Below are 230,686 nucleotides of genomic sequence, written 5' to 3'. Positions count from 1 at the left end.
TGAACTCATTCTCCATGACAACAAAGATTGCCACCTTGCGCTTTCGCCTGCCCGAGCAAGGTTTCACAGTGCTGCAACCAAAAACGAGCACTATCAAAATTGACCACAAACTCGACCACGGCAGCACTACAAGTGAGGGTAATGGCGTTACCTTCGATTTTAAATGGGTAAGTCGCGAGCTTATGCAAGAAGCGCCGGCCAAAGACTATGGCTTGGTCTTGCGGGGTATTAGGTAAAATCACCCCAAAGGTATTGCCATCATAGCGGCCAATACTGTCGGTTTCTCGAATACTCATGCTCAACTTTTTTGCCACAGAGGCCAAAATCACATCGCCACAATCATAACCAAAATCACTATTAATCTTGGCAAAGTTATCAATATTAAACAAAAGGATGCAGGCACTTGTTTGATAGCGCTGACAGCGCTTAAATTCACTGTCTAAATTCTGCAGCCATTGGCGGCGACTCGCTATTCCAGTTAATTCATCGACTGTTTGCAACTGCATAATAGTCTCTTGCGCTTTTAAGAGATTACGCCGAGTTAACGCCATATTAGTCACGTCATAAACTATGATGCTGATATGGCTCACCTTGCCAGTTAACGAGGTGAGTGGCAGCAAGGTCAGGTTCTGGTACATATAGCGGCTTTGGCCGGTAATCGGGTGATAGTTATTAAACTGAAACACATAAGGTCTTTGCTCGTGACTAATAAACGCTTGGTTTTTTAAAGTAAATACCGTTTCCATTTTTTGTTTTAACCAAGAGGCAGGTAAGTCTGGAAAACGCTTAAACAAGTTATCGCCTTTAATATCATTAGGCGCTATGCCGCTGTGGTTTTCCATAAAGCCATTCCACAACTGGATGTTATAGTCCCTATCTAGCACTACTAGCCCGACTTCTATGGTTTGCACCATATCAATTAACCAATGCAGCTCATTCATTGCATCCAAATCAGCCATAGTCGCCCCCTTAATCCAACAAATAACCGAGTTTATAGCTCAGGGTTGGAATTGAATCTTCAGTAAACAGTAGCAAGAGATCGCACTGCACTTGATGGTCTTCAATCTGATAATTAATTTCCATCGCAAGCGTGCGCTGCCACTGCGATGAGTTTTCACTAATAAGCTCATCAAAACTGCAGTGTCGCCCCAAAATAAGCGGGTGAGACTGACTAAAGTGCATGTCTAATTGCTCGGCGACGCCATTTAAAAAGGCACCAATTAACACATTACCAGTATCCATCAAGACTTCGGTTTCCATGTCAGCTGACGCGGGGAAATTGAGTCCCATTAACTTGGCCATTTCGTTAAAACAGGCATCATGGAATAGCAGTAACGCTTCACCGCGAATACCGGCACCGATAAATCCTTGGCACAGCGCCGAGATTTTTTCGTTTTCTTTGGCAGAAGTGAGCGCCATAGTGAGCTCACTCACTTCAAGCACATTAACGTTAGGGATTGGCATTAACACGAATACATCCAGTAGCTTAGCGAGCAAATCAGCCGCGCGCCCCATGGCGACGTTGGCAATTTCTTGGCAAGCATCGCGCAAGTCCACTTTAAGCAGGGTGGAGTCAAGTTCGCTGACATGGTGAGTTTCAGCGATAACCCCATATTCCATTAAGATATTGCGGATACTATCCACATTGACTGGCTTTTGAATAAAATCTAAAGCGCCCAGCGCCTTTACCCGCTCATGGGCTTTAATTTGAATATCACCAGAAACCACGATAATTAAGGCGGGCAAATCTTGCCGCTGCACTTGCTCAAGCACTTCATAACCGTCCATCACAGGCATATTAAGGTCAAGAAACACCACCTCACCCTTACCGGCTAAAATGGCTTTTAATCCTTCTTCCCCGTTGGTGGCATAGGTAATATCAACATCCCAATCGGCAGGTAATGTTCTAGCCATTTGTTTGCGCGCCATGGCTGAATCATCACAAATAAGCACTTGTGTAGTCATGATCTCGATATGTCCTTATCAATGTCTTTATGATTATCCGCTGCTTAATCTTGTGTAGGACCTGCTTGCCTGCATCGCCCTATGGATAACTCTCGCCTCAAGTGTAGTTGCTTAAATGCCATTGTGATATTTGATGTGATTAAACAACAAGGAGTTAGCTGGACTGACCATGGTTGAACGTGTTAATAATATTCACAATTGATTAGACCAAACCCCAGATGCTAGCAAGGATGCTCATAATGTCACTCGTTAGTCTTACCATTGAAAATCACGTTGCTTTAGTGTGCTTAAATCGCCCAGAGAAGCTCAATGCGCTCACCTTTGAGATGTTTTTAGACCTAGATAAAATAATCAAACAATTAGGAAAACGTCGCGATCTAGCCGCAGTCATTTTATATGGGGCTAATCATAACTTTAGCGCAGGCCTTGATATCGCAAGCGTGATGAAGCGCCCAAGCCAAGCCTTAAGATTACTGCTTAAATGGCGCCCAGGCGCGGCCAATTTAGCCCAGCGCGTCTCTATCGGTTGGCAGCGCTTACCTATACCTGTGATTGCTGTGTTAGAAGGCAATTGCCTTGGCGGCGGCATGCAGATTGCGTTAGGCGCGGATTTTAGAATTGCAGCGCCCGAGTGCCGCTTATCGATTATGGAAGCTAAATGGGGCTTGCTGCCTGATATGGCAGGCTTACATATGCTGCGCACCTTAATGCCCAAAGATAAGGCGTTAGAGCTCACCATGACGGCAAAAGTGCTCGATGCCACTAGTGCCCATAATCTTGGCTTAGTGACACAAGTAAGCGCTGATCCTATGGCCGCAGCGTTAGCATTGATTGCAGAGTTATCGGCGCGATCTCCTGATGCACTAGCAGCCATTAAGTTATCGATTCATCGCAACTGGCTAGCAGCCACCGCATCACTATTAGCGCGGGAAACCTTCTATCAAATTAAACTGCTACTCGGTAAAAATCAGCGTATTGCCACCCAAAGACAAACCAAGACGCCGCAGCAAAACTATCAAGCGCGGCAAAAATGGTAAGCATAAAAAAACCGAGCCTAGACTCGGTTTTTTATGCACGGCTAACGAGAGCAAACTCAACTAGCGCAAATGCAGCCGCTTAGTTCCAAGGGGCTTCAGCAGGCTCGTCATCCAGATCATCTTCGGCTATTTCGGCGTCATCACCTATGTAATAAGTGCCCCAACCGTCATATTCAACATTGTGCTTAGCGGCTAACTGCATCAGTTGCTCACAGGCTTGATCCAGTAAATCAACACTCAACAAATGCTTAGCTATGGCATCAAAACAGAAAATGGTGCCACCTTCTTCCAATTCCATTTCTTCGGCATCATTTACTTCAAAACCCAGTTTGAAAGCATCAACAGCCGCTTTTTCTAATTTATCAAAATTAGTCGAGCAGAAATGATGCTCAATGGTATATAAAGCGTCAACTTCAGAACCGTCAGCCAGCAGCGCTTCGACGATTTCACGATTTTCTTCGAATTGCTCTTGCAACTCTTGCTGTATAGACATGGGTTTACTCCTACCGAATTATCTGCCGCCAATTATATACTCAATCAAGCTGAGATCGGCTAACTCTTTAGCTGCTAAGCCAACAATTGACAGCCTTAGCTCATGCGCTTGGCTTCATCACTCAGCTCAATAAATTTATCCGCCATGGCTTGATGCACATCAGCCACTAACGCTTTGACATCTGACTTGTCTAAATCTTTGGTCTCAACCGGCGCCAGCGCTTCAATAATGACAACCCCGTTATTCCAGCGATTCATTTTAATGTCGCTCTGACACGAGGCTACAACAGGCACTATCGGCACCCCGGCGGCAATGGCAGTATGAAATGCGCCGCTTTTAAAGGGTAAAATACCGCGGCCACGCGAGCGCGTACCTTCTGGAAAAATCCACACAGATAAACCTTTTTGTTTTATCTGTTCAACGGTTTGCGCCATGGTATCAAACGCTTTTTGGCGATTGTTTCTATCAATAAGAATATTGCCAGATAACCAGTAAATCTGACCAAACAGCGGCATCCACACTATGCTCTTTTTCCCTAAACTCACAGTGCCCGTTGGCACGACGGTGGTATGGGTAAACATATCAAAGTTATTTTGATGGTTAGCAACATAGATACAAGGCTGGTCGGTAAGTGCTGGGGCTTGACGCACTATGACCTTAATACCGAGCACGGGCGCCGCAAAGGAAAACAGCTTAGCGAACATATGTACATTATCGCGATGACGCGGCTTAACTACGCAATAAAGCCCGCCAAAAATGAATGCCAGCAATAACATGACTGCCAGCATAATCGACCTGATGATTAACAGCACAACAAGCTCCACTAAAAATTGAGGCGCCAGTATAGCTATAGGGCTAATGACGCTCAATCTTTTTTAGATACATGTGTACGCTATGTTACTGTTTTAGCCATACTCCACGACTGCCACAAGCGAAATATCACAGTAAATTGCGCCAAACTTAGCACTATGGCCGAGCCTGCGGGCAAATCAAATAAAGTTGAAAGCCACAGCCCCACCACATAAGCACTCACCCCGAGGGCAAAGGCCGTTATCCACCAATAGCGGGTGATGCGATTAACAGCAAGCGCTGGCAATATCAAGCTCGAAAACACTAGATACACACCGACGAGCTCCACCGACAAGGTAATCACTATGGCAAACATAAAGTAAAAATAGCTGCCATAAAGTACGCTTGGCCGATAAGCCCATAAGAGTAGCAGCAAGGCTGACACTAGCGCAGGCACAGCTAACTGTGACCAATTGACCCAAAGTATTTGCCCAGACAAGACTTGCTTAAGTAATTCACCGCCATGGGGATCGTTAGCGAGCAGCAGCATAGCCGCCGCGGCCGATACCACATAAATACAACCTATAATGGCCTCGAGTTCATCACGGCAATGGCGCGCCAGCCAAGCAATCAGTCCTGCACCCGCCAAGGCAAATAGCGCCGGCATCCACCAAGTCACTAGCGGAATGTCACTTAAGTAATGGCTGTGATGCGCCATGACAGTGCCAAGGGCCGCAACTTGCGCAATCGCCAAATCAATAAAGATAATGCCACGCTTAAGCACTTGCCGCCCCAACACCACATGCGTCGCCAATACCAGCAAGCCGGCCGCTAAGGCCGGCAATAGAATCAATAGCAATGCGCCATCCATTAGCGTGCGCCCACTAATTGAGTGACTAAGCCTTGATACCAAGCAAATAAATCTTGGCTGTTAGCGTCGCCCCTCACCGACATAGGCAGCACTAATACTGGCAATTGGCTGCGCTCAGACAGCCATGCCCCTGGGCGTTTATCTTGGTAAGATGCTTGCACTATGGCGCTAACATCCCCTTGCCCCGCCCTTGCCGTTAAGCTTGCCAAGTGATTACTCGATGGCGGCACTCCAGGTTTAGGCTCAAGATCAGCCACTTGCTCAATGCCAAACCAATCAAAGAGGTATCTAAAGCTTGAATGAAAACCGATAATTTTCATGCCGGCAAGCGTAGCGCCTTGCTGTTGCCACTGCGCCATCGCCTGCTGCCAGCGCTCAGTAAATGACTGCAAAGCCGCCTGATAGTGCGCTTGCTCGGCGGGATCTAATGCTTGCATACGTGCCGTTAACGCCGCCGCGACTTGTAGCATGCGCGGCGGTGATAAATGCACATGGGGATTTCCTGCGCGGTGCACGTCCCCCATACTGCGATCCACCTGAGTTAACTTATCTAAGGTGTCGACATGCTCGCTTGCAAAGAACAAGCCTGGCGCGCCATTACGTACCTTGGGATTAGCCGACTTTTGTTGCAGCATCGGCAGCCAGCCGACTTCAAGCTCAGCGCCAGCACAGATCACCAGATCGGCGCGGCGCATTTTAGCAATTAAACTTGGACGAGCTTCCACTAGATGCGGGTCTTGCAACGCCGTAGTAGCACTGTAAATATCAGCGTTTGGCGCCAGTTCCTTCGCCAGCGCCGCATATTCTGGTTCACAAGCAAATATGGCTAACTGCGCCTGAGCCAAACCGATACTGCTACCCCATAAACATAGGGCCAATAATTTAGAATTGATGCGCATTATGAGCTCCTAAAGACATAACATATTGCAGCGTTACTATGTTGTCATCAAAGCCCAACTCATCGTTATTCTGGTGGGTAAACTGCAAGCGCACTGTTGTGAAGTGACTGTGGTGCCAATTGATATTGGCATCCCATTCTTGATAGCCAACCTGGTGAAAATGTTCGTCATGCTCTTCTTGCACATTCAAGCGACTATAACGCACGCCTGTCGACCATTGCGGGCTGAACTGATAATTACCGCTGGCATACCAACCAGAGTAATCAGAAACAGCGCCCACTTCTTGATGCTCACTAATGCCATCAAGATAAAAGTATTCTGCCGCTAACGTCAGTTGCTGATACTTGTTATTGCCAGCTGGCGCCCACTTATATACGCCATCAAGAATATAGGTATTTTCTGCGGTAAATTTTGCTTGATGATCATGACTGTCATCATGGCCATCTTCAGCCATAGCGTGTTCTTCATGATGCTCGCCAGCGCGGCCATTTTGGTTACGCAGATAACTCATGCCAAGCTGCCATGAGGACTCAAGCCCTAAATCGCCGCCAATTTTGGTAAACGCGGTATAAACCCCGACCGTAGAGAAATCTCTATCGCCATCAGGGTCTTCTGCGCGCAGCTTATCACCGCTAAATGCCTCACTACCGACCACCCAATACCAATCAGTCGGCATCACATAAGACACTCGTAAACCATCATCAACATAGTGATCGCCTAAAAAAGCGCGATAAGGCAAAGGTCGCACACTAAAATCATCGGTATGCAAATGTTGGCTATTTAAATAACCAATGTCAGATAAGAAGCGGCCGGCGCGCACCGAAATGCCAGCAGGTAAGGCTAAGGTCTGAATGAAGGCTTCTTCTAGCTCTAATTCAGTTTCACCGTCATGATAGGCGAGCACTGTCGTGACCTTGCCATAAAAGGCATCATCAATATTGCCGCCTAACGACACTTCCGTTTCACCCAGACCAAAGCCTTCGCCCGACTTAGATAAGGCTTGCTCGCCACTTTGATAATAACCATTCACCACAGCGCTTAATTGCAGCGCCGCATCATCGCTCGTGGCCGCTAAAGCTTGCGCGCTAACTAGCATTACACCCATAGACGCTAAATTAATAACCGCTGAATCAAAAGAGCGTTTATGCCCTGAAAATAAGAAATTCATATCATTACCCAAAAAATTTGTATGCAAAAGTGGGCACCACAAGACGTAAGCTTGTATACCAAGACTAAACAATGAAATTAGTTGAGTGACGGAGGCGCGCGGCTTTGGAAATGACTGGTGTGCTGACGCCACAGGCTAGGAGTCGCTGTGACTGTATGCGGGCAAACTTGTGGACTAACGGCAGGCGGCACAAAGCTCTGAGGTAAACAAGCCTGCATCTGATGGTGATGGGCGCACAAACTACAATGCGTGAAACCAACGTCATCATAATGACTCAGAGCATGGGCTGGCGCCGACACAAACAGCATCAACCAGGATGCTAACAGCAGCCCAATGAATGTTCTTTGTTTGAGTGTTAACTCATGTACTAGGTTAGCGGCGGCCACATTGTTACCAGAGGTTACAAATGTAATGTGCTCGGATTCTAAAAGAAATTAATGGTTAATAGCAAGTTTGATTGAAATTAAGACATCATTAATGCCATCAGGCTATGATTTGGCTAACGTGGCTATGAGTGGAGCAAAAAAATGATTAACTTTCTAAAAGATAACTGGGGGATTTTAACCTTTATCAGCCTGTTTATCTTAGGGATCTTAGGCGGAATTTATTGGGTTGAAGCCTCCCTTGCAGGTCAAGAACAAGTCATTCAATAATGATAACGACTTAGCGATATGATTATCGCTAAGTCGCAAGATTTTTGGCGCAATAGACTGATTTGGCAGCGCCAATGCCTCACTTGTTAGCACCACTATCAACCGCGCTGCTTGCAAACTTATGATTAACCTCAATGGCTTCTGGCTCAGGCGGTTTTTCACGAATTTGTAATTGATCCAGTAAATGCGACACCATCAAAGTAATAGCGCAAAAAATAGCTATCACAATTGCCATTCCTTGCATCTCAGGCTTGAGATAGGCCAACAGTGCCATTCCCGCCGAACCGTAAAAGCCAAGCAGTTTAGCGCGCTGCAACCAGGAACTTTTACCTAGCCAAGCCTCACATTTAGGACACTGAAACTCGACCGCAAAACCTTTGCCGCGAGTATTAGCTATCGCGGTCATTCTAAATCCCTGATGACAATGGGGGCACAGCATAGGAAAACCTTAAAAAAAATTCAATGCGCTAGTGTAACAGATGCGCAATAGTGACGAAACGAATGGCGCCGCCCTTAGCCATGGCAGTTATTGGCTATAACCGCAAAAAGCCGTGGTTTAGCGCACAAAAACCACTCAAAATATCGGCCAAGATCAGCCGTTTGTCATTCGCCATAGCGCAAGGATTGCACTCGCCCCCCTTTAGCGAATACCATTAGCGCCTATTTTAATTTTGGAAGAAATCCTATGCAAACAGCAGCATTCAGAGGAATGTCGCTTATTCTGTTGTTGATCCTTTCTTGTAGCCGCGTAATCGCTGCAGAACCTATCACTCCAGATGCCAATGCCTCAGCGTTTACGCAGATAGATACGTTACAGCAAAGGGTTGATCAAGATATCATCGCCCTTAAGTCAGCAAAAGGTGAACTGAGACAACTCACTGAGTTCTCAATCTTAAACAATATCAATGCTATTCGAGCCGATATTGGCAGCTTAATGAACCAACCTGATCTTGATAAGGTGAAAGCATTAGCGTTAATTAACGAGCAACTGGCATTTTTAGATAAGGCCAATACTTATCTAAACAAAGACATTAGTGATTTAAAGCAAAAGCTTGATACCACTAATGACCAGACAGTATTGCTGCAAATGGCCAATCGCCAAAATGAGCGCGACTTGTTTTTCCAAGCTCAACTGCAAACTCTGCGTTGGGCGCAAAAGTTAGGTGAGAACGTTGATTTCCAGCAAACTAAGTTAAGCGATGACTTAATGAGCCGCGGCCATGAACTGGCCTCCCTCATTCAATATATTCAGCTCCAACTTAAATCTGTCAATGCTGATGTGAGCAACGCAGGTAAAGATGCGAGCAGCACTTTATTAAGCCGCCAAGCCACCTTAAAAGAGTGGTTAAGCAAGAGTACTGCAAGCCTTAACGTCACCATCAGCTTGCTGGATGATTTAGGCCAAAATACCGCTGATTTGAAGAAAATCTTGTTCAGTGTGTCTGGCGATCTAACTCAAGGGCTTATTAATGCCGATGTGGCTAAAGGCCTGATGGAGCAATGGTTTGGCGTGGGCTACTCTCAGCTTGTCGACAATGGTCCAACCTTAGTATTTAAGCTAGTGCTGTTTAGCGTCATCTTAATGCTAGCTATGTTATTAGGCCGCGTGGCTGAAACCATAGTTAAGCGTGCAGTAGGTAACTCTCGCTTAAAGTTCAGTAAGTTACTGCAAGACTTTTTTATCAAGTTATCGGGTAAAATTGTCTTTACTATCGGCTTATTAGTCGCTTTATCTCAGTTAGGTATTGAGCTTGGCCCATTATTAGCCGGTTTTGGTATCGCCGGTGTGATCATTGGTTTTGCCCTGCAAGACACCTTATCTAACTTTGCATCAGGCATGATGATCTTAATCTATCGTCCATTTGATGTGGGCGATTTGATTAATGCTGCAGGCGTGACGGGTAAAGTGAGCCACATGACGCTGGTATCGACTACCGTTATGACCTTTGATAATCAGCGCTTAATTATTCCAAATAACAAAATTTGGGGTGATACCATTAACAACGTGACTGCCGAGCGCGAGCGCCGCGTTGATTTAGTGTTTGGCATTAGCTACAGCGATAATATTCCTCATGCTGAAAAAGTACTGATGGAAATCATCACTTCGCACCCTAAAGTGCTGACTATGCCTGAGCCATTAGTGAAGTTACACACCTTAAATAATTCCAGCTTAGATTTTGTGGTACGTCCTTGGACTCGCCCAGAAGATTATTGGGATGTGTATTGGGATGTGACTCGCAGCGTGAAAATGCGCTTTGATGAGGAAGGTATTTCGATTCCATTCCCGCAGCGCGATGTTCATATTTATCACGAGAATCCACCAGCATAACGGCTGACTATTGGATAACAGAAAGGCGCCCATGGGCTAATGCCGATCAGTTAAGACAGATTGCTTGACGATCTCACTGAAAGGATCAAAATCCGATGACACCATGTCATCGGATTTTTTTATGCAACTTTCAGACGCTTTGGCGCGTACCCATATCAATCGCCATACCGAATTCACCTGTCTGGCCTATGTGCTTGAGCCTGATTTAATTCAGTCGTGCCTTGATTCTCATGGTGTTGCCAGTTTACGGCGACGTAAGTTACCTATGGATGCCATGATTTGGGCGGTGATTGGTATGGCTCTGTTCAGAGGCGAGTCCGTCCGCTCTCTCATCAATAAGCTTGATATCGTCTTACCTCAAGAGGTGGATTACGTGGCTCGCAGTGCTGTCACGCAAGCGCGCAAGCGGCTGGGCTCTGACGTTGTTCAGGATGTGTTTAAGCGAAGTGCCAAGACCTGGCATGAGAGAGCAGAGCATCCTCATTGGTGTGGACTCAACCTCTACGGTGTCGATGGTGTCGTGTGGCGAACACCTGATAGTGAGCAAAACAATCAGGCCTTTGCCAAAACCGCCAATGCTGCTGGTGATGCTGCCTATCCTCAAATTCGTATGGTTTGCATGATGGAATTAAGCAGCCACTTGGTATTGAACAGCACCTTTGATTCTGTTTGACAGGGGCTTCTATTCGTTGGGGCTTTTGCACGCCTGACAACAGGCTCAACCTAACAGCCACTGGCTGCTGCCGTTGAAGAAAGGCACACAATATGAAGTGGTACGCTCTTTAGGAAAACACGACCAACTGGTGCAGTTAACCACCACAGCTCAAGCCAGAAAGAAGTGGCCTATTGCCTGACAATATTGAAGCTCGCTTACTGACGAAGACGGTAAAAGGTAAGTTGGTTTCCATTTTGACCTGATTAACTGACCCATTGCGTTATCCGTGGGCCGAAATAGCGGATTTATATGCCCATCGATGGGAGATAGCAGTGGGCTATCGGGAGATGAAGCAGCATCTGCTGGAGAGTCGCTTTACGTTACTCAGCCAATTTCCAAAGCTGGTTATCCAAGAATTGTGGGGGGTACTGTTGGCCTATAACCTCATCAGATACAAGATGGTGTTGATGGCTAAAAGCTTACCGTCGTTACATCCGAACCAATTAAGCTTTAGAGATGCGTCGAGTTATATCATTTTAAAATTAACTCAGCTGCCATCTCAAACGCCAGGGAATGTTCCGAGAGATGTCTTGGACATAGTGCGTAATGCGAGGCAGTTCAAGCTTGATGGGAAACGGGATAGAGCCTATCCACGTGCGTTAAAAATGCGTAAAAACAAGTATCCCATTAAGCCTAAGAAAATTGCCGTTCACACTAAGTGAACGGCATTAGCCCATGGGCGCCTTTTTTAATTTAATGGGTTATCACTAAGCGTTAAATAACCGATTAGGACAAGCCCTGAATATCACCATTGGCATCAATATCTATCTGCAAATAGGCAGGGCGTAAACCTAAGCCTGGCATAGTCATCACATTGCCAGTGATCACAGTAATAAAGCCCGCACCCGCATTTAAACGCAGTTCAGCCACCGGCACCACAAAGCCAGACGGCACACCTTTTTGCTGCGGATCATGACTAATCGACATCGGCGTTTTTGCCACACATAAAGGCAAATGCCCATAATCTGTGGCTAAACTTTGCAATTGACTCGCGGCCAAATCACTTAACTCTATGCCCGCGGCGCCATAGGCCAGCTGCATATGTTGGGTAAGCTTAACGTCCAGCGGCAAGTTAACATCGTATAAGTGAGTAAACTCACTTGGCTGCAGACAAGCGCTAATCACGCTGCGCGCCAAATCAAGGGCGCCACTGGTGCCATTAGCAAAGGCTTCACTAATCTCACAAGCAAACGCCTGCGTCTTAGTCACTTGTTGCTGCAACCAGTGCAATTCTTCATCGGTATCAGTGGGGAAGCGGTTAATCGCCACCACAACCGGCACGCCATACTTACTGACGTTATTGATATGCCAGCATAAATGCTCAAATCCTGCCTGCAGCGCATCCTGGTTAGGTGCATTAATATCGCTAACAGTAACACCACTATTGGCTTTTAAGGCGCGCAGAGTTGCCACTAATACCACAGCCGCAGGCGGAATATTTGACGTGCGCACCTTGATATTGGCGTATTTCTCAAAGCCCATATCCGAGCCAAAACCGCCTTCAGTCACCACAAAATCAGCCAAGCGCAGCGCCATATCATCAGCAATCACAGAGGAATTGCCATGGGCTATGTTGGCAAAAGGGCCTGCGTGAATTAAACAAGGCGCGCCCGATAAAGTTTGCATTAAGGTTGGCGCAATGGCGTCTCGCATAATCACTGTCATGGCGCCTGCGACACCTAAATCATCAGCGCTAATCCAGTTGCCATCGGTTGATTTAGCTAAGATTATTCGGCCAATCCGCGCGCGCATATCGGCTAAATCACGGCTTAAAGCTAAAATCGCCATTAACTCAGAGGCAGCACTAATATCAAAACCTGAAGCATGCACCGGGCCATTATTGCGACCAATACCTACCTCAATTTGGCGCAAACTGCGATCGTTTTGATCAACTACGCGGCGCCATAAAATTTGCTCAGGGTCGATATTAAGCGCACTTAATCCAGATTGCTGCTCAAAGGCAGCGGCGCCTAATTGAGTTTCATGAAAGAGACGCGCATCTAACGCCGCAGCCGCTAAATTATGAGCGCTAGTTAACGCATGAATATCACCGGTTAGGTGAAGATTAAGCTCTTCCATAGGGACTACTTGAGCATAACCACCGCCAGCGGCGCCGCCTTTAACGCCAAACACTGGCCCCATACTGGGCTGGCGAATACAAGCGCACACAGACTCCCCCAAAGCGTGTAACCCTTGAGTTAAGCCTATAGTAGTTACAGTTTTACCTTCACCATAAGGCGTTGGGGTCACTGCGGTAACTAATATGGTGCGGCCAAGCGGCGCTTGCGCTAAGCGTTTGAATACGCTTGGCAAAACTTTGGCCTTATGGGCGCCATAAGTCACTAATTCATCGGGCTGGATACCAAGCCTTGCTGCTAAGTCACTGATGACTATTAATGGGGAATTTCTTGAGATTTCGATATCAGATAGCATGTATTTTTTATTCTCTGGGATCTGCTAGGGCGTTGCGATCATAGAGGAATTTGGGGCTAGCTCAAAGAAACAGATGGATTTAGTCGCGACAAGCGTGCTGCGGCGCACACACGCTTATCAAGGTACAGGTGAACTATGAGGCTTACAGGTAAGTCAATTGCCCTGTTAAATGGGGCCTGCGACCTTTAATATCTCGCATTTCAAATTGATAACCAGCATCAATCGGCTCAAGCGCAAAAGTAACATCTGCCGGCATAAATAATGGCAATTTAAAGGTCACGTCTACTTCAAAGGCTGGCATAGTCGCATGCGGCATCATTTGCGCTATGCAGCGCGCCTTCGACCACATGCCATGAACTAACACCCTATCAAAGCCAAAGCGTTTCGATAAAATTGGGTGTAAGTGAATCAGGTTATAGTCGCCAGACGCCATAGCATAGCGGCGACCTAAGTCGTCATCTAAATGCCATTGCAGCGGTTGCTCCCAATTTATAGCAGCGCCTTTAGGCGGGCGCACACGGGACGAGCGGCTTTGCGGGCAGCGATATAAATAGGTAGATACCGACTGCCACACCACTTCATCCTTAACAGTCACTTGGCCGGTTAAATCAAACTCAAGCCCAAGCTCAGTGATGCGGCTATCGCTCATGTGGCAGCAAATATCGACGCGCTCATCAATGCTGACATTGCGCAGATGGCGGATATTATTCTTAAGGTGGATCATGCCAAGCAGCGGGAAAGTAATGCTTTTATGAGTGAACAACTCAGCTTGCAGGCGAAACACTAACACATGCAAAAATGTGGCAGGTAGAGTTGCACCATCAAACTGATATTCACATACCTTGACATAGCGCTCAACGGCGTCAGCTTTTATGGCAATATCGCAACAGTTAACCTCAATTGACTCCAATAACTCGCCATTCCAGCCAGGCTTACGCCCAAACATTATCTTGCGATAGAGAGAAAACAACGATGGCATTTCATTGAGGTGAACTATATGTTGCATATCCGCAGGTATCTTTCTAAAAATTAGCCCAGAATTATAAGCCAGTCGCACCAAAAAAACAGCTTGATTAACATTTACTCAGCTAGAGTGCGGTTTTAACCCAGTTACGCCGATATTTATCTGACGCCCTTAGCAGTCTGTGGCAGAATTTGCCGATAGTTCTTCAAGGCGACTCATACGTGCAAGACAAAAACTTCGATAAACTCGCAACTAAATTTGCGAAAAATATCTATGGAACTCCCAAGGGAGAAATTCGTGCTGCCGTTTTATGGCGCGATTTGCAAGCGGCGATAGACCAGTATTGCCAAGATAAAAAAGTGAGTAAATTAAGAGTCTTAGATGCAGGTGGCGGCTTTGGTTTTATCAGCCAAAAATTAGCAGCCCAAGGCCATGAAATTGTTCTGTGTGATATTTCTGAGCAGATGTTAGCCCAGGCGCAAGAGCAAATTGCCGCTAGTGAAGAGCCGCTCGATATCCGCCTAATTCACTGCGCCATTCAAGAGTTACCGCAGCATGTGGAAGGTAAATTTGATTTAATATTATGTCACGCGGTCGCTGAATGGCTGCATGATGCCAAAAATACCTTAGCGCAATTATTAGATTTTCTGAGCAAGGATGGCTTATTCTCATTGATGTTTTTCAATAAAGAAGCCATGCGTTTTCACGCCTTAGTCTCGGGCAATTTTGATTATGTCAGTGCTGATTTTAAGATTAAGAAAAAAGTACGCTTAACCCCCACTCACCCCTTGTATATACAAGACGTGAGAACTTGGTTTACTGAATGGCAACTTGCGCTTATTTGTCAGTCGGGCGTGCGCGTCATTAATGATTATCTTAAAAAATCCATGCCTGACAATTTTGATTTTCAGCAGTTATTAGCGATGGAATTGGCTTATTGCCAGCAAGAACCCTATTTATCCCTTGGCCGTTATGTGCATTTTATCGGCCAAGTGAAAAAATAGCGGCTAGAGATGACATATCCCATTAATCAAATAGCTCAATATCGCCATTTTTAGGCTTTTTAGAAATGCTATAGAGGTAACGCCCCTCTTGAGTATCAAGCATTTCAATGGGTTCGCTGGCTAGCCGTTTAACCATGGCTTTACCGCTAGTGGGATTAAACAAGACCTTGCGCGGCCAAATGCCGCCAACATCTTGCGCTAAGATGGGAATATTCTCTGTATCTAAGTAGCTATATACAAAAGATATATTTAATTGACCTATATTGGTGGTGATTTGATTACCAATACTGGCGCCACCAAATATCTTAGCTTTTAAATTAAAACGACTGCCACCGCGGCTTAAAATACCATTGATTAATTGCTCCATGGCCCAGTTACCATAACGGCAACAATAACTATCGGCCGCAATTTGACGTTCATACTTACCAGCTTCTGGTAACAGAAAATGATTTAAGCCACCTATGCCTAAATGATCGTCATAAATACACGCAGAAATACAAGAACCTAATCGGGTATAAATCAACTCATCATTGCCCGTTAAGTAATATTCACCAGGATTTACCCGCGCGACGAATTTATCGAATTTTTGATCCCAATTACGGCTGATACCGTCAAATTCAGCGTAAACGGTTGGGGAATTTGATTGCAAAATTAAGCCTCCATGCTTATTCCTTAACCATTATAGTCAAGTTAATATTAATCACATGCTGACCTGTCTTGGCGGCAATCCGTCACTGTTACCCCTAATTCCTTAAGTTTAGTAATCACAGATTTAGGCCCGACTAGATGCCCTGCACCTATAACGGCAAAAATAGGTTGCTGGCTCTGACCATCCGCCAGCAAGCGATAAAGATCAGCTGCCATGGTTTGATTGCGATCCCACAATAATTTTTGCACTAAATCTTGCTGAGTATTCGCAAGCATATCCGCCTCGGTCAGCTCAAGCAGCTGCTGATCATGACCTTGATGCCAAGCATCAATCAATGCGCGCAAACTGCTATCGGGTGTAGTAATAGCCTCTGCTAACAAGTAATTTTGGGTGCGAGCATCAAATGAGGCTAACAAGGCCAATTGAAACTCACTGGTTTCAAGCTCTAATACCGATTTAGCCTGCGCCTTATAAAGCCAATATTGATCAACCCCAAAAGCCGGGGTAAAGCCTAATTGCTCAAATTGCAGCAAGCTGATTTGTAAGGATTGCAACCATGGCTGCCAGGGCGTTAATGCCTCACAAAAGGCTTGGCGACTCTGGCAATACTGAGTTAATTCAGTTTGAGTCGCTGAGGTAATGGCAATAGCAGGTGATGCCTTAGCAAACCGCAGTAATAACTCAGGCGCCATTGGCTTTCTAATATCAACTTCAACCACCAGGCTTGTCGCCTTACTAAACGCAGCTTCAATATGGGGCTGCATTGGATAAAAGCTCGCCTGCCCCACATGAATTGATCCCAATAAAAAAGCGCTATTACCCGCTTTATCTAAACGGTAAAAGGCCGGATTAGCTTCACTGGCATAAGCTGCGCCCCATCCCCACCAGCTAAGTAATAACAGCATAAATGCGCGCGGAATTTTGCGGGGAGAAGAGCATTTCATATATAATCCCTAACTGACCTTTGTTGAGAGAAACCTAATGCCTTATTCACGAATTCTGGAACAGTTGCAACAGAATCTGCAACTTGCTTACCGCCAAGCCATAGATGCCGATGCTAAATTAGATGCATTACAGCAAGCTGGGCACGCTAAATTCAGCACCATTTTTAAGCCAGAACAAGGTTTTACTCAAAACAGTAAACGTTTTCTACCTTATGTCAAAGACTTAGCCGCTGAAGTAGCGCAATTTCCAGCCACAGATATCGACACTGAGCAGCTGCAAACTGTAGTGAAAAAGCTCGCGTTAGTGCTATCAACCTTGCAAGCCTTTAAGCAACAAGGCTAAGCAATCAAGTGTTACTAACAAAAACAGCCGCTAAAAAACGGCTGTTTTGTTTTTAGTGCGAAGCGTTATTCCGAAGGTGAGCCTTGCAGAACTGGCGCCACGGTTTTATTAAACCAAGTGGTTAAGAGCCCAGACTCATACATAAAGGGTCTATCTATAATAGGTTGAATGCCATCAAGAAAACCTAAGTCTTGCAGTTTCTCACTGCCAGCCAGCATAGCTTGGTTGCCTTTAATCACCTTATACGTAAAGGTAATGCGAGGCGGGTATAAATTACTCACAATGCGAATATCATTTAAGGTCGCACCAAAAGTTGGCCGAATATCCCCAGCTAAATCAACGTTAGTGACTACTAACTCAAGCTTTTCATTCGACTCAAGCATAGGCGTTACTTGCTGGGCTAAATTCGCCGTTAAGGTATCAAATACTCGCTGCTGAAAGCGCGATTGCAATTCAGAAGAAGCCTTAATGTCGGTGTACTTAGCAGGATCTAGCCATTCTATGGTTACCGCTCCAGCTTGGGTAACCATACTTGCATCCTGACTGTTTTCAACCGCTGAGTTAACCACTGTCTCAGCCTTATTCTCAGTAGACGTTTGCGCGCAGCCAGTCAGTGCAATAGCACCAACTATGACAAGTGAAAGATAAGATCGGGCACTCATTAAGCTCTCCTTTGGAATTTGCGCAGGCATATCCCTCGCGCTCAGATTCAACGTTGTAATTCACAGCAACGATTAGTACATCAAAAGTTAGCTTAAATATACATCAAATGTCACTAATTACATGTGAATCTGAGGTTAGCTTATCTACGCGCTTTAAAAAGGAAAACGCTGACACAAGCCAGGATAATGCTTAAGCAGAATTTTTTTTCTGTCATCAAATTTCTTGCCTACGGGGCGATTGCCAGTCGATGGCACAAACGGCAATTCTTCACCGGTGCGATCTTCATAAATCTTGCCAGCGACCAAATCATATTCATCCACAAACGGATAAGGAAAATTATCGCGCATCGGAAACTGAGGTAACTCAGCTAAATAATCTGGCTCCACTAAAATACGTTCAAACCAGGTTTTACCTAAAGAAATCAAGAAGCAGCGGAATTCAGCGAACGCATATTCATTATCACAGCCGGTCAACACAAACGCGGCGCCCCACATAGGCCAAGTGTATGCCCTGCGCATTTGTTTAGAAAAATACACATCAAACTCAGCTAACTGCTGATCGTCCAAAGCAGTTAAAGCTTGAGTCAGGGCTGTGACTAAGCTTTGCTCATCTTGCTCGGCGCTGGTGCGACTCACCAACTGCCAAAAATCATTCTCTGTCACGCTAACCTCTTCTTTGAATATTAAGGCAATTTACTGGACTCAAGCGATAGGAGTTTTTACACTTTGGCAAAAACTAACAGAGCTTGCTATGAAATCCTACCCTTGGCCCATTGCCAGTCTAACTATTTGCTATTTATTTGCTGCTACATTAGGAATGACTTACGCCATCACTAGCGCTAATCTCAATTTATTTAGCTTAGGTATGATACCAGTATTGGTGGGTATTTACTTACGTGCCGATTGGGGCTTGTTACTATTAAGACTCTACATTGCTATTCAAGCCCTTGCCATCATGGCGTTAGCCACCACGGCAGTGATTGCTTGGCAGATAAATCCAAAAGAAGTGATAGTACAGTGGAATGGCATTGTTATCCCGATTGGGCTAGTGATAGCCATTGCTATCATCAGCCAAGTGTTGCAATGGCAAGTGGCATTTAGCGCCTCAACTCGCAACTTTTTTAAGCCAATTTCAGTCAATTAATTGCAAACGTGTCAGTCTGGTAAATACTTAGTCAAAGGATGGAATATGACCTAAGGGATTTATGAGCCAGTTTGATATTAGTGATCTCACGTTATTATTAGTTGAGCCGTCACCTATGCAGCAGAAAATCATCATGGAAAGATTACATGATGAAGGCGTGTGTAATATTCAGACGGCAGATAGTATCACCGCAGCTAAGGCCGAAGCTAAGCAATGCCATCCCGATGTGATTGCTTGCGCTATGCACTTTGCCGACGGCACAGCGCTTGATCTCGTCAAATACATTAAACAAGATCCAGACCTTGAAAATATCTTGTTAATGCTAGTCTCGAGCGAATCCCGATTCGCCCAATTAGATGCTTATAAGCAATCTGGGGTAGTTGCCATTTTACCTAAACCCTTTTCACGGGATAATTTGCATACTGCGCTCGTTTCAGCCGCTGATTTACTTAGCCATCAAGAAATCGAACTTGAATATTTAGACCCTCATGAACTGCGTGTATTGTTAGTTGATGACTCAAAATTGTCGCGCAATATTATTCGCCGCACACTCTATAATTTAGGTTTCAGAAACATTACTGAAGCAAGCGATGGCAGTGAGGCTAAATTATTATTTCAACAGCAATATTTTGACTTAGTCGTGACAGATTTCAATATGCCAACTATGGATGGCTTGTGTTTAACGCGCTTTATTCGAGAAGACAGTGAAAATAGCCACACCCCGATTTTAATGGTCACATCAGAAGCCGATGAATATAAACTGAATCAAATCTCTCATTCAGGAGTAGACGCCGTGTGTGATAAGCCGTTTGAGCCCAAACTGGTGAAGCGCTTATTGCATCAAATATTAGAAGGTTAATCCTTAATGATATTGCGCGCTGCAGAGTCCATAACAATCAAAGCTATGCGCACAAATTGGCGAGCCATTAACACCCCTAGAGTAAAAACTCATCACATTGAGTCAATTTTAAGCAACAACAACTTCCAATCAAGAATGTGCTGTGGCATGTTACATTAAAACATCACTCTCTAAGGAAGGACACGATAATGAACAAAGCTGAACTGGTTGCCAAAATTGCCGAAAATGCCGAACTGTCAAAAGCGCAAGCAAACCGCGCACTGAAATCGTTTGAAATGGCGGTAACTGAAGCCATGAAAAATGGCGACAAGATCTCATTGGTTGGATTTGGCTCATTTGAGATAGCGACTCGCTCAGCCCGTACCGGTCGCAATCCACAAACCGGTAAAGAAATTCAAATTCCAGCGGCAAAAATCCCCAAATTTAAAGCAGGCAAAGGCTTACGTGATTCATTATGTTAAGCCCTTATTCAGCGCTTAACATAAGCATAAGAATTGAGAATTAGATAGCTGCGACAAATAGTGACAAGCAAAAACTCACTAGCGTTAGAACAACCTGCAGTTTTGCAAATTTGCTGTAACCATTTGCATTAGGTTTAAATTAAACATCTAATAATAAAGGGAAATAGCATGAGCACTCGATTAACAAGCATAGCCATTATCGTGGCAACAAGTATGGTGTCGGGTATCGCAAGCGCTGCGGTATCTGGCAATATTGGAGTTACTTCTAATTACATTTGGCGTGGCGTCACGCAAACTGCTGATGCCACCGCAGTGCAAGGCGGTTTAGATTATGAGCATGAATCTGGCTTTTATCTTTCCAGCTGGGCATCAAATGTCGATTTTGGTACCGACACTAGTTATGAACTTGATTTAGCCGGTGGATATGCCAACAGCTATGGCGATTTCGCGTATGACATTGGTTATATCTACTACGCCTATCCAGATGCTGACGATAAAATCGATTTGGGCGAAATCTATGGCTCCATTGGTTGGAAGTGGTTCACTCTGGGTTACTCTCATGTGGTCAATGCATCGGATGACATAGTCTCTGAAGGTGTTGATAAAGAAGATTATGGTTATCTCACTGCCGACATAGGTATCCCAGTTAACGAGACTTACTCAATCAATATTCATTATGGTTATTCAAGCGGTGATGTGATCCAAGATTGGTTCGATCAAAAAGACTATTCTGATTACAACATTGCGCTTAACGCCGAAACTACGATTGGCACAGTGAGCTTTATGATCACAGACACTGACCTTAAAACTGACGATCCTAAAGTGGTATTAGGCTATTCATACGGCTTTGATTTATAAAGTTAGTTTTTATAAATTTAGCTGACAATTAAGCCCGCAATAGCGGGCTTAATCCAATAAAACGTTTGAGCGGCTTACGCTTATTTTTGCGTTAAGCTATCACTTTGCGATTAACCTTACGCGCCATCACTTCTTTTTCGATTAGCTCAATAATGCTTTCAGCAATGGCTATGCCAGTACAATTTTCTATGCCTTCAAGCCCTGGTGATGAATTCACTTCAAGCACTAACGGGCCTCTATCGGAACGTAAAATATCAACCCCTGCCACTACTAATCCCATGGCTTTAACAGCGGCTATCGCCGTTTTACGCTCTTGCGGAGTGATTTTAACTTTCTCGCCGACTCCACCTAAATGTAAATTGGAGCGAAAATCTCCTTCAGGGCCTTGTCTGCGCATGGAGGCCACCACTTTATCGCCCACAACGAAACAGCGAATATCACTGCCCTTAGATTCTTTAATAAATTCTTGAATCAAGATGTTGGTCTTAAGGCCTAAAAACGCCTCAATCACGCTTTCAGCCGCTTTTTTAGTTTCTGCCAGCACGACACCTATGCCTTGGGTGCCTTCGAGTAATTTAATCACCAAGGGCGCGCCGCCCACCATATTGATGAGATCTGAAATATCATCCGGCTTACAGGCAAAGCCAGTAATAGGCATGCCAATACCTTTGCGCGATAGCAACTGTAACGCTCGCAATTTATCCCGTGAGCGCGCAATCGAGATGGAATCGTTAGCGGCAAACACCCCCATCATTTCAAATTGTCGCACTAAGGCGCAGCCATAAAAGGTCACACCGGCGCCAATGCGCGGGATCACGGCATCAAATCCCACTAAATCTTGCCCTTCAAAATGGATGCTCGGCTTTACCGAATTGATATTCATATAACAATTGACTGTATTAATCACCTGCGCCTCGTGGCCGCGGCTAATACATGCAGTAAGTAAGCGCTGCGTGGAATACAACTCAGGATGTTGGGACAAAATTCCTATTTTCACGATACGTACACCCAAAATAAAAGGCCAAGACGGCAAAGGGATTTTTGTCTATTCAGTGACCTGGCGCAAGTGATTTCAAACATTTAACCAACATTTATTTAGCCTAATAACACACAAAAACAACATGATTCGTATAAAAGCGAGTAGGAGTGGGAAAATCAAAGTGGCAACCCCTTATCAATGCAAGCGGCACTTGAGTAAAAACCATAGAACAAGCAACATTCTGGCATCATTTGACGAAAAGTTCTGATTTTTCACTAACTTGATATACACTCAAAAAAGGTTTGATAAAGGACATCAAGATGACATCAATTTCCTTAGCATATAAAGAAAATTTAAAATCACTGTCTGATGAATTGATTCGGATCCAAAAACCGATCCAGATTCTCGATGCCATAAAATGGCCAAGAGAATACGAGCATACCTTTTTACAAAACCCCAATCGCCTGCCCACAATTGATCAAGCCTTTTATCAGCAGCGACCTCTGCCTTTTTATCCGCGCGAATTAACGTTAGCTTTGCTGGATTTAAAAGTGGCTATTCGCCGCAAACTTGGCCATCGCGATCCATTAGGCAAAATTCTAAGTAAAACCGCCGATCAATATTTACTTGTGATTGAAATGCTTGAAAATCGCGGCAATAAACGTTTTGGTGAGCTCAGCAGTCAACTGTACGGTTCATCCACTCAAAAACTGCATGGCGATCGTCATAGCATCAAGCAGTTAGGTGACCGCCTAAGCTACTTATTTTCCCTCCCCGCCGCTAAACGCGCCAATAGTCAGCACCCAAAGATACTGGATGCCAGCTACGCTGTGGATGAATTAAGTCGACGGTTAAATAGTTATTTTCATAGTGATGATATTCGGGTGCGCCTCAGCGACGGCATCATGTCGGACGCGGCAGTCGGTGGCGATACCATAAAAATAAGTAGCCATGCTAAGTTCAGTGAAGCGGATTTAAATATCTATGAAGTTCACGAAGGCTGGGTGCATGTAGGCACCACCTTAAATGGCCGCGCGCAGCCCTATGCCAGCTGGCTTGGGGTCGGTTCGCCGCGAGTAGCCGCTACCCAAGAAGGCTTGGCGGTATTACTAGAAATGCTCACCTTAAGCTCAACCCCTGGGCGAGCGCGGCGCATTAGCGATCGCATTGAAGCTGTCAACATGGCGGAAAATGGCGCTGATTTTATTGAAGTATTTAGTCATTTTCGTGAACGCAACTTAAGTGCCACCGACAGCTATCGCATCACCCAGAGGGTATTTCGCGGCGGCGATGTGCGCGGTGGCAGCTATTTCACTAAAGACATTTCTTATGTGCGCGGCTATGTTGAAAACATTAACTTTATTCGCGCCGCCATTACCGCGGGCTTACCAGAACTTATCCCTATGTTGTTTGTTGGGAAACTTGCCATTGAAGATATTCCCGCGATTTATCAAGCCTATCAGCAAGGGGTTATTGATAAACCTCAGTACTTACCTTCCATGTTTGAAGACTACAGCGGCCTCTATGCTTGGTTTGGCTTTGCCTCTGGCTTGGCTGAAATTAACTTAAAAGGGGTGCAACGTCACTTCCAGCGCCTATTTACCGACTTACCAGTAGTTGACCCTATTGCTGAATTTACCGATGAAACAGAATTTGATAACAGTAGCGACTAGGCATAATTAGGTTGCTCGCAGCCTACACAATCAAACCACTCAATCGGTAATCGGCTAAATCTGCACTCAACTGAATGCTCAATAAACGTCCTTAATAAACTATGTCCTTAATATACTAAAACCATGGCCATTGTTGATAATGACCATGGTTAGCAAGTTATGCTTAAAAAAACATGGCTAGCAAATAATGAAGCTAAGCTAACTTAGTAGCGCCCCATTCTTACCCCTTGATACCTAGCAATCATAAAACCCAACGGTATTAATCAATTCTGCGACTGCTTAGCTAAAGCCTCTTTACGGCGTTTGAAATACTCGCGGCTTAAGCCAAAAATCACTGGGCTTAATAAAATCAAGGCGATTAAGTTCGGGATGGCCATCAGCGCATTTAAGGTATCAGCCAGCAACCAAATAAAATCGAGGGAACTGATAGCTCCAAGCGGCACGGCTAATGTCCACAACCATCGAAAGGGCGTTATCACCCGTGTGCCAAACAGATACTGAGCGCACTTTTCACTATAAAGACTCCAGCCCAAAATGGTGGTAAAAGCAAAGACAGTTAAAGAAATAGCCACAATATAATTGCCCATAGGCAAAGCTTGGGAGAAGGCATGGGATGTGAGCGCAGCGCCATTAGCCCCCGATGTCCACGCCCCCGTGACTATAATGGCTAAACCCGTGATAGAGCACACGATGATGGTATCGATAAAGGTTCCAAGCATGGCGACTAACCCTTGAGCCACAGGATCTTTGGTTTTGGCAGCTGCGTGCGCAATTGCAGCGCTGCCAAGCCCGGCTTCATTTGAAAACACGCCGCGTGCAACCCCAAAATGAATCGCGGCCCATACGGCAGCGCCGGCAAAACCGCCTTGAGCAGCTACTGGATTAAAAGCGCTTTCAATCACTAACACTAACGCTGCCGGAATTTGATCCGCATAAATAAATAACACGCCAAGGCCTGCGCCCACATAAAAAACCGTCATCAAGGGCACTAATTTACCTGAGATATCGGCTAAACGCTTAACCCCGCCCATGAGAACTAACCCCACCAACACCATCATGGTGATACCGGACGCCCAAGCAGGAACATTAAAACTTGTCGCCAGCGCTTCAGCCACTGAGTTAGCTTGCACCGTATTGCCAATGCCAAAACCGGCCAATGCGCCAAAAATAGCAAACAGGGTTCCTAGCCACGCCCACTTTTTACCTAGGCCATTTTTAATGTAATACATGGGGCCACCAACATGGTTGCCTTGATCATCGACTTCACGATATTTAACCGCCAGTACCGCTTCACTGTATTTAGTGGCCATACCCACCATAGCGGTGCACCACATCCAAAATAAAGCGCCCGGTCCCCCCATGAAAATAGCGGTCGCCACGCCAGCAATATTACCTGTGCCTATGGTGGCCGATAAGGAAGTCATCAAGGCGTTATAAGGACTGATCTCGCCTTTTACAGCATCACCGCTTTCAGCGGTACGGCCTGACCACATCAACTTAAATCCGTAACCTATCTTTAAAACGGGCATTAACTTAAGCCCCAAAGATAAAAAGAACCCCACCCCTAAAATTAATACCAACATGGGTGGCCCCCATACCCAGCTATTAATAGTGCTGATTATTTGAGTAATAGATTCCATAGTGACCTCATGCTTATTATTGTTATTGAGCAGCGCTTGATGATAACTGCTTACCAACACAAGCTACAACTTATTGTTAACAAATGAAACATCTATCACTTAACACCAATATAAATGCCTAAATCAATAAAATACGGCTGAGGTCATGCCATGATTCGCTGTATTTTCTAGCTATATTTTCAATTTGTGATCCGCGTTGCTAGATCTCAGCGAACACTTGTACGCATAATTGCAGCTCACTATGCTCACCTAACTGGAGTCGGTCAATTGCAAACTCAACTGTGTAATCAGTGTGGCGCCACCATCGCCTATAGCGATTTAACCTGTCATCAATGTCAGTGCGATTTCAACCTAGATGCACTCGCTGGCATCGATCCAAGCTTGCACCTTAAAAGTCAGAAACTTACCGCTTGGTTTAGTTTATTGCTTGGCGGGGTCGGGGCTCATCGCTTCTATCTAGGTCAACCACTCAAAGGCAGCTTGTACCTCGCCTTTTGCTGGACACTAATCCCAAGTGTGGTGGGCTGGTTTGATGCCTTTAAGACCTTCACCATGGATCCGGTACAATTCAAACTAAAATATTGCCGCCGCTCACATGTGTGCTGATTTCATATAATGAATCTTTGGATTAACACGACTTAAGTTCACTTCAGCATTAATGTGCTCTAACGAAAAAAGCCTGCGAATGCAGGCTTTTTTATGGCAAAAAATAAGGACTATTGTAAGTTCACAGTAAAGTTCATTTGCGTGACTTTACTGCTTGGCATTGTTGCCGTAATAGTGACTACCGCAGCACCTGAAACGCCATTATTAGTGAGGGTAAAGTTAGTGCTAGTGCCACCAGCACTATTGGTATTAGGCACCTGATACCCATTAAAACTAATCGCACCTAGACTTGAGGCCACAGAAACCACAGTACCTGCGGGTAAAACCTGCGCTGGCGTTGATGTGTCAGTTAAGTTCACTCTAAAGCTCTGACCTGCCAAGGCTGGCAGATTAGGGGTAACTAGCTGACCACTAGGGTTGGCAATAATGGTATTAGCACTGAACACAGTCATTAAGGCATCTGAACCTGACATAGTCATCACTAGCGCTTTGCGAATATAACTCTTACTAAACACCCCTTGCCCACAAAGAGTACCTTGGCATTGTGGGCCGTTAAAGCGGCCATCAGCTGCAGGATAGACACCATTGTCAGCTAAACTTAAGTACTTCTCACCAATATCATATTGATTATTTTCATTATCATCACGAAATGGCGCGGCTAAATCGCTAAAGCCTTGGCTATGATAAGTTTCAATATTCATGCCATTACCCGAGCAAGTCTGGGCATTACCGACAACATCAATACATGCCTTAGCGATAACTCCGCCATCGGCAGCATCAAAAACGTTATTACCATTGGTATCAAAGAAGGTTTCATGACCTAAGGCATAAGCCAAAATAGTAATGCGATTATCAGGCACTCGCGGCGCACTTGAGGTCCACTCAACGCTGCAGCGACCATTAACCGTTAAACAACTAGGTACTATCTGACCGCCTTCAGAAGTGAAATTAATGCTAGTGTCATCAGGCACTGGGTTGGAAAAACTATCAGCCGCATAGGCAGTAATAGTGACTTTAGTGCCATCCAGTGAACCGGCCTCTGGGTTTGAGGTTGTGGTGGATAAACTAAAGGCTAATTGCTGCGGCAAACCGGTATTAACAGTTAACTGCTCGGACTGACTACTGATTTTTATGCCCGTGTCAGCATCAGTGGCTGTTGCCGTGACTCGCACAGGTGTTGGCACTGTGCCTGATAATACCCGCACACTGACTTCGCCCAGTGCATTGCTGATGCCTGTAGCGCTACCAAGGCCATTGGCAAAGCTTAAACCGCCTACCAGAGTATCTAGACTAAATACAACCGTTTGCTGCGCGGCAGGCTGACCATTAGCGCTAAAGACTTTAAACGTCACTAAGGAGCTTTCACTGCTACCAGTACCGCCAGCACCTTTAATGCGAATTTGCTTAGGTTCAGCGGAGATAAAGCTTAAGTTAGCTAACGTTTGGCGCGCTAAGATAAATGGCAAGGTTGCTGTTAGGCTCTGATTACCAATTAAGGCAGTCGCTATTATCTCATCATTGCGCTCGGTGTTACCACTACAGCGAGTATCTTCAAAGGTGGCCTTAGCATCACCTGCGACGCTAGTGACCAGAGTATCTAATTTGGCATTGCCACCCTGCGAGCAATTTGAGCTAAAGCTCACTGAGGTTGGAGTTTGTAAGCGCGTGACTTTGCCTTGCTCATCGATAGTGACTAGTGAGGCTGTTAGCCCAAAACTACCAATGGCACTTAACAGGTAATTACCATTGCTATCTTTAGGTAAGCTAGTCCCTAAAGTACCATCGATAAATGTACCATCGGCAAAATGGCCGAGCTTAATTTGAGTACTGTCTTCAACCACATCATTACTCAGCACTTCAAACAAGCTGGTCTTAGTAATGACTTGGCCGCTATGATCTATGCTTGCGGTCAGCGCACTCGCCCCTAATTCATTCACGCTTGGGGTAAATGGAATTTGCGCTAAGCCAGTGTTATTGGTGAGCGCAGTGGCAGGCAGCAAACTGGCATTACCTGCACTGAACGTCACTTTAGCATTAGTCACAGCTTGATTTTGGTCATCTGTCACTAGCGCTTGTAATTGCACGGTTTCACCCACTTTGATGCGGGTAACTGGCGTGCCATTAAGGCTAATGCTGCTAATGAGTTGATATCTGGATTTATCCACAACCGCCGCCACAAATTCATAATTAGCGCTCGCGCTTAAATTAGTCGCTGCAATTGTGGTAAAACTGGCCGTCACGCTGCCAGCCCCTTGGGCTTTATCGTCATTAGTGATAATCACTTGGGCGATACCATCACTATTGGTCAATTTAGTGGCGGGAGTGACAGTAGCAAAACTACTGCTAAAATTCAGCACTTGGCCCACGTTGGAGCCATCTTTAACATTAAGCTTAGCGCTAACACAAATGCTTGAGCCTGTGGCAAAACTTACCGAATTGGAAGCGCCACCACATATTCCCTGCTCTACGGTATGAAAACTAATAGATAAATTATCTTCACCACTACCACTACCACTACCAGATTCATCACTCGGGCCATTACAACCACTCAGTAAGATAATTGCCAAGAAAGTTAGCCAGTAAAATTTGGTAGATGAGATACTTCTCATGCCGTCATCCTTGTCGAAAAAGTTAATTAAGCTTGTATTTCAGTCCGTAAATACTTGATCAATTCCTTGACCGATTTTGATTCTGGACCCTTAGTTAATTCTTTAGTGCTTTGGCGAATTAACTGACGCAGCTTTTGTCTATCTAACTGCGGATGTTGCTCTAACAACACTTGAATTTCACTGTCGCCACCGCTTAACAAACGATCTTTAAGCTTTTCAAAAATCTGTTGTTTAGCGGCTTCATTGTTATTCTTGTTGAGCACATTGTTCATGGCAAAACGGATAGGTTCAGGATCCACAGTGCGCATAACCTTGCCAATGTATTGCAATTGACGACGATAAGCCTCGGTATTAATCTTGATACTCTTAGCAGCTAAGACACAATCTAACACCCGCTCTTCCAAATCCATTTTTGCCAACTGAGATTTGCTCAAGCTTACCAATTGCTTCCCTAATTCCTGCGAAGCCTCTGATTCACGCTTGACCCCAGTGCGACTGATATAATCATCATCATTGTCATAGGGTTGTTTAAAATGTTCGGAATCACCAACGATATTCATCTATAAAGCCTCAAAAGTAGTTACTGGCTAATTCTAACACTCTGCGTGCATCTTCGCTTCAGTATTCTAGGTCTTGAATTTATGCTATTCATCTTTTAAGCACTTGTACAATCAGTTAATTAGTCAGTGTGCCAACCCAGTTATCTTTGTTATGCTAAAGCTATCTTCTATTTTTAAATGAGAATGGCTGTGTCAAACACCAGAATCGAAACCCAATTAGATGCCCTTAAAGAAGCTGTGGCCATGGCATTGGAGTATGCTAGTCAACTGGGCTGTCAAGCCGCTGAGGTCGCCATCAGCAAGCAGCAAGGGCTTTCAGTCTCAACCCGCCTTCAAGAGATTGAAACTGTTGAGTTTAATAAAGATGGTGCCTTAGGCATCAGCTTATATCGTGATGGTTGCAAAGGCAGTTCATCGACCTCAGATTTAAGCCCACAAGCCATTCGTGAAGCCGTTAAAGCTGCTGATAATATTGCTAAATTCACCTCTGCCGACCCTTTTTCTGGTCTGGCGGATGCAAGCCTGATGGCGCGCCACTTCCCAGATTTGGATTTATATCACCCGCAAGACATTACTCCAGCCACGTTAGCCGAAATGGCATGCAGCGCAGAAGCTGCGGCAATGGATGTTGATAGTCGCATTAAAAATTCTGACGGCGCCAGTGCCAATGCCCATACCGGCATTAAAGTCTATGGTAATAGCCACGGTTTCCTTAATGGTTACGCCTCATCACGCTACAGCTTAAGCTGCGTGATGATAGGTGAAGATGCCCAAGGCGATATGCAGCGCGATTATGACTACAGTGTGTCGCGTCAGTTTAATCAACTGCTGGATCCGGCTATCGTCGGTAGGCAAGCGGCGCAAAAGACTGTAGGGCGCCTTGGCGCTCGCAAAATTGCGACCGGTCAATTACCGGTATTATTAGCGCCAGAAATCGCCACTGGCTTAATGGGGCATTTGATTGGCGCTATTAGTGGCGGCAGCTTATATCGTAAATCAAGCTTCTTATTAGATTCTCTCGACACTAAAATCTTCCCAGATTGGTTCTCGATTGCTGAAGAGCCGCATATGTTATCTGGCCTTGCCAGCGCCCCGTATGACAGTGAAGGCGTAGCCACACGCGATCGCGCCATTGTTCAAGATGGGGTGTTAGCTACTTACCTATTAACCAGTTATTCAGCCCGCAAAATGAGCATGACTAACACAGGTCATGCCGGCGGCATTTATAACTGGACCTTAACTGATACCGGCCACACTTTTGATGAACTGATTGCCCAAATGGGAACCGGCATCATAGTGACCGAAGTCATGGGCCAAGGCGTTAATATGGTAAACGGTGATTATTCCCGCGGCGCGGCGGGTTTCTATGTCGAAAACGGCGTGATCCAATATCCCGTGGAAGAAATTACCATTGCCGGTAACCTTAAAGATATGTTCCAAGATATCCAGGCGATTAGCTCAGATCGTGACTTACGATCATCTATCCGTACTGGCGGTATCTTGCTTGGCAACATGAAAATTGCGGGTAACTAAGCCTTACACTTAAGTGCCAATAAATCGTGATAATAAAGGCCATTAAGTTATCTACTTGATGGCCTTTTTGCTATGCTAACCGTGGCATATCCTGTGACTTAGCCTATTGTGGCAAAGAGCTATGCCTAAAGGAGTTTATATGGGTAAACCAGTAAAGATTGCAATGAATAACCGGTTACTTAGCCATGACAGCGGGCGCGGTAAGATTCAAGATAATGCCCTCAAGGCACTAGTTACCAGCCCACTGTTTAAGGCTCGGGTTGAACAATCCAAAAAAGGAAAGGGCGCTTACCAACGCCAAGGGAGCAAAAAGGGGCATCAGCTGCGAGGCGATGCCTCTTTTGACATCTGCCCTATTATTGCCGGCAGCAAGCTTAACTAGCCGTCCCTGAGCTTCAGCAAACATCAGTAAGCATCACCATTTACCGTCACACCTAGCTACCCTAATGCTGATCACTACAAAACGGCCGCATAAAAAAAGCGAGCCAAAGCTCGCTTAGTATCAATCACAATGGATGAGATTTAGCTGTCGACCTATAGCTTAATTAGTCTTCTAACTGCACTAATTCAGCCCACAGATCATGTTCGTCTGAATGAGTAATCACAGCGCGCACTAACATGCCAGGCTCTAATTCAACTTCGCCATTAATAAATACCATGCCATCAATTTCTGGCGCGTCAGCATAACAACGACCAACGGCACCTTCGTCATCAACTTCATCAATTAATACATCCAGCTCGCGGCCCACAAGGCGCGCTAAACGCTCAGCACTGATGTCAGCTTGAACTTGCATGAATCTGTGGTATCTATCTTCTTTCACTTCTTCGCTGATAAGCTCAGCCAGAGTATTAGCCACGGCGCCTTTCACTTCTGAATACTTAAAGCAACCAACTCTATCAAGCTTGGCTTCGCGCAAGAAGTCGAGCAGCATGTCAAAGTCTTCTTCGGTTTCACCAGGGAAGCCGACAATGAAAGTCGAGCGGATCACTAAGTCTGGACACACTTCGCGCCAGCGCTGAATGGCTTCAAGCTGTCTATCCACACGGCCTGGACGCTTCATCATCTTAAGGATACGCGGGCTCGCGTGCTGCATTGGGATATCTAAATACGGCAGAATTAAGCCATCACGCATTAATGGAATTAAATCATCCACCCAAGGGTATGGGTAGATATAGTGCAGGCGCACCCAAGCGCCCATTTTGCCCAAATGCTTAGCTAAGGTAGCTATGTCTTGCTTCACTGGCATGCCGTTCCAAAAATCGGTGCGACCGCCCTTATCTTTACCATAGGCCGAAGTATCTTGGCTCACGACCAAAATCTCTTGCACGCCAGATTCAACTAAGCGCTTAGCTTCATCTAAAATGCTGCCCGCTGGACGGCTGTCTAAATCACCACGCAGCTCAGGAATAATACAGAAAGTGCAGCGGTTATCGCAGCCTTCTGAAATCTTTAAATAAGCGTAATGCTTAGGCGTCAGCTTCACCCCAGTTTCTGGTACTAATGACAGAAACGGGTTGTGCTCAGGCTTAGGCACGTATTTATGTACATGCTTAAGCACTTCTTGATAACTGTGAGGGCCAGTAATTTCTAATACGTCAGGAAACACTTCACGAATGGTGTTTTCTTTGGCGCCAAGACAGCCTGTCACTAATACTTTACCGTTTTCTTCTAATGCCTCTTTAATGGCATCTAACGACTCTTCAACGGCAGCATCAATAAAACCACAGGTATTAACAATTACTAAGTCAGCATTGTCATAGCTATTGGTGACTTCATAGCCGTCAATTCTTAACTGAGTCAAAATACGTTCTGAGTCCACCAAGTTTTTAGGACAACCTAAGCTAATAAAACCAATGCGATTACCGCTGGCGGTGGTGGCAGTAGTTTCACTGGCCGCTATGGTCTTGGCTGGGGTATCAAGCGTAGTCGTCTGCTTGGGGTCAAAGGTATTTACTGTCATGGCGTCTCACTGGCTATCAAAGTAGCATCAAAAAATTGCGCGGATTATACCTGATGCAGCTAAAAGGTACAGCCGCCTTGTTTAAAAAGTCACCAGCCATAGCGATTAATCCGCCTTTGGGTTCGAACTCAGGCTAAACATGGTATAAGTGACAGTGTTGTGTATTCGCTTTTGGCCACTGCGCACGGCCACTATTTATTGTTATTGTACGCCTAGATAGTTATTAGTCTTTTTTGGGAGTTACACTATGAAATTGTCGCACCTTGCTACCTCGCTATTATTACTCGCATCCCCACTGACCTTAGCCAATGGCTTAGATTTCCCACATTTAGTGACTCAAGGTAAGGCGCAAATTACCGCCGAGCCTGATATGGCAAGCCTACAAGTCACAGTGAGCATTATCAAAAAAGATGCAAAAGAAGCTAAAACCGCGTCAGATAAAGCCGTGGTGGATTTTAGTCAGCGCCTGATAGAAGCTGGCGTCAAACGCGAGCATATTAATAGCGCCAATCTTGATTTACAGCCAAGTTACGAGTATCACAATAACGCCCCGCGCCAATTAGTGGGTTATCAGGCAAATCGCACTGTGACTGTCACTATTGAGCAGTTAAGCCAACTGAATGACATTTTAAATTCGGCTATCGAGCAAGGCTTAAATCGCGTAGATAACATTCAATTATCGTCAAGCAAGATGACGGAGTTGCAACAGCAAGCGCGCCAAGCCGCCATAAAAGATGCCCAGTCTAACGCAGCCGATGTGGCTAAAGGCTTTGGCAGTAAGCTCGCAGGCGTATGGCAAATCAGTTATTTATCACAAGAGCCGATTCGGCCAGTCATGTATCGCATGGCGGCCATGGCAGATAGCAGCCCAGAGATGAGTTATCAGCAAGGGCAAATCACAGTCAGTGATTCGGTAGAAGTGATTTATAAAATCAAGCCATAATTAATCAAGCCGCAATCATTCAAGCCATTTAGCCAAAGCTAGTCAGGCTCTAACCCCTCTGGCTCTGGCTATCACTACTTAAATAACAAACAGTCAGCCTAGCGATTTAGCTAGGCCGACTGTTTGGCTCATCGCACCTGACACCATTTTCTAATCAATCAATTGATACTTATCGCGCAGTACCTCAATGATTTCTTGGCGCGGATTGTCGGCAAGTGTAAGCGGCTTACCCATAATCTTCTCGGCAATGCCCACATAAGTGCGCGATGTCGCCAGCATAGTTTCAAGGGGTAAATCAGTATCGCGGGCAAACTGCTCGCGCTCAGTCATTCTGTCTTTATTGAGCAATAAATCGGGGTCGTTATATTGAGTCAGCAGCATTTGTCTAAACCCTTCTTTAGAGTTTTCAACTATGTGACCATCGCGATAAGCCGCGCCATCCCAAATACGCGATGAATCAGGCGTGCCGACTTCATCCATATAAATCAATTTAGGCTGCCCCTGTTTATCGGTGACATAACCAAACTCAAATTTGGTATCCACAAAAATTTGATCAATTTTTTCAAGCTCAGCGCGAATGGCTTCAAACCCTTGCTTAAGTAAGGTTTCATACACGGCAATGTCTTCAATCTTATGAAAACCAAAGGCTTGATAATTTTGTTCTAAATCATGGCGGCTGATATTAACGTCATCTTGCTCCGGCACGCCTGGAATACCACGCAAAATGCCTTTGGTAGAGGGCGTGATGAGAAGTTCAGGCAGCTTTTGATCTTTCGTTAGGCCATCAGGAAGACGAATGCCACAAAACTCGCGTTCACCTTTGCTATAAGCGCGCCACATAGAGCCAGTAATATAACTGCGAATAATGGCTTCCACTTTAATCGGCTGGGCTTTTTGGACAATCCACACTAATGGATGAGGCACATCAAGAATATGGCAATCGGCTAAGCCATTGTTGGCAAATACTGAAAACCAATGATTAGCAATCGAGTTTAAGGCTGCGCCTTTACCGGGAATACCTGCTAAGCCTTGCTCACCGTGGAAAATACAATCAAAGGCAGAAATGCGATCGCTAATCACCATAATGGCCAGCGGCGTATCGGCAGGAACATCGTAATTTTGTTGTGAAATCAGACGAGCACTATCTGCGGCGGTGAGCCAATACACACTTCTAACCTTGCCACTATGAACAGCTTGGTCGGTACGTATAGGTAAATCGTTATTGACGGCAAGTACGGTATCGGCGAGTTTCATCTTTACATCCTATGATGGCGACAAGCAGGGAAAGCTATGCCTGTCATTTAATCAGTGCAAACAGATAAATAGAGCATTATTTTACCTGTTTAGCCTAGATTAAGCATAAGAGTTATGGCCGCTAGACGTTCGCTATAAGGAAATCAGAGTTCAATATGAAAACCAGAGTTCAGCAACAGTCTCCCTGTTTACCCATTAACGGCTATGGGATGGACGATTAACTAAGCGTTCACCTACTAATGACCAAACGCTCCAGCTATACCAGCCTAACGCCATAATGAAACTTGGAATAATAAGATAACTCAATAACTGATGCTCAATAAGGCTTAAGCCTTGAGCGTATTGATACACCATTAATGCAAACGGAGAAAAACCAGAATTTTGTGGCATGACGCCCCAAAAAACCAATAAACCAAAAATGGTTAAATAAAGCAATTTTGCTAAGTGATTCATGTTATTCATCTCCCGCCTGTGATTGAGCGCACTATAATCCCTTGGTCACGGGAAAAATTTGCACTAGATCAAAATTTTCACATCCTTAATGGGCGTAGGGATTATTTAATCATCAGCAATATTAACCACTATAAAAACGTTAGCGCCAATATAACGCGAGCAACAGTGAATGAATAAATAGGTAGGCACAAAATAGGTAAGAGTAATAGGCAAGAGCAATAGAAAATAATCGAACGCTAAGATTAACTAGGTCAGGGAAACTTAGCCATGGATGACAAGCATTCGCTATTCACGCCAAGCATAATATTAGCCAACCAATTATTGGCCAATGCGGTCATGAGCTAAATCATATCACCCACTTTATCATCAAGCATCAAGAGTAAATCCCAGCTAGTCCAGCCTAATGCCATGATAAATCCAGGTACAATTAAATGAATGAGCAAGTTAATTTCGGTTTCACGCAAGCCTTGAGTATGCTCATAAATAAAATCAGTAATGGGATTAATGCCGCCATCATGAGGAAGATAACCCCAGATAATAAAGATCCCAAAAATACTTAGATATAACACTTTAACCAGTAACGCCATCGCTTAACATCCTTGAAACAGATGGCGACAGTTTATAGCGCTAGCTCGCTGCACGCGAGCGATCTAGATCACATAAAATATAAGCAAAGATTAATTTTCAGCGCTGCAAATGGATTTATCATCATTTGATAAATCATGTAAAAACAAGCATTTAAAATGAATCAAAAATTAATTCTAAGCTAACTAATTAGAATTAAACAAGATTATGCAAGGCTATTAGCGCATTGTATTGATTTGGATGATAGCGAGAGTGATAGGTTTGCTGAAGCGGCATACTCTTATAAGGTTTTATACATTTTTGTAAACTCTTGCAAGCAGTTAAATAATAGCCAGCCCACATAGGTAGCAGCCCAAATATCTGACTGCTACCTCGCTAATGGCTACATTGAGCTACTCATCTGATTCATTCTTAGCAGCATGATTACCATTATAACGACACAGTTTGATAGCGAGTCCACATGATGAAATTACCCATGCGCGGCACTATCCATACGGCGGTATTATCGTTTTGATATAGACGGTAAAAATACAGCTCATCATCTAACACATCATGTTTGCGCATTTCCCGAAAGAAGTGCACCGCTGAACGACTAATTTCTTCTGGCCGACTTAAATTCTTTTGGGTCACTTTGACATGAAAGACGTCAGCCTTCATGCCTGAAATAGTGCGCTTATATTGCTCAAAAGTACCACGCAGATGCGATTTTATCGGCGTCGTTAAACAATCTTGGTCGGTGACACAAGAAGAATAATAAAACTGGCCAGTATCTTGTGTATCTTTATCGTATACCAGCGACATAGTGATATCGTTGCGAACCAAGAGCTCGCCTGCGACCGGAAAATACACATCACCATGATAATTATGTTCAAGCACAGAGCCGCCACTAAATGCCATTTCTGGAATAGTCACGCGGTTATAACGAATACGTTTTTCAAGGGTTTTAGTTAGCGGAATAAACTCCTGCATATTTAACCCAGCAGGGCGACTATCAATAGTGGCAATATTAATAATGCCATCACCATCACAATGCTCATAACTATCCCCTGGGCATAATGCCAAGGAATAGACTTTATTATCGGCTAACGCAAAGCTGCTAAATGCCGGGGTACCTGTGAGCTTATTGCCTTCTGGCGCAATATGTTTTTGCCACCACGATGGGTGCAGTTGCTCTATGCCATTGCGATAAATCAGCTTTGCCATCGTTTGCTGGCCGCCAATGTTTAATGGCACAGCCTCACCTGCGCGCCAATTCGCGCTGTGCTTAATCATCCCATGCCAATCACACTGATACCAAATAATGGCCATGATCAGCACTAGCACTAAAATGCCCGATGCCTTAATAGATAACGACACATTGAGCACAGCTTTTTTAATGGACTCGGGATCCGCCAGCGCCACCATCTTGACCTTACTTTGCTCGCTAATATGCAATTGATAACCGCGGCGCGCTAAGGTCTTGAGCTGGACTTCAGGATAAGGCTCTAATTTTTTACGTAAGGTACTAACGCATTGCGTCAACGAGGTAGGGGCGACCACACGTTCAGGCCAACCGACCGCTAATAGCTCTTCCTTAGTTAAAATAACATCAGGTTCGGCTAATAGTCTGGCTAATACTTCGGCTTCGGAGAATGTCAAAGCTATGTGGCTGCCATTGACATGGTCTACCAGGCATTTGCCCTGAACATCCAAGTTCAAATATGGAGTCAGTTGTAACACCTTAAATTCCCCCATCAAGGTTTACTTTGTTGAAATTTTGTAACTTCGTTAAGGGGGATTTTATACTGTTAAAAATAAAGTATCTGTGATAGTCAGCTCAATCTGAGTTAAGGCTAACATCTTGATTTTATATATTAGAAATTGGAAATCTTAATTTTAAAAATTAAAACCCCCATACCCAGCGCCGTCCCCACTCATCTCTTTTGATATAGACGGCAAAAACTATGATTAATGCTTAGTTACAAGCGCTTAACAGCAAAACGCCAATAACATAGAGCTAAGCTTGCTAGCAGCCAAGTCACTAACGCCCCGTACAAGCTTAAGCTTGTCACCCCAAGTTGCTGCAAACTCGCCAGACCCGATTGCCCTTGGCCTGCCAAGGCTGGCGTTGCCGCTAGATTAAGGCTACGAAACACATCCGCGGGATTAATTAAAATCGCGATATTAATCCACTGCCGATTAAGGGCATCGGCAAAGCTCACTACTGTTGCCAAAATCACTAAGTCATAGAGGAGGACGAACACAAACCAGACCAACAGCAACACCCCAAGCGCCTTAGCTTTTTCGCGCACACTTAAACTCACGCCATAGCCAATTAGCACAAAGATAATGGCCAGTAACCAGCCGCTCAGCATAAAATGGCCAAAGCCTTGCACTACTTCACTCATATCAGCCGCGCCATAAATAGCAGTAAATACAGCGCAGCCGCCAAAGGCCACTAGCATGGCCACCGCCAGCACTAAGCCGTGGCCGACTAATTTACCTAAGATCAGCTGCCACTTAGTCAGCGGGTAAGTGAGTAATAACAATAAGGTGCCGCTTTCTTGCTCGCCCACAAAGCTGTCATAACTAATCAGAATGGCGGCTAAGGGCAATAACAACAAAGACAAGCTCACTAAGGCCGCCAATTGATTGCCTAAACTTGGCAATAAGGCCGCGCCTTGCAGCACGCCACCACCAACACTGACTACAAAGGCTAATAACACCAGCACTGATGTCATCATCCACAGCCAACGGTTACGCAGATTATCGCCAAACTCTTTGGCGGCTATGGTCCAGACTATCGCTGACATGAAGCTATCTCCAATCCGGTGGAGCTATCAAAACAAGGCAACTGCGCCATTAATTGGTAAAACAGGGTGCTGAGACACATGTCAGTGTTTGCATGTAAATCCGTATGTGAATTTTCGCCTGAACTTAAGGCGGAACTTAAACCAGAACCTAAACCTGAGCTTACCCTTGAGCTTGACACTTGCTCGCGCAGGCTAGCTAAGCTACCACAAGCTAACAATTGTCCTTGGCCTATGATGAGAGCTTGATCCATTCGCGGCTCAATTAAGCTGAGCTCATGGGTGCAAATCACGACGCTGCAGCCTGTGTCAGTCAGCTCTCGCACCTTGTCATATAAAAAGGCTGAGGCTAATGGGTCAAGCCCAACGGTAGGTTCATCCAGCAATAATAAATTGGGCTGCGCCAGCAGCGCTTGCGCTAAGCCTAAGCGCTGACGCATGCCTTTAGAGTAAGTGCGCACTGGCCGCTTTTTAGCGTAATCCAGTTGGAACTCACTCAGCAGTTGATTGACGCGCGCCTTAGTCACGCCTTTTAATTTAGCAAAGTAATACAGCACATCTTCGCCAGCCATATTGTCATAAAAACTGACGTTTTCTGGCAAATAACCAATGCTTAACGCGCCGCGCTGACGGCCACTAAAAGGTGAGTGACCATAAACTTCAAGAGTGCCCTTGCTTGGCGGCATCAGGCCTAACATCAGCTTGATTAAGGTCGATTTACCCGCGCCATTATGCCCAAGCAGCGCCAGCAACTTACCCGCTTCAAGCTCAAAGCTAATATTGTTTAACGCGTTGAAATTCTTATAACTAAACTGCAAGTTATCAGCTTTAATCGCACATAACGTCATTGATATTCCTTAGCGATACGCCATTCTAAGGCAAAAGGTTGCATCAAGGGCGCGCTATCGCGCACGCCTTTACCTGATACCGGCACGAATTGCTGCTCTAGCCAGCGCAATAAGGCCACTACAGGGCTATCCAGTAACAGGCTGAGCTCAGGGTACAACCAAAATAATCTATCTAGGCTGTCATTGGGTTGATAGGGTAAATCACCTATGCCATCTTGGCTTAAGTCCCAGCCTTGATAATCGCTCCAATAATTGCCTTGGCCTTGATAACTCCATTCCAGCAAGCTGTCACCGACATACTTTACCGCGGCGCTATTATTAATAAATTGATTCAGCCACAAACGGTTACCTTCGCCGCCCATGGCCATATTGATGCCAGTATCATTGGCTTCAAACAGATTTTGATAAATCTGATTATCGCGCGCGCCATAAATAAATATGCCCTTGCCTTCACTCATCAGCGCGACATCGCCCTTAGGATTATGAGTAGCAAGCACTTGATTGTCGTGCAGTTTGGATTCATGGGTGAGGTTAAGCAAGATGCCAAAATCAACGGCATTAGATACCTGGTTGTGGTGGAGATGAATGCGCTTGGCGCTCATTAAGGCATAACCGCCATCGACATTGAAGGCTTGGTTATGCCATGCCTCATCATCTTGGGTATACATGTAGTGAATGCCGTATTGCTGCTCACTAAAGTGATTATCAAAACTGCGACTATGGCTCACATTCTCAAGATAAATGCCATCGCGCACGTTTTGTATGGTGTTTTGATAGAGCTGTGGGTGGGTTACATAACTCAGATAAATGCCATCGCCCCTATCAAGCTTATGGGCCTTGCCATTGCCAGTAATATGATTGCCAGCAATGCGAATGTTTTGCACTTCATCGGCGCGAATGCCAAAGCCTGGGCCTTGGATGATATTATCAAGCACCCTGACATTGTCACTGCCGGCTTCCACTAAAATGGCGGCGTCTCTGTCATAAAGCGAGGCGCCAAAACCGCGAATACTAAGGCCTTTAACTGTCACATTGGGCGCGCGCACAGTAAGGGCGCTGCCGGTGCCTAAGGCATCAAGCTGCGCCTTAGCGTTACTTGTCATCGTCAGCGTTTTAGTCACCACAAAATGGCCAGGATACTCGCCTGCAGCTAAGTGCACACTATCACCACTGGCGGCATTCATTAAGGCGGCGCTCAAGCTTGCGCTATCTGTTACCGTCCAAGTAGCAGCGAGCAGCGAGCCACTGAGCAGATAAGCTATCATCACCGCCAGATAACGCATCACTCCAACCCAATAACCCATACGTTAGGGCTTAACCGCTAATAAATCTAAGCTAATATCGTCAAACGACAGCACTTGGCCGCCATATTGATTAGCAAAGGCTTCAGCCGCTTCTAAGCTTGAAAATGGCGCAACCGCGGGGCCCATCACGGCTTTGCGACTGGTGCCATACACATAGTAAGCACGCTTAGCATCAATAAAGGCACTGTCTTGCGGTTGCTCCCACTCAGTCACACCAGCGTCATGCACAAACAAGGCGGTCACTTGGCGCTTATTTTCAGGCTGGAGCGCAAAATTAAACATATCGCGGCTAGAGCAGAATTTAGGATTGTATTCACTACTATCCATCACCACTTGCCCTTTAGGGCCTGGGTATTTAGTGATCATCATGCCGCATAAATGGCAGCGGTCATGCTCGGTTAGCGGGCTAACGGCGTTAGTATTCACGGAAACTGGCTTATCAGAGCACGCAAATAACAAGGGGATCATCAGTAAGCAAAGTCGTTTTTTCATTAAGTAAAATCTCATTGCTGAGGCTAGTTACGCAAGCGGCGTGATGTTAAGTGCCTAAACCTATCAAGGGATACACCAAGAAACGCAACCATAATGCAGCTTACGGGTAAGACGATAGACACAGTGACCAACCTATGACCCATCTAGTGATGAGATCTAGCTTAATCACTGTGTAAACTCACGCTTAAATGGCGTGTAATTGACCTGCGTATAGGATAAACAAACGCAGACACATCATACCTGTCACGGCGCACACTCCAGACAAATAAAATGCAGAGGCAGAGTGACTGAACTTCTTGCCAGTGGCAAAGTTGAGCAGTAACGGGCCCATAAAGCCAACACCCACTACACCAATCCAGAACACGCTTGACCAAGTCCCTTCATGGAATGCTGCAAAGGCTGTCTGAGCGCCAGCGTTACCGCTGAACAGTGCCATAGCAATCATGAAAATAAACAGGGCTTCGGCAAACATGATTGGCCATTCCGCGCTGTGCAGCACATGCATGTCTTTACTGTGTAACGGCTCTTTGAACATATACACGGCTAACATCTTGGCTGAAGCCGCGCCTGCTGATAATCCTGATGCCACAAACAAGGCTGGCAGCACAGAAGTATTAATCAGCGGGAAGCGGATCAGGGCAGAAATTAAGAAGCCGGTATAAGCACACACAGACAAAGCTAATACCAGTACCGCAATTTCCATTGGGCGGCGGAAACCTTTAACTGCAGCAATCACTGGCAGTAAGAAGTTTAATGCCTTGATCTCACGAACTTCTTCTTCCAGTGCCAACAAGGTAATGATGGCCACTAAAGGAATATAGAACGTCAGAGCAATAACCCCGATAGACATCACTGAATTCAGGTTATAGAACACCAGAATTCGCCAGAAAAATAGCGGGTTAGTTAAGTCTAATACCAGACAAACCATACCTAAGCTGATGGTCACGAATGACACCAGCGCCGCTGCTTTTAAAAATGGCGTATTTTCAGTTTGTCCGAGGAAAAAGCGCATGGCTAACGCTATGGTTAACGCACCGCCTGAGATACCTGCAAAAAACAGGTACACAGCAATCGGCCACGGCCAAGCAACCCCTTCCGACAGCCCCATGGTAAACTCAATAGTACCGTCCATGTTAGACTCCCACTTTCACAATTGGAATATAACGTAAGCTAGGTTCAGTCCCCATATGCGCCTTAATACGCACAGAGTCCTTCACGGCTAGCAAGCGACTGACATACGATGTCGGGTCATTGGCATCACCAAAAATCAGCGCATCATAACGACAGCTTTGTACGCACGCAGGCAATTCACCCTTAGCCAGCTTATTGTCTAAACAGAAGTCGCAGTTATCCGCAACATCAGTGTTTTTATTAATAAGACGAGCATTATAAGGACAAGCGCCAATGCAGTATTTACAACCTGCACACTTGCTATCGTCCATGGTTACTATGCCAGTTTTAGGATCGCGGTGCGCCGCGCCTGTTGGGCACACAGTAACGCAAGGCGCGTTCTTACACTGCTGACAAGAAACGCGCACGAACTTACGCTCGCAGCCACATTCCATCTTGCCGCAATGTGGACAGGCTTGACCGTCAACTCGACCGCTTTGCTGCTCAATCATCACCTTAGAAACGCCCTCAGGCAGTTCATTGGCTTGGTTACACGCAGTTTTACAGTCCCCACAACCGACACATTTGTTCTGATCGAACACCATGACGTAGCGAGGTGTGTAGGTACCAGCGCTTTCCTCTTTGACTGAAGAGCAACCTAATGGTGCCATCAGTACAGAGCAAGCTCCGACACCTTTCAGGAACCTCCGTCTATCTAGATTTTCACTCACAACATCCTCCATCTGTCGGCTTAGTGCCGACCTCATAATTCATTAAGTCGTTCAGCTCAGTGTCGGTGTCAGTTCTGCGAGTTCAGTTTGCTCTGCGCTTTTAAAATCGCATTATTAATCGAGGCCCGATTAAATCCTTGGCTCTGGTTGTCTAGCAAGATATGCCAATGATCGATGGCATCTTGATAGCGACCATTAAGATAAGCATCGGTTGCTAGCAATAACCGTGTTTGTAGCTCCTCACGGTGTAAAGCTAATGCCCGCGCTATCACCAAGTTGGTAGCCAGCGAAATGTCCCTTTGGTCACGGTAATACATAGCCGTGGCCTTCATGCCTAAGAGCTCAGCATCCTCCCCTCTCAGGGCTAACAGCTGATCTAAGGTAGTGACGGCATCTTGGTACATACCACCAGCGGCATAAGATTGGGCCAAGTTTAATAATGCAATTTCATTTTCAGGGCTCTTACCTACGGCTAAACGTCCCTTAGTAATATCGGCTGCCACTAAGTAGTCGATATTCTCGTCGAGTTTGCCGCTGTTCCAGTCGCTGTAGCGACCAGTGATGCTATAGACCCCGACACTGCTGATAAGCAGAGTTAGGGTCATCAGCGCAGGAATAGCGATAGACGGTACTTTATGAGTCATGGCAGCAAGTGGTGCGCGGGTCGTGTCGGCGATCTGCGTTTCACTCGGACATTGGCGTACATAGCAGGCATGTTGCCACCAAAACATGGCGACAAACCCACTCAGTACCATTGCTATCACCAATGTCAAACTATCCATGACTTACTCCGTCTATCTCTAACCTGTTGTTCAGTTATTTGGGCTTAATGGCCAGACATTCCGCCCATACCACCCATGCTGCCCATAGTTGGCACTTTATCTTTCTGTGCTTCAACCTTGGCTAATTCAATATCAAAAATCAGTACCGACTCAGGTGGAATAGCACCTGCGCCTTCAGCGCCATAGGCTAATGCCGCAGGTAAGGTAAAGCGGAAGGTTGAGCCTTCTGGCATTAATTGCAGACCTTCAGCCCAACCTGGGATTAACGTCATTACAGCCATACGCGCTGGCGCATTTTGGGTGTAGGTAGATTCAAACTCAGTGCCATCAAGCAATTTGCCAACAAAGTTCACAGTAACGACATCTTCAGCCTTTGGCTTAACACCATTGCCCATGGTCATCACTTGATACTGCAGGCCTGATTCAGTCACGACCACGCCATCTTTGAGCTTGTTATCAATCAGGTAAGCTTCACCCGCTTCCTTATTGGCCTGAATGGTTTTAGCAACGACAGCGTCACGTTTCTCGTTGAGAACTACTAATCTTTCATTTAATAAATCAACAACTTGCTCTTCACTCAGCACTGAAGTGTTCTTCAGCGCTGCCACAAATCCTTCCACCAGTAAGTCCATGTTAACGTCAACACCGAGCTCAGTCTGGTTATACACTTGGTTAGAAATGTAGTGACCCACAGACGCACCAAGGGCGTAAGACTGCTTCTCTGTTGCCGTGCTAAGTTCGGCTGCCAATGCACTGCCAGCCAACATCATTGCGGCGCTCGCGGCCAATATGGTTTTTTTAAAAATTGTCATGGTTCGCTCTCAACTCAGTTCTTATATTAATGAGCCAGCAGGAAAATTAAGCGCTGGCGGGATAAATTGTCGTTTAAGGGGTTTCGTGCGTTCGGCCTGACATGCGCCAGCCATATATGCCTTCAGGCATTTGCATTACTTGGGTGTAGCCCAGTTTCATCACTTCGCGGGCGGCCATGGCACTGGCAGTACACAAGCGATTGGCACAATAAAACACCATTTCAGCGTCTTTATTCTTTGGAAGTAACTCTCTCCAATTTCTAACATTGAAAAAAACCGCTCCTGGAATAAAGCCCTCAGCCCAGATCTCAAGCGTATTTACGTCGAAAAAATAAACATCACCTTTTTTATGCAGTAACTCAGCTTCCAGTAATCCCACGTACTTAGGGTTCAAATCGTGATGGATGACGGCGGTCATCTCTTCACCTCCGCCAGCAAAGCATTGGCCGCTCATCAATAACACCAAACCAATTAACCACTGTTGTACTAACTTATTCATAGTGCTTTCCCATAAGTCCCGGCAGAGCATTGACCCTGCCGGGGCGGCATTCACTCAAGACCTTGGGGCGACCCCAAGGACTGAGTCACAATTACATCTTGACTGCAAAAGTACCGTCGATGATAGCTTGCGCTTGAGTTACATAAGCCATAGCCGCATCCAGACGTTTCTGGGTGTAGCGTGGACCATGAACACCCCAAGAACCGTCGGCCTTAATCAGGTCAACTGCTGCTTGAGCCTTTTCACTCAGCATATAAACTTCAGACTTCTGACTATTGGTCAGCTTGGTCACTTCCATCATTTGGTCGATGCGCTCGATAGCAGCAACCACTTGAGCGTAAGTTTCCTTGATAGGCTTCTGCCACTTCTGAACTTCACCATAGATTTCAATCTGATCTTCAAAGTGCATACCTTTTTCCAATTCAGACTGGAATGGGCTATGACAACCTTTGTTCTCAACAACATCGAGATCTGATGGCGAGGTACGAGCACAAGACCACATCAAATCTAAGTAGTGATGACCGTTTTCATCTTTAGCAACAGTCCAACCTTTAACGGCTGCATCACGAGGCTGACCTTCAGGTGGGTTAAGCATCTTCAGGGTTGGATCAACCTTGATGTTCCAAACGTGGCTACGACGAACTGAATCGAAACCGGCCATATCAGGGAACTGCATACCCGTGAAGTTTTCACAAGAACCCGTGTTAGGCATGTGACATGACTGACAGGTTTGGTTAGTGTGTGTCTTGCTGTTAGCAGCAACAGTCTTCTGTGCGGCGTGACAATCGGTACAGTCTTTTTTCATTGCAGGCTTAGTGAAGTTAGACTGCCAATCGTTACCGGTCACTTCGTGTGGGTCATGACAGGTAGCACAACGCATCCCCTTATCGTAGTGGGCAGAAGAGAACATTTGCGAACCTTCAGTACCACATGATGGGCAAGATGACTTCATCTTCACGCCAAAAGCGTATTCCAGCTTTTCTTTGCCTTGCTCAGTGTCGGCCAACTCTTCAATAAAGTTGAAACGCTGGTGACAACGCTCACAGTTTGAAGGCATACCGCCACCAATACCGCCGTCTAAGTGACCGCCAGCGCCGTGACACTCTTCACAGGCAATACCTCTAGAAATTGTGTGCTTACGCAATTCTTCTGGGTTACCTAGCGCGGCAAAATACTCTTCCTTGTTCTTAAAGTCGAACTTGAAGGTATGACAAACTTCACAGTATGAAGAGGCGGGTTGGAACAAGAAATCAGTCTCGTACTTAGCGCCGTAAGAGCTCATGCCCCACTGATGTGAACCTGACAGGCCAATTTCTTCCAAGGTGGTTGGGAACGTTGGAATAATTTTCTGAATTTCTTTAGCTTTTTCAGGGGTCAGCCATTCAGCCCAGCCGCGAGAGAACTGGTTAGCACCCGCCACTAAAGTACCAGTGCCATCTTTAAGCAGACCATCACGCACATGGTAGGTACCACGTACCAGCCAGCTATCAATTACACCATACTTGGTACGAGGAGTACCAATAGTGGCGTAAATCACGTCAGGGGTAATACCATCAGGCAGGATGGAAGTATCTTTAGTGTTGTACATGGTTTTTTCGATATCGTTACCAACTTCAGGATGCTCTCCTGGGAAACGAACCGTTTTAGCGTGACGCGAGCGTTTCCACTTTTCATATTGAGCGCCGTGACACTCACCACACTTTTCTGGACCCACAAACTTGTTAGGGAAATCTAAAATAGATTTTTCACCTAAACGATATTGAATCGCCATTGGGCGACCATGGTGCTCAGAATACTTTTGACTATTACCTTCTTCTAGATATTCACCACCTCGGTCAGAGACTTTGTAAACACCTAGTAGACGACCTTGTTCTTCATATTTAAATACTGGGTGATTCTGGAATAAGAAATCAAATAACTCTTTTTCCTGAACAATATAGTCTTGTAATGTTTTGACGCCACGAGACTCTTCAGTCAGATCGGGATTGGCAATAATTGATTGCGCAGTTTTACCCATATCATGAGTGCCGTATCCTGGTTCGCCAGCTTTAGGTGCTGCAAAAGATGCAGTGCTCGCTGCCGCGCCAAAACAAAACAGCGCTCCTAGCGCGGTCTTGCGTTTCCATTGATTCATCATTCACTCCTAACTTACTTTTTTTAGTTTTATATTGGCTGAACCCGACAGTTCGCCGAACCACATACACACTTGAGCAAGTTGGATTCTCTAGTGATAACCATTAAAAAAATCGGAGCTGGTGCACAAAAAAAACCGACCAATATCAGTAGAGTTATAAAAAGCAATATTAACAATTAAAAACAACAACTTACAAAATACGCTTTTCGTATATTTCACATCTAAAACCGTTGTTTTTATATCTAAAAACATCTAAAAAAATTATCTGTTTTTATAAATAATTACGCCATTAAGGATCGCCTGATTATTAAATGACTAGGGTCACATTATCGTTAGCTGAATTAAGATAATCTCAGATAACGATAACTATTAAGCAAATCATGCAGTGGCTTTATTAATATTAGTGCTGTCATTCATTTGACTTATTTCATGCTGAATATATAACCACCACATTATTAGCATCACGATTTAATGATTAATTGTGAGCTACAGCATTAACTCTTCAAAAATATACAAGGCAAAGTATGCTTGCAGAAATTGGACATATACTGCTCATTATTAGTAGTGCTCTGGCATTAAATCTTTGCTGGGTTGCAGTGATTGGATTACATAAAAACAACAGCTATATATTAAGCTTTGTTAAACCGCTGAGCTTATTACAAGCTCTAGGTTTATTAGCCGCTATTGGTTGTTTAACTGCAGGTTTTTTATTAAACGACTTCTCGATTAGTTATGTCGCCAATCATTCGAATACCGAGCTTGCTTGGTATTTTAGAATGGCTGCTGTATGGGGCAGCCATGAAGGTTCAATGCTGCTGTGGGTCACGCTCATTAGTGTATGGGCCGCGATTATTATGTTGAACCCTAACTATCAAGACCAGTATTTCATGGTGCGGATGCAAGCCATTTTAGCCGCCATGATCTTAGGTTTTAACTTATTCCTGCTATTTACCTCTAACCCATTTGCCCGCAACTTGCCGCACATCCCTATAGAAGGTCGCAACCTTAACCCTATCTTGCAAGACATAGGCTTAATTTTGCATCCGCCGTTATTGTTCTTAGGCTATGTTGGCCTCGCCATCTGTTTTGCTGGCGCCCTCGCAGCGCTGTGGGACGGTAAACTTGAAAAACTGCAGGCAAGCTATTTACGCCCTTGGGTATTACTGGCTTGGGTATTTTTAACCGGAGGCAATGCCTTTGGTTCTTGGTGGGCGTATAACGAGCTTGGTTGGGGCGGATGGTGGTTTTGGGATCCAGTGGAAAACGCTTCTTTTATTCCTTGGTTAGTCGCCACCGCTTTAGTGCACTCCATTTGGCTCACCAGTAAACACGCAGAACTTAAATTAACTAGCATATTCTTATGCTTAACTGCCTTTTCATTAAGCTTGTTAGGTACCTTTTTAGTGCGCTCTGGCATAGTACAATCTGTGCATGCCTTTGCCTCCGACCCAACCCGCGGCATGTCGATTCTAGTATTGCTGCTGGTATTTGTAGGCTCGGCCTTACTGATGTTTGCGCTGCGCGCGCAGCAGTTATCGCAACTATCCGTCATCACCTTATATTCCAAAATGACTGGCATTATGATTGCTATCGCTATTTTGGTGGTGGCCGCGTTGTCGGTACTGCTTGGTACCTTTTATCCCCTACTCTATGAATTGCTTGAACTTGGCACTTTATCGGTAGGTGCACCTTACTTTAATAGCATCTTTGTGCCGCTCACCTTCTTATGCGTCATCGTCATGGGGTGGGTACCTTTGATGGCAAGCCTTTCCAAAAAAATGCTGACCTTAGCCCTGCTGGCTTGCTGGCTTGTGGCATTAGCCATCATGCTCGTCAGCAATCAGGGCGCCAACCCAATGCTGTGGTTTGGCGCCGCCAGCGCTTTGTGGTTAGTGCTGAGCTTAAGCATCTATCTTTGTTGCCTAGTCAAACATCAGCGTGTTACCGCCGCCAAGATAGGTATGTTGATTGCCCACTTTGGCGTGGCAATTAGCATCATAGGCGCTACCGGTATTTCTAATTATGAGCAAGAAGCGCTGCTGCGCATGGCGCCAGGCCAAGGCAAACCGCTGGGCGATTATATTTTCGTGTATCGCGCCAATGTGCCGGTAGAAACCGCGAGCTACGAAGGTATTCAGGCGCAAATTGAAGTGCTAGACCAGCAAGAGCAATCTTTAGGCTTTATTTATCCCGAGCGCCAAACCTTTAAAACCAATGGTATGGAAGTGTCACAAGCGGGCATTAATCACGGCTTGTTTAAAGACTTGTATGTGTCTAAAGGCGTGCAACTCTCTGACACTGAATACCTGATTAGAATCACCATTAAACCTTTGGCCATGTGGATTTGGGCTGGCGCCTTACTCATGATGTTGGGTGGGTTAATTGTTGTAGCTGGGCGTAGTAGAGCCCCAAGCCTTGCTAAAAGCCACGCCACTAACAAGCGGCCAAGTTACCCAGAGGTGGTCACTCAATGAAATATATATACACCATGCTATTAACTCTGCTGCTGGCCTGTAATGGCGCTGCGGCTGCCACAGACACTAGCACAGTGCCATCAGGGCTCTCGAGCGCGCAATTGTTACGTCAGTCCAATGAGATAGCCAAAGAATTGCGCTGCCCCAAGACAATCAATCAGAGCCTATATGAGTCAGAGTCGCAAATTGCCCATGAGCTTAAAGGGCATATTTATCAAATGCTGCAACAAGGACAAAGCAAACAAGAGATTACCCAATTTATGGTCGAGCGCTATGGCGAGCAAATGCATTATCGGCCAGGATTAAGCGCCAGCACTATGATGCTGTGGTTTGGACCGCTCATGCTGTTAGTCATGGCTATTGGTTTAGTACTATTTTTTATTCGTCAACAAGGACGAGCTCAACAACATCAATCAGAGGATCGTTAATCATGTTCAAACAAGCCACTATGGCCTTAGCCTTACTTGCTTGCAGTGTATCTGCGCAGGCCCATTCTCTGCAAAACAAGGTCTATCAGACTGGTGAGCCGTTAGCTAAGCCGATGCAAATGACGGGCTTTACTGAGATGTCGTGGGCGCGCGGCGTGCCAGACATTGAAATGCAAACCTTAGATGGCCAAGTGGTAAAACTGAGTGAATACCAAGGTAAGCTGGTATTAGTCAACTTATGGGCCACTTGGTGCCCACCGTGCTTAAAAGAAATTCCATCCATAGTGAAGCTCAAGCAAGACAATCAAGACAACAGCAAGATAGAAATCATTTCGTTATCCATAGATGAAGATACCAGCCTGGTTCCAAGCTTCTTAGCTAAACATAACTTTGCTAATTTTGAGACCTTGCTCGACCCAAGCTCGCAAATTGAAAACATCATGCCTGCCAACGTAGTGCCAGCCACTTATATGTTTGATGGCGCAGGTAATCTGGTAGGGTTTGTGCGCGGCTTTATGCACTGGGATGATAAGTCAGTGCAGCCCTTTGTCGAGCAGCTGATCACTAAGTACGCGGATAAAAACAGCGCTAGCTAATGATTGCGAATTAACAAGGCTAGCAAAAACACGTTAGCAACAAAAAAGCCCCGAGCTTGGCATGTAAGTTCGGGACTTTTTTATTGCATCAGGCTAATGTTTTATCAAGCAAATGCTTTTAAGGTACAAGCGTTAACGTCGCAGGCGATAAAGAGTAAAAACTCAACACAGTGGCAATAAACAGCAGCATACCGGCAAGGTTATTATTTAAAAATGCCTTGAAATAAAGACTGCGATCGCGCTGCGCCAATAAATGCTGTTGATATAGGCCTAAACCAATAAAGCTCACTAAGCCCAAACCATAGAGCCAATTAGCGCCAGCGGCCATACCAGCCATAGCAAAGGCAATTAAAGCTAGTAGCTGGAACAGACCAATCCACTGCCTGTCATAACGGCCAAATAAAATCGCGGTGGATTTAATCCCAACCTTGATATCATCATCCCTATCTACCATGGCATACATAGTGTCGTAAGCCACAGTCCAGCACCAGTTAGCGGCAAATAACCACCAAGCCTCAGCAGGCACAGTACCTAATTGCGCGGCATACGCCATAGGGATAGACCAGCTCCATACCACCCCTAAAAACATCTGCGGCATGTTAGTAATGCGCTTAGTAAAAGGGTAAATGACGGTAAGTATTATTCCCACCACAGACAGCTGCACCACTAAGGGATTAAGCAGCAATACCAGTCCAAACGCCACCAGCCCCATCACGATAAATAAGGCAATGGCTTCTTTCGAGCTCACTTCACCGCTCGCTAAGGGCCTATGTTTAGTGCGCTCCACATGGCTATCGAGTTTGCGATCAGCAAAGTCATTAATCACGCAACCGCAGGCGCGCATTACAAACACGCCCACCACAAACACCAGCAACACCTCAAGATTTGGTAAGCCCGCGGCTGCCAACCACAAGCCAATGAGGCAAGGCCACATCAATAAAAAGGTGCCAATTGGCTTATCTAATCTGGCTAGGCGGCGGTAAGCCGAAAATTTATCCCCAATACTCATATCCATCATAGTGGCGCTCCTACTACCGCCGATAATTTGGGTCAAACGACCTGGCTGATGACTGTAACTTGGCTTACACCGCCTCTAATTTGGCATAAGCCAACATTAACCATTTGCTGCCAACATCATCAAAGTTGACCTGCACCCGCCCTTGCGGACCGCTGCCTTCAACGTTAGTGATCTTGCCTTCGCCAAACTTATGGTGCTTAACGCGTTGGCCCATGGTAAAGCCTGTATCATTAACCATGCTTGAGCGTGTCATTTGACTAGTACGTTGATGGTTCATAGGGGTAGCCACTTGAGCCTTTAAGCGAATTTCCTGCAAATATTGACTAGGAATTTCTTTAATAAAGCGCGATGGGCGGCCGAAAGTTTCTCGGCCATAAATACGCCGAGATTCGGCATAACTGATATACAATTTTTCCATGGCGCGGGTCATACCCACATAGCATAAGCGTCGCTCTTCATCGAGACGATCGCCCTCTTCTATGGCCATTTGGCTTGGGAACAAGCCTTCTTCCACCCCTGCCATAAATACCACAGGGAATTCGAGCCCCTTGGCCGAATGCAATGTCATTAACTGCACCGCATCGGTAAAGGCATCAGCTTGGCCTTCGCCCGCTTCTAAGGCGGCGTGAGATAAGAAGGCATTAAGTTCACTCATGTCTTCTAAATCATCAGGCATTTCAAAGCTGCGCGCCGCTGTAACTAATTCTTGTAAGTTTTCAACTCGCGCATGGGCTTTCTCACCCTTTTCAGCAGCATACATGGTTTGCAGGCCAGATTGCTGAATAACTGTATCTGTCATGCGATATAAAGGTTGCTCTTGGGTGTCTTGTTGCAGCTGGATCACTAAATCCATAAAGCCGCGCACTGAATTAGCGGCGCGCCCAGTCAGTATTTTCTCTTCCAATAACCGCTGACACGCTTGCCACAAGGTAATACTGTGCTGACGCGCTGTGGTGCGCAGTATATCTAAGGTGCGATCGCCAATGCCGCGCGCTGGGGTATTGACTACCCGCTCAAACGCCGCGTCATCATCATGGTTTGAAATTAAGCGTAAATACGCCATGGCATCTTTAATTTCTTGGCGCTCAAAGAAGCGTAAACCGCCATAAATGCGATACGCCAAGCCTTTGTGCAATAAGGCTTCTTCCAATACCCGCGACTGGGCGTTAGAGCGATACAAGATAGCGCAACCGCTTAAGCTGCCGCCCTGGTCGTGCCAATCGTTAATACGGCCAACGATATAGCGTGCTTCATCCATTTCGTTAAAGGCGCAGTACAAAGAAATCAGTTCGCCATCTTTACCTTCGGTCCACAGCTTCTTACCCATGCGATCTGGGTTATTAGCAATCAGCTCATTCGAGGCATTAAGAATATTGGCGGTCGAGCGATAATTTTGCTCTAAGCGAATGGTTTTTGCGGCAGGAAAATCCCCTAAGAAACGGTGCAAGTTTTCTACCTGCGCGCCGCGCCAGCCATAAATCGACTGGTCATCATCCCCAACTATCATCACATTGGCGCTACTGCCGGCCAATACACGGATCCACGCATATTGAATGGCGTTAGTGTCTTGAAACTCGTCCACTAAAATGTGGCGGAATCTGTCTTGATAATGAGCCAATAAATGCGGCTTGTTGAGCCAGATTTCATGGGCGCGCAATAAGATTTCAGCAAAATCCACCAAACCCGCGCGATCGCACGATTCCTGATAGGCAGTGTATAACTGCAGCAAGACTTGCTCCATCGGGAAGCCACCAGCATCTATATGGCTTGGGCGTAACCCTTGGTCTTTCTTACCATTGATATAGCCACTCACCATACGCGGTGGGTATTGCTTCTCATCTAAATGGAGGCTTTTTAAGATACGTTTGATTAAACGCAGCTGATCATCAGAATCGATAATTTGGAAGTTCTGCGGCAGTCCCGCATCTTGCCAATGGGTACGCAGCAAGCGATGGGCTAAGCCATGAAAGGTACCTATCCACATGCGGCCGATATTACCACCAGCCACTTTTTCAACCCGCTCGCGCATTTCGGCGGCGGCTTTATTGGTAAAGGTTACTGCCAGAATGGAATATGGACTTTGATTTTCAACTTGCATCAACCATGCGATTCTGTGGGTTAATACCCGAGTTTTACCACTGCCTGCGCCGGCTAATACCAGCATACTTGACTGAGGTGCTGCCACCGCTTGGCGTTGACTATCGTTTAATCCGTCCAGTAATGAAGATACGTCCATTCTAGCCTCCCAAAAAAATGAACAGCCATTATAGCAGGGGAGCAGCAGGATAAGAATGAAAGCATGGCCATTGGCGCCAATGAGTCGTGCGGCTGCGAGATGGTGAGTTGACGCCTTAACCCATTTGCTTACTTTTTAGCGCTAAACCATGACTAATACACGGCAAAAAAAGCGCGACATAGTAATGTCGCGCCTTAAGTCATTTGCGAGAAAAATGTATCGCATTAATTACGTAAATCAGGCCCTTGCAGCCATTGATCAAAATTGGTCAGATCTTTAGGTAATACCACCCGCGTACCCGCTTTAGCTAAGCCTTGTAATTGCTGCAAATATTGCTCGGCTAACTGTAAGCGCAGCGCTTGTTGGCCGCCCGGCGCCTCAATGGCTAAAGCCAAGGTTTTAATGGAGTCCGCCGTGGCGCGCGCTAGTTGCAAGATTTCCTCCGCCTGACCTTCGGCTTCATTAATGCGCCGCTGCATTTCACCCTCAGAGATATTCACCATTTCAGCCTTAATGCCCTCAGAGCGATTAATCTTACTTTGCTTGTCGCCTTCACTCTTTGCTAGTAAGGCGCGGCGCTCACGCTCGGCATTCACTTGCATTTCCATGGCGTTACGCACAGTTTCTGGCGGCGAGATATTTTTAATCTCATACCTATGCACCCGAATGCCCCAACTGGCGCCCGCTTGGTCGAGCACTTCCACCACTTTGGCCGATATCACATCGCGCTCTTCAAAGGTGCGGTCTAAATCTAAGGTGCCAATCACAGAGCGCGTAGTCGTTTGCGCTAACTGAATGGCGGCGTAGCGATAATCTATCACCCCATAGCTGGCCTTAACGGCGTCCACCACTGAAATGTAAATCACGCCATCAACCACCACATTGACTTCATCGCTAGAAAAGCATTCTTGCGGCGGCACATCGATAGTTTCTTCTTTAAGGTCGTGAATATAGGCAACCTTATCCACAAACGGCACTAAGGCATGAAAGCCCGCATCTAAGGTACTGTGGTATTTACCTAAGCGCTCAACCACATGGGCTGATTTGGTTGGCACTAACCGTATGGATTGGAACAATTTAACCACTACGATAAAAAATAGCAGCGCCCAAATCGCCATGACTAACGCGTCGGTATCTAAGTGATTCACGCTTTGCCCCCTTTAACTTGCTGCGCCGCTATGGTGGATGACACTTGCTCCATGCCAGTAAAAAAGCCATCTATCTTAGCCAACTCACTTGGCACTATGGCCACATCGGCAATGGCAATCACCTTGCCAAACTCATTAATAAACTGCTGTTTAAGCTGCATATCCATGGCGGCTTGCGCGCCGCTATGAGTCAGGGCTTCCCCTACCATGGCAAGCCCTTGCGCCTGCGCATTAGCCACAATACTAATCTCTTGCGCCGTGCCTTTAGCTTCATTAATACGTTTTTGCTTTTGGCCTTCAGAGATATTAATCGCCTCTTGGCGTTCGCCTTCGGACAGATTAATCATCGCCGCCTTTTCGGCATTGGCTAAGGTGATTTCGGCGCGTTTACGCCGCTCAGCTTCCATTTGTTTTTCAAGGGTATGAATGACATGACGCGAAGGCGTGATGTTTTTAAGCTCATAGCGCAACACTTTAATGCCCCAAGGCGCCGAGGCCTTATCAATTTCGCGCACTATGGAGTCATTAAGTTTATCGCGCTCAGAAAAGGTTTCACTTAAGGTCAATTTACCTATCTCGGAACGCATAGTGGTTTGCGCTAAATTCACTGCTGCCATGCGATAGTTTTCAATGCCATAGCTAGCTTCTTTGCCATCCATGACTTTGAGATACACTAATCCATCAACCTCAAGCTGAGTATTGTCTTTAGAAATACAAGATTGCGGCGGCACATCTAGCACTTGCTCGCGGGTGTCGTGGCGATAGGCCACTCGGTCGATAAAAGGAATTAAGAAGTGAAAGCCTGGGGACAGCACGCTTTTAAACTTGCCTAAGCGCTCAATCACATGTACGTCGCGCATCGGCACAATCAAAATCCATTTGTAGACGATAAAAATGAGCACTAAAAACAGCACAGTAAAAATTAGCATCTGTCACTCCTTAATCAGCTTGTTCGGGCGCTAGCGGTTCAACTACTAGGGCTATGTTTTCACGGCAAATTATCCGTACGTTGGCGCCAACCTCTATCACAGTGCCATCGCCTAATGCTGGCCACTGACTGCCTTGAAACTCAATGCGCCCTTGGGATTCCCCCGGGCCAATGACGGCAATCACCACAGCGGTTTGATTGTAAATATCTAAGTCTTCATCGGTATTATCTATATGTTTATCGCCACCAATCAGCTTTTGCGTTACTTGCCTAAAGCCCAGCAACAATACAATCGAGACCATAAACCACAAGGTAAAACTCGGCGCGACACCAACCACTAAGCCAAGTGCCAAGGCCGCCGCCACGATAAGACAAGCCAGCCCAAGTAAAATCACTATGCCCCCAGGAACAATAACCTCAGCCAAGATGAGACCTATGCCCACCCCGAGCCACAGAAATTCCGCTTGCACCATACTCATACCTCCTAACCCTAAGAACCGCTTACACCGCTTGCAGTAAAAAGCACTGCGCACTTATCAACAGCAACAAGCACGGCATCAACAAGCAGGCCGAAAATGCCTGACTACAAAACAATCATACCCTTAGCACTATATGGCACAAGCCTAGCTATTACTACTTAGGTGAAAGGCTTGCAAAAAACTAGCGCAATGAGAAACGCACCAATGGGTTACTAACTTTGATTCAGCTACCTGCCATAGTGAACTTCTTAGAGAGAGATCCCACTATCACGGTTGAGAACATCTCAAAAATAGGGTATGTTATTGTTTTGTAATGAATTGCAAAGTTGTTGTTATGCATAAAAATTCAAACAAAACGAGCAGCCGTGGCTTTACCTTGATAGAGCTGATGATCACAGTTGCCATCATAGCGATATTGGCAAGTATTGCGCTGCCCTCTTATCAGGAACATGTACTCAAGACCCGCAGGACAGATGCTCATGATGCACTCATCAATGCGGCTCAACGTCTCGAACGTCAGTACACCTCAACCAACACTTATATTGGCAGCGCCATAGCCAAAGATGTTGAGTTTGCTTCTCCAGGCGGATTTTACGGCGTCAAGGCCACAGTGCTAAATGCTGGAACCTATACCTTAAGCGCCATCGCCAAATCACCACAAGATAAAGACACAACTTGCAGCACTATGACAATGACGCACACAGGAGCGCAAACCCCTACGACTTGTTGGTAACCATGATAAAGGAGCGAGTAATGAATCAGGCATACTCGGCCTGTCAGCGGGGATTTACCTTGGTAGAACTCATGGTGACGGTCGCCATCATAGGGATTGTAGCCGCCATCGGCGCGCCCTCTTTTGCGGATATGATCCGAGATAACACTGCGCGCAGTCAGGCCAACCAACTGCTGGCCACTATGCATTATGCCCGCTCTGAAGCTATCAAGCGTCAGGCAACCGTCGAGGTTACCATCAGCGGTGTTAAGGGCTGGAAGGCCGAGGTAAAAACCGGTACCACAGTGCTTAAAGAGATAGATAACACCACCACAGGCACCACTGTCAGTGCCGTCAAACTCGGTTTCGATTTACGCGGACGACGCAGCGCCGGCTCACCCAATTGTATCGATATCACCTACGGTGGTTATCAGCGCCAACTGCAGGCAGGGATCGGCGGCACCCTCAAGCTAGTTAGCGGCAGTTGTCAGGGCAGGTCTGTATGAAGATGTTCATGCACAAGCAAAAACGCCAACAAGGTTTTTCACTGATTGAGGTGTTAATTACCGCCGTTATCGTCGCCTTCGGGGTGCTAGGCATGGCCGCGCTGCAACTCAAAACACTACAAATCAGCCATTCTGCCTACCAGCGCAGCATTGCCAGCGCGATCGCCATGGATGCCGTTGAACGTCTGTGGGGTAATATGGCCATGGACGCCCCGCTCACATCAGATAAATTACAACAAGACTGGTTAGCCCACTGGCAACAAACAGCCACAAACCAAACCTTGCCGGGGTTAAACCTGAGTCTTATCAACACACCTAGCACTAATACCTATGTCATTACCGTCAGCTGGGGCGAGGCTCGTTTCGGCGCCAATGATGCGGCATCGCAGTTTAGCTACTCTGTCGATCTATACCCAAGTATCGGAGGCCTATGATGCATACTCCCGTGACATTCGTCCAAACAAGACAAGCCGGACTATCACTGATTGAATTAATGATCAGCCTCTCACTGGGGTTGGTTGTGATGTTGGGCGCCGCGCAAATTTTTGTCAGTGCCAACTTGGCCTATAGCGAAACTCAGCGTTTTGCTCAGCTGCAAGGGGATATCTCTCTCACCAGCGATTTGCTGGCCGCAGATGTACAGGCGGCAACATCGGTAAGCCAGGTCGATGACGCCAACGGCAACAGCATACTTACGCTCACTGTTGGAGCGCAGAATGTAGTCTACACCTTAGCCTCCGGCGTATTAACCCGCACTGTAGGCGGCGTTGCCGAAGCTATTTCCGAGCAAATTGCCAGTTTCAAAGGCCAATGCATAGCCAAAGATATGGGGCATTCTTGCGCTAGTCCTTTGATGGTGCGACTCGCGCTAGGCATAAATTCAACGAACGGCAGTGATAATCGTATTCACTTGCTCGAATTTAACGTCGCTGTACGTAACAACGTCTTGGCGGTTAAATTTTCCAGTTAATTCCATGAATCAATCACTTTCATGGATTGCACAATAAAGGGAATTGTATGCAATACAAACAACAAGGCGCAGTACTAGCCATAGGGCTAGTTTTTTTACTGGTGCTTACTTTAGTCGGGGTTGCAGGCTCAAGCCAATCTCTTCTCGGTGAGCGTCTGGCCAGTAATGAAAAACAAGTAGCTGAGGCCTTTATGGCCGCAGAGACAGGCCTAGTCAATGCCGTGACCTGGCTTGATAATCCACTCAACGCCGCCAGTTGGGGCAAATCGGACGATTGCCTAACGGCTATAAATGCGAGTAAAAATACCGCTAGCATGGCCAGACTGTCGCCAACTGACAGCACCAGTAAAGTCACCGCCAGTTGGCAAATTACTAGCCTGCAATTTGCGGATAACAATGCCACTATCGTTAGCTGCGGCAACATCGCCGACTCAGGCGTTAATCGCTGCTTAACCATTACTTATGCCAAAGGGTCTGGTGGTGGTAACTTAGCCGCGATGAACATCATAGGTAACATCAAAAAATTCGATACCGCTAACAGCAACAATTTTCAAGTAGTCGGTGCTAGCGGTGGGCCAGCTATCGCAACCAACTCGGCTGACAACGTGAACATGATAGTCACCGACATCAAAGATAAGGGACGCTTAGACAACTATGTAGGCGGCATTGAGGAGGTCAAGTTCGACGATCCCTTTGGTGATCCAGAAAAAATGGCGCAATACATAGCTGCTATTAAAGCTGAGTGGACCGCCATGGATGCGTCAAATCCTAAGAAGGGTGTTGCTCCCAGTAACATGGGAACAGAACAGAAACCAAAAATAACCTACCACCAAGGCGACCTGAGCCTAAAAGGTAAAAATACCGGCGCTGGTATCTTAGTCGTGGCGGGTAATTTAACTATCTCGGGAAATATCCTCGATTACGAGGGCATGATTATCGTTACAGGGAAATCCTTCCAGATGAACGGCGGGGGTAATCGTGATATTAAGGGCGCAATAGTGTTCGCCAATCCGGTCCAGTCTAGCAGCGGTGAGTGGTCCTTTGGTGAAGCAGATGCGAGCTTTGACTTTACAATCAATGGTGGTGGTAATGCGACCATCACCTATGATGCCGATGCTCTTAAGAAGGCCAGAGATTTACTGAGCGACAACAACATTGCCAAGGACATGTGGCAAATTGATGATTCTGGCTCAGGCGGCACCGCCAGCAAGGGCAAGGTAATGAACTGGGATACACATAGCAAAATCTAATCAATCCAACGGATAGCATTGCCCCTAAAAAACGCATTGGGGGCAATGCCTGCTGACTCAATGCGGGATGCCATGTAATCAGCCTAATGTAATTAATACCGCCCCTCTTAGATGAGCTCGCACCACAGCTTTTCGTAACAAGCACAGAAAAATGCCTGACGACAAAACAATCCACCCTAGCATCTTAGGCACAAGCCTAGCGCTTACTACTTTGGTGAATGGCTAAAGAAAATACCTATTGCAATTAGAGGCATACCATAAATGAGGAGTCTGATTTAATCGTATTTAACAGAAAACTTTCTAGCCAAGAAGAGTTAAGTGTGCTTTTTTATCACAAAAATAATTATGAAAGTCTGTTACTTATTGTTAAGTAAGGGACTACTCTCGTCGAAAATATCTTAGATTGCTTTTAAATTCATTGAATCAATATCTAGCACCTAACGGAGTTAATGTTTTGAGAGTTAGCCTATCTAGATAAATTCGAAGGAGCGAATGTAGTAATGAAAAAATTTGATCTCAACACACCGACTAGATGATTCAGGGCAAAAATCAGCGAAGAAAGATGGTTTTTGGGTTAGGTTGTTTGGTAATCCGTCTAAATAATGGAGCAATACCTAACCAACCGTTACACATGTTCTATTAAATAAATCACCAAGCTAGCTCATTTAAGCCAATAAAAAAACGCCTGTAATGGCGTTTTTTTTATGCTAGCAGCTGACTAAATTAGTCAGCGCGGCTCTCTTGCTAAGTCAATTATGCTAGCAGCTTACGCGCGGCATCGACGACGATACCAACCGCATGAGATTCGGTTTTTTTCATGCTGGCTTCGTCAGGAATTTCTTGCTGAGTGCGGTTAACGATAACGCCCGCAACGCAGGCAGCGCGCCAGCCTTGTGAGGCACACATGGTAAATAAGGTCGCTGACTCCATCTCGTAGTTCAGTACGCCCATTTCTTGCCATTCTTGCATTGAGCCTTTAAAACGGCGCGTTACGCGGCCGCTTACGGTATCGTAGCGCTCTTGGCCTGGGTAGAAGGTATCTGATGAAGCCGTAATGCCCACATGCGGCTCAACACCGGCATCACGACACGCCGCCACCATAGCGGTAGTACAAGTAAAATCAGCCACCGCTGGGAATTCCATCGGCGCAAAATGCAAGCTAGCACCATCTAAACGCACTGACGCTTGCGTCACAATCACATCGCCCACATTCACATGCGGCTGAATGGCGCCTGTGGTACCAACGCGCAAGAAGGTAGTCACGCCCAATTGGGCTAATTCTTCAACGGCAATTGACGTTGATGGGCCACCGATACCCGTTGAGCACACGACGACGGCTTTGCCGTTCAAATAGCCAAGATAACTGGTGTACTCTCTGTGGCTTGCAAGAAACACTGGGTTTTCCATAGTTTCTGCAATGCGTTTTACTCTTTCTGGATCGCCTGGCACGATAGCTAAACTCGCACCATCTAACATTTGCTTAGTCAAACCTAGATGAAATACATCAGCCATGTTGAAAGCCTCTTACCGTTATGAAGGAAAATTCCAATATCTTACACATTAGCTAAGATAACACATCTTAAAAGTTAGCATCATCACAAAACTGAATTCAGCGATTGGTGATATTGCCCACAAAAATCCAAGCCAAACTATTAACCGCTACGCAGCAAAATGATAACAACGCGAAACAAAACTATGATCCAGATCACTGAAACCTATGTTTAGCGAGCGTAGTGTAATGCTTAACAACCCAGTAAATAGATAGGAAGTGACTATGTTTCCACAATATCGAGAGTTAATTTCTGAACTTAAAGTGAGCAATCATCATTTTCAGCGCATTTTTGATGAGCATAATCAACTCGATCATGAGATCAATAATATTGAAAAGCATCCGGCTGAATTTGCTGAAGAATTAAGTGCGAAGAAGCTGCGTAAATTAGCGTTAAAAGAAGAATTACTGGTTATACTTAAGCAGCATGAAACCGCTTAAAAAAGCCCTTGATGAGGCACCATTAACGCCATGGTTAATGGTGCCTTGTCATTAGAGTTTGACGCTTTGCACGATAGCATCACTGCTATCGACAAACTGAATGTCAGTCACTACTAAGTTGTTAAGGGTGATAATGGTGGCTTTATCTTTTTCGGCTGGGAAATCGGTAGTTTGCTGGCCTTCTCTATCAAGCGCGACCGTATAGGCTAATTCCTGCATCCGCGGAATGGCCACAAACTTAGCAATTAAACCTGGCATACCGCTAATATCCGCCACATATAGCACTTGATTCGATTTGGCTATTTCAGGGGATTGCTCAAATGCTGCTTGGATCAACTCGCCGCCTTTCATGCCGCGACTAAATAACACATAGCGACTTTCGCTTGAGATCTGTTGCACTTGTTCATGCTGATCTAACAAACTGGTGGCAACCACTGTACTTCCTTGGCTTAATTCAGCGGCCATAGCCCACTGACTCACGCACAATAAACTTAAGGCACAAATCCGCTTTAACATAGCTAAATTCCTTTGAGAGCATCGACAGCTAAACATACCTTACTCCCATGAGTTCACCATTAAAGCTGGCCTAAAAACGCGACTAAGATCACTTAACATTTGTGTTAACATCACAGTAAAACGTAAACACAGCCAATTACATAGGAGCTAGCATGGCAAAGGATCAGCTAGAGCAGGAATTGGCACAACTGCAAGGTGTGTAACAATACATCAATGAGTTTTTAGTGCGCTACAGTTTTCAACTGATAGGCGCTGGTATCATTTTCTTATTGGGGCTGTGGCTGGCTAACAAGCTCGCCAAATTGATTACCCGTCAATTTTAAAAACATAAGATAGATGTCACCTTAGGCAATTTTGTCAGCAACCTAGTGCGCATTATTGTGATTGTGATGGTGGTCATAATAGTTATGGGTAAGCTTGGTATTAGCATTACCCCTATGGTGGCGGCGATTGGTGCGGCCTCATTAGGCGCCTGCCTTGCGATTCAAGGCATGCTGTCAAATTACGCGGCCGGTGTCACTTTAATAGTCACGCGCCCCTTTATAATAGGTAACACCATAGAAATTAAAAGCATTAACGGCATAGTGAAGGATATTCGCCTCGGCGCCACTATTCTGATTAATGAAGATGGCGAGCAAATCAGTATCCCCAACAAGATGATTATTGGCGATGTACTGCATAACTCATTTGATTATCGCTTGGTAGAAAGCCAATTTACTGTGAGCGTCGAGCATGATGTCGAAGCTGTGATTGCGCTACTAAACGCCAGTTTGCAGCAGTCGGAATTAGTGAGTAAACAGCCTGATTTTCAAGTGGGGATAAATAATCTCACCAATGTCGGCATAGAACTTGGCGTGCGTTATTTTGTGAAAACCAGCCATTACTATCACAGCAAATATCAGGTGAATTTAGCCTTATTGCATAGCCTCAAATAGGCCAATATTTCACTGGCCTGCCCTATTCGCAAATCCATTTACAGTCCTAACTTAGGATGATTGCGAGTAAGGGGTTGATGACGCAAGAGCTGATGATGAAAGGCTAGATGATGTTGCGCAGTGCTAGATGCTCATAGTTGAGCATCTAGCGTTTATCGCTTAATCGCTTTACCGCTTTGATTTGGGCAGCGCTTACCAGCCTAAGGCTGCAAGCGCATGTCGATATGGGGAATACCATCTTCTAAATACACTTCTGAAATCGCTTCAAAACCTATCCCTTGATAGAAAGCCAGTAAGTGATGCTGCGCGCCAATATCTACCGGTTTTCCCGGCCAAGTTTGTTGGCAATAAGCCACCGCAAGCTGCATTAACTCTTGGGCTAAACCTTTACCGCGCGAGGCCGAGGCTACGATAACGCGGCCAATGGCAGGATGCAGATAACTGGCGCCCGCAGGTAAAATACGGGCATAAGCTAAGATATCGCCAACCTCACTTTGAAACCAAACATGGCGGCTATCATCCAAGCAATCTTTACCATCAAGCTCAGGGTAAGCGCAGGCTTGCTCGACGACGAACACATCGACTCTAAGCTTTAAGATTTGATATAAGGTTTGTACTGATAAGTGCTCAAATTTTGCAATGTGCCACGCCATAGTTTGCGTCCCCAAGATTAACTATCCAATCAAGCCTACTAAATCATGGCATCTGCCATAGAATTAAAGAAAGCTTAATCGTGTCGAGATTCAATAATGACTAAGCTTACCCCTTTTTAAATCGCCAAAGCCAATTGATTGGCTCAGGACTTCAGAGGATGACGCACTATGAGTGGATTGATTCGATTACCTCTTGGACTGTTAGCACTAAGCGTTACCCTTTGCGCCGCCCCAAGTTTTGCCACTCATGATACGAAGCCAAGTTCCTACGAGTTTAAACAGTTATTAGCAGTTACTGCGTTTACCACCGATGCGGCCATCGCCAACTATCAACACGCCTTAACCAGTCAATTAGCCCAATTTGGTGAGTTGCAAGGAAAGCTCACCCTCACAGATTCTGGCCCGATTAATTTTTACGATACCAAGGGTTGCCGGTTAAAATCTCAAGGCTTGTTGCTGCGCCATCGCCAACATAAACAGCAAGAGCAGCTCACCTTAAAACTAAGAGGGCTCAGTCCGCAATCTGTTAGCCATTCAAGCCTGATGGCAAGCGGCGAACTACAAGCCGATGTGCTTGCGACCCCAAGCATACATACCATATATAGCGCCACTCAATCGCAGCTCAATAACGCTATTCCTGCCAACCTCAATCAGTTGCAGCAGCAGTTTCCAGCATTAGCGCGCATGGCCCAGTTTCAAACCTTAGCGTCACAAACTTTGGCGTCGCAAACCTTAGGTGAGCAAGCGCTATACCCCTTAAGTCACACTGACTTACAGCAAGCGGTGTTTAGTGGTGTCAGCCTTAAACTTGGCGAGCATAAGCTTAAATTTAGCCTCACCTTGTGGCGCGATAAGGCGCAATCATCCCCGCTATTGGCTGAAATTTCATTTGCTATCAATAACAAACATAATGAGCTGGATACCCAGTCACTGCAAACAGCCTATCTTGTGCTAGATAAAATCTCGGCCATGCAAGACTGGCGCTATGCTGCCAACAGCACCAAAACCCAGTGGCTGTATGAACATGCGGGCAACTTGTGTGACAGTGAGCCTACTCAATTAGCGACGCTAACCCCTGCAAAATAAGGGTGTAAGAATACAGTGACGGCAAAAAGCACAATGGAAATCGTAAGCCCGCGGATTTCCCTAAGCCACGAACCTGGCGCTTTGGGGGCGTAGTCACCATCGCGGCGATTAATTAATAGGATTTCAATGAGTGCCCACAGACCAAGCCCTGCAAATAACACCAACGCGCGGCTATCGCCATTGGCTAATAAATGCGCGCCAGCCCAAATAATGACGGCACTTAACATAGGGTGGCGAATAACGCATCGCAGGCGAGAGGGATACATGGACGTGCCAAACACAATAAATGCCAGCAGCATTAAGAGTGCGGTTAAGTGCGGCGCCCATGAAAAATACCAGTAAACACTTGGCGTACTTGAGCGCCAGCCTATGATAATACAGGCTAAACCTAGGATGATTAAACTCGCAAACATCGCTTTAAAGCGCTTAGCCCCGAGCGACTGCTTTAGGCCTTGAGTTATATTAGGCGCGGCGGCGAGGGATAAATGCACGCCAGCCCATATCAGCACGCCCACTATTAGTAATTCCATAATTTGTCCTGAGTTAGCCTTAAGTTATCCCTAACTGACCACAACCAAGCGAGCAACTCAAGCTTAATTTCTAGCCAACAAAAAAGCGCCTCTCAAAAGGCGCTTTTAGTCTTGTAGCTAGCAAACATCAAACCGCGGTTTTACACCAAGTCGCGGGCTAACGCTTTACATCCTGAGGCTTACGAGCAGCAATCTTTATGCTTATTGGCAAATGGCAGCTTTTGCCATAAAACCCGCAGCATTAAGAAGCCCAATAACAAGCCGCTGCTGGCAACTATCCACTCAGGCAACAGCTGGTGATGTTCACCAATTTGTGGCATTACTTGGATGTTAAATCGCTCAACCACATAGTTAACGACTAAGCCTGCGACAAAAGCCACGCCAAGCACGCCAGTGAGGTACGCATATAACGCGCGCTTTCCGAGCTCTTTAATCACTACCCCTAAGGTTGCGATATTTGTGGCTGGGCCTGCCAACATAAACACTAATACCGCGCCAGGAGATAAACCTGCGAGTAACAAACCTGCGGCGATAGGAGTTGATGCGGTGGCGCAAATATACATAGGCACAGACACTAACATCATGACTAGCATGGCAAGTACGCCATCGCCCCATTTCAGTAAGAAGTCAGCTGGAACATAGGTTTGTACTAAGGCCGCAAAGAATAGACCCACTAATAACCATACTGTGGTATCGCGCACTAAGTCGGTTGCCGCAAAGACTAAACCTTTAATGGCTTTATCAAACACAGATAAATTGTCTGGCAAGCCATCGGCCGCCGTCGTACTACAGCAACTTGATGCCGCATTAGTTTGCTTATCTTGTTGATGAGCATGTGCGTGCGACGCAGGCTTAGTAGCACTGCAGCTATCGCTAACAGTGTGCGCTTTAGGCGCCGCGCTCTGGCAGCAAGACGATACGCTTTCAACCTTAGGAGCCACTGTTTGACAGCAACTGGATACGGCTTTGATTGGCTCAACCAATAAACTGGCGCAGGCTGGGGCAGGAGTAAATGACATAGCCGCCGCTTTTACTGCTGGTTTATCTGATGCCGCCTGCTTAACGGCAGGTTCGCCATCATCTTCATCGCGGCCAACCAATAAACCCGCCACAATAGCGCTGATCACGGCAACTATCGGCCGCACTATCGCCATAAATGGGCCGAGCAGCACATAAGACACGCTCACAGAATCCACCCCCGTTTCTGGGGTAGACACTAAAAATGACGTAGTGGCCGCTTTTGAGGCCCCAGCGCGGCGTAAACCTACGGCCGCAGGAATCACTCCGCACGAGCATAACGGCAGCGGCGCACCTAATAACGCGGCTTTAACTGTGGCTTTTAAACCGTGACCGCCAAGCTGCTTGTGCATCCAGCTCATAGGCACAAAGACGCTTAATAAACCGGCCAAAAACAAGCCAAGTAATAGCCAAGGGGCTGATTCTAAAAAGAGGTGTAAGAAGTTTTCTAATAGCATATTAACTGTCCTTGCCAGCTATGGGGGGAGTCTGGCAACAATGGCCATGAATTTCAGGTTTAATTTCGCCAGTAGCAGATTCCAGCGCTTCCAGAATCGAGCAACATTCAGCGCTTTCAGGACCACCGCAACAAGAATCTGATAAGCGTTTTAACGAATCACGAAACTTTTGCAGCTCGGCAATTTTGGCAACCACTTGAGTGAGTTTACTGTCTACCAGCGCCTTAACGTCAACGCATTGCCAATTGGCTTTATCTAGCTCAATTGACAGCAACTCGTTGATTTCAGATAAGGTGAATCCCACAGCTTTGGCGCGCAAAATAAACTTTAAGCGCTCAGCGTCCTTGTCGGTATAAAAACGATAGCCAGAGTCAGAGCGCACGCTTGGGGTTAACAACCCATGTTTTTCATAAAATCTCAGTGTGTCGGTTTTGATTTGGCATTCACTCGCCAATTCGCCAATCTTATACATGTCTCAATCCACACCTGTAGCAACTTAAGGCGAGTATAAACCTTGGAGTTAGATACAAGGTCAAGCCTCTTCTGATTTTTTATCTGTTCGCTTAGCAATATTGTGAAATTACACATAAAAACCCTAAGCCTTAGGCTCTTGATATAAAATACGCGCCACAGAGACTAGGGCGCGATCTTCGGGCACAAACTCAGGGCGCTTTTGCAACACCATCAAGGTCAGTGGTGTTGCAAAAGAACCTTGAAGCTCACTGCAACACAGTGAATAACTCCTCCATAAAGCTAATAACACTGGACCCTGTACCCAAATGACGACTCATAGACCTATTCGCCGCGCGCTACTTAGCGTTTCTGACAAAACTGGTATTCTTGAATTCGCAAAAGCACTGCATGCGCAAGGTGTTGAATTACTTTCTACTGGCGGTACTGCCCGCTTACTGGCCGACAATGGCATTCCTGTGATTGAAGTGTCTGATTACACAGGTCATCCTGAAATTATGGATGGTCGCGTTAAAACCCTGCACCCGAAAGTGCATGGCGGCATTTTGGCGCGCCGCGGTATTGATGAGCAAGTGATGGCACAAAACCACATTCAAGCCATCGACTTAGTCGCCGTTAACTTATATCCCTTTGCTGAAACTGTGGCGAAAGCCGGTTGCACCTTGGCCGATGCCATAGAGAACATCGACATTGGCGGCCCAACTATGGTGCGCTCAACCGCGAAAAACCATAAAGACACTACCATAGTGGTAAACGCTCATGACTATGATCGCGTGATTGCAGAAATGCAGGCCAACCAAGGTAGCACCACCTTAGCAACCCGTTTTGATTTAGCCATTGCCGCCTTTGAACACACGGCCGCTTACGATGGCATGATAGCCAACTATTTTGGCACTATGGTGCCAGCCCATAGCCAAGATGAGTGCTTAGCGGATTCTAAGTTCCCACGCACTTTCAATACCCAATTAATCAAAAAACAAGATTTGCGTTATGGCGAAAACAGCCATCAAACCGCCGCTTTCTATGTGGATACTAAGATTGACGAAGCATCGGTGGCAACCGCCGTGCAACTGCAAGGCAAGGCATTGTCGTATAACAATATCGCCGATACTGATGCTGCCCTTGAGTGCGTTAAAGAATTCTCAGAGCCAGCCTGCGTTATCGTTAAACACGCCAACCCGTGCGGCGTAGCATTAGGTGAAGACTTACTTGAAGCCTATAACCGCGCTTATAAAACTGACCCAACCTCAGCCTTTGGCGGCATTATCGCCTTTAACCGTGAGTTAGATGCAGCCACTGCCAGCGCTATTGTTGAGCGTCAGTTTGTTGAAGTGATTATTGCCCCAAGCGTTAGCCAAGCCGCCCGTGATGTAGTGGCTGCTAAAGCCAATGTGCGTTTATTAAAATGCGGTCAATGGCAGTCAGCCACTCAAGGCTTAGATTACAAGCGCGTCAATGGTGGCTTACTGGTGCAAGACAGAGATCAAGGCCATATCGGCTTAGATGATATTAAGATAGTGTCAAAGCGCCAACCAACCGCTAGCGAATTAAAAGACTTACTCTTTTGCTGGAAAGTGGCCAAGTTCGTTAAATCTAACGCCATAGTTTATGCCAAAGATGGCATGACCATAGGCGTGGGCGCAGGCCAAATGAGCCGCGTATACAGCGCTAAAATCGCTGGCATTAAAGCGGCCGATGAAGGGCTAGAAGTGGTGAACTCAGTCATGGCATCCGATGCCTTCTTTCCATTTCGTGATGGTATAGATGCAGCAGCCGCCGCTGGCATTAGCTGCATTATCCAGCCAGGTGGCTCAATGCGCGATAACGAGATTATTGCCGCTGCCGATGAGCATGGTATGGCTATGGTGTTTACCGGAATGCGTCATTTCCGTCACTAACACAGCGCTTAATCTACATCTTCGACCCTAGTGATTAGGGCCTTACCTATTTTGATTTGTGGGAGTGTAACCATGAAAGTATTGATCATAGGTGGCGGTGGCCGCGAACATGCCTTAGCGTGGAAAGCTGCGCAGTCAGCCCAAGTAGAAACCGTATTTGTGGCCCCAGGTAATGCTGGCACAGCCTTAGAGCCGAATGTTGAAAACGTGGCTATTAGTGCCACCGACATCCCTGCCCTGCTGGAATTTGCTAAGACTCACGCCATTGAGCTCACCATTGTTGGCCCAGAAGCGCCATTAGTGCTTGGTGTGGTTGATGCTTTTAATGCTGCAGGTTTAGCCGTATTTGGCCCAACCAAAGCGGCCGCTCAGCTTGAAGGTTCTAAAGCCTTCACTAAAGATTTTTTAGCGCGCCACCAGATCCCAACCGCTGGCTATAAAAACTGTACTGTGATTAGCGATGCTAAAGCCTATGTGCGGGAATTAACGTCAACGACTGGTTATCCGGTCGTGATCAAGGCCGATGGTTTAGCCGCCGGTAAAGGCGTAATTATCGCGCAAACAGAAGCTGAAGCTGATGCAGCCATTGATGACATGCTAGCAGGTAATAAGTTTGGTGAAGCGGGCTCGCGGGTGGTTATTGAAGAGTTTCTGCACGGCGAAGAAGCAAGCTTTATCGTCATGGTTGACGGTAAAAATATTCTGGCTATGGCCACCAGTCAAGATCATAAAGCCCGCGATAACGGCGACTTTGGCCCGAACACTGGCGGCATGGGTGCCTATTCACCAGCGCCAGTAGTGACTCAAGCGGTGCACGACTGGACCATAGAGCATGTCATTCGCCCAACTGTGGATGGCATGGCTGCTGAAGGCAATGTTTATACTGGCTTTTTATACGCAGGCCTAATGATAGCGCCCGATGGCAGCGCCAAAGTATTAGAATATAACTGCCGCTTTGGTGACCCAGAAACGCAGCCGATTATGATGCGTTTGCAATCGGATCTGGTGCAATTATGTTTAGCCGCCACCCGTGGTGAGCTTGATAAATTCAGCGCTGAATTTGACCCACGCCCCGCCGTTGGCGTGGTATTAGCCGCTGGCGGTTATCCTGATGATTATCGCAAAGGCGATGTGATTGCAGGCCTCACCTTAGGCAATAATGACGGCAAGGTATTTCATGCTGGCACTGAGCTTAATAATGGTCACGTGGTCACTAATGGCGGGCGCGTATTATGCGCCACTGCGCTTGGCAACTCAGTCACCTCAGCGCAGCGCGCCGCTTATGAGCTAGTTGATGCCATTCATTGGGATGATGTGTACTTTCGCACCGATATCGCCCACCGCGCCATTAAACGCGAACGACAAGGCTAACTCCTTTATAGGCTTAGCTTGTATGTAAAGTGATTAAGTAAAAACCAGCGGCAGCTGGTTTTTTTATGCCAAAAAGAGTTACTTAATAACCGCTAATGCCCAGATTTAATCGCCTTTTTAGCTAGCTTATCAATCCACTGCGGCTTAATAAGTTTAAGCCAGCGCCCAAGTCTGCCGCGCCGCGACATAATAAGTAAGCGCTTTCGCGCTGCTATGGCAGGCAGCATAAGGGCGGCGCACTCAGCGCTAGTCATGATTTTATCTTCCTTCATTGGGCTTACCCCGAGCGTCTTACCATCATGACCAATAGCGCGCTTATGGATTTGTGAGACCACAAAATCTGGGCACAATATGGTAACTGCGACGCCATGATCAATAAGCTCAATTCGCAGTGCATCAAAAAAGCCCATCACTGCATGTTTGGAGGCGCAGTAACCACTGCGAGTCGGCACGCCTGTTATTCCAGCGAGCGACGACACTACTACGATTTGCCCGCGACTTTGTTTAAGCGCAGGAAGCGCTGCATGGGTTAAATAGGCGGGCGCCATAAAATTTACTGTCATTAAGCGCTCAAGAATGGCGAGATCTTGAAGCTCATCAAAGCGCGACCACATGGTAATGCCAGCGTTATTAATCAAGATATCTAAGCGCTGATAATGATTAATGGCATCAAGTATCACCTGCTGACACTGTAAAGCATCACTTAAATCGGCGCTCAGCACTAAATGCTCGCCCTTAAGCTCAGCGGCTAATTCCTCTAAGCGCTGCCGATTACGGGCAACTAACACTAAACGCGCGCCTTTGGCCGCTAATTGCTGACAGAGCGCGCGGCCAATGCCTTCTGAGGCGCCAGTGACTAGCACGACTTTTTGATTAAATTCATCCATGTGTTCATCTAGCCGCTGTTTATTTATCCACCAAGCTGACACAAAGCATTGGCTATCTCAAGCTTGCCACAGCTTTACCTGCGAATTTTATCGTTAATGACATTTATTATTCCCTTAGATGCTGAGTAACTTGTCCCATTAAACGTGATGAAATCGTGATAAATAGGCGACTTTCAGGTGAGAAATAAGGTTAAAGCTCAATAAGGTTAATCATTCCCCTAATTATGGAGCTTATATGTCAGCAAAATCACTCCCTCAGCCAAAAGCCTTAAGCACGCTTATGATTGGCAGCTTAACCGCTAGCGCACTTGCTATTAGCGCCATGGCCATGAGCGCGCAAGCCGCGCAATTAGAAATTACTATGACTAACCTCACCAATGGCAATCACTTCACCCCGATTTTAATTGCCGCCCATGACGATGATATTGCCTTGTTTCGCTCAGGTGAGGATGCATCTTCAGCACTCCAAAAAATGGCCGAAGGCGGTGATATTAGTGATTTAGTAGCCGCTGTTTATGGCGCGGGTTATCCAAAATTAGCTAATCCTGCTGGCGGTTTGCTTGCCCCCAGTAGCATGAGCAATAAAGCCAATTTAGAAACTAACGAGGCTATGTATTTATCGGTAGTCGCCATGGTACTGCCCACCAATGATGCCTTTATCGGTCTAGATAGCTGGAAAATCCCGACCGAAGCTGGCACTTATCAGGTGTATATCAATGCCTATGATGCTGGCACAGAAGCTAATGATGAAATCATTAATGGCGGCGGCGCCTCTGGGGTAGCAGGTATTCCAGCAGCACCTGGCGCCAATGGCGGCGTTAATGGTACTGGTCTTAATGACTTATCTGGCAATGACAAGGTGCATATTCACCCAGGTGTGTTAGGGGATTTTGATGCCGCGGGCGGCGTGAGCGACCTTGATAGCCGTATCCATAGATGGCTAAACCCTGTGGCGCGCATGACAGTCACAGTGAAGTAACCGAGGTCAGTATGAATAAACTTACTATTTTGGCCATAAGCTCAATCTTGATATTAAGCGCTTGTCATAACCGTGATGATACCCCTATTACGCCACCGCCACCGACTCCACCAGCGCCACAAAACTATACAGTGACAGTGACTAACCTCACCGCCAATCAAGTGTTCTCGCCCATATCCACGCTGCTGCACCAAGCAAGTGTAAGCCCTTGGATAGTGGCAGAACCTGCGAGCCTTCCCTTAGAAACCTTGGCAGAAGCTGGCGATGCTAATAGCTTTAGTCAAGTGGCTGGGGTGAGTCGAGTGATAGTGGCCAGCGGCCCCTTAGTACCAGGCGCCACCAGCACCCAAACCATTGCCATCACGCTAAGTGTTGGCGCATCAACCACTGATTTGCAATTATCTGTGCTCACAATGCTAGTTAATACCAATGATGCCTTTACCGGCGTTGCCAATATTGATTTAAGCGATTTAGCTGTGGGCGCGAGCGTCACAATTCGCAGCCTAGCTTATGATGCTGGCACTGAAGCCAACTCAGAAGAAAAAGGCACAATCCCAGGCCCTGCCGATAATGGCGAAGGCTTTAATGCCGCGAGGGAAGATAATAACGCTGTGCGCGTGCACCAAGGGGTGATATCTCAAGATGATGGCTTAACCGACTCTGTGTTAAATGCCTCCCATCGCTTTGATAACCCAGTGGCACGCATCAGCATTAGTCGCGTTAACTAGTCGCGCACTAAGTGAAATTAGTTGTAAACCAAGCAGCCACCAGCCTTGCACCGTACTTTTGCTCGATGAGCCAAGCACTCACGCTAAAAGTACGGTGAGTTTTTTAAATCTGCCATCTCTTAAATCACCCGCAATAAGTCCCACATAATTAATCCCACACAATAAAATCTGCAGCTCACAGGTCTACTGGCCACACCTTTTATGATCATGAAAAAGGAAGCCCGCATGAGTGAGTTTGAGAAAAGCATGAGTATTTTGTTACTGCATAATAATACCGACAAATGTCAGCAGCTCAGTCAATCCCTTGAGTTAGCGGGATTGACCTTGCAGCAAGCCAACTCTTGGAACAAGGTCATTAGCTTGTGCCAGCAAGGGCAAGTTTCCTTATTGATACTCACTAAATATTGGCAGCAACACGATGGCTTAATGCTCATTCGTCAATGCCGCCAATTAGGCTTAACTCTGCCGCTCATCTTTATGACCGAAGTACGCAACGAAGCTGAAACTGTATTGGCACTAGAATCTGGCGCCGATGATTGCTTAGAAATGGCCCTTTCGGCGTTAGAATTTTCCGCGCGTATTCGCGCAAGACTGCGCCAGCATAGTAGCGAGCCCAAAGCGCCTAGTGGCTCGCAGCTGCAATTTGGCGGTGTATCCATTAATACTGATACTCGCGAAGTGCTACTCGATTCGCAGCTACTTAATTTAACCGCGCGCGAGTTTGATTTACTCACCCATTTGGCCCAGCACCCCAACCAAGTGTTTAGTCGGATGCAGCTACCGCAAAGTGTGTGGGGCTACAGTCACCGCGGCTATGAACATACTGTCAATTCCCACGTTAATCCATTGCGCTCAAAGCTAGCGCAAGTGGATGGCATGGAAGAATTAGTCAAAACCGTGTGGGGGGTGGGCTATAAATTTGCGCCGCCTAAAACCCTGGCTCTTGGCTGCGCCCTAATGCAATAACAGAGTGAGATTGAAAGTAAAACCTATGAAACATCACCCCAAACAAGCACAAAAAAAGGCCCTTGCGGACCTTTTTAATGACTTACTTGTGGTAAGGAGTTGATAATTCATGAACGGCTTCAATAAAGGCGCCAGCATGCTCAGGATCAACATGCTGATGGATACCGTGGCCTAAGTTAAACACATGGCCAGTACCTTCACCGTAGCTAGCTAAGATGTTAGATACTTCTTCACGAATACGACCAGTAGGTGCGTACAGCATAGATGGGTCCATGTTGCCTTGCAGTGCCACTTTGTGACCAACGCGGCGACGCGCATCACCAATATCTACTGTCCAATCTAAGCCTAAGGCATCACAACCGGTCTCAGCCATAGACTCTAACCATAAGCCGCCGCCCTTAGTGAATAAGGTGACAGGAACTTGACGGCCATCGGCATGACGGGTCAAACCATCAACTATCTTCTGCATATAACGCAGTGAGAATTCACGATACGCTGCGTGCGATAACGCGCCGCCCCACGAATCGAAAATCATCAAAGATTGCGCGCCGTTAGCAACTTGAGCATTCAGATACAAGATCACTGAATCTGCTAACTTATCTAATAACATATGTAACGCCATTGGCTCGGCGTACATCATGCGCTTAATCTTTTCAAATACTTTGCTGGAACCACCTTCAACCATGTAAGTGGCCAATGTCCAAGGTGAACCTGAGAAGCCGATTAACGGTACTTCACCTTTTAATTCGCGACGAATGGTTTTCACCGCATTCATCACATAGCCTAATTCATCTTCTGGATCAGGAATTCCGAGCTTCTTAATGGCTTCTAAGGTGTCGGTTGGGCGCGAAAAACGTGGGCCTTCACCAGTCTCAAAATACAAGCCTAAGCCCATGGCATCAGGTACGGTCAAGATATCAGAAAATAAAATGGCGGCATCTAACTTATAACGACGCAAAGGTTGCAAAGTTACTTCACAAGCCAAATCAGCATTACGACATAACGACATAAAGTCACCGGCTTGCGCGCGCGTAGCTTTATATTCTGGTAAGTAACGTCCGGCTTGACGCATCATCCATACCGGCGTCATATCAACAGGCTGCTTCAATAACGCGCGCAAATAACGATCATTCTTTAACTCTGCCATCTGGCTTGCTTCCTACACTTGTTAAATTACTGAGGCGCTAGTTTAGCATTTACATGAATAAAGTAACCTCAGAAGGATCATTTCTGTGAGCTTCACCTTAGCATGCCCAGATATTTTCCTGTGCGCCAAACATACTCAGGCATGCTGGTTAATGTTGCTGATTCACATTTTTAAGTCGATAGCGCCTTATTTACCATAAAAAAGTTGCGGATTTTGCGTCCATCTGTTATAAAAAATGTGCGCTAGCAAGAACAATCAAGAAGCTCGCTGTATCGAGCCCCTAAGTTCACAAATTATTTGCCCTGCAATGATTCCGTCGTTGCAGGGTTTTTTATTGGCTGGCGTTTATTTGGGTGTTTGAATATTTGATGAAGAAAGTATTAAAACTGCCCGCGCTTAATAAAAACAGTTGATCATTCCTAATTGCTTACATACATTAAGAACTAAGGTAAAAATAGATGAGGCAAGGTCATGCTAACCAAGTTAGAAATAGCTGAAAAGGAATGGGGCGGAGCAGATAAGCTTATTGATCAATGGCTTGGGCATAGACGCAATCTATTGGTCAGTTATTGCAAGCTCGCCGGCTGTGCGCCTTATCAATCAAAATCCTGTTTACCCAATCTTCCACAAGTAAATCAATTTTGCGCCCTGATTGTCGATTATGTTTCTGAAGGCCATTTTGATGTTTATAGCCATATGGTATCGGCTTGCGAACAACACGGCCAACAAAGCCGCGATTTAGTCAGTAAATTACTGCCGAAAATTCACAACACCACAGATGATATTCTCGATTTCAGCGATAAATACGCTGAAGCAGAAGATGACACAGTATTATTCTCACTCGATAAAGATCTCGCCAATTTAATTCATGCCTTAGAAACACGCTTTGGATTTGAAGATCAATTATTGGAGATCTTGTATCTGTATGTCTCAGCCACTAAAGAAACTGAAAGCGATTCACTGGCGCAATAATGCCGCTAAGTGTTGCTTATAAAAAAGCCAGCGAATGCTGGCTTTTTAGATCTGTATTCAATGAATATCAAGCTTAATTAACCGCTAGAGTTCAGGATAAATGCCCTGAGCGATAACTCAGGGCCAAGCCGTACATCTATATTGCAGGCTTATACCGCTGACTGAAAAATAACTGTCTCGGCTTTTTTGGTATAACTATCGAGCTGATCAAAGTTCAAATAACGATAAGTGTCGGCCGCTGTTGCGTTTAACTCTTTAGCGTACACTTGATACTCTTCAACTGACGGTAAACGCCCCAGCAAGGCTGCCACAGCAGCAAGCTCTGCCGATGCTAAATACACATTAGCGCCAGTACCTAAACGGTTAGGAAAGTTACGTGTAGAGGTTGATACTACAGTCGCGCCTTCTGCCACTCGCGCTTGGTTACCCATACATAATGAGCAACCTGGGATTTCAATGCGAGCACCCACGCGACCAAAGATGGCGTAATAGCCTTCTTCCGTCAGTTGATCTCTATCCATCTTAGTAGGCGGCGCTATCCATAAACGAGTTGGCAGCGTTTTAGCAAACTTATCCAGCATCTTACCAGTAGCGCGGAAGTGACCTATGTTAGTCATGCATGAGCCGACAAACACTTCATCAATCTTAGTTTGCGCCACACTTGAGAGCAGCACGGCATCATCAGGATCGTTCGGCGCACATAAGATTGGCTCTTTGATGGTATTAAGATCAATCTCAATCACAGCGGCATACTCAGCATCGCTATCAGCCACCATAAGTTCAGGGTTAGCCAACCACTCTTCCATCGCCTTAATGCGGCGTTCAATCGTGCGGCGATCGCCATAGCCTTCGGCAATCATCCACTTCAACATGACTATGTTAGAGTTGAGATATTCGATGATAGGCTCTTTATCCAGCTTAATGGTGCAACCTGCCGCCGAGCGCTCAGCCGAGGCATCAGATAATTCAAAGGCTTGCTCAACTTTCAGGGTTTCAAGACCTTCAATTTCCAATACGCGGCCAGAGAAGATGTTGACTTTTCCTTTCTTCTCAACCGTTAGCATGCCAAGTTCAATGGCTTTTAATGGAATGGCATGGACTAAGTCGCGCAGCGTAATACCTGGCTGCATCTTGCCAGTAAAACGCACTAATACTGACTCAGGCATATCAAGAGGCATAACGCCGGTTGCCGCCGCAAACGCCACTAAACCAGAACCTGCTGGGAATGAAATCCCAATCGGGAAGCGGGTATGTGAGTCGCCGCCAGTGCCTACCGTATCTGGCAATAACATACGGTTCAACCAAGAGTGAATAACACCATCGCCTGGGCGCAGTGACACGCCGCCGCGATTCATAATGAAATCTGGCAATGTATGGTGAGTATTAACATCAATCGGCTTAGGATAGGCCGCTGTATGGCAGAATGACTGCATGGTTAAATCGGCACTAAAACCTAAACAGGCTAAGTCTTTGAGCTCATCACGAGTCATAGGACCTGTGGTATCTTGCGAGCCCACAGATGCCATTTTAGGCTCACAATATTGACCAGGGCGCACTCCAGCAACGCCGCAGGCCTTACCCACCATCTTCTGCGCTAAGGTATAACCTTTGCCAGAATCAGCCACATCTTGTGGACGCACAAAAACGTCTGAGGCTTTAAGGCCTAATACTTGACGCGCTTTATCCGTTAAACCGCGGCCGATAATCAGCGGAATACGGCCACCAGCGCGCACTTCATCCAGTAACACGTCAGTTTTTAGGCTAAAGCTTGAAATTACGTCATTGGTGCCGTGACGCTTAACTTGACCCGCGTACGGATAAATGTCGATCACATCGCCCATTTCCATCAAGCTAACATCAAGCTCAATGGGCAGCGCGCCCGCATCTTCCATGGTATTGAAGAAAATCGGCGCGATTTTACCGCCCAAACAGAAACCACCAGCACGCTTGTTCGGCACGAAAGGAATATCATCGCCCATAAACCACAGCACTGAGTTAGTGGCAGATTTACGAGATGAACCAGTACCCACCACGTCACCCACGTACACGAGAGGGAAACCTTGGCTCTTTAGCTGATCAATTTTTTTAATCGGGCCAACGCTGCCAGCCACATCAGGCTCAATGCCATCGCGGGCGTTCTTGAGCATAGCTAAGGCATGCAATGGAATATCTGGACGTGACCAAGCATCAGGGGCTGGCGATAAATCATCAGTGTTAGTTTCTCCCGACACTTTAAATACAGTAAGGCTAATCTTGTCAGCCAATTTAGGACGACTTAAATACCAATCGGCATTAGCCCAAGCTTCAACGACTTGTTTAGCATAGCCATTACCTGCGTCCATCTTATCAATCACATCATGGAAAGAGTCAAACATCAGCAAGGTATGTGACAAAGCTTTAACCGCTATCGGCGCTAAGGCTGGGTTATCTAATTGCGCAATTAACGGCTCAATGTTGTAACCGCCTTGCATGGTACCAAGTAGCTCAGTAGCACGCGCCGCCGATAAGATAGGCGATGTCACTTTGCCTTTAGCAACAGCATCAAGGAAAGCTGCTTTTACGTAAGCCGCTTCATCAACACCTGGGGGAATTCGATTTTCAAGCAGATCAAGAATAAAGGCTTCTTCACCTGCAGGTGGGGTTTCAACGAGTTTGACTAATAGAGCAACTTGTTGTGCATCCAGTGGTTTAGGGACTACACCTTCTGCGGCACGCTCTGTGACGTGTTTACGATATGCTTCTAGCACGGCAACATTCCTCTTTGTTAGGCGTTCTAATACCACACCATGCACTTTAGCACTTTATGTGGGTATCACTCGATACTGCTGGGCTTCAGGGTCGAAGTCGCAGTCCGACGGGTTCCTTGGTGGTATTGTGCTACTAGGCTGTTACGACTCACTCGCTCAAGCGGCATGATACCTTTACCACGCATTTCCGCTTGCCAGTATACTACAGCTTTACAAAACTATGCATTAGCTCACAACTAGCAACAACTAATCTGCATCATTTAACACTAATCAGTGTAAATTTTACTAATGCGTTAGGGAATTAGACGATAGTGTAGATCGGGTAAATCATTGGAGAAGCCTGAAGATGGCGGCAATTAAAGCAATAATTTTTGATATGGATGGCGTACTGATAGATTCAGAGCCCCAGTGGCAACAAGCAGAAATCGCCGCCTTTGCGGCCGTGGGTCTTAATCTCACCCTAAGTGATGTCATCACCACCACAGGCCTTAGGGTCGATCAAGTGGTGGAATACTGGTATCAACGTAAGCCTTGGCCTAATGCTAACAAGCAGCAAGTCACCGATTACATTAGTCAGCGCTTAGTGGATTTTATTCTGGAATCGGGCGAAGCCTTAACCGGCGTTGAAGCCGCGCTTAAACATTGTCAGCAATTAGGGCTAAAAATTGGGTTAGCAACATCGTCACCGCGCTCTATTTTAGATGCCGTGATGACGCGCCTGAATTTAGGCCATTATTTTGCTGCCACTTGTAGCGCCGAAGGCTTAGCGTACGGTAAGCCGCACCCTGAGGTATATCTTAATTGCGCATACGCCTTAAGCGTCGCGCCCAATTTATGTTTAGCCGTGGAAGATTCTGTCAATGGCATGATAGCGGCGCGCGCTGCTGGCATGCAGACCTTAGTGATCCCAGCGTTAGAGCAAGCGCAAGATAAAGGTTTTGGCGCCAGTCATTATCAGCGCCAAAGTTTGCTGGAACTGCCTAATTTACTCGATAGTTTATGTGAGCAAAGCTGGTGTGAGATGAGCCTTAAGCAAGACCCCCGTCAACACAGTCATTAATGTTTCATATGATTAAAGTTGACTAGTCAATTAAGTATCATGACCAATCAGCGACCTAAAATTAAGCCAGGCAGTGCCTGGCTTAATAATTTTTACTTATTTAGTTCACTTGAACGCGCTTACCAAATTTTGACTCTTTGCTCAGGCGCTAAATACATCTTATCGCCTTCTTTAACATCAAACGCCTGATAAAATTCAGCAATGTTCTTTGGCGTGCCCATGGCGCGATAATGACTAGGGGAATGCACATCGGTTAATAAGCGTCGTCCCATTTCTTCATCGCGATAATTGCGGCGCCACACTTGTGACCAACCCACAAATAAGCGCTGCTCACCGCTTAAACCATCAAGCACAGGCGATGGCTTACCAATAAGACTCATTTGATAGGCGCGCATGGCCACAGTTAAGCCACCCAGATCGCCAATATTCTCGCCTAAGGTCATTTCACCATTCACAAACTTGCCAGGCAACGCTTCATACTGACTGTACTGCTCTGCCAGTTGCTTAGCGCGAGCGGTAAACTCTTGCTTATCTTGCTCAGTCCACCAGTTGCGTAAGTTGCCATTGCCATCGTACTTAGAGCCTTGGTCATCAAAACCATGGCTGATTTCATGGCCAATCACAGCGCCTATGCCGCCATAGTTAACCGCGTCATCGGCTGCCATGTTAAAGAACGGCGGTTGCAAAATCGCGGCGGGAAACACGATTTCATTCATCACTGGGTTAAAATAGGCGTTCACCGTTTGCGGCGTCATATGCCACTCAGTGCGATCTATGGGCTTACCTAACTTAGCTATCATCTGCGCGTATTCAAACTGGCTATAACGCTCATAGTTACCAACCAGATCGTCGGCCGCCAAGCTTAATTCACTGTAATCGCGCCACTTATCTGGATAACCAATTTTGTAAGTAAATTTAGATAACTTGTCTTGCGCTTCCAACTTAGTGGCAGCGCTCATCCATTCAAGCTCATTAATGCTGACTTCAAAGGCCTTAATCAGATTTTGGATCATCACCTCCATGCGCGCTTTAGCTTCTGGCTTGAAGTTGGCTTTAACGTACTCTTCCCCGATCATTTCACCAATCACGCCATCGGCCGCATCCACCGCCTTCTTCCAGCGCGGCTTTTGCGCTTCTATGCCTTGCAAGGTTTGACCGTGAAAGCCAAAGTGCAAATCCACAAACTGGCCACTCAGCAGCTCAGCGTAATTATCCACTAAATGGAAAGCTAAATAGTCTTGCCACATGCGTAGTGGCAGAGTTTTAAACTTCTTACCTAAGGCCTCAAAATAAGACGGCTGCGACACGATAATATCCGCGGTTTTACCTTCTAGCCCAACGGCCTGATTAAAAGCGCTGACATCAAAACTACCAAGTAAGGTTTGCAGCTTTTCCATACTCATCTTGTTGTAACGCTTGTTGGCATCGCGCGATTCAGTGCGGCTCCATTGATGCTCAGCAATAAAGTTTTCAATCACGGCTACACTTTGCGCGGCGCGCTCAGGCGCGCTATAACCCGCCTCAGTCATCACTTCGGTCACGTATTTAGCTAAGGCTTCGCGGCTCGCTACAAACTTTGGCTCATTTTTTAAATAGTAATCTCTATCAGGCAAAGTAAGCCCAGACTGACCTAAATAGACGGCATATTCGCTGGAATTTTTAGCATCATTATTGACATAAAAGCCCATAGGAATGCTGGCGCCATTAATCAGCAACTTGCCCATGACGGCGGCGAGTTCATCATGGGTTTTAGCCTTAGCAATATCACTTAACAGCGGCTGAATAGGGCTAGCACCTAACTCATCAAGTAACTGAGTATTCATGTAGCTGTTATAAAAATCGCCAATCTTTTGCTGATTGGTGCCAGCCTTTGCCCCTTTATTGGCAGCCGCTTGCTCGATAATCAGCTTTAATGCTTGCTGGCTTTCATCATACAGCACAGAGAAAGCGCCATAGTTAGATTGATCGGCGGGAATTGGCGTGTTGGCTAACCACAAGCCATTGACTGAATAATAGAAGTCATCTTGATGGCGCACTGCAGGGTCAAAATTCTTGGTTTCTATGCCAGAAACCGCTGGGCTAGTTGGCGCTTGGCTAGTCGCAGACTTGTCACTATGGCTGCATGCGGCGAGCCCTAAGGTTAATGCTATCCCTAAGGCTAAGGAGCTTACTTTATTCATTATTATTCCTTGGCTTAAACTTCAATGTGTCAACAATTTAGCTTATCACGCCGCGTGTGACTAGCGAGTGCTGAATTTGTAAACGACTATTGCGACCTCAATCATGGCTGTGATTAAGGTCGTGATTAAGCTCGCCATTGATAAACTTAGAAGTTTTTACCCACAAAAATATATAAGGAGCGCTCACCTGTATCTGTCACGCCAAACCCAAGTGCTGCTGGGCCGAGCGCGGTATCTGTGCCTAAATAAAGGCTGCTGCCATAGATTAAATCATTAAAACTGACGACATCTTTTTGCAGCCACACATTACCGGCCTCAGCGCTTAAGCCCAAATACAAGGGGAAAGCATCCATCCCCAGCATATCGCGGCCTAAATCATACTGATAAATCATGGCGCCAAATAACTTATGCGGCCCGATTAACGCATCTCTGTGATAGCCAGAGAGATTTAAAAATCCGCCAAGCTCAGACAATTGCAGCGTGTAAACGCCTTCATTATCAACAGTTGCTGCCGCAAACTTACCCACAAAAGCATGATTACCGACACTTAAGGCGCCTTTCCAATCAAACTCAACTTGCAGCGAATTTCCATGGGATTGATTCCCTATGAGATCAAGCTTCTCTTTACGCCAATACACATTAAGATTAACGCGATTACCTGAAGTCGGAAAACTTATGCTATCTAAGGTGTCATAGCCGAGCAGCACATAAGCGCCATAACTATTGAAATCGAGTTGATTATCGAAATACATCTCTTGCGATAAATCACCCGCATCACCGGTAAATCCAAACTCAATCCGCCCAGGAGTACTGAAGTTATACCCAAGGCCTAAGTCGATTTGATAGGTGTTTTTAGTCAGTGCCAGCAACAAGCGATTAGCATCAAACAAATCTAAATCTTCAATTTGATACTGAGCGCGGGCTCTTGCGTAAAACAAACGATCATTATCAAGGGGCTGATAAAACTCAGTAGCAAATAGCTTTTCAGAACCAAATTGCAGCTCGTTGCGCCAACTGCCGCCAAGCTCATTAAGGCCTGTCATTTGATAGGCAAAATCAAAACTAAAGGCCGATTCCAATGTAAAGTCATCTTCCCAGTTAAGCCCTAACTGAAAATAATCAGGCCCCCAGGATTTAGGTTTAGTGGTTACTACTAACACCCGACCTTGCGAGGTATCTAAAAACTCAGCATCAACCCGTTCAAACAAATCGAGGGAGTAAATTCGATTAATACCGGCATCTAACTCATCTTTATTAACCAAAGCGCCCGCGCCTATGCCTAAGGAATCATAAATAATGGCATCACTCACATCGGACTGATTATTAAGCTTTACGGCTATCAGCGGCGCTTTCAGTTCATCAACCCACTGTTCTCGCACTACGGCTTTATGATTGGTATAAGCTTGCCAACTGGCATCATCAAGGCTCAGTGTTTGCAACTTATCTATTTGCGCCATGGCAGCATCTATGCCTAAAGGCAAGACTTGGGGCATGATAGTAAAATCTGTGGTACTCATATCGCCAACATCGGGGCGAATAAGAATATCTTTATCTGTCAGTAGTAACTTTTGCTTTTCAGTGCTGGCGTTAGTCAAGATGGTCGATAACTGATTTAACACTGAAATAGTGCCTGTGAGCTGCTCTTTAGTCATCAAGGATGAACCGATATCAACGGCTATCACTATATCTGCGCCCATGGCTTTGACCACATCCACCGGCATGTTGTTGGCAATACCGCCATCCACCAGCAGCATGCCATCAAGTTCGACTGGCAACAAAGCCCCAGGCACAGTGGCTGACGCTTGCATGGCTGTCACTATATTGCCTGAGCCCAGCACATAAGCTTCACTGGTGATGAGATTGGTTGTGACCGCTCGATAAGGAATGGATAAATCATCAAAGCTATCAAAATTCTGCACTAGGCCTGCGGCATCTTGTAGCAGTAACGCCATGGTTTGGCCATTGAGTAAACCGCGGGGAGATTTCATGCGGCCATCACTGTAGCCTAAGTCGAGCGGGATATTATATTCATCGCGCTGCTGCTTATCGCGATAACTTAAATCTTGGCGAGCGATAGTGTCTGAATAGCCTGCCGCCCAGTCGGTATTAAGCATAATGGCTTCGATTTCCATCACGCTATAGCCTAAGGCATACATGCCACCAACAAAGGCGCCGATACTGGTGCCGGCCACATAATCCACCGGGATTTTATTGGCTTCGAGTACTTTAAGCACGCCAATGTGCGCCGCCCCTTTGGCGCCGCCGCCACTGAGCACTAACCCCACAGTCGGCCGTTTGCCATCATCAGCCAGCACTATAAAGGGCAACGTCAGACTGCACCAAAGTAAAAGGGTTCGCACCATCACCAAGCTCCATAGCGACACAGATGTCATATTGGCAATGATTCTAGCAAGAAGCGCAAGGCAACACATTGAATTAGTGTTTATTGTTGTAAAATTGCTTGAGATTTTAACAACAAAAAAGCGCCACTAGGGCGCTTTTAGTTTTAAGCCTTAAGGCTTATTTTCTCTTTTTTGCCTTTGGGTTTGGCAAATCAGTGATAGAACCTTCGTACACTTCGGCGCACAGACCAACAGATTCATGCAAGGTTGGGTGCGCATGGATGGTTAATGCTAAATCTTCAGCATCACAACCCATTTCAATGGCTAAGCCAATTTCACCTAACAACTCACCGCCGTTAACACCAACAATGGCGCCACCAATAATGCGATGGGTATCTTTATCAAAAATCAGCTTAGTCATACCGTCGCTCGCATCAGATGCGATAGCGCGGCCACTTGCAGCCCATGGGAAAGTCGATACTTCGTATGACAAGCCTTGTGCTTTAGCTTCTTTCTCGGTTACACCGACCCAAGCGACTTCTGGGTCAGTATAAGCAATCGATGGGATTACTTTAGGGTCGAAGAAATGCTTCAGACCAGAAATTACTTCAGCAGCCACATGGCCTTCATGCACACCTTTGTGAGCCAACATAGGTTGACCAACGATGTCGCCGATAGCAAAAATGTGCGGCACGTTAGTGCGCATTTGCTTATCAACATTGATGAAACCACGTTCATCAACATTCACGCCAGCTTTATCAGCGGCAATCAGCTTACCATTTGGCGTACGACCAATAGCCACTAATACGGCATCATAACGTACTGGCTCTAATGGACCGGTTTTGCTTTCCATGCTGACATAAATGCCATCAGTGCGAGCTTCAACCGCAGTCACTTTAGTTTCCAACATCAGATTAAACTTCTGCTTAATCTTCTTGGTAAAGATACGGATGATATCTTTATCGGCAGCCGGGATCACTTGGTCGAACATTTCAACCACGTCGATTTCACTGCCTAAACTTGCGTATACTGTGCCCATTTCTAGACCAATAATACCACCGCCCATTACCAACATTTTCTTAGGAACTTCTTTCAGTTCTAAGGCGTCGGTTGAATCCCAAATACGTGGGTCTTCATGAGGAATGAAAGGTAATTCGATTGGACGCGAACCCGCAGCGATAATAGCGTTATCGAAATTGATGCGAGTTACGCCAGCAGCGCCAGTCACTTCAATCGTGTTAGGGCCAACAAATTGACCAACACCATTAACCACATTCACTTTACGCATCTTGGACATGCCGCCCAATCCGCCAGTCAATTGGCCAACTACGCCAGCTTTATAAGCGCGCAGTTTTTCGATATCGATTTGTGGCTCACCGAAAGTGACACCGTGAGAAGCCATTACTTTCGCTTCTTCAATCACTTTAGCTACGTGCAATAAGGCTTTAGATGGGATACAACCCACGTTCAAGCACACGCCACCTAAAGTATTAAAGCGTTCAACGATCACTGTCTCTAAACCAAGATCGGCGGCGCGAAATGCTGCTGAATAGCCGGCAGGGCCGGAGCCTAATACCACTACCTGAGTTTTAATTTCGTTACTCATGTCTTCCTCTATATTTCTTATCAGTGCTAGCGATACTATCGCTTCCAGATTAAGAGCCGGCTATTGAACACCGAAGTCCTTGTAGTTTGGCCGATTCTAACCTGTGTTTAGCTCAGATAACAATCACTGACTTAAAAGCTATATAAAAAGGCTGCTGCTAAACAGCAGCCTTAACTTTTATAAAACCAGGGTACGAATATCTGATAAACAGTTATTCAAGAAGGTAATAAAGCGTGCACCTTCAGCGCCATCGATCACGCGGTGATCGTAAGACAGTGACAGTGGCAGCATTAAGCGTGGAGCAAATTCTTTACCATTCCAAACTGGCTTAATTTCAGACTTAGATACGCCCAAAATACCCACTTCAGGAGCGTTAACAATCGGCGTAAATGCCGTACCGCCAATGCCGCCTAAGCTTGAAATAGTGAAACAACCGCCTTGCATGTCGGCAGCAGTCAGCTTACCGTCACGGGCTTTCTTAGACACAACCATCAGCTCTTCAGATAACTGGTGAATGCCTTTCTTGTTCACGTCTTTGAACACAGGTACCACTAAGCCATTTGGCGTATCAACGGCGATACCAATGTTGACATACTTCTTCAGAATTAAGCTCGCGCCATCATCAGACAGTGACGAGTTAAAGGTTGGGTGAGCTTCCAGCGCCTTAGCAACCGCTTTCATGATGAACACCAATGGGGTGATCTTCATGCCAGAATTCTTCTTCGCTTCAGCAGCATTTTGCGTCTTACGGAAGTCTTCCAGTTCAGTAATATCAGCGTTATCCCACTGAGTAACATGAGGGATTTTAACCCAGTTACGGTGCAGGTTAGCGCCAGAAATCTTCTGAATGCGTGACAGTGCTTTAATTTCAGTTTCACCAAACTTGCTGAAATCAACCTTTGGCCAAGGCAGCAGATCCAGTTCACCACCTGTGGTCGCTTTAGCGCTCACTTGGCCAGATTCAACCAGCTTGATAGCAGCCTTGATATAAGCCTGTACGTCTTCACGAACAATGCGATTCTTGCGACCAGAACCTTTTACGTTAGCTAAGTTAACACCTAACTCACGGGCCATACGGCGGATGACTGGTGATGCATGTGCATAAGCGGCGTTATTCACGAACTCACCGCTAGCAACAGCAGCTTGCGCTACAGATGCAACCGCTTGCACAGGCGCGGCTGGTGCTGCAACAGGAGCTGCCACTTGAGCAGGAGCTGCAGGCGCGGCGCCAGCTACGCTAAAGCTCATGATCAGTGAACCAGTAGAGACTTTATCGCCCAGGGCAATCTTAATCGCGGTCACAGTACCAGCGAAAGGAGCAGGAACTTCCATAGAAGCCTTGTCGCCTTCAACGCTAATCAGTGACTGGTCAGCAGCAACAGCGTCGCCTACTTTAACCATGATTTCAGTCACTTCAACTTCATCACCACCTATGTCTGGCACCATCACATCTTGAACAGATGGCGCTGCAGCAGCGACAGGAGCCGCTACGGCTGCAGGAGCTGCCACTGGAGCGCTATCTGCAACTTCAAACATCATGATTAAGCTGCCAGTTGAGACCTTGTCACCAACAACAACTTTCAGCTCTTTCAGTACACCGCCAAATGGCGCTGGTACTTCCATTGAGGCTTTATCGCCTTCAACACTGATGATGGCTTGGTCAGCAGCAACTGTGTCGCCTACTTGAACCAAAATTTCAGTTACTTCAACTTCATCGCCGCCAATGTCTGGCACGTTAACCGCTTGCAGTGCAGTGCTCACTGCTGCCGCAGGAGCGGCAACAGCTGCTGGAGCCGGCGCAGCAACAGGCTGGGCGCCCGCTTCTGCGTCAAATTCCATGATTAATGAACCGGTAGTCACTTTGTCGCCAATCGCAATCTTAATAGATTTAACGATACCGCCAGTAGAGGCCGGAACTTCCATCGATGCTTTATCGCCTTCGACAGAGATAAGAGACTGCTCAGCTTCCACTTTGTCGCCAACGCTGACCAAAATCTCGGTCACTTCAACTTCGTCAGCACCAATGTCTGGGACATGAATTTGGATTGTCATTTTATCTTGCCTCTTACGCGTACAGCGGATTGATCTTGTCAGCGTCGATGTTGAACTTAGCAATAGCTTCAGTCACAACCGACTTCTTAATATCGCCACGCTTTGCCAATTCAGACAAGGCAGCAACTACGACATAGCTTGCATTCACTTCGAAGTGACGACGCAGGTTTTCACGGCTATCTGAACGACCGAAACCGTCAGTGCCTAATACCTTGTAAGATACAGAAGGCATAAAGGCGCGCACTTGCTCAGCGTAGTTCTTCATGTAATCGGTAGCCGCAATCGCTGGCTCTTTACCAATCACTTGGCTGATGTAAGCTTGCTTCTCTTCAGCTTCTGGGTGCAGCATGTTGTAACGCTCAGCGTCTTGTCCATCACGAGTCAGCTCGTTGAATGAAGTCACAGAGAATACATCAGAGGCTACGCCATACTCTTCACTCAAAATGGCCGCGGCTTTACGCACTTCGTTCATGATGGTGCCTGAGCTTAACAGTTGCACTTTATGCTCACCGGCATAAGATTCTAACTTGTAGATACCTTTACGAATGCCGTCTTCAGCGCCTTCTGGCATGGCTGGCATGGCGTAGTTTTCGTTCATCAGCGTCAGGTAGTAGAACACGTTTTCTTGATCGCCATACATGCGACGGATACCGTCTTGCATGATTACCGCTAACTCGTAAGCAAACGTTGGGTCATAAGAAATACAGTTAGGAATAGTGTTCGCCTGAATATGGCTGTGACCATCTTCGTGCTGTAAACCTTCACCGTTTAAGGTAGTACGGCCAGCGGTAGCGCCTAATAAGAAGCCACGAGCTTGCTGATCACCAGCCATCCACGCCATGTCGCCAACACGTTGGAAACCGAACATAGAGTAGTAGATGTAGAACGGGATCATTGGCAAGTCGTTGGTGCTGTAAGATGTTGCTGCAGCTACCCAAGATGACATTGCACCCAGTTCGTTAATACCTTCTTGCAATACTTGGCCTGAAGTCGCTTCTTTATAGTAAGACACTATGCTGCGATCTTCTGGGGTGTATTCCTGACCATGTGGGTTATAAATCCCGATTTGGCGGAACAGGCCTTCCATACCAAAGGTACGGGCTTCGTCGGCAATAATTGGTACTATGTTCTTACCAATATTTTTGTTCTTCAGCAGTACGTTTAATGCACGTACAAACGCCATAGTGGTAGAGATGTCACGCTTTTGCTCTTCGAGCAACGGCTTGAATTCTTCAACTTCTGGCACAATTAGTTCTTCAGTGAAGTTTGGTAAACGCTGTGGTGTATAACCATGCAGCGCCTGACGACGGCTGTGCAGATAGTTATATTCAGCAGAACCTTCTTCTAACTGTAAATACGGCAGTTCAGCGACTTTGTCATCACTCAGCAGATCTTCAAGACCTAAACGGTCACGCAGATGCAGAACATGAGTCATGTCCATCTTCTTCACGCCGTGAGCAATGTTCTTGCCTTCAGCCGCGTCGCCCATGCCATAACCTTTAACGGTTTTAGCCAGAATAACAGTTGGCTTACCTTTGGTTTCTTTAGCATTAACGAAAGCAGCATATAACTTAGATGATTCATGACCACCACGCTTAAGCGCGAAAATTTGGTCATCAGTCATATCAGCAACTAAGGCAGCCGTTTCTGGGTACTTACCAAAGAAGTGCTCACGAACATAAGCGCCATCTTTTGACTTAAAGGTCTGGTAATCACCGTCAACAGTTTCATTCATTAACTGCAGTAACTTACCGGTAGTGTCTTTAGCTAATAAAGAATCCCAGTTGTTACCCCAGATAACCTTAACTACGTTCCAACCCGCGCCGCGGAACAGACCTTCCAATTCTTGGATGATGCTGCCGTTACCCATAACCGGGCCATCAAGACGCTGCAGGTTACAGTTAACTAAGAAACACAGGTTATCAAGCTTTTCGCGAGCTGCGAAAGAGATAGCACCGCGTGATTCTGGCTCATCCATCTCACCGTCGCCTAAGAAGGCGTATACGCGTTGAGCAGACGTGTCTTTCAGACCGCGACCATTTAAGTATTTCAGGAAACGAGCCTGATAAATGGCTGACATTGGGCCAAGACCCATAGATACAGTCGGGAATTGCCAGAATTCTGGTAACAGCTTAGGATGCGGGTAAGAAGGCAAACCTTTACCATCAACTTCTTGACGGAAGTTATCTAACTGAGCAGCAGTTAAACGACCTTCAAGGAAAGCGCGCGAGTAGATACCAGGTGCGATATGACCTTGATAATAAACTAAATCGCCACCATCAACTTCGTTAGGAGCACGGAAGAAATGGTTAAAGCACACTTCGTAGAAAGCAGCTGATGACTGGTAAGACGCCATGTGGCCACCGAGGTCTAAGTCTTTCTTAGACGCACGTAGCACGATCATGATGGCATTCCAGCGAATGATTGAACGAATGCGGCGCTCAAGGGTAGTGTCGCCAGGATATGCTGGCTCCTGGTTCGTAGGAATAGTATTGATATAGTTGGTATTAATACCAGTGGCCATATCAACGCCATCTAAACGAGCCTTATCAAGTACTTGCTCAAGTAAGAATTGAGCACGCTCAACACCTTCTTCGCGTACAACTGATTCGAGAGCCGACAACCACTCAGTGGTTTCCTGTGGATCTAAGTCTTGTAGCATATGTTCAGACATGTCGCTGTCCTTCCCTATACAAAATAAAATTGAATATTCGGATGCGTTTGGCAAGTCATTACTGCCAAACACCTTTAAAGGGCATCGTTCCGGCTGCGTTATTCAGCGCTGGATTACGATTATTCGCCACGTTTTAATCGGCGCAGACTACGCTGCAACCGGCTGTCTTCATCCCTGACGGCTAACATGACTTCTTCGATATAACTTAAATGTTCATTCGAAGCTTCGCGCGCGCCCTCAGGGTCGCGGCGAACAATCGCGGCCAAAAGCGCGCGTCTGTGATCATTAGCCATAGTGGAAGCATCTTCTCGACGGCTCAGAAGCTCCAAATTCTCTGCCACATTGTTATGCAGCACAGGGGTTAAACTTAATACTAGATGTAACATAGCCACATTGTGAGAGGCCTCGGCAATGGCGCGATAAAAACGCACTATTGCATGGGATTGCGCCTCAATGCCTTTAGCTGTTTCAACTTCAAGGATCATTTTTTTAATGTGCTGCATGTCAGCATCAGTGCCGCGCAGTGCGGCAAAATAGGCCATCATGCCTTCAGTAGCATGACGAAATTCGAGTAAGTCATACTGACTTTCTCTATCATTTTGCATCAGTTCAACGATAGGATCGGCAAGGCTTTGCCAGAGCTGTTCTTTAACGTAAGTGCCACCACCTTGACGGCGCAGCAGCAATCCTTTGGCTTCCAGCTTTTGAATCGCTTCTCTTAATGAAGGACGAGAAACTTCAAATTGAATTGCCAGTTCGCGCTCTGCCGGTAGTTTTTGACCCGGTTGCAAACTGCCTTCCAAGATCATGCGTTCAAGATGTTGCATAATCACATCGGAAATTTTCGGCTGGTTTATTTTACTATAAGCCATCATTGGCCCTCAGCTCTGTTGTCAATTGGTCTTACCAATTTAAATGAGTGAGCGCACTTTATCAAATCACACATATCCTGTCCACAAAGTGATTCAGATCAATTGCAGTTTATTTTTGTGAGCGCGCCCCAAAAAGACATAAACAAAATAACGAAATCAATGCTAACTTGATTCAAATCAATGCTTGCACAAAAATAGACTAAAAACATGCGCTTGGTGCACAGCATTTATCCAACCAAATAAATTCCCTTTAATAATCAGCCTTAAAATCTAGCATTTATGCCTAAGTTCGCACAGTTTTGTTAGCCTATTATCCAAATTGGCATGCGCACTAATTGCCTCACTAGCACCGAGCACCACCCAAAATCGTTCAATAACCCACCAAAAAATGCTAATTACGCCCCATTTTTTGGCTGGGATTTATTCTGCAGCAAAAATCCGATTGCCTTAATCGATCTAACGCACAGTTTTTAGAATATCAGTAATCTGGCAAAAAAAAACCGCAGCGCTTACGCTGCGGATTGCTCACTAAGTGATTGTTATTAAGCCAGATATCTAGTTAACCACCCCAAAAATCGTTAGCAAAGATAACACCACTACTAACAAGATAAAGTTGCGTTTACTCAACGCAAGCATAGCTAAAGTAGGTTCGAGCTCTAAACAACTGGCATCTTGATGATCACTTTCCGTTGTTTGCTCATCATCTTCCACCTCATTAAACGCTAACACTTGCGCTGCCATGGCAGTTTCAGCCACTAACTGCCGCGCACTGACTTTAGGGTTGATCACTAACTGGCGCCATACACTAAAGCCGCGATTAAATTCACCGCACAAAGAGAAGCCAAAAGAAAACAGGCGGCTAGGCAACCAATCCAGCACAAATAACAGCTGCGCCACTAAAGGTAAATTAAGCTGGCGTCGGCGGCGCTGCTCGTCATAAAAACGTACAGTGCAATAAAACACTGCGCCCACTGGCCCTAAGAAAATAAAGAATAAAGCAATGGCACCATAAAAACGGTAATTGATCCAAGCAACGCTCTGCCCCACCTTTAAGCCGAGATCGCGACTATTAATGGCATCTAAGCATTCGCTGCAATCTAATTGGCCCGCATAGTGATAACAAGCTTGTATATCACTGCGGCAAGCCGCTTGAATATAACGCTTAAATATTTGGCGTTGATCTAAATGGCTAAAACATAAAATCGCCACCAGCACCCACAAGGTTAACGATAGTGCGCCCCAAAACATGCCTTGCACGGCATAGAGCAGCAAAGCCACAGTCACACTTGGCAGCACTAAGGCTAATGCCAACACCCCCAAATTACGCACTTGTTTATCACCAAACAAGGACAAATGATACCGATTAAATAACCTGTCTAATTGCAGCGATAAAGGCAGCACCTTGAAACGCTCGACCAAGATAGCAACCAAAAAAGAAAACAGAGCCATGATATATCCTTGAATTATTGTGTCATGAGCTTAAGCAACACTAGGCTCAAGCTCGCAAAGCATCCATTAGCCCATAGTATCACTATCTTGACGCTTGCAAGCCTTGTCGGTAGCCAATCCAATCAAAACTGGCACCTGGATCATATTTACGCCCTGGCGCAATATCGCTGTGGCCACAAATTCTATCCACAGTTATTTTTGGATAAGCTACTGTTATGTCATTAGTTAATTTAATTAGTTGTCGATATTGCGCCGCGGTATAAGCAGTCTCCCCCGTGCCTTCAAGCTCAATACCTATGGCAAAATCGTTACAATTGTCACGGCCACCGAAACAAGACAAACCTGCATGCCAAGCTCTGTCATCGCAGCTCACGTATTGAATAAGCTCACCATCACGGCGAATAAAAAAATGGGCTGACACTTCAAGGCCGTTTAGCTCGGCAAAGCTTGGGTGGGCATTGCAATCTAAGGCTCCCATAAATAAGTCATCGACAAAATGCCCGCCAAATTCCCCTGCAGGCAGGCTAATGTGATGAATGACTAATAAGCTCACTTCACTTAAGTTCACCTGCCCTAAGCTCACGTTACCTAAGCTCACGTCACCTTGCGGGCGCGCATTAAAAAACGGCGATGCGCGTTTACTGGCCGCTAAATACCAACCGTCTTGCCAAAGTAACCCAAGAGTTACTGCATTTTTTTTGTGATTAATCATTAAGGCTGACTCCAATGCCCTTAGCGGCTATTACTAGCCTGTTCTGCGCTATTAGCGCCACACACTGCGCCTATAGTAAAACAAATATGGTTAGATATGTTTAAGAAGATGCAGCAGTAAATCAAACATGGCGAACGCATTAAATGCTGAAGTTTGGCCACCCGCAATCTAGCTCACACTTTGGCATTTATGCTACTCTCTAGCCAATTTCGAGTTGTTACTAGGATCCTGAACATGTTGGAAAATGATATTCGCCTTAGCGTTAAACAGGCGCTCGATGAAGATTTAGGCTTAGCCGCTCATCTTGGCAGCGATAACCCACTGGATCACGATATTACCGCCCAATTAATCCCTGCTGATAAGTACGCTGAAGCCACTTTAATTACCCGTGAAGATGGCGTGTTTTGCGGTAAAGCGTGGGCCGAGCAAGTGTTTAATCAACTAGGCGGCGATGTTGCGCTGCACTGGCATGTGGATGATGGTGATTTAGTCATCGCCAACCAAGTGCTATGCGAATTCAGCGGTCCAGCACGCGCGATTTTAACCGGCGAGCGCACCGCTATGAACTTTATTCAAACCTTAAGCGGCGTTGCTAGCTTAACTAAGCGTTATGTCGATAAATTAAGCGGCACTCATACCCGCTTACTTGATACCCGTAAAACCATACCAGGTCTTAGAACCGCGCAAAAATATGCAGTGACCTGCGGCGGCGGTAAAAACCATAGAATCGGTTTATTTGATGCTTTCCTGATTAAAGAGAACCACATCATGGCTTACGGCGGCATTGCCGCGGCGATTAAAGCGGCGCGCACAGTTGATGCCACTAAGCCTGTGGAAGTCGAAGTGGAAAACTTAGATGAGCTCACGCAAGCCCTAAACGGCGGCGCTGACATTATCATGCTCGATAATTTTGAAGTGAGCCAAATGCTTGATGCTGTGGCTATCAATCAAGGCTTTATCGCCCAAGGGCAACACACTAAGCTTGAAGTGTCAGGCAATGTTACCTTAGATACCATTACAGCTTATGCCAATACTGGGGTGGATTTTATCTCGGTCGGTGCGCTCACTAAGCATGTGCGCGCCCTTGACTTATCACTGCGCCTAAAAAGCTAAGCTCTAGCTGAAACTGAGTTCAATCTAAAACTAAGCTCTATTTAAAAGCCAAGCCAAATAAACGCCAGAGCAAGAAAATTAGCTAAATTAACTCGTCAGTTACCTGTTAACTGGCGAGATCATTTATAAAGTAACTCACCTTCACCCACCTTTGCCCAGCCAAAAATTCAATCCACTCGCTTTACGGGAACTTCCGCCCAAACTCAAAAAAAACTCACATTTTCGCGTCAGTCAATAGTTTGACTGCGTCAATCTTATTGTCGTTACTTGTCTTGCCGCCAAAGGGTTGGCGCAAATTTGACCGCTTAAGTAAATTTTTAAAGAGATACATCAATTTAGCGCAAAATTAACAAAACAAACGATTCCATTTGCGCCACAATTATACTAACGTATTACATGTAAGCCTTAATGCTATTAACAATCACCAAAGTTAATAACAGATAGAGCAAGCCTAGCGATTGCAGCTAAGCTTATTCTGTTTGAGTTAAGCAAGAATGCAGATGGAACTGACTAAAACAACAAGGTTTGGACACGCATAACCGCGAATTTAGCTAACTAGCTAAATTCGCAATGTGCGCTGAATGTAATACAAGCCCCTCACTCCACGCAATTATGCCAACAGCTACATTGCCACGAGTGCTAGTTCCCCATCTTCAGCCTTGCGCGATCGCGCACTCTTTAAGTTTTACAGTAAATTAATCTAATAAAATAGGATAACTCAATGGTCACTTATCTATGATTTATGACCATTTTTGAGGGAAGCCAGCTAAGGCGCAACCCACAAGGACATCAGGGCAACACCCTGCACTTTTATTAATGGAGTCACACATGAAAGCGATTAACAAAACTAAGGGTTTTACCCTGATCGAACTGATGATAGTAGTAGCCATTATCGGTATTCTGGCCGCCATCGCGCTGCCCGCGTATAAAGACTATGTCACAAGTGCGGAAGGTAGTGCAGCAATGAAAGGCATTACCGCTTACGCCCAAAAAATCCAAGCTTGTCACCAAACAGCTATTGGCTGCGAAGGCATTAAAGATGAAGTTGCAAAAAATAAAAAATTTACAGCTCTAACGGCTGAACCTGCAAAAGATGCCGCGATGGATTTGGTGTGGACTGAATCGAAATGCATCTTAAAAGCTGAGTTTGATGGTGCAGGTGGGGTAACCTTTAAAATGGATAAAACTTCTGCCGCCACCGATGATGATTTACCCAATTGTAATAAAGGCGCAGGCTTACCACCACCAGCAGCAGCAGCAGGCTAACCAGAAGCATAATCTATGTCTACCACTAGCCTACATTTAGGGTTATCGACCCTCTTCATTAAACAAGGGCTGCTCACCACTGAGCAGCTAAATGCGGCTATTGGTCAGTCAAAAAGCCGCCGCCAGAGCTTAGTTACCACTCTGGTGGCGGATAATATTATCTCCGCTAAAACCATTTCCGAGCTTTGCTATCAAGAATACGGCACGCCGCTGCTTGATTTAGCCGAGTTTGATTTAAGCTTAATTCCAGAAAAATTTCTTAATAAAAAACTGATTGAAAAACACCGCTGCCTGCCGCTGTTTGAGCGTGGTAAGCGCCTGTATATCGCCACCTCTGACCCTACTAATTTTAATGCCCTCGAAGATTTTCAATTTAGCGCCGGCCTGCACGCAGAACCCATATTAGTAGAAGAAGATAAGCTCGCTAAAGCCCTTGAAAAGGTGCTTGAAGATGATTTATCTAGCCTAGATTTTGGCAATATGGATGAATCGGCCTTGGCCGATATGGAAGTGCAAGATACCAGTAACAACCTTGATGATATTAAGGATGAGGCCGATGAAGCGCCTATCGTCATGTATATCAATAAGATTCTGACCGATGCCATTCGAAAAGGGGCGTCTGATTTACATTTTGAACCTTATGAAAAACGCTACCGCGTGCGCTTTCGTATTGATGGTATCTTGCATCAAGTATCAGAACCGCCGATTAACTTAAGCAATAGAATTTCGGCGCGCTTAAAGGTCATGGCCAAACTTGATATTGCTGAGCGCCGAGTGCCACAAGATGGCCGCATTAAAATGAAATTATCGCGCACCAAAAGCATAGATTTTCGAGTATCTAGCCTCCCGACCCTGTGGGGCGAGAAAATCGTAATGCGTATTTTAGACTCCTCTTCTGCGCAGCTTGGTATTGAAAAACTCGGTTATGAGCCCGAGCAGCAAGCCTTATATATGGAAATGCTAGCCAAACCTCAGGGCATGATTTTAGTGACAGGCCCCACTGGTTCTGGCAAAACCGTATCCCTTTATACTGGCCTTAATATTCTTAATACCACAGAGCGCAATATTTCTACCGCCGAAGATCCGGTAGAAATTAACTTAGAAGGCGTCAATCAAGTTCATATTAATTTAAAGGCGGGGTTAACCTTTGCGTCCGCCTTGCGCTCATTCTTGCGCCAAGATCCAGATGTGGTGATGGTAGGTGAAATTCGTGACTTAGAAACCGCTGAAATTGCCATTAAAGCCGCGCAAACCGGTCACTTAGTATTAAGCACCTTACATACCAACTCGGCTTCCGAAACCTTAACCCGCTTAATCAACATGGGCGTGCCGGGTTACAACATAGCGAGCTCTGTCAATTTAATTATTGCTCAGCGCTTAGCCCGTAGGCTCTGCCCCCATTGCCGCGAGCCAGAAGATGTACCGCAACATGAATTGCTGCGCTTAGGCTTTAGTGAAGAGCAAATTGGCCACGGTTTTACCCTCTATAAGCCAGTGGGCTGCGATGCTTGCGCTGGCGGATACAAAGGGCGAGTAGGTATTTATGAAACCCTAAAGATGAGTGATGAGATATCGCGCATCATTATGGAAGGCGGTAATTCCCTACAAATCAATGACGTTGCTAAGCGGCAGGGCATGAATGATTTGCGCCAATCAGGATTATTAAAAGTGATTCAAGGCATGACCAGCTTGGCAGAAATTAACCGCGTCACTAGTTTTTAAGTACGCTTAAGCTTTTTAAGCCGTGTTATTTAACATTCAAGCATGCCCAAGAGGTTCGAATGGCTAGCTCACTTGCCAAAAGCAAAAAATCCAGCGACAAAGCCGTTAAAGCTCAACCTAAGGTATTTACCTTTGCTTGGAAAGGCATAAATCGCGACGGTAAACGCACCAGCGGTGAGCTCAAGGGCACAAGTAACGCTGAAGTGAAAGCCATACTGAAGACACAAGGCATCACCACTAAATCGATTAACAAAAAGTCGGCACCATTATTTAAAAGTGAGAAGAAAATAACGGCCATGGATATTGCCATGGTCACTCGCCAAATCGCAACCATGTTAGCCGCCGGCGTGCCGATTGTGACTACCTTAGAGCTATTGGGGCGTGGTCATGAAAAAGCTAAAATGCGCGAATTACTAGCCAATATTATTAACGATTTAAAAACCGGTATTCCACTTTCTGACTCGATTCGCCCATATCGCCAGTATTTTGATGCGCTTTATGTCGACCTAGTGGCGGCAGGCGAGCATTCCGGCGCCCTTGAGCAAGTGTTTGACCGCATTGCCCTTTATAAAGAAAAAGCCGAAGCCTTAAAATCAAAAATTAAAAAGGCCATGTTCTACCCTGCGGCTGTGGTAGTGGTCGCGATTGGCGTCACCACCTTATTATTGCTCATGGTAGTGCCCCAGTTTCAAGAAATTTTTAATGGCTTTGGCGCCGAACTACCGGCTTTTACCCAATTTATTATTGCCATTTCTGAAGCGCTGCAAGCCTCGTGGCACTACTTTGCCGGCGGCATTATTATTGGCATCTGGCTATTTAAACGCGCCCATCATAACTCGCAATTATTTCGCGATCGCGTCGATGAAATGGTACTCAAAATCCCCGCCATAGGTGATATTTTGCATAAAGCAGCGATGGCACGTTTTGCCCGCACCTTAGCCACCACGTTTGCCGCGGGCGTACCGTTAATTGATGGTCTTCAAAGTGCTGCCGGCGCCTCAGGCAATGCCGTATACCGCCAGGCTTTACTAAAGGTCCGCCAAGAAGTGATGGCCGGTATGCAGATGAACGTTGCCATGCAAACCACTAAATTATTCCCTGACATGCTGATCCAAATGGTGATGATAGGTGAAGAGTCGGGATCCCTTGATAACATGCTCAACAAGGTCGCCAATATCTATGAGATGCAAGTGGATGATGCCGTTGATGGCTTATCGAGCTTAATTGAACCTATCATGATGGTGGTAATTGGTACCTTAGTTGGCGGCCTGATTGTAGGTATGTACTTACCTATCTTTGAAATGGGTAAAGTGGTTAGTTAAGAATGGTTGGCGACTAATGAATGGCTACGATAAGCCCCAATTAAGCCCATTATCCGGCTTAGGGATTGTAGCCTATCAACTAGCGCATTAATTAGCCCATAAATTAACGTTCCAAGCCAGCAGAATCGCGGTAACATAGCTTAATAGCCAAAAGAATAAACCATTAATGATTAAGCCCTTTATCACTAAGGGCTTAGTTGTTTATAAGTCCTTCATCCAGACGCCCGCATCTATTGGGCTTACAGCCAAAGAATAACTTTATGACCGAATTTATCACCTTAATGGACTCCCAGCCTTGGCTGTTTTACAGCCTAAGTTTTATCTTTGCCGCCACCATAGGCAGTTTTCTTAATGTGGTTATCCATCGCCTGCCGATTATGATGAAGCGCGAATGGCAGCAAGAATGCCATGATTACCTTGAGCATAACGAAAATATTAAGCTAGACCCTAAGCAACTAAAACCTATCTTAAGCGCCTTAAAAGCGCCGCAAGATGGCTACCCCGCTAAATACAATTTAATAGTGCCAGGTTCGGCCTGCCCTAAGTGCCACACCGCCATTAAGCCTTGGCAAAATATCCCTGTGCTTGGTTGGTTGTTATTAAAAGGCAAGTGCGGCCATTGCAGCACACCAATTTCTAGTCGCTACCCGTTAGTGGAAGCTTTAACCGGATTATTAGTGACTGTGCTCGCTTGGCATTTTGGCGCCACTAGCGCTTTTGCTTGGGCAAGTTTATTAACCTTTGGCTTGGTTGCCATGACTTGGATAGATTTTGATGAGATGCTACTGCCTGATCAACTCACGCTGCCACTATTGTGGTTAGGGCTGCTACTTAATCTTAATGGTCTTTATACCGACATTTACTCAGCCGTGATTGGCGCCATGGCAGGGTATTTAAGTTTATGGTCAGTATTTTGGGGCTTTAAATTGCTCACAGGCAAAGAAGGCATGGGCTACGGTGATTTTAAGCTAATGGCGCTGTTTGGCGCTTGGCTTGGCTGGCAAATGCTGCCGTTAATTATCTTATTATCATCGGTTTTAGGCGCCGTTATTGGCATAGGTTTAATGCTAAGTAAACGCATGGAGCAAGGTAGCCCTATGCCGTTTGGCCCTTATATTGCGCTCGCAGGTTGGATAGCCCTACTGTTTGGTGAATCTATTACTCAGTGGTATTTAGCAAGCTTAGCGTAGAGGATTTATGAGCCAGATGATTATCGGTCTTACCGGCGGCATAGGTAGTGGCAAAACCACAGTCGCCAATATATTTGCAAGTTTTGGCATTGATTTAATTGATGCCGATATTGTGGCGCGTGAAATAGTGGATATAGGCTCTGCTGGCCTTAAGGCAATTGCTGCCCACTTTGGCGCAGATATTTTAGATGACAGCGGCGCGCTTAATCGCAGCCGCTTACGAGAACTGATATTTAGTGAGCCCGAGCAAAGGCTGTGGCTGAACAGTTTACTGCACCCACTTATCCGCGAAGAGATGCTCAAGCAAACCAACACAGCAACATCTAGCTACGTGATTTGGGTCGTGCCCTTGCTATTTGAAAACGGCTTAGATAGCTTAGTTAATCGCAGCTTATTGGTCGATGTTGAGCCTTCGCAGCAAATTGCCCGAACAACTGCGCGCGACCAAGTAACCAGCGAGCAAGTGCAAAACATCATCAATAGCCAGATGGCACGCGCCGATAAACTTAAAATGGCCGATGATGTAATCAATAATAATCAAAATGTTGTAGCGCTTAAAGCCAGAGTGGCCGCGCTTCACCAACACTACTTAACGCTAGCTAGCAAGGCTTAAACCGCTTATGACCATTATTTTTGAACAGCCGCTTAACGAAAAAATGCGCAGTTACTTGCGCTTAGATTACTTAGCCGAGCAGCTTAAGCTGAGCTTAGATAATGATCATCAGCATCAAGGATTTTTACCGCTATTTTCCTTATGCGAACTCACAGAGCGCTGCGATTATCGCAGCGATGTGATTAAGGATATTGATAAGCACCTTGCGGCGATTTATGAGTGGAACCAGTATGCCGACATAGACAACAGCGAACTCGCAAGCTTTGCCGCTGATTTAACCTTAGCCCGCGAGCAGCTACAAAAGCCTGAGCGTTTAGGCAGCTTTTTAAAACAAGACAAGTTTTTAGCCGCGCTTAAACAAAGACTTAGCATGCCTGGGGCAAGCTGTAACTTTGACTTACCTCAGTTGCACTTTTGGCTCGCCAAAAGCTGGCCACAGCGCCAGCAAGAGTATCAAGCTTGGTGCCAACACTTTTGGCCACTGCTCACCCCTATTCGCATCATGCTGACCTTAAGTCGCGCCAATGCGCAGTTTGTGCCGCACCTTGCCAACCGAGGCTTTTATCAAGAACAAAGCCAAGGGGAGCTGAATTTACTGCGCGTGCGCGTACCAGCCAATGTAAATTGTTACCCGACTATTAGTGGCCTGCGCAATCGCTTCTCTATCCATTTTGTCGACTTTAGCAGCCAAAAACACACAGATGCCGATATCGCTTTTGATGTCGCCTATTGCCGCTAACTTAGTAACTTAGTCAGCTGGCCGCCAATCTAACTTAACCGCGATTGCGCCCAAGTTCATCAGCAGACAGATTGCACTCGCAACATGAGCTGATACACTAGCGCCATTTACCTTAGGCGCAAATGTTATGACACTCACAGTTAAGTGCCCCACCTGCCAAACCTTAGTCCCGTGGAATAGCGATAGCCTGTTCCGCCCCTTTTGCAGCGAAAGATGCAAGCTTATCGATTTAGGCGAATGGGCCAGCGAAAGCTACGCTATCCCAGTTAAGCAAGAGTTTGATATCGATGCCTTAGATGACGTTGGTTATGATGATGGCGACTTTTTCAAACAGGATGATAAATGAGTCAACGCGTACATGTTGCCGTCGGCGTCATTATTAACGACCGCGGCCAAGTGTTACTGGCCAAGCGGCCAGCACACTTACATCAAGGCGGTAAATGGGAGTTTCCGGGCGGTAAAGTTGAAGCACTTGAACAAGTAACCGATGCCTTAGTGCGCGAGCTGGCTGAAGAAGTGAATCTCACCGTGCATGCCAGCACGCCGTTTATGCTGCAAAGTTTTGATTACTCAGATAAACAAGTGCTATTAGATATTCACTTGATTAGCGATTTTAGTGGCGATGCCATTGGGCTTGAAGGCCAAGAAGTGCGCTGGGTAAACCAAGCTGAATTACCAAGCTTTGATTTTCCTGCCGCCAATCAAGCCATAGTAGAAAAACTGCTAGAGCCATTAGCCATTAGCCATTAGCCATTAGCCATTAGCCATTAGCATTCAAAATAATCGCTGCAATACCGCCAAGATAGCAATCTCACTGTCCTTGGCGGTAACCTCTCATATTTAGCTGAGCCGCTGTAACCAGTAGCAAAAATTGACATCCATTAGCCGTAAACAACTTTAACCTACTTGAGTTAATAGCATACAATCAACCAATCCTTCGCCAATAATCCTCTAGCCATACTGCGGCGGCATTCGTTGAATGCCAGCTAATACTCAATCAGTAAATCCACCAAAACTGCATTCTTGCTATTCCAATCTTGTGATACTCACTATTTTTCCTTGTGGATTGTCTCGCGCTAGCATTAGCTCATACCAGCCTTGCTGTTTATAGGCAATAAGATTACGAACTATTACCGGGAGAAACTATGAAGAAGGCATACAGCTTAGCATTGCTCGCAAGCGTGACTATGAGCGCGCATGTACCAAGCGCTCAAACCCCATCGGTACAAGAACAGACGGTGCAAGAGCAGCAATCGCATGATAAGGCAAGCGCCGACATGATTATCACTAACGCCAAGATTTATGGCTTTGATGAGGCTGATACTATTGCCATTGCTGCTGGCAAGATTGTCTTTGTTGGCCATGAAGATGAAGTAGATGAGTATCACACTAGCGCTACTGAGGTGATAGATATTGAGCAAGCCTTTGTCATGCGAGGCTTTATTGATCATCACAACCATGTGTTTGAAGCAGCATCGCCAGCAGGCAGCAACTGCGAGCTCAACATCAGTGCCGCGCTCACAGAGCAAATTGCCTATTTAACAGCATGTCGTAAGCAAGCGACTCCAAACGCTTGGGTGATGGGTTATGGCTTTTCACTGGACGCGATTTTAAATGACGCTAATAGCACTACGCCGCTGGCCGTTATTGATAGCATTTTTCCCGACCAGCCCGTCATCATCATGGAGCAAACATCTCACTCCATGTGGGTTAACTCAGTTGCGCTGAAACGCGCTGGCATCACTAAAAATCCCCCTGAGCCACAAGGCGGCAAAATTCTTAAAGATGAACACGGCGAGCTTAATGGCATCTTATTTGATTACGCTGGCGACATAGTGATGGAGATGGCATGGAACAGCCTCAATGATCAGTTTAATCAAAGCTATGACGGCTTAATGACCGGCCTTGCCGAAGCCGCCGCCCATGGAATTACTACCATAGGCGATGGCCGCATGTATTGGAAACGCGGCTGGTTTGAAGTATGGCAACAAGCTGAGAAAGACGGTGACTTAACTGCGCGCGTCTCTTTACGGCCATGGATTTACCCAACCTATGCGATGGCGCCGCAATTAGCCTATTTAAAGAAAATCCAACCCAGTGATAAGTCGCGCTTACTACTGATAAACCAAGCCAAAATGTATAGCGATGGTATTTTCATTAACGGCACAGCTAAAACTTTGGCTCCGTATTTAGAGACTTATATCCCAGATGAGCCCTAGGCATCAATTACATTGCGCCCAAGCAAATGACCACTTGGCTCGATAAGCTCAATCAGATTGGTTATAGCGCGCATATTCATGCCATTGGTGATGGTGCGGTGCGTGAGTCATTGAATGCTATCGAATATGTCCGCAGCCTTGGCTCGCAGCAAGCTTATAGCTTACCCCATGTAGAATTAGTGGATGCCAAAGACGTGCCGCGTTTTGCCAAGCTCGATGTGACCGCAGATTTTCAGGTAGGCTCAGATTACGTGGCCAATCACGACCATCCATGGGCATTGGCGTTTCTTGGCAGCGAGCGCACCCACGCCATGATGAACTTAAAACCTATCTTTAATTCAGGCGCTAACATCACTTTAAGTAGCGACTGGAATGTGCATGATATCAACCCATTAGTCGGCATAGCTAACAGCCTTAACATGGGAAGTGCTGGCCTTAGCAATATTGATGCCGCCATAGATGCTTATACCATCAATGCCGCCGCAAGCTTAGGCATTAGCGATATTACTGGCTCAATTAAGGTAGGGAAATCGGCAGACTTAGTGATCTTAGCGCAAGACATTACCCGCCTACCTATCAATGCCATTGCTAACACTGAAATCTTAATGACCTTGCTGCAAGGCGAAGTGGTTTTTGATGCCGATGAATAGCCAGCGCTCAGCTAAACGGTAAACCCATCAGTGAACACCAGCAGCAACCACATGCCGTCAACGCTTTGAGCGGCATGGTTAGTTAAGTGGTTATGCAATAGCTGCTAGCTGATACCTCAATCATTAGCCGCTAAGTTTTAAGTTCTAGGTATTAAGTTCTAGGTATGAGCGCCAATTTAGCCATTTAACTGATTATGCTGCTTAAAAGTGTTTATCACCTGACGGCCAATCTCGCACAGCGTAAAGCCACTGCGCCAACAGAGTTCCACTTTGCGCGCAATCGCTGTCAGCTCAAAGTCACAACTGAGCTCTACCAGTTGACCGCTAGTAATCAACGCCGCCACACTGTCTGCCGGCAAAGAGGCAAAACCCTTATTGTGTTTAAGCATGGCAATCAGTGACGAGATATCAGCAAATACACAGTAACTTGGGCTAAAGCCATCGTTGTCATCATCCTTCACCCGCCCCCACACCAGCTCGCGATATTCACTTAAATCATTGCTGTTAATGGCTCGGGTCACAGCCAGCCTTGCTAGCGGATGGTCATGATGACACACTAAAATTTCTTGATAATGGCCTAGGCGGCAATACTCAAAATGCTTATGGTGCAAGGTCACTGACTCATGGCTGATAACAACATCCACATAACCATCTCTTAAATCTTGCTCCAGCTTAGTTTTATCATCGCGATACACTTCAACGCTTAATGGCGCGATACCGAGCACTAACGCCAGTGGCTCGGTAAACACCCTATCAGGAATATAGTTTTCAACGCCAATAGTGAGTAAAGTCGGTTCACCTTGCGCCAACATAGCCGCGCTGCACACAAACTTATCCATCTGACTGAAGGTGTGCGTTAAGTGCGGCAATAAGCGCTGGCCATCGTTACTCAAGCTCGTTTTATTGCCAGTGCGATCAAAAAAACTGATCCCAAGATCAATTTCCAGATCTGAAATCCATTGGCTCACCTGCGACTGCTTCTTACCGAGCTTACGCCCCGCCGCCGAAATCGAGCCAGTTTCTATGGATAACAACAAAGCTTTTAAGTGAAGTGCATTCATCGGAAAATACTCAAAATAACAGCCGCTCAGACAGTCTAATTTTTATCGAAGCCATTGATTAATAAGTACCATATCAGAGTGGCAGTGGTTGTTATAGCAATTCACAACAACCACTTACCTTACGCCGAATATTGATAATCCACACCCATGGCTTAATTGCCAAAGACGACACCGAGTCCCATTGAGGCAACCTTAATCAGTTGTTGTAAATCACTTAAACGAGGCATGGATGCCGAATTGGCCGTTAAATAGGGATATTATTCAGCAGGGGGCGTTGCAAGACGAAGGCCAACGGCCACTCTTAGCGCAAGAAAGGGATCTCGAGCTGGCCGTTAAATAGGGATGTTGCTGGCTAGCCTTCCACCCCCTTCTAGCCCAGCGCAGGGTAGAACCCTGCGACCTTATCTCAAACGAAGTTTGAACTTATTTATCAAAATAATCAGCTAAACACCTTTTAGAAATACTAAATAATTCATTTTTAGCTCTTAGCTAGCCTATCCCAACAGTTCCTAACCTTTCCCTTAATTAACCTTCTGCTGCCATCTTTTGCATCGATAAATGCAAAAAAAAACTAACGAAAAAAGCCCGTTGCATGGCAACGGGCTTTATCGACTCTCTTCCGAGAAATTAGGCGCCTGGAGATGACCTACTCTCGCATGGGGAAACCCCACACTACCATCGGCGCGACTGCGTTTCACTTCTGAGTTCGGAATGGGATCAGGTGGTGCCACAGTGCTATGGTCTCCAGACAAATTTGGAAATTCAGAAAGCTAATTATTGAGTACTCAATCTTCAATCAAGTATTTTTCGATTCTTTCAGGCTTGTTCAGTAAAACCCATCTGGGTTGTATGGTTAAGCCTCTCGGGTCATTAGTACAAGTTAGCTCAACGCCTCACAACGCTTACACACCTTGCCTATCAACGTCCTAGTCTCGGACGGCCCTTCAGAGGACTTATAGTCCTAGGGATGACTCATCTTGGGGCTCGCTTCCCGCTTAGATGCTTTCAGCGGTTATCGATTCCGAACGTAGCTACCGGGCAATGCCATTGGCATGACAACCCGAACACCAGCGGTTCGTCCACTCCGGTCCTCTCGTACTAGGAGCAGCTCCCCTCAATCATCCAACGCCCACGGCAGATAGGGACCGAACTGTCTCACGACGTTCTGAACCCAGCTCGCGTACCACTTTAAATGGCGAACAGCCATACCCTTGGGACCGACTTCAGCCCCAGGATGTGATGAGCCGACATCGAGGTGCCAAACACCGCCGTCGATATGAACTCTTGGGCGGTATCAGCCTGTTATCCCCGGAGTACCTTTTATCCGTTGAGCGATGGCCCTTCCATTCAGAACCACCGGATCACTATGACCTACTTTCGTACCTGCTCGACGTGTCTGTCTCGCAGTTAAGCTGGCTTATGCCATTGCACTAACCGTACGATGTCCGACCGTACTTAGCCAACCTTCGTGCTCCTCCGTTACTCTTTGGGAGGAGACCGCCCCAGTCAAACTACCCACCAGGCACTGTCCCTAATCCCGATAAGGGACCTAGGTTAGAACATCAAAACTACAAGGGTGGTATTTCAAGGACGACTCCACACAAACTAGCGTTCATGCTTCAAAGTCTCCCACCTATCCTACACATGTAGGTTCAATGTTCAGTGCCAAGCTATAGTAAAGGTTCACGGGGTCTTTCCGTCTAGCCGCGGGTATACGGCATCTTCACCGCAATTTCAACTTCACTGAGTCTCGGCTGGAGACAGCGTGGCCATCATTACGCCATTCGTGCAGGTCGGAACTTACCCGACAAGGAATTTCGCTACCTTAGGACCGTTATAGTTACGGCCGCCGTTTACCGGGGCTTCGATCATGAGCTTCTCCGAAGATAACCCAATCAATTAACCTTCCGGCACCGGGCAGGCGTCACACCGTATACTTCATCTTGCGATTTTGCACAGTGCTGTGTTTTTGATAAACAGTTGCAGCCACCTGGTATCTGCGACTCCCGCTAGCTTAGAGAGCAAGTCTCATCACCGGCAGGAGCGTACCTTCTCCCGAAGTTACGGTACCATTTTGCCTAGTTCCTTCAGCCGAGTTCTCTCAAGCGCCTTGGTATTCTCTACCCGACCACCTGTGTCGGTTTGGGGTACGATTCCTGCTAACCTGAAGCTTAGAAGATTTTCCTGGAAGCATGGCATCAACTACTTCAGTCCCGTAGGACCTCGTCATCAGCTCTCAGCGTATGTATTCCCGGATTTGCCTAAGAATACCGCCTACCACCTTAAACGCGGACTACCAACGCCGCGCTAGCCTAGCCTTCTCCGTCTCTCCATCGCAGTTAGCACAAGTACGGGAATATTAACCCGTTTCCCATCGACTACGCCTTTCGGCCTCGCCTTAGGGGTCGACTCACCCTGCCCCGATTAACGTTGGACAGGAACCCTTGGTCTTCCGGCGAGGGGGTTTTTCACCCCCTTTATCGTTACTCATGTCAGCATTCGCACTTCTGATACCTCCAGCGTGGGTTACCCCTTCACCTTCAACGGCTTACAGAACGCTCCTCTACCGCGCATCTCTAATGAAATGCACCCGTAGCTTCGGTGACTAGCTTAGCCCCGTTACATCTTCCGCGCAGGCCGACTCGACTAGTGAGCTATTACGCTTTCTTTAAATGATGGCTGCTTCTAAGCCAACATCCTAGCTGTCTAAGCCTTCCCACATCGTTTCCCACTTAGCTAGTACTTTGGGACCTTAGCTGACGGTCTGGGTTGTTTCCCTTTTGACAACGGACGTTAGCACCCGCTGTCTGTCTCCCGCATAGTACTCATTGGTATTCGGAGTTTGCAAAGGGTTGGTAAGTCGGGATGACCCCCTAGCCTTAACAGTGCTCTACCCCCAATGGTATTCGTGCGAGGCGCTACCTAAATAGCTTTCGAGGAGAACCAGATATCTCCCGGTTTGATTGGCCTTTCACCCCCAGCCACAAGTCATCCGCTAATTTTTCAACATTAGTCGGTTCGGTCCTCCAGTTGATGTTACTCAACCTTCAACCTGCCCATGGCTAGATCACCGGGTTTCGGGTCTACACCTAGCAACTAAACGCGCAGTTAACACTCGGTTTCCCTACGGCTCCGCTATTCGCTTAACCTCGCTACTAAATGTAAGTCGCTGACCCATTATACAAAAGGTACGCAGTCACGGTCTCAAGAACCGCTCCCACTGCTTGTACGTATACGGTTTCAGGTTCTATTTCACTCCCCTCACAGGGGTTCTTTTCGCCTTTCCCTCACGGTACTGGTTCACTATCGGTCAGTCAGGAGTATTTAGCCTTGGAGGATGGTCCCCCCATGTTCAGACAACATATCACGTGTGCCGCCTTACTCGTTTTCATCTAAGGTTAGTTTTCATGTACGGGACTATCACCCTGTACCGTTGGACTTTCCAGACCATTCCACTAACACCCCCTAGACTTAAGGGCTAATCCCCGTTCGCTCGCCGCTACTTAGGGAATCTCGGTTGATTTCTTTTCCTCTGGGTACTTAGATGTTTCAGTTCCCCAGGTTCGCCTCATACAGCTATGTATTCACTGTATGATGACCACTTATGTGGCCGGGTTTCCCCATTCGGACATCGTTAGCTCAAATGCTTGTTACTAGCTCGCCAACGCTTTTCGCAAGTTACTACGTCCTTCATCGCCTCTGACTGCCAAGGCATCCACCGTATACGCTTAGTCACTTAACCATACAACCCAAATGAGTTTCACTTGAGCGTATTGCAACTAGCTGGTTTTTACTGTCTCTTGCTTTCGCAAAAGAACGCCTTGATTTACTTCATTTCTGAAGTTAAAGAATATCCAAAACACTTGATTAAAGTATTTTGAGAACTCAATTTTGTATCACCTAATGCTCGCGCATTAAGTTCTACTATCAGCTTTCCAAATTTTTAAAGAACGACACCCCTTCAAAGGAAGGTAATGTTTTGCTCGTCAACAAGACAAGGCAATCTGTGTGAACACTCAACAGTAATGCTAAATCGCATAGGTAAGGAGGTGATCCAGCCCCAGGTTCCCCTAGGGCTACCTTGTTACGACTTCACCCCAGTCATGAACCACACCGTGGTAAACGCCCTCCCCGAAGGGTTAAGCTATCTACTTCTGGTGCAGCCCACTCCCATGGTGTGACGGGCGGTGTGTACAAGGCCCGGGAACGTATTCACCGTGGCATTCTGATCCACGATTACTAGCGATTCCGACTTCATGGAGTCGAGTTGCAGACTCCAATCCGGACTACGATCGGCTTTGTGAGATTAGCTCCACCTCGCGGCTTTGCAACCCTCTGTACCGACCATTGTAGCACGTGTGTAGCCCTACTCGTAAGGGCCATGATGACTTGACGTCGTCCCCACCTTCCTCCGGTTTATCACCGGCAGTCTCCCTAGAGTTCCCACCATTACGTGCTGGCAAATAAGGATAAGGGTTGCGCTCGTTGCGGGACTTAACCCAACATTTCACAACACGAGCTGACGACAGCCATGCAGCACCTGTCTCAGAGTTCCCGAAGGCACTAAGCTATCTCTAGCGAATTCTCTGGATGTCAAGAGTAGGTAAGGTTCTTCGCGTTGCATCGAATTAAACCACATGCTCCACCGCTTGTGCGGGCCCCCGTCAATTCATTTGAGTTTTAACCTTGCGGCCGTACTCCCCAGGCGGTCTACTTAATGCGTTAGCTTGAGAGCCCAGTGTTCAAGACACCAAACTCCGAGTAGACATCGTTTACGGCGTGGACTACCAGGGTATCTAATCCTGTTTGCTCCCCACGCTTTCGTGCATGAGCGTCAGTCTTTGTCCAGGGGGCCGCCTTCGCCACCGGTATTCCTTCAGATCTCTACGCATTTCACCGCTACACCTGAAATTCTACCCCCCTCTACAAGACTCTAGTTTGCCAGTTCAAAATGCAATTCCCAGGTTGAGCCCGGGGCTTTCACATCTCGCTTAACAAACCGCCTGCGCACGCTTTACGCCCAGTAATTCCGATTAACGCTCGGACCCTCCGTATTACCGCGGCTGCTGGCACGGAGTTAGCCGGTCCTTCTTCTGTAGGTAACGTCACAGCTAACGGGTATTAACCGTCAACCTTTCCTCCCTACTGAAAGTGCTTTACAACCCGAAGGCCTTCTTCACACACGCGGCATGGCTGCATCAGGGTTTCCCCCATTGTGCAATATTCCCCACTGCTGCCTCCCGTAGGAGTCTGGGCCGTGTCTCAGTCCCAGTGTGGCTGATCATCCTCTCAGAACAGCTAGGGATCGTCGCCTAGGTGAGCCTTTACCTCACCTACTAGCTAATCCCACCTGGGCTTATCCATCAGCGCAAGGACCCGAAGGCTCCCCTGCTTTCCCCCGTAGGGCGTATGCGGTATTAGCAGTCGTTTCCAACTGTTATCCCCCACAAATGGGCAAATTCCCAGGCATTACTCACCCGTCCGCCGCTCGCCGGCAAAGTAACAAGTTACTTCCCGCTGCCGCTCGACTTGCATGTGTTAGGCCTGCCGCCAGCGTTCAATCTGAGCCATGATCAAACTCTTCAATTAAAGTTTTGTTCGGACCCAAAGGTCCTGCTCAATGAATTCTGTCGATTCGATGATAAATCACCGAATTTGCATGTTATGCGGACATCTTCGTTGAAGTCTCTTGCGAGACGTTTTAAATCGTTGTCGATTTATCAACTACTGTGAATGTCCACACAGATTTGCTTGTCTTCTACTTGTTAAAGAACGTTGCCGCTACGGGCTAGGGATGCGTATTTTACGCATTTCCTGTTGTGCGTCAAGTGTTTTATTCAACAACTTGTCGTCACTACTGAATACCTTAAGTAGTCAGTAAGTCGTCACTATCTACTGCGTTGCCGCACCATCTCGTGTCGATGGGCTGCATTATAGGGAGTGTTCGCTATTGTGCAAGCGCTTTTCGCCATAAAGTGTCATTATTTATTTACACTCAACTTACGACCATGAGGCGCACAGCTTACCCACAGAGTTACCCACTGCACACTCATAAACTCAGTAGGCTAGACCTCGCGACTCTATCGTTCTATCAAGGTTATCCATGACGAACTTCCCCAGTGAAAGGGCTAATCCCTTTATTTTTCGCTAAGCCACCATCATCAAATAGCACCATAATTTACTTATCGTGCAATAAAAGCCGCTAACCAAGCTTTTTTTAACATGACAATCCATCCCTAAAGTAAAGCACAGGGAGCATTACAGCATTATCACCAGCTGAGGAGCAGTATTGACTATGCCTAGAGCCAATCATCGTGCCGAAGATTAAGCTACGGATAACCATCCTTCACTGAGCAGTTAACTTGATTGTTGCAGCTATGGACTTATCCAAGTAATCCATGCTATCGAGACTCAAGCCGCCACACGTTTAAATAAAGAAGGTGCAATGGCTCACCAAGACCTGATTTATTGATAAATACCACTCTTCACAAACCGTAAAGCCAACGATTAAGCTAGCAAGCTCTAGTGTCAGACGTTGTGAACGCAAGTTAATCAAAAATCTAAACGAAAAAAGCCCGTTGCATGGCAACGGGCTTTATCGACTCTCTTCCGAGAAATTAGGCGCCTGGAGATGACCTACTCTCGCATGGGGAAACCCCACACTACCATCGGCGCGACTGCGTTTCACTTCTGAGTTCGGAATGGGATCAGGTGGTGCCACAGTGCTATGGTCTCCAGACAAATTTGGAAATTCAGAAAGCTAATTATTGAGTACTCAATCTTCAATCAAGTATTTTTCGATTCTTTCAGGCTTGTTCAGTAAAACCCATCTGGGTTGTATGGTTAAGCCTCTCGGGTCATTAGTACAAGTTAGCTCAACGCCTCACAACGCTTACACACCTTGCCTATCAACGTCCTAGTCTCGGACGGCCCTTCAGAGGACTTATAGTCCTAGGGATGACTCATCTTGGGGCTCGCTTCCCGCTTAGATGCTTTCAGCGGTTATCGATTCCGAACGTAGCTACCGGGCAATGCCATTGGCATGACAACCCGAACACCAGCGGTTCGTCCACTCCGGTCCTCTCGTACTAGGAGCAGCTCCCCTCAATCATCCAACGCCCACGGCAGATAGGGACCGAACTGTCTCACGACGTTCTGAACCCAGCTCGCGTACCACTTTAAATGGCGAACAGCCATACCCTTGGGACCGACTTCAGCCCCAGGATGTGATGAGCCGACATCGAGGTGCCAAACACCGCCGTCGATATGAACTCTTGGGCGGTATCAGCCTGTTATCCCCGGAGTACCTTTTATCCGTTGAGCGATGGCCCTTCCATTCAGAACCACCGGATCACTATGACCTACTTTCGTACCTGCTCGACGTGTCTGTCTCGCAGTTAAGCTGGCTTATGCCATTGCACTAACCGTACGATGTCCGACCGTACTTAGCCAACCTTCGTGCTCCTCCGTTACTCTTTGGGAGGAGACCGCCCCAGTCAAACTACCCACCAGGCACTGTCCCTAATCCCGATAAGGGACCTAGGTTAGAACATCAAAACTACAAGGGTGGTATTTCAAGGACGACTCCACACAAACTAGCGTTCATGCTTCAAAGTCTCCCACCTATCCTACACATGTAGGTTCAATGTTCAGTGCCAAGCTATAGTAAAGGTTCACGGGGTCTTTCCGTCTAGCCGCGGGTATACGGCATCTTCACCGCAATTTCAACTTCACTGAGTCTCGGCTGGAGACAGCGTGGCCATCATTACGCCATTCGTGCAGGTCGGAACTTACCCGACAAGGAATTTCGCTACCTTAGGACCGTTATAGTTACGGCCGCCGTTTACCGGGGCTTCGATCATGAGCTTCTCCGAAGATAACCCAATCAATTAACCTTCCGGCACCGGGCAGGCGTCACACCGTATACTTCATCTTGCGATTTTGCACAGTGCTGTGTTTTTGATAAACAGTTGCAGCCACCTGGTATCTGCGACTCCCGCTAGCTTAGAGAGCAAGTCTCATCACCGGCAGGAGCGTACCTTCTCCCGAAGTTACGGTACCATTTTGCCTAGTTCCTTCAGCCGAGTTCTCTCAAGCGCCTTGGTATTCTCTACCCGACCACCTGTGTCGGTTTGGGGTACGATTCCTGCTAACCTGAAGCTTAGAAGATTTTCCTGGAAGCATGGCATCAACTACTTCAGTCCCGTAGGACCTCGTCATCAGCTCTCAGCGTATGTATTCCCGGATTTGCCTAAGAATACCGCCTACCACCTTAAACGCGGACTACCAACGCCGCGCTAGCCTAGCCTTCTCCGTCTCTCCATCGCAGTTAGCACAAGTACGGGAATATTAACCCGTTTCCCATCGACTACGCCTTTCGGCCTCGCCTTAGGGGTCGACTCACCCTGCCCCGATTAACGTTGGACAGGAACCCTTGGTCTTCCGGCGAGGGGGTTTTTCACCCCCTTTATCGTTACTCATGTCAGCATTCGCACTTCTGATACCTCCAGCGTGGGTTACCCCTTCACCTTCAACGGCTTACAGAACGCTCCTCTACCGCGCATCTCTAATGAAATGCACCCGTAGCTTCGGTGACTAGCTTAGCCCCGTTACATCTTCCGCGCAGGCCGACTCGACTAGTGAGCTATTACGCTTTCTTTAAATGATGGCTGCTTCTAAGCCAACATCCTAGCTGTCTAAGCCTTCCCACATCGTTTCCCACTTAGCTAGTACTTTGGGACCTTAGCTGACGGTCTGGGTTGTTTCCCTTTTGACAACGGACGTTAGCACCCGCTGTCTGTCTCCCGCATAGTACTCATTGGTATTCGGAGTTTGCAAAGGGTTGGTAAGTCGGGATGACCCCCTAGCCTTAACAGTGCTCTACCCCCAATGGTATTCGTGCGAGGCGCTACCTAAATAGCTTTCGAGGAGAACCAGATATCTCCCGGTTTGATTGGCCTTTCACCCCCAGCCACAAGTCATCCGCTAATTTTTCAACATTAGTCGGTTCGGTCCTCCAGTTGATGTTACTCAACCTTCAACCTGCCCATGGCTAGATCACCGGGTTTCGGGTCTACACCTAGCAACTAAACGCGCAGTTAACACTCGGTTTCCCTACGGCTCCGCTATTCGCTTAACCTCGCTACTAAATGTAAGTCGCTGACCCATTATACAAAAGGTACGCAGTCACGGTCTCAAGAACCGCTCCCACTGCTTGTACGTATACGGTTTCAGGTTCTATTTCACTCCCCTCACAGGGGTTCTTTTCGCCTTTCCCTCACGGTACTGGTTCACTATCGGTCAGTCAGGAGTATTTAGCCTTGGAGGATGGTCCCCCCATGTTCAGACAACATATCACGTGTGCCGCCTTACTCGTTTTCATCTAAGGTTAGTTTTCATGTACGGGACTATCACCCTGTACCGTTGGACTTTCCAGACCATTCCACTAACACCCCCTAGACTTAAGGGCTAATCCCCGTTCGCTCGCCGCTACTTAGGGAATCTCGGTTGATTTCTTTTCCTCTGGGTACTTAGATGTTTCAGTTCCCCAGGTTCGCCTCATACAGCTATGTATTCACTGTATGATGACCACTTATGTGGCCGGGTTTCCCCATTCGGACATCGTTAGCTCAAATGCTTGTTACTAGCTCGCCAACGCTTTTCGCAAGTTACTACGTCCTTCATCGCCTCTGACTGCCAAGGCATCCACCGTATACGCTTAGTCACTTAACCATACAACCCAAATGAGTTTCACTTGAGCGTATTGCAACTAGCTGGTTTTTACTGTCTCTTGCTTTCGCAAAAGAACGCCTTGATTTACTTCATTTCTGAAGTTAAAGAATATCCAAAACACTTGATTAAAGTATTTTGAGAACTCAATTTTGTATCACCTAATGCTCGCGCATTAAGTTCTACTATCAGCTTTCCAAATTTTTAAAGAACGACACCCCTTCAAAGGAAGGTAATGTTTTGCTCGTCAACAAGACAAGGCAATCTGTGTGAACACTCAACAGTAATGCTAAATCGCATAGGTAAGGAGGTGATCCAGCCCCAGGTTCCCCTAGGGCTACCTTGTTACGACTTCACCCCAGTCATGAACCACACCGTGGTAAACGCCCTCCCCGAAGGGTTAAGCTATCTACTTCTGGTGCAGCCCACTCCCATGGTGTGACGGGCGGTGTGTACAAGGCCCGGGAACGTATTCACCGTGGCATTCTGATCCACGATTACTAGCGATTCCGACTTCATGGAGTCGAGTTGCAGACTCCAATCCGGACTACGATCGGCTTTGTGAGATTAGCTCCACCTCGCGGCTTTGCAACCCTCTGTACCGACCATTGTAGCACGTGTGTAGCCCTACTCGTAAGGGCCATGATGACTTGACGTCGTCCCCACCTTCCTCCGGTTTATCACCGGCAGTCTCCCTAGAGTTCCCACCATTACGTGCTGGCAAATAAGGATAAGGGTTGCGCTCGTTGCGGGACTTAACCCAACATTTCACAACACGAGCTGACGACAGCCATGCAGCACCTGTCTCAGAGTTCCCGAAGGCACTAAGCTATCTCTAGCGAATTCTCTGGATGTCAAGAGTAGGTAAGGTTCTTCGCGTTGCATCGAATTAAACCACATGCTCCACCGCTTGTGCGGGCCCCCGTCAATTCATTTGAGTTTTAACCTTGCGGCCGTACTCCCCAGGCGGTCTACTTAATGCGTTAGCTTGAGAGCCCAGTGTTCAAGACACCAAACTCCGAGTAGACATCGTTTACGGCGTGGACTACCAGGGTATCTAATCCTGTTTGCTCCCCACGCTTTCGTGCATGAGCGTCAGTCTTTGTCCAGGGGGCCGCCTTCGCCACCGGTATTCCTTCAGATCTCTACGCATTTCACCGCTACACCTGAAATTCTACCCCCCTCTACAAGACTCTAGTTTGCCAGTTCAAAATGCAATTCCCAGGTTGAGCCCGGGGCTTTCACATCTCGCTTAACAAACCGCCTGCGCACGCTTTACGCCCAGTAATTCCGATTAACGCTCGGACCCTCCGTATTACCGCGGCTGCTGGCACGGAGTTAGCCGGTCCTTCTTCTGTAGGTAACGTCACAGCTAACGGGTATTAACCGTCAACCTTTCCTCCCTACTGAAAGTGCTTTACAACCCGAAGGCCTTCTTCACACACGCGGCATGGCTGCATCAGGGTTTCCCCCATTGTGCAATATTCCCCACTGCTGCCTCCCGTAGGAGTCTGGGCCGTGTCTCAGTCCCAGTGTGGCTGATCATCCTCTCAGAACAGCTAGGGATCGTCGCCTAGGTGAGCCTTTACCTCACCTACTAGCTAATCCCACCTGGGCTTATCCATCAGCGCAAGGACCCGAAGGCTCCCCTGCTTTCCCCCGTAGGGCGTATGCGGTATTAGCAGTCGTTTCCAACTGTTATCCCCCACAAATGGGCAAATTCCCAGGCATTACTCACCCGTCCGCCGCTCGCCGGCAAAGTAACAAGTTACTTCCCGCTGCCGCTCGACTTGCATGTGTTAGGCCTGCCGCCAGCGTTCAATCTGAGCCATGATCAAACTCTTCAATTAAAGTTTTGTTCGGACCCAAAGGTCCTGCTCAATGAATTCTGTCGATTCGATGATAAATCACCGAATTTGCATGTTATGCGGACATCTTCGTTGAAGTCTCTTGCGAGACGTTTTAAATCGTTGTCGATTTATCAACTACTGTGAATGTCCACACAGATTTGCTTGTCTTCTACTTGTTAAAGAACGTTGCCGCTACGGGCTAGGGATGCGTATTTTACGCATTTCCTGTTGTGCGTCAAGTGTTTTATTCAACAACTTGTCGTCACTACTGAATACCTTAAGTAGTCAGTAAGTCGTCACTATCTACTGCGTTGCCGCACCATCTCGTGTCGATGGGCTGCATTATAGGGAGTGTTCGCTATTGTGCAAGCGCTTTTCGCCATAAAGTGTCATTATTTATTTACACTCAACTTACGACCATGAGGCGCACAGCTTACCCACAGAGTTACCCACTGCACACTCATAAACTCAGTAGGCTAGACCTCGCGACTCTATCGTTCTATCAAGGTTATCCATGACGAACTTCCCCAGTGAAAGGGCTAATCCCTTTATTTTTCGCTAAGCCACCATCATCAAATAGCACCATAATTTACTTATCGTGCAATAAAAGCCGCTAACCAAGCTTTTTTTAACATGACAATCCATCCCTAAAGTAAAGCACAGGGAGCATTACAGCATTATCACCAGCTGAGGAGCAGTATTGACTATGCCTAGAGCCAATCATCGTGCCGAAGATTAAGCTACGGATAACCATCCTTCACTGAGCAGTTAACTTGATTGTTGCAGCTATGGACTTATCCAAGTAATCCATGCTATCGAGACTCAAGCCGCCACACGTTTAAATAAAGAAGGTGCAATGGCTCACCAAGACCTGATTTATTGATAAATACCACTCTTCACAAACCGTAAAGCCAACGATTAAGCTAGCAAGCTCTAGTGTCAGACGTTGTGAACGCAAGTTAATCAAAAATCTAAACGAAAAAAGCCCGTTGCATGGCAACGGGCTTTATCGACTCTCTTCCGAGAAATTAGGCGCCTGGAGATGACCTACTCTCGCATGGGGAAACCCCACACTACCATCGGCGCGACTGCGTTTCACTTCTGAGTTCGGAATGGGATCAGGTGGTGCCACAGTGCTATGGTCTCCAGACAAATTTGGAAATTCAGAAAGCTAATTATTGAGTACTCAATCTTCAATCAAGTATTTTTCGATTCTTTCAGGCTTGTTCAGTAAAACCCATCTGGGTTGTATGGTTAAGCCTCTCGGGTCATTAGTACAAGTTAGCTCAACGCCTCACAACGCTTACACACCTTGCCTATCAACGTCCTAGTCTCGGACGGCCCTTCAGAGGACTTATAGTCCTAGGGATGACTCATCTTGGGGCTCGCTTCCCGCTTAGATGCTTTCAGCGGTTATCGATTCCGAACGTAGCTACCGGGCAATGCCATTGGCATGACAACCCGAACACCAGCGGTTCGTCCACTCCGGTCCTCTCGTACTAGGAGCAGCTCCCCTCAATCATCCAACGCCCACGGCAGATAGGGACCGAACTGTCTCACGACGTTCTGAACCCAGCTCGCGTACCACTTTAAATGGCGAACAGCCATACCCTTGGGACCGACTTCAGCCCCAGGATGTGATGAGCCGACATCGAGGTGCCAAACACCGCCGTCGATATGAACTCTTGGGCGGTATCAGCCTGTTATCCCCGGAGTACCTTTTATCCGTTGAGCGATGGCCCTTCCATTCAGAACCACCGGATCACTATGACCTACTTTCGTACCTGCTCGACGTGTCTGTCTCGCAGTTAAGCTGGCTTATGCCATTGCACTAACCGTACGATGTCCGACCGTACTTAGCCAACCTTCGTGCTCCTCCGTTACTCTTTGGGAGGAGACCGCCCCAGTCAAACTACCCACCAGGCACTGTCCCTAATCCCGATAAGGGACCTAGGTTAGAACATCAAAACTACAAGGGTGGTATTTCAAGGACGACTCCACACAAACTAGCGTTCATGCTTCAAAGTCTCCCACCTATCCTACACATGTAGGTTCAATGTTCAGTGCCAAGCTATAGTAAAGGTTCACGGGGTCTTTCCGTCTAGCCGCGGGTATACGGCATCTTCACCGCAATTTCAACTTCACTGAGTCTCGGCTGGAGACAGCGTGGCCATCATTACGCCATTCGTGCAGGTCGGAACTTACCCGACAAGGAATTTCGCTACCTTAGGACCGTTATAGTTACGGCCGCCGTTTACCGGGGCTTCGATCATGAGCTTCTCCGAAGATAACCCAATCAATTAACCTTCCGGCACCGGGCAGGCGTCACACCGTATACTTCATCTTGCGATTTTGCACAGTGCTGTGTTTTTGATAAACAGTTGCAGCCACCTGGTATCTGCGACTCCCGCTAGCTTAGAGAGCAAGTCTCATCACCGGCAGGAGCGTACCTTCTCCCGAAGTTACGGTACCATTTTGCCTAGTTCCTTCAGCCGAGTTCTCTCAAGCGCCTTGGTATTCTCTACCCGACCACCTGTGTCGGTTTGGGGTACGATTCCTGCTAACCTGAAGCTTAGAAGATTTTCCTGGAAGCATGGCATCAACTACTTCAGTCCCGTAGGACCTCGTCATCAGCTCTCAGCGTATGTATTCCCGGATTTGCCTAAGAATACCGCCTACCACCTTAAACGCGGACTACCAACGCCGCGCTAGCCTAGCCTTCTCCGTCTCTCCATCGCAGTTAGCACAAGTACGGGAATATTAACCCGTTTCCCATCGACTACGCCTTTCGGCCTCGCCTTAGGGGTCGACTCACCCTGCCCCGATTAACGTTGGACAGGAACCCTTGGTCTTCCGGCGAGGGGGTTTTTCACCCCCTTTATCGTTACTCATGTCAGCATTCGCACTTCTGATACCTCCAGCGTGGGTTACCCCTTCACCTTCAACGGCTTACAGAACGCTCCTCTACCGCGCATCTCTAATGAAATGCACCCGTAGCTTCGGTGACTAGCTTAGCCCCGTTACATCTTCCGCGCAGGCCGACTCGACTAGTGAGCTATTACGCTTTCTTTAAATGATGGCTGCTTCTAAGCCAACATCCTAGCTGTCTAAGCCTTCCCACATCGTTTCCCACTTAGCTAGTACTTTGGGACCTTAGCTGACGGTCTGGGTTGTTTCCCTTTTGACAACGGACGTTAGCACCCGCTGTCTGTCTCCCGCATAGTACTCATTGGTATTCGGAGTTTGCAAAGGGTTGGTAAGTCGGGATGACCCCCTAGCCTTAACAGTGCTCTACCCCCAATGGTATTCGTGCGAGGCGCTACCTAAATAGCTTTCGAGGAGAACCAGATATCTCCCGGTTTGATTGGCCTTTCACCCCCAGCCACAAGTCATCCGCTAATTTTTCAACATTAGTCGGTTCGGTCCTCCAGTTGATGTTACTCAACCTTCAACCTGCCCATGGCTAGATCACCGGGTTTCGGGTCTACACCTAGCAACTAAACGCGCAGTTAACACTCGGTTTCCCTACGGCTCCGCTATTCGCTTAACCTCGCTACTAAATGTAAGTCGCTGACCCATTATACAAAAGGTACGCAGTCACGGTCTCAAGAACCGCTCCCACTGCTTGTACGTATACGGTTTCAGGTTCTATTTCACTCCCCTCACAGGGGTTCTTTTCGCCTTTCCCTCACGGTACTGGTTCACTATCGGTCAGTCAGGAGTATTTAGCCTTGGAGGATGGTCCCCCCATGTTCAGACAACATATCACGTGTGCCGCCTTACTCGTTTTCATCTAAGGTTAGTTTTCATGTACGGGACTATCACCCTGTACCGTTGGACTTTCCAGACCATTCCACTAACACCCCCTAGACTTAAGGGCTAATCCCCGTTCGCTCGCCGCTACTTAGGGAATCTCGGTTGATTTCTTTTCCTCTGGGTACTTAGATGTTTCAGTTCCCCAGGTTCGCCTCATACAGCTATGTATTCACTGTATGATGACCACTTATGTGGCCGGGTTTCCCCATTCGGACATCGTTAGCTCAAATGCTTGTTACTAGCTCGCCAACGCTTTTCGCAAGTTACTACGTCCTTCATCGCCTCTGACTGCCAAGGCATCCACCGTATACGCTTAGTCACTTAACCATACAACCCAAATGAGTTTCACTTGAGCGTATTGCAACTAGCTGGTTTTTACTGTCTCTTGCTTTCGCAAAAGAACGCATTGATTTACTTCATTTCTGAAGTTAAAGAATATCCAAAACACTTGATTAAAGTATTTTGAGAACTCAATTTTGTATCACCTAATGCTCGCGCATTAAGTTCTACTATCAGCTTTCCAAATTTTTAAAGAACGACACCCCTTCAAAGGAAGGTAATGTTTTGCTCGTCAACAAGACAAGGCAATCTGTGTGAACACTCAACAGTAATGCTAAATCGCATAGGTAAGGAGGTGATCCAGCCCCAGGTTCCCCTAGGGCTACCTTGTTACGACTTCACCCCAGTCATGAACCACACCGTGGTAAACGCCCTCCCCGAAGGGTTAAGCTATCTACTTCTGGTGCAGCCCACTCCCATGGTGTGACGGGCGGTGTGTACAAGGCCCGGGAACGTATTCACCGTGGCATTCTGATCCACGATTACTAGCGATTCCGACTTCATGGAGTCGAGTTGCAGACTCCAATCCGGACTACGATCGGCTTTGTGAGATTAGCTCCACCTCGCGGCTTTGCAACCCTCTGTACCGACCATTGTAGCACGTGTGTAGCCCTACTCGTAAGGGCCATGATGACTTGACGTCGTCCCCACCTTCCTCCGGTTTATCACCGGCAGTCTCCCTAGAGTTCCCACCATTACGTGCTGGCAAATAAGGATAAGGGTTGCGCTCGTTGCGGGACTTAACCCAACATTTCACAACACGAGCTGACGACAGCCATGCAGCACCTGTCTCAGAGTTCCCGAAGGCACTAAGCTATCTCTAGCGAATTCTCTGGATGTCAAGAGTAGGTAAGGTTCTTCGCGTTGCATCGAATTAAACCACATGCTCCACCGCTTGTGCGGGCCCCCGTCAATTCATTTGAGTTTTAACCTTGCGGCCGTACTCCCCAGGCGGTCTACTTAATGCGTTAGCTTGAGAGCCCAGTGTTCAAGACACCAAACTCCGAGTAGACATCGTTTACGGCGTGGACTACCAGGGTATCTAATCCTGTTTGCTCCCCACGCTTTCGTGCATGAGCGTCAGTCTTTGTCCAGGGGGCCGCCTTCGCCACCGGTATTCCTTCAGATCTCTACGCATTTCACCGCTACACCTGAAATTCTACCCCCCTCTACAAGACTCTAGTTTGCCAGTTCAAAATGCAATTCCCAGGTTGAGCCCGGGGCTTTCACATCTCGCTTAACAAACCGCCTGCGCACGCTTTACGCCCAGTAATTCCGATTAACGCTCGGACCCTCCGTATTACCGCGGCTGCTGGCACGGAGTTAGCCGGTCCTTCTTCTGTAGGTAACGTCACAGCTAACGGGTATTAACCGTCAACCTTTCCTCCCTACTGAAAGTGCTTTACAACCCGAAGGCCTTCTTCACACACGCGGCATGGCTGCATCAGGGTTTCCCCCATTGTGCAATATTCCCCACTGCTGCCTCCCGTAGGAGTCTGGGCCGTGTCTCAGTCCCAGTGTGGCTGATCATCCTCTCAGAACAGCTAGGGATCGTCGCCTAGGTGAGCCTTTACCTCACCTACTAGCTAATCCCACCTGGGCTTATCCATCAGCGCAAGGACCCGAAGGCTCCCCTGCTTTCCCCCGTAGGGCGTATGCGGTATTAGCAGTCGTTTCCAACTGTTATCCCCCACAAATGGGCAAATTCCCAGGCATTACTCACCCGTCCGCCGCTCGCCGGCAAAGTAACAAGTTACTTCCCGCTGCCGCTCGACTTGCATGTGTTAGGCCTGCCGCCAGCGTTCAATCTGAGCCATGATCAAACTCTTCAATTAAAGTTTTGTTCGGACCCAAAGGTCCTGCTCAATGAATTCTGTCGATTCGATGATAAATCACCGAATTTGCATGTTATGCGGACATCTTCGTTGAAGTCTCTTGCGAGACGTTTTAAATCGTTGTCGATTTATCAACTACTGTGAATGTCCACACAGATTTGCTTGTCTTCTACTTGTTAAAGAACGTTGCCGCTACGGGCTAGGGATGCGTATTTTACGCATTTCCTGTTGTGCGTCAAGTGTTTTATTCAACAACTTGTCGTCACTACTGAATACCTTAAGTAGTCAGTAAGTCGTCACTATCTACTGCGTTGCCGCACCATCTCGTGTCGATGGGCTGCATTATAGGGAGTGTTCGCTATTGTGCAAGCGCTTTTCGCCATAAAGTGTCATTATTTATTTACACTCAACTTACGACCATGAGGCGCACAGCTTACCCACAGAGTTACCCACTGCACACTCATAAACTCAGTAGGCTAGACCTCGCGACTCTATCGTTCTATCAAGGTTATCCATGACGAACTTCCCCAGTGAAAGGGCTAATCCCTTTATTTTTCGCTAAGCCACCATCATCAAATAGCACCATAATTTACTTATCGTGCAATAAAAGCCGCTAACCAAGCTTTTTTTAACATGACAATCCATCCCTAAAGTAAAGCACAGGGAGCATTACAGCATTATCACCAGCTGAGGAGCAGTATTGACTATGCCTAGAGCCAATCATCGTGCCGAAGATTAAGCTACGGATAACCATCCTTCACTGAGCAGTTAACTTGATTGTTGCAGCTATGGACTTATCCAAGTAATCCATGCTATCGAGACTCAAGCCGCCACACGTTTAAATAAAGAAGGTGCAATGGCTCACCAAGACCTGATTTATTGATAAATACCACTCTTCACAAACCGTAAAGCCAACGATTAAGCTAGCAAGCTCTAGTGTCAGACGTTGTGAACGCAAGTTAATCAAAAATCTAAACGAAAAAAGCCCGTTGCATGGCAACGGGCTTTATCGACTCTCTTCCGAGAAATTAGGCGCCTGGAGATGACCTACTCTCGCATGGGGAAACCCCACACTACCATCGGCGCGACTGCGTTTCACTTCTGAGTTCGGAATGGGATCAGGTGGTGCCACAGTGCTATGGTCTCCAGACAAATTTGGAAATTCAGAAAGCTAATTATTGAGTACTCAATCTTCAATCAAGTATTTTTCGATTCTTTCAGGCTTGTTCAGTAAAACCCATCTGGGTTGTATGGTTAAGCCTCTCGGGTCATTAGTACAAGTTAGCTCAACGCCTCACAACGCTTACACACCTTGCCTATCAACGTCCTAGTCTCGGACGGCCCTTCAGAGGACTTATAGTCCTAGGGATGACTCATCTTGGGGCTCGCTTCCCGCTTAGATGCTTTCAGCGGTTATCGATTCCGAACGTAGCTACCGGGCAATGCCATTGGCATGACAACCCGAACACCAGCGGTTCGTCCACTCCGGTCCTCTCGTACTAGGAGCAGCTCCCCTCAATCATCCAACGCCCACGGCAGATAGGGACCGAACTGTCTCACGACGTTCTGAACCCAGCTCGCGTACCACTTTAAATGGCGAACAGCCATACCCTTGGGACCGACTTCAGCCCCAGGATGTGATGAGCCGACATCGAGGTGCCAAACACCGCCGTCGATATGAACTCTTGGGCGGTATCAGCCTGTTATCCCCGGAGTACCTTTTATCCGTTGAGCGATGGCCCTTCCATTCAGAACCACCGGATCACTATGACCTACTTTCGTACCTGCTCGACGTGTCTGTCTCGCAGTTAAGCTGGCTTATGCCATTGCACTAACCGTACGATGTCCGACCGTACTTAGCCAACCTTCGTGCTCCTCCGTTACTCTTTGGGAGGAGACCGCCCCAGTCAAACTACCCACCAGGCACTGTCCCTAATCCCGATAAGGGACCTAGGTTAGAACATCAAAACTACAAGGGTGGTATTTCAAGGACGACTCCACACAAACTAGCGTTCATGCTTCAAAGTCTCCCACCTATCCTACACATGTAGGTTCAATGTTCAGTGCCAAGCTATAGTAAAGGTTCACGGGGTCTTTCCGTCTAGCCGCGGGTATACGGCATCTTCACCGCAATTTCAACTTCACTGAGTCTCGGCTGGAGACAGCGTGGCCATCATTACGCCATTCGTGCAGGTCGGAACTTACCCGACAAGGAATTTCGCTACCTTAGGACCGTTATAGTTACGGCCGCCGTTTACCGGGGCTTCGATCATGAGCTTCTCCGAAGATAACCCAATCAATTAACCTTCCGGCACCGGGCAGGCGTCACACCGTATACTTCATCTTGCGATTTTGCACAGTGCTGTGTTTTTGATAAACAGTTGCAGCCACCTGGTATCTGCGACTCCCGCTAGCTTAGAGAGCAAGTCTCATCACCGGCAGGAGCGTACCTTCTCCCGAAGTTACGGTACCATTTTGCCTAGTTCCTTCAGCCGAGTTCTCTCAAGCGCCTTGGTATTCTCTACCCGACCACCTGTGTCGGTTTGGGGTACGATTCCTGCTAACCTGAAGCTTAGAAGATTTTCCTGGAAGCATGGCATCAACTACTTCAGTCCCGTAGGACCTCGTCATCAGCTCTCAGCGTATGTATTCCCGGATTTGCCTAAGAATACCGCCTACCACCTTAAACGCGGACTACCAACGCCGCGCTAGCCTAGCCTTCTCCGTCTCTCCATCGCAGTTAGCACAAGTACGGGAATATTAACCCGTTTCCCATCGACTACGCCTTTCGGCCTCGCCTTAGGGGTCGACTCACCCTGCCCCGATTAACGTTGGACAGGAACCCTTGGTCTTCCGGCGAGGGGGTTTTTCACCCCCTTTATCGTTACTCATGTCAGCATTCGCACTTCTGATACCTCCAGCGTGGGTTACCCCTTCACCTTCAACGGCTTACAGAACGCTCCTCTACCGCGCATCTCTAATGAAATGCACCCGTAGCTTCGGTGACTAGCTTAGCCCCGTTACATCTTCCGCGCAGGCCGACTCGACTAGTGAGCTATTACGCTTTCTTTAAATGATGGCTGCTTCTAAGCCAACATCCTAGCTGTCTAAGCCTTCCCACATCGTTTCCCACTTAGCTAGTACTTTGGGACCTTAGCTGACGGTCTGGGTTGTTTCCCTTTTGACAACGGACGTTAGCACCCGCTGTCTGTCTCCCGCATAGTACTCATTGGTATTCGGAGTTTGCAAAGGGTTGGTAAGTCGGGATGACCCCCTAGCCTTAACAGTGCTCTACCCCCAATGGTATTCGTGCGAGGCGCTACCTAAATAGCTTTCGAGGAGAACCAGATATCTCCCGGTTTGATTGGCCTTTCACCCCCAGCCACAAGTCATCCGCTAATTTTTCAACATTAGTCGGTTCGGTCCTCCAGTTGATGTTACTCAACCTTCAACCTGCCCATGGCTAGATCACCGGGTTTCGGGTCTACACCTAGCAACTAAACGCGCAGTTAACACTCGGTTTCCCTACGGCTCCGCTATTCGCTTAACCTCGCTACTAAATGTAAGTCGCTGACCCATTATACAAAAGGTACGCAGTCACGGTCTCAAGAACCGCTCCCACTGCTTGTACGTATACGGTTTCAGGTTCTATTTCACTCCCCTCACAGGGGTTCTTTTCGCCTTTCCCTCACGGTACTGGTTCACTATCGGTCAGTCAGGAGTATTTAGCCTTGGAGGATGGTCCCCCCATGTTCAGACAACATATCACGTGTGCCGCCTTACTCGTTTTCATCTAAGGTTAGTTTTCATGTACGGGACTATCACCCTGTACCGTTGGACTTTCCAGACCATTCCACTAACACCCCCTAGACTTAAGGGCTAATCCCCGTTCGCTCGCCGCTACTTAGGGAATCTCGGTTGATTTCTTTTCCTCTGGGTACTTAGATGTTTCAGTTCCCCAGGTTCGCCTCATACAGCTATGTATTCACTGTATGATGACCACTTATGTGGCCGGGTTTCCCCATTCGGACATCGTTAGCTCAAATGCTTGTTACTAGCTCGCCAACGCTTTTCGCAAGTTACTACGTCCTTCATCGCCTCTGACTGCCAAGGCATCCACCGTATACGCTTAGTCACTTAACCATACAACCCAAATGAGTTTCACTTGAGCGTATTGCAACTAGCTGGTTTTTACTGTCTCTTGCTTTCGCAAAAGAACGCCTTGATTTACTTCATTTCTGAAGTTAAAGAATATCCAAAACACTTGATTAAAGTATTTTGAGAACTCAATTTTGTATCACCTAATGCTCGCGCATTAAGTTCTACTATCAGCTTTCCAAATTTTTAAAGAACGACACCCCTTCAAAGGAAGGTAATGTTTTGCTCGTCAACAAGACAAGGCAATCTGTGTGAACACTCAACAGTAATGCTAAATCGCATAGGTAAGGAGGTGATCCAGCCCCAGGTTCCCCTAGGGCTACCTTGTTACGACTTCACCCCAGTCATGAACCACACCGTGGTAAACGCCCTCCCCGAAGGGTTAAGCTATCTACTTCTGGTGCAGCCCACTCCCATGGTGTGACGGGCGGTGTGTACAAGGCCCGGGAACGTATTCACCGTGGCATTCTGATCCACGATTACTAGCGATTCCGACTTCATGGAGTCGAGTTGCAGACTCCAATCCGGACTACGATCGGCTTTGTGAGATTAGCTCCACCTCGCGGCTTTGCAACCCTCTGTACCGACCATTGTAGCACGTGTGTAGCCCTACTCGTAAGGGCCATGATGACTTGACGTCGTCCCCACCTTCCTCCGGTTTATCACCGGCAGTCTCCCTAGAGTTCCCACCATTACGTGCTGGCAAATAAGGATAAGGGTTGCGCTCGTTGCGGGACTTAACCCAACATTTCACAACACGAGCTGACGACAGCCATGCAGCACCTGTCTCAGAGTTCCCGAAGGCACTAAGCTATCTCTAGCGAATTCTCTGGATGTCAAGAGTAGGTAAGGTTCTTCGCGTTGCATCGAATTAAACCACATGCTCCACCGCTTGTGCGGGCCCCCGTCAATTCATTTGAGTTTTAACCTTGCGGCCGTACTCCCCAGGCGGTCTACTTAATGCGTTAGCTTGAGAGCCCAGTGTTCAAGACACCAAACTCCGAGTAGACATCGTTTACGGCGTGGACTACCAGGGTATCTAATCCTGTTTGCTCCCCACGCTTTCGTGCATGAGCGTCAGTCTTTGTCCAGGGGGCCGCCTTCGCCACCGGTATTCCTTCAGATCTCTACGCATTTCACCGCTACACCTGAAATTCTACCCCCCTCTACAAGACTCTAGTTTGCCAGTTCAAAATGCAATTCCCAGGTTGAGCCCGGGGCTTTCACATCTCGCTTAACAAACCGCCTGCGCACGCTTTACGCCCAGTAATTCCGATTAACGCTCGGACCCTCCGTATTACCGCGGCTGCTGGCACGGAGTTAGCCGGTCCTTCTTCTGTAGGTAACGTCACAGCTAACGGGTATTAACCGTCAACCTTTCCTCCCTACTGAAAGTGCTTTACAACCCGAAGGCCTTCTTCACACACGCGGCATGGCTGCATCAGGGTTTCCCCCATTGTGCAATATTCCCCACTGCTGCCTCCCGTAGGAGTCTGGGCCGTGTCTCAGTCCCAGTGTGGCTGATCATCCTCTCAGAACAGCTAGGGATCGTCGCCTAGGTGAGCCTTTACCTCACCTACTAGCTAATCCCACCTGGGCTTATCCATCAGCGCAAGGACCCGAAGGCTCCCCTGCTTTCCCCCGTAGGGCGTATGCGGTATTAGCAGTCGTTTCCAACTGTTATCCCCCACAAATGGGCAAATTCCCAGGCATTACTCACCCGTCCGCCGCTCGCCGGCAAAGTAACAAGTTACTTCCCGCTGCCGCTCGACTTGCATGTGTTAGGCCTGCCGCCAGCGTTCAATCTGAGCCATGATCAAACTCTTCAATTAAAGTTTTGTTCGGACCCAAAGGTCCTGCTCAATGAATTCTGTCGATTCGATGATAAATCATCGAATTTGCATGTTATGCGGACATCTTCGTTGAAGTCTCTTGCGAGACGTTTTAAATCGTTGTCGATTTATCAACTACTGTGAATGTCCACACAGATTTGCTTGTCTTCTACTTGTTAAAGAACGTTGCCGCTACGGGCTAGGGATGCGTATTTTACGCATAAACCTGAGTGGGTCAAGCCCTTATTTCAGGCTTGGATTCAAGCGGTTAAACTTTCGCCTAACACCCTTAATCACTCATGGTTAACTTGCTTCGCAAGTTCCATCCTGACCCAGTATCGTTGCCTTACAACGCCGTTTTCTGTGTCAGTGGGGCGCATTATAGGGGGTTAAACCGATAGCGCAAGCGCTTTTCATCATAAAGTGTCATTATTTATTTACACTCAACTTACGACCATGAAGTACACAAACTCCCCCCAGAGTTATCCACAAAGGCTAGGTTTTCATGGCAAAACCCTAGCTAATAAGAAGCAGTTAAACGTCATAAAAAAGGTAAATGCCAGTCACTCGCCCAGCATTTACCCAGAATATGGTGTAAATCTGCCAACCTTTATAGTATCGGCACACTTAATTGACTGATATGCGCTTAAGCCTTGCTAATTTCTTTGCTCATTTAATACGTCTTCCAGCGCCTTGAGGCACAAGGCGACATTCTCGGCGCGCGCGCCGTAGCCCATAAGGCCAATGCGCCACGCTTTACCCGCCAACTCCCCAAGGCCTGCGCCAATTTCTAAGTTATAACGCTCAAGTAAGACTTTACGAACCTGCGCATCATTCACGCCATCTGGGATATAAACAGTATTGAGTTGCGGTAAACGGCAGTTTTCGGCAACAACAAAGCTGAGCCCAAGTTGCTGCAAGCCAACTTTTAGTTGTTGATGCATCACTTTATGGCGTTGCCAAGCTTGCTCCAGCCCTTCATCAGCTAATAAACGCAGTGACTCATGTAATGCATAGAGTGCATTGACAGGCGCAGTGTGATGATAGCTACGTTTGCCTTCACCGCTCCAGTAGCCCATCACTAGGCTCTGATCGAGAAACCAACTTTGCACAGGGGTTTGCCTTGAGGTTAATTTGGCAACGGCAGCACTTGAAAATGACACTGGCGATAAACCTGGAACGCAAGATAGGCATTTTTGTGAGCCGGAATAAATAGCATCTATGCCCCATTCATCCACTAATAGTTCACTGCCACCTAATGAGGTGACGGCATCAACGATACTGAGGCAGTCGTGCGACTTTGTCAGTGCACATAAGGCTTTGGCATCTGACAATGCCCCCGTTGATGTTTCAGCATGAACAAAAGCGACAAACTTGGCATCGGGATGCGCCTTTAATGCGGCGGCGACATCATCAACATTAACGGGTTCACCCCAAGTGTTATCAACCAGTACGACTTGACCACCAATGCGCTCGACATTTTGGCGCATGCGATCGCCAAAAACGCCATTGCGACAAACGATGACTTTATCGCCGCGTTCCACCAAGTTAACAAAGCATGCTTCCATGCCAGCACTACCTGGCGCTGAAATCGCTACCGTCATTTCATTACGGGTTTGGAATGCGTATTGTATGAGGGATTTTAATTCATCCATCATGCCCACAAACAAGGGATCTAAATGCCCAACCGTTGGCCGCGATTGCGCCGCAAGCACTTGAGGATAAATATCAGAAGGCCCTGGCCCCATTAATATTCTTCTTGGCGGCATAAAGGCCGCAACTTTTGGTGCAACTATCATTAGAACTCCTTGTTTATTATCCATACCGGCTCAATGAGGCTAAGTTACCATAGGTATCAGCCGTAGCATCGTCTCGATAAGCTATTTGCTACTAACGTCACTGTCACCATGCTGCAAAAACAATTGATAAGCAGGGCTGCCAGTTTGTTCTTGGTAGATAAAGCCAAGCTCATCTAAAAAGCGCTGAAAGGCTAACTCGTCAGTGCTCGGTACTTCAAACCCCGCCAGCACTTGGCCATAAGCGGCGCCATGATTGCGATAATGAAACAAACTAATGTTCCATTGGCTTTGCAGCGTGGTCAGAAACTTTAATAGTGCGCCTGGATGCTCTGGAAATTCAAAACTTAATAAGCGCTCAGTTAATGCTTGCGGTGGGCGCCCCCCCACCATATAGCGGATATGTAATTTGGCGGTTTCATCTTGCGATAAATCTTGCACGCCAAACCCCGCTTGCTTTAATGAACCAATAAGCTCGGCTAACTCATTCAGACTTGTAATGCGCACACCGGCAAACACCACAGCTTGTTGGCGATTGTTGAAGCGATAGTTACATTCAGTAATGGCGCGCGGCGATAACAACTGGCAAAAGCGCAAGAAGCTGCCGGGCTGCTCAGGAACGGTAACCGCTAATACCGCCTCTTTATGTTCACCGAGCTCACAGCGCTCAGAGACATAACGCAAACTATGAAAATTGACATTAGCGCCACTTAAGATAGCGCCCGCTTTATGAAATTTATTGCCAGCATGCTTTTTAAGCCCAGCTAACGCTAAAGCGCCAGCGGGCTCGGCAATCGCGCGGGTATCTTCAAAGATATCTTTTACCGCCGCGCAGATTTCATCTGAGCTTACGCTAATCACTTCATCCACATACTCTTTAGCTAAGCGAAACGTTTCATCACCAATGCGCTTAACCGCCACGCCATCAGCAAATAACCCTACTTGCTCTAAAGTAACGGGATGCCCAGCAAGCATCGCCGCCTGCAAACAGGCGGCGTCTTCAGGTTCTACCCCTATAATCTTCACTTCAGGCATCACAGCTTTATAGTAAGCGGCCATGCCGGCAATTAAGCCGCCGCCCCCCACAGGAATATAAATAGCTTGTAAGTCAGATTGCTGCTGCAGCATTTCTTGCGCTACTGTGCCTTGCCCAGCAATAACTGCTTCATCGTCAAAGGGGGCGACATACACCCGCCCTTGCTCTTGCGCTAATTGCTTGGCATAAGTATTAGCTTGATCAAAACCATCACCATATAGCAGCACTTCTCCGCCGCGGCGTTTTACTGCATCTATCTTGATGGCGGGCGTAGTAGTTGGCATCACAATCACAGCACTTATGCCTAAACTGCTCGCTGATAGAGCGACTCCTTGAGCATGATTACCGGCGGATGCACAAATCACCCCGCGCTGGCGCTCTTCTTGCGATAAGCGGGCAATGCGATTGTAAGCGCCGCGAATTTTGAAGGAATGCACAGGTTGCAAATCTTCACGCTTTAAATAAACCTGACAGCCAAGGCGCGATGATAACTTTGGCAAGCTAGATAGTGGCGTCACCTTAGCAACGTCATAGACTTTAGAACGTAAAATCTGCTGTAGATAATAGTTAGCTAAAGTCAGCTGTGATTCTCGCGCTAACGCTAACATAGTTACCCCTCCAACTGGCTGCGATCGCGCACCGCACCTTTATCGGCGCTAGTGGCTAACAAGGCGTAGGCTTTTAATGCCCAAGAAACACTGCGTTGTCGATTGTTAGGCTTCCACGCCTGTGCGCCTTTAGCCAGCATGGCTATGCGCCGCGCCGCTAATTCAGTAGGGCTTACCATTAATTCCATGCGGCGAGTGGGAATATCTATCTCAATAATATCGCCAGTACGCACTAAGGCTATCACGCCACCAGCAGCAGCCTCTGGTGACACATGACCAATGGACAGTCCAGAAGTACCACCAGAAAAACGGCCATCAGTAATCAAGGCGCAGGCTTTACCTAAGCCGCGGGATTTTAAATAACTGGTGGGATAAAGCATTTCTTGCATGCCAGGGCCACCTTTAGGGCCTTCGTAGCGAATAACGACTACGTCACCTGTGATTACTTCTCCGCCTAAAATCGCAGCTACCGCATCATCTTGGCTTTCATATACACGCGCTGGCCCGACAAAACGTAAGTTATCGGCATCAACGCCTGCGGTTTTCACTATGCTGCCATCGGCGGCTAAATTACCCGTCAACACAGCTAAGCCGCCTTCAAGGCTAAAGGCATGGTCAAGACTGCGGATACAGCCTTCTTGTCTGTCAGTATCTAAACTTGGCCAGCGGCATGATTGACTAAAAGCTTTAGTGGTCGGAATACCGGCAGGGCCTGCACTAAACATGTGCTTGACGTTGTCATCACGCGTTTGCATCACATCATATTGACCCAGTAAATCCGCTAAGGTGCCGTTATCTAGCGCCACATGGCCAACATCGGTATGGAGTAAATTCGCTCGCTGCAACTCACCTAAAATCGCCATTACGCCACCAGCGCGGTGCACATCTTCCATATGATATTTAGGGGTAGAAGGCGCGACCTTACATAAATGCGGCACTTGGCGCGATAGTCTATCGATATCCGCCATAGTGAAGTTAATATCCGCCTCATAGGCGGCGGCCAATAGATGCAATACCGTATTGGATGAGCCACCCATGGCGATATCTAAGGTCATGGCATTTTCAAAGGCGTTAAAATTGGCAATGTTGCGCGGTAAAACCGATTCATCATCTTGCTGATAATAGCGTTTAGCAAGGGCCATCACTCGCCGCCCCGCTTCTAAAAATAGCTCACGGCGATCACTGTGGGTGGCCAGTAATGAGCCGTTACCAGGTAGCGACAAACCTAAGGCTTCAGTAAGACAATTCATTGAGTTAGCAGTAAACATGCCCGAGCATGAACCGCAGGTTGGGCAAGCGCTGCGCTCTATCTGAGCGCTATCACTATCAGACACGCGGCTATCGGCCCCCGCCACCATGGCATCAACCAAATCAAGCTTAATAATTTTATCTGAAAGCTTAGTTTTACCCGCTTCCATCGGCCCGCCCGATACAAACACCACAGGGATATTTAACCTCAGCGCGGCCATTAACATGCCAGGGGTTATTTTGTCGCAATTAGAGATACACACTAAGGCATCAGCGCAGTGGGCATTGACCATATACTCTAAGCTATCGGCAATTAACTCTCGAGATGGCAAGCTATAGAGCATGCCGCCATGGCCCATAGCTATGCCATCATCAACGGCGATACTATTAAACTCTTTAGCTATGCCGCCAGCCTCTTCAATGGCGCTAGCCACTAACGCGCCCATGTCTTTCAAGTGCACATGGCCTGGTACAAATTGGGTAAATGAATTCGCTATCGCTATTATGGGTTTTCCAAAGTCTTCATCTTTTACACCTGTGGCTCGCCATAATGCCCGCGCCCCAGCCATATTGCGTCCTTCCGTTGTGGTTGCTGATCGTAATTTTGCCATACTATGTCCTTATCCTCTGGCCTGTTGCGCCAATGCTGTGATCACCTGACATTCAGTGACATCCAATAATTTAGTTAACTGCCGGGTCAATAATTCAATTGCGCGTTCAGCTTCTACATGTATTTCAAGGGTATTAAGTCCGCCATGACAACTCATGGCCATAGCCGTTAAGGTAAAGCCGCGGTGGCGCACTACCCGTAATACTCGCTCTACAACTTCTGGGCGATTACGAGTCACTAAATTGATGTGATGGATCATAGTGCTTCCCCTTTAACAGCGTGTGATTGATCTAACATTTGGTGATTAGCAGCCCCCGGCGGCACTAAAGGCCACACATTAAATGCTGAATCGATTTTGACATGGAGTAAAAATGGCCCAGCATGAGCGAGCATTTGCCCAAGGCCTTGCTCCACTTCATCGGCGCGGCTAATGCAGCGGCCAGCGATATTAAATACGGCGGCGAGCGCCACAAAATCAGGGTTATCTGAAAGGTCGGTTTCAGATAAACGGCCATTAAAGAACAATTCTTGCCACTGCTTCACCATGCCAAGCTTACTGTTATCTATGACAACTATCTTGACCCCAAGCTGATAGCGATTAATGGTGGCAAGCTCTTGAATATTCATCATGATGGAGCCATCACCACACACAGCCACGACAGTCGCTTTGGGCCTTGCAAACTGCGCGCCTATGGCGGCCGGCAAACCAAAACCCATAGTGCCTAAGCCGGCGCTGGATAAATGATCTTCTGGGCGGCGAAACCACATATGCTGCGCGACCCACATTTGATGCTGACCGACATCGCAGCTAACCACATTGTTGTCAGGCAATTGATTCGCTAAGGTGCGCAGTAACTTAGGCGCATAAATTAACTCACCCTGATGGTTATAATCCCATTGATATTGCTGACTTAGCTCAGTCACTCGCGTTAACCAAGCATCAATAGATAACGTGCAACTTAATTGATTAAGGGCAAGGGTGAGATCGCCACAAAAAGAGAACTCAGGCTGGCGTAACTTACCGCATTCTGCGGGATCAATATCAAGATGAACCACCTTAGCCAGCGGCGCAAATTGCGCTAATTTACCCGTCACGCGATCATCAAATCGTGCGCCGACCACCAGCAGTAAATCGCATTCTTGCACCGCCAGATTGGCAGCTTTTAAACCGTGCATGCCGAGCATACCCAAATAGTGCGGATTACGGGCATCAATGCAGCCAAGCCCCTTAAGGGTGGCCACCGATGGCATGCCAGTTTGCTGAAGAAATTGTTGCAGCGCGCCAACGGCGCCAGCCATACCTACGCCGCCGCCCGCATAAACTATGGGGCGCAGTGATGATTGCATTAACTGCTTTGCAGATGCGAGCTCATTAGGATTAAGGGTTGGCAGCTCTTCAACCGCCATCAAGGGAGCGCGATATTTAAGGGCGGCTAATTGAATGTCTTTAGGAATGTCCACCAGCACTGGGCCTGGGCGACCACTGGCGGCAAGCTCAAAGGCTTGATAAAGCGCAGGCAAAAGTTCATCTACATGGCGCACCATGACACTGTGTTTAGTGCACGCAAGGGATAAACCTAATACATCCATTTCTTGAAAAGCATCAGTTCCTATCAGGCTTTGTGGCACTTGGCCTGTGATAGCGACCAGTGGCACAGAATCTAACAAGGCATCGGCTAGCACAGTCACTAGATTGGTAGCTCCAGGGCCAGAAGTTGCAAAGCACACCGCAGTTTTGCCACTTGCTCTGGCATAACCGAGCGCCGCAAATGCCGCCCCTTGTTCGTGTCGCCCTAAGATATGCTCAAGCTCACTGCCATGTAAGGCATCATAAATGGGCATGATAGCACCGCCTGGGTAACCAAATACTTGGGTTACGCCATGGGCGATTAGCGCTCGTATCACCGCTTGCGCGCCATTGATTTCGTGCTCATGTTCCATTGGTTTACCTCTGCCTGATAAAACAAAACCCCCCGGTCCTGTGGGAGCGGGGGGTTGACGTTACTGCTTTCAGTGTGGTCAATGCGCCTTCGGCCGCCCCCGGGGTGAGATAATAATCACCATGCTAATAATCACAGACAGGAGCACAGCTAAGCCGCCAACAAGGCTGAGCTTATTTACTGATAGCAACTGCATGATTTGGGCTTGATTAGTCATTTAACACTGAATTCCTATCTGTGGTGCTAATACTTAGTATTTACATCTATCTATACATGTTTAGCACAATTAACTTTCAAGCCCAACTGAAATTTCCTCAAGTAAGCCTGTTATCTAAAGCAATGTTACATTCTCAATTTACATTAATGCGCTTCATCGCTTTCATATAACCGCGCAGCTTAGCGCCAACTTGCTCTACCTGAGTTGAGCGAATCGCTTGATTAACAGCAATAAGTTCTTGGTTGTCGACTTGATTATCATCAAACCTAAGGCCAGCACCTAAATACTGAGGTGACATAGTCATCACATAATCACGCAGTAACGGCACGGCGGCGTGATTAAATAAATAACAGCCATATTCAGCGGTATCAGAAATCACCACGTTCATTTCGTATAAACGTTTACGGGCTATGGTGTTGGCAATCAAAGGCGTTTCGTGCAGCGACTCATAATAGGCAGATTCTTCAATAATGCCGGCGGCCACCATAGTATCAAAGGCCAACTCAACCCCAGCTTTGATCATAGCCACTAAGAAGATGCCTTTATCAAAATAGGCTTGCTCTTCGAGCACTTCACTACTTTGTGGCGCCTGTTCAAAACCCGTGTCATTTGTTTGGGCGCGCCAGCGCAGCAAATTAGCATCATCATTGGCCCAATCCGTCATCATAGTACTTGAGAACTGACCACTGATAATGTCATCCATATGCTTTTCAAATAAGGGTTTAAGCTGCTGTTTTAATTCCTCGGCCATTTTGAAAGCTGCTAGTTTGGCAGGATTAGACAGCCTATCCATCATATGAGTGATGCCGCCATGCTTAAGCGCTTCGGTAATGGTTTCTAAACCTTGTTGGATAAGTTTGGCGGCATAACCTGGCTCTAAGCCATCGGCGACCATTTTGTCATAACCTAGAATCGCACTGGTCTGCAGCATGCCGCACAGAATGGTTTGCTCGCCCATCAGGTCAGACTTTACTTCGGCAATAAAGGATGAATGCAAGACGCCAGCGCGATCGCCGCCGGTAGCACTGGCATAAGCCTTGGCAACCTCAAATCCTTGGCCTTTAGGATCATTGTCAGGATGCACAGCAATCAGTGTTGGCACTCCAAAGCCGCGCTTGTATTCTTCACGCACCTCAGTGCCTGGGCACTTAGGTGCCACCATGATCACTGTAATATCTGGGCGCACCTGCATGCCTTCTTCCACAATATTAAAGCCATGGGAATAAGATAAGGTAGCGCCTTGCTTCATTAGCGGCATAACCGCATTGACGACGGCACTATGTTGCTTATCTGGGGTCAGGTTTAAGACTAAATCCGCCTTTGGGATCAGCGCTTCAAAGCTGCCAACCTTAAAGCCATTAGCTGTCGCCCGCTGAAAGGAATCACGCTGCTCGTCAATGGCCTGTTGGCGCAAGGCATAAGAAATATTTAAGCCTGAATCACGCATATTAAGGCCTTGATTTAACCCCTGCGCGCCACAGCCCAAAATAACAATATTCCAATCGCGAATAGCTGCGCAGCCATTGCTAAATTCGCTTGCTTGCATGAATCGACACTGACCTAACTGAGCCAATTGCTCTCGTAAACTCAACGAGTTGAAATAATTCGTCATTACTAATCCCTGCCACTGAATATTGAAAATGAATGCTCTGAATTCACTATATCGCCTATCTTTCATTGCTTAAAATGATATATTCGCTACACAGCATTGCATAATTTGCAACATGGAGTTCACCTTGGATATCCGCAGCCTTAAAATCTATTTGCACTTATGTGACAGCCTGCATTTTGGCCATACGGCGCAGCGGATGCATGTCAGCCCATCGACCTTAAGCCGCCAATTACAGCGCTTAGAGCAGTTAGCTGGGAGTCAATTTTTTGAACGGGATAACCGCCAAGTACGCTTAACCCAAGCGGGAATGGCATTTCGCACTTTTGCTCAAGAAACAGTTAACCATTGGCAATTGCTGCAACAGCAACTCACCCCCAGCACTGAATTGATTGGTCAGCTCAGGCTGTACTGCTCAGTAACGGCGGCTTACAGCCACTTACCATCTTTGCTTGATACTTTTAGGCGCCAGCAGCCACTAGTTGAAATCAATCTCACTACAGGTGATGCCGCCAACGCCCCCGACCAGGTACAGCAAAATTTGGCCGATATTGCTATCGCCGCTAAACCAGCCCTATTGGCAACGAGTCTGGATTTTCTAGAGATAGATTCCATCCCTATGTGCTTAGTCGTACCTAAGAGCGAATGGCGTGATGATTTAACGATCAATGACTGGCTCAATAAGCCTTTGATCTTGCCTGAGCGCGGGCCAAGCCGAGATAGTGCCGAAGCTTTATATAAGCAATTAGATATGAGTATGCGGATTTATGCGCAGGTTTCTGGCCATGAAGCCATGGCTTCTATGGTGGCGCTTGGGTGTGGAATAAGTATTTTACCTGAAGTGGTCATCCAGCACAGTCCTGTGCGGGATAGATTGCAGGCATTGCCGCTAGCGCAAGTGTTGCCGTTAAAGCTCGGCTGCATATCCCGCCGCACTATGCGGCAGGACCCTTTGCTCGAAGCATTTTTACGAACCCTGCCTCAGCACTAGCATGTTAACTGGTAAAACTTTATGCCTTGATATCTGCGTTAGCTAACGCCAAGGCGCTGTCAGCAGGTGATTTTTCAGGCTCAATGCGAGTAACCAGTAATTGATCTACTCGGTAAGAGTCGATATCTACTACTTCAAATTTAAAACCACTGTGTACCACATAATCGGTGCGCTTAGGTATTTTGCGCAGCATATACATAATAAAACCGGCGATAGTTTCATAGTTTTGGCTCTGAGGAAATTCTTCAATACCAAATGAGCGCATCACATCAGTAATCGGCGTTAAACCATCCACCAACCAAGAGTTAAGATCGCGCGCCACAATTTGCTCTTCGCCTTCCGCTAAGTTCCATGAACCCATCACAGCACTTTGTAAATCGTTGGTGGTCACTACCCCAACGACCAAGGCATATTCGTTCATCACAACCGCAAAATCCGCGCGATTATTTTTAAAGTATTCCATCGCCTCAGATAAATTAAGGGTATCAGGCACTATTAATACTGGATGTAGTAAATCGCCCTTTTTCAAGTCAATGACTTCGCCATTAATCACGCGCATCAGCAATTCTTTAGCATCCACAAAGCCTTTAATTTGATCTAGCTGCCCATCACACACTAAGAACTTGTTATGTGGGTCTTGCGCAATCTTGCGCTTCATATCTTCTTCTGTGTCTTGCTGCAGGAAGAAAATTAAGCTTTCACGCACTGTCATGGCTGCTGTGACTGGTACGCTTTGCATTTCAAACACGTTTTCCATGAGTTGCTGCTCATCTTTTTGCAGCACGCCCGCCTCAGTACCCGCCGCCATTACAGCGTAAATATCATCTTCAGTAATGGCGTCATTACGCGCCATAGAGATACCCAGCAATTTAAAGACAGTGTTGGATATACCATTAAACATCCAGACTAAAGGCTTTAATAGCACAATACAAAAAGACATAGCGCCAACTAATGCCATGGCAATTTGTTCAGGCATAGCCATGGCTACGCGCTTAGGCATAAGGTCGGCAATTAAAATAAATAAGCTAGTAACCATTACAAATGACAGGACAAAACTGATTTGCCCAAGATAAGGTTCCGGCAATAATGGCGTTAACATCAGTGTAAAATATGGCGTAAATGCAGATTCACCGACAATACCGCCTAAGATAGCCACGGCATTTAAGCCAATTTGCACCGCAGTAAAGAAGTTTCCTGGCTGAGCTTGCAGTTGTAATACTCGACCCGCTCTTAAGTCTCCCTCATCAAATAGTTGCCGCAGACGCATTTTACGCGAGCCAGCTAAGGCAATTTCAGACATAGAAAAGAAACTACTAATACTGATCAAAAGGAATATGATTAACAAATTCTCGAACAAGCTCATGGATACACCCGGAACAAAAAGGAATTGACGCACACAGCGTAGACAAACAACTGCTAAATATATGCTTAACGGCCAGTGGTCGCTACTGTCTAGTTAACAAACAATGTAAAAATAGCATTTTTAGGCGATTGACTATACTTAAATCACGTTAATCACGGTGATTTACATGACAATAATTGCGGTTAGCTTAGTCTTGCTAGGTTTACTGGGCTTAATCGCCTCAATCAAGCCGGCCTATGCCATTCTCCATTTATCAGACTATCAACATAAGGGATGGTTAGCCTTAGTGGCTATGATATCCATGTTCATTTTCGGCTATATCGGCTTCATCTATATGCTGATTGATCATCAAGTTTCCATGCTTGAGCTGGTAGTCGCAGCGATTTTTTGTGGTGGCGGCGCGTTTGTGTTTGTCATTACCTGCATGAGTCGTCAAACCATAGGCGATTTAATGAAGACTCTGCAACAAAACCATTTTCAGGCCCATCACGATAGCCTAACTGGGCTCGCTAATCGCCATCAGTTTTACCTTGATTTAGAACAAATGTTTGCCTCACAAACCCCCTACTTTTGCTGCATGATGTTAGATCTTAATAAATTCAAACTCATCAACGATAACTATGGTCATAGCTATGGCGACCATGTGCTTCAAGTGGTCGCCGAAAGATTGCTAAGGGCAGTGCCTGAAGATGCCATTACTGCGCGCTTAGGCGGTGATGAGTTATCGGTATTATTGCCAGGTTATGACAGTGAAATGGCCATACGTATTGCCCAAACCATACAGCAGAGCTTGATGGCCCCCATTGAATACGAAGGCGCAGTTCTCAGCATTGGGGTTAGCATAGGTATCGCCCAGTACCCCACAGATGGTAATGATAAAACCAGCCTAATGATTAATGCTGATATCGCTATGTATCAAGCCAAACGCAATGACAGCCATTATCAAATCTATCAATCCCACCTCGACATGGATCAATACACTTCATGTCGCTAGCTACTAGCTTAACCCGCGCCCAATTTGGAGTAGAAGCGCCACAGGTAAAAGTGGAAGTACATATTGGCAACGGCTTGCCGAGCTTTTCATTGGTGGGCTTACCAGAAACATCCGTTAAAGAAGCCAAAGAGCGAGTGCGCAGCGCCATTATCAATTCTGGTTTTGAATTTCCCATGCGCCGCATCACAGTTAATTTAGCGCCGGCTGAACTTCCTAAACAAGGCGGCCGCTACGACTTACCCATAGCCATTGCGATTTTAGCCGCCTCAGGTCAAGTGCCCTTAACCAGCCTTAAAGACACTGAGTTTGCCGGGGAGTTGTCATTGTCAGGTCAAATCAATGGCTGCAAAGGCTTACTACCAACGATTGTCGGCGCTAAAAATGTGCAGCACCGGCTAATTATTCCCATTGATAATCATTTCGACGCCGAGTTGGTGAGTCATCACGCCTGCTATATGGCAGGTCACTTACAACAAGTGACCGATTATTTGCATGGCCGTATCGAGCTTGCCAATAATGCCACCGCGGCTCACTGGCAAGAACCGCCTGCCAACCATAACCCTTTATGTTTAAGCGATATTATTGGTCAGCATCAAGCTAAACAAGCGCTTGAAATAGCCGCTTCATCAGACTTCAATCTATTACTTATCGGCCCTCCTGGGACTGGCAAAACCATGCTGGCCAATCGTATTTTACCGCTATTGCCACAGCTTAATTACCAAGAAGCCTTAGAAGTGGCCTCACTGTATTCCATCGCTGGCATTAACTTAACGCCAGCCCAATTATGCATGCGCCCCTTTCGGAATCCGCATCACACCAGCTCTGCTATTTCATTAGTGGGCGGTGGCTCGCAGCCGCAGCCCGGTGAAATATCTTTGGCCCATAAAGGCGTCTTGTTTCTGGATGAATTGGCTGAATTTCCAAGAAAAGTGCTAGATACCTTAAGGGAGCCACTAGAAACTGGGGAAGTCGTGATTTCCAGAGCCAAAGCTAAGCTCACCTTTGCCTGCCAATTTCAATTAATTGCCGCCATGAATCCAAGCCCTTGCGGTGATATTGAAGGTCAGCGGCGCTCAACACCGGATCAAGTTTTGCGCTATTTAAGTAAGCTGTCTGGGCCTTTTTTGGATAGGTTTGACTTAAGTATTGAAGTGCCCAAACTGCCAACGGGCAGCTTATCTCAAGCCAACAGCCAACAAGGGGAAACCACGGCGCAAGTGCGCGAACGTGTATTGCTCGCAAGGCAAGTGCAGTTTGAGCGTCAAGGAACACTGAATAAATACCTTACGGGCAAGGCACTAGATAATGCCTGCCAACTGAGTGCGTCCGATCGCTTATTTTTAGAAACCAGCATTGAAAAACTTGGGCTATCGGTACGCAGCTTTCATCGCATCATGAAAGTAAGCCGCACCATTGCAGATTTGCAGCACTCCCAAAAAGTCGAGCGCCGCCATGTGGCGCAAGCCTTAGGCTTCAGAGCCATGGATAGATTAATGCATAGTTTAAGTCAGTACTAAGCTTAGATCCCCTGTCGAAACACCTATACCAAGGCCCTTGCTATTGAGCTGTGCCTCGCACCTAACTTATGACTAAGCCTCTAGCGGCATAGGCGCTATGATACTGCGCACCGACTCAAGCAAGGCGTGATAACGCGCAGGCAGTTGCCGATGGCGTTTATGCAAAGCGTAAAGGGTTTCATTCACGCTTAAGGGCGATTGATAACATTGTATGCTTGTTGAAATGGCAAAATTATCAACGGCACTCTTAGGCAATACCGTAAAGCCTAAGCCTAATGACACAGGCACTAAGATTTGCGTAGCCACTTACAGGCAATTTATCTAATTGCAGCTGGAGTAATTTATCATTGCCGCAATAACTACAAAATAGCGATAAATACTGCATAGCATCTGGGTGCTTAATTAAGCCAAGCTCGCTAAGCGCAGCGATATCGACAGGCCCGCTAAAGCTTGCTGGCAAGACCAAACATAAAGGTTCATAACCAATCACTTTCGAGTCATAAAGCCATTTATGACTAAGATGCGTCACAACCCCCATATCAATAGCGCCAGACTGAATTTGCTTAAGAATCGATTGGTTAGGAGCAACTTCAAGCATCATAGTTAGCTGCGGATATTGCTTTTGTAGCGCTAACATGCGCGGATATAAACTTAAGGCAAGCGCGCCAGAGCATGCCAGACGGCACTGGCCGATATATGCCTCATCTTCTCCCAATGCCGTTAATAACTCACCTTGTTGCCGCTGCAATTGCTGCGCATATTCATATACCTTGCGGCCAGCTTCAGTGAGCTCAAAGCGTTTATGGGAGCGCTGCAGTAACTCATAACCACAGGCTTGCTCTAACTTTTTAAGCTGTTGACTGACCCCAGGTTGAGTCATAAACAACTTATCAGCGGTGCGGGTAAAACTGCCAAGCTCAACCAAGGTGGTAAAGGTCTGCAGCCATTGTTGATTAAGCACGCCTCTCTCCATAAATAATAATTATCAATAGCAGAATAATTGATAATTTTATGTATAGATACCAAGCCAGTAAGCTAAACAGGATAACTTAACTGACCGAGGTCACTATGACGCCAACAACCACTTATCCACGCAGTTTTTCCCATATAGGAATTTCAGTTCCCGACTTAGAAGCCGCCGTTAAATTTTATACTGAGGTTTTAGGTTGGTACTTAATCATGGAACCCACAGAAATCATTGAAGATGATTCTGCCATCGGTGAAATGTGTACCGATGTGTTTGGTGAGGGCTGGGATCGTTTTCGCATAGCGCACCTATCGACAGGCGATCGCATAGGGGTTGAATTGTTTGAGTTCAAAAACCAAGAAAACCCAGAAAATAACTTCGAGTATTGGAAAACCGGTATTTTCCATTTCTGCGTGCAAGACCCGAATGTGGAAGAATTAGCCGAAAAAATTGTGGCTGCAGGCGGTAAAAAACGCATGAAGGCGCCGCGATACTATTTTCCAGGCGAAAAACCGTATCGCATGATTTATATGGAAGATCCGTTTGGGAATATTCTTGAAATTTATAGCCACAGCTATGAATTACACTACAGCGCAGGCGCTTATAAATAGCTCAAATAGTTGTGCGCTTAAGTTAACTTAAGCTCATTTAAGCGAGCTTTAACCAGACAACCAAAGCATAAGCCCAAACCTTGGGCTTATGCTTTGTCGCAGAACTCTTAAATTCCCACCAGCAACAGCATCCATCACGCCAAGCTTAAGTTCTCTAGCTAAGCTACTAATATTGCACCGGTAAAACTACTGATCCTAAATAACCGATTACCACGATTGCTAAAACATCAGAGTAAGTGATTGAGGCTCAACTATATTCAAATTCACGGACGATGCGTATAGCTAGTTCATACTTTCACCCCAAATAGCACGAGGTAACTAATATGAGCAATAGTAATGATGCCGGTAAATGCCCGGTTATGCACGGTGGTAACACCCATGTTGGTGGGCAAGGTAGTCAAAATATGCAGTGGTGGCCAAACCAACTCAATCTTAACATTTTGCATCAACATAGTCGTCAAGCTAACCCCATGGACGATGATTTTAATTATCGCGAAGCCTTCATGACGCTAAATTTAAGCGAGGTTAAACGCGATATCGAGCATCTACTCACTCATTCTCAAGATTGGTGGCCTGCCGATTATGGCCATTATGGCCCTATGATGATCCGCATGACATGGCATTCCGCAGGCACTTATCGCACTGGCGATGGCCGCGGCGGCGCAGGCACAGGTAATCAGAGATTTGCCCCGCTTAATAGCTGGCCTGATAACGGTAACTTAGATAAAGCCAGACGCTTACTTTGGCCCATTAAACAAAAATACGGCCACAAACTTTCTTGGGCAGATTTGATTATTTTAACCGGCAACGTGGCATTAGAATCCATGGGCTTTAAGACCTTTGGTTTCGCTGGCGGTCGCGAAGATATTTACGAGCCAGAAGAAGATATCTATTGGGGCGCAGAAGATAAGTGGCTGGGCAATAAGCGCTACAGCGGCGATCGCGAGCTTGAAAATCCATTAGCCGCCGTGCAAATGGGACTAATTTATGTCAATCCAGAAGGCCCAGATGGCAATCCAGATCCAGTCGCCTCTGGGCGCGATGTGCGCGAAACCTTTGCCCGCATGGCCATGAATGATTATGAAACTGTGGCCTTAACTGCTGGCGGTCATACCTTTGGTAAAGGCCATGGCGCGGGTGACGCTTCATTAGTGGGGCCTGAGCCAGAAGCCGCGCCCATAGAGCAAATGGGCTTAGGCTGGAAAAGCAGCTATGCCAGCGGTAAAGGGCGCGATGCTATTACTAGTGGTATTGAAGGCGCTTGGACTCCGACCCCAACCACATGGGATAACAGCTATTTTGATATGCTACTCGGTTATGAATGGCAGCTAACTAAGAGCCCTGCGGGCGCGCAGCAATGGGCGGCGATTAATCTTAGCGATAGCAACCATGCGCCAGATCCTGCCGATAGCAGCAAAAAAGTGCGCATCATGATGACTACCGCCGACATGGCGATGCGAGAAGATCCTGAATATCTTAAAATTTCCCAGCATTTTCATAAAAATCCCACTGAATTTGCCGACGCCTTTGCCCGCGCTTGGTTTAAATTAACCCACAGGGATATGGGACCAAAATCCCGTTATTTAGGCTCAGAAGTGCCCGCTGAAGATTTAATTTGGCAAGATCCACTGCCTGCTAATACTTACGATCTGATTGATGCCAAAGACATTGAAAGCCTGAAACACACGATTTTAAGCTCAGGCTTAACAGTTACGGAACTTGTATATACAGCATGGTCATCAGCGGCTACCTATCGCGGCTCAGATCACAGAGGCGGCGCTAATGGCGCGCGCATTCGCCTCACGCCGCAAAAAGACTGGCAGGTCAATCAACCTGCGCAATTAGCTAAAGTCCTTGCCACCCTCGAAGGGATAAAATCCGATTTTAATGCCGCGCAACAAGCCAATAAAGCCGTATCCCTTAGCGACATCATAGTGTTAGCGGGTAATGCCGCCATTGAAAAAGCTGCTGCCGATGCGGGAGTCAAAGCGCCCGTGCCCTTTAGTGCAGGTCGCACTGATGCAATTCAAGATAATACCGACCCAGAATCTTTTGCAGTACTAGAGCCTGCGGCCGATGGCTTTAGAAATTACAGTAAAACCCGCTATACAGTGCCCTGTGAAGAAATGCTTATCGATCGCGCTCAGTTATTAGGCTTAAGCGCCCCGGAAATGACAGTGCTGATTGGCGGCATGCGTGTACTCAACGCCAATTTCGAGCAATCCGCCCATGGCGTGTTTACCCATAAGCCTGGCGTTCTTTCTAATGACTTTTTCGTTAATCTTTTGGACTTAACGACCGATTGGCGCCCAACCTCAGCGGAGGCTGAAGTCTTTGAAGGTCGAGATCCTATCGGCAAAGTTAAATGGACCGCGACTCGGGTCGATTTAGTCATAGGCTCAAACTCGCAGCTACGCGCCATTGCCGAAGTCTATGGCGCTAGCGATGCCAAGACTAAGTTTGTGCATGACTTTATCAAGGCATGGAACAAGGTGATGAATGCCGATCGTTTCGATCTTAACTGATTTGCTAGCGCTCCAAGCCATTAAGCTAGCGCTAGCTTAAATCTAAATAGCCTATCTATGAGATGGGCTATTTTTTTGCTCTCAGCGCCAAGTAAGCTCACGGGCTCAACAGCAGCAACCCAAAACTTAGCTTAGATGAACACTTGTTAATAATTTGCAGAAACAAACCACAAAAAACCGCCTTATTATCAGACTATGCAACCAAAGTTTGAGGAAATGCTACACAGGAGTTACCATGACGCCTCAATTTGTGGGAGGAAAAAGTACATGACGCTGTTGTTGTCGCGCGTTCGAGGCTCATTGGTTTTTACCGGTTACATTATCAACACTTTATTTTGGGCAACGCCACTGCTGCTAATCAGCCTGCTTAAGTTGATCCCAGCCACTAGCTTACAAGCGCATTGCAGTAATGTACTTAATTTTCTCGCCAGCTGCTGGATTAGCTGTAATGGTTGGATGGAAAGAAATCTGCATCCGATTCAATTAACGGTTACTGGCAATGCAAAGCTCAGTAAAGATAACTGGTACATGGTGATAGCCAATCATCAATCTTGGGTTGATATCTTGATTTTGCAGGGAATATTTAACCGCAAAATTCCTTTCCTAAAATTTTTTCTTAAGCGTGAATTGATTTATGTGCCAGTACTTGGGCTGGTATGGTGGGCATTAGATTTTCCGTTTATGCGCCGCTATAGCCCAGCTGAAATTAAAAAGAATCCAATCCTCAAGGGCAAAGACATTGAAATCACCCGTAAGGCCTGCAGTAAATTCAAACATACGCCAGTAAGCGTGATGAATTTTGTCGAAGGCACGCGCTTTAAAGCGGTAAAGCATGCCAAGCAAAGCTCGCCGTTTAATCATTTATTAAGACCTAAAGCCGGCGGCATGTCGTTTGCATTAGCGGCCATGGATGAAATCAATACCTTAGTGGATGTCACCATTCATTATGCCGATGGTGTGCCGAGCTTCTTTGACTACTTAAGTGGCAAGGGCGGTAAGGTCAATGTGGATATTCAAGTGCGGCCCATTACCGCGGCTATGCGCGGCGATTATCAGCATGATCGCGACTATAAGCAGCAGTTTCAACAAGAACTAAATATGCTCTGGCACAGTAAAGATAAGTTGTTATGTCAATTACATACCGAGCCAAATCGCATGAGAGGTGAAAACTAAGATGTTGAATTTTCTACCAGGGCCACTGTTATTTTTACTCTCAAGCGGCTTGCTCATCATTAACACTACCCTTTGGGCTGGGCTGATTAGCCTTGGCGGGCTACTCAAATTGCTGCTGCCTTGGCAAGCGGCGCGCACTCAACTGACCCGAGTATTAAATCGCTTTATGTGGGCTTGGGCCACAGGCAATGGCGGCATTCTAAAACTAATTGCCAATATTGAGTGGGATGTCAAAGGTTTAGAACACTTAGATAACAATGCTTGGTACTTAATCATCAGCAATCATCTTAGTGGTTTTGATATCGCCGCCCAAACTTATGTGCTGCGTAACCATATTCCCATGCTGAAATTTTTCCTCAAACGAGAGTTGCTCTACGTGCCTTTTATTGGCCTTGGCTGCTGGGCATTAGATATGCCATTTATGAACCGCACCAGTGCTGAAAAATTAAAAAAGAACCCCAAACTTAAAGGGAAAGACATGGAAACCACTCGAAAGTCTTGTGAGCGCTTTCGTTTGTTACCTACCACCATAATGAACTATGTCGAAGGTAGCCGCTTTAATGAAGAAAAACGCCTACGCCAGCAATCACCTTATCGCTATTTATTGCGGCCAAAAGCTGGCGGCAGTGCCTTTGCCCTAGCGGCCATGGGCGAACAATTTACCCATGTATTAGACATAACAATCGTGTACCCCGATGCCCCTAAAGATATTTTATCAAGCGTGATGCATGGCAAGGTCAAGCAAGTGGTGATGCGTATTAAGCCGCGCCCCGTGCCAGTGGTCGATGACCAGCGCTATGGACAGGATGCCAGTTATCGCGTTGAGTTTCAGCGTTGGCTCAATCAAATTTGGGCTGAAAAAGATGATGAAATCCATCAGCTATTACTTGAATACCAAGCTAAAACCACCAGCTACCCGGCCTTAATCAATTCACAAAGCTAATTTTTAACCTTGAGTGCAACATGAGCCTGAAGACGCTACTTTTCAGGCTCATATCTTTACTCCCTTTTATTTCCTACTATTTATTCCGCCCCGATTTTTAGCCTTCCTAAGCGCCATATTCGGCCGAGAGTTCACACAACAATGCGTAAAGTGCTGAGCGGATCGCACCTAACGGCTTTAGATAAATGATAAAATCTTACAATACAAACAATAACTTAGCTTATGCTAATATGCCAAAATAAGAAGTTATCATGAAGAAATCCCTGTCCGCTACCTTAATGTTATTAGTCGCAAGTGTTGGCGCTCATGCTAACTCACAGCCTACGGCGACTGAGTCGTTCAAGCAACAATTGAGCTTAGCCGAGCAAGGTAACGCCGAGGCTCAATATACAGTTGCGACCATGTATTCACGCAGCCAAGGCGCGCCGTTAAATAACAAGCAAGCAGCCCATTGGTTTCAACAAGCCGCCGAACAAGGCCATAGCCAAGCGCAATTTAACTTAGGCATTAGCCATACCTTAGGGCGCGGCGTGGCTAAAGATGATCAATTAGCCATGCAATGGCTACAACAAGCGGCCAAACAAGACAACGCCGACGCCCAATTTCACTTAGGTAACATGTATCAAAATGGCCGCGGCATGACAGCCGATATCAACCAAGCTATTACCTTGTATCGTCAGGCCGCTGAACTTGGCCACGCTGAAGCTCAGTTAAACTATGGTTTTATGTTCACCAATGGTCAGGGCGTTACTAAAGATGATAAACAAGCCGTGCACTGGTTTACTCAAGCCTCAGAGCAAGGCTATGCCGATGCGCAAAACAATTTAAGTATCATGTATGCCTTGGGCCGCGGCGTGGAAGCTGATGATAAACTGGCTTACATGTGGGCTAATTTGTCGCACTATAACGGCGGCACAGGCGATGAACTCACTGAAATGCTTAGCCATAAGATGAAAGCTAGTGATAGACGCCAAGCGATTGAAATGTCGAGCATTTGCCTTAAGCAGCAATACAAAGGCTGCGATAAGCTTAGCGAAAGTCGCTAGTCTGCTCGATTGCAACCAGCCAAGCTTGAGTCTTATTAATGGCGCTAACTAACCATTAGCGCCTTTATGCCATCAAGGCATCAAAAAATAGCAGATTGGCGCCATCGCCCTCGACTAAATCCTCCTGTCATAGCTTGCTCAACCACATCTAACCTTATTCATGCCTGCCGAAGGTTATCCAAACTCATCTTCCCAGCCCTTACTAAGCAGCTAACACACCAAGCATTGTTAACAATAAATATTCACAAAAAAATTCAAACATGATTGGCAATTGATTTATAAAGATTTAAATAACTACCCAAGCCATTTGGTTGGTTATTAGTTAATTTATTGTTGACAAGGTGAGCGCGCGGGCATAAGTTCTGATTAACTTTTAGCCAAATGCGATTGTTATGGATAACGATACTTTGATGCCAGCAGCCCCCCATCTTAAACCGGCGAAATTAGGCCGTTTGGTCGATAGACTCTTGCTACAACTGCAAACCAGCATAATCAAAGGCGAAATTCCCTCTGGCAGTAAAATCAACGAGCAAGAGGTCGCCGAGCGCTATGGCATTAGTCGCGGCCCTGCCCGTGAAGCCTTGCAAGCCCTTGAGCGCCAACGCTTAGTGGTTCTCATCCCCCACATAGGCGCTAGAGTCGCGCGATTATCCATCACTGAGCTTAACGAGCTGTATCAACTGCGCAGCGTATTGGAAGCCATGGCCTGTGAGCTTGCGGCTCAAAACATTACTCCTGAGCAATTAGACAAGCTATACAAGTTAATCGATATCCAGCAGTTAGCCCTGAGTCATAGCGACCCGTATTTTCAGCAGCAAGGGGATATCGACTTTCATTATCAAATCATTGAGGCCAGTGGTAATCGCCACTTGCAAGCAACCTTAATGGGCAGCCTTTATCATTTACTACGCATGTATCGCTATCAAACCTCAAATCACCAACGCCCAATTCAAGCCATTGCCGAACACAAGCTAATAGTTGAAGCCATAGCCGCCAAAGATGGCGAATTAGCCGCGCTATTAATGCGCCGCCATATAGAGCGCGGGCGGCAAAGCACAGAACTCAAACTCAGAGCCCTACAAGGCGCAAGCCTTGAGTCATCATTACCTAAGGAATCAAGCCATGAATAACAGCGCCGGACGCCGATTTAGACAAGCTCTTGCCAATGCTAAGCCACTACAAATAGTCGGCACCATGAATGCCTACTTTGCCAAAATGGCTGAGCTGTCGGGCGTTGAGGCCATTTATCTTTCAGGTGCTGGCGTGGCTAACGCTTCATTTGGTTTGCCCGATCTTGGTATGACTTCAATGAATGATGTCTTAATTGATGCTAGCCGCATTACTTCGGCCACCCAAGTGCCATTACTGGTAGATATTGATACTGGCTGGGGCGGCGCATTTAACATTGGCCGCACCATTAAAGAATTTGAAAAGGCCGGCGTTGCCGCAGTGCACATGGAAGATCAAGTCGCCCAAAAACGCTGTGGTCATCGCCCCAATAAAGCTGTGGTGAGCATAGATGAAATGGTCGATAGGATTAAGGCCGCAGTCGATGCCCGCACCGACAAAGACTTTGTGATCATGGCGCGCACCGATGCTGTCGCCGTTGAAGGGCTAGAGGCTGGCATTGCCCGCGCGCAGGCTTACTTAGAAGCGGGCGCCGATATGATTTTTGCCGAAGCCCTGACTGAATTAGAGCAATACACCCGCTTTCGCGCCGCCGTTAACGCCCCGATTTTGGCCAACATGACGGAATTTGGGCAAACCGAATTATTTAGCACAGAGCAACTCAGCCATGCCGGCGCCGACATGGTCTTGTATCCACTCAGTACCTTTCGCGCCGCCAATCAGGCTGGTTTAGAAGTCATGCAGGCGCTGCTTAACGATGGCCACCAGCGCAATGTGGTCAGCAAAATGCAGACCCGCAAAGAGCTGTATCACTTCTTGGGCTATCACGCCTTTGAAGACAAGTTAGATAAGCTTTTTAAGCAAAACCCATAGGCAAATACAGTAATTAGCAACAGTAGTCAGCAAGATTACAACTAGCTTCACAACAGGGGCGTAGCCCGCGGTCGTTGTTAACCCTATCAGTTAGCTCAGCTATCTGAGGCAATGGATAATAAGAACACGTTAAAGAGGGATATTTATGACGGACAAGAAATTAAGTGGCGCAGGACTTCGCGGGCAATCGGCGGGAGACACTGCATTGAGCACAGTGGGCGTGTCAGGTTCTGGCTTAACCTATCGCGGTTATGACATTAACGATCTGGCGGCTAATACTACCTTTGAAGAAGTTGCCTATTTAATTTTGTACGGTGAACTGCCGACCGTCAGCCAACTTAAGGACTATCGCACTAAACTCAAAAGCCTGCGCGGTTTACCGCAAGCCTTAAAAGAAGTGTTAGAGCGCATTCCTGCCTCGGCTCATCCTATGGATGTGATGCGCACCGGTTGCTCTATGCTAGGCAATCTTGAGCCTGAGCACGATTTTTCGCAGCAAAGTCAGGTAGCTGATCGTTTGCTTGCCGCCTTCCCTTCCATCATTTGTTATTGGTATCGCTTTAGCCATGACGGCGTGCGCATTAATACCGAAACCGATGATGAGCAAATTGGCGCGCACTTCTTGCATTTACTCCATGACCGCCGCCCGCTCGATTTACACGTGGCCGCCATGGACGCATCCCTCATTCTGTATGCTGAGCATGAATTTAATGCCTCTACCTTTACCGCCCGCGTCTGCGCCTCGACCTTATCGGATATGCATTCGTGTGTGACTGGCGCCATAGGTTCACTGCGCGGCCCCTTGCATGGCGGCGCTAACGAAGCGGCCATGGAATTAATTGAAACCATGACAGATGCTAGCGATGCCAAGGCTAAGTTAATGGGTATGCTTGAGCGTAAAGATAAAATCATGGGCTTTGGTCATGCCATTTATCGAGAGTCCGACCCACGCAACGCCATCATTAAGGTGTGGTCGCAAAAGCTTGCGGCAGAATATGGCGATGCCCGTCTTTATGATGTGTCGGTAGCTTGCGAAGAACTAATGTGGGAGCAAAAGAAGCTGTTCTGTAATGCTGACTTTTTCCATGCCAGCGCTTATCACTTTATGGGCATACCGACTAAGTTATTCACCCCGATTTTTGTGTGCTCACGTTTAACCGGCTGGGCGGCGCACGTGATGGAGCAGCGCTCGAATAACCGCATTATTCGCCCAAGTGCTGACTATGTTGGGGTTGCGCCGCGCACTGTTATTGCCATCGAAAATCGCTAATGGCTAATGGCTAAGAATTAGGTCCCGCATAGCGGCACACAGTTAATCACGAGACTGAGCCTTGGGTCAGTCTCACCCTTTAGTGGATAAACTCATGAATACTGCCTATCTCAAACCTTTACCAGGCACAGGGCTGCAATACTTTGATACTCGCGCCGCCGTTAATGCCATTAAGCCGGGCGCTTATGATGCCTTGCCTTATTGCTCGCGGGTGTTTGCCGAAAACTTAGTGCGCCGCTGCAATCCTGCCAGCTTAACTGAATCTTTAACCCAAATTATTGAGCGTAAACAAGAGCTAGATTTCCCTTGGTTCCCTGCGCGAGTCGTGTGTCACGATATTCTTGGCCAAACCGCCTTAGTGGATCTCGCCGGCCTTAGGGATGCCATTGCCGATATGGGCGGCGATCCTGCCAAAGTGAACCCTGTGGTGCCGACTCAATTGATTGTCGATCACTCACTTGCCGTTGAACATGCAGGCTTTGAAGCCGATGCCTTTGCCAACAATCGCGCCATTGAAGATAGGCGCAACGATGACAGATTTCATTTTATCAATTGGACTAAAACCGCCTTTAAGAATGTGGATGTGATCCCGCCCGGCAATGGCATCATGCATCAAATCAATTTAGAGCGGATGTCACCGGTTATTCACAATGACCATGGCATCGCCTATCCAGATACTTTAGTCGGTACAGATAGCCATACTCCCCATGTGGACGCCCTTGGCGTGATAGCCATAGGTGTGGGCGGACTTGAAGCAGAAAGCGTCATGCTTGGCCGCGCCTCATGGATGCGTTTGCCTGATATCGTTGGGGTTGAGCTCACAGGTAAACCAGCGCCTGGCATTACTGCCACTGACCTAGTGTTAGCTTTGACTGAATTTTTACGCCAGCAAAAAGTGGTGTCTTGCTATCTTGAGTTTTATGGCGAGGGCGTCAGTCACTTAACCTTAGGTGATCGCGCCACTATCTCTAACATGACCCCAGAATATGGCGCCACGGCCGCCATGTTTTATATAGATCAACACACCTTAGATTATCTAAAGCTCACTGGGCGCGAAGATAAGCAAGTAGAGTTAGTGGAAATCTATGCCAAGCAAGCGGGCTTGTGGGCTGATAGCCTGAAAACCGCCCACTATGAGCGCACTCTTAGCTTTAATTTATCAGCCGTAGTGCGCAATATCGCAGGACCCTCCAACCCACATAAACGGGTAGCGACCAGTCAATTAGCCGCCCAAGGCATTACTGGTGCTTACCAGCAACAAGGTGCTTTGCTGCCCGATGGCGCCGTGATTATTGCTGCCATTACAAGTTGCACTAATACCAGTAATCCCCGCAATGTGATTGCCGCAGGCCTCTTGGCACGCAACGCCTTAGCCAAAGGTTTGAGCCGTAAGCCTTGGGTTAAAACCTCATTGGCACCGGGCTCAAAAACCGTTGAACTTTATCTTAAAGAAGCGCAGTTACTGACAAGCCTTGAAGCCTTGGGCTTTGGCATAGTGGGCTTTGCCTGCACTACTTGTAACGGTATGAGTGGCGCCTTAGATCCTGTGATTCAACAGCAAATCATCGACCGCGACCTTTACACTACCGCAGTATTATCGGGTAATCGCAACTTTGATGGTCGCATTCATCCTTATGCTAAACAGGCGTTTTTAGCCTCACCGCCATTAGTGGTGGCTTACGCCATTGCCGGCACCACGCGCTTTGATATCGAAAAAGACGTGCTTGGCATAGATAAAGAGGGGCGCGCCGTCACCCTTAACGATATTTGGCCAAGCGATGCCGAAATAGATGCGATAGTGGCCGCGAGCGTTAAACCTGAGCAATTTAGACAAGTGTATGAGCCCATGTTCAAGCTTAATGTCGATTATGGCGCGCACATTAATCCCTTATATCAGTGGCGCCCACACAGCACGTATATTCGCCGTCCGCCGTACTGGGAAGGGGCGCTCGCCGGTGAACGTAGTCTTAAGGGTATGCGTCCTTTAGCCGTACTTGGGGATAATATTACCACCGACCACTTATCTCCTTCTAATGCGATTATGGCGGACAGCGCTGCGGGGGAATACTTATCTAAAATGGGATTGCCTGAGGAAGATTTTAACTCTTACGCGACTCATAGAGGCGATCATCTCACCGCCCAGCGCGCCACCTTTGCTAACCCACAGCTAACCAATGAAATGGCGATTAAGGATGGCAACATAGTTAAAGGCTCGCTTACTCGCATTGAGCCAGAAGGGCGCGTTATTCGCATGTGGGAAGCCATAGAAACCTATATAGCCAGAAAGCAGCCATTATGCATTATTGCTGGCGCTGACTACGGTCAAGGTTCGAGCCGAGATTGGGCGGCTAAAGGCGTGAGGCTCGCTGGAGTTGAAGCCATAGTCGCCGAAGGCTTTGAGCGTATTCATCGCACTAACTTGGTAGGCATGGGCGTATTGCCGCTGGAATTTATCCCAGGGACGAATCGCCATAGTTTAGCCATTGATGGCACTGAAACCTTTGATGTGTTTGGCGAGCGTACCCCAGGCGCCATCTTAACCTTAGTGATTCGCCGCCAAAATGGTGAAAACCTAGAAGTGCCAGTGACTTGCCGCCTAGATACCGCGGAAGAAGTCTCAATTTACGACGCAGGCGGTGTATTACAACGCTTTGCACAAGACTTTTTGGCCAGCTCAGCGCATTCATAAAGTTAATTAGTTGAATGATTGAATGATTGAATGATTGAATGACTGATTGCATGAGTGTCATGGATAAATGCTGTGACACTCATTCCATTTATCGCTAAGGGATTAAGCATGTTTGCACCACAACTTAAAATTGCCGCCACTTATATGCGCGGTGGCACCAGTAAGGGCCTCTTTTTTAAACTCACCGACCTGCCGATTCCTGCGCAAACGCCGGGCGCTTATCGCGACGCCTTATTGCTGCGGGCACTAGGAAGCCCTGACCCTTATGGCAAACAAATTGATGGCATGGGCGGCGGCAGTTCTTCAACCTCAAAGGCTGTGATTGTCAGTCGCAGCCTGCAGGCAGGCCATGATGTCGATTACCTCTTTGGCCAAATCGCCATAGATAAGCCATTAGTGGATTGGAGCGGCAATTGCGGCAATCTTTCGGCCGCGGTTGGCGCCTTTGCGATTAATGCCGGCCTTATCAATCCCGATAACATCCCGCTATCTGGCCTATGCACAGTAAAAATTTGGCAGGCCAACATTGGCAAAACTATTATCGCTCATGTGCCTATTAGCCATGGCCAAGTGCAAGAAACTGGTGAGTTTGAGTTGGATGGTGTGACGTTTCCAGCGGCCGAACTTGCCATAGAATTTATTGATCCCGCCGCTGAAGATGGCGCCCTGTTCCCCACTGGCAACTTAGTTGATGTGCTTGAAGTGCCAACTCATTTAGTGGCAAGCGGCGCATTAAATGTCACCTTAATCAATGCCGGTATCCCCACCATTTTTATTAATGCTCGTGAACTCGGTTATCTAGGTAATGAATTGCAAGAGACGATAAATAACGACGAGGAAGCGCTAGTCAAATTTGAAGCCTTGCGCGCCCTTGGCGCCATCAAGATGGGCTTAATGACAGATGTAGCACAAGCGAAAACTCAGCAGCATATTCCTAAAATCGCTTTTATTGCCCCGCCGATGGATTATGTCACCTCAAGCGGCAAGAAGGTTGCAAGCGCTGATATTGATGTGCAAGTACGCGCCTTATCTATGGGTAAATTGCATCATGCCATGATGGGCACAGCGGCTGTGGCTATAGCGACTGCAGCCGCTATTCCAGGCACCTTAGTGAACTTAGCTTCAGGCGGCACTGAGCGTAACAAGGTTACCTTTGGTCACCCATCAGGCACCTTAACCGTAGGCGCCGAAGCTAAATACTTGGGCGGTCAGTGGCAAGTCACTAAGGCGATGATGAGTCGCAGCGCGCGAGTATTAATGAAAGGCGAAATATACGTCAATTTGACAAGCGACTAGAATTAACCACTACAAATAGCTAAACAGGAAGTAATGTCGGCCGAATATATCGCCATTACCGGTCGATAACTTCAAATAAAAACCTTAAACGCAACCTCAACCTTACCAACAAAGCATTTACAAAAACCAAACGAGATGAAACACTTAAACCTAGGTTTTATGGATGTTAACTTAGCAAGTAGACGGGATGATAATGCGATTGTTAGTGGTGTGTTTATTTATTTTTTCAGGGTTAGGCTGCAGCGTTATGCCACAACAAAGTGCGGCAACTCTGCTGCAAGCAAATCAACTATGGGTAATCAAAGGCGAACTACTCAACTGGCAAACAGTGTTTAAACAACCCGTGAGTTTTGATGTGCGCTGGACCATAGATACTGATGGTCAGATGCAAGACTTACAATTATCAAATATCGAGCCTAAAGTGGCAGTGAGCGATGAGCAACTCGCAGCCATTAAGCAGACGCAATTTATGCCCACTAAGAATAATGTTGACCGCAAAAGCATAGTGGTAGCGACACAAGTACAGCTGCTCTAGCCTTGCAAATATTCTTAAATAACTAACATCAAAACATGCAAAGAGCTTTGCGATTAAAAATAAGGGCAGCCTAGGCTGCCCTTATTTTTAGGTATCAATCAGAGATTAACATGACCTTGGAACGGGGCGCACCCAGCCTTCAGGGCCTTTAACTTTACCTAATTGAATATCGGTATAGAGCTGATAAATCCGCTGAATATGTTTACCCACTTTGCCATCACCAATAGTAATAATGCGGCCATCTTCAAAAATATAAGAGCCTACGGGTGACACGACCGCTGCAGTGCCAAAACCACCGGCCTCAATAATCTCACCAGATTCAATATCAGCAATAAACTTATCTAACGTCACAGTTTCTTGGCGGATTTCGCAGCCGAGCAAAGGCGCTAACTCCATGATGGAGCGCGAAGTAATCGACTGCAAAATAGTATCGGTAAAGGTTGGAATAATCACAGTGCCACATTTAAGAATATGGAAGTGGTTCATGGCGCCCGCTTCTTCAATCTGGGTATTAGACGCATCAAGATAGAGCACTTGCGCCGCACCAAACTGCGCCGCCGCTTTACCAGCACGCAGCGACGCCGCGTAATTACCCGCAGCTTTAGAAGTGCCTGTGCCGCCAGAAACCGCGCGATGAAAGGTTTTACTAATGAGTAAGCGAATGGCCTCACCAAAGCCTGCACCATAATAGGCACCACTTGGCGATAGCATTACGCAAAAGGTATAAGCCTGACTGGGGCTCACCGATAATCTATCTTCGGTAGCAAACATAAATGGGCGGATATACAAGCAAGCGCCTTGCTGCTTGGGAAACCATAATCTATCCACATCGATTAAGGCTTCTATGGCTTGCACTTGCCACGCTTCAGGAATATTAGGAATACAGACGATATCGGCCGAACTATTCATGCGTTTGGCATTTTGATCTAAGCGAAATGAATAAATCTCACCATCTTCATGCATAAAGGCTTTGGCGCCTTCAAAAATCGCCTGACCATAATGCAAACACATAGCGCCGGGCGCCATCTCAAATGGACCGTAAGGCACAATGCGCGCATCACACCACTTTCCATCGCGATAATCCATGACAAACATGTGATCGGTTCTGAGCTTACCAAAGCCAACATTGCTTTCTGGCTCAAATTGCTGCTGACGACGCTCGGCCGCATTTTTCAAACAATAGCTTATTTCCATGATGCTTCACCTTTTTTCCTATGTCAGCAGACTAGGGAGCGGTGAAAATAAAGTCAAGGACTTAGCCATTAACTCGCTGAAAAGGACTGTAAACAATTTAGTCACACTTAGCTTCAAGGGCGTTACAGGCACTGCAATTCATGGCGATAGCTTGATTACCGATAAAATATTGCTGAGTTAATGCCTGCAAGGATTCAAACACCTCAATAGTCACGGCTTGCTGCCACGCGTACTGCGACATCAATTTAGCCAAATGACGATAACAAGTGTGTTGCTGCGCACTTAAAAACTCATCATCAATCAATTGGCTCTCAAACTGAGTTAATACGCCGGTGAGATAAAACACTATGCCTTGGGTTAACTCTTTAACTTGCAGCGGCGTGGCCACCAATTCTTGCTTGACTACAGCTTGGGTTAAATGATGTTGTAGCCAGCGCCAGAAGGCATTAATACGGCGTTTAAAGCGCGTCACTTTTTCATCACTGGCCAGCGGCCATACCATATGATTGACTGATACTGACCTTAACGTAAAAAATATCGGGCTGCGCTTAATCGTCTCAAAGGTAAAGAAAATCGGCAGTAATGCTTTGTGCTGCTCAGTAAGCTCAGGGTGCTGCTGCACACATAAAGACAAATGATTAGAGGTCGCGTGGCGCATAAACAAGCACACTAAAATGTCTTCTTTACCTTTGAAATGCTTATACAAAGTGCCGGTCGAGCAGCCCACATCATGGGCAATTTGCGAGAATTTAAACGACACTATGCCTTGAGTAGTAATTAAATGCTCAGCGACATCCAATATCTGATTACATCTCAATAGGCTCACGGGATCAGCTGGACACTTCATAAATTATCTTTCAATGATTTCAATAGACTACTTTAGCTGATTATGAAATGAAGTATGTAGAAGACAAATCTCATCATGACTGAAGGCCAGCCTAATTCACATTATTCACAACTATTTATCAAAAAGCGTGAACAAGGGCTTAGTTCTAAATTTCGGTTCTTCTCAATAACTGTGGCAAATGGACTAAAGCAAATAGCTAGTAAAGCCCCTTGGCAAAACGGGCCTAAACAAAGTACTGATAATTGAACTCTTTTAAATTGCTTTATTTTTAGCCGAGAATGAATTTTATTCGAGAGTACGGTCACGAAAGAGCAAACTGATGCAGCCCCCCTGTGATCCCATTCAAGCTTATTGTCATGAAAGTTAAATACCTTGTTTACATTAGTCATTAAAAAGTTAGCCAGTCTTCCGACACCAATTTAGGGATACGATGAAAACATTTACTACTATTGCCAGCTTAGTTGCGGCGTCCATTATTTCTAGCGCTGCCTTGGCATCCGGTCCCCAGTGCAATCATGCGCAATTACCTTACCAGCAGATGACACCGGTGCCTTACGATAGCTCACCTTATTTGCCGCAAAACACTATGCCAGAGCAGTGCCGCGATCCGCAGGTTGAAGCTTACATTGCAGATTGGGAAGCCGGCAAAATCAATTTTGCGACCATACAGCCAAATGACAGCATCGCCAAAGATCAGCGTTTCTGTAAAGGTCTTGATGATCAAGGCAATGTATTAAAAGTCAAAGATTGCGATTTAAACAATGCGCCGGTGGGCTACTTATGGAAAGATTTGGCCGATACCCCTATGGTGATAGGCATCACTAATGGCGGCAAGTCAGATCACGAGCCTCATTTTCACGGTCAACCTGAATGCTATTATGTGGTTACTGGTCAAAGCCCTACTTTGGCAGACAACCAATTCCACCCATTAAAGAAAGGTCAATATTTCTACATTCCGGGTAATCATATCCATAATACGCCGATTATGAGCGACGAAGGCTTAGGCGTTATGTATTGGTATCCAAACAATGCTCACTTTGATGGCTTCAAGTACTACTGGCGCAAAGATGTTAAAAATCTGAATGTGGCAGAAGAGGCCTTTGATCGAGTTGATGCCATTCGTAAGCGTGATCTTGACTTAGGACCTTACGGCACCAACCAAGCCAAGTTCAACTAATTATTAGTTTATAAAAAAGGCTACTGTGCAGTAGCCTTTGTTTTACTTAACCATTATGCCGCCAACTTACGCCGCCATAACAAGCCTTGTAACAAGCCAAAGCCAACAAAGCCTGCCACTAGTCCACTGAGCAAGTAATCCCAGCCTTGATTCACTAACCAAAAGCCCACCAGCGCGCCAGCGGCTGTGACTAAGGCTAAGGGGATTTGGGTAATCACATGTTCATGGGGGCTACAGCCACTGCTAGTTGCGCTAATGACGCTGGTATCAGAAATCGGTGAACAATGATCGCCAAACACTGAGCCTGCCATCACAGCGCTCAGCGCTGGCAATAACATGCTGACATCCAATTGATGACTAATTTGAGCGCCAATGGGGATCATAATGGCAAAAGTGCCCCAACTTGAACCTGTGGTAAACGCCATCAAGGCGCATAACACAAAGAGTCCAGGTACTAATAAGCGCTGATTAATATAGAGCTCAGCCCAATAAGCGAGTAAAGAGGCAACATTAAGATCGGCAATCACCTTGCCAATCATCCAAGTACATAACAGGATGCCAATGGCAAACAGCATCATACCTATGCCACTAGCAACACCTTTGACCATCAAAGACAAGCCTTGGCCTGAAAACATCATGCTGGCAAAAGTGACAACTAAAGCCAGTAAGCAAGCGTTACGCATAGCGGCGCCAATATCAGCTTGTGCTATCCACTGGGCAATACTCCCATCAGGCGCTGCCATCATGCCTGAGGCTAAGGTAAAACCAATAGCACTGAGCAATAAGGTCAGCATAGGTAACAGCAGCATCCAAGGGCCGATAGCGCCGATTTTGGTAGTATCTGGCGCAGTGTCAGGCACGCTTTTGGGCGCCGCCTGAGTCACTTGCTCAAAACCCTTACCGCTATAGGCCAGCCATAAGGCAAAGACTAACGTTAAAATGGCATAAAAGTTACCTTGAGCCACCACAACAAAGGCCGCTAATGGCGGCAAATTAAGAAAGCTAATACTGGCAAGCAGCGCCATCACATAGGGCCCCCAGCTTGATATAGGCACTAACGAGCACAAGGGCGATGCGTTGGAATCAACCAGATAAGCTAATTGCGGCGAGTTGATAGCATATTTATCTTTTAATGGCCGGCACACATGCCCCACGGCAAGGCAGCTAAAAATACCGTCGATAAAGACGAGATAACCGAGTAGCACCACGCCAAGCCTTGCTTGCCGGCCGCTTTGAATGCGCAGGTATAACCATTGGCTAAAACTATCAACCGCGCCGCTAATGCTTAATAAGCGCGTCATCATTCCCAGCATTAACATGGCCGCCAGCACATTCAGATTCCAAGTTTTCCAAGCGCCGCCGTCATAGAATAACCCTTGGGTAGATGCTGCTAGATATTGCAGCGTCGCAATGACATCAAAGCTCTTAACCAATAAGGCGCCGCTTACTATACCGCCAATTAGTGCCACTAAGGTTTGCCGCGTGACTAGGGCCAATACCAAAGTGAAAATTAACGGTAACAGTACGATTGGGTTGACATCCATGAGACTAAATATTTCCAAAAAAGAGAATATGCAGCCGTTATCATACCTCAGCCAATCGGCAGATTTTAACCAATGTGTGCTTGATGTTACTTAAAAAGAGTAACTAAAGACTAAGACAACTCACTCACGCCGCCTAAATCTAGGCACATAACATTGAAACTTGGGCAAACATGTCCATTAACCTAAGCAAAATGCTCGTCATTAACCATAATAATTAGCCCTAAGCATTCACTGGATTGCCCAGTAAATGTGGCATAAGCCCCCAAAATTCTAACTAATTTTATGATTACTCACTTAAGTGCTGGATTTTTAGCCGCTCAAGCGAGTCGCCTATTCCATCGGCCTTGGACACTGTTAGAATCGCAGTTACCAAGACCACCTCATTAGGACTTACCATGAGCCTCGAATTATTATCAAAACTGGAAACTAAAATCCAAGCTGCACTCGAAACTATCGAATTACAGAAGATGGAATTAGAAGAAGAGAAACAGAAATCAGCAGAAATGACGCAACAAGCTGAGCAGTTACAAGCGCAAAACCAACATTTGCAACTGGAACTGAATTCATGGAATGAAAAAGTAACTGGTTTAGTAGGACTGCTGAACAACCAAGTTGACTAAGGTTAACTGTGAGTCATAGCGAGGAATCATAGTGTGAGTAACTAGCTAGTAGTTACCAGTTAAGCACTATGATTAGCATGCAAGCACCCATTGTAGAAGCCTACAAAGGGTGCCAAGCATTAAGATAACTATGTCTGAAGACAGGATGAAACAGATTATCTAAGTGCTAAATTAAGCTAGAAGAGCTAGCTGATTTTGCGCTTCAATCAACGCATTCAATTCAACTACCGCCTGCTTAATCTTAGGTTGACTCTTTTTAGGCAACATAAATCGCCCTTTCTCAAACTCAAGTCGCCCGAGATCTTTTACCCAAATCGCCCCATTCAAAAAAATTCTGACATGCTTAATCATTAGCTTTGGGGCATAAACGGGGAAAACTCTCATATAACCTCCTTGTATTACCTCTTGCTGCGCCATAACCACTCATTATTAATACTATGGCTTGTCTAGTATTATGACACTCTATGGTGCCATTGGTTTCCTAACAATCTGTGCTTTTGAGGGCTAGCTCAAAAAAAATTGTATATACCACTGCATCCAATGCTAACAAATTCACACACAAACACTAACAAGTGATAAACTTAACATTCATTGCAATGAGAAATCTCGGCCAGCGCCCATAAAAAAGGAGCCCCGAAAGACTCCTAATTAACAGCTATGTTTCGCATCCAGTCTTAGTCTTTCTTTTCAGCTAAGAAGTAAGCGATATCTAACATTTCATCGTAAGACTTGATGGCATCAGTCTTCACTAAATACTTACCGTTCACCACCAGCGCTGGCACGCCTTGGATTTTAGCGTTTTCAGTATCGCGCTTCATGTTAGCCACTTGCGCATTAACCATGAATGAATTGGCCGCTGCATCAAAATCTTTAGCATCAACGCCGTTAGCTATGAATAAAGCGCGAATATCATCACGATTCGTGAAGTTTTGACGCTTCTCATGAATAGCGCTGAACATAGCGTTTTCTATCTTTTCTTCCACACCCAGTTGGCGAGCAACGGCAAAGGCGCGTGACATTTCAGGGCCCATTTCGCGGCCGATAAATTCAACGTGTGCTTGATTAAACGCCACACCTTTTGGCAGGGTTGACTTAATTTGTGGCACCACAGTTTTAGCAAAATTAAAGCAGTGACCACAATAGAAAGAGAAAAACTCTTTGATTTCAGGCTTGGCAGTCGCAGGCCCTTGATTAATCACAGTGTAATGCACGCCTTCTTTATAATCAGCAGCCATGGCTGCCATAGGTGCTATCACTAACGCTAACGCCACCAGTAGTGCTTTTTTCATCGTATTCCCTGTAAAGTGTAATAAAGCAATCGTTATTGCTCAAAAGATTAACATATCAACCTGTTGGATTAAATCCTTTCAATAAAGTTCCCGACTACCAACTTGGACCTAAAGTGAGTGGCGCCGCTTGAACCGCTAAACACTGGGCATCGATATCATTCAATGCTTGCTGCCAATAGTTAGCTTCTGCAAACCAAGGGAAATGGTGCGGAAAGGCAGGATCGCTCCAACGCTTAGCCAACCAACCATTGTGATGCAGCATTCTTAAGCCCCGAAGCGGTTCAATTAATGCCAATTCATCTAAGTTAAACTCATTAAACTCGTTGTAAGCCTCAATGATGACATCAAGCTGCAATAACTGCTGAGCGCGATCGCCTGACAACATCATCCACATATCTTGGATGGCAGGCCCCATGCAGGCATCATCTAAATCCACTAAGGTTGCGCCGTCATCTGTCCATAAAATATTGCCTGGGTGCAAGTCCCCATGCAGACGAATCGGCGTATAAGACTGCTTAGCAAAGGCTTGATTAATTAAGGACAATAAGCGTGAGGCGGCGCTAAGGTACCTGTCTTTTAAGGCCGATGGGATCAGTGGCGATTGCGCCAAAATGTCGATGGCGGTTTGGCCCCACACTTCAGGGCGCAAGGTTTCTCGATGAACAAACTCCTTGTTAGCGCCGAGCAAATGCATGCGGCCTAAACTGTGACCCACTATTTCTAGATGATCTAAGTTATCCACTTCAAACGCCCGCCCGCCCATGGATGGAAACAGCGAGAATCTATACCCCTTAAAATGATGTAAGCTCGCGCCATTAATGATTAACGGTGCCACCACTGACAATTCATCATGTTGTAAATCGGCGGCAAAATCGTGTTCTTCTTGAATTTGCGCATTGGTCCAACGGCCGGGGCGATAAAACTTAACCACATAACGCTGATTGTTATCACTGCGAAACTGGTAGACGCGATTTTCATAGCTATTGAGCGTCAATAGCCCAGACTGCGGATAAATACCTAAAGATTCAATCGCATCTAATTGCAAATTAGGTGTGAGCTCATGAAACCCAAAATCACATGCAACGCTTGTCATGAAAGCGACCTCTTTGCTTGAAGGTAAGGACGCATTAAGCCTAGTAAAAAAACTAGCACTTCTGCGCTTTGTGGGTGATGACTCTTAGCCGTCAGCCAGCTGACTTGACCATAGTCTTCGTAATGCAGTTCAAGATAAGTATCTTCAAAGTCGAGCAGCCATTGATGCCTATCGGCGCCCCACTGCTTTTCGATGACGCGGCAATCAAGCGCTTGGCATAAGCGTTCGGCAAACGACGAAAAACTGTCGTAATCCACAGTGGCGGTAAAGGCTATGACTTGTTGTTCTGCTTGATATTCTAATGAATTCAAACTCAATTGCGCAGGCATACTCATCTCCCAAGGCTAACTACTGCAAGATAATACCAGACCTTGCGCCCAATCAGGCGGCAATTGGGCATATTGCTCATATTGTGTTTGCTCATCAAAAGGATTTTGCAGCGCGGTCATAAGTGATGTGACCATCTCAAGATTGCCGCGCTCTGCCTCTTCAATGGCTTGCTGAGCCAAGTAATTTCGCAAAATATACTTAGGGTTAGTGCGCTGGCGCTGCGCTTGCCAGCCGTCCCAATCATCAATGCCGACTAAGCGTGTCTTATAAGCGCGCCACCAATCACTCATTAGTTGCGGCTGCACGCAATCATCTTGCCAGGGCAGCTGTTTATCTGCGCGACTCACAAGTTTTAACTGTCGCATAGTGCGGGTGTAATCTAGGCCATTGGCCTGCAATCCCCGCATTAAGGCCGAGATCAGCTCTAAATCGCTATCATTATCATGGCGCGCCATTCCTAAACGCCCAGACATAATAGTCACATAATGCTCAATCAAGCGTGGCTCAAAACTGTCTAACCCAGAGACAAGCGAGTCTGACGCTATAATGGGCGCCAGCGCTTGCGCTAAGCGCTGCAAATTCCACAGCGCAACCCCAGGCTGACGCACAAAGCTATAGCGCGACTCGCTATCAGAATGATTACACACAAAATCTTCATCATATTTATCTAAAAAGCCAAAGGGACCATAATCTAACGTGTCCCCAAGTATGCTCATATTGTCGGTATTCATTACCCCATGGGTAAAGCCAAACGCTTGCCATTTGGCAATCATAAGCGCTGTGCTATCAACCACTTTTGCAAACCAAGCACTATAACCTTGGCTATCTAAAGTGAGCTCAGGATAATGCTGCATAATGGTGAAATCGATTAAGGCTTGTAACTGCGGCTTACTTTGTAGCCCATGAGTCACATATTGAAAGTGACCAAAGCGAATATGACTGCGCGCCAACCGCACAGTAATGGCGGCGGTTTCTTCCGTTTCACGCCACACAGATAAATCAGAGCCCACCACAGCTAGCGCCCGCGTCGTGGCTATGCCTAAATGATGTAACGCTTCAGAAGCTAAAAATTCCCGTAAGGCTGAGCGCAATACCGCGCGGCCATCACCATGGCGAGAATAAGGCGTGATGCCTGCGCCTTTTAGCGACATTTCAAATGCGCCTTCTTGCGCCTGCAAACTGCCCACTATCATGGCGCGGCCATCACCTAATTGCGGGCTATAGCCGCCAAATTGATGGCCACTGTAGACTTGCGCAAAATAATGCCCCAAACCATTATCAAATAATTGATTGCCCGCGCATAGGTTAAGCAAGCTGGCGGTGGGTTTAATACCGCCAAGTAACTGCGCTGCATCATCACTCCAAGCAATCCAGCGACTAGCCCCCAGCCCTTGCGGCAATACTGGCGACAACAGCTTAGGTAACTCATTAAAAAAGGGTTGCTTGAATTGTAATGCCGTCACCTTGTCGCCCCTGTGCCTAGTTAAATGATTTGTTACTCAAAGCCAAGATAAAGACTAAATTATTGAGTGACCAAGTTGTTGAGCCACTGAGTTGTTGAGTCACTGAGTTATTAAATGACTGAGCTATTGAGTTGCTTACAACTCACCGTTGAATCTGTTTGCTCGCACTCTAACGCGCACACAAACACCCCAAGGTTTTGCCCTGTTAAACGCAGCATGCCAGCGCCTTTGCTCTGACATTGCTCTAAGGTTTGGTAATAACCGCCTATGGCTTTGGCTTCTAACACACTTGGCGCGGCGGCAACGCCAGGATAGTAAAACAGTGTCCACTGCGATGGCTGACTGCAGCCCGAGAGCAATAACACCCCTACAAAAATTAGTAATTGTTTAAACACAAGCGCCTCACAAGCTTAATCTAGCGATAGCTTGCATTCTACGCGCTAAGTCATGAAAAAATAACGCTAAATTTTGTCGGGGTATTAAGGGAAAGACTCAAGAGAATTATGAAGGCCTTGCTTGCTGTAAGCGTTGTTTACGCCCACTAAAACCAGTCGCAGAGCCATCATTTAAGCCCAATGCCAGCGCCCTGTCACACACATCTATGGCAGCATCAATATGGCCAGCATCGGCAAGTAAAGTGGCTAAATGCTTAAACGCGTGACCAGATGGCGTATCTGTGAGCACTAGCAATTCATTATGCCAACGGCTTAACGCCAAAGATTGTGACAATACTTGCGCTTGTTTGCGCGCCTTGTAGCAGCGCTTGATTAAGCCACATAAGCGCGGATAGGCATCATTTAACGTGGCGCCCATGACTTCACTGACCAAGGCTTGCAAGCTTGGGTCAGTCAATTGCACTTGGCCAGCAAGCTTGCCGCCCTGATCTTGCGCTTGCAAATCTTGCAGCTTAGCTTCATTGCTAGTCTTTATATGAGCCTCGATATGAGCCTCAATATTAGCGATACTCATACTAACTTCACTGGCGCTAACCCCGCTGGCGTTAACATCATTGGCGCCAACGCTACTGGCAGTAACATTAACACTGGCACTGGCAGCGCTGGTATTGATGGTGTTTTCATTGTCAGCAGCAAGCTTAGCGGCGCGTGCCTCCTCGGCTTCTTCCTCACGGGCTAAGCGCTGAGCTCGTATATACAAGTAAACGCCGAGGGCAACTAATAACACTAGGGCAAATAATTTCATGGCGATATCCTTGTCGCGAAATGAGTTATCAGTCTCATTCCATTATCATTTCTCTTGGATTATGCGGCTTTTTAGCTAAATATCTAGCGCTTAATCATTAACACTTTGGCTAAGGTCAAGGTTAGCTAACGCTAATATCAGTAGACTAAGCACTGCTATCCTAGCTCTCACTCACTAAGGTTTATTGCATGCAAACCATACTGTTAGTTGCTCACTCAAGCCCTTATGGCAGCGAAAAATTATTTAATGCCCTAAGAATTGCAATTTCATTAGCCGAGCAAACCGAACCCAAAGTATCACTGCAAGTGTTTTTAATGTCAGATGCTGTGTATGGCGCCATGACGCATCAGCAAACCCCAGCGCTGAGTTATCACATTCAACAAATGCTCGATATTCTGACCGCGCAAGGCGTACCGGTAAGCTTATGCAAAACCTGCTGTGAAGCGCGCGGTATTACTCCTGAGTTACTCACTAGCGACTGCCAGATAGGTAACTTACTACAATTAAGCCAATGGACGATTGCGGCAGATAAAGTCATTCATATTTAGAGCTAGCTCAAGCTTTAGCCGTTTATCCCGACTGCAAGCAAATGATTGCGATATTATTAAGATACTTATCAAATACTGGTTAATGCAATGGCAGCGCTGATTCGTTTTCAAGGCCCTTTATTAAATGAGTTCAAAACCCTCACGGCCATGATCTCCATTTATTGCCACCATCAACATGGCGGCAAACCTCTGTGTGATGATTGTCAGCAATTGCTCGAATATGCCAACATGCGCTTAGACCGCTGTCCCTATGGCGCGACTAAGCCGACCTGTAACAAATGCCCAGTTCATTGCTATAAGCCTGAGCCCAAAGCCTTAATGCGCGAGGTGATGATATTTGCGGGGCCCAGAATGTTAATTTATCACCCGATACTGGCACTGCAGCACTTAATTAAAGAGCGTAAAGCCGCGCCAGGTTTGCCTCCTAAAGGCGCATCCAACCGCCACCAGCGCCAGCCATTAATCTAACATTCAGATTAAGCTAGCACTCGGTTTACCCTTATCACTGAGATGACCTAAGACTCGCAGTGCCTGTTATAACGATTAGTGAGGTGACTCGATGCTCGAATTTAATCAGTATTTGCAGCAGGCTTTTTGGTGGTTATCGCTCATCGCGGGTATTCACTGCCTGCTATTGGGCGTATATATTCGTTATATTTATCGCGGACGCCAGCAGCATCACACCTTACTGGTCGCTCTTATTAGCTTGATTGGATTATATTTTTTTAGCGGCACTTTACCCATAGTTGAGCTTGATAGCTCATCCCATCTAGTGCAATCGCATTTACTGCATTTAAGCTTATTTCCCATTTATTTTTTAGTGATGCCAGTGCTGTACCAGTATAGCTATCGCAGCTTGCATCAAATCACTTCCCCCATAAATCTTAACTTGCATCTACTGCCAACCATTATCGCTATTGTCTTAGTAATTGTTGCCGCCAGCTGGCAACAATTGGGACTGAGTGGTTTTGAATTTAATGCTCTCGAATCCAAGGCATTAGCATTAAGCGCCGTCAACGTAAATGATCCGCTAATTGCCGCGCCTCAAGAAGCCACTCAATTTAGCCTCTTAGCCTTAGTGCTACCCCTATGCTTATTGCTGCAGAGCGGCTGTTATTTTGTCGCTACATTTAGGCTACTTAATCACTTTACTAGCCGCGCCAGTCGCGCTCATCAAATGAGCCTAAGAGATATCAAGTGCCGCTGGTTATTGGTATTAACTCTGTGTTTACTCGCCAACTGGTTAGTGCGCAATACACTCGTATTCATCCCTTTTTATTTCAATAGCGACATTACGGTCGCAAGCTTAATCCTGCCCAGATTATTGATGCTGATCAGCCTGTACGGTTTAGCCTTTTATGGCCTTAAACAAATTACCCAAGCCGCCTATTTACGCGGTTTACTGAGCCAGCAAACCGTTAATGCCAATAAAGCCAGCTCGCAATTATTAAGTTCAGAAGAGCTCGCCTATTTGCAAAAAGTCATACACCAAACACCATTAAGTAAAGACTAATATTTAGCTGGCGCAGTGGCGACTTATGGTTATTATGAGATGAGCCTAACCAATCGCACTTATCAGGGAGATGCTCAATGACCACCTCAATTAAAGCCATGCTAGTGTTGCTCAGCGCAGGAATTTGCCAAGTGTTTAGCATGCCTAGCGCTTGGGCAGATTCAAGCTATCAAGATGCCCTCAGCCATTTTAAGCAAGCGCCGCAAACCGCCCCATTTTTTAATAATGCCTATGGTTATGCTTTATTCCCAACCGTTGCCAAAGGTGGCTTTGGTGTTGGCGCAGCGTATGGCGAAGGTAAAGTATTTGTGGCAGGAAAAGCCACAGGCAACACCAGCTTAAGTCAAGTATCTATAGGGTTTCAGCTCGGCGGCCAAGCTTATAGTGAGATTATTTTCTTTCAGCATCAAAAGGCCTATGAAACCTTTACCAGTGGCGAGTTTGAATTTGGCGCGCAGGCATCAGCCGTAGCCTTAAATATGGGCGTTAACGCTCAAGCAGGAAGTACAGGCACCAGCGCCAAAGCCGGCAACGCTGTTGCTGCTCAGTACATTAATGGTATGACAGTGTTTACCCTTGCCAAAGGTGGCTTGATGTATGAAGCCGCGCTAGCAGGCCAAGCGTTTAGCTTCAGCCCGCGTTAAGTTCATCATTTGCTTAATGCGCTCAATCTTATTTAGTGAGCTTAATTCACATAGAGCTTAAATCACCAAATTACTCGCAGCCCAGATGCTAGATTTATAGCATCTGGGCTGGCTATTTATTAACGCCTCATTGACTCTTAGCCTATTCATGCCCCCACGGGCTTGGCGGCAAAGCCACTGGCTGGGTTAAATCAAATTCCACCAAAAAGTCACGGTTAGCGCGATTAAGGCGATAACTAAAGCTCTTACCGTCTATGCCCATATGCCACACATTAGTGACAGATTGACTCAAGCCATTGGCCATGAAGTTGGCAATTGAAAACTCATCCACAGGAAAAGATTGCAAGGTGGCGCTTCCCGTTGTGGCCGTATCGCCGCCATACATAGTGACTGTATCTGAGCGGCCATCTTGATGACGATGATCATGCTTTAACTGCAGGCCTTGGGCGGTTTTAGTAATGACCCACGTGCGGGAATGATCATCGCCCACATGAAAAGGAACTGTTAATTGCTGATCGCTGCATTCACGCACATGCATGATTAGCCTCTTATTGCTAAAGCTAGCATCGGCTGCGCTCGCATTAACAACTGTGCCGGCGTACGCCTTACCGCAATGCGCCTTAATGGCATCAAAAAATGCCAATTGCTTTGAATCTAACTCTTGGCTTAATACGGAAAATGGCAGGCTGCCAGCAAGTAATAAATACAGAGGGAGTTTAGGTGTCATTATGATTATTACCTCTCTTATAGGGAGGTCACAATCTAGCATAAGCTTGGCTTAGTCGCAGAATAAATGACCAAACCAATAATGCAATTTAACACTAAGAGCTAACTATCCAGCAAAGTGGCAGAGGTTAAGATGCTTAACGACCAGCCAAAAGGGACTAGCTAAACCAGCGCGCTAAGGTTTCGCTCGATTTACGCTTAACCTCATCATCAATATACAAGGACACCATGCCTACGGCCGCGGCCAGTGCACCGAGATCATCGGTAAAGCCCATTAGCGGCGTAATATCCGGCACGGCATCAAGTGGCATAATGAAGTAGCCTAAGGCGCCAAAAATAACGGCCTGAGCCCATTTAGGAGTATCAGGGCGCTGCGCGGCATAAAACAGCCATAAGGCTTTTTCTACCGCTTCTTGACCGGCCTTGAGGGCAAACATTTTCAGCTTTTGCCAAAAGCCCTGCTCACTATATTCGCTTTGACTCATATCATCCCCTGATGGCTAATTTGCACCTGCCAAGCTTGATACTTGGCAGCACTCGAATTAACTACTTCGCCTTATTGGCTTTATTCGCCTTGTTGCCATTACTTGCTGCTGGCTGCGCTTTACCAAAAATCGGTCTTGGACCGCGGGCGCCGGACTTTGGTTTAGCACTGCTAGGCTTATTACTAGGCTTAAGCGCATCTGACTTATCAATATCTGACTTACCAGCATTCGCTTTGCCGGCATTAGGCTTGCCTGAGCCAGTTTTATCCGCATGACCTTTACCAGCGGCCGCATTGCCTTTAGCGCCACCTTTAACATTGGAGTTTGGCTTGCGCGCATCATGTTGATTATCGCTAAAACGCGTTGCCGCTTGTTGGCCTTTAGGTGCGGGCTTATTACCCCAGCTTTTAGCTTCATTGCGACCTTCAGGCGGCACTAAGCAATTAGAGCCAGTACCTATCAAATAGGCTTTACCCATGGCTTGCAATGCTTCACGGATTAATGGCCAATCTGTGCTGTCATGGTAGCGTAATAAAGCTTTGTGCAAGCGGCGCTGCCGCCCCTTTTTCGGCACAGATACTTGCTCACTGCCATGCTTCACATTTTTAAGCGAATTAAGCTCAGTGTGATAAATGGTCGTGGCATTGGCCATAGGTGATGGATAAAAGTTTTGCACTTGATCTAGCTTAAAGCGGCGCTCTTTTAACCATAAGGCTAAGTTGACCATATCTTCATCTGTGGTGCCTGGGTGCGCCGATATGAAGTAAGGAATTAAATACTGCTGCTTGCCCGCTTCTAGGGAAAACTTATCAAACAACTCTTTAAACTTGTCATAAGACCCCATGCCAGGCTTCATCATCTTAGATAATGGCCCTTCTTCGGTATGCTCTGGGGCAATCTTTAAATAGCCACCCACATGATACTTAGCGAGCTCTTTAACATAGCGAGGATCTTCAATGGCTAAGTCGTAACGCACGCCAGAGGCAATCAGTACCTTTTTAATACCTGGTACGTCACGCGCGGCACGGTATAAATCAATAGTGTGCTGATGATCTGTGTCCAAATGTCCACAAATGGCGGGATAGACACAAGATAAACGCCGGCAGGTTTTTTCAGCTTTTTCGCTCTTGCAGCCCAAACGATACATGTTTGCAGTCGGGCCACCGAGATCGGAAATCACGCCAGTAAAGCCTGGAACTTTATCGCGAATATCTTTAATTTCTTTAATAATCGACTCTTGCGAGCGACTTTGAATAATCCGCCCTTCATGCTCAGTAATAGAGCAGAAAGAACAGCCACCAAAACAGCCTCGCATGATGTTGATTGAGGTTTTAATCATGTCATAGGCAGGAATTTTTTCATTGCCATAAGCAGGATGCGCTATGCGCTGATAAGGCAAATCAAAGACAGCATCCATCTCATCGGTATTTAATGGCCAAGCCGGCGGATTAACCCACACAGAGCGATCACCATGAGGCTGCATTAAAGCGCGGGCGCAACCTGGGTTTTGCTCTTGATGCAAAATCCGTGAGGCGTGAGCATACAGATATTTATCAGTACTAACCTTTTCATAGGCTGGCAGCAACACATAGGTTTTTTCCCATGGGCGCGGCTTAGGCGGCTGCACACTGATGGCTTTAGGCGCGTCATTATCAAAAATCTTGGCATCACTTGGGCCAGATAAATTCTTGCAACCAACGTCATCGGCGCCATAAGGGTTGGGAATGGGATCGATTTTATGCAGTTGATCTAACTTGCGCGAATCCATACCGCGCCATTCAGGCAAGGCTTGCTTAACAATAATGGCGGTGCCGCGGACATCGGTTAAATCGGCTGCGGCTTCACCTGCTGCTAATCTGTGGGCAACTTCGACTAATGGGCGCTCAGCGTTACCGTAAATCAGTAAATCGGCCTTAGCATCAAAAATTACGCTGCGGCGCACTTTATCTGACCAATAGTCGTAGTGCGCTATGCGGCGCAAACTGGCTTCAATGCCGCCAATCACTACAGGCACGTCTTTAAAGGCTTCTTTACAGCGCTGGGTATACACAGTCACGGCGCGATCGGGGCGTTTGCCGCCGATGTTACCTGGGGTATAGGCATCATCGTGGCGCATTCTGCGATCGGCGGTATAGCGGTTGATCATTGAATCCATGTTGCCAGCCGTCACCCCAAAAAATAAATTGGGCTTACCTAGGCGCATAAAGTCATCTTTACTCGACCAATCGGGCTGAGCAATAATGCCCACTCTAAAGCCTTGGGCTTCAAGCATGCGGCCAATCACGGCCATACCAAAGCTTGGGTGATCGACATAGGCATCCCCGGTCACTAAGATAATATCGCAACTATCCCAACCTAATTTATCCATCTCTTTGCGAGACATGGGCAAGAACGGCGCAATGCCGTAGCACTCAGCCCAAAATTTAGGGTAAGAAAACAAGCTGGATTCAACATGCATAGTGACTAGTTAACCTTCAATATTCAGCAACAGGAGGCATGACAAACAATAAGCATAGCTAAATCGCTAAGTGCTCGGCCTCCAAAATGGCGCGCATTATAACAGGCAAGGTTATCAAGGAGCGACTAAAAAAACAGCTAACTGGTGCTATGCCTCTAATATTCACCGCAGCCATAAGCTTCCCGCTAAACATGCCATCACCAAGGAAACATTGCCTCAGCGAGCAACATCTACTCAACCAAAGCCAAATATGATGCAAATAGCTCACAATTCAAATAAACACATTAACAACTTAGGCGCTTCACGCTAAAATCCGCTCGCCTTTTAGCTAACATGCGACATTCATGGATCCGATAGAGTTCTCTTTAAAGCGCCGCTTCATTATCAAATTAGGCAAAGCCTTGCATCAATACGGCACTCCAGCCTATCGCCTCGAAGCGCATTTACGTCGTGTCTCAGCCCATTTAGGCTTAGAAGGCTATTTTTTAATTTCCCCAACCTCGATGACATTCGTGCTCAATCATGGCGAAGATCAGGAATATAACCATGTCGCGCGGGTGAAACCTGGCGATCTTGATTTAGGATCTTTGGCGCGCTGCGATGATCTCGTGGATGAAGTGCTCGATGGCAGGCGCGACCTAATGGAAGCCAATGAAAGACTTGGCGATATTATTAAGCGGCCATCTGACTACAACAGCCTAGTCACTGGCATAGCTTATACCTTAACGCCAGCCGCCTTTGCCATGTTAATAGCGACTGGTTGGCATGATGTCTATTGGTCATGCTTACTGGGGTTTTTGGTGTTTGTGTTAGTTAAGCTGTCGGAAAAATCGCCGCGCTTAACCGAAATGCTTGAACCGTTAGCGGCCATTGTTTGCGGCTTTGGTGCCACCACCATTGCCTTTGTCGACCCCTTGGTCAATATTCCCGTGCTTATTCTCTCAGGTATCATAGTGTTTGTGCCGGGTTTAGCCTTGACCTTAGGCTTAGCCGAATTAGCGGCGCGCGACCTGATCTCAGGCACAGCGCGCATCATGGACGCCTTAATGCTGATGTGTAAGCTCTATTTCGGCGGCTTTCTTGGCATCATGATTGCTCAAGCGATTTTTGGCACACCAACCACAGTTCCAGATGAACCATTGGCGCGCTGGGTAATTTGGAGCGCTGTACCATTTCTTTCCTGCTTACTGGTCGTGCTGTTTAAAGCGCGTCCGAAAGATGCGCCATGGGGCATTAGTGCAGGCATCATCGCCTTCTTATTTGCCATGTTAGGCGGTATGTATTTAGGCGAATCTATCGGTATTTTTGTGGGCGCCTTGGCCGTCGGCATTTATGCCAATCTCTATAGTCGCTGGATGCACGCACCCGCGACTATCGCGCTACTTCAAGGCATAGTGATTTTAGTGCCCGGCAGTAAAACTTATATTGGCCTTAATTCGTTAGTCTCTGGCGAGATGATCCTAAACCAAGTGAATGTGGGCTCGCAGTTATTCTTAATCTTTATGTCGCTTATCGCTGGGCTGATTTTTGCCAATGTAGCCGTGCCCCCCAGATCCACCTTGTAGCCCAACAGCCAAGCCGACGATAAGTTTTACTTACTGTTATAAAAAGCCTTTTTTTCATCGCAATGGATAAAAGCTTGAGCAATTCACTTGACGGCAGACCAGAATGCGTATGTTATTAAAATGTAACTTACCGCTAAGCATGGAGCCGTCAAGTGGACAAGTCTTTCGTCGTGCTAGTTGCTATGTCACTACCATTGACGGCCATCTCGGCCGAGATAGAAGACTGTGAATTTGGCGCGGCATCGGCAGCTGAGCCTGTGGTTAAGATTGATAAAATTCATATCCAAAGCAATGACATTTTTGATGAAGACTTAGACGATAGTTTTTTTATCCATCGCTGGGCCAATGCATTGCATATCAACACCTTACCTAGTGTCATCGCCAACCACCTCAGTATTAGCGCAGGCGAAGCCGTCACCGCCGCACAAATCAATGAAGCCGAGCGTTTACTCAGAGCCCAACCCCATATTCGCGAGGCCAAAGTAACACTTGTAGCCAAAGGCAATTCGGCAACGGCTCAAGGCTCCCTTGGCAAAAGTGCGACTGTGGGCGGTAACACTCCAACTAATACAACCGCTGACAACAAGATTGGCGGCGATAATCCTCCTTGTGTTCAGCAAGACTTATTGGTCGAAACTTGGGATAACTGGTCACTGCTGCCCACCTTTAGCGCAGGGCGCTCAAGTGGCGAAAATAAGCTTTCCTTTGGCATCAAAGAAGACAACTTGTTAGGTACCGGCATAAGCACAGATATTAAATATCAGTCAGATCAAGACCGCACAGGTTATAAGTTAGCGGTTAATGCTCCGATTAATTGGATCTCGCACTCAAACTTACTCTTAGATTTTTATGACAATAGCGACGGCCAAGCCAGCCATCTGCTATTTAATAAACCATTTTTTAGCTTAGATGGCAGCCATAGCTATCACGTAGAATATTTAGAAGATGTGCGTATCGACACCCTAGAGCAAAACGGTGTCGATATTAATAAATTCCAGCACGACACTCAGTTTTACAGCGCCGATTACGGCTGGTTATATCATTACGATAAACACCATACCCAGCGCATTATTGCTGGGGTCACGGTCGATCAACACCAGTTTTATCCAAACTTTTTATACCCAGATGGACCATTACCCCAAGATCGCGACTTTCTTTATCCATGGCTCGCGTGGGAGTCCATTGAAGATGAATTTAAGGTGCTTAATAACGTCAATTTCATCAATCACAGTGAAGATATTAACTTAGGCTTTTATCACTACCTGCAAGTGGGATTAGAAACTCGCGATCGCCGCAGTTCAGCGCCTGGCTACCATATCAAAGGCTTAACTAGCATGGGGTTTGAGCGCGATAATCACTTAGTTCTTGCCCAAATTAGCGCCAAGGCCGTGCTCAATACCGGCATAGAAGATTATTATTGGGCGCAAATGAGCGGTGAATATTATTACAACATCAATCCGAAATGGACCAGCTTTAACAGGTTAGCCTTAAGCACTAGCCAACACTTGCCATTAGATATGCCAAGCGCCCTTGGCGACAATACCGGGCTGCGCGGTTATGCCAACAATTATCAATATGGCGACCATCAATGGCTGTTTACCACAGAGCTGCGACATTACCCCAATATCAATCTCTATCAATTTGCTGAACTTGGCTGGGCAGCATTTGCCGATATTGGCCAAGCCTTTGGCGGCGATGATAGCAATAATGCCATTACCGGCCCCATAGGAAGTGTCGGTGTTGGCGCTCGCTTGTATTCATCACGTTCCAGCTATGGCAACGTCGCCCATATAGATATTTCAGTGCCTATCACAACAGGTCCCAATGTCAGTAGTTGGGAGTGGCGTTTTCAAGTGAAAAACCGATTTTAAACGGCTGAACAATCAATGACAGGCAAAAATATTGAGAAAATAAAATGTTAGAAAACAAAAAAGCCTCACATTGCTGTGAGGCTTTTTATTGAATGAGGTGAGTTGGCCGATAAGCCGGGTCCTGTCTTGGACAGTCATTCATCTAGGCCGTTAATCGCTCAACGGCTCAAGCAATCTACCCGGTTCCAACGCGAGCCACGCATTAACTTACCTAAGTAAGCAGTGGAACCCTATTTGATCTTGCTCCGGGTGGAGTTTACCATGCCACGAACTGTTGCCAGCCGCGCGGTGCGCTCTTACCGCACCCTTTCACCCTTACCGACCTGATAAATCAGGCAGGCGGTCTGCTCTCTGTTGCACTGGTCGTCGGCTTGCGCCGCCCAGGCGTTACCTGGCACCCTGCTCTATGGAGCCCGGACTTTCCTCCCCGTTCTTACGAACGCAGCGACTGTCTGGCCAACTCGGCGGCGATTATAGCCTAAGCACTCACATGCACCAACCCTTATTACGCCTACATAGGGCAAAAGCCAACCAACTGCTTATAAACCCGCCTCTAAGCCGTATTTATACAGGGCATTCTTTTTAACGTTATGAATTTGCGCGGCCAAGGCAGCGGCTTTTTTAAGCGGCAATTCAGTGCATAACAAGTTTAAGGTCGCAAGCACAGGCGCAGCAATGGCTTCGTCATCGGCTTGGGAGAAACCGTGACACATCAAGACGATTTCACCCTTTTGCTGATTTGGGTCAGACATCACTTTAGCTAAGACTTCTTCAGCAGCGCCGCATAAGAAGGTCTCAAAAGTCTTAGTGACTTCACGCGCCATCACGATTTGGCGATCGGCGCCAAACACTTGCACTATGCCCTGCAAACTATATTCAATGCGATGCGGCGACTCATAAAAAATCAAGGTGCGCGGATCTTCCATTAAGGTAGTGAGCTTATCTATGCGCGCTTTTTCTTTTGACGGCAAAAAGCCTTCAAAACTAAAACGATCAGAAGGTAAGCCTGAAGCGCTTAAAGCGGTAATGGCAGCGCATGGCCCTGGTAACGGCACCACAGGGAAGCCTGCATTACGCACGTGCGATACTAAGTGATAACCAGGATCTGAAATCAGCGGCGTGCCCGCATCTGAAATCAAGGCGATACGCTTACCTTGACTCAATAAGTCCACTAAATACTGGGCACGCGCGCGTTCATTATGATCATGCAACGCCATGGTTTTAGTACTGATACCAAAATGGCTTAACAATTTGCCACTATGGCGGGTATCTTCACAAGCGATTAAGTCAACCTGTTGCAACACCTCTTGGGCGCGCTGACTCATGTCGGCAAGATTACCTATCGGGGTCGGCACGATATAAAGTGCAAGATTAAGTGACGATTCCGCATTGGCCGCTAGGGTCATATTTACCTCTGAAATCAAACTGCCAGACCCACAATATTGATCCAATACTTTCGCGGGGCCAGAGACAAGGTTAAACTAAAGCCAGCATCTTACCATGAGTATCGCCAAGTGTTGAAAAGCCTAAATCGATCGCATCTTATTTGTCTGACTGTGTTTGCCTTAACGTTAGGGGGCTGCGCGAGTCAATCATCGGCGCCTAAGCCATCACAGCCACAAAAACTGGTGTCCTTAGCCGAAGCTAATTTGCCGGCGCAGGAGTATTTAGCGCAGGCGCAACTAGCTACTCATAGCGAAAATAAACACCGACTGTTGTTATTAGCAGCGCAAGCCTACCTGCAACAAGGCGATTATTCTGCGGCTGATAAAATTTTAACCTCGATTGGTAAGCAGTTGAGCCCGCAGCCGCAAGTGCAAGCTCAGTACCGTTACCTCACCGCGTGGTCACAACATTTGCAGGGGCAAGAACGCGCCGCCCTTGAACTGTTAAATTACCCAAGCCAATGGCAACTTCAGAACTGGCAGCAAGCTAATCGCTGGCAGTTACAAGCTAAAATTTATGGCGTATTGGGTCAGGGATTTCAGCAAGCTCAAGCCTTAGTAGAACTCAGCCGCTATGTTCCTGCCGAAACCACAGAAGCTGTGAATAATAACTTGTGGCAAATATTGCAAAGCTTGCCCTTAGATCAATTGGCGCAAACTCAAGTTAATCAAGACCCTCTGTTTGCTGGCTGGTTACAGCTTGCTTATATCGCCAAGCATTATGGCGTTAACCCTAATCAATTAGTGCGCTATTTAGGCCAATGGCAGCAGCGCAACCCTATGCACCCTGCCGCTAAAAAGTTGCCACCAGATTTGCAAAGTGCGCTGAATACTCAGCCCTACACTCCTAAAACCATAGCGGTATTACTGCCGTTATCGGGCAAGTTTGCAGCGCTAGCAGACCCGGTAAGACAAGGCATAATGGCCGCCTTTTTAGCAGCGCCAGAGCGCGGCATTAACCTTAAGTTTTTTGATACGGCAGTGAGCGCCACCACGGCTTATGAACAAGCGGTGAATGCCAAGGCTGAATTTATTATCGGGCCGCTATTGCCAAGCGCTGTGGATGAAGTGAACCGCTTGCAACACACTATTCCTCAGCTTTACCTTAATCACACTGAACAGCAAGTCAGTGGCAAGGATCAATACTTCTTTGCCTTATCGCCATCAGAAGAAGCCAGTGACGGCGCAAATCGCCTCTATCACAACGGCATTCGTCATCCGCTCGTGCTGGTTAGTGATGATTCAACCAGTAAACGCATGGCCGAAAGCTTTGCCCAAACCTGGCAGCAATTAAGCCATACCAAGGCCGAAATTCATTATTACCAAGCGGGTGATAAGATGAAATTAGCTGTGCAGCAAGCTCTTGGCGTTAAAGATAGCCAAGAGCGCATTGCCCGCATCAAGCAGTTACTGGGCACTAAGGTCGAAGCCGATTTCCGCTCGCGCCAAGATGTTGATGCTATTTACATGATTTCTGGCCCCAATGATTTAAGTTTGCTAAAACCCTTTATTGATGTGAATGTCAGCGTGTTTAGTACGCCAGCGCCCTTATACACCAGCAGCCGCAGCCGTTTGGAAGGCGATAGAAATGCCATCGAGTTTAATAACTTAACGGTAAGTGACATTCCATGGCTGATTGCCCCCACCGAAGAAACTAAAGCTGTGAGCGCTCTGTTCCCTCGTTGGCAAAATAGCCAAAAGCGTTTATTTGCTATGGGGTATGATTCGCTGTCATTAGTTGATAAGTTAGTGCAGATGCGCGCGTTTTCAGGCTATCAATATCAAGGACTAACAGGTAACTTATCGGTACAGGCAGATGGTAAGATAATTCGCCACCTTAGCTGGGGTAAGTATCAACAAGGTAGCTTAATTCCACTATGACAATAAGCGGCGCAGAGGCAGAACAGTTGGCTTGCCAGTATTTGCAAGCACAAGGGCTGATTCTAGTCGCCAGCAATGTGCGTTACCCTTTTGGTGAATTAGATCTCGTAATGAGAGACAATGACTATTGGGTGTTTGTCGAGGTAAAATACCGCAGTCACCAAGGATATGGTGGGGCGTTAGCCGCGATGAGTCCGCAAAAAATTCAACGTTTACGTCGAGCTGCCAGTCATTATCTGCAGCTCAAGCACATAGATGCACCTTGTCGTTGCGATGTATTAGCCATCGACAACCAAGATTATCAGTGGTTAAAAGATGCCTTTTAACCTAAGCGATCGCTAATAGGTAGACAGTGTCTACTGAAGATCTCCAAGAATGAGTAAGGTTTAGTTGATGTTAGAACGTATCAAAGGCAGTTTCACTGAGTCCATCCAAACCAAAATTGATGCCGCAGAAGCTCTGCCAGATTCAATCGCTATGGCCGCTGAAATGATGGTTCATTGCCTATTAGGTGGCCATAAAATTCTGGCGTGTGGTAATGGTGGTAGCGCAGGTGATGCCCAGCATTTCTCTGCCGAGCTATTGAACCGTTATGAGATTGAGCGTCCGCCATTACCTGCTATCGCCCTGTCAACTGACACCTCAACCATTACGGCCATTGCCAACGATTACAGCTATGACGAGATTTTCTCTAAGCAAATCTTAGCCTTGGGTCAACCTGGTGACATATTGCTGGCGATTTCAACCAGTGGTAACTCAAGCAACGTCATTAAAGCCATGGAAGCTGCCCTGAGCCGCGACATGACTATCGTAGCGTTAACCGGTAAAGATGGCGGCGCTATGGCCGGTTTATTAGGTGGCAATGACGTAGAAATCCGCGTGCCATCAAATGTCACCGCCCGCATCCAAGAAGTGCACTTATTAGTGATCCACTGCTTATGTGACAACATTGACCACACTCTATTCCCACAGGATGAGCAAGCGTGAAAAGGCTGCTGCCTTTAATCTTGTTAGTGCCAATCCTCTCCGGCTGCGCCGGAGTGGTGATGGTGGGCGCTGTGGGCGGCGCGGTCGCCATTAATGACGAACGCAGCCTGCGCACTCAGCTTGACGATACCAATGCCGATTTTGATATCGCCAGCGCCCTAGCTAAGCATCCAGACTTAAAGGCTCAGACCAATATTTCAGGTATTGTGATTAACGGCAATACCTTGCTGGTTGGCCAAGCACCCAATTCCATGCTGCGCGATAAAGCCATTGATACGGTGAAAAGCCTCAAGATTGGCGGCAAAATTCATAATCAAATTCGCATCGGTAATCCCACGTCCTTTACTACTCGCAGCAATGACACTTGGATCACGACTAAGGTCAAAGGTCGAATGCTCAATCATAAAGGGCTAGATACCAGCCGCATTAAGGTGCTCACCGAAAATGGTGAAGTCTATTTGCTGGGTTTAGTCTCCAAGCAGCAAGCTGAGCTTGCTGTTGAAGTAGCGCGCAATACTGCGGGCGTGCGTAAAGTGATTAAAGTTTTTGAATATCCTGAGCAATCTTAAGATTTCTATTTAACTTTTTATTAAGTAACTGCTGCAATTTTTGCCATTGCGGCAGTAATAAAGAGGGCAACACTACCATAGCCGCGCCCAGCCAAGCTAAGTTATCTAACCATTCATCAAACCATAACCAACCAAAGAACACGATAAATATCAGCCCTGAATATTCAGCAATGGCAATTTCCCCCGCCTGCGCTTGCCGATAGGCGAGCACACAAAACCAGTGATACACCATCAAGCAAACATTACTGACGAGCGCCACCATAAGTAACTGCCAGCTTAAGCCTTGAATGCCCTGAATCAATGCCATGACAGCAACCAGCGGCAGTGCTAGCAAGTTATACAGCATGATAGGTAAGATAGGATGGTCATCAAAAGACACTTTACGCAGGGTTAACTGACAGATGGCAAAAGTTAAGGCACTGAATAATACCGCGACACCGGCAATCGCCATGGCGCCAGGTTTTAAAATCAACAGCACGCCCAGCATACCCAGTAACGCACAACCCCATTGCCCTATAGTCACGCGCTCTTTTAAGAAGATATAGCCAAGCACCATGATCATTAACGGCGCAGTATAAAAAAGCGCGCTGACGCTCGCTAATGGCAAGGCCATGATACCTATCACTAAGCCCAGCGCCCCTAACGCGCCAATGTTGGCGCGAAAGAAATGTATGCGCCACGCCTGCGGCTTAGGCTTACCCACCAAATACCACAAAGGAACCAACATCAGAATAGAGGTTAATTGCCTAACTAATAGAAAAGTGGTGGCATTAGTGTCGGCAGGTAACCACTTAATACTGACATCGTACAGCGCGCTAAAAAGATTGCCTGCAACTAGTAAGAGCAAACCCAAAACAACCTTGTTTTTCATGACCATGGCTCTAAAAAGGAAAGGCGCCCATGATAGCGAGCGCAGCTTGCGGCTAAAAATGATGTTTTTTATCAACTCATGAGTTAAATTCATGATGGGTACTAAATAGATGAAATTTACATGAGAAAACTGCCACCACTGCGCGCCTTGCAAGTCTTCGAGGCTGCGGCTCGATTACAACATTTTTCGCAAGCGGGTGATGAGTTATGCATTAGCCAAAGCGCGGTATCCCATCAAATTCGCTCGCTCGAACAGTATTTTGGTACCCATTTATTTGATCGCAGCCGCCGCCAACTGACATTAACCGCTAAAGGCGCGCAATTAGCTCAAGGACTAGAGCAAGGATTTAATGACTTAGCAGCGCTATGCCTGCAAGCGCACGACAGTCCGAGCCAAGAGCTCACCTTAGTGGTTTACAGCTCATTTGCGGTTAAATGGCTTATTCCACGCTTATCGGAATTTAATCGCCGTCACCCTGAGGTGAAGCTGCGACTCAATATGGTGAGTCACGACCCAGACTTAGCCACTCTGGATGGTGACATGCTCATTACCGGTCAGAAAATGCCGCGAGGTTATCATCAAGAGTGCCTACTGCAAGAGCGCTTAATCCCTGTGTGCAGCCCAAGTTATGCGTTAGCGCATTCGCCCATGAGCCTGGAAAACTTCCAGCAGTACATGTTATTGATTGTTGATGAAGATGCTTGGGGGTTAGATTGGCCGCGTTGGTGCGAACGCAATAATATCGCCTTAAATAATAACGCTACCCAGCAGGTGGTTAGCCACGTATTACTGGCGATTGAAGCGGCTGCATCTGGTCTTGGTGTTGCCTTAGCGTCAGATTTTATGGTGGAGCAAGACATAGCCCAAGGCCGCTTAATTGCCCTCCCTTGGCCTGATATTCATACCGGATTTGAGTTTCTATTTTGCTGCCGCCGTCAGCGCGCTGACGATCCAGCCATAACTAAAGTCCGCTCTTGGCTACATCGGCAATTGGCTAACACAGCAATAAAAATGCCGGCATAAGCCGGCATTATGGTTAGCGTAAAACTTAATTACACCAACAGACCTATCTTTTCAGACACGTCTTTTAAGGTCTTAGCGGCGCGGATTTGCGCGCGCTCAGCACCATCTTTCATCACAGCATTAAGATACGCTTCATCGCTGCGAAACTCATGGAAACGCTGCTGCAGCGGCTCTAACATAGAGACTACGGCTTCACCGGTCGCCACTTTAAGATGGCCATACATCTTGCCTTCAAACTGAGCTTCAAGGCTAGCAATGGATTCACCCGTTACGCCAGACATCAGACTTAACAGGTTAGAAACGCCCGCTTTATTTTCTAAGTCATACCGCACGACTGGTGGCTCATCGCCGTCAGTCATGGCTTTCTTGATTTTCTTAAGTACAGTTTTTGGGTCTTCAAGCAGGCCAATGACGTTATTGCGGTTGTCATCTGACTTAGACATCTTCTTTAGCGGTTCTTGCAGCGACATTACCTTAGCGCCATGCTCAGGAATGAAAGGCTCAGGCACCACAAAAGTATCGCCATAGACATTGTTAAAGCGATTAGCGATATCACGGGTCAGTTCTAGATGTTGCTTCTGATCTTGGCCCACAGGAATTTCATTGGCTTGATATAACAAGATATCGGCCGCCATCAGCACAGGATAACCAAACAAGCCAACGTTAATGTTGTTGGCATGCTTTTGCGACTTATCTTTAAACTGAGTCATGCGATTAAGCTCACCCATTTGGGTAAAGCAATTTAAAATCCAGCCCAGCTGCGCATGCTGTGGCACTTGCGATTGAATAAAGACAGTGCTCTTCTTAGGATCAACGCCGCACGCTAGATACAGGGCTAAGGTATCAAGACAAGCTTGTCTTAATTTAGCGGCTTCTTGGCGAACGGTAATGGCATGTAAATCAACCACGCAGTATAGGCAGTCATGGCTATCTTGCATGGCGACCCACTGACGAAGTGCGCCCATGTAGTTACCTATGGTTAATTCACCTGACGGCTGGGCACCGCTTAGCACTATGGGTTTAGTCATTGAAACATCGCTCCGCTATTGATTATGCCTGGGGGAACCAGGTCAATATCTCTGAAAATTGATCATATACGGCATCGGGGCCGTAGAGCCCAATATCTTCACCGTAGTTGTAGCCATAGGTCAAGCCGATTGAGGCAAGATTGGCAGCTTTTGCCGCTAGAATGTCATTTTTTGAATCACCGACCATTAATAACTGCTCAGGCTTTAAGCGCCACTCAGTTAAGAGGTGATTTAATGGCATAGGATTGGGTTTCATCGCAGTAAAGGAATCCCCGCCTAATACCAGTTCAAATAAATCGCTAATACCTAGACTTGCCAATAATGGCACAGTAAAACGATAAGGCTTATTGGTGACTATGGCTAAGCGTAAACCTGATTGCTTTAGGCGTGTTAATACTGCGAGTACATCGGGATAAAGCAAGCTGCGACCATGTAAGTGCTGCTCATAATAGTGCATAAATAATGGCATAGCGGCAGTAAGCTCAGCTTCATCAACCTCAGTTTCTAACGCATGTGTCATGGCTCGGCGCATCAGCATATGAGCGCCATTGCCTACCCAAGCGCGCACTTGGTTTTCAGTGCATGTCTTAAGCCCTAAGTCGGCAAGTGTGGCCTGCGTCGCTAAACATAAATCCGGCACACTATCAACTAAAGTGCCATCAAGATCAAAGGCAACAGCCCGAATGGCTTTGGCATTTATCATCAGGCATCCACCTTAGCCAATTGTTGGCGCATGGCATCGATCACGGTTTTGTAATCTGGTTGACTGAAAATCGCTGAACCCGCCACAAACATGTCGGCGCCAGCCGCCGCTATCTCAGCAATATTATCGGTTTTAACGCCGCCATCCACTTCAAGGCGAATATCAAAGCCACTAGCATCAATACGCGCACGTACTTGGCGCAGCTTATCTAAGGTCGCTGGAATAAATGACTGCCCACCAAACCCCGGATTAACTGACATCAATAAGATGACATCGAGTTTATCCATTACATGATCAAGATAATGCAGCGGCGTTGCTGGATTAAACACTAACCCGGCCTTACAACCCAACTCTTTAATCAACTGCAAGGTGCGATCAACATGCTCTGAGGCTTCTGGATGAAACGTAATAATTGAGGCGCCCGCTTTAGCAAAATCAGGGACTATGCGATCGACAGGTTTAACCATTAAATGCACATCAATATCGGCCGTAATACCGTAATCTCGTAGCGCTTGGCACACCATAGGGCCAATGGTCAGATTAGGTACATAGTGATTATCCATAACATCAAAATGAACCACATCGGCACCCGCAGCTAAAACAGCGGCAACATCATCCCCTAAACGGGCAAAGTCAGCAGATAAAATCGAAGGAGCAATTAAGAAAGGGCGCATATTATTATCTCGAAAAGTCGGGTAGCAAAGCCGTTATTCTACCGCCCAAGTTCGTTCAAATACCAATTCTACGCATAAAAAATGGGCGCCAAGTGTTAATTAACATCTTGTGGCAGTTTAATTTTTAAGCAAACTTGTTATAATTCATTAACTTTTAACATTGCCGCAAGGAATCACTATTATGGCCAAGGGATTTATAGCAGTAGCTATCGCATTGACTGCGCTACTGTCGCTGAATGTTCTAAAACCTGATAGCACAACGACTCATTGCGATGGTGTTACTACTGAGCTCAATACCAGCCTACCCAATAGCCATCCGCTTAATCGCTGCGCCTTAGTGGCCAAGCCTGTGAGTTGGATGCAGTGGATCATGGGCAATAGTCGCTCAATGCAGTTTCACTTTATTGATTTGCTTGAATTAATGACTAAGGTGAGCCCACCTGCAGACAATAAAGATATTAAGCCTAGCCCTAGAACATGAGTAAATTTTGGCAAGCTATGTTAAGTGCTGCAGCGGCGTTTTTAGGGGTGCAGTCAGACAAACAGCGACAAGCTGATTTTGCCGAGTACTCCCCTTTGCCATTTATCATCGCGGGAATTGTATTAGCGCTACTGTTGGTAATAGCTCTGTTGTTGATTGTGCAATCGATATTGCCGTAATCGGCAGAGCTTCAACTAAAGGCTTAAGCTAGCCATTAAAAGGCCTATCAAGCCTTAACTTGCGGCAACTTGCTGTCGTTAATATCAAACTCGCCATGATAAGTCTCATCATACAAAGCAATTAACTCATCAACCTTAGTGCGACTGGCGCCATTTTGACTAATGTTGCGCTGCACCTGAATTTTACCCATGCGCGCGCCATGATAAAGCTCGCGCGTCAGCGCTATATCATGATTACTAATCACTACTGGAATGCTGCGAGCAATCGCCGTATGGCGTGAAAAACGTGCCAGCAAGGCTTGATCGTCTAAGCTAAAACCCGCGCCCACATAAGTAGTAAAACTTGAGGTGGATGACAAAGGCGCATACGGCGGATCGCAATAAATCACGTCGCCACTTTTAGCTAAGCTAAAAGCTTGCTGATAACTAATACATTTAAATTCAGCGCGCAGGGCTTTAACCGCAAAGGCTCGCAATTCCGCTTCTGGGAAATAAGGCTTTTTATAGGAGCCAAAAGGCACATTAAAGCCGCCTTTACGGTTGTAACGGCATAAACCATTAAAACCATGGCGATTGAGATATAAAAATAACACTGAGCGCTCAAAACTGTCCGTGCTCGCATTAAAAGCTAAGCGGTTTTGATAGTAGGCTTCTTTTTGATTCATCTCAGGCACAAATAAGGCCTTGCTCGCCTTGATGTAAGCATCAGGACTATGTTTGACTATCTCGTAGAGGTTAATCAAATCTTGGTTGATATCGCAGAGCAAATAGCTGTCATAATCGGTATTCAGAAACACAGATCCTGCGCCCACAAAAGGCTCTACCAAACGTTTACCTGTTGGCAGATATTGACGGAGGGTGTCAACTAACTTGTATTTACCCCCGGCCCATTTTAGGAAGGCGCGTTGTTTCTGTTTCATTGAGCTACGGATACCAAAAAATGAAGGTGTCGATTGTACTCTGTTTATTGGTAAATTTCACCGCCCTATAATGGCTTAACAGCTAAGGTTTGCAGATTTTTCCACGAACGAACCCCAGGTTTTGCTATGCCATATTGCTTAACGAGTTGATCGCCATAAGCCAAGGCTTGTTTGTAGCTGTCAAATTGTCCAAGTAACAATACCTGCCATTGCTTTTCAGCCACTAGATATGCCACTTGCGGTGACGATAAGCCCTGCATTACCGTTTTAGCCGACGCGGCATTATTTAATGTGGCCAGTTGTAGCGTATAACCTAGCTTAGGTATGGCACTAGGCAGTGTTTCCTTAAGCTCAGGTTCGGATTTTTGATTGGCTCTAGACTCTGCCTTAAGCGCAGGAGCTAGCACCTCAGTGCTAGCCACAAGTTCACGCTCTTTACTCATGGCTTTAGTTTGAGGCTCTTTGATAGTGACTGCTGGCTTAGGCTTAGGCTCAGACTCAAGCGTAACAATGTTAATTGAATCAGATTTAGCGGTAACTAACGAAGCCTGTGATATCTCACTCTTAATGAGTTCAGGTTCGCTAGGCTTATTTTCCATGGCTTTGGTATCAATGGCTTTAGTTTGAACAACCTTAGTTTGCACAGTTTCAACGGGAATGCCCTGTACTAACACCACACTAACGGGAAGCGCTTTGGTTTGGATAAGCTCAGCATGAGCCAACTTAGGCGTAATGGTTAAAGGTGTAAGCGATAAGTCTTTGCCATCCATCGCCACATAGTTAACTGCAAATGCAGGCTTGTTGTCTTTAGCGGGATAGAGATGAGCCAGCACGTATGGCGTAGTTATTTTCGCGATTAAGGGGGCTGCGAAGGAAAAAATGCTTGCAGAAGCCGATAATGAAACCAAATTAGTCACTGGCAAAGTTAGCTGTTTAGCTTGCTGCTCTAACCACCAATAACCACTCATCACAGCTGCTATCACCACAAAGACCGGCAAGATAAATGCGCCTAGCTTGAAACCTGATGATGGCGTAGGTAGCAGTTGTAAGCTTAACCAACTAACGACTTCATTCGGCGTGCCCGCTTGCTTGCAAAGTTCATTCTGCATTTGTTGCCGGGTGACTTGAGGCAAAGCCTCACAGCGGCTCGATAACATATGATAAAGCGCTACTCGCTCTTCAAAAGTCAGGGGCGGTATTTGCAGTAACACTAGCTGAGACTGCTGCGCGCGAGTTAATTGCGTGAGCATATGCTTGGCAAAATCGTGATGACAAGACAAGGTAAACGCTAATTGCAAGCCTACGACTTGTAACTGGCTTAGCACCAGTAATTCCGCCCAGAGCTCAGCGCTGAGATTATCGGCATCATCAATCAATAGATGAAAACTTTGATGTTGTTGATTCTTAAGGCGGCCGAGGGTATGCACTAGCGATTGCTCATCATCAAATATGCTATCGCTACAAATTTGCACTAACAGCTTACGGCGGATTTCTTGGGGTTTCGCGTGTTTAGGGCAAGACAGCCACACGGGTTTACCAGTGCAGTGCTCAGCTAAGGCGGTGAGTATTTGCGTTTTACCCGCACCAGCAACGCCGCACAATAAATAGAGCTGGCTATTAAAACTCGCGAGATGCTGTAACCGCTGTAAAAGCGATTCTTGAGATGGCAGTAATGATGTTGCAAATAGATCCACAGCTCACCTTAGTTAGCGGCGATCTATGACCTTAGCCAGTAAGGAGTCTTCAACTCCAGTGACAATTTGAGCGCTACCTATATCGGTTGGCAGCACCAAACGTAACTTACCCGCTAACACCTTTTTGTCACGCCGCATATGCTTGATAAAACTATCAAAGTTCATTGATTCAGGCGCCGCTATCGGCAAATTAAAACGAGTAAACTGCTGACAAATCCGCCAAACCTTTGACTCATCTATATAACCTAACGCCTGCGCAGTTTTAGCAGCAAGTACTGTGCCAGCTGCAACAGCTTCACCGTGCAACCAATTGCCATAGCCCATTTCAGACTCAATAGCATGACCAAAGGTATGGCCTAAATTCAATAAGGCGCGCACGCCATGCTCGGTTTCATCGTCGCCAACCACTTGAGCTTTGATTTCACAGCAGCGCTTAATTACAGTGGTGAGTACGGATGGTTCAAGAGCCAAGATGGCATCAGCATGTTGCTCTAGGTAATCAAAAAAATGGCCATCCCACATGATGCCGTATTTGATGACTTCAGCCATGCCAGCCGCAAATTCACGACTTGGTAATGAATTCAAGCAGTCGATGTCAATAATCACCTGTTTGGGCTGATAAAAAGCACCGACCATATTCTTGCCAAGGGCATGATTAACAGCAGTTTTACCACCAACAGAGGAGTCAACTTGAGAAAGGAGAGTGGTAGGTATTTGTATAAAATCCACGCCACGCTGGTAACATGCGGCAGCAAAGCCTGTCATATCGCCAACTACGCCGCCACCTAAGGCAACGAACACACAATCTCGACCTAAGGTATGTTCCAATGCTGTCGCAAAGATACCTTCAAGCTGAGATAGGGTTTTGAATACTTCGCCATCAGGCAAAATATGAGAATAAATGGCACCACTCAATCCCTGCAAGGCTTGGGTAAGCTTTGCAAGGAAAAGTGGTGCTATGGTGTCATTCGTGACAATAAGAACGGTTTTGTTAAGTGAATAGCGAGACAAAATCTCACTATCATTCAACAACTTCTGGCCTATATAAATTGGATAACTGCGTTCATCTAATTCAACCTGAAGTTGCTGCATAGTTCACTTAGAATCCTAATTGCTCAATGATTTGATTCGCAACCACTTTAGCGCTTTGTTCATCGGTTTTAACGATGACGTCGGCGATTTCTTCATATAAAGGATTACGAATTTCTGCCAGTTCTTCCAGAACTTGTCTTGGGTCATCTACTTGCAGTAGTGGACGACGCTTATCACGTTGAGTGCGAGCGACTTGCTTGTCAATTGTGGTTTCTAAATACACCACAATACCGCGGGCAGACAGAAAATTACGGATATCTTTACTCTGAACAGAACCGCCGCCTGTTGCTAGAACGATACCTTGCATTTCAGTCAGGTCTGCAACAACCTGAGCCTCGCGTTGACGGAAACCTTCTTCACCTTCAACATCAAATACCCATGCGATATCAGCACCTGTGCGCTTCTCAATCTCGTGGTCTGAATCATGGAATTCCAAGTGCAGCATTTGCGCCAGATGACGACCTATGGTGCTCTTACCTGCGCCCATTGGGCCTACCAGAAAAATATTACGTTTTTCAGCCATTTCTTCTACGTCTGAATCTGATGATCAGTGTGCCTACACCAGCTAACAGAGTTAACCGGCCTTGAATTGTTACCTTGCTCTATATGAGACTTGACCATAGATTATCTCAGTTTAAGGCCTATCAAAGCAAGTGATTGCTGTCGGAATAATCAAGGAAAATACTATTAACCCTATTGACCTAGCAGGAAACCGCGCGGTGACAGCGCTCTAAGCACTGCCACCCTTAGAGATTAAATTTTCTCAGTGACAATTTTAGGGGTCACGAAAATAAGCAACTCCTGGCGTTCATTTTGGTCTGATGAGTTACGGAACATTAAGCCAAGGTAGGGAATATCACCTAATAATGGCACTTTACTCACTCGATTTATCAGGTTTTGCTGATAAATCCCACCCAACACTATGGTTTCACCATTATCGACTAAAACTTGGGTACCAATTCTTTGAGTATCAATAGCTACCGCGGGGCCGGTTGGTGTATCTACAGTTTTACCTTGCGAATCTTGAGTAATTTCCAAATCCAAAATCACGCGATTATCTGGAGTGATCTGCGGCGTTACTCGCAGTGATAACACGGCCTTTTTAAAGGTGACTGAAGTTGCACCACTCGAGGTTGATTCTACATAAGGAATTTCAACCCCTTGCTCTATGTAGGCCGCCTTTTGATTGGAGGTCATTAAGCGAGGACTTGCAATAATCTCACCCTTGTTTTCTTGCTCTAACGCACTTAATTCCAAATCTAAAATGGTGCCATCAGCAAGCTTGGCAATATGAAAGGCAATACTAGCCGAGTTTGCCGCGGCTGATGGTAAGTTCAGGTTTAGACGATCATTGATCGAAGGCACTTTACCGTTAACAATATCCTGCGCGCCTTCGAGCGTACCCGAAGTACCTTTATCACCTTGTTTATCAGAAATACCCCAACGAATTCCGAGATCTTCAGAGACGTTATCTTTTACCGTCACCATACGCGATTCAATCAGCACCTGACGAATTGGGATATCTAAAACTTCAACTAATCTGGCAATATTAGCTAATGATTCTGCGGTATCTTTTACTAATAAAGTATTAGTGCGTTCATCCACCGCCACACTACCGCGGGTGGTTAATAAGCTGGAATCACTGCCTTTAAGTAACTGTGAAATGTCTGAAGCTTTGGCATAATTAATCTGTAAATACTCTGAATATAATGGAGCTAACTCCTCCACTTCTTGCTTATTTTTAAGATTCTGCGATTCACGGATAGCCAATTCTTCTGCGGGGGCCACCATCAGAATATTGCCATCAATGCGCTTATCAAGCCCTTTGGTTTTTAGAATTAACTCTAGCGCTTGATCCCAAGGCACATCATCTAATCGTAAAGTAATATCCCCTTCTACCGTATCGCTGGTGACTAAATTGAAATTATTATAATCAGCAATAATCTGTAACACGGTTCTTACTGGAATGCTTTGAAAATCCAGTGACAAGTTTTTACCTTTATATTCTTTCTTAGCATCCGCCGCAGCGACCTGATTGACCTGATTAATATCAAGCGTAAACAAGTTGCCACTTTGCTTATGAGTAAAAGCGTAATTGCCTTTTACATCGACCAACACTCGCGACGTTAATTCATCACTGAAAGTTTCAAAGCTAGTGACTGGGGTGGCGAAATCTTGCACATCCATCACATACAAGGAATCATTTTGGATTTTGGTATTAAAGAACTTTAGTTCGATTTTAGCCCCAACTTGCTCAACATCAGCCGCGATTTGATCATTATCAAAATAGACTAATAATTCGCCACCACCTTGCGCATTACGACGAAAATCTAGATTTTTAACACCATTAATAAATTCACTTGTACCTAGCGAATTAGCATCAGTCTGATTGTCATTGAGGGTTAATTTATAGCTATTACCTATGGTTTCGCCTTGATATGGCAAAATGCTGTTCATCAGTAATTTAACTTGTAAATTTTGAGCCAGTTGCTGAGTTTCAACTCCTTCGACCCCATTTTTATTAATGGTGACTGTCGAAGTCGCTAGGCCTGAGTTCGCATCAGCAAAATTGAGCAATAATCCTGATGGGTCATTGGCTATGGCTAACACTGGCGCTTGAATAATGGGTTCACTAAACACTAATTCCATGGTTAACTGCTGCCCTGCGAGCCCATGGTATTTAATATCTATCAGTTGATTAGCTGCCATCGCCATGGGGATGGCTCCTAGCCATAAACCCAAACCTATCATGGCCCTGGTATCACACTTTAATAAGCGCGCGAGATTGACAACTGCATCCATTATTTATTCATCCTTCCCAGGTTATTTACCGGTAAGTTCCATGTTGCTGCTGCGTACAGTCCAACAACCAGTGCCATCCGGAATTAATTCTAAAATTTCCACATTTAAAGGGGTGATATTGGCAATTTTGCCGTGGAATAACCCTAAATATTCACCAACGCCCATGCGATATACATTGTTATCATTTGTTTGAATTAATGCCCAAACTTTATCTTTATCCTTAAGGCTACCACGCATCTTAAGGTTATCGAGTGGGTAGGTTTCTAATCTTTCTTTACGTCGTCGTATATCTGGTTGTATACAGTCTTTCGATGAATCAATAACCTCTTCGGTGAGTTCGCGTGACGGCGGCACAAATGGGCTGCGCATCAACTCAGCTTGATATTCAAAGTGCTCAAATTTAGGCGGTTCTTTTAAGGGCGGAATATGCGCGACATGTTGAGCCTTGGTCGTAGTCACAAACGACTCTAAATCACTTTTATCCCCATAACACCCGAGTAAACCACAACAGATAACCGCAACTATTAACGGTTTCATGGTTTGACTCCTTTAGCATTTTGAGGCAATTCAGCCCCTTCTTTAAAGCGATAAGTCTTAGCTTGAATATTCATTTCAAGCTCACCAGACTCCTGCTTAATGATAGTAAAATCATGCAGGCTCACAATCCGGGGTAATTTAGCCACGCCGGCAGCCATCTTACCTATCATATGGTAATCACCACGCACCGACATGTTGATGGGAAACTCCAAATAGAAATCGAGTTCAACTTCCGGCTGCCAATTCAGACTGTTAATTTTTAAGCCAGAATCCGTGGCTACAAAAGTTAAGTCATCGAGCAAACCTGGCATTTCATTTTTAGAAGGCAACATTTGTAGTAATTCAGCAAATTGCTCTTCCATGACAATAAGCTGTTCTCGATATAAGACAAGGTTAGCGGCCAATCGATATTTATTTTTAAAATCTTCACGCAGATCTAGTTCTTGTTGTTCTACCCGAGCAAGATTTTCGCGCGCATCAGAGATAAAAAGAAAATAACCACCAATACAGACAAGGACAGCTAATACAGTCGCAAAAACGGCTTTTACCTGCAATGGCCAACTGCCAACATTTTCAAAATCAAGATCGTTAAATTGCTGAATATCAAATTTCATTTGCTAACCCCACCTGTTGACTGCGCAGCTTGTGTGGCTAATGCATTTTTTTGCTGTACCGTAATATTGAGATGGAATTGATGTAATTGCCGGAGTTCTTCATCATTCGACACTATGGACTGCATAGTAGGTTCGTGTAACCAGTCTGATGTTTCCGCTTTGCGCATCATATTAGCGACATTATTATTGGATTCACTGCGCCCCTCAATCCACACCATGCTGCCTTTCTTTTCGATGCGAGATAAATAAATGCCTGCAGGCGTTAAACGAACTAACTCATCTAATACATGAGTAGGTAAATTACGCGACGCTTGCAACCCTAAAATAATCTCAGTGCGCCGCTCAATATCTTTTTTACGCTCAGTAATGATAGTTATCTCTGCAATTTGTTTATCAAGCAAACTAATTTCATGAGCTAAATAGGCATTTCTGGCTTCTTGTTCAGTATGCATAAAATCAATGAACATTAAAGTTAAATACACAACTAAGCCTGACGCGAGAAACACTAATGCTAGAGCGCCTAAGTAATCTTTTTTTTGCTTATCTCTTGCCTCTTCACGCCAAGGCAATAAATTTATGTTCGCCACTGGCCGTAACTCCTTAAGGCTAAACCACAAGCAACCATATATTTATTGATTTCAGGTTGCAGTCTGGCTTTTATTGCTTCATCGGCATACAAACATCCCTGAAAAGGATTGGCCAATATACACGTAATACTAAACTCAGCCGTCAGTAAATTAGTCATGCCTTCTAAAGCGGCAGTGCCGCCGCTAAGCACGATATAATCAACTCTATCGCGGCCACTAGAAGTGCAATAAATTTGTAAGGTACGTTTGATCTGCTGGAGTAATTGAGTTTGAAACGGAGATAACACCTCAAACATATAATTACGAGGTAGTTCACCTTGAAGCTTAGCTTGTTCAGCTTGTTCGTAATTCATACCGTAGAAAGATAAAATCGATTGTGTGAATTGCTCGCCGCCAAAGGCTTGTTCGCGAATAAAGCTAGTTTCACCATTATCGACAACGGCAAACGTTGTGATATTCGCGCCGATATCAATCATAGCTATGGCTTTCTTATCTGCGCCCTCAGGTAATTGCCCCAGAATTAATTGATGAGCCCGCCCAAGCGCATAACCTTCAACATCAACCACTTTAGCTTCAAGCCCAACTAAATCGAGTGCATCCACTCGGCCGTCCACGTTTTCAGAACGGCACGCGGTTAATAACACATTCACCTTAGATGGGTCGACGTTATTAGTGGTTAAAGTTTCAAAATCTATACTGACTTCATCGAGTGAATAAGGAATTAAATTCTCAGCCTCGATATCAATTTGAGCAGCCATTTCTTGCTCGCTCAAAGACGCATCCATATAAATGACTTTCGTCATTACCGCGGAACCAGAGACGGCAACTGCGGCAAATTTGATACTTTTTGGCAAGGATAGCTTAACGAGTCTTAAGCACTCAATGACAGCTTCGCGATCGCGAATATCATGATCATTTACTGCGCCCTTTTTAATGGGCACAGCAACATGATGGAGAACTGAGAAACCATCAGGAGTTTTCCCTAACAAAATCGCCTTAACCTCATAAGATCCGATATCAATCCCGACCATTTGAGGAGCTTGGCGCTTCCATAGTTTTGAAAGCATATTTCCTTGCCATTTTTATATACACAAAAACATGTTAGCATAAAAACAACAATTTATAAGCCAACAAACACATCTACACATAAGTTTTAACCGGAGAATTTGCAGAAGCTGAAGATACTTCTCGGAAATGAACAAGGCTTATATACTAACAAGTTAAAATAGCGGCTCAGGTACTTTAGGTGAAATGGTTTAAACGCGTATTAATAGCATTTTTTAGTCTGGCATTACTGGGGATTGCAGCCATTATGGCGGCTTACTATTACGTACTGCCGGATTTACCTGATGTTGCCACCTTAAAAACGGTGCAATTACAAACCCCACTGCGGGTTTACAGCCGTGACGGCAAACTTATTTCGCAATTTGGCGAGAAACGCCGCATCCCAGTTGAATTAGATCAAGTGCCTAAGCACTTAATTGAAGCTGTACTGGCGACAGAAGATGCACGTTTTTATGAACACCAAGGCATAGATCCCGTGGGTATTATCCGCGCTGCCGTAGTGTTAGTGACCACGGGTGAGAAGAAACAAGGCGCCAGTACCATTACTATGCAGGTTGCGCGTAACTTCTTTTTAAGTAGCGATAAAACCTATATCCGTAAAGTGAAAGAAATTTTTATCTCACTGCACATTGAGCAGTTGCTGACTAAAGATGAAATTTTATCTCTTTACCTTAATCGCATTTATTTAGGCCAGCGCGCCTATGGCGTGGGCGCAGCGTCGCAAGTCTATTTTGGTAAAAATCTGTCTGAATTGGATTTAGCCCAACAAGCCCTGATTGCTGGACTGCCTAAAGCACCATCATCCATGAACCCTATCACCTCACCTACTCGCGCGCTTAATCGCCGTAACGTGGTACTGGGGCGAATGCTAGAAGTCGGCTATATCACCAAAGCTGAATATGAAGAAGCCATAGCGCAACCTGTGGTGTCTAAATATCATGGCGCCGAAATCGACTTATATGCTCCTTATGTGTCTGAAATGGTCAGAGACTATATGGTGCAAAAATACGGTGAAGAGCAAGCTTACACTAGCGGCTTTGATGTCTATACCACTATAGATTCCAAGCTACAGTTGATGGCACAGCAAGCCTTGCGCAATAACGTGTTCACTTATGATGAGCGTCATGGTTACCGCGGCCCAACGGCAGTGTTATGGGCTCCTAATGAGGCGTCGCCAAGCGAACAAGCCATTATTGATACTTTAAAGCGCACAGAAGCGTTGCCCGACCTAATACCTGTTGCTGTGATTGCTTTAGATGGCAAGACTGCAACCGTATTAACTGTCTCTGGTAAGCAACTTACCCTGCCTTGGCAGGGATTAAGCTGGGCGCGCACCTTTATTAACGATCAACGCCAAGGCAAGCCACCTAAAACTAGCGCCGATATTTTAGCTGTCGGTCAACAAGTGTGGATCCGCCAAAAAGATGATGTTTGGCAGTTATCGCAAGTGCCTGAAGTTTCAAGTGCGATTGTAACCTTGCGACCTGATGATGGCGCCATTTTAACCTTGATGGGCGGCTTTGACTTTAAGCACAGCCAATATAACCGCGTCACTCAAGCTAAACGTCAGCTGGGCTCCAACATCAAACCCTTTATCTATGCCGCGGCATTAGAACAAGGTTATACCTTAGCAACCCTTATCAATAACGCGCCCATTAATGAGCCTGATATTCGCCAAGGTATTGCTTGGCGGCCAAAGAATTCACCTGATGTTTATGGCGGACCGACTCGTTTACGCATAGGTTTAGCTCAGTCCATCAACGTGATGTCGGTGCGTACCATGCGCCATGTGGGCTTAGATAACACTATTAAAAAGCTTACTGAATTTGGCTTTAACCCTGCCGATTTACCACGTAATGAATCCATTGCCTTAGGCTCGCCATCTGTCACGCCGCTGCAAGTCGCCACAGCGTTTGCAAGTTTTGATAATGGTGGCTATCTGGTTGAACCTTACTTCATTGATAAAGTGCTATCAGCCACAGGTGAAGTGTTAGAGCACTCTAACCCAACCTTAGCCTGCGCGCCGGCGGCAGGCACTGAGCTCAAGACTGCTGACTCTCTGGCATCTGACATGCTCACAGATAACGCAGAGGATACAGCTAACGCAACGCTAACTGAGCAAGACAGCGCGATGACACTTGCCCAAGCGCAAGAGCAAAGTAATCCATTGGCGCGCTGCCACAGCCCTGATGCTCGCCATGCCACGCAGATTATTTCCGAGCCAACGGCCTTCTTAATTTCAGATGCACTTAAAAGCGTCATTTGGGGTGGCGGTAATTGGAGCCATAAAACTGGTTGGAGTGGCACAGCGTGGCGCGCTGCCAAAACCATTAAGCGCCATGATATTGCAGGTAAAACCGGTACTACCAACGAATCAAGAGACACTTGGTTCAGTGGTTTTGGTCCTGGTATGGCTACCACTATCTGGGTTGGTTTTGATGATCATGGACGGCAATTAGGTCGCACAGCGTGGGACCCAACCGGTCCTGCGGATCAAATTTCTGGTGCTGAAGCTGGCGCAAAGACCGCAGGCCCGGCGTGGAATGATTTTATGAAACATGCGCTTGAAGGCGTGCCAGAAAAGGCAAGTCAACCACCTGCTGGCATAGTGTCTGTGCGAATTGATCGCGCCACTGGCAAGCTTACCCATAAAACCGATTACACCAGCCGTTTTGAGTATTTTACTGCGGGGACTGAACCGACTGAATATGTGAGTGAGCAAACAGATAACAGCGATCTTTTTAAAGATTCGCCGAACGAGGATCTTTTTCAGTAATCGAATGCCAAGCCAGTCAAGCGATTGACCGGCTGTCATTTTTATAAGGACATAACAATAACATGATGATTTTTTTATCGCTCATCGGCGGTTTTATTATTCTCACCTTAGGCGCGGAAGCTATGGTACGTGGTGCTAGTGCCCTAGCTTTACGCTTAGGCATTACCCCACTCGTTATCGGTCTTACTATTGTCGCGTGTGGCACCAGTGCCCCAGAACTCGCCGTCAGTGTAAAGTCAGCTTTGGCAGGCAATTCAGGCATAGCATTAGGCAATGTGATTGGTTCCAACATTGCCAATATTGGCTTAATTTTGGCGATTACCGCGTTAATCCGCCCAATCACAGTGCAATCGCAAATGGTTAAGCGTGATATTCCCATCATGATTGCCGTGAGCATCTTGTTATGGGTAGTATTAATTGATGGCGAGTTATCGAATTTCGATGGCGCACTGTTATTTGGGCTGTTAATTGCCTATTTAGTCTTTAGCTATATAGACTCCAAAAAACAGAATACCGAAGTAGAAATTGATAACTCACCACAAGCGCCGTGGTTATCAATATTACTGATTGTCGGCGGAATTGCCTTATTAGTGGGTGGCGGCATTTTGTTTGTGGATGGCGCGGTGGATTTAGCCCGTACCTTTGGGATTAGTGAAGTTATTATTGGCTTAACGATTGTCGCTATCGGCACCAGTATGCCTGAATTTGTAACCTCAGTGCTTGCCGCCCTCAAAGGCCAAAGTGATATCGCCATTGGCAACGTAGTTGGCTCTAACATTTTTAACATTCTGGGAATTTTAGGTATTACCGCCTTAATTTCACCTATCTCGTCAGCCGGATTTCAAAGCTTAGACTTTATTGTGATGTTAGCGTTAGCGGCTATCTTATTGCCTTTTGCTTATACTGGCTTGCGTTTAGGTCGCCGAGAAGGGGCTGTTATGTTAGTGGGTTATATTGCTTACATTAGTTATTTAATTAGCCAAGTAACTATCTAATAACCATCTTAATTGCATGGCTTGTCGTATTGGCCTAGCAAGACATCAAAACACTTAAGCTTGCTAAACCAATGTCAGCAATCAGTGCTGACATTGGCTTCTAGCAGCATCAGATGTATCGTTTATGCCTTTTTGATCCCAGCTCCTTCCCTCAAGCAATACGCCATTGATTGCCTAAAACCCAGACTCTGTTAATATATGTATAAATTCACAGTGATTGGGTACTGAAGCGTTGCCACAATTGGATCTTATGGCAATCACCGAGCTTAAAGGTGTTGCTACTAAAATGGCTGAAAAGCTCAGCAAGCTAGGCATTCACACTGTTCAGGATCTGCTGTTCCACTTACCTCTGCGCTACGAAGACCGCACCCGTATTTATCCTATTGCGCAATTATTGCCAGGCCATCAGGCGACTCTTGAAGCTGAAATCATCTCAAGCCAAGTCCTGCAAGGGCGCAAGCGTATGCTGGTTTGTCAGGTGCAAGATGCAAGCGGCAGCGCTACCCTAAGATTTTTCAACTTTAGCGCCGCCCAGCGTAATAGCATGCAAAATGGCATGTTTATTAGGGCTTATGGTGAAATTAGGCGCGGCCAGCACCAGTTAGAAATCGTTCATCCCGAATATAAACTAGTGCATGCGGGTGAAATTTTTACGGCCGAAGAAAGCTTAACACCTGTGTATCCCACCACTGAGGGATTAAAGCAAAGCAGCTGGAAAAAACTCACCAACCAAGTACTTGAGTTATTAGCCCAAGGCAGCCTGCCGGAATTATTGCCAGAGCCCTTGCGCCCTAATCACTTACAACTCAGTGATGCGCTGCGCTTATTACATCGCCCACCAGCTGTTGTCGCGCTGTGGCAATTAGAGCAAGGCCAACATCCGGCGCAGCAACGCTTAATTCAAGAAGAGTTACTGGCGCACAATTTATCTATGCTGCAATTACGCCAACGCAGTAATCGCGATAGTGCCATTGCCATGGCCGATGCTAGCGCACTGACTATTCCTTTTCTTGAAAGCCTGCCGTTTACCCCCACAGGCGCACAGCAAAGAGTGGTAGCGGATATTCATCATGATATGCAGCTCAGCCAACCTATGATGCGCTTAGTGCAAGGGGATGTTGGTTCAGGTAAAACCTTAGTGGCAGCGCTTGCCGCGTTAAAAGCCATAGCTAATGGTTTTCAGGTGGCTTTAATGGCGCCTACGGAACTACTTGCTGAGCAGCACGCCAATACTTTTAACGCTTGGTTCGCGCCCTTAGGCGTTCAAGTGGGCTGGTTAGCCGGCAAGCTTAAAGGCAAGGCCAGAGTCACAAGTTTAGAGCGCATTGCTAGCGGTGAAGCGCAAATGGTGGTTGGCACCCACGCCATTTTTCAAGAGCAAGTACAGTTCAAGCATTTAGCCTTGGTCATTATCGATGAGCAGCACAGATTCGGCGTGCATCAGCGTTTAGGCTTAAGAGAGAAAGGCTTACATCAAGGCTTTTATCCGCATCAACTGATCATGACGGCAACGCCAATTCCGCGAACTCTGGCCATGACGGCGTATGCAGATTTAGATACCTCCATCATAGATGAGCTGCCACCGGGGCGAACGCCAATAACCACAGTGGCAGTTGCTGATAGCCGCCGCCTAGAAGTCATTGAGCGCGTAAAACAAGCGGCCATTAACGATAAGCGCCAAGCCTATTGGGTGTGCACCTTGATTGAAGAATCTGAAGTACTTGAATGCCAAGCGGCTGAAGATACCGCATCTGAGCTTAAGTTATTACTGCCAGAACTCAGTATTGGTTTAGTTCATGGCCGCATGAAAAGCGCTGAAAAACAACAAGTCATGGGTGATTTCAAGCAAGGTAATATTGATTTACTGGTAGCGACCACTGTGATTGAAGTGGGCGTTGATGTACCCAATGCCAGCTTAATGATTATTGATAACCCAGAGCGTTTGGGGCTCGCGCAGTTGCACCAGTTACGCGGCCGTGTTGGGCGCGGCGCAGTGGCGAGTCACTGTGTGCTTTTATATAAAACGCCGCTGTCAGCAACTGCCACTAAGCGCCTTGGGGTTTTGCGCCAAAGTAACGATGGCTTTGTGATTGCACAAAAAGATTTAGAAATACGCGGGCCCGGTGAAGTGCTTGGCACCAAACAAACTGGCCTTGCTGAACTCAAAGTTGCCGATCTCGTTAGAGATCAAGCACTCATTCCCCATATTCAAAAACTGGCGCAACATGTCATGCAGCAAGCGCCTGAACAAGTCGATGCCATTATTACGCGCTGGCTTGGACAGAGAACACAATTTATCCAAGCTTGATGCCTGATTAACCTGAATTTATGCGCCTTGCACTAGACATTACTCAGTGTTTTGGCAGAATGAAACCAGCCTAACCATAAGTGGTTTCTCAGCCTGATTGAGGTGTTAAGCAATCTAGGCTCACAGTGAAGGATTTAGCATGCAAGCTGATCAAGACGATAGAATTCAACCCCACGCACCATCTAGCAATAACAGTACCAGCAGTAATAACATGGCATTGATTGTATTAGCGATAATCGCGATTGTGGCGCTTGGTGGCTATTTTTACCTTGCACCCAATAAGTCAGAAGAAACGGTATTGATTGAACCCATAGTCACGCCGATTGCGCCAGCTATGGAGATTGAAACTACAGAGACAGATGTGGTTACTCCAGATGTGGCTGAGTTAGACATGGAGACATTGCCAATCTCCACTGATGATGAGACAGCATCAGATACGCTAATAGTGCCAACTATCCCTGCGGAAATTTTGCCAGAGCTTGATAATAGCGATGAGTTTATCAGCCAAAAGGCCAAAGCCTTAACCGCCACTTCAGGGCTGGCGCCACTGTTAATCACTCAAGACATGGCGCGTCAATTTGTGGTGTTTGTTGATAACTTAGCTCAAGGCCAAGTTATCCGTAAATTGACCCCCATCAAGGGCCCAACCTTACCATTCACGGCCAGTGACATTACCGATAAAATGTATCTTGATCCTGATAGTTATCAAAGATATGACTTATACGCAAATGCCTTTGCAAGCTTGAATCCGCAGCAATTACAAGCCACTTATAAACAGTTACTGCCTTTGTTAGAGCAAGCCTTTACTGAACTTGGTTATCAAGACATGACCTTTGATGGCCGCTTAGATGAAGCCATTAGCGTATTGTTAGCTGCGCCTATCATTCAAACGCCTATCGAAGTCACATCAGTGAGCGTAAATTATAAGTTTGCCGACCCAGCTCTTGAGGCTCTGCCTGCAGCGCAAAAGTTAATGATCCGCATGGGACCAGAAAACGCTGCCAAGGTTAAGCACAGCCTGCGTAAACTTAATCAAGTGAGAAGCGGCCAAGCAAAACTTAATCAGTAACTAGCAAGGTTTATTCAACGGCTAAAAATATCGCCACTCTTATATCGCCACTTTAAAGTGGCGATATTTATTTGGGGAACTGCTAAGTGGAATAATGAGGAGGTTTGCGGCGGCATTACAGTGCCAACAATGACAGTGCAAGACTTAGCAAGCTAACAACGAAAAAAGCCAGCCGATAAGCTCATACAGCTAATACAAAGCCTGCACATTGGCTAAATTGTTTAGCCAAATTTACTGATGCCAATTTGCTTAGCCCCATTTGCCAAGATTTATTTGCCAATAGCCATTTGCCAAGGGCCTTTAGCTAGTCAGCTGAAAAGTAACAGGGCCGTCATTCACTAAAGCCACTTGCATATCGGCACCAAACTCACCGGTTGCCACTTCAAGCCCGAGCTCACGGCAATAATTAACAAACGCCAGATACAGCTCTAACGCGAGCGCAGGCGTACCTGCGCCTGAAAAACTTGGCCGCAAACCACGGCTGGTATCTGCCGCTAAAGTAAATTGTGACACCACTAATAAACGGCCTTGAGCTTGCTGCACATTTAAATTCATCTTGCCATTTTCATCACTAAATACTCGGTATTTAACGACTTTTTCGGCCAATTTTTTCATGCTATCTACAGTATCGCTCTGCTCTACCCCAAGTAACACTAATAAGCCTTTATCAATTTGGCCTATCACTTGCTGCTCAACGGTAACGCTGGCACTAGTAACTCTTTGAATTAACGCTATCATTTGCTTTCTCGTAAACCCAATTAATGAACTGGATCATAACAGCGTCAATGCCTTAGAAGATACCTTTGCCATAGCCACTAATGACTATCGCTTTCCAATAGGGCTTGAGTTTTATTTAGAAACTCAGGTAAGGCCGCCGTAATCACAGCGCCAAATAGCACTATCATCCAACTTAGATACACCCACACAAATAGGATAGGTATGGTCGCTAATGCCCCATAAATGGCCTCATAAGATGGGAATTTAGCTAAATATACAGTGAATATTTTCTTGCTAGCCTCAAATAATAGCGCCGCCACTATGGCGCCAGCCAAGGCATGTAAAAACTTAACCCGAGTGTTTGGCACCGCAGTATATAACAGTAAAAATGCAGCAACAGAAAACAGAAAAGGTAAACGCCCAATCAACTCACTGGTCACACTGGTCAGATGCGGCTCTTCAAATAAGCGCATAGAAGCTAGATAAGAAGATGCCACAATACTGCCGCCCATCAGCACTGGTCCTAAGGTTAACACCATCCAATACATAGATAGCGATACGACTAACTGGCGCTGCTCAGTAATTTCCCAAATAGCATTTAACGATTTATCGATGGCTGAGATCAGCAATAAAGCCACCACCACTAAGGCGATTATGCCCATAGCCGTACCTTGCGAGGCGTTACTAACAAACTGATTGATATAGATTTGCACTGTATCGCCCGCCGCCGGCAGGAAGTTACTATAAACAAAATGCTCTATCTGTTTACGTATGCCTTCAAATACTGGAAATACAGACAAGATAGACATGGTCACGGCGACTAACGGCACTAATGATAATAAGGTGACATAGGCGAGATGACCCGCACGCACATTAATTTGATCTTTAAGCAGGCGCTGAAACAGAAACAGTAAGAATTGCCAAAATGTCACAGCAAGAAGTTTTAATTGGTGAACACTAACATTTTTAGACATGAGATTTACCAGCTAACACTTAGGAAATTTGTAAATAAATCAACAATACTGCTTACAACAGTTCATTTACAAGTGTTATTCTATTGATTAAAGCCTGTTTAGGCAGCTTATGACTCTAATGAATATGCTAGCATTAGTCTTTATTTAAATGGCTTGCATCAATTTTTACTAGGAGAAGTTGTCATGTCTCAACAAGGTTCTACCGGAAATGTCATCGCTGCCATTGCCAGCTTTTTTATTCCAGGCTTAGGACAATTGGTACAAGGTCGCATCCTGCCGGCGTTATTATTTTTTATTTTTGGCGCGGGCTTTTACGCCATGTCGTGGTTGATATTTCCCTTAATTGTTGCCGTACCAGTCCATATCTGGAGCATCATTGATGCGGCATTATTTAAAGCAGATTAAAGGACACATAATGAATAAAAAATTAATTGCCTTCAGTTTAATCGCAGGCTTGAGCTTAGTCGGCTGTCAAAGTGCTTATTATGGTGCCATGGAAAAAGTGGGCTACCAGAAAAGAGACATTATGGTTGACCGTGTTGAAGCGGCCAATGAAGCTCAGCATGATGCCAAACAAGAATTCTCTAGCGCGCTAGCCGAGATGCAAAGCCTGTTGCAGCATGATGGTCGCAACTTGCAGCAAGCCTATGAAAAAGCCAGTGATGAATATGAATCAGCCCAAAGTGCTGCCGATGAAGTAACTAATCGCATCAATAAGGTTAGGGATGTCGCTGAAGCATTATTTGAAGAGTGGAAGCTTGAAATCGGCCAAATTAGTAACCCTAATTTACGTCGTTCAAGTGAGGAAAAGCTTAGAGAAACCCGCGATTACTACAAGCAAATGCTCAGTAGCATGCGCCGCGCTGAATCAAAAATGAAGCCAGTGCTAGTGACAATGAAAGATAATATGCTGTTCCTTAAGCATAATCTGAATGCTCAGGCGATAGGCGCGATTCAAGGGGAATTCTCAAGCTTACAGGCTAACATTTCAAATCTGATTGAAGATATGAATCAATCGATTGCGGCGTCAGATCAATTTATTAAGAATATTAAAAGCAAATCTTAAGCCTTACGGTTAACTATTTACTCTCTATACAAGCATTTGGGTTAGCGAGCAGCATCGAACCTTATCAAATAAGGCGCTGTCGTTAGCCTGAACGCTGCTTTCACTTTAAGTCACGTCTTAACCTCATAAACCAGCCCTTAGCCTCTAGATGCACTACAGGCGTCATCAGCAGTAACAAATAGCATTATCACGTCATTCAACGGTTACTTAGCTAAGTCATCCACCTTTTAATGACTGCTGCTAGCTACCCTTAGTTCTAACTAGCGCTAACCTCGCGCTGCGGTTATGGTTACAATGAATAACTTGTTGGAAAAACCATAGTAACTTTCGTTAGCCCTAAAACTCATGAGCAGCCGATTTGCGGCATAACTAATGCCAGTCTAAATGAACAGAGCTAAACCCCAAACCCAAACCCAAACCCAAACCCAAACCCAAACCCAAACCCAAACCCAAAAGACTAATCCCTAAAGCCTAAAGCACAGCGGCTAGATCAAAGAATATAATATTTAAGATAACAAAAAGCCCCGCAGAGTCACCTCTGCGGGGCTTTGACTGAATGACTCAAAGAGTCACGATATTAACCGCGGCTAGCGCGCTTACGATCGTTTTCAGTTAAGTGACGCTTACGGACACGTACACTCTTAGGCGTTACTTCTACCAATTCATCATCATCGATGAACTCAAGAGCTTGTTCCAGAGTCATCAAGATAGGAGGAGTCAGCACTTGAGCTTCGTCAGTACCAGAAGCACGCATGTTGGTCAGCTGCTTACCTTTCAGACAGTTAACTGTCAGATCGTTAGAGCGGCTGTGAATACCAACTACTTGGCCTTCATAAACTTCGGCCGCATGGCCAATAAACAGACGACCACGGTCTTGCAGACCGAACAGAGCGAATGTCAGAGCCTTACCTGTAGCGTTAGAGATCAATACACCGTTAGCACGTTGACCAATGTCACCGCCTTTGTGTGGACCGTAGTGATCAAAGCTATGGTACAGCAGACCAGTACCAGAAGTAGCAGTCAAGAACTCAGTTTGGAAACCGATTAAGCCACGGCTTGGGATAACGAAGTCGATACGTACACGACCTTTGCCATCTAACTGCATGTCTTTCATGTCAGCTTTACGGGTACCCAGCTTCTCGATCACGCTGCCTTGATGCTCTTCTTCAACGTCAACAGTCAGGTTTTCGAATGGTTCACACTTAACACCATCGATCTCCTTGATGATAACTTCTGGACGAGAAACGGCTAATTCATAACCTTCACGACGCATGTTTTCAATCAGGATAGATAAGTGCAGTTCACCACGGCCAGAAACGCGGAAACGATCTGGGCTGTCGGTTTCTTCAACACGCAGTGCTACGTTGTGCACTAATTCTTGCTGCAGACGCTCAAGAATATTACGTGAAGTTACATACTTACCTTCTTTACCAGCAAACGGAGAAGTGTTTACTTGGAAAGTCATGGTCAGAGTAGGCTCATCAACAGACAGTGGCTTCATAGCTTCTACAGCGCCAGCAGCACATATGGTATCAGAAATCTTCAGTTCGCCTAAACCGGTGATAGCTACGATGTCTCCAGCGTTAGCAACTTCAACTTCGTGACGATCCAGACCCATGTAACCTAATACTTGGCCCATTTTACCGTTACGAACTTTACCATCAGCACCAACAATACTTACCTGTTGGTTAGTTTTGATGCTACCACGGTTAATACGGCCGATACCGATAACACCCACGTATGAGTTGTAATCCAGCTGAGAAATCTGCATCTGGAAGGCACCGTCACTGTCTGCATCTGGAGGAGATACACGATCAATGATAGTTTGGAACAGTGGAGTCATGTCATCGCTAGCAACATCCGGATCCAAAGTCGCGAAACCGTTTAATGCAGAAGCATAAACAATTGGGAAGTCCAACTGCTCATCGGTAGCGCCTAAGTTATCGAACAGGTCGAATACTTGATCGATAACCCAATCAGGACGAGCGCCTGGACGGTCAATCTTGTTGATAACAACGATTGGCTTCAGACCTTGAGCAAAAGCTTTCTGAGTCACGAAGCGAGTTTGTGGCATAGGACCATCAACCGCATCAACCAGCAATAATACTGAATCAACCATCGACATAACACGCTCTACTTCACCACCGAAATCGGCGTGACCAGGAGTGTCAACGATGTTAATACGGTAATCATTCCATTTGATGGCAGTGTTCTTTGCCAGAATCGTGATCCCACGTTCCTTTTCCAGATCGTTGGAGTCCATTACTCGCTCTGTTGCTTCGCCACGAGTCGCCAGAGTACCTGACTGACCCAGCAGCTTATCAACCAAGGTCGTTTTACCATGGTCAACGTGCGCAATGATTGCGATGTTACGTAATTTTTCTAGCACAGATAAAACCTCTTACCATCAAAAACATTAAGGGCATTTGCCACCGCTAAACAGTATAGTGGTTGCAATAAAAAGTGGTACATTCTACTCTACGGGAGCCTTGCCGCACAGGATTATTTTTTGGCCACTCATGGAAACCTTCGCCAGCTCGCTCATCTGCTCCCAAATGCACCCTAATGGTGAAGTTATCTGCTCCTGCCCCAAAATATATCATCGTGCGCACCATATTGGTGCAAACCGAGTCAACCTTGCTCAACAATAACCGCCAAACACAATATAAACAATAACTTAGATAATTGGCACGACTTTCGCTTTATATTGGCTAACCCTGTCGAAAGCCATTTAGGCAGACAATAATAAATTGATTAGTGAGTGCTTTACCCTACCGGAGGCTTAAACAATGTCGTATGAAGCAGTTTTACAACAATTAGCAGAACACGAAGTAAAATTTGTTGATTTACGTTTTACCGATACCAAAGGTAAAGAACAGCACGTGACTATTCCTACCCATCAAGTAGATGCCGACTTTTTTGAAGACGGAAAAATGTTTGATGGTTCATCGATTGCAGGTTGGAAAGGCATCAATGAATCTGACATGGTGTTAATGCCAGATCCAGACACTTTCTTGTTAGATCCGTTCACCGAAGAAACTACTGCACTGATCCGCTGTGACATTTTAGAGCCAGGCACAATGCAAGGTTACAACCGTGACCCACGCTCTATCGCTAAGAAAGCGGAAGAGTATCTGCGCGCTACCGGCATTGCTGATACCGTATTAGTCGGTCCAGAGCCAGAATTTTTCCTGTTTGACGATGTCCGTTTTGGTACTGACATGTCAGGCTGTTTCGTAAAAATTGATGCCAAAGAAGCGGCATGGAACTCAGGCACTAGCTATGAAGGCGGCAACACTGGCCATCGCCCTATGGTCAAAGGCGGTTACTTCCCAGTAGCACCTGTGGACTCATCACAAGACTTACGTAGCGCTATGTGTTTAGTGCTGGAAGAAATGGGTCAAGTGGTTGAAGCGCATCACCATGAAGTGGCGACTGCAGGTCAAAACGAAATTGCGACTCGCTTTAATACCCTAACTAAAAAAGCCGACGAAATTCAAATTCTTAAGTATGTGGTTCATAACATGGCTCACGCCTATGGTAAGACCGCAACTTTCATGCCTAAGCCAATCGTAGGCGATAACGGTAGCGGCATGCACGTGCACCAGTCACTGTCTAAAGATGGCGTTAACTTATTTGCTGGCGACAAGTACGCAGGGTTAAGTGAATTAGCTCTGTTCTACATTGGCGGTATTATTAAGCATGCTCGCGCCATCAATGCTTTCACTAACCCAAGCACTAACTCTTATAAGCGCTTAGTACCGCATTTTGAAGCGCCTGTGATGTTGGCATACTCTGCCCGTAACCGCAGCGCCTCAATCCGTATTCCAGTAGTACCAAGCCCTAAGGGTCGTCGCATTGAAGCGCGCTTCCCAGATCCACATGCCAACCCATACTTAGGCTTTGCGGCCCTGTTGATGGCAGGACTTGATGGTATTCAAAACAAGATCCATCCAGGCGAAGCTATGGATAAAGACTTGTATGACTTACCACCAGAAGAAGCAGCAGAAATCCCGCAGGTGGCACGTTCACTGGAAGATGCATTAGCGCACTTAGATGCAGACCGTGAGTTCTTAACTCGTGGCGGCGTATTTAGCAATGACTTCATTGATTCGTACATTACCCTGAAAACTGCTGAAGCTGAGCGCGTTGCTCGCACCACGCACCCACTTGAGTTCGAAATGTATTACAGCTTGTAATTAGTTGAATTAAGACAAAAAAGCCCTGCGGTGCAGGGCTTTTTTTATCTCACAGAGGTAACACTTAAAAAATCTTAATTACTCAATATTGGCATTTTATCTAAAGCGATTGAGTCGCCATAAAACTCAATATTCTTATTGAAATCAGTTACCACTAAGCTGATAGTCTTACCTTGCTGATTAAGCGTCACTTCAACACTCGCGCTACTATCAATATTTAGCAATTGCCGCTGCATATCATCACGACTAAACACCCGCACACCGTTTATCGTTAATAACACATCACCGCGAGCAACCCCGTCAGTAGACACCAATTCAGGGCTGGCATGACTAACAAGCATTACATTAGGTAACTGCGCGCCGTGAAGCCCATGGATGTATTCAGCCTCTGTTAATTCATCTCGGGCTTGCTGCCATAAAGCGCGCCTTGCATCAGCTAGCTGACCTTCATTGGCCCAGCCCTCGGCTAACGCTTGCTTTTGTAATGCCACATCAGCCAGTTGCACGCGGGAAACATACGCTTGAGCATTTTGTAGGCGTAACGCCTTGGCCTTGGCATCCTCAATGGGGGCAATTGCTGTGGCATTCGGTTGCGGCGCAAGATTGTCGCTAGGTTTAGGTTTAGCGCGATAAGCTTGCATGTGGCCTGCCATATCACCGCTTAACCCAGCTTTGACCATGCGCAGTAACCATTCAATTTCTTGCTGCTGCATAGCCACTTCTTGCTGCAGGCGCGCAATCTCAATGGCATCAACACTTTGCTCGGCAAGAATCGGTGGCGCTGGCATAGACGCCGCTAACTTAGCATCCACTAACTCGGCGCCGACAAAGCCCAAACCTAAGCTTAAGCCTATGGCGATTGGATATCCGACTATATGAGTGAACTTCATAGCGATCACCACCAAACTAACACAAAACACACAAGACGCAACACGCAACACGCAACACACAACACACAACACAACACACAACACAACACACAACACACAACACACAACACACAACACACAACACACAACACACAACACACAACACGTTAACATCAAGTTTAACCAAAATAAAGCGTCATATTCATAACATGTTTTACTAAAACAACAGCTTATAAAGCTGCTTAAAAACAGAGTGCAAAACATTAACGACTTAAATATGTGCAAGGTTTAGCCCGCATGAATAATTAACTCTCGGCCACAAAAAAGCCGCCCGAGGGCGGCTTTAATTAACAGCAGTATTTATTGATAGTTAGACTCGCGGGATTAACGCGCGTCCCAAGCATCCATCCAATAAGCACTGGCACCTGGCGCGTAAGCAGCGCTTGCACACCAAGCGGTATATGGCCAAGGCTTACACTGGTAAATATTGCCATCGCTACCTGTAACCATGTCACCAGCGCCATACTGGATACCAGCCACATAAGCTGGATAATCACCCGGTGGCAAAGGCTCGCTTTCTTTCAGCATCAGCGTAAAAGCTTGCTTAGACTCGTTACCATCAGCGTCAGTTGCCGCCAATTGCAGGCGATATTCACCAGCAATAACTTGAGCTAAAGACAGATTTACCGTTTGCTCTGCAGCAATTTGCGCGGCGAAATCGCCACCGTTAACTAGCATTCCGCCAGTATCAGTCACTTTCATAGTAACCATAGCGCTGCGGTTAGTTTTAACAGTCACCGCTAAATCCACGGCGCCATCTTTGATGTGATACTCAGCAGCGATACCGCCAAGTGAAACGCTTAACTTTGGCAGTTCAGGCGATACACCGCCATCACAATCACTATCGCCGGCAACGCGCCACACGCCCCACTCACCTGTGCTACCAGGCTCATCACCTTGGGTCCACCAGCCAGCGCTCCAGCTCTTACCCTGATGGCTAACCACTTCATCAGCTAAATAGACTTTATCCGCCTGCCAGGCATTACCACACACCTGCGAGTCATCAGTCACGCGCACTTGACGCGAGGCAGTCACTTGTTGACCAGCATTGTCTGTCACCGAGTAAGTTAAGCTGTAGCGGCCGACAGTATTCACATCCACTTTGCCAGAAACCTGAATTTGAGCAGTAAGATCACCATCTTCCGCATCAAATGCCGTCACATCAGCTAAGGGATCAAATGCGGCGCCTAAAGGCACGACGCGATTATCTAATCCATTAAAGACAGGCTTCACGCTATAAACTTCAACTTTGCGGGCATCAACAGTTTCGTTGTCATCATTATCACTGACGCGATAAGTCAGTACATATTCACCTAAGGTGTTGGTATCAACTTGGCCTTCAATCACAATGCGCGAGGTTAAATCACCATTTTCGGTATCCATAGCCGTCACGCCTGCCATAGGATCAAATGTTGTGGCATGCACCACGCGCGCATGACCTAAGCCTGTGAATACTGGCTTACCCGCTTCTGGTACTGGTGGAACTTGGCTGTGTACAAATGGGCCATAAGCCTTAATGAAGGACTCATTGTATTCATTACCAGCAGCATCGCGCCCCATATCCCAGTTAACAGACCAAGTCATAACACCACGCAGCGGCTGACCTTGGTTTTTCAAGGCTTCAAAAGCGCTGTATAAATGCTGTGGATTTTTAACATAGCCAGTGGCCGCGGCATCGTTGTTGGTTGGGATACCAAACACTAACTTGTCGTGAGGGATCTTATAAAAACTGCGACTGCCGTTAATTAATGAATCCGCAATGTAGTAGATAAACTCTTGCTTGAGTTCATCGTTGTTTTGAGCAACCCAACCTACCCCATCAATCCAGATACCATCGCCACCTTGGTTATAAAACTGCGGGTTGATCCAGTCGTAGTAGCCTTCTAAACGCTCTAAATAAGGAACGTATTTGCCACCCGTTGTCAGGTATGGGAATTCTGGAGCCATGGTAATTAAGAAGTTTTTACCTTGGGCGCGGTAGTGCTCTTTCACCATGATTAACGCCGCTGGAATAACCGTCTGGTTATCAGCAGCAGTCACCGCGGCTTGCTCTAAATCTATATCTAAACCATCAAAACCGTACATATCGGTAAGACGAATCAGTTCATCAGCAAAGGCTTGCTCATCACCGATTTTTAATTCGATATGGGCATCGGCGCCACCTAAGGCTAATAATACGGCGCGGCCTTGATGGTTTAATTCGGCAATTTCAGCAATAAATTCTGCTTCTGATAAACCCACTTGCGGGTCTAAACGAAAGGTAGGAATACGACCTTCAGCTGTGTCATAGACCTTCATAAAAGAGATGTCGACGACGTTATACATAGGGTTAACGTCGCTTAGTTTAACGCATGGCGCTACGCCACCTTTGTAACCGCTGCCATCACACCAGTTATGCCAGTAGCCTACGACGACACCGGCTTCAGGGTTGACCATTTGCGCCTGCAGTGGCTGAGCCAGCCCAGTCAGAGCTAAGACTAACGCACTCAGTTTTAATTTCTTTATCATCATTATTTCCCGTTTCAAATAGAAACAGGTAACGCGAGTTTTTGCACTCGAACACTACCTGTGGAAGCCCCGCTATCTTATGGATTCACCACTTAGACCGGAGGTTTTGCGTCATGCGCTTTCACACATTTTGCCTTTATCGCAAGCAGCTTCATGACAAGATGAATCAGCCTTTACAATAACTTGAGCCGCAACAAGCTTAGCTCTAAGTAGTTATGATTGTCACCTTTAATCTTAAAATAAACTTAAAACTATGCTTAAATATGATTAATAGTTTAATTCGCACTCAAATCATTTACTTATAAAAGCAAATAACCCACATATACTGAACCTTTCGCTCGCTAACTTCATGCTAAAACAACAACTAATCGCCACTATCTACTGGTTTAGGCCGACTAACGCTTAAGCGCTAACCATGCTTGAATAGTGAAATAAATTTAGGCTTTAAAACACTCAATCTACTGAAGCAGATTGAGTCGCCATCCCACAACTGATAATGTTATTAATATATTGCAAACGTAAACATTATCGCCATCAATCATTATCACCTATGGTGTCTATTCAATCACACGGATACGCAAATTAAGGATTGCTCGTGACCTCACTCAATCAAAGTATTTCTCTTGATGGTACCGATGTTGAAAGTAAACGCGCCGAGATTCAGCGCTATTTCAACCATACTTGGCAGCAATATCAGCAGTTATTCGACCTTATCAATACCGATGACGCCTATTTTCTTAAGGCTGAACCGTTACGCCATCCATTGATTTTTTATTTTGGCCATACTGCCACTTTTTATATCAATAAACTTAAACTGGCTCGCCTCATTGATGAGCGCATCAACCCTGAATTTGAGTCTATGTTTGCCATAGGCGTGGATGAAATGAGCTGGGATGATGTCAACAGTCAGCACTATGCCTGGCCAAGCGTCAGTCAAGTGCGGCGCTATCGCGATGAAGTGAGCGCTTGTGTCAATCAAGTCATAGATAACCTAGCGCTGAGCTTACCTATTACAGCGCAATCGCCGGCTTGGCTCATCTTAATGGGCATAGAGCATGAAAGAATTCATCTTGAAACATCATCTGTCATTATCCGCCAGCTGCCGCTGCATTTAGTGACGCCCTCAAGCAACTGGCATGCTTGCGAGAGCGTGGCTCTAGCGCCCAGCAATCAGTTACTGCATCAAAGCGGTGGCACTATGACGTTAGGCAAAGCCGCTACCGACATGACTTATGGTTGGGATAATGAGTACGGCCAGCAGTCAGTCGCAGTGAATGACTTTGAAGCGAGTCGCTATTTAGTTAGCAATCAAGAGTACCTCGCCTTTGTTGAGGCGGGTGGTTATCAAACCTTAAGATGGTGGACCCAAGAAGGTCGGCAGTGGCTAAGTTACACCCAAGCGCAACATCCAAGATTTTGGCGTAAACACCAAGGTCTATGGTGGCAACGCAACCTCACCGAAGAAATCCCTTTACCCTTAAACTGGCCGGTAGAAGTTAATTACTTAGAAGCTAAAGCCTTTTGCCATTACTTAAGCGAAGTGCAGCAAAGTCAGTTACGCCTTCCGACAGAAGCTGAATGGTATTGCTTACGCCAAAACGTCAGTGGCGATAGCCAAGATTGGCAAGAAATCCCTGCCAACTTAGGTCTGGCGCACTTTGCCTCATCTTGCCCTGTCAATCGCTTTGAGCATCAAGGATTTTATGATGTTATCGGTAACGTTTGGCAATGGAGCGAAACCGCCATCAATGGCTTTAACGGCTTTGAAGTGCATCCCATGTATGATGATTTCTCCACCCCTACCTTTGATGGCCGCCATAACCTCATTAAAGGTGGCAGCTGGATTTCAACTGGCAATGAAATGCAGCATGCCAGTCGCTACGCCTTCAGACGGCACTTTTATCAGCATGCTGGCTTTCGCTATGTGCGCTCAGCGCAAGCATTACCCAGCAATGAGCCGGTGAATACTTACGAAACCGATGAGCTTATTTCCCAGTACTTAGAATTCCATTATGGTGATAGCCACTTTGGTGTGGCCAATTTCTGCGTCAATGCAGTGGCAAGTGTCATGGCTGAAATTGAACCAAGCCGCACTCTCAAGGCGCTGGATATTGGCTGCTCTGTGGGGCGCGCTAGTTTTGAGCTGGCTAAGCATTATCAGCAGGTGGACGCTATCGATTTTTCGGCGCGCTTTATTTCTCAAGCCATAGATTTATGTGAGCAAGGCCAAAAGCGCTGGACTATTACCACCGAAGGCGAGCTGCAAGAATTTAAGAGCATGAGTCTAACGCAGCTAAACTACCAAGACTTAGCCGCTAACATACATTTTCAGCAAGGGGATGCTTGTAATCTCAAGCCTAGGTTTAGTGGCTATGATCTTATTTATGCTGCCAACTTAATTGATAGATTAACCGACCCCCATAAGTTTTTGGCAGATATGCCCGCAAGGCTTAATAGCCGCGGCTATTTAGTGATCTTATCCCCCTACACTTGGCTAGAGCAGTACACAAATAAAGCCAATTGGCTCGGCGGCTTTAAGCGCGATGCGGAGAACATAACTGGCTTAGATGGATTGAATGAGGCGCTGCATCAAGACTTTGAGCTGTGCGCCGTGAAAGACATTCCCTTTGTTATTCGCGAAACTAAACGCAAATTCCAACACAGCATTTCGCAGTTATCGATTTGGCGTAAACGCCAGTAAAGAGCATACGCCAGATAGCATAAGGCCCGCATAATGCGGGCCTTATCATTGTCTCTATTATTACAGACCGTAGGTGTAGCTAGCTTGTAATCCTAATGGAATACCAAGGCCCCAATAGGCAAGTAAGAACAAGGTCCAGCCCACTAAGAAGGCCACCGAATACGGCAGCATCATAGCAATCAAGGTACCTATCCCTGTGTCCTTAACGTACTTCTGGCAATACACCACCACTAGCGGGAAGTAAGGCATTAACGGCGTAATGATGTTAGAGCTTGAATCACCAATACGGTAAGCCGCTTGGGTTAAATCGGGTGAAATGTTCAGTTGCATCAACATAGGCACAAAGATAGGTCCTAATAATCCCCACTTGGCAGAGCTTGAACCCACAAACAAGTTAACAAAGGCTGTCAGGAAGATGATGCCGACGATAGTCACTGAACTTGGCAAGGCTAATGCTTTTAATACTTCAGCGCCTTCAATGGCCAGCAAAGCCCCCAAGTTAGACTTAGTAAACGCCGCCACAAACATGGCGCAGAAGAATGCCATCACTATGTAGTAAGCCATGCCCCCCATAGACTTGCTCATGGCAGCAATCATGTCGCGTGAGCTAGTGAAAGTGCCAACCATGAAGCCATAAATGGCGCCAGGGATCCAGAACAGTAAGAAGATAAGCGGCACGATAGATTGCATTAATGGCGCTTTAAAATCTGTCAGCTCACCGTTAGCGGCGCGCATGGCAGAATCCGCTGGAGCGCTCGCTAAATACAGCAGTACTAAACCTAATACCATCACCATAGAGGCAACATTAAAGGCGCGTTTCTCTTTCGGGCCCACTTCATCAAATGAAGGTAAACCGCTGGTATCGCCGTCAACCTTAGTCTTTTGCAGTCTAGGCTCAATAATCTTGTCGGTAATGTACCAACCTAACAGCACGATAAATAAGCTCGATGCAGAGGTGAAGAACCAGTTATTGAGTGGATTGACTGAAATGGCAGGGTCGATAATTTGCGCCGCACTCTGGGTGAAACTTTGTAATAACGGATCTAATCCCGATGGCACAAAGTTAGCGCCAAAGCCGCCGCTCACGCCAGCAAAGGCTGCCGCAATACCCGCTAACGGATGACGACCCACAGCAAAGAAAATAACCCCCGCTAATGGGATTACTAAAACGTAACCCGCATCAGTTGCGGTATGGCTAACGATAGAGATTAAAATAATCGATGGGGTTAAGTACTTAGCTGGCGTGACTTTCAGCATCAATTTCAATGCTGTATTAATAAAGCCAGAATGCTCAGCCACACCGACACCTAACATGGCCACTAACACTACGCCAAGCGGCGCAAAGCTAGTAAAGGTGGTCACCATCGAGGATAAAAATCCCACAATGGCAGAACCTGTCAGCAAGTTATTGACTTCTAACGGTACACCGGTGCGAGGATCTATGGTCGCAAAGTCCATCTGCGCAAAAATGGCAGATAATCCCCAAATTAATAACATCCCCAGTAAAAAGATTACCGCAGGATCGGGGAGTTTATTCCCCACTCGTTCAATGCTATTTAGCATTCGGCTTAGTATGCCGTTCGATTCTTGACTCTCGCCTGACGTCGCCATCTTGATCTCCTCTAATTTTTTTTAGGCTGCTACCTTAGAGACAAAGCTAGTGAGATACAAGCTTACAAGCTTGGGAACGTAGCCAAAGTCGATAACCTTGGCCATATTTGGCAGTTACTTAGCTGAAACATTGTCTACCTATGGATGAACTGCTGCAGAATTCATCAAACAACTAGGCACATTCGCCCAAAATGAGTAACCTTAAGCAACACTGCTTAAGGATGCTAACTATGTCAGCTCAATACCGCGTTTCCTCTCTTACCGCTGTAGTGATAGCGCTACTCATGGCAAGTACAACGGCTGATGCTAAAGTGTATCGCTGGGTTGATGCCAAAGGAGGCGTGCATTTTTCTGATGTGCCGGTTGAAGGCGCCATTGAAATTGAGCTTAAGCCTGAAACGAGTAATCAAATCTTACTGCCACCTGCACAAGTCAAAGCGGTAGATTTGGACGCTGGGATTAACTATCAGCTCAGCATCAACTCACCTAGCAATGAAGAAACCATCCGCGATAATGATGGCAATTTTACCGTGACGCTAGCCCTCACGCAGGAGCAGCCTCGCGGCGCACTTTATCAATTATTACTTGATGGCGCGCCTTATAATCAAGGCCAAGCCTCTTCCTCATTTGAGCTAACAGGGGTTAATCGTGGTAGTCATACCCTGCAAGCCTTGTTAGTGACTGGCACTGGCCAGACCTTAGCCCAAAGCAGTGTGATTACTATTTTCATGCATCAAGCGATTTATCATCCACCGAGACCACAGCCACGCACTGCTAAGTAGTTAAATTAGCGACGCTAAGCTTTAGTAAAAAATGAAGCCATCAATGGAGTCATTAATTGGGCAAGCTCAATCGCCCGCTGCAATTTATCCCTTAGCCTAGTGACTAGCAGCATAATTAGCCGCGGGCATAAATGTGATTAGTCTTTACATCCCCCGAGCGAAACACAATTTGTACTCAGTTAACTATTGTCCAATCAAGTTAGCTGCAACCTCGGCTAACCTCATGTTAATTAACCTAACTCTCAGCCAAATTTTTATTGCTACCTAAAAGCGGCAGTAAACTTGCATGCGCCAGAGGTTCAAGGGAAATAATTGAGTCGTTAGGCGCTGAATAAGGGCATAAAGCCCTAGCCGTAAGATTTAACACGGCAAGGCTTCGCACTTGTTCACTGCACCAAGTTGGTGCATCATAAGCGCTAACCCCTGCTTATCGCCAAGGAAACCGTCTATGACCGCCAGAGATATGCGCCGCTGGGATGATGATAAGCTACTCAATCATATGATGACGGCTGTGATAGTCATAGATAGTTGCTGCCATATTCATTATGCCAACTCGGCCGCAGAGCAATTATTTAGCATTAATCGCCACAAGCTCAGCGAGCTTAGCCTGATGGATCATTGCCAATTACCTGAGGCCTTAAGTGAGCGCTTAGCTGCGGCGGTAGAAAATAGGGTGGGCTTGTATTTCAGTGCTATCACTATCATTACACAAGAAGGCCACCCCTTTAGCGTTGACTTAACCTTAAGCCCGCTGCCAGATGACCATCTTGCGATATTAGAGCTTAAACAAGTAGATCAACAGCGGCGCATTGATCAGCAGCTTAATCAAGAAGCTCAGCAGCAAGCGGCACAGTTTTTGGTGCGCAACCTTGCCCACGAAATTAAAAATCCCTTAGGCGGTTTACGCGGCGCGGCGCAGTTATTAGAGCGCGAGCTCAGTGACCCACAGTTGCAAGAATTCACCCAAATGATTATTGAGCAAGCCGACCGCCTAAGAAATTTGGTGGACAGGTTACTTGGTCCGCAAAAGCCAAGCTTGCACGCTTACAATAATATTCATTGGGTAACTCAAAAAGTAGTGCAACTGGTCACTGTCACTTTGCCAAACAATATTAAATTACTGCGCGATTATGACCCCTCCATTCCAAATAGCGTGATGGACGCCGAGCAGTTACAACAAGCCTTGCTCAATCTCATTCAAAACTCGATTCAAGCCATGGGCAAGCAATTTGGCACTATTACTTTGCGCACTCGCACTCAGCATCAAGTGACTCTTGGCAGTCAACGCCACAAATTAGTGATGGAAATTAAAGTGATAGATAATGGCCCTGGGATCCCTGACGCCTTAATGGATACCTTGTTTTACCCTATGGTGAGCGGCAAGGCCGATGGCAATGGCCTTGGGCTTTCTATTGCTCATAACATAGTGCGTCTTCACGGCGGGCGCATCGATTGCCAGTCGGAACCCGAACACACTGAATTTACCTTGTTATTGCCACTTCGCAGTCAAGGCCCACAATTGGCGCCAAGCCACTTCGACTCAACTTTAAGCGTAAGCGAGACCCACGATGAATGAACAAGTCTGGATTTTAGATGATGATACTTCGATTCGCTGGGTCTTAGAGCGGGCATTAAAAGGCGCAGGCATTAGCAATGCAAGCTTTAGCGCCGCCGAATCCTTATGGCAGGCACTGACAGATGCTAAGCCGCAGGTCATCATCTCAGATATTCGCATGCCAGGAACCGATGGCTTAACTTTGCTCAGCCGCTTGCAGCAGCATTACCCGCGTATTCCTGTGATTATTATGACGGCGCACTCAGATCTTGATAGTGCAGTGAATGCCTATCAAACCGGCGCCTTTGATTACTTACCTAAGCCGTTTGACATTGATGAAGCCATTAGCTTAGTGGAGCGCGCGCTGTCACACGCCAGCGATACTAAGCCGCAACCCCTTGAAGCGCCTATTATCGCCCATCAAGAAATCATCGGTGAAGCGCCCGCCATGCAAGAAGTGTTTCGCGCCATCGGTCGCTTGTCGCGCTCATCCATTAGCGTGCTGATTAATGGTCAATCAGGCACAGGTAAAGAGCTAGTCGCGGGCGCCCTGCATAAACACAGCCCCCGTAAAAATCAGCCATTTATTGCACTTAATATGGCGGCCATACCTAAAGATTTAATTGAGTCAGAACTCTTTGGCCATGAAAAAGGTGCCTTTACTGGCGCCAGTGCCGTGCGCCACGGCCGCTTTGAGCAAGCCAATGGTGGCACCTTGTTTTTGGATGAAATTGGCGATATGCCACTTGATGTGCAAACTCGGCTGCTGCGGGTATTAGCTGACGGTCAATTTTATCGAGTTGGTGGCCATTCACCAGTTTCTGTTGATGTGCGCATTATCGCAGCAACCCATCAAAATTTAGAAAGTCGGGTAGAAGCTGGGCTATTTAGAGAAGATTTATTTCATCGTCTCAATGTTATTCGCGTACATATTCCATCCCTTGCCCAAAGACGGGAAGACATAGCGCAATTAGCCACACATTTTTTAGCGGCAGCGGCGCGCGAAATGGGCGTTGAAGGCAAAGTGTTAAGCCAAGGCGCCATTGATACTCTTAAAAGCCTGCCATGGCCGGGTAATGTTAGGCAGCTAGAAAATACCTGCCGCTGGCTCACGGTTATGGCTTCTGGCCAAGAAATTTTAGTGCAAGACTTGCCCGCGGAATTATTGCAGCGCCCAGTAAGCGCGGCGAATGCGCCAGTAACTGGCAACTGGCAAGCTTTGTTACAGCAAGAAGTACAGCAAAGATTAGCGGCGCAAGAAATTGATATTCTGAATCAACTTGCCCCAGAGTTTGAGCGGATTTTATTGGCTTGCGCCCTTGAGCATACTCAAGGGCACAAGCAAGATGCGGCGCGCTGCTTAGGTTGGGGGCGTAATACCCTCACCCGTAAACTTAAGGAACTTGATGGTGAGGCATTAACTGTACTGGATCTTGATGAACAATAACTTCAGCAGAATCAAACGCTTTCATTATGCGTTTTTCAGCCGCATCGGCGGCTGAATGCGCTTTAAATAGGCTCTGATTACCATCTAACTCAAGGTGCAGCTGAATAAAAGTGGTTTTACCCGATTGCCGTGTGCGCAAGTCGTGCACCCCGAGTACTCGCCCATCTTCAATGGCTAACGCTACAATCTTATCGCGAGTTTCTTGATCTAATTCTTTATCTAACAATAAATTAGCGCTGCGATAGGCAAGACCAATGGCTTGATAGCCAATATAAAAGGCAATCAAAACCGCAAATAAGCCATCGGCCCATAACCAGCCTTGTGTTGCCAGCACTAAGGCAATTAACACTGCGGCATTTAGCAATAAGTCAGATTTGTAATGCAAAGAATCGGCTTCAACCACACAACTTGATGTCATGCTTAAGGCTTTTTTCTGCAGCAGCACTAAGGCGAGTGTCATCACTATGGCAATCACAGACACCCAAATACCCACATCGGCATGTTCAACGGGCTGCGGATCAAACAGGCGTTGACCACCGTGTAAAAACAGTAGTAATGCAGAACCTGCGATAAAGGCCGATTGCGCTAACGAAGCCAAGGGCTCAGCTTTACCATGGCCATATCTATGGTCATTATCAGCAGGCACAATTGCGTAGCGAATGGCTAATAAATTAACGATAGATGCAAGCGCATCCGCGAAGGAATCAGTGAGCGAGGCCAACATACTGGCAGAGCCAGAATATTGCCAAGCGAATAATTTAATAGCAATTAAGGTCAAGGCAGTGACTACCGACGCGCGGCTGGCAAGCTTGACCCAAAAATCATAAGAAGAACTAGTCATAGTCACGATAGATGCAAAATTTATCGGCTATTGTATACCCAAACCTAGCGAAATCACACTGAGTAACTCGCCTAAGCTTACTCAGTGAATCGATTGAAATCATCGGATCTTTTGGCAGGTATCTATGCGCTGTTGCCACTGTTGCTGCTGCTCTGGCGTCAACAGATTGTAAGCTTGATTGCGCACTCTTAAGTTCTCAATCGCTCGCTCTTGGCGGATTTCAGACTGTTTTTCCAATAAGGCTTTGGCGGCAGTTTCATCAAACTGTGGCGCTGTGATGAGGGCGTGCATAGCTTGTCTATTTTCAGCACGAGCCTGCTGGCGTGACTCTTTACCTTCATCTGAGTGAGTCTTTTCCATCAGTTGCTTAAATTGCTGGCGCTGCTCATCACTTAAATCTAAGCCTTTAAACATCTGATGCATACCTTTAGCACTCACGCCGTCACAGCCATGGCTCTGGTGATGCTTTTGATGATAACGATTTTGGTGTTCGCTTGAGCCTTCACCTGTATCTTTGGCCATGGCAGCTGTTGAAAAATATGCCGTGGCTACCAGTAATAAAATACTTTTAATTTTCATAGGGATTCCTTTTTAGCTTCATCAAATTAACGAGACCCAAACAGTATACCCAGCCCAATGTCAGCCAGTGCTAAGGCTAGGTAAAGCTAGGTAAAGATGTCTGTCCAAGATTTTTACTTTCGCGTACATTGAGTGCTAACGCACCAGCACCTTGCGATGCCCCTAATGCCATTGAGTAAAATCGTTACCATGAATTCTCTGTTACTAATTGATGATGATATCGGCTTAAGTGAACTACTTAGCCAATTGTTAGAGCTTGAAGGCTTTCGCTTAGAGTTAGCCCATGATGGCGAGCAAGGGCTAGCACAAGCGCGCCGCCATAATTACGACTTAATCTTGCTTGATGTCATGCTGCCAAAACTCAACGGCTTTGAAGTCCTTAAGGCTATTCGCCAAGACAAACAAACTCCCGTACTGATGTTGACGGCCCGCGGTGATGAAATTGATAGAGTTGTGGGGCTTGAAATCGGCGCCGATGATTACTTACCCAAGCCTTTTAACGATAGAGAGCTAATCGCAAGAATTCGCGCCATTTTACGCCGCGCCCACAACCCGAGCGCCAAGCAAGCAGAGACTACTCAGCAACTGGGCGATCTAAGTCTTGATCATGCGCGCCAAGAAGCCTTTTGTCATCAGCAACTACTCATGCTCACAAGCACTGAATTTGCACTACTGGCAGAACTGGTTACCCATGCTGGACAACAAGTCAGTAAAGAGCAACTAAGTGAAGTGGTACTGGGCAAAAAACTCATGCCCTTTGATCGCAGCCTAGATATGCATCTGTCTAACTTACGCAAAAAACTCCCGCCAAGAGAAGATGGCCGCCCGCGAGTGAAAACCTTACGTGGCAAGGGCTACATCTGGATACCTTAATGCTAAACAAAACACCTAACCGACTGTTTATCAAATTATTAGTGGGGTTTTGGCTGTGCAGTTCTGTCATTATTGCCGCCGTCGCCTTACTGCCTTTAATGCAGCAAAACTATGATAGACAAGCCATTCCTACCCAGTTGCAGCAATTATTGGCTGAGGCCGCGGCGCAGCTGCAATCGCAGCAAGATTTCGGCCATCGTAATCCAATGCGAGCGCTCAATAGTTGGCTTAACCGCCATCCCAGATTTAACAATAAACACTTAAAACTGTATCTGCTTGATAGCCAAGACAACCTGCTGAATTCCCACGCTAACACTAAGCTATTACGCCATTTTCAATTAATGGTTGATGATGTCGGCCACCCTATCAGCCATCAGTTTCGCAACGACTTGATGTTTGGCCCCTATAAATTTAGCGTCAAAGGCCAAGAATATAGCCTCTATGGCCGCTTTCCTGAGCATCATCCACGGCCATGGTTTTTATATTTAGCCGAACATAAAGGACTGACGCTGACACTCGCCATCTTATTATCTGGCCTACTGTGCGGCTTATTAGCTTGGCATTTAGGTAAACCACTGCGCTTGCTTAAACAAAGCGCTGATGCCATAGCGAGCGGCAATTTAACCACCCGCGTCGATGATGCGATTGCTCATCGCAAAGATGAAATTGGCCAGCTCGCGCAAGCCTTTAACTTAATGGGAGACAGTATTGAGGCTATGGTGCTTGCTCAGCAGCGCCTCATTGGCGATATTTCCCATGAACTGCGCACCCCGCTTACTCGCTTACAATTAGCCCTCGCGCTCGCCCGCAAACAAGGCTTAGAAGGTAAAGAGTTAGCCCGCATTGCCCATGAAGCCGACCAACTTGAATGCTTGATAGCTGAGCTATTAGAGCTCTCTCGCGTTAAAGCCAATTTGCCTGAGTCGCGTAAATTGTTGGAGCTCAATGAAACCTTAGATCAAGTGCTAGGTGACGCCGAATTTGAAGCCGAACATCAAGGCAAGGTGCTGCATATTCAACTGCCCGCAGAATTAGTGTTTAGCCATTATCCAAGGCCGCTTAGTCGAGCCATTGAAAACTTACTGCGCAACGCCATTCGCTACGCCAAGCTCAATATTTGGATTTCAGCTGAAGTGCACCATAACCGGCTGCACATTAGCATTCTCGATGATGGCCCAGGGGTTGATGCTGAGTCGTTACCGCATTTATTTAAACCTTTCTACCGACCTGATAGCGCTCGCCAACGCGACAGCGGCGGCTGGGGACTGGGCATGGCAATAGCCGCAGCGGCCATTGCTGCCCATGATGGTGATATTGGCGCGTATCAACAAGCACCCAACGGCTTACTACTAAAGATAAGCTTGCCCTTGTGATACTGGTCTGCTTGAGCGAACTGAGTATAATAACGGCCTGTTTGATGATTCACTTTAACTAAAGCGGCCGTCTATGCTCCATATTGCTTTGTATGAACCTGAAATTGCACCGAATACGGGCAATATTATGCGCTTGTGTGCCAACAATGGCTGCAAGTTACACCTGATTGAACCGTTAGGATTTGATTTAGAAGAAAAGAAGTTACGCCGTGCGGGCTTAGATTATCGTGATATGGTCAACGTGGTGCGCCACGCTAACTTTGATGCTTTTCTGGAAACAGTGAAAGGGCAGCGCATTTTGGCCTGCACCACTAAAGGCAGTCGCCCCCACAGTGAACTTAGCTATTGCGACAGTGATGTATTGCTCTTTGGCCCTGAAACCCGCGGTTTACCTATGAGCATTATTGAAAGCATTAGTGCCGATTTACGCTTACGCATTCCTATGCTGCCAGAAAGCCGCAGCCTTAATTTGTCAAACTCGGTTGCTATTATTAGCTACGAAGCGCTGAGACAATTAGGTTATCCAGGCTGCTAAACTCTTTGGCTAAATGCTGCTGTGTGCCTAAGTCCTAAACCTTAGGCACAAGATCGACACTTAAAAATACTTGATAGGTTTCAGAGTCATCATCTAGGTACTGTAATTGCTGTTGCCATTGCCAGCCCACAGCTAAGGGCTCAAAAATTAGCTTAAGCAATGCTTCCCTGCCATTGACTTCTGTCAGCCCTAAAAACGAAAACCCATCGCCATAATCGTAAAGACTCACTTCAATCTGACGGAACTTGCCATGGCTATCGCGTTGCATCAATTGAATGCGATCAGGAAGCTGCACAAACCACCAACTTGAGGTCGCAGTATCCGTTTCTAAGGTCGTCATCAGCATCAATTGCTTGCCATCATGACTACATATGGCTTCAACTTGAGCAGCAAGGTAGCGCCGCGCCTTACTTGCCGCAGGCCCGACCCATTGTCCAGCAATCACACCACACACATCAGCAAAAGTGGCTTGCTCCTTAGCAACAGCAAGGCTGTTGCTACTTAGGCAAGCGCACACCAGCATGCATCTAAAATAATTCAATATCATCTTTGGGAATACATTGCTCATCTTTATAGGCAGCTATCGCGGCTGCCAATGGCGCGCCTTGAAGAACGAGCTCGAACATTTTTCTTTCACAATCAAGGGTATAGTTAAGTTTTATTTCGGCTTGAACTTCTTCCCAGCTAATACGGCTAAGGCGCTTTTCAGGATCTCGCAGCACTCGCTCGGTCAACTCAAGGCCATGGATAACGTGTACCAGACGTTGGGACAGGCGATCGTAAAATTGAAATGCCATTATGCCTTGATCTATCTGGGCTTCGAGAACTTGGCCATGGGTTTTTACAGTTTGCGGGGCGCTAGGACTATTTTCTAAGAAAGCATTCATCTGTCTTAAGTGAGCTGCCATTAAGGTGAAATATTCACCAAGCCCAGTCACATTATGGTCGCCATCAGATAGGGTGAGTTCGATTTGCGCCATAGAAACGAGGATCATTTTCACGGTTTCATGTACATGCAACCAATTCACAAGAGTGCACAATTCCTCTTTTCCCTCAAGATCCATCCCGAGTTCAGCATGTTCCTGATGTTTATTCATCGTCATAAGTATCATCCCTGTTACTCAATTAAAACTAACTGCCACTTTTGTAATAACAGTAAGTGTAGAACAGCATCTAGATAAACGCGGGATAAGCCAATAAAAAACCCACAGCTAAAGGTGGGTTTTTTCGATAAATTTCGACGATTAATTAATGACTAAAGCCAACATCATTAATGCTGATACGTTTAACTTCACCATATTTGGCTGCCATAGTTTCTATTTCGTCAGCCTTGCCTATTAATACCAGTTGCAAGTGTTGCTGCGGGAAATAGCGTTTTATTAGACTCGCGGCCTCAGTTAAATCAAGGTTATTTACCTGAGCTTCAAAGTTATTGATAAAGAAGTCATCAACCCCATAAAGGTACATAGTGCTCATGAGATTGGCGAGCTGACCACTGGTTTCATACTCCGGCGGAAATTGGCCTTTCACATAAGACTTAGCAGAATCTAAGGTGGCTTGATCTAGCCCTTGCTGCCACAACTTGGCATAAGTAGCTAAGGCTAAGTCTATGGCTTGCTCTGTGCTGGCGGTTTTAGTAAAAGTGCTGATACTAAATAAGCCACTGTCCCGATAAGGCCTAAATTCTGAGCGCGCACCATAAGTGAGACCGCTGCTGACCCGCAGCTCATCATTAAGCCAAGAGGTAAAACGTCCACCCAAAATGGTATTAATAACTTGCAGTGATACGTAGTCAGGATTATTACGGCTGATACCTAAGCCGCCGATCATAAAGGTAGTTTCAATGGCATCAGCTTTATCCACCACTAAAACTCGTGCCTGAGTTAGTGCTGCGCTTGCATTCACATTCGCGCTGACAGTGCTGTCCGCATTAGTGCTCGCTCCTTGCCAATCAGCAAACAAACTCGTGAGATAGTCCTTCATAGTGGTGAGGTCAAAATCGCCAGCCACTATGATGGCAGCGTTATTGGGCTGATAATACTGCTGGTGAAATTGCTGCACCGCCTCTGTAGTCATAGATTGCAATGATTGCTCATCACCATCAGTTGCA

The 230,686-nt window shown here is 46.5% G+C and carries 190 protein-coding genes, 12 rRNA genes, 1 other RNA gene, 2 pseudogenes and 1 riboswitch (1 of these 206 running past the window's edge); of the genes and pseudogenes, 88 read left to right on the top strand and 117 right to left on the bottom strand.

What is annotated here, in order from left to right:
- Positions 1–5: 5 nt before the first annotated feature.
- Positions 6–959 (bottom strand): sensor domain-containing diguanylate cyclase, encoded by a 954-nt coding sequence (locus AC1HDP_RS15445; RefSeq protein ID WP_479639428.1) that lies wholly within the window; start codon positions 957–959, stop codon positions 6–8.
- Between the two features lie 10 nt (positions 960–969).
- A complete protein-coding gene (locus tag AC1HDP_RS15440) occupies positions 970–1,965 on the bottom strand; it encodes a response regulator (RefSeq protein WP_479639427.1) in 996 nt (331 codons plus the stop codon).
- A gap of 239 nt (positions 1,966–2,204) precedes the next feature.
- On the opposite strand from AC1HDP_RS15440, the gene AC1HDP_RS15435 reads away from it, so the two are divergent.
- Positions 2,205–3,002: a crotonase/enoyl-CoA hydratase family protein gene (locus AC1HDP_RS15435; protein WP_479639426.1), complete on the top strand. Its 798-nt coding sequence runs from the start codon at positions 2,205–2,207 to the stop codon at positions 3,000–3,002.
- A 79-nt stretch (positions 3,003–3,081) separates the two neighbouring features.
- Here the strand turns inward: AC1HDP_RS15435 and rraB are convergent, their stop codons facing one another.
- From rraB to AC1HDP_RS15410, 5 genes are all read right to left on the bottom strand, one after another.
- The gene (gene rraB, locus AC1HDP_RS15430; protein WP_479639425.1) at positions 3,082–3,495 is read right to left on the bottom strand and encodes a ribonuclease E inhibitor RraB; all 414 of its coding nucleotides are present in this window, start codon (positions 3,493–3,495) and stop codon (positions 3,082–3,084) included.
- A 95-nt stretch (positions 3,496–3,590) separates the two neighbouring features.
- Positions 3,591–4,307: a 1-acylglycerol-3-phosphate O-acyltransferase gene (locus AC1HDP_RS15425; RefSeq protein WP_479639424.1), complete on the bottom strand. Its 717-nt coding sequence runs from the start codon at positions 4,305–4,307 to the stop codon at positions 3,591–3,593.
- Between the two features lie 80 nt (positions 4,308–4,387).
- Positions 4,388–5,155 (bottom strand): metal ABC transporter permease, encoded by a 768-nt coding sequence (locus AC1HDP_RS15420; RefSeq protein WP_479639423.1) that lies wholly within the window; start codon positions 5,153–5,155, stop codon positions 4,388–4,390.
- The gene (locus AC1HDP_RS15415; protein WP_479639422.1) at positions 5,155–6,054 is read right to left on the bottom strand and encodes a metal ABC transporter solute-binding protein, Zn/Mn family; all 900 of its coding nucleotides are present in this window, start codon (positions 6,052–6,054) and stop codon (positions 5,155–5,157) included. The genes AC1HDP_RS15420 and AC1HDP_RS15415 overlap by 1 nt, the downstream gene beginning before the upstream one ends.
- Positions 6,038–7,222 carry a hypothetical protein gene (locus tag AC1HDP_RS15410; RefSeq protein WP_479639421.1) on the bottom strand — a complete coding sequence of 395 codons (1,185 nt, stop codon included), beginning with the start codon at positions 7,220–7,222 and terminating at the stop codon, positions 6,038–6,040. The genes AC1HDP_RS15415 and AC1HDP_RS15410 overlap by 17 nt, the downstream gene beginning before the upstream one ends.
- A gap of 527 nt (positions 7,223–7,749) precedes the next feature.
- Between AC1HDP_RS15410 and AC1HDP_RS15405 the strand changes: the two genes are divergently transcribed.
- Positions 7,750–7,875: a hypothetical protein gene (locus AC1HDP_RS15405; protein ID WP_276613155.1), complete on the top strand. Its 126-nt coding sequence runs from the start codon at positions 7,750–7,752 to the stop codon at positions 7,873–7,875.
- A gap of 79 nt (positions 7,876–7,954) precedes the next feature.
- Here the strand turns inward: AC1HDP_RS15405 and AC1HDP_RS15400 are convergent, their stop codons facing one another.
- Entirely contained in the window at positions 7,955–8,281 is a 327-nt protein-coding gene (locus tag AC1HDP_RS15400; RefSeq protein ID WP_479639420.1) for a hypothetical protein, read from the bottom strand.
- Positions 8,282–8,364: 83 nt separating this feature from the next.
- Between AC1HDP_RS15400 and AC1HDP_RS15395 the strand changes: the two genes are divergently transcribed.
- From AC1HDP_RS15395 to AC1HDP_RS15385, 3 genes and pseudogenes are all read left to right on the top strand, one after another.
- Entirely contained in the window at positions 8,365–8,532 is a 168-nt protein-coding gene (locus AC1HDP_RS15395; protein ID WP_479639419.1) for a hypothetical protein, read from the top strand.
- 28 nt (positions 8,533–8,560) lie between these two features.
- Positions 8,561–10,204 (top strand): mechanosensitive ion channel domain-containing protein, encoded by a 1,644-nt coding sequence (locus AC1HDP_RS15390; protein WP_479639418.1) that lies wholly within the window; start codon positions 8,561–8,563, stop codon positions 10,202–10,204.
- A 121-nt stretch (positions 10,205–10,325) separates the two neighbouring features.
- A pseudogene (locus AC1HDP_RS15385) lies at positions 10,326–11,581 on the top strand (IS4 family transposase).
- A 64-nt stretch (positions 11,582–11,645) separates the two neighbouring features.
- On the opposite strand, the gene AC1HDP_RS15380 reads toward AC1HDP_RS15385, so the two are convergent.
- Together AC1HDP_RS15380 and AC1HDP_RS15375 are read right to left on the bottom strand one after the other, a co-directional pair.
- Positions 11,646–13,352, bottom strand: coding sequence for a formate--tetrahydrofolate ligase (locus AC1HDP_RS15380; RefSeq protein ID WP_479639417.1), 1,707 nt, complete (start codon positions 13,350–13,352; stop codon positions 11,646–11,648).
- A 142-nt stretch (positions 13,353–13,494) separates the two neighbouring features.
- Positions 13,495–14,358 carry a MaoC/PaaZ C-terminal domain-containing protein gene (locus AC1HDP_RS15375; RefSeq protein ID WP_479639416.1) on the bottom strand — a complete coding sequence of 288 codons (864 nt, stop codon included), beginning with the start codon at positions 14,356–14,358 and terminating at the stop codon, positions 13,495–13,497.
- Between the two features lie 179 nt (positions 14,359–14,537).
- Here AC1HDP_RS15375 and AC1HDP_RS15370 point away from each other — a divergent pair, with 179 nt between their 5' ends.
- A complete protein-coding gene (locus AC1HDP_RS15370) occupies positions 14,538–15,320 on the top strand; it encodes a methyltransferase domain-containing protein (protein WP_479639415.1) in 783 nt (260 codons plus the stop codon).
- 22 nt (positions 15,321–15,342) lie between these two features.
- On the opposite strand, the gene AC1HDP_RS15365 is transcribed toward AC1HDP_RS15370, so the two are convergent.
- Positions 15,343–15,969, bottom strand: a complete 627-nt coding sequence (locus AC1HDP_RS15365; RefSeq protein ID WP_479639414.1) for a chemoreceptor glutamine deamidase CheD — start codon at positions 15,967–15,969, stop codon at positions 15,343–15,345.
- A gap of 47 nt (positions 15,970–16,016) precedes the next feature.
- Positions 16,017–16,913 (bottom strand): TraB/GumN family protein, encoded by an 897-nt coding sequence (locus tag AC1HDP_RS15360; RefSeq protein ID WP_479639413.1) that lies wholly within the window; start codon positions 16,911–16,913, stop codon positions 16,017–16,019.
- Between the two features lie 37 nt (positions 16,914–16,950).
- Here AC1HDP_RS15360 and AC1HDP_RS15355 point away from each other — a divergent pair, with 37 nt between their 5' ends.
- Positions 16,951–17,256 carry a prephenate dehydrogenase gene (locus AC1HDP_RS15355; RefSeq protein ID WP_479639412.1) on the top strand — a complete coding sequence of 102 codons (306 nt, stop codon included), beginning with the start codon at positions 16,951–16,953 and terminating at the stop codon, positions 17,254–17,256.
- 65 nt (positions 17,257–17,321) lie between these two features.
- On the opposite strand, the gene AC1HDP_RS15350 is transcribed toward AC1HDP_RS15355, so the two are convergent.
- Both AC1HDP_RS15350 and AC1HDP_RS15345 read right to left on the bottom strand, forming a co-directional pair.
- Entirely contained in the window at positions 17,322–17,918 is a 597-nt protein-coding gene (locus AC1HDP_RS15350) for a DUF3016 domain-containing protein (protein WP_479639411.1), read from the bottom strand.
- A gap of 153 nt (positions 17,919–18,071) precedes the next feature.
- Positions 18,072–18,581 carry a DUF4240 domain-containing protein gene (locus AC1HDP_RS15345; protein WP_479639410.1) on the bottom strand — a complete coding sequence of 170 codons (510 nt, stop codon included), beginning with the start codon at positions 18,579–18,581 and terminating at the stop codon, positions 18,072–18,074.
- Between the two features lie 88 nt (positions 18,582–18,669).
- Between AC1HDP_RS15345 and AC1HDP_RS15340 the strand changes: the two genes are divergently transcribed.
- The 4 genes from AC1HDP_RS15340 (at position 18,670) to AC1HDP_RS15325 (ending at position 21,240) form a co-directional block, all read left to right on the top strand.
- The gene (locus AC1HDP_RS15340; protein WP_479639409.1) at positions 18,670–19,062 is read left to right on the top strand and encodes a hypothetical protein; all 393 of its coding nucleotides are present in this window, start codon (positions 18,670–18,672) and stop codon (positions 19,060–19,062) included.
- Positions 19,063–19,123: 61 nt separating this feature from the next.
- Complete coding sequence (locus AC1HDP_RS15335) at positions 19,124–19,921, top strand: response regulator (RefSeq protein ID WP_479639408.1); 798 nt, start codon at positions 19,124–19,126, stop codon at positions 19,919–19,921.
- 188 nt (positions 19,922–20,109) lie between these two features.
- Entirely contained in the window at positions 20,110–20,382 is a 273-nt protein-coding gene (locus tag AC1HDP_RS15330; protein ID WP_479639407.1) for an HU family DNA-binding protein, read from the top strand.
- Between the two features lie 168 nt (positions 20,383–20,550).
- Entirely contained in the window at positions 20,551–21,240 is a 690-nt protein-coding gene (locus tag AC1HDP_RS15325) for a TorF family putative porin (protein ID WP_140930743.1), read from the top strand.
- A 91-nt stretch (positions 21,241–21,331) separates the two neighbouring features.
- On the opposite strand, the gene rimK is transcribed toward AC1HDP_RS15325, so the two are convergent.
- Positions 21,332–22,237 (bottom strand): 30S ribosomal protein S6--L-glutamate ligase, encoded by a 906-nt coding sequence (gene rimK / locus AC1HDP_RS15320; RefSeq protein ID WP_140930741.1) that lies wholly within the window; start codon positions 22,235–22,237, stop codon positions 21,332–21,334.
- A 302-nt stretch (positions 22,238–22,539) separates the two neighbouring features.
- On the opposite strand from rimK, the gene AC1HDP_RS15315 reads away from it, so the two are divergent.
- Positions 22,540–23,892: a flavohemoglobin expression-modulating QEGLA motif protein gene (locus AC1HDP_RS15315; protein ID WP_479639406.1), complete on the top strand. Its 1,353-nt coding sequence runs from the start codon at positions 22,540–22,542 to the stop codon at positions 23,890–23,892.
- A 263-nt stretch (positions 23,893–24,155) separates the two neighbouring features.
- On the opposite strand, the gene AC1HDP_RS15310 is transcribed toward AC1HDP_RS15315, so the two are convergent.
- The gene (locus tag AC1HDP_RS15310; protein WP_479639405.1) at positions 24,156–25,532 is read right to left on the bottom strand and encodes an alanine/glycine:cation symporter family protein; all 1,377 of its coding nucleotides are present in this window, start codon (positions 25,530–25,532) and stop codon (positions 24,156–24,158) included.
- Between the two features lie 267 nt (positions 25,533–25,799).
- Here AC1HDP_RS15310 and AC1HDP_RS15305 point away from each other — a divergent pair, with 267 nt between their 5' ends.
- Entirely contained in the window at positions 25,800–26,138 is a 339-nt protein-coding gene (locus tag AC1HDP_RS15305; RefSeq protein ID WP_479639404.1) for a TM2 domain-containing protein, read from the top strand.
- Between the two features lie 110 nt (positions 26,139–26,248).
- Here AC1HDP_RS15305 and AC1HDP_RS15300 read toward each other — a convergent pair whose 3' ends face one another.
- Together AC1HDP_RS15300 and yjgA are read right to left on the bottom strand one after the other, a co-directional pair.
- Positions 26,249–28,747: a hypothetical protein gene (locus AC1HDP_RS15300; RefSeq protein WP_479639403.1), complete on the bottom strand. Its 2,499-nt coding sequence runs from the start codon at positions 28,745–28,747 to the stop codon at positions 26,249–26,251.
- Positions 28,748–28,773: 26 nt separating this feature from the next.
- Positions 28,774–29,307, bottom strand: a complete 534-nt coding sequence (yjgA, locus tag AC1HDP_RS15295; protein ID WP_140930731.1) for a ribosome biogenesis factor YjgA — start codon at positions 29,305–29,307, stop codon at positions 28,774–28,776.
- 189 nt (positions 29,308–29,496) lie between these two features.
- Here yjgA and pmbA point away from each other — a divergent pair, with 189 nt between their 5' ends.
- Together pmbA and AC1HDP_RS15285 are read left to right on the top strand one after the other, a co-directional pair.
- Entirely contained in the window at positions 29,497–30,840 is a 1,344-nt protein-coding gene (gene pmbA / locus AC1HDP_RS15290) for a metalloprotease PmbA (protein WP_479639402.1), read from the top strand.
- A 121-nt stretch (positions 30,841–30,961) separates the two neighbouring features.
- Positions 30,962–31,222: a ribosome alternative rescue factor ArfA gene (locus AC1HDP_RS15285; RefSeq protein ID WP_479639401.1), complete on the top strand. Its 261-nt coding sequence runs from the start codon at positions 30,962–30,964 to the stop codon at positions 31,220–31,222.
- A gap of 163 nt (positions 31,223–31,385) precedes the next feature.
- Here the strand turns inward: AC1HDP_RS15285 and rimO are convergent, their stop codons facing one another.
- Entirely contained in the window at positions 31,386–32,801 is a 1,416-nt protein-coding gene (gene rimO, locus AC1HDP_RS15280) for a 30S ribosomal protein S12 methylthiotransferase RimO (RefSeq protein ID WP_479639400.1), read from the bottom strand.
- 247 nt (positions 32,802–33,048) lie between these two features.
- Between rimO and AC1HDP_RS15275 the strand changes: the two genes are divergently transcribed.
- Positions 33,049–33,744: an oxidative stress defense protein gene (locus AC1HDP_RS15275; RefSeq protein ID WP_479639399.1), complete on the top strand. Its 696-nt coding sequence runs from the start codon at positions 33,049–33,051 to the stop codon at positions 33,742–33,744.
- Positions 33,745–33,894: 150 nt separating this feature from the next.
- Here the strand turns inward: AC1HDP_RS15275 and AC1HDP_RS15270 are convergent, their stop codons facing one another.
- The 14 genes from AC1HDP_RS15270 to AC1HDP_RS15205 all read right to left on the bottom strand — a co-directional run bounded on the left by AC1HDP_RS15270 (position 33,895) and on the right by AC1HDP_RS15205 (position 47,537).
- A complete protein-coding gene (locus tag AC1HDP_RS15270; protein ID WP_479639398.1) occupies positions 33,895–34,998 on the bottom strand; it encodes a phosphoribosylaminoimidazolesuccinocarboxamide synthase in 1,104 nt (367 codons plus the stop codon).
- 195 nt (positions 34,999–35,193) lie between these two features.
- On the bottom strand, positions 35,194–35,451 hold the full coding sequence (locus tag AC1HDP_RS15265) for a hypothetical protein (RefSeq protein ID WP_479639397.1): 258 nt from the start codon (positions 35,449–35,451) through the stop codon (positions 35,194–35,196).
- Between the two features lie 341 nt (positions 35,452–35,792).
- The gene (locus AC1HDP_RS15260) at positions 35,793–36,038 is read right to left on the bottom strand and encodes a hypothetical protein (protein WP_479639396.1); all 246 of its coding nucleotides are present in this window, start codon (positions 36,036–36,038) and stop codon (positions 35,793–35,795) included.
- Between the two features lie 427 nt (positions 36,039–36,465).
- Entirely contained in the window at positions 36,466–37,755 is a 1,290-nt protein-coding gene (locus AC1HDP_RS15255; RefSeq protein ID WP_479639395.1) for a winged helix-turn-helix domain-containing protein, read from the bottom strand.
- A 239-nt stretch (positions 37,756–37,994) separates the two neighbouring features.
- On the bottom strand, positions 37,995–38,828 hold the full coding sequence (locus AC1HDP_RS15250; RefSeq protein WP_479639394.1) for an ABC transporter permease subunit: 834 nt from the start codon (positions 38,826–38,828) through the stop codon (positions 37,995–37,997).
- Entirely contained in the window at positions 38,816–39,673 is an 858-nt protein-coding gene (locus AC1HDP_RS15245) for an ABC transporter ATP-binding protein (RefSeq protein WP_479639393.1), read from the bottom strand. Before AC1HDP_RS15245 ends, AC1HDP_RS15250 begins: the two co-directional genes overlap by 13 nt.
- On the bottom strand, positions 39,670–40,956 hold the full coding sequence (nosD, locus tag AC1HDP_RS15240) for a nitrous oxide reductase family maturation protein NosD (protein WP_479639392.1): 1,287 nt from the start codon (positions 40,954–40,956) through the stop codon (positions 39,670–39,672). The genes AC1HDP_RS15245 and nosD overlap by 4 nt, the downstream gene beginning before the upstream one ends.
- 24 nt (positions 40,957–40,980) lie before the next feature.
- On the bottom strand, positions 40,981–41,469 hold the full coding sequence (locus AC1HDP_RS15235) for a nitrous oxide reductase accessory protein NosL (RefSeq protein WP_479639391.1): 489 nt from the start codon (positions 41,467–41,469) through the stop codon (positions 40,981–40,983).
- Positions 41,470–41,653: 184 nt separating this feature from the next.
- Positions 41,654–42,601, bottom strand: coding sequence for an NrfD/PsrC family molybdoenzyme membrane anchor subunit (gene nrfD, locus AC1HDP_RS15230; RefSeq protein WP_479639390.1), 948 nt, complete (start codon positions 42,599–42,601; stop codon positions 41,654–41,656).
- Between the two features lies 1 nt (position 42,602).
- Complete coding sequence (locus AC1HDP_RS15225) at positions 42,603–43,310, bottom strand: 4Fe-4S dicluster domain-containing protein (RefSeq protein ID WP_140930710.1); 708 nt, start codon at positions 43,308–43,310, stop codon at positions 42,603–42,605.
- Between the two features lie 68 nt (positions 43,311–43,378).
- Entirely contained in the window at positions 43,379–44,092 is a 714-nt protein-coding gene (locus AC1HDP_RS15220; RefSeq protein WP_479639389.1) for a tetratricopeptide repeat protein, read from the bottom strand.
- A gap of 44 nt (positions 44,093–44,136) precedes the next feature.
- Complete coding sequence (locus tag AC1HDP_RS15215; protein ID WP_140930706.1) at positions 44,137–44,904, bottom strand: FKBP-type peptidyl-prolyl cis-trans isomerase; 768 nt, start codon at positions 44,902–44,904, stop codon at positions 44,137–44,139.
- A 73-nt stretch (positions 44,905–44,977) separates the two neighbouring features.
- Positions 44,978–45,403, bottom strand: coding sequence for a rhodanese-like domain-containing protein (locus AC1HDP_RS15210; protein WP_479639388.1), 426 nt, complete (start codon positions 45,401–45,403; stop codon positions 44,978–44,980).
- Between the two features lie 91 nt (positions 45,404–45,494).
- The gene (locus AC1HDP_RS15205; protein WP_479639906.1) at positions 45,495–47,537 is read right to left on the bottom strand and encodes a multiheme c-type cytochrome; all 2,043 of its coding nucleotides are present in this window, start codon (positions 47,535–47,537) and stop codon (positions 45,495–45,497) included.
- Positions 47,538–48,061: 524 nt separating this feature from the next.
- On the opposite strand from AC1HDP_RS15205, the gene AC1HDP_RS15200 reads away from it, so the two are divergent.
- Genes AC1HDP_RS15200 through AC1HDP_RS15190 form a run of 3 tightly spaced genes read left to right on the top strand, consistent with a single transcriptional unit; the run spans position 48,062 to position 51,035 of the window.
- Positions 48,062–50,011 carry a heme lyase CcmF/NrfE family subunit gene (locus tag AC1HDP_RS15200; RefSeq protein WP_479639387.1) on the top strand — a complete coding sequence of 650 codons (1,950 nt, stop codon included), beginning with the start codon at positions 48,062–48,064 and terminating at the stop codon, positions 50,009–50,011.
- Entirely contained in the window at positions 50,008–50,439 is a 432-nt protein-coding gene (locus AC1HDP_RS15195) for a cytochrome c-type biogenesis protein (protein WP_479639386.1), read from the top strand. The genes AC1HDP_RS15200 and AC1HDP_RS15195 overlap by 4 nt, the downstream gene beginning before the upstream one ends.
- Before the next feature lie 2 nt (positions 50,440–50,441).
- Complete coding sequence (locus AC1HDP_RS15190; RefSeq protein ID WP_140930698.1) at positions 50,442–51,035, top strand: TlpA family protein disulfide reductase; 594 nt, start codon at positions 50,442–50,444, stop codon at positions 51,033–51,035.
- A 118-nt stretch (positions 51,036–51,153) separates the two neighbouring features.
- Here the strand turns inward: AC1HDP_RS15190 and ubiA are convergent, their stop codons facing one another.
- The 5 genes from ubiA to AC1HDP_RS15165 form a co-directional block, all read right to left on the bottom strand.
- Positions 51,154–52,044 (bottom strand): 4-hydroxybenzoate octaprenyltransferase, encoded by an 891-nt coding sequence (gene ubiA, locus AC1HDP_RS15185; protein ID WP_479639905.1) that lies wholly within the window; start codon positions 52,042–52,044, stop codon positions 51,154–51,156.
- A gap of 73 nt (positions 52,045–52,117) precedes the next feature.
- Positions 52,118–54,289, bottom strand: a complete 2,172-nt coding sequence (gene uvrD, locus AC1HDP_RS15180; RefSeq protein WP_479639385.1) for a DNA helicase II — start codon at positions 54,287–54,289, stop codon at positions 52,118–52,120.
- A 224-nt stretch (positions 54,290–54,513) separates the two neighbouring features.
- On the bottom strand, positions 54,514–55,407 hold the full coding sequence (locus AC1HDP_RS15175) for an SPFH domain-containing protein (RefSeq protein WP_479639904.1): 894 nt from the start codon (positions 55,405–55,407) through the stop codon (positions 54,514–54,516).
- Between the two features lie 26 nt (positions 55,408–55,433).
- Entirely contained in the window at positions 55,434–56,366 is a 933-nt protein-coding gene (locus AC1HDP_RS15170; RefSeq protein WP_479639384.1) for an SPFH domain-containing protein, read from the bottom strand.
- Between the two features lie 10 nt (positions 56,367–56,376).
- A complete protein-coding gene (locus AC1HDP_RS15165) occupies positions 56,377–56,844 on the bottom strand; it encodes an NfeD family protein (RefSeq protein ID WP_479639383.1) in 468 nt (155 codons plus the stop codon).
- Positions 56,845–57,178: 334 nt separating this feature from the next.
- On the opposite strand from AC1HDP_RS15165, the gene AC1HDP_RS15160 reads away from it, so the two are divergent.
- From AC1HDP_RS15160 to AC1HDP_RS15140, 5 genes are read left to right on the top strand one after another with little or no spacing between them, the layout of a single operon-like run.
- Positions 57,179–57,577 carry a type IV pilin protein gene (locus AC1HDP_RS15160; RefSeq protein WP_479639382.1) on the top strand — a complete coding sequence of 133 codons (399 nt, stop codon included), beginning with the start codon at positions 57,179–57,181 and terminating at the stop codon, positions 57,575–57,577.
- A 20-nt stretch (positions 57,578–57,597) separates the two neighbouring features.
- Positions 57,598–58,062: a GspH/FimT family pseudopilin gene (locus AC1HDP_RS15155; protein WP_479639381.1), complete on the top strand. Its 465-nt coding sequence runs from the start codon at positions 57,598–57,600 to the stop codon at positions 58,060–58,062.
- The gene (pilV, locus tag AC1HDP_RS15150; RefSeq protein WP_479639380.1) at positions 58,059–58,496 is read left to right on the top strand and encodes a type IV pilus modification protein PilV; all 438 of its coding nucleotides are present in this window, start codon (positions 58,059–58,061) and stop codon (positions 58,494–58,496) included. The genes AC1HDP_RS15155 and pilV overlap by 4 nt, the downstream gene beginning before the upstream one ends.
- Complete coding sequence (locus AC1HDP_RS15145) at positions 58,493–59,032, top strand: PilW family protein (RefSeq protein WP_479639379.1); 540 nt, start codon at positions 58,493–58,495, stop codon at positions 59,030–59,032. Before pilV ends, AC1HDP_RS15145 begins: the two co-directional genes overlap by 4 nt.
- A gap of 47 nt (positions 59,033–59,079) precedes the next feature.
- Entirely contained in the window at positions 59,080–60,282 is a 1,203-nt protein-coding gene (locus AC1HDP_RS15140; RefSeq protein WP_479639378.1) for a pilus assembly PilX family protein, read from the top strand.
- 753 nt (positions 60,283–61,035) lie between these two features.
- On the opposite strand, the gene udp is transcribed toward AC1HDP_RS15140, so the two are convergent.
- Positions 61,036–61,794 (bottom strand): uridine phosphorylase, encoded by a 759-nt coding sequence (gene udp / locus AC1HDP_RS15135; RefSeq protein ID WP_140930680.1) that lies wholly within the window; start codon positions 61,792–61,794, stop codon positions 61,036–61,038.
- A gap of 262 nt (positions 61,795–62,056) precedes the next feature.
- On the opposite strand from udp, the gene AC1HDP_RS15130 reads away from it, so the two are divergent.
- A complete protein-coding gene (locus AC1HDP_RS15130) occupies positions 62,057–62,272 on the top strand; it encodes an HP1242/YdcH family protein (RefSeq protein WP_140930678.1) in 216 nt (71 codons plus the stop codon).
- Between the two features lie 51 nt (positions 62,273–62,323).
- Here the strand turns inward: AC1HDP_RS15130 and AC1HDP_RS15125 are convergent, their stop codons facing one another.
- Entirely contained in the window at positions 62,324–62,788 is a 465-nt protein-coding gene (locus AC1HDP_RS15125) for a hypothetical protein (protein WP_479639377.1), read from the bottom strand.
- A 209-nt stretch (positions 62,789–62,997) separates the two neighbouring features.
- Here AC1HDP_RS15125 and AC1HDP_RS15120 point away from each other — a divergent pair.
- Positions 62,998–63,723, top strand: a pseudogene (locus AC1HDP_RS15120) (mechanosensitive ion channel family protein).
- Positions 63,724–63,923: 200 nt separating this feature from the next.
- Here the strand turns inward: AC1HDP_RS15120 and AC1HDP_RS15115 are convergent.
- Complete coding sequence (locus AC1HDP_RS15115) at positions 63,924–64,376, bottom strand: GNAT family N-acetyltransferase (RefSeq protein ID WP_479639376.1); 453 nt, start codon at positions 64,374–64,376, stop codon at positions 63,924–63,926.
- A gap of 168 nt (positions 64,377–64,544) precedes the next feature.
- Between AC1HDP_RS15115 and AC1HDP_RS15110 the strand changes: the two genes are divergently transcribed.
- Positions 64,545–65,462: a hypothetical protein gene (locus tag AC1HDP_RS15110; protein WP_479639375.1), complete on the top strand. Its 918-nt coding sequence runs from the start codon at positions 64,545–64,547 to the stop codon at positions 65,460–65,462.
- Here the strand turns inward: AC1HDP_RS15110 and AC1HDP_RS15105 are convergent.
- The 4 genes from AC1HDP_RS15105 to AC1HDP_RS15090 all read right to left on the bottom strand — a co-directional run bounded on the left by AC1HDP_RS15105 (position 65,432) and on the right by AC1HDP_RS15090 (position 68,230).
- Positions 65,432–65,992, bottom strand: a complete 561-nt coding sequence (locus tag AC1HDP_RS15105; RefSeq protein ID WP_479639374.1) for an NnrU family protein — start codon at positions 65,990–65,992, stop codon at positions 65,432–65,434. The genes AC1HDP_RS15110 and AC1HDP_RS15105 overlap by 31 nt on opposite strands.
- 179 nt (positions 65,993–66,171) lie before the next feature.
- A complete protein-coding gene (locus AC1HDP_RS15100; RefSeq protein ID WP_479639373.1) occupies positions 66,172–67,467 on the bottom strand; it encodes an SO_0444 family Cu/Zn efflux transporter in 1,296 nt (431 codons plus the stop codon).
- Position 67,468: 1 nt separating this feature from the next.
- Positions 67,469–67,939, bottom strand: coding sequence for a Zn(2+)-responsive transcriptional regulator (gene zntR, locus AC1HDP_RS15095; protein WP_479639372.1), 471 nt, complete (start codon positions 67,937–67,939; stop codon positions 67,469–67,471).
- A 123-nt stretch (positions 67,940–68,062) separates the two neighbouring features.
- Positions 68,063–68,230, bottom strand: a complete 168-nt coding sequence (locus tag AC1HDP_RS15090; protein WP_479639371.1) for a hypothetical protein — start codon at positions 68,228–68,230, stop codon at positions 68,063–68,065.
- A 16-nt stretch (positions 68,231–68,246) separates the two neighbouring features.
- Here AC1HDP_RS15090 and purH point away from each other — a divergent pair, with 16 nt between their 5' ends.
- Positions 68,247–69,836, top strand: a complete 1,590-nt coding sequence (gene purH, locus AC1HDP_RS15085; RefSeq protein WP_479639370.1) for a bifunctional phosphoribosylaminoimidazolecarboxamide formyltransferase/IMP cyclohydrolase — start codon at positions 68,247–68,249, stop codon at positions 69,834–69,836.
- A 72-nt stretch (positions 69,837–69,908) separates the two neighbouring features.
- Complete coding sequence (gene purD, locus AC1HDP_RS15080) at positions 69,909–71,207, top strand: phosphoribosylamine--glycine ligase (RefSeq protein WP_479639369.1); 1,299 nt, start codon at positions 69,909–69,911, stop codon at positions 71,205–71,207.
- A 92-nt stretch (positions 71,208–71,299) separates the two neighbouring features.
- On the opposite strand, the gene AC1HDP_RS15075 is transcribed toward purD, so the two are convergent.
- Positions 71,300–72,094 carry an SDR family oxidoreductase gene (locus AC1HDP_RS15075; protein WP_479639368.1) on the bottom strand — a complete coding sequence of 265 codons (795 nt, stop codon included), beginning with the start codon at positions 72,092–72,094 and terminating at the stop codon, positions 71,300–71,302.
- Between the two features lie 280 nt (positions 72,095–72,374).
- Here AC1HDP_RS15075 and AC1HDP_RS15070 point away from each other — a divergent pair, with 280 nt between their 5' ends.
- From AC1HDP_RS15070 to AC1HDP_RS15060, 3 genes are all read left to right on the top strand, one after another.
- Positions 72,375–73,073: a spondin domain-containing protein gene (locus AC1HDP_RS15070; RefSeq protein ID WP_479639903.1), complete on the top strand. Its 699-nt coding sequence runs from the start codon at positions 72,375–72,377 to the stop codon at positions 73,071–73,073.
- Between the two features lie 11 nt (positions 73,074–73,084).
- On the top strand, positions 73,085–73,801 hold the full coding sequence (locus AC1HDP_RS15065) for a spondin domain-containing protein (protein WP_479639367.1): 717 nt from the start codon (positions 73,085–73,087) through the stop codon (positions 73,799–73,801).
- Positions 73,802–74,026: 225 nt separating this feature from the next.
- Complete coding sequence (locus AC1HDP_RS15060) at positions 74,027–74,767, top strand: response regulator transcription factor (RefSeq protein WP_479639366.1); 741 nt, start codon at positions 74,027–74,029, stop codon at positions 74,765–74,767.
- An 82-nt stretch (positions 74,768–74,849) separates the two neighbouring features.
- Here AC1HDP_RS15060 and hemE read toward each other — a convergent pair whose 3' ends face one another.
- Positions 74,850–75,914 carry a uroporphyrinogen decarboxylase gene (gene hemE, locus AC1HDP_RS15055; protein ID WP_479639365.1) on the bottom strand — a complete coding sequence of 355 codons (1,065 nt, stop codon included), beginning with the start codon at positions 75,912–75,914 and terminating at the stop codon, positions 74,850–74,852.
- 471 nt (positions 75,915–76,385) lie between these two features.
- Between hemE and rsd the strand changes: the two genes are divergently transcribed.
- Entirely contained in the window at positions 76,386–76,886 is a 501-nt protein-coding gene (rsd, locus tag AC1HDP_RS15050) for a sigma D regulator (protein WP_479639364.1), read from the top strand.
- Between the two features lie 149 nt (positions 76,887–77,035).
- On the opposite strand, the gene acnB is transcribed toward rsd, so the two are convergent.
- A complete protein-coding gene (gene acnB / locus AC1HDP_RS15045) occupies positions 77,036–79,633 on the bottom strand; it encodes a bifunctional aconitate hydratase 2/2-methylisocitrate dehydratase (RefSeq protein ID WP_479639363.1) in 2,598 nt (865 codons plus the stop codon).
- A 346-nt stretch (positions 79,634–79,979) separates the two neighbouring features.
- Here acnB and hxpB point away from each other — a divergent pair, with 346 nt between their 5' ends.
- Entirely contained in the window at positions 79,980–80,693 is a 714-nt protein-coding gene (gene hxpB, locus AC1HDP_RS15040; RefSeq protein WP_479639362.1) for a hexitol phosphatase HxpB, read from the top strand.
- A gap of 119 nt (positions 80,694–80,812) precedes the next feature.
- On the opposite strand, the gene AC1HDP_RS15035 is transcribed toward hxpB, so the two are convergent.
- From AC1HDP_RS15035 to ampD, 8 genes are all read right to left on the bottom strand, one after another.
- Positions 80,813–82,873, bottom strand: a complete 2,061-nt coding sequence (locus AC1HDP_RS15035) for a M13 family metallopeptidase (protein WP_479639361.1) — start codon at positions 82,871–82,873, stop codon at positions 80,813–80,815.
- Positions 82,874–83,019: 146 nt separating this feature from the next.
- The gene (locus AC1HDP_RS15030) at positions 83,020–85,236 is read right to left on the bottom strand and encodes a patatin-like phospholipase family protein (RefSeq protein ID WP_479639360.1); all 2,217 of its coding nucleotides are present in this window, start codon (positions 85,234–85,236) and stop codon (positions 83,020–83,022) included.
- 157 nt (positions 85,237–85,393) lie between these two features.
- Complete coding sequence (gene lpdA / locus AC1HDP_RS15025; RefSeq protein ID WP_479639359.1) at positions 85,394–86,821, bottom strand: dihydrolipoyl dehydrogenase; 1,428 nt, start codon at positions 86,819–86,821, stop codon at positions 85,394–85,396.
- 177 nt (positions 86,822–86,998) lie between these two features.
- Positions 86,999–88,873, bottom strand: coding sequence for a pyruvate dehydrogenase complex dihydrolipoyllysine-residue acetyltransferase (aceF, locus tag AC1HDP_RS15020; RefSeq protein WP_479639358.1), 1,875 nt, complete (start codon positions 88,871–88,873; stop codon positions 86,999–87,001).
- Positions 88,874–88,886: 13 nt separating this feature from the next.
- Positions 88,887–91,547: a pyruvate dehydrogenase (acetyl-transferring), homodimeric type gene (aceE, locus tag AC1HDP_RS15015; protein ID WP_479639357.1), complete on the bottom strand. Its 2,661-nt coding sequence runs from the start codon at positions 91,545–91,547 to the stop codon at positions 88,887–88,889.
- 119 nt (positions 91,548–91,666) lie between these two features.
- Complete coding sequence (pdhR, locus tag AC1HDP_RS15010) at positions 91,667–92,419, bottom strand: pyruvate dehydrogenase complex transcriptional repressor PdhR (RefSeq protein WP_140933974.1); 753 nt, start codon at positions 92,417–92,419, stop codon at positions 91,667–91,669.
- Positions 92,420–92,974: 555 nt separating this feature from the next.
- Positions 92,975–93,868, bottom strand: coding sequence for a beta-lactamase regulator AmpE (ampE, locus tag AC1HDP_RS15005; protein WP_479639356.1), 894 nt, complete (start codon positions 93,866–93,868; stop codon positions 92,975–92,977).
- Between the two features lie 82 nt (positions 93,869–93,950).
- On the bottom strand, positions 93,951–94,580 hold the full coding sequence (gene ampD, locus AC1HDP_RS15000; protein ID WP_479639355.1) for a 1,6-anhydro-N-acetylmuramyl-L-alanine amidase AmpD: 630 nt from the start codon (positions 94,578–94,580) through the stop codon (positions 93,951–93,953).
- 234 nt (positions 94,581–94,814) lie between these two features.
- Between ampD and nadC the strand changes: the two genes are divergently transcribed.
- From nadC to AC1HDP_RS14945, 11 genes are all read left to right on the top strand, one after another.
- The gene (nadC, locus tag AC1HDP_RS14995) at positions 94,815–95,693 is read left to right on the top strand and encodes a carboxylating nicotinate-nucleotide diphosphorylase (RefSeq protein WP_479639354.1); all 879 of its coding nucleotides are present in this window, start codon (positions 94,815–94,817) and stop codon (positions 95,691–95,693) included.
- Positions 95,694–96,530: 837 nt separating this feature from the next.
- A complete protein-coding gene (locus AC1HDP_RS14990) occupies positions 96,531–96,959 on the top strand; it encodes a type IV pilin protein (RefSeq protein WP_479639902.1) in 429 nt (142 codons plus the stop codon).
- Positions 96,960–96,974: 15 nt separating this feature from the next.
- A complete protein-coding gene (gene pilB / locus AC1HDP_RS14985; RefSeq protein ID WP_479639353.1) occupies positions 96,975–98,681 on the top strand; it encodes a type IV-A pilus assembly ATPase PilB in 1,707 nt (568 codons plus the stop codon).
- 59 nt (positions 98,682–98,740) lie between these two features.
- The gene (locus AC1HDP_RS14980) at positions 98,741–100,003 is read left to right on the top strand and encodes a type II secretion system F family protein (RefSeq protein WP_479639352.1); all 1,263 of its coding nucleotides are present in this window, start codon (positions 98,741–98,743) and stop codon (positions 100,001–100,003) included.
- Positions 100,004–100,263: 260 nt separating this feature from the next.
- The gene (locus tag AC1HDP_RS14975) at positions 100,264–101,193 is read left to right on the top strand and encodes a prepilin peptidase (protein WP_479639351.1); all 930 of its coding nucleotides are present in this window, start codon (positions 100,264–100,266) and stop codon (positions 101,191–101,193) included.
- A gap of 7 nt (positions 101,194–101,200) precedes the next feature.
- On the top strand, positions 101,201–101,806 hold the full coding sequence (coaE, locus tag AC1HDP_RS14970; protein ID WP_479639350.1) for a dephospho-CoA kinase: 606 nt from the start codon (positions 101,201–101,203) through the stop codon (positions 101,804–101,806).
- 7 nt (positions 101,807–101,813) lie between these two features.
- Entirely contained in the window at positions 101,814–102,545 is a 732-nt protein-coding gene (zapD, locus tag AC1HDP_RS14965) for a cell division protein ZapD (protein ID WP_479639349.1), read from the top strand.
- Positions 102,546–102,672: 127 nt separating this feature from the next.
- The gene (gene yacG / locus AC1HDP_RS14960) at positions 102,673–102,891 is read left to right on the top strand and encodes a DNA gyrase inhibitor YacG (RefSeq protein ID WP_479639348.1); all 219 of its coding nucleotides are present in this window, start codon (positions 102,673–102,675) and stop codon (positions 102,889–102,891) included.
- Positions 102,888–103,295 (top strand): 8-oxo-dGTP diphosphatase MutT, encoded by a 408-nt coding sequence (gene mutT, locus AC1HDP_RS14955; protein WP_479639347.1) that lies wholly within the window; start codon positions 102,888–102,890, stop codon positions 103,293–103,295. The genes yacG and mutT overlap by 4 nt, the downstream gene beginning before the upstream one ends.
- A 395-nt stretch (positions 103,296–103,690) precedes the next feature.
- Entirely contained in the window at positions 103,691–104,764 is a 1,074-nt protein-coding gene (locus tag AC1HDP_RS14950) for an amidohydrolase family protein (protein WP_479639346.1), read from the top strand.
- Positions 104,765–104,790: 26 nt separating this feature from the next.
- Complete coding sequence (locus tag AC1HDP_RS14945) at positions 104,791–105,414, top strand: amidohydrolase family protein (protein WP_479639345.1); 624 nt, start codon at positions 104,791–104,793, stop codon at positions 105,412–105,414.
- Between the two features lie 176 nt (positions 105,415–105,590).
- Here AC1HDP_RS14945 and AC1HDP_RS14940 read toward each other — a convergent pair whose 3' ends face one another.
- The 19 genes from AC1HDP_RS14940 to ilvC form a co-directional block, all read right to left on the bottom strand.
- Entirely contained in the window at positions 105,591–106,475 is an 885-nt protein-coding gene (locus AC1HDP_RS14940) for a LysR family transcriptional regulator (RefSeq protein ID WP_479639344.1), read from the bottom strand.
- A gap of 633 nt (positions 106,476–107,108) precedes the next feature.
- A 5S ribosomal RNA gene (gene rrf, locus AC1HDP_RS14935) occupies positions 107,109–107,224 on the bottom strand.
- Positions 107,225–107,324: 100 nt separating this feature from the next.
- Positions 107,325–110,217 (bottom strand): 23S ribosomal RNA (locus AC1HDP_RS14930).
- Positions 110,218–110,517: 300 nt separating this feature from the next.
- Positions 110,518–112,064, bottom strand: a 16S ribosomal RNA gene (locus AC1HDP_RS14925).
- 1,034 nt (positions 112,065–113,098) lie between these two features.
- Positions 113,099–113,214 (bottom strand): 5S ribosomal RNA (gene rrf, locus AC1HDP_RS14920).
- Positions 113,215–113,314: 100 nt separating this feature from the next.
- Positions 113,315–116,207, bottom strand: a 23S ribosomal RNA gene (locus AC1HDP_RS14915).
- 300 nt (positions 116,208–116,507) lie between these two features.
- Positions 116,508–118,054: ribosomal RNA gene (locus AC1HDP_RS14910) — 16S ribosomal RNA — on the bottom strand.
- Positions 118,055–119,088: 1,034 nt separating this feature from the next.
- Positions 119,089–119,204: ribosomal RNA gene (gene rrf / locus AC1HDP_RS14905) — 5S ribosomal RNA — on the bottom strand.
- A 100-nt stretch (positions 119,205–119,304) separates the two neighbouring features.
- Positions 119,305–122,197, bottom strand: a 23S ribosomal RNA gene (locus AC1HDP_RS14900).
- A 300-nt stretch (positions 122,198–122,497) separates the two neighbouring features.
- Positions 122,498–124,044, bottom strand: a 16S ribosomal RNA gene (locus tag AC1HDP_RS14895).
- A gap of 1,034 nt (positions 124,045–125,078) precedes the next feature.
- A 5S ribosomal RNA gene (gene rrf, locus AC1HDP_RS14890) occupies positions 125,079–125,194 on the bottom strand.
- 100 nt (positions 125,195–125,294) lie between these two features.
- Positions 125,295–128,187 (bottom strand): 23S ribosomal RNA (locus AC1HDP_RS14885).
- Positions 128,188–128,487: 300 nt separating this feature from the next.
- A 16S ribosomal RNA gene (locus AC1HDP_RS14880) occupies positions 128,488–130,034 on the bottom strand.
- The 16S, 23S and 5S rRNA genes sit together here, the layout of an rRNA operon.
- Positions 130,035–130,690: 656 nt before the next feature.
- Entirely contained in the window at positions 130,691–131,833 is a 1,143-nt protein-coding gene (locus AC1HDP_RS14875) for a pyridoxal-phosphate-dependent aminotransferase family protein (protein WP_479639343.1), read from the bottom strand.
- Positions 131,834–131,914: 81 nt separating this feature from the next.
- The gene (gene ilvA, locus AC1HDP_RS14870; RefSeq protein ID WP_479639342.1) at positions 131,915–133,474 is read right to left on the bottom strand and encodes a threonine ammonia-lyase, biosynthetic; all 1,560 of its coding nucleotides are present in this window, start codon (positions 133,472–133,474) and stop codon (positions 131,915–131,917) included.
- 2 nt (positions 133,475–133,476) lie between these two features.
- A complete protein-coding gene (gene ilvD, locus AC1HDP_RS14865) occupies positions 133,477–135,333 on the bottom strand; it encodes a dihydroxy-acid dehydratase (RefSeq protein ID WP_479639341.1) in 1,857 nt (618 codons plus the stop codon).
- A gap of 9 nt (positions 135,334–135,342) precedes the next feature.
- The gene (gene ilvM, locus AC1HDP_RS14860) at positions 135,343–135,591 is read right to left on the bottom strand and encodes an acetolactate synthase 2 small subunit (protein ID WP_140930595.1); all 249 of its coding nucleotides are present in this window, start codon (positions 135,589–135,591) and stop codon (positions 135,343–135,345) included.
- Positions 135,588–137,273 (bottom strand): acetolactate synthase 2 catalytic subunit, encoded by a 1,686-nt coding sequence (gene ilvG / locus AC1HDP_RS14855; RefSeq protein WP_479639340.1) that lies wholly within the window; start codon positions 137,271–137,273, stop codon positions 135,588–135,590. The genes ilvM and ilvG overlap by 4 nt, the downstream gene beginning before the upstream one ends.
- A gap of 349 nt (positions 137,274–137,622) precedes the next feature.
- The gene (ilvC, locus tag AC1HDP_RS14850) at positions 137,623–139,101 is read right to left on the bottom strand and encodes a ketol-acid reductoisomerase (RefSeq protein ID WP_479639339.1); all 1,479 of its coding nucleotides are present in this window, start codon (positions 139,099–139,101) and stop codon (positions 137,623–137,625) included.
- Positions 139,102–139,225: 124 nt separating this feature from the next.
- On the opposite strand from ilvC, the gene ilvY reads away from it, so the two are divergent.
- Positions 139,226–140,089, top strand: a complete 864-nt coding sequence (gene ilvY, locus AC1HDP_RS14845) for an HTH-type transcriptional activator IlvY (RefSeq protein WP_479639338.1) — start codon at positions 139,226–139,228, stop codon at positions 140,087–140,089.
- A gap of 19 nt (positions 140,090–140,108) precedes the next feature.
- Here ilvY and paeA read toward each other — a convergent pair whose 3' ends face one another.
- Positions 140,109–141,452 (bottom strand): polyamine export protein PaeA, encoded by a 1,344-nt coding sequence (gene paeA / locus AC1HDP_RS14840; RefSeq protein ID WP_479639337.1) that lies wholly within the window; start codon positions 141,450–141,452, stop codon positions 140,109–140,111.
- Between the two features lie 166 nt (positions 141,453–141,618).
- Between paeA and AC1HDP_RS14835 the strand changes: the two genes are divergently transcribed.
- Together AC1HDP_RS14835 and AC1HDP_RS14830 are read left to right on the top strand one after the other, a co-directional pair.
- Positions 141,619–142,446: a GGDEF domain-containing protein gene (locus AC1HDP_RS14835; protein ID WP_140930587.1), complete on the top strand. Its 828-nt coding sequence runs from the start codon at positions 141,619–141,621 to the stop codon at positions 142,444–142,446.
- Positions 142,437–143,963, top strand: a complete 1,527-nt coding sequence (locus AC1HDP_RS14830) for a YifB family Mg chelatase-like AAA ATPase (protein ID WP_479639336.1) — start codon at positions 142,437–142,439, stop codon at positions 143,961–143,963. The genes AC1HDP_RS14835 and AC1HDP_RS14830 overlap by 10 nt, the downstream gene beginning before the upstream one ends.
- 72 nt (positions 143,964–144,035) lie before the next feature.
- Here AC1HDP_RS14830 and AC1HDP_RS14825 read toward each other — a convergent pair whose 3' ends face one another.
- A complete protein-coding gene (locus tag AC1HDP_RS14825; RefSeq protein WP_479639335.1) occupies positions 144,036–144,251 on the bottom strand; it encodes a hypothetical protein in 216 nt (71 codons plus the stop codon).
- Complete coding sequence (locus tag AC1HDP_RS14820; protein WP_479639334.1) at positions 144,211–144,924, bottom strand: LysR family transcriptional regulator; 714 nt, start codon at positions 144,922–144,924, stop codon at positions 144,211–144,213. Before AC1HDP_RS14820 ends, AC1HDP_RS14825 begins: the two co-directional genes overlap by 41 nt.
- A 107-nt stretch (positions 144,925–145,031) precedes the next feature.
- On the opposite strand from AC1HDP_RS14820, the gene AC1HDP_RS14815 reads away from it, so the two are divergent.
- The 11 genes from AC1HDP_RS14815 to AC1HDP_RS14765 all read left to right on the top strand — a co-directional run bounded on the left by AC1HDP_RS14815 (position 145,032) and on the right by AC1HDP_RS14765 (position 159,019).
- Positions 145,032–145,541 (top strand): lactoylglutathione lyase family protein, encoded by a 510-nt coding sequence (locus tag AC1HDP_RS14815; protein WP_479639333.1) that lies wholly within the window; start codon positions 145,032–145,034, stop codon positions 145,539–145,541.
- Positions 145,542–145,864: 323 nt separating this feature from the next.
- Positions 145,865–148,066 carry a catalase/peroxidase HPI gene (katG, locus tag AC1HDP_RS14810; protein WP_479639332.1) on the top strand — a complete coding sequence of 734 codons (2,202 nt, stop codon included), beginning with the start codon at positions 145,865–145,867 and terminating at the stop codon, positions 148,064–148,066.
- Between the two features lie 267 nt (positions 148,067–148,333).
- On the top strand, positions 148,334–149,239 hold the full coding sequence (locus AC1HDP_RS14805) for an acyltransferase (protein ID WP_479639331.1): 906 nt from the start codon (positions 148,334–148,336) through the stop codon (positions 149,237–149,239).
- 1 nt (position 149,240) lies between these two features.
- A complete protein-coding gene (locus AC1HDP_RS14800; protein ID WP_479639330.1) occupies positions 149,241–150,182 on the top strand; it encodes an acyltransferase in 942 nt (313 codons plus the stop codon).
- A 251-nt stretch (positions 150,183–150,433) separates the two neighbouring features.
- Complete coding sequence (locus AC1HDP_RS14795; RefSeq protein ID WP_479639329.1) at positions 150,434–151,228, top strand: tetratricopeptide repeat protein; 795 nt, start codon at positions 150,434–150,436, stop codon at positions 151,226–151,228.
- Between the two features lie 392 nt (positions 151,229–151,620).
- A complete protein-coding gene (locus AC1HDP_RS14790) occupies positions 151,621–152,358 on the top strand; it encodes a GntR family transcriptional regulator (RefSeq protein WP_140930573.1) in 738 nt (245 codons plus the stop codon).
- The gene (gene prpB / locus AC1HDP_RS14785; protein ID WP_479639328.1) at positions 152,351–153,229 is read left to right on the top strand and encodes a methylisocitrate lyase; all 879 of its coding nucleotides are present in this window, start codon (positions 152,351–152,353) and stop codon (positions 153,227–153,229) included. The genes AC1HDP_RS14790 and prpB overlap by 8 nt, the downstream gene beginning before the upstream one ends.
- 145 nt (positions 153,230–153,374) lie before the next feature.
- Positions 153,375–154,499, top strand: coding sequence for a bifunctional 2-methylcitrate synthase/citrate synthase (prpC, locus tag AC1HDP_RS14780; protein ID WP_479639327.1), 1,125 nt, complete (start codon positions 153,375–153,377; stop codon positions 154,497–154,499).
- Between the two features lie 94 nt (positions 154,500–154,593).
- Positions 154,594–157,188 carry a Fe/S-dependent 2-methylisocitrate dehydratase AcnD gene (acnD, locus tag AC1HDP_RS14775; protein WP_479639326.1) on the top strand — a complete coding sequence of 865 codons (2,595 nt, stop codon included), beginning with the start codon at positions 154,594–154,596 and terminating at the stop codon, positions 157,186–157,188.
- A 108-nt stretch (positions 157,189–157,296) separates the two neighbouring features.
- On the top strand, positions 157,297–158,484 hold the full coding sequence (gene prpF, locus AC1HDP_RS14770) for a 2-methylaconitate cis-trans isomerase PrpF (protein ID WP_479639901.1): 1,188 nt from the start codon (positions 157,297–157,299) through the stop codon (positions 158,482–158,484).
- A gap of 187 nt (positions 158,485–158,671) precedes the next feature.
- Entirely contained in the window at positions 158,672–159,019 is a 348-nt protein-coding gene (locus AC1HDP_RS14765) for a hypothetical protein (RefSeq protein ID WP_479639325.1), read from the top strand.
- Positions 159,020–159,124: 105 nt separating this feature from the next.
- Here AC1HDP_RS14765 and AC1HDP_RS14760 read toward each other — a convergent pair whose 3' ends face one another.
- Both AC1HDP_RS14760 and AC1HDP_RS14755 read right to left on the bottom strand, forming a co-directional pair.
- A complete protein-coding gene (locus tag AC1HDP_RS14760; RefSeq protein WP_479639324.1) occupies positions 159,125–160,213 on the bottom strand; it encodes a branched-chain amino acid aminotransferase in 1,089 nt (362 codons plus the stop codon).
- Between the two features lie 97 nt (positions 160,214–160,310).
- Complete coding sequence (locus AC1HDP_RS14755; protein ID WP_479639323.1) at positions 160,311–161,060, bottom strand: TetR/AcrR family transcriptional regulator; 750 nt, start codon at positions 161,058–161,060, stop codon at positions 160,311–160,313.
- Positions 161,061–161,490: 430 nt separating this feature from the next.
- On the opposite strand from AC1HDP_RS14755, the gene AC1HDP_RS14750 reads away from it, so the two are divergent.
- The gene (locus AC1HDP_RS14750) at positions 161,491–162,237 is read left to right on the top strand and encodes a cupin domain-containing protein (RefSeq protein ID WP_479639322.1); all 747 of its coding nucleotides are present in this window, start codon (positions 161,491–161,493) and stop codon (positions 162,235–162,237) included.
- A 53-nt stretch (positions 162,238–162,290) separates the two neighbouring features.
- On the opposite strand, the gene AC1HDP_RS14745 is transcribed toward AC1HDP_RS14750, so the two are convergent.
- On the bottom strand, positions 162,291–163,781 hold the full coding sequence (locus AC1HDP_RS14745) for a Na+/H+ antiporter NhaC family protein (protein ID WP_479639321.1): 1,491 nt from the start codon (positions 163,779–163,781) through the stop codon (positions 162,291–162,293).
- Between the two features lie 395 nt (positions 163,782–164,176).
- On the opposite strand from AC1HDP_RS14745, the gene AC1HDP_RS14740 reads away from it, so the two are divergent.
- A complete protein-coding gene (locus tag AC1HDP_RS14740) occupies positions 164,177–164,401 on the top strand; it encodes a cell division protein ZapB (protein WP_140930558.1) in 225 nt (74 codons plus the stop codon).
- 171 nt (positions 164,402–164,572) lie between these two features.
- Here AC1HDP_RS14740 and AC1HDP_RS14735 read toward each other — a convergent pair whose 3' ends face one another.
- The 7 genes from AC1HDP_RS14735 to AC1HDP_RS14705 all read right to left on the bottom strand — a co-directional run bounded on the left by AC1HDP_RS14735 (position 164,573) and on the right by AC1HDP_RS14705 (position 169,776).
- Complete coding sequence (locus tag AC1HDP_RS14735) at positions 164,573–164,785, bottom strand: DUF1107 domain-containing protein (RefSeq protein ID WP_140933969.1); 213 nt, start codon at positions 164,783–164,785, stop codon at positions 164,573–164,575.
- Between the two features lie 290 nt (positions 164,786–165,075).
- On the bottom strand, positions 165,076–165,690 hold the full coding sequence (locus tag AC1HDP_RS14730; protein ID WP_140930556.1) for a thiol:disulfide interchange protein DsbA/DsbL: 615 nt from the start codon (positions 165,688–165,690) through the stop codon (positions 165,076–165,078).
- Positions 165,691–165,784: 94 nt separating this feature from the next.
- Positions 165,785–166,783 (bottom strand): serine/threonine protein kinase, encoded by a 999-nt coding sequence (locus AC1HDP_RS14725; RefSeq protein ID WP_479639320.1) that lies wholly within the window; start codon positions 166,781–166,783, stop codon positions 165,785–165,787.
- The gene (locus AC1HDP_RS14720) at positions 166,780–167,112 is read right to left on the bottom strand and encodes a DUF3630 family protein (protein WP_479639319.1); all 333 of its coding nucleotides are present in this window, start codon (positions 167,110–167,112) and stop codon (positions 166,780–166,782) included. The genes AC1HDP_RS14725 and AC1HDP_RS14720 overlap by 4 nt, the downstream gene beginning before the upstream one ends.
- A 15-nt stretch (positions 167,113–167,127) precedes the next feature.
- The gene (locus tag AC1HDP_RS14715) at positions 167,128–168,576 is read right to left on the bottom strand and encodes a protein adenylyltransferase SelO (RefSeq protein ID WP_479639318.1); all 1,449 of its coding nucleotides are present in this window, start codon (positions 168,574–168,576) and stop codon (positions 167,128–167,130) included.
- Between the two features lie 110 nt (positions 168,577–168,686).
- A complete protein-coding gene (locus AC1HDP_RS14710; RefSeq protein ID WP_479639317.1) occupies positions 168,687–168,971 on the bottom strand; it encodes a hypothetical protein in 285 nt (94 codons plus the stop codon).
- A gap of 106 nt (positions 168,972–169,077) precedes the next feature.
- Positions 169,078–169,776 carry a hypothetical protein gene (locus tag AC1HDP_RS14705; RefSeq protein ID WP_479639316.1) on the bottom strand — a complete coding sequence of 233 codons (699 nt, stop codon included), beginning with the start codon at positions 169,774–169,776 and terminating at the stop codon, positions 169,078–169,080.
- Positions 169,777–169,964: 188 nt separating this feature from the next.
- Here AC1HDP_RS14705 and AC1HDP_RS14700 point away from each other — a divergent pair, with 188 nt between their 5' ends.
- From AC1HDP_RS14700 to AC1HDP_RS14685, 4 genes are all read left to right on the top strand, one after another.
- Positions 169,965–170,324 (top strand): DsrE/DsrF/TusD sulfur relay family protein, encoded by a 360-nt coding sequence (locus tag AC1HDP_RS14700; protein ID WP_479639315.1) that lies wholly within the window; start codon positions 169,965–169,967, stop codon positions 170,322–170,324.
- 87 nt (positions 170,325–170,411) lie between these two features.
- Positions 170,412–170,792, top strand: a complete 381-nt coding sequence (locus tag AC1HDP_RS14695) for a nitrous oxide-stimulated promoter family protein (protein ID WP_479639314.1) — start codon at positions 170,412–170,414, stop codon at positions 170,790–170,792.
- A 91-nt stretch (positions 170,793–170,883) separates the two neighbouring features.
- Entirely contained in the window at positions 170,884–171,837 is a 954-nt protein-coding gene (locus tag AC1HDP_RS14690; protein WP_479639313.1) for a hypothetical protein, read from the top strand.
- An 89-nt stretch (positions 171,838–171,926) separates the two neighbouring features.
- Entirely contained in the window at positions 171,927–172,481 is a 555-nt protein-coding gene (locus AC1HDP_RS14685) for a lipid-binding SYLF domain-containing protein (protein ID WP_479639900.1), read from the top strand.
- 142 nt (positions 172,482–172,623) lie between these two features.
- Here the strand turns inward: AC1HDP_RS14685 and AC1HDP_RS14680 are convergent, their stop codons facing one another.
- The 3 genes from AC1HDP_RS14680 to AC1HDP_RS14670 all read right to left on the bottom strand — a co-directional run bounded on the left by AC1HDP_RS14680 (position 172,624) and on the right by AC1HDP_RS14670 (position 176,150).
- Entirely contained in the window at positions 172,624–173,208 is a 585-nt protein-coding gene (locus tag AC1HDP_RS14680; RefSeq protein WP_479639312.1) for a hypothetical protein, read from the bottom strand.
- A 157-nt stretch (positions 173,209–173,365) separates the two neighbouring features.
- The gene (locus AC1HDP_RS14675; protein ID WP_479639311.1) at positions 173,366–173,692 is read right to left on the bottom strand and encodes a YkvA family protein; all 327 of its coding nucleotides are present in this window, start codon (positions 173,690–173,692) and stop codon (positions 173,366–173,368) included.
- Between the two features lie 61 nt (positions 173,693–173,753).
- A complete protein-coding gene (locus tag AC1HDP_RS14670) occupies positions 173,754–176,150 on the bottom strand; it encodes a YgiQ family radical SAM protein (RefSeq protein ID WP_479639310.1) in 2,397 nt (798 codons plus the stop codon).
- 344 nt (positions 176,151–176,494) lie between these two features.
- On the opposite strand from AC1HDP_RS14670, the gene AC1HDP_RS14665 reads away from it, so the two are divergent.
- Complete coding sequence (locus tag AC1HDP_RS14665) at positions 176,495–177,715, top strand: threonine/serine exporter family protein (RefSeq protein ID WP_479639309.1); 1,221 nt, start codon at positions 176,495–176,497, stop codon at positions 177,713–177,715.
- 152 nt (positions 177,716–177,867) lie between these two features.
- On the top strand, positions 177,868–179,586 hold the full coding sequence (locus AC1HDP_RS14660; RefSeq protein WP_479639308.1) for a BamA/TamA family outer membrane protein: 1,719 nt from the start codon (positions 177,868–177,870) through the stop codon (positions 179,584–179,586).
- Positions 179,587–179,680: 94 nt separating this feature from the next.
- Here the strand turns inward: AC1HDP_RS14660 and rnpB are convergent.
- An RNA gene (gene rnpB, locus AC1HDP_RS14655) (RNase P RNA component class A) lies at positions 179,681–180,050 on the bottom strand.
- A 75-nt stretch (positions 180,051–180,125) separates the two neighbouring features.
- Positions 180,126–180,992, bottom strand: coding sequence for a 16S rRNA (cytidine(1402)-2'-O)-methyltransferase (gene rsmI / locus AC1HDP_RS14650; RefSeq protein WP_479639307.1), 867 nt, complete (start codon positions 180,990–180,992; stop codon positions 180,126–180,128).
- A gap of 108 nt (positions 180,993–181,100) precedes the next feature.
- Between rsmI and AC1HDP_RS14645 the strand changes: the two genes are divergently transcribed.
- The 4 genes from AC1HDP_RS14645 to AC1HDP_RS14630 all read left to right on the top strand — a co-directional run bounded on the left by AC1HDP_RS14645 (position 181,101) and on the right by AC1HDP_RS14630 (position 184,468).
- The gene (locus AC1HDP_RS14645; RefSeq protein ID WP_479639306.1) at positions 181,101–182,912 is read left to right on the top strand and encodes a penicillin-binding protein activator; all 1,812 of its coding nucleotides are present in this window, start codon (positions 181,101–181,103) and stop codon (positions 182,910–182,912) included.
- Complete coding sequence (locus AC1HDP_RS14640; RefSeq protein WP_479639305.1) at positions 182,909–183,238, top strand: YraN family protein; 330 nt, start codon at positions 182,909–182,911, stop codon at positions 183,236–183,238. Before AC1HDP_RS14645 ends, AC1HDP_RS14640 begins: the two co-directional genes overlap by 4 nt.
- 67 nt (positions 183,239–183,305) lie before the next feature.
- Positions 183,306–183,899 carry a phosphoheptose isomerase gene (locus AC1HDP_RS14635; RefSeq protein ID WP_140930520.1) on the top strand — a complete coding sequence of 198 codons (594 nt, stop codon included), beginning with the start codon at positions 183,306–183,308 and terminating at the stop codon, positions 183,897–183,899.
- On the top strand, positions 183,896–184,468 hold the full coding sequence (locus AC1HDP_RS14630; protein WP_479639304.1) for a BON domain-containing protein: 573 nt from the start codon (positions 183,896–183,898) through the stop codon (positions 184,466–184,468). Before AC1HDP_RS14635 ends, AC1HDP_RS14630 begins: the two co-directional genes overlap by 4 nt.
- On the opposite strand, the gene AC1HDP_RS14625 is transcribed toward AC1HDP_RS14630, so the two are convergent.
- Positions 184,437–185,339 (bottom strand): DMT family transporter, encoded by a 903-nt coding sequence (locus tag AC1HDP_RS14625; RefSeq protein ID WP_479639303.1) that lies wholly within the window; start codon positions 185,337–185,339, stop codon positions 184,437–184,439. The two genes, AC1HDP_RS14630 and AC1HDP_RS14625, sit on opposite strands and share 32 nt — an antisense overlap.
- Before the next feature lie 120 nt (positions 185,340–185,459).
- Between AC1HDP_RS14625 and AC1HDP_RS14620 the strand changes: the two genes are divergently transcribed.
- Positions 185,460–186,362, top strand: a complete 903-nt coding sequence (locus tag AC1HDP_RS14620) for a LysR substrate-binding domain-containing protein (protein WP_479639302.1) — start codon at positions 185,460–185,462, stop codon at positions 186,360–186,362.
- 29 nt (positions 186,363–186,391) lie between these two features.
- Here AC1HDP_RS14620 and trpS read toward each other — a convergent pair whose 3' ends face one another.
- From trpS to rpe, 3 genes are read right to left on the bottom strand one after another with little or no spacing between them, the layout of a single operon-like run.
- Entirely contained in the window at positions 186,392–187,390 is a 999-nt protein-coding gene (gene trpS, locus AC1HDP_RS14615; protein ID WP_479639301.1) for a tryptophan--tRNA ligase, read from the bottom strand.
- 22 nt (positions 187,391–187,412) lie between these two features.
- Positions 187,413–188,093 carry a phosphoglycolate phosphatase gene (locus AC1HDP_RS14610; RefSeq protein WP_479639300.1) on the bottom strand — a complete coding sequence of 227 codons (681 nt, stop codon included), beginning with the start codon at positions 188,091–188,093 and terminating at the stop codon, positions 187,413–187,415.
- A complete protein-coding gene (gene rpe / locus AC1HDP_RS14605) occupies positions 188,093–188,767 on the bottom strand; it encodes a ribulose-phosphate 3-epimerase (RefSeq protein WP_479639299.1) in 675 nt (224 codons plus the stop codon). Before rpe ends, AC1HDP_RS14610 begins: the two co-directional genes overlap by 1 nt.
- A gap of 181 nt (positions 188,768–188,948) precedes the next feature.
- Here rpe and AC1HDP_RS14600 point away from each other — a divergent pair, with 181 nt between their 5' ends.
- Complete coding sequence (locus AC1HDP_RS14600; RefSeq protein WP_479639298.1) at positions 188,949–189,248, top strand: hypothetical protein; 300 nt, start codon at positions 188,949–188,951, stop codon at positions 189,246–189,248.
- Complete coding sequence (locus AC1HDP_RS14595) at positions 189,245–189,427, top strand: DUF2970 domain-containing protein (protein ID WP_479639297.1); 183 nt, start codon at positions 189,245–189,247, stop codon at positions 189,425–189,427. The genes AC1HDP_RS14600 and AC1HDP_RS14595 overlap by 4 nt, the downstream gene beginning before the upstream one ends.
- Before the next feature lie 47 nt (positions 189,428–189,474).
- Here AC1HDP_RS14595 and AC1HDP_RS14590 read toward each other — a convergent pair whose 3' ends face one another.
- From AC1HDP_RS14590 to AC1HDP_RS14550, 9 genes are all read right to left on the bottom strand, one after another.
- Positions 189,475–190,347 (bottom strand): Dam family site-specific DNA-(adenine-N6)-methyltransferase, encoded by an 873-nt coding sequence (locus AC1HDP_RS14590; RefSeq protein WP_479639296.1) that lies wholly within the window; start codon positions 190,345–190,347, stop codon positions 189,475–189,477.
- A gap of 65 nt (positions 190,348–190,412) precedes the next feature.
- Positions 190,413–192,041 carry an AAA family ATPase gene (locus AC1HDP_RS14585; RefSeq protein ID WP_479639295.1) on the bottom strand — a complete coding sequence of 543 codons (1,629 nt, stop codon included), beginning with the start codon at positions 192,039–192,041 and terminating at the stop codon, positions 190,413–190,415.
- 12 nt (positions 192,042–192,053) lie between these two features.
- A complete protein-coding gene (aroB, locus tag AC1HDP_RS14580; RefSeq protein ID WP_479639294.1) occupies positions 192,054–193,133 on the bottom strand; it encodes a 3-dehydroquinate synthase in 1,080 nt (359 codons plus the stop codon).
- A gap of 7 nt (positions 193,134–193,140) precedes the next feature.
- Entirely contained in the window at positions 193,141–193,656 is a 516-nt protein-coding gene (aroK, locus tag AC1HDP_RS14575; protein ID WP_140930497.1) for a shikimate kinase AroK, read from the bottom strand.
- Positions 193,657–193,886: 230 nt separating this feature from the next.
- Entirely contained in the window at positions 193,887–195,935 is a 2,049-nt protein-coding gene (locus tag AC1HDP_RS14570) for a type IV pilus secretin PilQ (protein WP_479639293.1), read from the bottom strand.
- Positions 195,936–195,956: 21 nt separating this feature from the next.
- A complete protein-coding gene (locus AC1HDP_RS14565) occupies positions 195,957–196,472 on the bottom strand; it encodes a pilus assembly protein PilP (RefSeq protein ID WP_479639292.1) in 516 nt (171 codons plus the stop codon).
- Complete coding sequence (locus tag AC1HDP_RS14560; protein ID WP_479639291.1) at positions 196,469–197,086, bottom strand: type IV pilus inner membrane component PilO; 618 nt, start codon at positions 197,084–197,086, stop codon at positions 196,469–196,471. Before AC1HDP_RS14560 ends, AC1HDP_RS14565 begins: the two co-directional genes overlap by 4 nt.
- Positions 197,083–197,673 carry a PilN domain-containing protein gene (locus AC1HDP_RS14555; RefSeq protein ID WP_479639290.1) on the bottom strand — a complete coding sequence of 197 codons (591 nt, stop codon included), beginning with the start codon at positions 197,671–197,673 and terminating at the stop codon, positions 197,083–197,085. Before AC1HDP_RS14555 ends, AC1HDP_RS14560 begins: the two co-directional genes overlap by 4 nt.
- Positions 197,661–198,740, bottom strand: a complete 1,080-nt coding sequence (locus tag AC1HDP_RS14550; protein WP_479639289.1) for a pilus assembly protein PilM — start codon at positions 198,738–198,740, stop codon at positions 197,661–197,663. Before AC1HDP_RS14550 ends, AC1HDP_RS14555 begins: the two co-directional genes overlap by 13 nt.
- Before the next feature lie 179 nt (positions 198,741–198,919).
- Between AC1HDP_RS14550 and AC1HDP_RS14545 the strand changes: the two genes are divergently transcribed.
- From AC1HDP_RS14545 to AC1HDP_RS14530, 4 genes are all read left to right on the top strand, one after another.
- On the top strand, positions 198,920–201,514 hold the full coding sequence (locus tag AC1HDP_RS14545) for a penicillin-binding protein 1A (protein WP_479639288.1): 2,595 nt from the start codon (positions 198,920–198,922) through the stop codon (positions 201,512–201,514).
- A 62-nt stretch (positions 201,515–201,576) separates the two neighbouring features.
- Positions 201,577–202,509: a calcium/sodium antiporter gene (locus AC1HDP_RS14540; RefSeq protein ID WP_479639287.1), complete on the top strand. Its 933-nt coding sequence runs from the start codon at positions 201,577–201,579 to the stop codon at positions 202,507–202,509.
- 232 nt (positions 202,510–202,741) lie between these two features.
- On the top strand, positions 202,742–204,817 hold the full coding sequence (gene recG, locus AC1HDP_RS14535) for an ATP-dependent DNA helicase RecG (RefSeq protein WP_479639286.1): 2,076 nt from the start codon (positions 202,742–202,744) through the stop codon (positions 204,815–204,817).
- Between the two features lie 139 nt (positions 204,818–204,956).
- Positions 204,957–205,886, top strand: a complete 930-nt coding sequence (locus AC1HDP_RS14530; RefSeq protein WP_479639285.1) for a DUF3014 domain-containing protein — start codon at positions 204,957–204,959, stop codon at positions 205,884–205,886.
- Positions 205,887–206,186: 300 nt separating this feature from the next.
- Here AC1HDP_RS14530 and dtd read toward each other — a convergent pair whose 3' ends face one another.
- Together dtd and AC1HDP_RS14520 are read right to left on the bottom strand one after the other, a co-directional pair.
- On the bottom strand, positions 206,187–206,624 hold the full coding sequence (gene dtd / locus AC1HDP_RS14525; protein WP_479639284.1) for a D-aminoacyl-tRNA deacylase: 438 nt from the start codon (positions 206,622–206,624) through the stop codon (positions 206,187–206,189).
- Between the two features lie 77 nt (positions 206,625–206,701).
- Positions 206,702–207,577: a virulence factor BrkB family protein gene (locus tag AC1HDP_RS14520; protein WP_479639283.1), complete on the bottom strand. Its 876-nt coding sequence runs from the start codon at positions 207,575–207,577 to the stop codon at positions 206,702–206,704.
- A gap of 183 nt (positions 207,578–207,760) precedes the next feature.
- Here AC1HDP_RS14520 and AC1HDP_RS14515 point away from each other — a divergent pair, with 183 nt between their 5' ends.
- Complete coding sequence (locus AC1HDP_RS14515; protein WP_140930474.1) at positions 207,761–207,982, top strand: hypothetical protein; 222 nt, start codon at positions 207,761–207,763, stop codon at positions 207,980–207,982.
- A gap of 10 nt (positions 207,983–207,992) precedes the next feature.
- Positions 207,993–208,643: a DUF2959 domain-containing protein gene (locus AC1HDP_RS14510; protein WP_140930472.1), complete on the top strand. Its 651-nt coding sequence runs from the start codon at positions 207,993–207,995 to the stop codon at positions 208,641–208,643.
- Between the two features lie 577 nt (positions 208,644–209,220).
- Here AC1HDP_RS14510 and typA read toward each other — a convergent pair.
- Positions 209,221–211,032: a translational GTPase TypA gene (gene typA, locus AC1HDP_RS14505; protein WP_479639282.1), complete on the bottom strand. Its 1,812-nt coding sequence runs from the start codon at positions 211,030–211,032 to the stop codon at positions 209,221–209,223.
- Positions 211,033–211,432: 400 nt separating this feature from the next.
- Here typA and glnA point away from each other — a divergent pair, with 400 nt between their 5' ends.
- Positions 211,433–212,842: a glutamate--ammonia ligase gene (gene glnA / locus AC1HDP_RS14500; protein ID WP_479639281.1), complete on the top strand. Its 1,410-nt coding sequence runs from the start codon at positions 211,433–211,435 to the stop codon at positions 212,840–212,842.
- A gap of 74 nt (positions 212,843–212,916) precedes the next feature.
- On the opposite strand, the gene AC1HDP_RS14495 is transcribed toward glnA, so the two are convergent.
- Positions 212,917–213,732: a hypothetical protein gene (locus AC1HDP_RS14495; RefSeq protein WP_479639280.1), complete on the bottom strand. Its 816-nt coding sequence runs from the start codon at positions 213,730–213,732 to the stop codon at positions 212,917–212,919.
- A 363-nt stretch (positions 213,733–214,095) separates the two neighbouring features.
- On the bottom strand, positions 214,096–216,282 hold the full coding sequence (locus tag AC1HDP_RS14490; RefSeq protein WP_479639279.1) for an immunoglobulin-like domain-containing protein: 2,187 nt from the start codon (positions 216,280–216,282) through the stop codon (positions 214,096–214,098).
- 56 nt (positions 216,283–216,338) lie between these two features.
- A riboswitch (cyclic di-GMP riboswitch) is annotated at positions 216,339–216,424 on the bottom strand.
- 450 nt (positions 216,425–216,874) lie between these two features.
- Here AC1HDP_RS14490 and ovoA point away from each other — a divergent pair.
- Complete coding sequence (ovoA, locus tag AC1HDP_RS14485; protein WP_479639278.1) at positions 216,875–218,980, top strand: 5-histidylcysteine sulfoxide synthase; 2,106 nt, start codon at positions 216,875–216,877, stop codon at positions 218,978–218,980.
- A gap of 60 nt (positions 218,981–219,040) precedes the next feature.
- Here the strand turns inward: ovoA and AC1HDP_RS14480 are convergent, their stop codons facing one another.
- Positions 219,041–220,591, bottom strand: coding sequence for an AbgT family transporter (locus AC1HDP_RS14480; RefSeq protein ID WP_140930462.1), 1,551 nt, complete (start codon positions 220,589–220,591; stop codon positions 219,041–219,043).
- 230 nt (positions 220,592–220,821) lie between these two features.
- Between AC1HDP_RS14480 and AC1HDP_RS14475 the strand changes: the two genes are divergently transcribed.
- The 3 genes from AC1HDP_RS14475 (at position 220,822) to glnG (ending at position 224,375) form a co-directional block, all read left to right on the top strand.
- The gene (locus AC1HDP_RS14475) at positions 220,822–221,373 is read left to right on the top strand and encodes a DUF4124 domain-containing protein (RefSeq protein WP_479639277.1); all 552 of its coding nucleotides are present in this window, start codon (positions 220,822–220,824) and stop codon (positions 221,371–221,373) included.
- Between the two features lie 448 nt (positions 221,374–221,821).
- Entirely contained in the window at positions 221,822–222,949 is a 1,128-nt protein-coding gene (gene glnL / locus AC1HDP_RS14470) for a nitrogen regulation protein NR(II) (RefSeq protein WP_479639276.1), read from the top strand.
- On the top strand, positions 222,942–224,375 hold the full coding sequence (glnG, locus tag AC1HDP_RS14465) for a nitrogen regulation protein NR(I) (RefSeq protein WP_479639275.1): 1,434 nt from the start codon (positions 222,942–222,944) through the stop codon (positions 224,373–224,375). Before glnL ends, glnG begins: the two co-directional genes overlap by 8 nt.
- Here glnG and fieF read toward each other — a convergent pair.
- Entirely contained in the window at positions 224,323–225,216 is an 894-nt protein-coding gene (gene fieF, locus AC1HDP_RS14460; protein WP_479639274.1) for a cation efflux pump FieF, read from the bottom strand. The two genes, glnG and fieF, sit on opposite strands and share 53 nt — an antisense overlap.
- 99 nt (positions 225,217–225,315) lie before the next feature.
- Entirely contained in the window at positions 225,316–225,795 is a 480-nt protein-coding gene (locus tag AC1HDP_RS14455; protein WP_479639273.1) for a Spy/CpxP family protein refolding chaperone, read from the bottom strand.
- Positions 225,796–225,984: 189 nt separating this feature from the next.
- On the opposite strand from AC1HDP_RS14455, the gene AC1HDP_RS14450 reads away from it, so the two are divergent.
- From AC1HDP_RS14450 to trmL, 3 genes are all read left to right on the top strand, one after another.
- Positions 225,985–226,668 carry a response regulator gene (locus tag AC1HDP_RS14450; RefSeq protein ID WP_479639272.1) on the top strand — a complete coding sequence of 228 codons (684 nt, stop codon included), beginning with the start codon at positions 225,985–225,987 and terminating at the stop codon, positions 226,666–226,668.
- Positions 226,668–228,041 (top strand): ATP-binding protein, encoded by a 1,374-nt coding sequence (locus AC1HDP_RS14445; protein ID WP_479639271.1) that lies wholly within the window; start codon positions 226,668–226,670, stop codon positions 228,039–228,041. Before AC1HDP_RS14450 ends, AC1HDP_RS14445 begins: the two co-directional genes overlap by 1 nt.
- Positions 228,042–228,114: 73 nt before the next feature.
- On the top strand, positions 228,115–228,576 hold the full coding sequence (gene trmL, locus AC1HDP_RS14440; protein ID WP_479639270.1) for a tRNA (uridine(34)/cytosine(34)/5-carboxymethylaminomethyluridine(34)-2'-O)-methyltransferase TrmL: 462 nt from the start codon (positions 228,115–228,117) through the stop codon (positions 228,574–228,576).
- A gap of 34 nt (positions 228,577–228,610) precedes the next feature.
- On the opposite strand, the gene AC1HDP_RS14435 is transcribed toward trmL, so the two are convergent.
- From AC1HDP_RS14435 to AC1HDP_RS14425, 3 genes are all read right to left on the bottom strand, one after another.
- Entirely contained in the window at positions 228,611–229,117 is a 507-nt protein-coding gene (locus AC1HDP_RS14435; protein WP_479639269.1) for a hypothetical protein, read from the bottom strand.
- A complete protein-coding gene (locus tag AC1HDP_RS14430) occupies positions 229,104–229,679 on the bottom strand; it encodes a hypothetical protein (protein ID WP_479639268.1) in 576 nt (191 codons plus the stop codon). The genes AC1HDP_RS14435 and AC1HDP_RS14430 overlap by 14 nt, the downstream gene beginning before the upstream one ends.
- A gap of 145 nt (positions 229,680–229,824) precedes the next feature.
- Positions 229,825–230,686 carry the 3' portion of a M16 family metallopeptidase gene (locus AC1HDP_RS14425; protein WP_479639267.1) on the bottom strand. Its footprint extends 593 nt past the window's final position, so the window shows 862 of its 1,455 coding nt (coding positions 594–1,455); its start codon lies off the right edge, out of view; the stop codon is at positions 229,825–229,827.

Source organism: Shewanella sp. ISS20 (genome assembly GCF_056522965.1).
This window is presented reverse-complemented; position numbering and strand designations above follow the sequence as displayed.

What these genes read in the sequence shown, in the direction of transcription:
- AC1HDP_RS15205 (WP_479639906.1), bottom strand. Translation starts at nt 47,537, where the DNA reads ATGAATCAATGGAAACGCAAGACCGCGCTAGGAGCGCTGTTTTGTTTT.
- AC1HDP_RS14950 (WP_479639346.1), top strand. Translation starts at nt 103,691, where the DNA reads ATGAAGAAGGCATACAGCTTAGCATTGCTCGCAAGCGTGACTATGAGC.
- AC1HDP_RS15195 (WP_479639386.1), top strand. Translation starts at nt 50,008, where the DNA reads ATGAAATATATATACACCATGCTATTAACTCTGCTGCTGGCCTGTAAT.
- AC1HDP_RS15265 (WP_479639397.1), bottom strand. Translation starts at nt 35,451, where the DNA reads ATGAATCACTTAGCAAAATTGCTTTATTTAACCATTTTTGGTTTATTG.
- ilvC (WP_479639339.1), bottom strand. Translation starts at nt 139,101, where the DNA reads ATGACGAATTATTTCAACTCGTTGAGTTTACGAGAGCAATTGGCTCAG.
- ampE (WP_479639356.1), bottom strand. Translation starts at nt 93,868, where the DNA reads ATGGCTCTGTTTTCTTTTTTGGTTGCTATCTTGGTCGAGCGTTTCAAG.
- AC1HDP_RS15415 (WP_479639422.1), bottom strand. Translation starts at nt 6,054, where the DNA reads ATGCGCATCAATTCTAAATTATTGGCCCTATGTTTATGGGGTAGCAGT.
- AC1HDP_RS14490 (WP_479639279.1), bottom strand. Translation starts at nt 216,282, where the DNA reads ATGATGATAAAGAAATTAAAACTGAGTGCGTTAGTCTTAGCTCTGACT.
- AC1HDP_RS15260 (WP_479639396.1), bottom strand. Translation starts at nt 36,038, where the DNA reads ATGGCGTTACTGGTTAAAGTGTTATATCTAAGTATTTTTGGGATCTTT.
- AC1HDP_RS15160 (WP_479639382.1), top strand. Translation starts at nt 57,179, where the DNA reads ATGCATAAAAATTCAAACAAAACGAGCAGCCGTGGCTTTACCTTGATA.
- AC1HDP_RS14625 (WP_479639303.1), bottom strand. Translation starts at nt 185,339, where the DNA reads ATGAAAAACAAGGTTGTTTTGGGTTTGCTCTTACTAGTTGCAGGCAAT.
- AC1HDP_RS14740 (WP_140930558.1), top strand. Translation starts at nt 164,177, where the DNA reads ATGAGCCTCGAATTATTATCAAAACTGGAAACTAAAATCCAAGCTGCA.
- AC1HDP_RS14735 (WP_140933969.1), bottom strand. Translation starts at nt 164,785, where the DNA reads ATGAGAGTTTTCCCCGTTTATGCCCCAAAGCTAATGATTAAGCATGTC.
- pdhR (WP_140933974.1), bottom strand. Translation starts at nt 92,419, where the DNA reads ATGGCTTATAGTAAAATAAACCAGCCGAAAATTTCCGATGTGATTATG.
- ilvM (WP_140930595.1), bottom strand. Translation starts at nt 135,591, where the DNA reads ATGATCCATCACATCAATTTAGTGACTCGTAATCGCCCAGAAGTTGTA.
- zapD (WP_479639349.1), top strand. Translation starts at nt 101,814, where the DNA reads ATGACCATTATTTTTGAACAGCCGCTTAACGAAAAAATGCGCAGTTAC.
- AC1HDP_RS15210 (WP_479639388.1), bottom strand. Translation starts at nt 45,403, where the DNA reads ATGAATAAGTTAGTACAACAGTGGTTAATTGGTTTGGTGTTATTGATG.
- ilvG (WP_479639340.1), bottom strand. Translation starts at nt 137,273, where the DNA reads ATGGAACATGAGCACGAAATCAATGGCGCGCAAGCGGTGATACGAGCG.
- AC1HDP_RS14815 (WP_479639333.1), top strand. Translation starts at nt 145,032, where the DNA reads ATGACGCCAACAACCACTTATCCACGCAGTTTTTCCCATATAGGAATT.
- AC1HDP_RS14445 (WP_479639271.1), top strand. Translation starts at nt 226,668, where the DNA reads ATGCTAAACAAAACACCTAACCGACTGTTTATCAAATTATTAGTGGGG.
- AC1HDP_RS14565 (WP_479639292.1), bottom strand. Translation starts at nt 196,472, where the DNA reads ATGAAACCGTTAATAGTTGCGGTTATCTGTTGTGGTTTACTCGGGTGT.
- AC1HDP_RS15140 (WP_479639378.1), top strand. Translation starts at nt 59,080, where the DNA reads ATGCAATACAAACAACAAGGCGCAGTACTAGCCATAGGGCTAGTTTTT.
- AC1HDP_RS15335 (WP_479639408.1), top strand. Translation starts at nt 19,124, where the DNA reads ATGAGCCAGTTTGATATTAGTGATCTCACGTTATTATTAGTTGAGCCG.
- AC1HDP_RS14700 (WP_479639315.1), top strand. Translation starts at nt 169,965, where the DNA reads ATGCAAACCATACTGTTAGTTGCTCACTCAAGCCCTTATGGCAGCGAA.
- rimO (WP_479639400.1), bottom strand. Translation starts at nt 32,801, where the DNA reads ATGACAGTAAATACCTTTGACCCCAAGCAGACGACTACGCTTGATACC.
- prpF (WP_479639901.1), top strand. Translation starts at nt 157,297, where the DNA reads ATGTTTGCACCACAACTTAAAATTGCCGCCACTTATATGCGCGGTGGC.
- AC1HDP_RS14945 (WP_479639345.1), top strand. Translation starts at nt 104,791, where the DNA reads ATGACCACTTGGCTCGATAAGCTCAATCAGATTGGTTATAGCGCGCAT.
- AC1HDP_RS15250 (WP_479639394.1), bottom strand. Translation starts at nt 38,828, where the DNA reads ATGTCAGCGATAGTCTGGACCATAGCCGCCAAAGAGTTTGGCGATAAT.
- trmL (WP_479639270.1), top strand. Translation starts at nt 228,115, where the DNA reads ATGCTCCATATTGCTTTGTATGAACCTGAAATTGCACCGAATACGGGC.
- dtd (WP_479639284.1), bottom strand. Translation starts at nt 206,624, where the DNA reads ATGATAGCGTTAATTCAAAGAGTTACTAGTGCCAGCGTTACCGTTGAG.
- hemE (WP_479639365.1), bottom strand. Translation starts at nt 75,914, where the DNA reads ATGGCAGAGTTAAAGAATGATCGTTATTTGCGCGCGTTATTGAAGCAG.
- AC1HDP_RS14830 (WP_479639336.1), top strand. Translation starts at nt 142,437, where the DNA reads ATGTCGCTAGCTACTAGCTTAACCCGCGCCCAATTTGGAGTAGAAGCG.
- AC1HDP_RS15115 (WP_479639376.1), bottom strand. Translation starts at nt 64,376, where the DNA reads ATGGCGTGGCACATTGCAAAATTTGAGCACTTATCAGTACAAACCTTA.
- trpS (WP_479639301.1), bottom strand. Translation starts at nt 187,390, where the DNA reads ATGACTAAACCCATAGTGCTAAGCGGTGCCCAGCCGTCAGGTGAATTA.
- AC1HDP_RS15155 (WP_479639381.1), top strand. Translation starts at nt 57,598, where the DNA reads ATGAATCAGGCATACTCGGCCTGTCAGCGGGGATTTACCTTGGTAGAA.
- AC1HDP_RS15105 (WP_479639374.1), bottom strand. Translation starts at nt 65,992, where the DNA reads ATGGAATTACTAATAGTGGGCGTGCTGATATGGGCTGGCGTGCATTTA.
- AC1HDP_RS14795 (WP_479639329.1), top strand. Translation starts at nt 150,434, where the DNA reads ATGAAGAAATCCCTGTCCGCTACCTTAATGTTATTAGTCGCAAGTGTT.
- AC1HDP_RS14800 (WP_479639330.1), top strand. Translation starts at nt 149,241, where the DNA reads ATGTTGAATTTTCTACCAGGGCCACTGTTATTTTTACTCTCAAGCGGC.
- AC1HDP_RS14690 (WP_479639313.1), top strand. Translation starts at nt 170,884, where the DNA reads ATGCTCGAATTTAATCAGTATTTGCAGCAGGCTTTTTGGTGGTTATCG.
- AC1HDP_RS14875 (WP_479639343.1), bottom strand. Translation starts at nt 131,833, where the DNA reads ATGATAGTTGCACCAAAAGTTGCGGCCTTTATGCCGCCAAGAAGAATA.
- paeA (WP_479639337.1), bottom strand. Translation starts at nt 141,452, where the DNA reads ATGAGCTTGTTCGAGAATTTGTTAATCATATTCCTTTTGATCAGTATT.
- pilB (WP_479639353.1), top strand. Translation starts at nt 96,975, where the DNA reads ATGTCTACCACTAGCCTACATTTAGGGTTATCGACCCTCTTCATTAAA.
- yacG (WP_479639348.1), top strand. Translation starts at nt 102,673, where the DNA reads ATGACACTCACAGTTAAGTGCCCCACCTGCCAAACCTTAGTCCCGTGG.
- AC1HDP_RS14670 (WP_479639310.1), bottom strand. Translation starts at nt 176,150, where the DNA reads ATGCATGTTGAATCCAGCTTGTTTTCTTACCCTAAATTTTGGGCTGAG.
- nosD (WP_479639392.1), bottom strand. Translation starts at nt 40,956, where the DNA reads ATGCGTTATCTGGCGGTGATGATAGCTTATCTGCTCAGTGGCTCGCTG.
- AC1HDP_RS15315 (WP_479639406.1), top strand. Translation starts at nt 22,540, where the DNA reads ATGACATCAATTTCCTTAGCATATAAAGAAAATTTAAAATCACTGTCT.
- rpe (WP_479639299.1), bottom strand. Translation starts at nt 188,767, where the DNA reads ATGCGCCCTTTCTTAATTGCTCCTTCGATTTTATCTGCTGACTTTGCC.
- coaE (WP_479639350.1), top strand. Translation starts at nt 101,201, where the DNA reads ATGAGCCAGATGATTATCGGTCTTACCGGCGGCATAGGTAGTGGCAAA.
- rsd (WP_479639364.1), top strand. Translation starts at nt 76,386, where the DNA reads ATGCTAACCAAGTTAGAAATAGCTGAAAAGGAATGGGGCGGAGCAGAT.
- AC1HDP_RS15235 (WP_479639391.1), bottom strand. Translation starts at nt 41,469, where the DNA reads ATGAAAAAACGACTTTGCTTACTGATGATCCCCTTGTTATTTGCGTGC.
- glnL (WP_479639276.1), top strand. Translation starts at nt 221,822, where the DNA reads ATGACCGCCAGAGATATGCGCCGCTGGGATGATGATAAGCTACTCAAT.
- AC1HDP_RS15170 (WP_479639384.1), bottom strand. Translation starts at nt 56,366, where the DNA reads ATGCTAATTTTTACTGTGCTGTTTTTAGTGCTCATTTTTATCGTCTAC.
- aroB (WP_479639294.1), bottom strand. Translation starts at nt 193,133, where the DNA reads ATGCAGCAACTTCAGGTTGAATTAGATGAACGCAGTTATCCAATTTAT.
- AC1HDP_RS15435 (WP_479639426.1), top strand. Translation starts at nt 2,205, where the DNA reads ATGTCACTCGTTAGTCTTACCATTGAAAATCACGTTGCTTTAGTGTGC.
- AC1HDP_RS14510 (WP_140930472.1), top strand. Translation starts at nt 207,993, where the DNA reads ATGAATAAAAAATTAATTGCCTTCAGTTTAATCGCAGGCTTGAGCTTA.
- AC1HDP_RS15035 (WP_479639361.1), bottom strand. Translation starts at nt 82,873, where the DNA reads ATGAATAAAGTAAGCTCCTTAGCCTTAGGGATAGCATTAACCTTAGGG.
- AC1HDP_RS15300 (WP_479639403.1), bottom strand. Translation starts at nt 28,747, where the DNA reads ATGAGAAGTATCTCATCTACCAAATTTTACTGGCTAACTTTCTTGGCA.
- AC1HDP_RS14725 (WP_479639320.1), bottom strand. Translation starts at nt 166,783, where the DNA reads ATGACAAGCGTTGCATGTGATTTTGGGTTTCATGAGCTCACACCTAAT.
- AC1HDP_RS14635 (WP_140930520.1), top strand. Translation starts at nt 183,306, where the DNA reads ATGTTAGAACGTATCAAAGGCAGTTTCACTGAGTCCATCCAAACCAAA.
- AC1HDP_RS15325 (WP_140930743.1), top strand. Translation starts at nt 20,551, where the DNA reads ATGAGCACTCGATTAACAAGCATAGCCATTATCGTGGCAACAAGTATG.
- AC1HDP_RS15270 (WP_479639398.1), bottom strand. Translation starts at nt 34,998, where the DNA reads ATGAAACTCGCCGATACCGTACTTGCCGTCAATAACGATTTACCTATA.
- AC1HDP_RS14835 (WP_140930587.1), top strand. Translation starts at nt 141,619, where the DNA reads ATGACAATAATTGCGGTTAGCTTAGTCTTGCTAGGTTTACTGGGCTTA.
- AC1HDP_RS15200 (WP_479639387.1), top strand. Translation starts at nt 48,062, where the DNA reads ATGCTTGCAGAAATTGGACATATACTGCTCATTATTAGTAGTGCTCTG.
- AC1HDP_RS14520 (WP_479639283.1), bottom strand. Translation starts at nt 207,577, where the DNA reads ATGTCTAAAAATGTTAGTGTTCACCAATTAAAACTTCTTGCTGTGACA.
- AC1HDP_RS14805 (WP_479639331.1), top strand. Translation starts at nt 148,334, where the DNA reads ATGACGCTGTTGTTGTCGCGCGTTCGAGGCTCATTGGTTTTTACCGGT.
- purD (WP_479639369.1), top strand. Translation starts at nt 69,909, where the DNA reads ATGAAAGTATTGATCATAGGTGGCGGTGGCCGCGAACATGCCTTAGCG.
- AC1HDP_RS14560 (WP_479639291.1), bottom strand. Translation starts at nt 197,086, where the DNA reads ATGAAATTTGATATTCAGCAATTTAACGATCTTGATTTTGAAAATGTT.
- ubiA (WP_479639905.1), bottom strand. Translation starts at nt 52,044, where the DNA reads ATGAGTATTGGGGATAAATTTTCGGCTTACCGCCGCCTAGCCAGATTA.
- ilvA (WP_479639342.1), bottom strand. Translation starts at nt 133,474, where the DNA reads ATGTTAGCGTTAGCGCGAGAATCACAGCTGACTTTAGCTAACTATTAT.
- AC1HDP_RS15375 (WP_479639416.1), bottom strand. Translation starts at nt 14,358, where the DNA reads ATGCAACATATAGTTCACCTCAATGAAATGCCATCGTTGTTTTCTCTC.
- AC1HDP_RS14705 (WP_479639316.1), bottom strand. Translation starts at nt 169,776, where the DNA reads ATGAAATTATTTGCCCTAGTGTTATTAGTTGCCCTCGGCGTTTACTTG.
- yjgA (WP_140930731.1), bottom strand. Translation starts at nt 29,307, where the DNA reads ATGAATATCGTTGGTGATTCCGAACATTTTAAACAACCCTATGACAAT.
- AC1HDP_RS14450 (WP_479639272.1), top strand. Translation starts at nt 225,985, where the DNA reads ATGAATTCTCTGTTACTAATTGATGATGATATCGGCTTAAGTGAACTA.
- AC1HDP_RS15410 (WP_479639421.1), bottom strand. Translation starts at nt 7,222, where the DNA reads ATGAATTTCTTATTTTCAGGGCATAAACGCTCTTTTGATTCAGCGGTT.
- AC1HDP_RS15285 (WP_479639401.1), top strand. Translation starts at nt 30,962, where the DNA reads ATGCCTAAAGGAGTTTATATGGGTAAACCAGTAAAGATTGCAATGAAT.
- AC1HDP_RS14455 (WP_479639273.1), bottom strand. Translation starts at nt 225,795, where the DNA reads ATGAAAATTAAAAGTATTTTATTACTGGTAGCCACGGCATATTTTTCA.
- AC1HDP_RS14760 (WP_479639324.1), bottom strand. Translation starts at nt 160,213, where the DNA reads ATGGAAATAAGCTATTGTTTGAAAAATGCGGCCGAGCGTCGTCAGCAG.
- AC1HDP_RS15445 (WP_479639428.1), bottom strand. Translation starts at nt 959, where the DNA reads ATGGCTGATTTGGATGCAATGAATGAGCTGCATTGGTTAATTGATATG.
- AC1HDP_RS14600 (WP_479639298.1), top strand. Translation starts at nt 188,949, where the DNA reads ATGGCCAAGGGATTTATAGCAGTAGCTATCGCATTGACTGCGCTACTG.
- mutT (WP_479639347.1), top strand. Translation starts at nt 102,888, where the DNA reads ATGAGTCAACGCGTACATGTTGCCGTCGGCGTCATTATTAACGACCGC.
- AC1HDP_RS15245 (WP_479639393.1), bottom strand. Translation starts at nt 39,673, where the DNA reads ATGACGTTATGTGCGATTAAAGCTGATAACTTGCAGTTTAGTTATAAG.
- aceE (WP_479639357.1), bottom strand. Translation starts at nt 91,547, where the DNA reads ATGTCTGAACATATGCTACAAGACTTAGATCCACAGGAAACCACTGAG.
- AC1HDP_RS15075 (WP_479639368.1), bottom strand. Translation starts at nt 72,094, where the DNA reads ATGGATGAATTTAATCAAAAAGTCGTGCTAGTCACTGGCGCCTCAGAA.
- acnD (WP_479639326.1), top strand. Translation starts at nt 154,594, where the DNA reads ATGAATACTGCCTATCTCAAACCTTTACCAGGCACAGGGCTGCAATAC.
- AC1HDP_RS14640 (WP_479639305.1), top strand. Translation starts at nt 182,909, where the DNA reads ATGACAATAAGCGGCGCAGAGGCAGAACAGTTGGCTTGCCAGTATTTG.
- AC1HDP_RS15275 (WP_479639399.1), top strand. Translation starts at nt 33,049, where the DNA reads ATGAAATTGTCGCACCTTGCTACCTCGCTATTATTACTCGCATCCCCA.
- ampD (WP_479639355.1), bottom strand. Translation starts at nt 94,580, where the DNA reads ATGATTAATCACAAAAAAAATGCAGTAACTCTTGGGTTACTTTGGCAA.
- AC1HDP_RS14745 (WP_479639321.1), bottom strand. Translation starts at nt 163,781, where the DNA reads ATGGATGTCAACCCAATCGTACTGTTACCGTTAATTTTCACTTTGGTA.
- AC1HDP_RS14595 (WP_479639297.1), top strand. Translation starts at nt 189,245, where the DNA reads ATGAGTAAATTTTGGCAAGCTATGTTAAGTGCTGCAGCGGCGTTTTTA.
- AC1HDP_RS15215 (WP_140930706.1), bottom strand. Translation starts at nt 44,904, where the DNA reads ATGACAATTTTTAAAAAAACCATATTGGCCGCGAGCGCCGCAATGATG.
- prpB (WP_479639328.1), top strand. Translation starts at nt 152,351, where the DNA reads ATGAATAACAGCGCCGGACGCCGATTTAGACAAGCTCTTGCCAATGCT.
- AC1HDP_RS15190 (WP_140930698.1), top strand. Translation starts at nt 50,442, where the DNA reads ATGTTCAAACAAGCCACTATGGCCTTAGCCTTACTTGCTTGCAGTGTA.
- nrfD (WP_479639390.1), bottom strand. Translation starts at nt 42,601, where the DNA reads ATGGACGGTACTATTGAGTTTACCATGGGGCTGTCGGAAGGGGTTGCT.
- AC1HDP_RS15100 (WP_479639373.1), bottom strand. Translation starts at nt 67,467, where the DNA reads ATGCTATTAGAAAACTTCTTACACCTCTTTTTAGAATCAGCCCCTTGG.
- uvrD (WP_479639385.1), bottom strand. Translation starts at nt 54,289, where the DNA reads ATGGACGTATCTTCATTACTGGACGGATTAAACGATAGTCAACGCCAA.
- nadC (WP_479639354.1), top strand. Translation starts at nt 94,815, where the DNA reads ATGTTGGAAAATGATATTCGCCTTAGCGTTAAACAGGCGCTCGATGAA.
- rraB (WP_479639425.1), bottom strand. Translation starts at nt 3,495, where the DNA reads ATGTCTATACAGCAAGAGTTGCAAGAGCAATTCGAAGAAAATCGTGAA.
- AC1HDP_RS15350 (WP_479639411.1), bottom strand. Translation starts at nt 17,918, where the DNA reads ATGAGTGCCCGATCTTATCTTTCACTTGTCATAGTTGGTGCTATTGCA.
- glnG (WP_479639275.1), top strand. Translation starts at nt 222,942, where the DNA reads ATGAATGAACAAGTCTGGATTTTAGATGATGATACTTCGATTCGCTGG.
- AC1HDP_RS14680 (WP_479639312.1), bottom strand. Translation starts at nt 173,208, where the DNA reads ATGACACCTAAACTCCCTCTGTATTTATTACTTGCTGGCAGCCTGCCA.
- katG (WP_479639332.1), top strand. Translation starts at nt 145,865, where the DNA reads ATGAGCAATAGTAATGATGCCGGTAAATGCCCGGTTATGCACGGTGGT.
- AC1HDP_RS14515 (WP_140930474.1), top strand. Translation starts at nt 207,761, where the DNA reads ATGTCTCAACAAGGTTCTACCGGAAATGTCATCGCTGCCATTGCCAGC.
- AC1HDP_RS15145 (WP_479639379.1), top strand. Translation starts at nt 58,493, where the DNA reads ATGATGCATACTCCCGTGACATTCGTCCAAACAAGACAAGCCGGACTA.
- AC1HDP_RS14610 (WP_479639300.1), bottom strand. Translation starts at nt 188,093, where the DNA reads ATGATAAATGCCAAAGCCATTCGGGCTGTTGCCTTTGATCTTGATGGC.
- AC1HDP_RS15405 (WP_276613155.1), top strand. Translation starts at nt 7,750, where the DNA reads ATGATTAACTTTCTAAAAGATAACTGGGGGATTTTAACCTTTATCAGC.
- AC1HDP_RS14530 (WP_479639285.1), top strand. Translation starts at nt 204,957, where the DNA reads ATGCAAGCTGATCAAGACGATAGAATTCAACCCCACGCACCATCTAGC.
- AC1HDP_RS15360 (WP_479639413.1), bottom strand. Translation starts at nt 16,913, where the DNA reads ATGAAATGCTCTTCTCCCCGCAAAATTCCGCGCGCATTTATGCTGTTA.
- AC1HDP_RS15125 (WP_479639377.1), bottom strand. Translation starts at nt 62,788, where the DNA reads ATGTTAAAGCGGATTTGTGCCTTAAGTTTATTGTGCGTGAGTCAGTGG.
- AC1HDP_RS15420 (WP_479639423.1), bottom strand. Translation starts at nt 5,155, where the DNA reads ATGGATGGCGCATTGCTATTGATTCTATTGCCGGCCTTAGCGGCCGGC.
- AC1HDP_RS15175 (WP_479639904.1), bottom strand. Translation starts at nt 55,407, where the DNA reads ATGGCGATTTGGGCGCTGCTATTTTTTATCGTAGTGGTTAAATTGTTC.
- zntR (WP_479639372.1), bottom strand. Translation starts at nt 67,939, where the DNA reads ATGTATAAGATTGGCGAATTGGCGAGTGAATGCCAAATCAAAACCGAC.
- AC1HDP_RS14430 (WP_479639268.1), bottom strand. Translation starts at nt 229,679, where the DNA reads ATGACGATGAATAAACATCAGGAACATGCTGAACTCGGGATGGATCTT.
- AC1HDP_RS14475 (WP_479639277.1), top strand. Translation starts at nt 220,822, where the DNA reads ATGTCAGCTCAATACCGCGTTTCCTCTCTTACCGCTGTAGTGATAGCG.
- AC1HDP_RS14540 (WP_479639287.1), top strand. Translation starts at nt 201,577, where the DNA reads ATGATGATTTTTTTATCGCTCATCGGCGGTTTTATTATTCTCACCTTA.
- AC1HDP_RS15060 (WP_479639366.1), top strand. Translation starts at nt 74,027, where the DNA reads ATGAGTGAGTTTGAGAAAAGCATGAGTATTTTGTTACTGCATAATAAT.
- AC1HDP_RS14730 (WP_140930556.1), bottom strand. Translation starts at nt 165,690, where the DNA reads ATGAAAAAAGCACTACTGGTGGCGTTAGCGTTAGTGATAGCACCTATG.
- AC1HDP_RS14755 (WP_479639323.1), bottom strand. Translation starts at nt 161,060, where the DNA reads ATGAAGTGTCCAGCTGATCCCGTGAGCCTATTGAGATGTAATCAGATA.
- AC1HDP_RS14550 (WP_479639289.1), bottom strand. Translation starts at nt 198,740, where the DNA reads ATGCTTTCAAAACTATGGAAGCGCCAAGCTCCTCAAATGGTCGGGATT.
- AC1HDP_RS15070 (WP_479639903.1), top strand. Translation starts at nt 72,375, where the DNA reads ATGATTGGCAGCTTAACCGCTAGCGCACTTGCTATTAGCGCCATGGCC.
- AC1HDP_RS14480 (WP_140930462.1), bottom strand. Translation starts at nt 220,591, where the DNA reads ATGGCGACGTCAGGCGAGAGTCAAGAATCGAACGGCATACTAAGCCGA.
- AC1HDP_RS14750 (WP_479639322.1), top strand. Translation starts at nt 161,491, where the DNA reads ATGAAAACATTTACTACTATTGCCAGCTTAGTTGCGGCGTCCATTATT.
- AC1HDP_RS14495 (WP_479639280.1), bottom strand. Translation starts at nt 213,732, where the DNA reads ATGAAGTTCACTCATATAGTCGGATATCCAATCGCCATAGGCTTAAGC.
- AC1HDP_RS14665 (WP_479639309.1), top strand. Translation starts at nt 176,495, where the DNA reads ATGGATCCGATAGAGTTCTCTTTAAAGCGCCGCTTCATTATCAAATTA.
- AC1HDP_RS15380 (WP_479639417.1), bottom strand. Translation starts at nt 13,352, where the DNA reads ATGCTATCTGATATCGAAATCTCAAGAAATTCCCCATTAATAGTCATC.
- lpdA (WP_479639359.1), bottom strand. Translation starts at nt 86,821, where the DNA reads ATGAGTAACGAAATTAAAACTCAGGTAGTGGTATTAGGCTCCGGCCCT.
- AC1HDP_RS15310 (WP_479639405.1), bottom strand. Translation starts at nt 25,532, where the DNA reads ATGGAATCTATTACTCAAATAATCAGCACTATTAATAGCTGGGTATGG.
- AC1HDP_RS14590 (WP_479639296.1), bottom strand. Translation starts at nt 190,347, where the DNA reads ATGAAACAGAAACAACGCGCCTTCCTAAAATGGGCCGGGGGTAAATAC.
- AC1HDP_RS14940 (WP_479639344.1), bottom strand. Translation starts at nt 106,475, where the DNA reads ATGAATGCACTTCACTTAAAAGCTTTGTTGTTATCCATAGAAACTGGC.
- AC1HDP_RS14620 (WP_479639302.1), top strand. Translation starts at nt 185,460, where the DNA reads ATGAGAAAACTGCCACCACTGCGCGCCTTGCAAGTCTTCGAGGCTGCG.
- AC1HDP_RS15110 (WP_479639375.1), top strand. Translation starts at nt 64,545, where the DNA reads ATGAGTGGATTGATTCGATTACCTCTTGGACTGTTAGCACTAAGCGTT.
- glnA (WP_479639281.1), top strand. Translation starts at nt 211,433, where the DNA reads ATGTCGTATGAAGCAGTTTTACAACAATTAGCAGAACACGAAGTAAAA.
- udp (WP_140930680.1), bottom strand. Translation starts at nt 61,794, where the DNA reads ATGGCTGATGTATTTCATCTAGGTTTGACTAAGCAAATGTTAGATGGT.
- AC1HDP_RS15440 (WP_479639427.1), bottom strand. Translation starts at nt 1,965, where the DNA reads ATGACTACACAAGTGCTTATTTGTGATGATTCAGCCATGGCGCGCAAA.
- AC1HDP_RS14980 (WP_479639352.1), top strand. Translation starts at nt 98,741, where the DNA reads ATGGCTAGCTCACTTGCCAAAAGCAAAAAATCCAGCGACAAAGCCGTT.
- AC1HDP_RS14675 (WP_479639311.1), bottom strand. Translation starts at nt 173,692, where the DNA reads ATGAGTCAAAGCGAATATAGTGAGCAGGGCTTTTGGCAAAAGCTGAAA.
- hxpB (WP_479639362.1), top strand. Translation starts at nt 79,980, where the DNA reads ATGGCGGCAATTAAAGCAATAATTTTTGATATGGATGGCGTACTGATA.
- AC1HDP_RS14975 (WP_479639351.1), top strand. Translation starts at nt 100,264, where the DNA reads ATGACCGAATTTATCACCTTAATGGACTCCCAGCCTTGGCTGTTTTAC.
- AC1HDP_RS14695 (WP_479639314.1), top strand. Translation starts at nt 170,412, where the DNA reads ATGGCAGCGCTGATTCGTTTTCAAGGCCCTTTATTAAATGAGTTCAAA.
- AC1HDP_RS15130 (WP_140930678.1), top strand. Translation starts at nt 62,057, where the DNA reads ATGTTTCCACAATATCGAGAGTTAATTTCTGAACTTAAAGTGAGCAAT.
- AC1HDP_RS15330 (WP_479639407.1), top strand. Translation starts at nt 20,110, where the DNA reads ATGAACAAAGCTGAACTGGTTGCCAAAATTGCCGAAAATGCCGAACTG.
- AC1HDP_RS15030 (WP_479639360.1), bottom strand. Translation starts at nt 85,236, where the DNA reads ATGGTGCGAACCCTTTTACTTTGGTGCAGTCTGACGTTGCCCTTTATA.
- AC1HDP_RS14570 (WP_479639293.1), bottom strand. Translation starts at nt 195,935, where the DNA reads ATGGATGCAGTTGTCAATCTCGCGCGCTTATTAAAGTGTGATACCAGG.
- aroK (WP_140930497.1), bottom strand. Translation starts at nt 193,656, where the DNA reads ATGGCTGAAAAACGTAATATTTTTCTGGTAGGCCCAATGGGCGCAGGT.
- AC1HDP_RS14790 (WP_140930573.1), top strand. Translation starts at nt 151,621, where the DNA reads ATGGATAACGATACTTTGATGCCAGCAGCCCCCCATCTTAAACCGGCG.
- AC1HDP_RS15340 (WP_479639409.1), top strand. Translation starts at nt 18,670, where the DNA reads ATGAAATCCTACCCTTGGCCCATTGCCAGTCTAACTATTTGCTATTTA.
- prpC (WP_479639327.1), top strand. Translation starts at nt 153,375, where the DNA reads ATGACGGACAAGAAATTAAGTGGCGCAGGACTTCGCGGGCAATCGGCG.
- ilvD (WP_479639341.1), bottom strand. Translation starts at nt 135,333, where the DNA reads ATGGCAAAATTACGATCAGCAACCACAACGGAAGGACGCAATATGGCT.
- fieF (WP_479639274.1), bottom strand. Translation starts at nt 225,216, where the DNA reads ATGACTAGTTCTTCTTATGATTTTTGGGTCAAGCTTGCCAGCCGCGCG.
- AC1HDP_RS15165 (WP_479639383.1), bottom strand. Translation starts at nt 56,844, where the DNA reads ATGAGTATGGTGCAAGCGGAATTTCTGTGGCTCGGGGTGGGCATAGGT.
- purH (WP_479639370.1), top strand. Translation starts at nt 68,247, where the DNA reads ATGACGACTCATAGACCTATTCGCCGCGCGCTACTTAGCGTTTCTGAC.
- AC1HDP_RS15065 (WP_479639367.1), top strand. Translation starts at nt 73,085, where the DNA reads ATGAATAAACTTACTATTTTGGCCATAAGCTCAATCTTGATATTAAGC.
- AC1HDP_RS14765 (WP_479639325.1), top strand. Translation starts at nt 158,672, where the DNA reads ATGATAATGCGATTGTTAGTGGTGTGTTTATTTATTTTTTCAGGGTTA.
- rsmI (WP_479639307.1), bottom strand. Translation starts at nt 180,992, where the DNA reads ATGACCCTAGCGGCCAATGCGGAATCGTCACTTAATCTTGCACTTTAT.
- AC1HDP_RS15390 (WP_479639418.1), top strand. Translation starts at nt 8,561, where the DNA reads ATGCAAACAGCAGCATTCAGAGGAATGTCGCTTATTCTGTTGTTGATC.
- aceF (WP_479639358.1), bottom strand. Translation starts at nt 88,873, where the DNA reads ATGACAATCCAAATTCATGTCCCAGACATTGGTGCTGACGAAGTTGAA.
- AC1HDP_RS15355 (WP_479639412.1), top strand. Translation starts at nt 16,951, where the DNA reads ATGCCTTATTCACGAATTCTGGAACAGTTGCAACAGAATCTGCAACTT.
- AC1HDP_RS15220 (WP_479639389.1), bottom strand. Translation starts at nt 44,092, where the DNA reads ATGGATAGTTTGACATTGGTGATAGCAATGGTACTGAGTGGGTTTGTC.
- AC1HDP_RS14720 (WP_479639319.1), bottom strand. Translation starts at nt 167,112, where the DNA reads ATGCCTGCGCAATTGAGTTTGAATTCATTAGAATATCAAGCAGAACAA.
- AC1HDP_RS15400 (WP_479639420.1), bottom strand. Translation starts at nt 8,281, where the DNA reads ATGACCGCGATAGCTAATACTCGCGGCAAAGGTTTTGCGGTCGAGTTT.
- pilV (WP_479639380.1), top strand. Translation starts at nt 58,059, where the DNA reads ATGAAGATGTTCATGCACAAGCAAAAACGCCAACAAGGTTTTTCACTG.